The organism is Marisediminitalea aggregata (assembly GCF_900129565.1).
GTDB lineage: Bacteria > Pseudomonadota > Gammaproteobacteria > Enterobacterales > Alteromonadaceae > Alteromonas > Alteromonas aggregata.
In genome coordinates this window covers 114,912-345,597 of the sequence record NZ_FQWD01000006.1, presented here as the reverse complement: position 1 = coordinate 345,597, position 230,686 = coordinate 114,912, and the positions used below count along the sequence as shown (strand labels likewise).

The window sequence follows — 230,686 nt, the reverse complement described above, 5'->3', positions numbered from 1 at the left end:
TTGATTTGGTGAGTACCAACAATCCCAACTTTGATAATTTTGGCGCAGACGACCAGCAAATAGCGACGTTCGAAGACAACGGCAGGGGCATGGACGAAGCGCCGCTGGATGGGGTCTTTACCGGTCAGTTTAACCTGGCGGTACCCGCGGGCGAGTGGGAGCCTATTTTTCGTGTAAGCACGCCAATGTTTACGCGAGAGCAGGTTGACCCGCCAATTCGGTTGTATCCTAACCCGGTGATCATGAATGTCGAACTGGACGGTGGCGGCAATGACTACCATAAACTGCTTATCGATGTAGATCGAAACCTGGTGGATATGAATTCACTGCTGGTCGACGGTAAAGTTCGTTACCCCAATGGCGATGTTCAAAACTTCTCGCTGACGGAGCCCAGTGATGCCGTAAGGGAGCACCTTATTATTGCCTTTGACTACGGGATATTTCGCGTCAAGTTAACAGCATACGGCAAAACGGTGAATGGCAGGGACTTTATTCTGGACGTCCCGGAGTACACCTTCCTGGTAGCTGAGCCAGAATTACCTGAGCCCGAAATCGAGGAGTCAGCCGCAGAGAATGACATTGATACGGTCATTACAGAGCCTGAACCTGAGCCAGAGCCCGAAGGAATGGATGAACAAACACTGATGATTTGGCTTATCGCCGTGAACGGCGGGATCATTGTGTTAGGTGGCATCGTAATTGGCGTGGTAATGTGGCTTAAACGCCCGAAAGTAAAATTACCGCCTGATTCGGCTGCAGGGAAAGGCAAAGCTAAAGCCGCAGCGAAAAAGCCGGCTCAGGGTGATGACGCTGGGGAAGAAAAGAAAGGCTTCTTGGGTGGTCTGTTGGCGAAGTTTAAAAAGAATAAAGCACCCGACGCCAAATAATCAGTGTTTAACACATCTACGTGTGTTCAGGCGCAAAACAGCAGAGCTGGCTACGCAGTTACACTAAGTCTTTGTTCGTGAATTGGTTTGAGGTTTGGCCCTAAATTTAACCAATGCGGTGCCTATTTCGTCGATATGGCGAATAAACAGGCAAACGATTCAAAGAATGACAGTTTGGTAAAAAAAACCGTTGACTCGACCCAGTGTAATCCGTATTATCTGCGCCGCAGTGAGGGGCAAGCTTCTAAAAAGACTCTTGTTAAATCGCTGAAATAATTGAAAATGTGGAGCGGTAGTTCAGTTGGTTAGAATACCGGCCTGTCACGCCGGGGGTCGCGGGTTCGAGTCCCGTCCGCTCCGCCACTTTTCAATTGTGACTTAGGCTTATGGAGCGGTAGTTCAGTTGGTTAGAATACCGGCCTGTCACGCCGGGGGTCGCGGGTTCGAGTCCCGTCCGCTCCGCCATTCGGGAATCTTATCTACACTGTACGTTTCGTTACAAATCATCCCTTACATCACTACACAGTCTTTTTTATACTTCACGGCACATATTGTCCGGGAATCCCTGTATGGAAGAATTAGCCGAAGGTCTGTTGCGTACTACGTTCCGCGTTGCGAAGTGGGTGCTGTTTGAATTGTTTGTCGACGTTGTCCTTTATTGGATTGGCAGAGGCACACTGAAACTCATCTCTTTCGGTCGTTATCCTCAATCCAATGACAGAGCGGAAGCGCGCTGTATTTTTACCGGCTTCGCGGTTGTGGTCCTGGTATTTGTTGCACTCATTTATCTTCTACCAGCTTAATTACCTTACCAGCAAATGTGTTTCTATTTTGAACAAGCGCTACCAAATCCTACAAATTCTGAATTTTTATGATTGATAATGATTGTTTTTGCGTTATCATGTTCATTGTTAAATTCATGTAACTTGCAGGCAACACTACAGGTCACTATTCGCGGACTTGTCGATGTCTGGCAAGGCGAAACGGACAGGTAGCAATTCAGTGAAAGCCATTCTCGATATCGGTAAGACCCACATTAAATTACTGTTTGTGAAAGACGGTGCAGAACAAGCCAGTTTTAGTTGTAAGAACGCCCCAATTGCGGGGATGTACCCTCAGGCTGATGTGGCGTCTATCTGGGCCTGGCTGGCAGAGACGTTTCGTTCTTATCCGCATACCGCTTCCGTAACCGATTTGGTATTTACCACCCACGGTGCTACCGCGGCTCTTATCAATACTGACATTGCCGATAAGGCCAATGCACTGGCACTGCCTTTGCTCGACTACGAATTTACTGGCGTAGATGCGTGTACCGCAGCCTATCAACATGTGCGTCCTGATTTTGAGCAGACGCTGTCACCTGAATTGCCAGCCGGCTTGAATTTGGGCAAACAGCTTTTCTGGCTACAACAGACTTACCCTGAAAAATTCAATGCTGCTACACATATTGTTATGTATCCCCAGTACTGGGCCTGGCGTTTTGGTGGTGAGCTTGCCAGTGAAGTAACTTCTCTGGGTTGTCATACCGATATGTGGGTGCCCAAATCTGCTGATTATTCGTCGTTGGTGTCGCAGCAAAACTGGCGTCATCTTATGCCGACTATGCGCAATGCCTGGGATTGCCTGGGCCAGGTGAGTGCGGGTGTGGCCGAAGAAACTGGACTGCCGGTTGATTGCAATATTTACGCAGGTGTACACGACAGTAACGCAAGCTTCCTGCGCTATCTGAAATCTTCGCAAACCGGAGAGGGGGCTTTTACGGTCATCTCTACGGGTACCTGGACAATCCTGATGCAAGGCAATGGTGACGTATCTGCACTGGCGGGTCATCAGGACACACTGGCTAATGTGGATGTGAAAGGCAATCCTGTATGTTGTGCTCGCTTTATGGGGGGCAGGGAATACGAAAGTATTTGTACCCAGCTTGGCGGCAACATCAGTATGACCGTAGAACACAGCGACGTACAACAAGCCATACATGAACAATGGCTGGTCACGCCTGACTTCAGTGCGGGTAATGGCCCTTATGGTGGAATGACACCGTCGTTGTGCTGTCCGGAGGCACCAAAAGCGCCGCAGGCTATAGCGACACTCTATTGTGCGTTAATGATCGATCAGCGCCTGAACGATTTGTCGGCAACCGGCCCTATTTTTATTGAAGGGGCGTTTTTGAAGAACCCTATTCTGTGCCAGATTGTGGCGCAATTACGTCCGGAGCAGCCTGTTTACCTGTCGGCTGACAACACCGGCACGGTAATGGGCGCAGCTGCGCTTATCGATTTTGAGCAAACTGACGCGCTGAGTTTTCCTCTCAACCCGTGTAAAGCGTCTGAATTTGCGCAATTATCGCAGTACAAATCCGCCTGGTATAACGAAATCAATAAAAATCAATCATAAATTTCACATTATGATTGAAAATGAATTGTTAAATAACTATATTTGGTCAAGTTTGCGTAAACACAACAGGACCAAATATGCTGGAAAAACAACGACAACAATTAATATTAGATATTCTGGATGAGTCATCTTTCGCCAGTGTGAAAGAGTTGTGTAAGCAGTTAAATTCGTCTGAGGCCACTATTCGCCGCGATCTGGTGAAGTTAGCCAGCGCTAATAAAATCAAAAAGATCCGCGGCGGGGCACAGGTTATTGATACCCGCACGGTGTCTAACATTAAGCTGTCAGGCAATGCGTTTCTGGTTGACCGTGAACGCAATACCGACACCAAGCGCATGATAGCTAAAGCCGCTACGCAATTATGTCAGGACGGTGAATCCATTATTATTAATGGTGGAACATCGACGTTCATGATGGCTGAGTTTTTAACCGAACGCCGTATGAATATCCTCACCAACTCCTTTGTGCTTGCTAACGAACTGCTCGAAAACAGTCAGAATCAGATTACCTTGCCTGGCGGTGAGGTGTATCGCAAACAGAGCATTATTCTGAGCTCCTTCGAAAATGACACGACCCAAAACTTTCACGGCACCAAGATGTTCATGGGCTCGCCCGGTGTGAGTGAATTTGGTGTTGTGGAAAACGACCCACTGTTAATTCTGGCGGAACAAAAGCTCCGTAAGCGCGCAGACCAACTTATTGTACTGGCCGACAGCAGTAAAATTGGTATTCGTGGCAACCTGATTTTCTGCGGCTTGTCTGATGTTGATGTGGTGATCACTGACTCGAATGCAGACCCGGAAGTACTGGACAAGATTCGAACCCACGGCGTAGAAGTTGTGGTAGTTGAAGCCTGCGAATAAGACTGAGTATATCGATATCAGCCAGACGGCATTTCCTCTGGCTGATACCTTCCCGCTTTTCTCTCCAGGCCGCGCCCGCGGTTAAATTTAAATAGCTTTTTGTTAACTAACGAATAATTAACATCCAGTCATTTCGATAATGACACTTCTGTTACATTTCTGTTAATTTGTGATTGAAAATGATTGACAAAGATTGTTGTGAAGGTATATTGCTCAGTAAATTCAATCTTCAATATGCAATTGAAGTCATTTTATAGCAATAACAGCAAAGGACACCTTCATGCCTTATCAGCCAGATGACTACAGACACGTCAATTATTTATGGGAAGATGACGTTGCTGACAAACTCGACCCGGTTGAAAACCTGGTCTATCGCTCTAATAAGCTGGGTGAAGACCAGCGCATTACCAATACAGGTGGTGGTAACACTTCTGCAAAAATCATGGAAAAAGATCCGTTAACCGGTCAGGAAGTCGAAGTACTGTGGGTTAAAGGTTCAGGTGGTGACTTAAGAACGTCGACCAAGGAAAACTTCTCCTCTTTATACGAAGACAAACTGCGTGCCCTGGACGAGGTGTATCAGGTATATCCGGACAAAGGCTACAAGTCAGCTGGCGAAGACCGCATGGTAGGCATGTTCAAACACTGTAACTTCTGTTTGAACCCGCGTGCCTCTTCAATCGATACGCCTCTGCATTCAATGATTGACGAAAAGCACGTAGACCACCTGCACCCGAACGCAGTTATTTCTGTGGCGTCTTGTAAAGATCAGGAAAAACTGACTGAAGTTATCTGGGGCGGAAAACTGGCTTATGTACCTTGGATGCGTCCTGGTTGGGAAGCCGCGAAAGTGTGCGAAGACACTTATAAAGCTAACCCTGACATCTGGGGTATCTTGTTGGGTCAACACGGCCACACTAACTGGTCTTCTGAAAGTAAGAGCTGTTATGAAACGTCACTGTGGGTCATTGAAACCGCAGCGCGTTATATTGAAGAGCACGACAAAGGCGAAATGACCTTTGGTGGCCAGAAGTATCAGAGCCTGAGCGAATCTGCGCGTACTGAATTACTGACCGCATTCCTGCCTGTTGCCCGTGGTCTGATTTCAAATAAAGTGAAATTTATTGGTACGGTGCAAACCGATGACAACACGCTGCGCTTTGTAAACAGCGTAGATGCTCCGCGTTTGGCTGCGCTGGGCACATCTTGCCCTGACCACTTCCTGCGTACCAAAATCCAACCCTTGTATGTTGATTTTGACCCGCAAAATGACGACGTTGATACACTGATTGCTAAATTTAAGTCAGGTCTTGCGGCTTATCGCGAGTCTTACACTGCTTACTACGAAGCGTGCAAGCGTGAAGATTCACCGGCCATGCGTGATCCGAGCCCAACAGTGGTGCTGATCCCGGGTATCGGTATGATTGCCTGGGGCAAGAACAAGAGTGAGTCTCGTGTAACGGCTGAATTCTACAACTGTGCAATTGAAGTAATGCGCGGTGCCGAAGCGATTTCAGAGTATACAGCACTGCCACAACAAGAAGCCTTTGATATTGAATACTGGGCACTGGAAGAAGCGAAGCTACAGCGTATGCCGGCTGAGAAGCCTCTGGCGCGTGATGTGGTTGTTGTCATTGGCGCAGGTGACGGTATCGGTAAAGCCGTGGCTCACCGTGTAGCAAAAGAAGGTGCTCACGTTGTATGTGCGGATTTGCGTCTTGAAAACGCTGAGCGCACAGCAAAAGAACTAACCGACATTTACGGTCAGGGTATTGGTGTGTCGGGCAGCGGTATTTCTGCCTGTGGCCCGGCGATTGCGTTACAAGTCGATATTACTAAGCGCGAAACCGTATCTGCTATGTTTACAGATGTACTGCTGGCCTACGGCGGTATCGACAAAGTGATTGTTACAGCGGGTGTGTTCATGGCCGAAGGCGGTGACATGGCGAAGAACGACCAAATCTTCGATTTGAGCTTCGGTGTTAACGTGAAAGGCGGCTATGTAGTCGCGTCTGAAGCTCAAACCATTTGGGAAAAACAAGGCCTTAAGGGCGCAATGGTATTGACCACCAGCGTAAATGCAGCAGTGTCTAAGAAAGGCTCTCTGGCTTATGACACCAGCAAAGCAGCCGCCAACCACCTGGTGCGTGAATTGGCCGTGACCTTGTCTCCAACGGTAAATGTAAATGCATTGGCACCAGCCACTGTGGTACAAGGTAGCAGCATGTTCCCACGTGACCGTGTAATTTCGTCGCTGACTAAGTACGACATTGCGTTTGATGAATCGGAAAGCACCGAATCACTGCGTAACAAACTGGCCGAGTTCTATGCGCAGCGTACCCTGACAAAACTGCCAATCACGCCAGAAGATCAGGCAGAAGCAGCGTACCTGTTGGTGTCAGGTCAATTAAGTAAAACCACCGGTCAGGTGATCAGTGTTGATGGCGGCTTACACGAAGCCTTCCTACGATAAGGGGAATTACAATGAAAAAACGTATTGATAGCGCCTTACTGGAGGCCGAAAACGCCAAGCGCGAGAGCGACTTAAACAGTGATTACGCCGCGTTAGGTGAAAAGCTGGCTCGTGCAGACATCGATATTGAAACCATCACGGCTAAAGCCGGTGAGTTCCAGGTTGCGGTACCTTCATGGGGCACAGGCACCGGCGGTACGCGCTTTGCCCGTTTCCCGGGTGAAGGTGAGCCACGTAACATCTTTGAAAAACTGGAAGATTGCGCGGTTATTAATGAGCTGTCTGGTTGTACCGACAGCGTGTCTCCGCACTTCCCATGGGACAAAGTAGACGACTTTTCTGAGCTGAAACAGCAGGCAGACGAGTATGGCCTGAAGTGGGTGTCGGTAAACTCAAATACCTTTCAGGACCAACCTGGTCAGGAACACTCTTACAAGTACGGCAGCCTGAGTAATACGCAAAAAGCGTCACGCGATCTGGCTATCCAACACAATCTGGACGTCATTGAGTACGGTCAGAAGCTGGGTGCAAAAAGCCTGACTGTATGGGTAGGCGATGGTTCAAACCACCCGGGTCAACAGCATTTCCAACGTGCCTTTGAGCGCTATCTGGCCAGCATGGAAGAAATCTACAAAGGCCTGCCTGATGATTGGGAAATGCACATCGAGCACAAAATGTTTGAGCCTGCGTTCTACTCAACCATCATTCAGGACTGGGGTTCAAACCTGCTTGCGGCCATGCACTTAGGCCCTAAGTGTAAGTCTCTGGTTGATTTAGGCCACCATGCGCCAAACACCAACATTGAAATGATTGTGTCACGCCTGATCCAGTTTAAGAAACTGGGTGGCTTCCACTTCAACGACAGTAAGTACGGCGACGATGATTTGGACAGCGGTTCACTGCATCCTTATCAGCAGTTCCTGATCTTCAACGAGTTGGTTGATGCGGAATACCGTAACCAGGAAGGTTTTGGTCCGGCATATATGCTTGACCAGTCACACAACGTGACTGATCCGGCAGAGAGCCTGATCAACTCTGCTATTGAGGTTCAGCGTTCATACGTGAAAGCCTTGTTGGTTAACCGCGAAGCACTTTATGGCTTCCAGGAAGGCAATGACGCGTTGATGGCGTCGCTGGAACTGAAAAATGCGTTTAACCTGGACGTGTCTCCGATTCTGGCAATGGCGCGTCTGCGCAAAGGTTCTGCGATTGATCCGCTGGCAGTTTATCGTCAGGCGGGTTACCGTAAAGCCATGGCCGAAGCCCGCCCACGCGATCCCAATGCCACAGGCTCTGGTATCGTTTAAATCCGGCGTGCAGGCAGGGTAGAGCCCTGCCAACGTTTATTGAAACAGCCCGCCATGCCTGCGGGCTGTTTGTTTTGTACTGTACTTAACGTAGGTTGTTCACAATGCGACTCAGTCAGTGTCACAATTTTCATGACTTTCGGCGTTTAGCGGAAAAGCGCTTGCCGGGGCCTGTTTTTAACTATATCGATGGCGGGGCCGACGACGAGAGCACGTTGCGCCGCAATACATCAGCGTTTCGCGAGTGCGATTTAATCCCACGTGTATTGACCGGTGTAAAAGACATCGACCTGTCAGTGGAAGTGATGGGGCAAAAGCTCAAATTGCCGGTGTATCTTTCACCTACCGCATTACAGCGATTGTTCCACCATCAGGGCGAACGCGCCGTGGCGGCGACCGCTGAGAAGTTCGGTACCATGTTTGGCGTGTCTTCACTGGGCACTGTGAGCATGGAAGAAATCGCTAAACAATATAACACTCCGCAGGTGTACCAGTTTTACTTCCACAAAGATCGCGGCCTGAACCGGGCCATGATGGAACGCGCTAAGGAATCCAACATTGAAGTGATGATGCTCACCGTGGATTCAATTACCGGCGGTAACCGGGAGCGGGATTTACGTACCGGGTTCTCAATTCCTTTCCGCTTAAACCTGAAAGGGCTTTGGCAGTTTGCGACCAAACCTGCATGGGGTATTAATTACATTACCCACGAGAAGTTCAGTCTTCCGCAGTTGGACGCACACATTGATATGGGTGGCGGTGCCAGTTCAATCGGCGACTATTTTACCAATATGCTGGATCCGTCGATGAACTGGAAAGACGTGGAAGACATGGTGAAGTTCTGGGATGGCCAGTTTTGCCTCAAAGGTATCATGAGTGCGGACGATGCCAAACGCGCTGTAGACATTGGCTGTACAGGTATTGTGATTTCTAATCACGGGGGACGTCAGTTAGACGGCTCGCGCAGCTCGTTTGATCATCTGGCCGAAATTGTCGATGCCGTGGGTGACCAAATCGACGTGATGTTCGACAGCGGTATTCAGCGTGGTACCCATGTACTCAAAGCGCTGGCTTTAGGTGCCAAAGCAGTTGGAATAGGGCGTTATTATCTGTATGCGCTGGCGGCAGCCGGTCAGGCGGGCGTAGAACGCGCTATGCAGCTTCTGGTGGCTGAAATTGAACGAGACATGCGCCTGATGGGCTGTAGCAGTATTAGCGAGCTTAATCGCGACCACGTGCGTTTCAGGTAACCCCGAAAATTCACAATGAATACAAGCCAGCGGAAGCTGGCTTTTTTGTGCGCAATGTCCGTCACGCCATGGTCAGTCGTCGATGAGCAATAAATCATTTTCAACCTTTCATGTACAGGGTGTACAATAATTATACTGTTTGGGTGGTGTTTGAATCGACGATTCAACAAGTTCGGCATTCAGGGAATGAAGATGCGTACTATTGCAATGTATTGTGACGAATATGTGGATTTGGTTAATGAGTTAGACAGGGTCGGTTTCGCAGTATTCAGGGATTTATCGGCTTTGTCTAAAGGTGAGTTAATCAAGTTTTATGAGATTCAGGACTGTTACGAGATCAACAGAAGGGACGGCTCAACATATAAAACGCGAAGTCAGACTGGAAAAAACAGAACGGCCAAAGTGATGTTTTCAAGAGAGGCGGGTTCATCACAGTATGATGTGTATGTCGCCAGGATGGACAAATAACCGCATTTGCAAGGAAATAACCAAAGACAGGCATAAAAAAGGCTGCAAAAAGCAGCCTGAAATACGACCTGTCGCCCATGCCGACAGGTGCTTAATTACTGAAACGAGTTACCCACACCAATCACAATGGTAGACAGCACTAACAGGCTGATCCCTGCCAGTAACAGCATGCGACTCTTACGGTTACTGCCGCGCCATTCCATTAATGCTAATCCCCACAGGGTAGAGAAGATAATGATACTGGCCATGTGAATGGTCCAGCTGGAGAATTCGTATTTACCCATGTGACTTTCGCCCATGGTGTAAAAGAAGAACTGGAAGTACCACAGCGCGCCACCCAGTGAAGCGAGCAGGTAGTTTTTAACCAGGTTGTTTACAGGCAGTTTTTCTGCCGATGCCGCGACCTGGCCGAGATACTCTCTTGCGGTACCGTTTTTCTTAATCAACCATAAACACCACAATGCGTTAGTGGTTAAACCGCCCGCCAACACAACACATAATACCGGTAAGCCCTGCCATAATGACGCAGTACCTGCTTCCACAGTAAGTTCGTTAATGGGCTTGCCTGCCGCAATACCAAAGGCAAAACAGCTCGACATAATGCCGGAGAACAGGGCAATCAACAGACCTTTTCGCATATCGATGCTTTCGCTGTCTTCTGTGGTATTCAGGCTGCGATTTTTTTCCGCGGTGGCTTTGGCAACAATGATCACGCCAATCAGTGTCATGAAAGTACCCGCAACAGCGAACTGGCCGCTCGTGGTCGCGATAACGTCACCAAAGTGACCCGACGCAATAGGTGGGCCCAGGGTACCCAGTACCGTAGTCAGACCCAATACAATGGCCATGCCGGATGAAATACCCATATAGCGAACGGCTAGTCCAAATGTTAAACCGCCGAAGCCCCATCCGGCACCCCACAAGTAACATTGCTGTAACACATCTGACGGAACAGATGACAATACCCCAAGTAAATCCTCAGTCTGAATCCAGGCGAAAAACCATGGACAAATCAACCAGCTAAAAATGCCACCACACAACCAAAAAATTTCCCATGACCATCGCTGTATACGCTTGTAGGGCACGTAGAAGCTGGCGGAGAACAGTCCTCCTAGCCAGTGAAAAAATACGCCTAATAACGGGTTAGTCGCCATGCAGCACTCCTCTCATAGCCGGTAAAAATACCAATGTAATCACTAAATTGTTTATTTTTTGTAAAACTTGGCCGCTAGCATACACCGAATTTTGTTAATTATCACGCAATATCAATCGTTATTGGTCATGGATGGTGCTTGAGTGTGATTGGTTTGGTTTGAATACGACCTGGAAAGTGGTTTATTTACCCGATTCTTCAGACAGGCAGGAACACAGGATGATTAGCCTATACCCCATGCCTGCCTTACAGTACAATGCGTTGATAACATCAGTCTGGGCTTTAGCTGCTGTAAGTCTTTGAGTAAGCAATGTTTACTTTTCTCACTGTAGTGAAAGGCCAGTCCGGGAATTAAATGAGGGATTCATGGCGAAAGACATGTCATTAGTATGTCGGGATGTAAGTAAAACCTATCACGACGGTGACAATCAGATTGCAGTACTCGAAAGTGTGTCATTTGAACTGGCGCGAGGCGAGAAAATTGCCATTCTGGGCAGCTCCGGCTCAGGTAAAAGTACGTTGTTGCATATTCTGGGTGGCTTGGATCATCCTACTGCCGGGAGTGTGGAAATAAACAAGCAGGTACTGGCCGAGTTATCCAGCAACGCGTTAGCGGCATTGCGCAATCAAAGGCTCGGTTTTATCTACCAGTTTCATCACTTGTTGGCCGAATTTACCGCCGTCGAAAACGTCGCCATGCCGCTAATGATTAACGGCGAGTCCAAAAACAAAGCAGAAGAACGCGCTGCTGCTTTACTAGAAAAAGTAGGGCTTAGCCATCGCATTCATCATTTGCCGTCGGCTTTGTCTGGGGGGGAACGTCAGCGAGTCGCTATTGCGCGTGCGCTGGTGAATAATCCCAGTATTGTGCTTGCCGACGAACCAACCGGTAATCTCGACAATAAAACCGGTGCGCAAATTTACGCGCTGTTGTGTGAGTTAAGTGAGCAAATGGGCACGAGCTTTATTGTAGTGACGCACGACATACAACTTGCAAACTCGATGGACCGGGTACTTGAACTGACTAATGGCAAGCTGTCGACGCGAGAGCAGGGTGTAGCGTGAACATCAGTTTATTATTAGCCCGCCGGTTTCGTAAAAGTAAATCTAGTAATCGTTACACCTCGTTTGTATCGCTGTCTTCTACATTAGGCATAGGCTTGGGATGCTTTGTGCTGATCGTCTTGCTCAGCGTAATGAACGGCTTTGAGCGCGAATTGCGCGACAGACTGCTGGCCATTATTCCCCATGGTGAACTGTTTTCAGTCACCCAGTCGGGCATTCAGGATTGGCAAACCTATCAGGCAACCTTTAGTCAGGATCCCCGGGTTGTCAGTGTTGAGCCTTACACCAAAATTACCGGCATGATTCAGCAGGGCGCTAATCTGAAAGCGGTTGAGCTGACCGGTATTCAAGTGACTGAGCAGGTACCTGATCGTTGGCAGCGGGAAATCGCGCCATCTGACTGGCAACGCTTAATAGCACAGCCGCAAGGCGTGTTGTTGGGCAGTGCGATAGCTAAAAAGCTCAATTTGGCTGTGGGTGACAAGGTCACCGTGGTTATTCCGTCGGTCACCGAAGATTTGACGTTTGCTGCCCCTAAAAACCTGTACCTGACACTAGCCGGAACAGTGAGTTTGGGCGGTGAATTAGACAACCTGATTGGCATTATGCATTTGCAAGCGGCCTCTGAGGCGTCTGGTATTGCCTCAGGTGCACAGGGCTTACGCTTTCAATTGCACGACCCCTTTACCGCTTACAGTGTCATACGTGAAATTGGCTATACCTTTCCTCAGGCGGTGTATATGTCCGACTGGACCCGCACTCAGGGGCACCTGTACGACGATATTAAATTGGTTCGGGTAGTGGTTTATATTGCGCTGTCACTGGTTATTGCCGTGGCCTGTTTCAATATTGTGTCGTCATTGGTCATGGCAGTGAAAGAAAAGCAGGCGTCGATTGCTATATTAAAAACCATGGGCGCAACAGACCGACAGGTGCGATTCGCCTTTATGTATCAGGGCATGCTTAACGGTGTTATTGGTGTGTTTTGGGGGACATTACTGGCAGTGATCACTGCACCGAATTTATCGGCTTGGATTGGCGCGCTGGAATCACTGTTGGGCATTAAGGTCCTGTCAGGCGATATCTACTTTATTGATTTTCTGCCGTCGCAGTTATATTGGGGAGATGTGTTAATAACGGTGGTTGTTGCACTGACACTCAGTATTCTTGCTACCTTGTATCCAGCGCATAAAGCCGCTGCGATAGCACCCGCCCGGGCATTACATTAACCCGGGCAGGTCGCCGTTAGCTGTTACGCGTTGCGATCGAAATGTTCAAAGTCGACGTCTTCCTGTTTCGAGCCCGCATTCGGGTCGTCAAATACCGCTTGATCTAATTCACCTTCAGACTTCGCAATAATACAGGCTACCGTACAGTCACCCGTAATGTTCACGGCTGTACGCGTCATGTCTAATAAGCGGTCCACACCGATAATTAGCGCGATACCTTCTACTGGCAGATTAACTTGCTGCAGTACCATGGCAAGCATGATCAAGCCTACACCTGGTACACCCGCCGTACCGACAGAAGCCAGTGTGGCTGTCAGTACCACCATAACATAATCACCCAGGGTTAAATCTACTGCATATACCTGAGCAATAAACACCGTCGCCACACCTTGCATAATAGCGGTACCGTCCATGTTGATTGTGGCACCCAAAGGCAGCGTGAATGAGGATACGGATTTACCTACACCCAGCTTATTACGCGCTGTTTCCATGGTAACCGGCAGAGTGGCACTGCTGCTTGATGTACTGAAAGCGAATAATGCCGCATCGCGCATTTTGGTAAGTAACATAACCGGGCTCAAACCACTGAACATTTTTAATAACGCGGAATAGGTAACCAGGCCGTGAATAATGAGCACTACCAACACCACCATGAAGTATTTAACCAGGCTGACTATTGTACCGAGTTCAATACTGGCAAACAGTTTAGCCATTAATACGAAGACCCCGTACGGTGCCAGGTTCATAATAATGGTAACCAGACGCATAATAACGGTGTTCAGATCTTCAAAGAATGCCGCAACGCGCTTGCCTGCATCGCCGGTCATGGCCATTGCGACACCAAGTAATACAGCAAACACAATGATTTGCAGCATATTACCCTGCGCTAAGGCATTGATTGGATTACTGGGGAACATGTTAACAATAACCTGCGACAGGGAAGGGGCTTCTTTTGCCGCATAGGTCGTTTCAGCCTGCAGGTTTAACCCTTCACCCGGAGCAACCAGCAAACCTGCCATGATGGCCAGTGACACTGCAATCCCGGTTGTGAGAATGTAGAAACTGATAGACTTGATGCCTAGTCTGCCTAATTTGGATGGATCCGACAGTGAGCTGGTTCCGCAAATCAATGACACTAACACCAGCGGTACCACCAGCATTTTTAGGCTGGAAATGAAGATTTGCCCGAGGGTTGAAAATATACCTTCGACCAAAATGCTATACGTGGAAACTTCCACCGAGAATATCGAAAAGCGTAAATCTCCGCTATCATCAAATATAAATTGAAGCAGGGCACCAATAATGATTCCGGCTACCATGCCGATAAAGATGCGTGCAGTTAAGCTGTACTTGTGTGAAGACTGAGACATGTAAATTCCCTGAAATGTTATTTTATTATTGTACTTAGTTAGTGTGCCAGATTCAGAGCAGTTTTAAATACTTAAAATGACCCAATCACGGTAAAGAGGTCCAGGAAGACGATGAAAATGCAATCTCTACGCTTATTATCCACCATGTGGGCACTGTTGTTACTTGTTGCGTGTGGTGGCGGTGGTGAGGTATCGAGGGATGACGATCCTGGTACCGTTACGCCTGATCCCACCTACAGTATTAGCGTAGCGCTCACCGACAGTGCCGGTGAAACGAGCACGGAATTAACCGGCGATTCGCCACTGACCTTGCGGGCAACTGTAACAGACGGCGACGGCAACCCCGCATCGAATCAGGTTGTGTCGTTTAGTTTTTCGGTTGAAAACCTGGCGCGCTTTTCCAACGATACCGGTACAGCATTAACCAACAGTGAAGGCGTCGCGACAATAACGCTGATCGTGGGCGAACTGTCGGGCAGCGGCATGGTTACAGCAACACTGGATTCCACCACCAGTGCGCAAGTTGGTTTTACCTCTTCAGGCACTACCGCAACGGTTGAAACGCCTGAATCCCTTGAAATTTTCTCCAGTCAGTCGCAACTGTCTTCAAGTGGCAACGACGAAGTGGAATTGTGGGCCGTCGTTAAAAATGCGCAAAACATCCTGCTGGAAAATGTCTCGGTGTCGTTCTCGGCCGACAATAACGCTGCCATTGCTGAAACCCAGCCGATTACCGATGAAAACGGCACCGCGCGGGTTCAGTTAAGAACCGGCGGCGACAAGGAAAACCGCACCATTACTGTGACTGCCACGGTATCGGGTGAAACTACGCTAACCGAAACGTTGAGCATTAATGTGGTGGGTACTGAAATTGATATTAATGGTGCAACGTCTGCCATTATTGGCGATGCAGTTAACGTAACAATTAGCCTTGAAGACTCCGACAATGTGGGGATTGCTGGCGAAGCCCTTACACTTGTAGTTACAGACCCAACCGGTGCAGACGTGACGGCAACGACGGTGAACAATGTAGAGCCAGTGACAGGCGACGAGGGCCGTGTTTCTATTCAGTTTACCGCTCCAGGGTCAGGTACCTATGCTTTAACTGCCAGCGCGTTAAACACCCAAAGCAGCTTTGAAATAGAAGTACAACAGGACGAGTTTGTTTTCCTGAACGCGCCGGATGTGAACAACGTTGAAGAAGACATTGCGTTAAATACCAACTTCCCACTGCAAATCCGCTGGCTGCGCGATGCTAATCCATTTGCGGGTGGTGCAGTTAGCTTTGCAATTTCTCGCGGCAGCATTGTGAGTGCGGATGCCACGACCGGCGCTGACGGTATTGCAAATCTTACTGTTTCGTCCACCAATGCGGGTTTGGCGACCATCTCCGCGACAGGTACTGATGGTGCCGGCGTTGAAGTCTCGACCCAAATTGACATTGCCTTTATTGCGACCGATGCAGAAACATTGATACTAGATGCAACACCTGACTCGATTGGGCCAGATGGGCAAACCAGCACAATCTCTGCTGTCGTGTTGGACGCAGATGGCAACCGTGTTCGCAACAAGCTGGTTAATTTTGAAGTGAACGACGTATCAAACGGCAACCTTACTGATGCGCAAAGCCGCACGGACCGCCGGGGTATCGCTACAACGGTGTACGAATCAAATGCCGTGAGCACGTATCAAAGTGTAGAAGTAACGGCGTATGTAAATGATGAGCCGACCGTTACCAATACAACGTTCCTGACAGTGGGTGACCGTCCTTTTGATATCTCTCTGGGTACCGGCAATCTGATTGAAGCGCCGCAGCAGTCGTCATACAGTAAAGAGTTCTCGGTGTTTGTAACGGATGCCGATGCAAACCCGGTGGAAGGCACATCGTTAACGTTCAGTGCGACGCCGGTTATTGAAACGGTGGGTTATGCATACTTCAAAGGCTATTGGTTGTGGGATGAAGATGATTCCATCCACTATCAGGTCATCACTGCTCAATGCTACAGCGAAGATGCTAACGGTAATGGTCGTCTGGATGTCGGTGAAGACTTAAATGGAGACGGGCAGCTAACACCGGGTAACACAGCAGCAATTGATGCTGATGCAACAACCGATGAAAACGGGCAGGCGCTGATCGAGTTGAATTATCCGAAGCAATACGGCGGTTGGGTACAGCTTACGTTAAGCGCAAGAGGCGAGTCGTCAGGTACTGAGTCAGTCGATACTATGCAGTACACGCTGGGTGTATCCGCTGAAGATCGCAGTACACAAGGTTCACCACCTCCGTCGAGCACATGGGGAACCAGCAACAGCTGCGCTGATACCCTGTAAACCTTAACGGCCACATACAAAAAAAGCCGCTCCTGACATCAGGAGCGGCTTTTTTGTTGTTCCTAAGAACGGAACTAATCAGGTCAATCAGGCTTGCTGGAACGGGTACACCGAACCCAGTTTCAGGATTTGAGTCAGTTGGTCTAACGCGGTACGAGATTCAGTGAGTAACTGCGGGTCACGTAAATCGTCTTCGGTCAGTACATCGCGGTAATGTTTCTCTACCCAGTAGTTCAGTTTGCCAAATAACTCGTCATTCATTAGCGTGTTCGGATTTACCGCTGCTAATTCTGCATCGGTCAGCGCTACGCGTAACCGCAAGCAAGCCGGGCCACCGCCGTTGCGCATGCTTTGTTTAACATCAAAGTAGTTAACACTTTTAACCGGTGTATTACGTGTAACAAGCTCTGCAAGGTATTGTTCTACAACCGGGTTTTCCTGACACTCAGACGGCGCAATAATAGTCATGTTGCCATCGGGCAAGGTAACTAACTGGGTGTTAAACAGATACGTTTTAATCGCATCCTGCACAGACACTTCACTGTCTTTTACTTCAATAAAATGCAGCGGTTGTTCGCCGAATTTTTGTTGAATTTCGGCAATCGCCCCGGCGCTGTTGTGAAACGCCTGCTGATGGTAAAACAGCACATTTTGATTACCGACGGCAATCACGTCGTTGTGGAACACACCCTGGTCAATGACATCCGGGTTTTGCAGGATATACACCACGTTTTCATCGCTCAGGCCATGCAAACGCGCAACCGCCTGGCTGGCTTCAAAGGTTTGACGAGCCGGGAATTTCTTCGGCTGCGGACGGTCGTTTCTGAATGCGTGACGGCCGTACACAAAAATCTCAACACCAGCGTGACCATACTCACTGCACAAACGCGTGTGGTTGGCTGCGCCTTCGTCACCAAAATGCTCGTTGTCGGGCAGGTGAGTGTGGTGAGCAAAATACTTGCTGTTCGCAAAGGTCGCTTTCAGAATATTGCCGGTCACCTGTGGTTCCAGTGAGCGGTGAAACTTGTTGGTCAGGTTAGCCGGTGTGAAATGCACTTTACCGTTGGCAGTATCGGCACTTGGCGATACGGTGGCCGCGTTCGCTGTCCACATGCTGGACGCTGAGCAGCAGGCTAAAAAGATTTCACGCGCCTGCTTGCCGGCTTGCTCAAGTACGCTGGCATCAGAGCCGCTGAATCCCAGTCTGCGCAGTGTGGCAATGTCAGGCCGTTCCTGAGGGGCTAACACGCCCTGCACCAGGCCCATTTCCGACAGTGCCTTCATCTTCTTAAGGCCTTGTAAAGCGGCTTCTTTGGGGTTACTGGCGGCGTTGGCATTTGAATAAGACGCAACATTGCCGAAGGACAACCCGGCGTAGTTATGCGTTGGACCCACCAGACCATCAAAATTCGCTTCACAATATTGCATGATTTCCTGCCTTATTCTTTATTAACCGGGTATCACTGACTTGGTAAATTCCGGTTCTGTCGCTATAAATGTAAACGGTGTAACGGCGAATCAAAGCCGCAATACCATACCTAACTCGGGCGCATTATACGTAAATTAGTGGCGGTGCCAATCGTGGTGGTTAAAATATGAGCTAATATTGCTGTGCAAAAAAACATCATTGCGAATAAGTATGAAGAAGAACTTGTTTTCCATTCACTTTGTAGATATATGTTAAAAAAAGAAGCGTTAGCCTGTATGAGTGAATCTGCCTTGTTATTTTTCTGGCTTAGCATCAAAAACTTAAATTTTTCAAAGGTTTAATTCTTATTTATGACAAAATCACTGGTCATAGTCGAGTCACCGGCCAAAGCGAAAACAATTAATAAATATCTCGGTAAAAATTTTATCGTAAAATCTTCCGTGGGCCACGTACGCGATCTACCAACTAAAGCTTTAGGCAAAGTTGAGCCGAAAAAAAGCGCCAAAGAACTGAAAACGTATTCGGACGAAGAGAAGGCCGAATACCTCAGAAAATTTGAATATCAGAAGCTGGTTGACCGCATGGGCGTCGACCCGCAACACAACTGGAAAGCACACTATCAGGTGCTGGAAGGCAAAGAAAAAGTCGTTAATGAGCTTAAGAAGCTCGCCAAAGATGCCGACACCATCTACCTCGCAACGGATTTGGACCGCGAAGGAGAGGCCATCGCCTGGCATTTACAAGAGTTGTTGGGTAAGAAAGACAAAACCTACCAGCGCGTGGTATTTAACGAAATCACCAAAAACGCAATAAAAGAAGCGTTTGAACATCCGGGTGAAGTGAACACTGCACGGGTTAACGCCCAGCAAGCACGACGTTTCCTCGACCGCGTTGTAGGCTTTATGGTGTCGCCACTGTTGTGGAAAAAGATTGCCCGCGGCCTGTCTGCCGGACGGGTTCAGTCTGTTGCGGTGCGTTTGGTTGTAGAGCGTGAACGCGAAATCAAAGCGTTTGTACCCGAAGAGTTCTGGGATGTACACGCCGATTTAACTACAGCGTCCAGCGATGCGCTGCGCATGCAGGTTATGAAGCAGGCCGGAGAAAACTTCAAGCCGGTTAACAAAGCGCAAACCGACGCAGCAGTAGCCCTGTTAAAAGATGCGCCGTACGAAGTGATCAGCCGCGAGTCGAAACCGACTCAGAGCCGCCCGTCTGCACCGTTTATTACATCTACATTGCAACAGGCTGCGAGTACGCGCCTGGGCTTTGGTGTAAAGAAAACCATGATGCTGGCCCAGCGCTTGTACGAAGCAGGTCACATTACCTATATGCGTACCGACTCAACAAACCTGAGTCAGGAAGCGCTGGATGCGTGTCGCGGTTTCATTGACGACAACTTTGGCAGTGCCTATTTGCCAGCGTCGCCTAACCGATACGGTAGCAAAGAGGGCGCACAGGAAGCTCACGAAGCCATCAGGCCTTCAAACGTCAATACCCAGGCTGCCAGTCTAAAAGACATGGAACGCGACGCACAGCGTCTCTACGAGCTTATTTGGCGACAATTTGTGGCGTGTCAGATGACACCTGCAAAATATGACGCCACTACCGTGAAAGTTGCAGCCGGTGATTTTGAGCTGGTTGCCAAAGGCCGGGTACTGAAATTCGACGGTTGGACCAAAGTGCAACCGCAAAAGAGCAAGAAAGGCGACGAAGACAAGTTACTGCCAGACGTGAAGCCGGGCGACACGCTGAATTTACAGCAGTTGGATCCGAAACAGCACTTCACTAAACCGGTAGCGCGTTTTAACGAAGCGTCGTTGGTAAAAGAGCTTGAAAAGCGCGGAATTGGCCGTCCTTCAACCTATGCCAGCATCATTTCGACGATTCAGGATCGCGGCTACGTGCGTTTGGAAAACAAACGTTTTTACGCCGAGAAAATGGGCGAGATCGTAAACGATCGCCTGATGGAAAACTTTGATGACCTGATTGGCTATGACTTCACGGCCAACATGGAACAACAACTGGACGAAATCGCAGAAGGCCACAAAGACTGGAAAAAAGTCCTGGATTTGTTTTATTCCGATTTCTACCAGAAGTTACTGCGTGCCGAGCAAGATCCTGAAGAAGGCGGAATGCGCCCCAATCAGGCTGTACCGGTTGCAATTGATTGCGGCAAGTGCAGTCGCCCCATGAACGTTAGAACAGCCAGCACAGGCGTGTTCCTGGGCTGCTCGGGTTACAACCTGCCGCCTAAAGAGCGTTGTACCAACACCATGAACCTGACTTCCGGTGAGGAAGTGGTAAAAGTGGATGACGACGACGAGCAGGAAACCGCAGATTTACGCGCCAAACGCCGTTGCCCTGAATGTGGTACGGCAATGGACAGCTATCTGGTTGACGAAACCCGCAAGCTGCACGTGTGTGGTAATTCACCGGCATGTCCCGGCACCTACGTGGAACAGGGCACGTTCAAGATCAAAGGCTACGACGGCCCCATTATTGAATGCGACAAGTGTGGCAGCGATATGGAGCTGAAGAACGGCCGATTCGGTAAGTACTTCGGTTGTTCCAACACAGAGTGTAAGAACACCCGTAAGTTACTGAGAAACGGTGAAGCTGCGCCGCCTAAAGAAGATCCGGTAGATTTACCTGAGCTGCCGTGCGAGAAGAGCGATGCGCACTTCGTATTACGCGATGGCGCATCTGGTATATTCCTGGCTGCACACAATTTCCCGAAATCGCGGGAAACACGGGCACCTAAAGTAGAAGAGTTGGCACGCTTCCGCGACCGTTTGTCACCGAAGTTTTACTATCTTGCGGACGCGCCTAAAGCCGATCCGGCCGGTAACCCGTCTATAGTTCGCTACAGCCGTAAAACCAAGCAGCAGTACGTTATGTCGGAAGATGCCAAAGGCAAAGCGACAGGATGGTCTGCCTGGTACGAAAACGGCAAATGGCAACCCAAAGACACTAAAAAGAAATAAACAGGTTCAGGTAAATGGCATCGTTACAAGAACAGTTACTCAAAGCAGGCTTGGCGGACAAATCAAAAGCGAAGCAAGCCCGCTCTGAGAAGCGTAAAAAGCAGAAGCTGAAAAACAAAGGCGCAGCCGTTGAGCAAGACGCCAGCAAAGTCGCAGCGCAAGCTGCGGCAGAGGCTAAAAAGGAACGGGACCGCGAGCTGAATCAGCAACGCAAAGCGGAAGCAGACAAAAAAGCGGTGGTAGCGCAAATACGTCAGCTCATTACCACTAACCAGCAGCCGAAAGGTAATGGCGATACGCTACTCAATTTCACCGACGACAATGTGGTAAAACGCATGTATGTCAGCGCGGCAGTGCACAAACTGGTACTGGATGCACGACTGGCAGTGGTGAGACTGGACGAAGAATACGCACTGGTACCCACACCAGTAGCCGACAAAATCGCCGAACGTGATGAAAACGTGGTGGTATACCGCGCCGATCTTCGCGAGGAGAACAAAGCGAAATCTGAAGAAGATGACTGGTACGCCGACTACGAAATCCCGGACGATTTAACCTGGTAATTGGTTCTTACACCTTCAATACAAAAGCCAGCACGGACAATGTGCTGGCTTTTTTGTTTTACATGAATAAGGAATGGTGCATTAGCTCAGACCTGATCTGACAATTACCCAGATTTTCGGGTGTCGGCGTCAGTATCCCTTGGTAATCACACTAAATTCTTTTCAGCTAATTCAGCTTAATTTGTACACCGTTACTGAACCTTACTGATAGCGACATTGCGCACTTTATTAACAGCATCGTTGAGCTTTTCGTTTGATTCGTCATTACACATCCATGCCAATACCAGCTTCAGCTTAGGATATCTTGAGATGTAGGTATAGGTACCCAGCCACGCGAGTGAGAAAACACCATGAGCTTATTTTTTGCCAACAAACTTGCTTTTGGCATGATACACATTCGGTGCCGCCGCTAAAGCACTGCTCGGTGTGTTAAATGCGTTGATAAACTGCTGTGTTTGCGCAGTTAGTTAGGGTTGGTAAAAGTGATTATTCCAAATAAGCAGGTCATCCAGGATGGTATGTAGACAGCCATCCCCCACTCAAAATAAATTCGTCATTTCAGTAACATACTCGCCATCTTCATTACGCTTTTATCCATAAGTGCGATTCTTAACGATCGACGTTATAGAAGGTACTGGTCATACCCAGCGGTTTAAACATCGTCTGTTCGCTGTAATCTCGTAGAGTTTGCCCGAACACTTCCTCGACACCCACTGATGCACAGGATTGCCACTGAACACTTCATCGACCAGTAGCTTAGCACTCTCAGCCATACGTCTTGCACTACAACTGGGGCAGAAACACCTGCGCTTACAACCAAACGCAGCGAGCTTCTCATGTTTGCAGTCATCACAGATTAAGCGTAAAAATCCATGTCCAAGCCGATCACACTTGAGAAACTCTTCGAACTCTTTGTCTGCATGGATTGGTAGTTTTTTCTATTCCTAAATTGTGGGTAGTGCTGCTGTACGAGTTGATACAGCAGTGTCTGCTCGGGTCGAAGACGTTGGTAGGTGACATTCTGGTTGAGTAGCACAACATTCCCTGTGGTTTATTCGTTTTACAATACCAACACCATGGCATCCTAGTATGCTAGGCGCTACTGTACCGTGGGGTAGTTAAGTCTTGCTACTTGGTTTAAATGAACGATATCGATGTGATCTGTCTTTTATCACTTAAATCCATCAAAAATCAGGTTTGCAAGCAACCGTTTCAGGCTGTGTGAAAACTATTTATCAATTTGGCTTAGCAGACGATCTTCTTTTTATTCCTAAATTTACAAAGTTTAACTCTGATGCAGAGGACTTCATTGTCTTTAGCTAACGATTACAGTCTTGATCATCAGATGTCCGCTTGCACATGCCGGAAGTTTATTCACACTGTATTTCTCAATTCGGAGAGCCTAACTCAATGACATAAACTGTTGTTACTTGCACGCAGGCGCCGAGTCACTCTAATCGGCATCTACCATTATCCAATCCATGTCCCTTATTACTTGTGTAACTCAAGATGACAAGCCATTGGGCATACAAACACACTCGTGTTAAGCCTGACTAAGAACAAATAAGGTAAGCTTGTTAAACGGATTCGTAATTCCCATCGCATTTCGTTTTAACACTATTTTTAACAAACTGTACACATTGAGTTTCATACACGAGGATTTGTGTAAATGCGTACAGCAATGAGTATTAACAACAGAATGAAATATATGATTCCGGTAATGCTGATTACATCATTGTCAGGAAATGTCGCCTGCACAACTGAAACATCGGGGTCGAAAGAAGGTAAAAATATTGTAGCATCAGTTGCTGCTCCCACAACGTTTGACAACCCGATTATCAAATACGATACCCAAGACCCAACTAATCAAGAGGGTGAAATAATCTATACCGCCGATCCTGCTGTTATGGTGGCTAACGATAAGGTGTACCTCTATACCACTCACGATGAACAGTACATCGATGGCAATGATTACCGCATGTACGACTACCGCCTTTTTACCAGTACTGACATGATAAATTGGCATAATAAAGGGACGGTATTCAGATACTCTGAATTCGACTGGGCACGGGGTGATGAGAAAACCGGTAACGCCTATGCCCATCATGTAATACACCGCAAAGAAGCTTCGGGGGAGTCTCGGTATTATTTTTACGCCACGGTAGAAGGCGGTCAGACAAACGATGAGTTTGGCTTCGCCATTGGGGTAGGTGTATCTGACAACCCGGAAGGCCCCTTCGTGGATCCGCGCGGAATGCCTATGATCTTGCTTGAGGATACCGCTGAATATAAAGATCATAGCTGGCGCAATATCGATCCAGCTGTTTTCATCGACGATGACGGACGCGCTTATCTTTACTGGGGAAATCAGCAGTTATGGTGGGTGGAGTTGGAGCCGGATTTGGTACACCTCAAAGGCGAAAGCTACACCCTAGATGCCGGCGGAAGGATGCAAAACCGGGATACCAGTAATGTCAAATTCCACGCTGTGGAATCCTTGCCCAATTTCGAAGAAGCCCCTTACGTATCAAAACATAATGACCTGTACTATTTGGTGTATGCAGCCGGTTTTCCGGAAAGTATTGCCTATGCCACCAGCTCATCTGCCACTGGGCCTTGGGAATACAAAGGTGTGATAATGGACCCTTTGCCTGGCACCACTACCATCCATCCTGCATTATTTGAATTCAAAGGCGCTACGTATCTTGCTTATCACAATGCAGATCTTCCCGGAGGCGGTAGTTATCGTAGGTCGGTGGCCATAGACAGGGTGTATTTCAATTCAGATGGGACCATTAAAAACATTGTCAGGACCACAAGACCGTAACCATGGTTTCTGGCTTTAGCTACGCACCAACATACAATTATGACAGCAAAAAGTTAGGTATAAAATGAATAAAACAAACAATCAGGAAACTGGCCTTTTGCGGGGCTTGTTAACACCTTTGCACCGGATTTCGCCGCACAATCGAAATAAACGGTCGGGTATCTCTAAAAAGACGAAGGTGCAGACGGTCTTTTTTGGAGTTGTGTGTCTGATTTCTTTGCAAACTCTTGCGCAGGATGACTCCATGACTCCTATTGCCATACCGGACCAACCTGATGCCATTGTGATTGGTACGCCTGAACTTCCTGATATACAGGCTAGGGAAAGCTGGCATTCTCAGTACGGTAGCCGGTTTGCCCGCAATGTTACTCTAGCGACACTTACCCCTTTTCTGCCTGACCCGGACAAAGCAAGTGGCGCTGCAATAGTGGTTGCCCCTGGTGGCGGGTTTCGAACACTGTCTATGGATAACGAAGGCTGGGATGTTGCCCGCGCTCTGGCAGACCAAGGCATCGCTGCATTTGTGCTTAAATATCGTTTAAACCAGACCCCGGCCGACATGGCAGCGTTCAAACGTTCAATGCAGGAAATGTTTTCCAACACAGGGCGACGCCCACCGCGTCCGGAGCCTGCGCAAATGAAAGTACAACTCGCACCACAGATCGAAGATTCTCGTGCAGCCTTTGCTTTGATCCGAAGCCGCGCCGCCGAGTGGAATATCGACCCGGACCGTATCGGCATGATCGGTTTTTCTGCTGGAGCCATGTTGACCATGGCTACTGAGCTGGTGGGTGAAGATGCCGACCCCGCATTCATTGCTAATATTTACGGGCCTCTGAGTGCTGTAGAGGTGCCTGCAAATGCGCCCCCCTTATTTGTCGCACTTGCGGCAGACGATCCCTTCTTCGCTAACAGTAAGTTTGGTCTGATTGAGAACTGGCATGCGGCCAAAAAACCGGTTGAATTTCACTTTTATGAACAGGGCGGTCACGGGTTCGGTATGTACCCAAAAGAAACCACCAGTACTGGCTGGTTTAGCGCGTTTGTTAGTTGGCTAACTATGCACGGAATGCTTGATAAAAATAGGAATTGACGGGCTGAAAAAGGGGCTGTTCACTTAACCGCGTATAACTAAATAATACTAAAAAGACGAGCAGAGCAGCTTCTTTCTTCGCGGTTGAAAGTCTGCTTCTTCAGGCAAGCGGTAGGGCTTATGTGCCTTGCCATTGCCGAGTTACGAGTCACTGGAGCAAACAGGAAAATGGTATTTGTCTAGTCTCACAGATTGGTATCAGCCGAAGATGTTCCGTTATCAAACTCCTCTAAATACGTGAATTCACCTCGTTCATTGTCGCATCTTCAGAGCCAGTTAGTTTTACATAGGCCTGAGTTACACGACACCCTGCAATTCGTATTGTCCTGCGCCTGAGTCAGATATCAGCCCCACTGTATTTCTTTCATCATTTCTAATACCGTTTCGTATGGAAACATCACAATGAGATTGGGGCTAAGTGACCAGAAAGCGAGCATGAAACAGTTAGCTGTTTGGCGCTGATTCTCTCAGGGCATGCGCAGCCTAAGAGTCTTCGTAATCTGTCTATGTATTCTACAGTCAAGCTAAGGCAGTAATTTGGTATTTAACTATAGACCATAGGTACTGAGGGAAGTTATCCAACTCGTCAACGCAAGCCGCGCCTTAATCACGAACCTATTTGCAGGGAGGCTAGCTAAATGCATTCTTTACTTGGCCGTTTTCCTATTGGCACCTATTAATATCGGTAATGTGCATCAGGCATTTTATGAAAAGGTTGAATTGGCGCTGCGTTAGTAAACGAAACGCGGCCAAGGAAGTGCAGAGGCGCGAAAAACAAAAAAGTAAGGTTTTCTACTTGCAACGTTTGCCTTTCGCGCACTTTCGTAAAGGGTTACAGCTGTCCCAGGTTCAGCACCATAAGGGATTTCGCGGGCACCAAAATGACCGCTTTACCATTTTTCACATTAGCAGAGTAGTCACTTGGCTGGATATTATCTGGTTGTTCAAAGGTATTGTGTTCATCCATTATGTCGCTGCTTAATACCTTACCTCTTGCCTGTTTCACCTGCTCTAAAGTCACTTCAATGGCACCCTCCAACTGAGTATTAACAATTGAAATGTAGGTATTGCCATCCAGCGCTTTCGCCGCAGAGGCGCTGATTGCCGGAATACTGGCATCTCCCTGTTTATAAACTGGCGTGGCGCTTAAACTGATCGGTAGATAGGTCGCATCCTGAAATGGAATATGCATTTGAAATGCATAATAGGTAGGTGTCAAAACCATTTTTTCTTTATCGGTTAAAATCATCGCCTGCAGTACATTCACCATCTGAGCGATATTAGTCATTTGAACGCGTTCAGCGTGGCGATTGAAAATATGAATATTTAAACCTGCAATAATGGCGTCACGTAGTGAGTTTTGCTGATACAAAAAGCCAGGGTTAGTGCCCTTATCAACGTCGTACCATGTACCCCACTCATCAATGTAGAAACCAATTTTCTTTTCAGGATCATGTTCATCCAGGATAGCAGTGTTCTCTACAATATAGTCTTCTATAAGCAGAGTTTGCTGTAGGGCTGAAAACCACTCTTCTTTTGGGAAGTCGGTGGCGCTACCTTTCGTTTCCCAGTTATTCGTGGGAATGGTGTAATAGTGATGGCTAATCGCATTCATGCGCAGACTCCACGAAGGCTTAATTTTTTCCGCCAGAGTCTGTGTCCAGTCGGTCTGATCGTTGGTACCACCACTGGCAATAAATTTAGGTAGGTTGTCTTCTGGCGCCTTCAAAAAAGCCGAATAGTGTTTATACAGGTCAGCGTAATAATCGGGCGTCATATTTCCGCCACACCCCCAACTTTCATTGCCGACCGCAAAATAATCAACTTTAAAAGGTTTATCACGACCGTTCTTTTTTCGCTCCCGCACAAGGGTGGTGTCTGCTTCAGAGGTCATATAATGTAGCCATTCCACCATTTCTCGAGGGCTACCGGTGCCTAAGTTACCATTTACGTAGGTTTCTGCACCTAGCAACTCTGCAAAGGCAAAAAATTCGTGAGTTCCAAAGGCGTTGTCTTCAATAACTCCGCCCCAATTACTATTTACGGTCCGGGGGCGCTCTTCTCGAGGACCAATACCATCTCTCCAATGGTATTCATCAGCAAAGCAACCGCCCGGCCAGCGCAATAGTGGCACTTTTAGATCTTTAAGCGCTTTCAGAACATCCAGGCGAAAACCATCCTGATTGGGAATATTTGAGTCCTCTCCCACCCAGACGCCCTCATAAATGCCGCGACCCAGATGCTCCATAAATTGGCCATAAATGTTTTTGTTCAATACAGGACCGGGTTGCTCTGAATGTATATCGATACCCACAGATGCAGATTTTGCAAACACTGCTGGAGTCGCCATGGCAAAACAGTAAAACAGTAAAGGTTTAATTTTAAACATTGCACTTACATTCCATATTCAAAAATTAAACATTTATGCTACCTTTTCTGAGACTAAATCGTGATAGTAGGATTTCCATTTGAGTTTATGGATTTTCGTAAATGACTGGAAATTTCAGCTTCTTCAGGTTGGTATCAGATAGTTAAGTTTTAGACGTTTTCGTGCTGTTATTATCGCTGTACCTATAACAGTACTCATCACACTGTGATCGGACTGCTAATGGTTAACAACGCATTTTTCCTTCAATGCGAGAATTTAAAGATTGCAGAACTGACTGTGAGTGACTATAACTTGTCGACTAATGCCCGTTACCACTTATTGTATGGCTACTCCGCACTTAAAGCGGGCCCAAACAACAAAAGTAAAAACCGTTTTAACATAAACTCTCACTCCCACTCAGAACCGTCTCCATTACACTCAGCCCTATCCCGGCAGCGTCAGTTTAAATGCCGCTAACTGCTTGTAGTAACCCATTGCCTCATTTAACAATGGCTGTAATACGTCAGGTACTTCGGGAACAGGGCCTTCCGGGCCAGCAAAGCCTGTACTTTTCCATACCTCGGGGTACCAGTGTGGGGCCCAGGCTCCGTCGGATTTATGGCCGCCGGCAGGCCAAGACAGCATGGCCGGATCCCAGGCTATGTTGAGCGCATTACATAAGGCCTCAAGGTAAGCTGCAGGATTAGAGCGAATGTCGCCAGAGTCGATAACAATGGGCGTGCCTGAATGCTTTTTGGTTAACGATGCAAATAAGTCTGCTTGTTCTTTTACGCCAATGTCACTGAGTGTCGGTACGCCGTTCTTCTTGGTGTAACTCGTAATCACACGCGCAGGATGGCGAATGAGAAATACGTGTTTAACTGCATCCATCCAGTCCAGTGGAAAGCCTTCGAGCATGTGCTGAGGCATGTGTTTCTGGTAAAACAGCGATTTGTTGTCCGGGATTAACCCTGCACAGCGGTTAGCCACATTCTCAGGGTTGGTTTCTTCTTTGTCGAAGATGGTGTCCAGCATGGGATCAGGTCTGCCACCAATGTGCAGAAACGGGGCGTAAAAAGGTTCATCCCACACGGCACAATCGGCACGGGCGCCAAAAGCGTACATCATGGCAGTTGAAAGGTTTCTGGGGCCAGACCACATCGCAATACGCATTCCATTTCCCTGTGTTGTTATGTTATTTGAATTACTAACATACGAGACAAGTCTGCCTGCTGCAATGTAATTCATGCCGGTATAACTGCACTGCACCCTTTTCAGGCAAGCCGTTCGATGATGATGCGTTGATTAGCAAAAACATACGCCAAATAAAGCACTTACGGTCATTTTTACCTGCCACGATTCTTGCATCCGCCGCTAAAACGTATTGTTTATTGTAAAGAGCAGGGTCATAAGTGGCAGAACCGTCATCTCCCAATTCTAACGCGCTGGTATGGGCCTTACTGCCGGTTGTGCTAACAGCCGCTATTCTGATGTATGTGCTGTTTGGCTTAAATGGCGGCCCACATATACCGCTGTTACTGGGGTGCGCCATAACGGCGTTCATTGGCGTATTGCGGGGCGTGTCCTGGCATGCGGTACAGACTTCGATGATTCGGAATATTGCCGAAAGCCTGCCAGTACTGGGCATATTCATGTTGGTGGGCATGACTATCAGCAGTTGGATTGCATCGGGCACGGTGCCTTTTCTCACCGCTCAGGGAATAAAACTCATTTCGCCCGACTGGTTTTTACCCGCTACCTGTTTACTTTGTGCGCTGGTTTCTGTTTTTACGGGCACATCATGGGGCACAGTAGGCACGCTTGGCCTGGCGTTAATGGGCATGGCTGATGTGTTGGGTATTTCATTGGCGCTGTGCGCCGGCGCCATTGTGTCGGGGGCCTGGTTTGGCGATAAGATGTCGCCACTGTCTGATACCACGAATTTCACGGCGGCGATTGCGCGAGTCGATTTATACACGCATATTCGCAACATGATCCCCAGTACATTGCCGGCCATGTGCATTGCGTTGATTTTGTATTACTGGCTTGGCCCGGATTCGGCCTCAAATCCCGTCGACAATACCTCGTTAACGGCGCTCTCGGCTAGTCTGGAGGCACATTTCGACCTTGCCTGGTGGGTATTAATACCGCCCGGCGTGATTGCTTTAACAATCTATTTCCGTCTGCCCGCAATACCAGGTTTGTTCTTCGGTGTAGTGGCAGCATGTCTTGTGGCTGTGGTGGGGCAAGGGGTATCGCCGGAATCACTGGCTCAGTTACTAATGAACGGATTTAAGAGCCAAACCGGGCAGGCTGGGCTGGATGCGCTGCTGTCAAAAGGCGGCCTGATGTCGATGATGTGGGTGATCTCTTTGATTATTCTTGCCATGGCGCTTGGCGGGGCATTGCAGGCGACAGGCAGTCTGCAAACCTTGCTACAAGCGTTATTGAATGTCGCAAGCACCCGTTTTCGATTGGTTCTGGTAACGCTATTGGCGGCGCTGGGGTTTAATTTTGCCAGCAACGCGTTTATTGCCTATACCTTACCAGGCCGAATGCTGCTGCCTGCTTTTCATCAGCGCGGCTTGTCAGGCGCAAATTTGTCACGTTTACTGGAAGACGGTGCCACCATGAGTGCACCGCTTATTCCGTGGAATTCCGGTGGCGTTTATGTGGCCGGTACATTGGGTATTCCCACTATCTTATATGCCCCGTTTGCCTTTGCGAACTGGCTGGCACCGTTGTTTGACCTGCTGTGGGCGGCGTTAAACTGGTTTATGCCAACCCGCAACGAAAAGCAGGATAAGATGATGAGTGATAACGCATTTATGAGGAAACAGGATGCAGGAACATAAAGCCGGTGGTGCACACGCGTCGATTGACGACGAGCGAAATCAGCATATTAAAATATACGTGAATGGCGATTTAGTGCCTAAACACGAGGCCAAGGTATCTGTTTACGACAGTGGTTTTATGCTCGGCGACGGCGTATGGGAAGGGTTGCGGTTGCACAACGGTAAATTCGCCTTTATTGACGACCACCTCGACCGCTTGTTTGCCGGTGCCAAGGCGCTGGATATGGATATTGGCAAAACCCGTCAGGAGCTTACTGATGCGCTTTATGCCACAGTGGAAGCTAACGGTATGACCGATGGTGTACATGCGCGTTTAATGGTGACCCGTGGGCCTAAGAAAACGCCGTATCAGGACCCAAGGCTCAGCTTGTGGGGGCCGACTATTGTGATCATTGCGGAGTATAAATCGCAGGACCTGACACCGGTAGAGCAGGGCATTAAGCTGTTTACCGTACATGTGCGAAGAGGGCACCCGGATGTACAGGATCCGCGCTTGAACTCACACAGTAAAATAAACTGTATTACCGCTATGATTCAGTCTTACAAAGCCGGTGCTGATGAAGCCCTGATGTTAGATCCTCATGGCTTTGTGAGTACCTGTAACTCCACTAATTTCTTCATTGTGCGAAAAGGCGAGGTGTGGACGTCTACCGGTGACTATGCAATGAAAGGGATCACGCGGCAGAAAACTATTGATGTGTGCCGGATGCACGGTATACCGGTTTTCGAGAAAAACTTCTCTTTAGTCGACGTATACAGTGCAGATGAAGCCTTTGTTACTGGCACGTTCGGCGCACAAACGCCGGTTATCGACGTAGATGGGCGCAGTATTGGCGAGGGTAAACCCGGACCAATGGTTAAGCGTATCCGCGAGCTTTACCATGCCATGGCAGAAATCAACTAGCCGCCGTGTGCCTATGTTTGCTTCAGCTGTTCTGACAGAACGCTGTCCCAATAAGGCGTTTCACCAAAGTACTGGCTGGCAAAGTCGATAAACGCGCGTACTTTACTGGCCAGTAACTGACGGTGAGCATACACGGCATACAGGTGAATTGGCTCTGGCGTGTGCTCAGGCAGAATCACTGACAGTGATCCTGCTTGCAGTGCCTTGTAGCAAATAAAAGTGGGTTGCAACACGATACCCTGGCCCAACACCGCCACCTGACTGAGCAGGCCGCCATGATTACAGCTCAGTTTGCCCAGTTGGTCATGGGTCGTACCTACCAGATATTGATGCGGTAGCGGGCCGTTGTCGGCGTCCAGATAGCTGTAGCGCAAATAGTTATGTGACTTCAGTGCTTCCAGACTGTCTGGCGTACCAAATTCAGCTAAATACGCTGGCGCAGCGCACAACACCATTCGAATGGTGGTCAGGCGGCGGGCGATCAGCGAAGAATTTTTCAGGTTGCCAATACGCAGGGCAATATCAAAGCCTTCTTCAACAATATCCACTTTGCGGTCGTTAAGCTGCAAGTCGATATCCACATCCGGATATTGCTGCTGAAAAGCGTGTATAAGCGGGGCCAGATGCAGAGTAGCAAATGCAACAGGGGCGCTTATGCGAAGTAAGCCTTTTGCGTTGGCTTGCATATCGCCTAACTGACTTTCCATTTCGTCAATATCGTTGAGCACTTGTTCTGCCCGGATCACATAACGCTCACCTGCCTCGGTAAGATGCACTTTGCGCGTGGTCCGATTCAATAAACGCGTGGTGAGGTGGGTCTCTAGCTGGGAGACGTATTTGCTTATCAGCTGTGGGCTCTTGTCCAGCTTATCTGCCGCCGCGCTGAATGAACCCAGTTTGGCTACCGCTATAAAGGCACGCATCGCGTCAATTCTATCCATATCACTGCTCTTATTATCAACGTATTGTTGATAGTTAGTCTATTTTAGTGCTCTTAATCAATCAATAGTGAAGAAGTATAGTAAGCACACTGATGAAGCGAAGGGGCGGTCCCTTCCAACGCAACGACACAATTTTAAGGAAATACTATGAACACTAAATTACTTACTTCACTTTTTACTTCTAATGCCGGTTTGTCTGCTTTGGTATTGCGAGTACCCGTTGGTATTGTGCTTGCGGCTCACGGCGCACAAAAGTTATTTGCCTGGTTCGGCGGTTATGGCCTCGAAGGCACCGGACAGTATATGGAAAGCATCGGGCTTGCACCGGGTTTCCTGATGGCGCTTTTAGCCGGTAGTGCAGAATTCTTCGGTGGCCTGGCGTTGGTGTTAGGAGTGCTGACACGACCTGCCGCACTGGTGAGTGCCTTTACCATGCTCATGGCCATCTTTACCGCACACATCAGTAACGGGTTATTCCTGTCGAACGGCGGTTACGAATACGCGCTGGCGCTGTTTGCCGCTACCTTGTCGCTGGTGTTTAGCGGAGCAGGGCGACTAGCGGTGGACAACCTGATTGCTAATAAATTCGCATCGGCCCAGTAGCTTTGTTGAAAAAAAGGAGACGAAGATGTTAGTGAATGGAAAATGGGATGCCAATTGGCATCCCGTTCAAAGCAAAGATGAGCAAGGCCGGTTTATTCGTCAAACATCGTCCTTTCGCAATTGGATCACGCCCGATGGTGCGCCAGGACCGACAGGCAAAGGTGGCTTTAAAGCCGAACCGGGTCGTTACCACCTGTACGCTGCGTTGATCTGCCCCTGGGCAAGCCGTGTGCTAGCGGTGTTAGCGTTGAAAGGGTTAACTCGCTATATCAGCGTAACCATCGTTAATCCGAGATTAAGTGAACAGGGTTGGCAATTTGGTGGTTTTGAAGGCGCTCAGGCAGACCCGTTGCTGAACGCCAGCTACATGCACGAAATATACACGCAGGCTGACAGCGATTTTACCGGCCGGGCAACCGTGCCTGTATTGTGGGACAAGCAACAACAAACCATTGTGAACAATGAATCGGCCGATATTGTGCGTATGCTGAATACAGCGTTTGCCGACTTTACCCAACAAGGGCCAGATCTGTATCCTGAAGCGCTGGCGAATGACATAGAGCACTGGAATGACAGGATTTATACCCAGTTAAACAACGGTGTGTACCAGGCGGGCTTTGCCTCTTCCCAACAAGCCTACGACGAGGCGTACGACAATGTGTTTACCATGCTCGACGTGCTGGAAAACACGCTGAGCGATGGGCGGGAATATTTGCTGGGCAATCAGTTAACCGAAACCGATATTCGCTTGTTTGTTACGCTGGTAAGGTTTGACGTTGCGTATTACGGTTTGTTTAAGTGTAATAAAAAGCCAATCCGCGATTACGAGCATTTGCAGCGTTACATGATGCGCATATACCAATTAGAGGGTATGGCAGAGACCGTTAATATCGACCATATCAAAGCGGGTTATTACTCCATTAAAGCATTGAATCCATCGGGTATTGTGCCGAAAGGGCCGGAGACTGATTTATGAATACTACAAAGCAGATTGTCTTTATTTCCCATGGAGGCGGTCCATTGCCTTTGTTGAACGACCCTGCGCATGCTGCATTGGTCGAGCAGTTGAAAACGCTGCCACAGCAACTGCGAAAGCCTAAAGCGATTATTGTGATTAGTGCACATTGGGAGGCAGATGAGATTCGGGTAACTGACGCATCAGCTCCGGCGCTACTCTACGATTACTATGGCTTTCCGCCTGAAAGCTATCAAATCAAATACCCCTGCAAGGGTGAACCTGAATTAGCGAAGTGCATAGTGGCTGAACTAAATAGCGCAGGGATCCCGGCCAAAACAGAATCTAAGCGCGGTCTTGATCACGGCGTATTTGTGCCGCTGACATTAATGTACCCTGAGGCTGACATTCCGGTGGTGCAAGTGTCGCTGTCTGCAACGCTTGATCCTGCATTACACCTGAAAGTGGGCGAAGTTCTGGCGAAGATACCACAGGATGACCTGTTGATTATTGGCTCTGGCTTTTCGTTTCACAATATGCGGGCATTTTTCTCACCGGCAACGGCGCAAACACAACAGTTAAACAACGCGTTCGAACAGTGGTTGAAGGAGAGCCTGTCTTCAAAGCACAGCTACGCTTCGATTCGTGAACGACTGACCAATTGGGAACAAGCGCCTGGAGCACGGTTTTGCCATCCGCGAGAAGAGCATCTTTTGCCTTTGCATGTATGCGCTGGCGCTGCTGGCCGGGGAACCGATAACTATGAAGACATCATGGTGCTGAACAAACGCGCCGGCTTTTTTGGCTGGCTATAGGGGCTGTGACAAATGCCGGAGAGTAATAAAGTTTCATACTGCTCAAGGCGGCTTTGAGCGAATAGCGGAAGTAACTTAACTGGCTGGGTTAGGCCTCTTTAGGCAAATTGCGGTCGGTCGACCTAGTTTGATGAACGAAGGGTCAACAGATCATTTTTAACCAGTATTGATAACAGCCTTTTTAGTTTTACTTTGTCACGTATTTTTCATTGCAAAAATATACACAATGCTACATTATGTAGCAAAGTATATATTAAATGCATTAGTTATGGGTATAGTAAAAATTTCAGATGCTCTCCATGAAGAGGTTCGTAAAACCAGTACGGTAATGGAGCGTTCAATAAATTCTCAAGCAGAATTTTGGATGAAAGTAGGTCGAATCGCCGAGCAGAATCCAACGTTAACTTATGAACAAATTATTGAACGTGAAATGCGTTCTCAAAACGTGGAGTCGGTCAGATTGGTCAATGAATAGCTTGGTGAAATCAGCGCACGAAATTCAATTGATGCGCGAATCGGGTCAGTTATTGGCGCGTGTTTTTACTGAGTTAGACAAGGTGATAAGTGCGGGCATGTCCACTTTAGAAGTAAATGACTTTGTTGAGCGTTTCGTTGTTCACACACTCAAGGCTAGGCCCGCGAGTAAGGGACAATACGGCTACCAATACGTGTTGAATAGTTCGATCAATGAGGTGATATGTCACGGCGTACCGTCGCCTGCCAAAAAACTTAAAAATGGCGATATTGTCAATATTGATATCACTCTTGAAAAAAATGGCTTTATTGCTGATAGCAGTAAAATGTATTTAATAGGTAGCGTTTCACCCACTGCCCGTAAGCTTGTTAATGTGACATATGAAGCAATGTGGGCGGGAATTAAAACGGTAAAACACGGTGCTACGCTTGGTGATATTGGTTTTGCTATCCAGAATCATGCAGAAAGGCACGGGTACAGCATTGTGCGTGAATATTGTGGGCATGGAATTGGTAAAGAAATGCATGAAGAGCCACAAGTGTTGCACTATGGCTCTTCGAATTCGGGCATGCAATTACAAGCAGGCATGACATTTACTATTGAGCCTATGATCAATCAAGGTAGCCATAAAACCAAATTGAGAAAAGACGGCTGGACTGTAGTTACTCGGGACAAAAAGCTATCTGCGCAATGGGAGCACACTATACTGGTTACACAAACTGGATACGAAGTGTTGACCCTCCGTCCTACCGAAATGCAATGAACTGAGCAGACAAAACCAAAAGGTAGAATCCCGAAGGTCCGCAAAACGTACTTCTGAGCCGCACAGATTATGTTGAGAGGCTAAATTCGACAAATAGCGGTCGAACTAGGCCAACAATGAAGAAAAGCAACATTCAGAGTAGGTTTGCACATCTTTAAGAGACGCTTGTCTTGGAAACTTCAGTCTCTAATACAAATTCATTTGATACCCATACAGCAATCTTTCGTACCATATCACTATGTTGAAAACCCATCAGGATCATAATGAAGGCTGTGATGAAGAATATGACAGCAAAGCACCGCGTCGCTCCGCGGTCCATCCTTACAGGCCCGGTGTCCGCTGCGTATGAACGTAAGATAAATGCGGGGGAGGTGCAACGAGATGAGGCGCAAGTCGCTCTGGCGGCAAAATTCGATGCCCTGTACCTGTCTCTTGCCTCGCTCCCACCAGTCCCCGTGCGTATCGAAGAACCGACAGAGAGCAGTTGTACAAGCAGCGGTTCACTGTCATTAGCGCGGTCCTTAGCATCCGCCCAGTCATTTCTTCGAAAAAAGTTCCATTTGTGGTCTTTTGGTCCACCACCGCGAGGCTTATACATTCATGGACCCGTCGGGATCGGCAAGAGCTTTCTGATGGACCTCTTTTACGATTCGGTTGATATTTCTGATGACGATTCCTGCTGTAATAATGGCAGCCACAGCCTCAAACACGCAAAAATTACCAAACGCCGCGTCCACTTTCATGAATTCATGCTAGACGTCCATCATCGAATCTTTGTCTACAAGCAGAAACACCCACGAGATGATGCAATTCCCATCATTGCGCAACAATTGGCACAAGAAGCCCAACTCCTCTGTTTCGATGAATTTCAAGTAACAGACGTTGCCGATGCCATGATTTTGAAGCGGCTTTTCTTATTCTTATTAGATTGGAATGTTGTGGTGGTGGCCACCTCAAATCGCTCACCCGATACCTTGTATGAGGGAGGCATCAACCGTTCCCTCTTTTTGCCATTCATAGACATGTTAAAACACACGTTCGACATTATTTCCATGGAGGATTGTCCCAAGGATTATCGGCTCGCAACTCGAGCCGATGGTCAATCCTATTTTTGGTCAAACAAGGATCTTCACGGCGATAATAATAGTAAAAACAACATGCAGGCGCAGTTGGAAGAAATATTTGGTGGCACTGCATCCGGAACTGAGGCCGAGGATATTCAAGTACTCTTTGATCGCTCCGTCCAAGTCGCCCGATTTAATGACCGGTGTGCTTGGTTTGACTTTGCCGAGTTGTGCTGCCAACCGCTCGGCGCGGCCGATTATATTTCCCTCTGCGACCGATTTCCGGTCATCATCATGGAACGTGTCCCCCAATTGGACGCCAATCACCTCGACGAAGCGAGACGCTTCGTGACCCTCATTGACGCGTGTTATGAGTCTCGCACCCGCTTGGTGCTGACGGCACAAGTCCCGCTCGACGAATTGTTTGTTGATTTTGAAGCGCAAGTCGAAAGCAGTGATGAAGATGGAGAATTGATTGTCAGTGAGAAGGGGGGGAACTCGAGTTCCTTTGCGACGACCATGATTCGCACCAAAAAGGGGGAATACTATGAGTGGTCGGCGACGGGGCGAATAGGCGTGTCACTGGCACAATTATCGTCCGCCAATGATCTCGCCTTTTCATTTCGACGAGCCGCGTCCCGGTTGGTAGAAATGGGTGGAAAGGAATGGGGACGGCAATAACAATATCTTGGCTTACAACTTCAAAAGAATGATGAATATCATGAGCGTTCAAGCACTGATATCTGCATTGAAAATCTAAGAATTGCCACATCGCTCATTCAATATTTTTACAGAACCCAGATTTACGGTGTAGAGCATTCACAAGGGCATCGGTAACTAATGAGTTTTCACACAGCCCGGACCACAAAGACACGTTGTCAGTACGAAACTATAGTACTCGAACTATGAGACTTTATTACTTTCCTACAATAAAGATTCAAACGCTTCTATGACGAACAACTCGCTGCAAGAACATACGGCAAAGGTCAGCAGCCCCTAAATTCTCGCTAGGCAATTTGAGCCAGTGCTAAGCGAGTATGGTACTGCAGACTTTCGTTGATTTTAGCGTGAGACGGGCTCCAGCCGCTTAAAAAGCGGTGGAAATCGGCACTGGCCACGTTATACAGGTTCCGCCAGGTGTCGCACAGGGTTTCTATTGTTTGCTTGTCATAGTGCGCTGACAATCGTTTGCTCAACGCCTCAAAATACGTATTGAGAAAGGCCGGTGTGTGATTCAGTAAATCTTCATCGCTTAGCGCGCTACCTAAGAAATAGGTTACGTCCTGCACGCCAATGCCGCCACCCACGTATTGAAAGTCTACCGCGGCAACCCGGGTTAAATCGCGACTAAAGCAAAAGTTGGCCAGTTTAGCGTCACCATGGATCAGCGTTTGAAAAGGGCAGTTGCGAAGGGCTGAATCCAATGCAGCCGCTGCATCTTTAAGTGGGCCACTTTCCATGGCGTGCCATTCATCCTGACGGGTCGCCAGATGCCAGTAGCTGCCTCTTTCCCACAATGCATCGGCAGGTGTATTGAGATGCTCTGCGTGAAAGGCAGCCAACCATTGCAGCACGGGTTCACACTGCTTCAGCGTGAGGTATGCAGGCCTTAACGGAAACCCTTCATCATCCAAGTCAGATAGCACCAGAACCTGACTGTCACCTATTTGTTGTTGAGCAATAAGTTGGGGCACGGCGTATTGATGTGGCTTAGCGTAAGCCCGGTAATACTCGCGCTCTACAGCATAAGATTGCCATTTACGCAGCTGACTGGTTTGGCTGTTCCAGCCCCTGGGATGATTAAACTCCTCTGGCTGGCATATCCACTTCACAATAAGCGGTGCCTGACGGCGAGGGGAAAAACAGCGGATCAGCTTACCAAAGTTACTCCATAACGGTTGCACCAGAGAAAACTGCGTTAGCTCAGGGTCATCGGTTACGGTGAGTAACCATTGCATTATGTCGTGGGGGAGTAGATCGGAATGTGTGTTCATTGGTGTGATAAAAAAGGCGGCTAGTTAGCCGCCTTAGTATTATTACAACGTTGTTGGCCGCGTTGTCGGCGCCGATGCGGCGTTAGACGCACTGGCGATGGTTGCCAATCTACCTGATACAATCAGCGCAGGGCGTTGATCGTCCTGCTTGGCAGTGAGTGCAACGTCAACAACCGGGTCATTCACCTCAGCCGGGTTGGCCATAGGGTGAGACACGTTGAATTTGCCTAAGCTGCTGGCCATGTGAACAACGGCTGCTGGTTTTGCTACAGGCGCAGGCTTCTCTGCTGGTTGAGCTGGCGCTTCAACTACTGGCTCAGCTGCTTCAGGCTCACTGGTTTCAGCAACTGGCTCTGCATTCGCAGGCGCTTCGGCTTCTTCAGTTTGAACTGATTCAACAGGTGTAGTTTCTGCTGCTTCTGATTCTTCCGCAACAGGGGCTTCTGCCTCACTTGCCGCTTCTGTTGATTCAGCTTCTACAGGCGCAGTTTCAGTGGTTGCTTCAACCACCTCTGCCTGGGGCGCTTCAGACTCAACAGCAGCTTCAGGTTGTGTTTCCTCTGCTACTTCTGTTTTCTCTACTTCTGCAGGCGCTTCCGGGGCCTTAGGGGCTTTCTCTTCAGCAACAGTGGCTTCAACTGGAGCGTTGTCTGCATCCAGATTGATTTCTACCTGCTTAGGCTCAGACTCGGCTTCAGTTGATTCTGCGCTGCTTTCAGGCATATCGAACTGTAGCTCATCCTGTTGCACAGCTGGAGTGGCTTCTGCATCAGCTTCAGGTGCCTTGTCCTTCTTGCGACGCTGGCCAGCTGCACGAGCGTGACGAGGTGAGCGACGGCTGCGGCTACGTGCGCCTTTTTCCGATTTCGCTTTGTCTTCGTCAGACTCAGTTTGTTCGCTGGTTTCAGCTTCATTTGCTACAGCCGGAGTTTCAGCGTCTTTCGCTGTTGGCGCAGCTTGCTCATTAACAACTTGCTCAGCAACAACGGCTTCTGCCTGAACAGGTGTGTTAACTGCATTCACTTCAGCAGCTTCCTGTTCATTGCTTTGCGTCGCTTTCTCGGCAACTTCAGCTTTAACAGCATTAGCTTGTTGTGCTTTTACGTTCTCGTCCAGCGCGTTCTCTGAAGCTGCAGATTGCGCCTGGTTGTTCTTCGCTCGAACACTGCCTTTCATGTTACGACGCTGGCGACGTTCTTTGACCACTCTTTTCTTCTCGGTAGCCTGTTCTGACTCATTCGTCTTAGCAGTTGCTTCTACCGCATTGGTGTTGTCAGCGGCTTTATCCGACTGTGGCTTACGAGAGCGATTGCGACCGCGGTTATTACGTTCGTTGCGATCCTGACGCGGCTTGCTATTACCAGTAGACTCATTTTTGTTGTCTTTCTCTGGCGCATCTGTGGCCTTGTCGTTGGTGTTCTTACGACGGTTTTTGTTGTTGCGCGGATTACGACGCTTGTCGTTCTGACGCTTGCGATTATTCTGACCACTGTTGCGGCCTTTTTTCGGCTCTGGCTTAGGCGCTTCTTCTTCGCTGCTGAACAACTTGCTCAACCAATTGCCAAGTGCGGCGAATAAGCCGGGTTTTTCTTCTGCTTTAGCTTCAGGTGCCGCTGCTGGCACTACTGGTGCCTGGGTAGGCGCAATCAGGCCTTTTAACGCGGGTTCTTCGCGTTTAACCGGCGTTGCTGTACTGGATTTAGTTTCCTCGGCTTCTGCTTCGGCCAGTTGCACGTTGTAGCTGGCATCTGTGATGACATCGTCGGTGCGGTGACGAACGATTTGATAATGCGGCGTATCGAAGTTCGGATTAGGAATAATCAGCAAGCTGACGTTGTGGCGTTTCTCGATATTCTGAATTGCTTTACGCTTTTCATTCAGCAGGTAAGTGGCCACAGGGACAGGCAATTGCGCTTCAATCTGACCTGTATTGTCTTTAATACTCTCTTCTTCAAGAATACGCAAAATCGACAGAGCCAGTGATTCAGTACCGCGGATGGTACCGTGACCTGAACAGCGAGGACATACATTGTGTGCAGACTCACCCAGAGACGGACGCAGGCGCTGACGAGACATTTCAAGTAAGCCGAAGCGCGAGATGCGGCCTAATTGAACGCGAGCGCGGTCAGGGCGAACCGCTTCTTTGATTCGGTTTTCTACTTCACGTTGGTGACGCACTGGTGTCATATCGATAAAGTCGATAACGACCAGACCACCCAGGTCGCGCAGACGCAATTGACGTGCGATTTCGTCGGCGGCTTCCAGGTTAGTGTTTAATGCGGTTTCTTCGATATCGCCGCCTTTGGTTGCACGGGCAGAGTTGATATCGATAGAGGTCAGGGCTTCGGTTGGGTCAATAACAATTGAACCACCCGACGGCAGGCGCACTTCGCGTTCAAACGCCGACTCGATCTGACTTTCGATTTGGTAGTGACTGAACAAAGGCACATCGCCTTTGTACTGTTTTACACGGTTCGCGAAGTCCGGGCGAACCAACTGAATGTGTTGCAATGCCTGTTCGTAAACGCTGGTTTTATCAATCAGGATTTCGCCAACATCGCGGCGCAAATAATCGCGGATTGCACGAACAATAACGTTACTTTCCTGGTGGATCAGGAAGGGAGCAGGGCGCTCTTCCGCTACTTTTGAAACCGCTTCCCAATGGGTCAGCAGAACGCGTAAATCCCAGTCCAGTTCTTCATAAGATTTGCCTACACCCGCGGTACGAACGATCAGGCCCATGCCATCTGGCAGGTCTAATTTCGATAAAGCCGCTTTCAGGTCGGTACGCTCATCACCTTCGATACGGCGAGAAATACCGCCAGCGCGAGGGTTGTTTGGCATAAGTACCAGGTAGCTGCCAGCCAGCGACAAGAAAGTGGTTAACGCCGCGCCTTTCTGGCCGCGTTCTTCTTTGTCGATCTGAACAATAACTTCCTGACCTTCCTTGATCACATCTTTGATGTTAGGACGGCCTTCAAGCTTGTAGTCTTTAGGGAAATAGGTTCGGGCAATTTCTTTGAGGGGAAGGAAACCGTGGCGTTCAGCGCCGTAGTCAACAAAAGCCGCTTCCAGGCTGGGTTCTACGCGAGTGATTTTACCTTTGTAAATATTGGCTTTTTTCTGCTCGTGTCCAGGACTTTCGATGTCCAGATCGTACAGGCGCTGCCCGTCGACCAAGGCTACCCGCAACTCTTCTTGTTGAGTTGCATTGATTAGCATTCTTTTCATTGTATCTAACTCTGTAATAGTGCTTACAGCCGCCTAGATACACAATTGTGTTGACTGTGCAAAACCTCACCGCGCAACCTCTCGTTGGGCGGGGATCCTGTTGTACGTTGTATTACCCTTAGTTTTGTCCGCCAAAGCCTGTTTTCAGCTTGGTGTTCTGTCTGTTATTGGGTGTCGGGAACAACGGGCCCTGATTCACTTTTTCTTGGTAGGTACCGACATTAACTTCTGAGAGTCAGTACGCTTTTGTCAATTCAATTCTGTATTACTAAACGGCAAAACGATTTTCGCTCTTATCGTGATAGTTGTCGAAGCGGGCAAGTGCCATCGCTGCGTTCTTCCCTCATTGCTTTCATGATTCACTTACGGATTAACCGTTACACATGAGGACATCACGATGTGTTGTTAAACTTTTTTAGGTTTAACGTTGATTATTTTAACATCGCGCGAGACAGTTAATTTGAGTGTCGTTGCAGTTAAAACATTAAGATTATCGCACCAAAGTTCGAAAATAGGCAAGTAATACCGATTAATACTGCGAATAAAGCCTGTTTTCGGCCAATCCGCAGGTTAAAAAATAGCCATGTTGACCAGGCTTACAGTCATACGAACTGTAATACGAAGAAAGTTTACTTAAATCGCTTACGCACCGACAAGCGATAGGATAAAATGCCGCCGCATGAACACATCGAATCAATCTCAAGTGCACAATCAAGTCCAGTTTATTGAAGCCGAGCCCGATCTCGCGGGGCAGCGCATCGATAACTTTTTACGCACACAGTTAAAAGGCGTACCTAAAAGCCTTATTTACCGCATTCTTCGCAAAGGCGAAGTCAGGGTAAATAAAAAGCGGGTAAAGCCTGAATACAAATTACAGCCCGGCGATGTTATTCGTATACCGCCGGTGAAAGTCAGCGAAAAGCCAGAAGCACCTTCACCAAAGCTGAACAAAATTGCCAGTCTGGAAGAACACATTCTGTTTGAAGACGACCACCTTATTGTCTTCAATAAACCGTCTGGTTTGGCTGTTCACGGTGGTAGCGGGTTGAGTTTTGGCTTAATTGAAGGATTAAGGGCGCTGCGTCCTCAGGCCAAATTCATGGAACTGGTGCACAGACTCGACCGCGATACGTCGGGGTGTATTTTGGTAGCTAAAAAGCGCTCGGCGTTGCGTCATATGCATGAACAGCTTCGCGAAGGCAAAATGGATAAGCGCTATCAGGCATTGGTAAGCGGCGCATGGCCGGAAAACCGGTTTAAGGTAAAAGCGCCGCTGCAAAAAAATGTGCTGCAGTCGGGTGAGCGATTGGTGAGTGTGTCAGAGCAGGGTAAACCGTCTGAGACGCGCTATCGTATACTTGAACGTTATGCGCAGGCGACCTTGGTTGAAGCGTCACCCATAACAGGTCGTACTCACCAAATCCGTGTGCACTGCCTACACGCTGGTCATCCGATTGCCTGTGACGATAAATACGGCGATGCCGGGTTCGATCAGGCCATGCAGAACATCGGGTTAAACCGTTTGTTCCTGCATGCTGCTAGTTTGCGTTTGTTTCATCCTAAAACCGAGCAGCCTGTTACGTTTCACGCACCGCTGGATAAGGTGCTAACCCGAACATTAGAGAGTCTCAATGAAGCAGTATGAATTAATCATTTTTGACTGGGACGGCACGCTGATGGATTCAGCAGCCAAAATTGTGCATTGTATGCAACAAGCAGCCAGGCATTGTGAGGTTGACGTACCCAGTGATGAAGCGGTTAGCCATATTATTGGGATCAGCCTGAAGCCCGCTATTAAGCAACTTTTTAACACCGACGATGACCACCTGGCCGAGCGTCTGGTACTGGCGTATAAAGAAGTCTATCTAGGGGTAGACACCACACCCTGTCCGTTGTTTAACGGTGTGGAAACGATGCTAAGTGATTTAGTTGCAAAGCAACGCACCCTGGCCGTTGCCACGGGTAAGGCGCGAAGAGGCCTTGAGCGAGCCTGGCGTCAAACTGGCACCGGGCACTACTTTACAACATCGCGTTGTGCTGATGAGGCAGAGTCTAAGCCGTCGCCGGATATGCTGTTACAGTTAATTAAAGAACGCGGACTAACACCTGCTCAGGCGCTCATGATTGGCGATACCACCTATGATATGCAAATGGCCCAGTCCATTGGCATGGACAGGGTAGGGGTAAGCTACGGCGTGCATGCACAGGTGCACCTGGAAAAACACAAACCCAAAGCCATTGTGCATTCAATAGCAGAGTTGCATGAGGTACTGACAGCATAAGGGCTGTCAGTGTCTTATATCAGTCGCTTTTGCAGGTAACAGTGTTTAACGAAGCACAATACTGGCTAAATCAATCTGCCATTTAGCCAGCATATCCCTCAGCAGCATAACCGGCATACCAATTAACGTATTGGGATCGCGGGATTCAATGCGTTCAAACAGCAATACGCCTTTTCCTTCAGACTTAAAGCTGCCAGCGCAGTCATAGGGTTGCTCACTTAACAGATAGCGCTCTATTTGTGCTTCGGTTAGCTTTTTAAAGGTCACCTTAACGGTTTCACATTCTGTCAGCGTTGCATGTTTAGCGTTATGCACCAGACTCAGCGCGGTGTAAAAGGTAACAGTATTCCCTGAACAGAGTGTCAATTGCTCAATGGCGTTGGGCAAATTACCCGGTTTTCCCAGCGTATGCAGTTTGCCTGTTGCATCGGTTACCGCAGCAACCTGATCGCCACCAATAACAACGGCATCCGGGTAGTCCGCCGCAATTTGTTCAGCTTTGGATTGAGCAAGGCGGCAAGCCAGGGCTTCCGGTGCTTCGCTGTCTCGCGGGGTTTCGTCTATCGACGGTGAAATGCCCGGTAATTGCAGGCCTATATTGGCCAGCTGCGCCAGTCGGTACCGTGACGAAGAGGCAAGAATGAGTCTTGGGTAAGATTTTTTACTCATAAATTCAGTCGTTTAATTTATTATCGTTATAGTAGTCCGGTGGTGAGCGGTCACCCCGGTTTATAGCAATAGTGTAGCGGAATTTAAGCGCTGGTTTTAGCTTTTTAACGTGAAATTGGTTGCCTTACCCGCTCAGAACCAGTGTAAAATTGCAGTCAGTCCGGATATTAATGAAAAAGTCCATTAATCCTTTGACAGTAAAGGGTTGACGCTATATTATGCGCGCCCTATGCAGAAAGTGAAATTACCTTACCAGATCGATCCGGTCAAAAGCGCGTTAAAACGCTCCGATTATAAGGGCGTGTTGGCCGTTAAAGATATGGAACGATTAGTCGGTTCAGTTGTCAGTTATGACGAGTGGGTCGAAGTGGAAGTGCAGTTCAAAAAAGACGAGCAGGGTCTTACTGTTTTCCACGGCACACTGGATACTAAGGTGGCACTTATCTGTCAACGGTGTAATGAGGCATTCGATTGTCCACTTCACGTAGAGTTTTGTTACAGTCCAGTGCAGGGACAACAAGACGCAGAAGCATTACCCGAAGCCTATGATCCGGTAGAGGTCGGCGACCATGGAGAAGTCAGTCTGCTTCAATTATTTGAAGACGAGCTGATTTTGTCTTTGCCTATTGTGCCCTTTCATGCAGAGGAAGTGTGTACAGTGACAAGCGATGACATGCAGTTCGGTGAGATTGAACCGGAACAGAAGCAACCAAACCCTTTCGCGGTTTTGAAAGAACTTAAGCGAGACCAGGAGTAAGTTATGGCAGTACAACAAAATCGTAAAACGCGTAGTAAGCGCGGCATGCGTCGCTCACACGATGCGTTGACAGGCGCGACTTTGTCTGTCGATTCAACGTCGGGTGAAACACACCGCCGTCACCACGTGACCGCTGATGGTTACTACAAAGGCAAAAAAGTCATCGGTAACTAAGTTACTGGTGCCGACATTTTGTCTAGACTAACCATTGCGTTAGATATCATGGGGGGCGATCATGGTCCCCCTGTTATCCTTTCCGCTGCAAAGCAAGCTATTCAAACACTTCCCGATGTACAGTTTATTCTGTGCGGTCGCGAAGAGATCATATCTCCCGCATTAGAAGATTTAACCGACGACCAGCGTCAGCGCGTCGTAGTGCAGCACTGCGAACAATCGGTTGAAATGGGAGAGGCCCCCACGTCAGCGTTACGTAATAAAAAGCAGTCGTCCATGCGTAAAATGCTTGAGCTGGTTGAAGCCGGCGAAGCGCACGCCTGTGTCAGTGCCGGAAATACTGGTGCGCTGTTAACGCTCGCGTTTTACGTGTTGAAAACACTCCCCGGCATCGACCGGCCCGCATTGGTATCTGATATGCCTACGGCGAGTCATCACCGGGTGTTTTTGCTGGACCTGGGCGCCAACGTCAATTGTACCTCTGAGATCCTGTTTCAATATGGTGTCATGGGCTCTGTACTGGCTGAACAAATCAGCGGTATTCAACAACCCCGCGTAGCACTGTTAAACGTGGGCGAAGAAGATATTAAAGGCAACGCGCAAGTCAAATACGCCGACCAGCTGTTTCGAAATGCGCGGGGCTTAAATTACATCGGCTATGTGGAAGGTGATGACATCTTTACCGACAACGCCGATGTAGTGGTAACCGACGGTTTTACTGGCAACATAGCGCTTAAGTCTTGTGAAGGACTGGCCAAACTGGTAATAAATGAAGTGAAGCGTCAGTCTCAGGAAAGCTTTTTCAGTCGATTAATGGCACGAATTGCCCTTCCACTGTTAAAAACCGTCTACAACCGGGTGAACCCCGACCAGTATAACGGTGCCAGTCTGTTAGGATTGCGCGGCATTGTGATAAAGAGCCACGGTAACGCCTCGGCAGACGCATTCTACTATGCCATCCTGCAAGCCAAGCAGGAAGCTGAGATGAACGTACCAGAAAAAATAAAAAGTAAAATAGAAACCGTTTTATTGGAGCAACTTTGAGCAAATTTTCACGTATTATCGGGACGGGAAGTTATTATCCCAGTGATGTGCGCACCAATGCTGATCTCGAAGTCATGGTGGACACCAGCGACGAATGGATTACAGACCGCACCGGTATCAAAGAACGCCGCATAGCCGGCCCGCACGAAACGGCCGCTACTATGGGCGCCGAAGCCAGCAAAAAAGCATTTGAAGCGGCGGGCATTGATCCAAAATCTATCGACATGATTGTGTGTGCAACAACGTCAGGCCGTTACGCCTTACCCAGCAGCGCATGCGAAATCCAAAAAATTCTTGGGCTCGACAATATTCCAGCTTTTGATGTTGCTGCAGCCTGTGCTGGCTACTGTTATGCGTTAAGCGTCGCTGACCAGTATATAAAAAGCGGCATGGCCAAGCGTATATTGGTAATCGGTACCGATTGTTTAAGCCGTTTAGTTGACCCGTCTGATCGCACTATGGTGATTTTGTTCGGTGATGCTGCAGGTGCAACGGTTATTGAAGCCAGTGACGAGCCTGGTATTTTATCTACTCATATTAACGCAGCTGGTTCTTACGCTGATTTGTTGTATGTGGGTAACCCTACGCGTGGTGACGAGCAGTCTGTCCACGAAAACTGGGGCGTCATGAAAGGCAATGAAGTCTTTAAAGTGGCGGTCACCAAACTCTCTGAGGTAGTAGAGCAGACCCTGGCTGCAAATAATATGGCCAAATCTGATCTTGACTGGTTGGTGCCTCACCAAGCAAACTTCCGAATTATTAAAGCGACAGCGAAAAAGCTGGATATGTCATTAGATCAGGTCGTTCTGACGCTGGAAAACTATGGCAATACCTCAGCGGCGACCGTTCCTACGGCGTTAGACACCGCTGTGCGTGACGGCAGAATCCAACGTGGCCAGCACTTACTGCTGGAAGCATTCGGCGGTGGTTTTGCCTGGGCATCTGCATTAGTGCGCTACTAAGCGCACCAGATGTAATTCGACCTTAATCAGAAAAATAATAAGGAATTCTTATGTCTCGTATCGCCTGCGTATTTCCCGGTCAAGGATCTCAGACGGTTGGCATGCTGAAAGAACTTTCAGAAACACATGCTTCGATTATCGATACATTTTCTCAAGCCTCAGCAGTATTAGGTTACGATTTGTGGGCGTTGGTACAAAACGACGCTGAAAAACTGAATGAAACACAAGTCACACAACCAGCGTTACTGACTGCCAGTGTGGCTATTTATCGCCTACTTGCCGAACAGGGTATCGAGCCTGAATACATGGCTGGTCACAGTTTGGGTGAATACTCGGCGTTAGTTTGCAGCGGTGCAATGGCATTTGAAGATGCCGTTAAGCTGGTTGAAGCGCGTGGACAATTTATGCAGCAAGCTGTCCCAGCGGGTGCGGGCGCTATGTATGCCATTATTGGACTGGACGACGACGCAATTGCCGATATCTGTAACGAAACGGCCATTGCGACAGGTGATGTGGTTGCGCCGGTCAATTACAATTCACCTGGTCAGGTGGTAATTGCAGGTGAAACTAAAGCCGCTGAACAAGCCGCGGCGGCCTGCAAAGAAGCGGGTGCCAAGCGCGCATTACCGCTGTCGGTTAGCGTACCTTCGCACTGCGAATTAATGCGTCCGGCCGCAGACCAGTTAGACGACGCCCTTGCCAGCATTACGTTAAGCGAGCCATCTGTAAAAGTGGTTAACAACGTAGACGTTGCAGTAGAAAGCAACCCGGATAATATTCGCAACGCATTGGTGCGTCAGCTTTATTGCCCGGTACAGTGGACGAAAACCGTTGAGTTTTTAGCCGCTGAAGGCATCGACACCATTATTGAAGTAGGTCCGGGTAAAGTATTGACCGGGCTGGGCAAGCGCATTGCTAAATCGATTAATTATTCCGCTATCAACACACCTGACACGCTGAGTGCGTGGCAGGAAGCGTAAACAGGAACGTAACAACATGAGTGATTTACAGGGTAAAATTGCGTTAGTTACTGGTGCCAGTCGTGGTATTGGTAAAGCGATTGCCACACAACTGGCAGAGCAGGGCGCAATTGTTATTGGTACTGCAACCAGCGATGCCGGTGCTGCCGCTATTACAGAGTACTTGCAAGCGTCAGGCGGTAAAGGCATGACACTGAATGTAACCGAGCCAGGCGCATCTGAAGCCTTGGTTAAAGCCATTACAGACGAATTTGGCGCGGTTGAGATTTTAGTGAATAATGCCGGTATCACACGCGATAATCTGCTAATGCGCATGAAAGATGACGAATGGCAAGCGATCATGGATACCAACCTGACGTCTATCTTTTCATTGTCAAAAGCCGTTTTGCGTGGAATGATGAAGAAGCGTTTCGGTCGCATTGTGTCGATCGGATCGGTAGTAGGTTGTGCGGGTAACGCTGGTCAGGCAAACTACGCTGCTGCAAAAGCGGGTGTAATCGGCTTTTCTAAGTCGTTGGCACGCGAAGTTGCTTCGCGTGGCATCACGGTTAACGTGGTCGCGCCTGGATTTATTGATACTGATATGACAAAAGCGCTGAGCGACGAACAACGCGAAGCGATTTTTAAAGATATTCCGGCGAACCGTTTGGGTCAGCCAGAGGAAATTGCCGCGACAGTCAGCTTCCTGGTAAGCACTGGCGCAGCATATATAACAGGTGAAACCATTCAGGTGAATGGTGGCATGTATATGGGATAAGTCTGAGTTTGCGTGTTTTATGCAAAGAACATTGACACGCAACGAGATAAATCCTTGAATGTAAAAATCTTGTTGATTAAACTTGGTTAGCTGCTGGTTTGACCAGGCCATTTGTTTCTACTGGTTGCTTGCAAGGTTAAGACTTGCAAAATAAACTAGCGGCATTTTTTGTATCTAGTGACGTTAAGGGAAACCTAGAATTATGAGTAACATTGAAGAGCGCGTAAAAAAAATCATCGTTGAGCAGCTTGGTGTTAAAGAAGAAGAAGTTAAATCCGAAGCATCGTTTGTTGATGATTTAGGCGCTGACTCGCTTGACACTGTTGAGTTGGTAATGGCGTTAGAAGAAGAGTTCGACACTGAGATTCCAGATGAAGAAGCTGAGAAGATCACGACTGTTCAGTCTGCTATCGACTACATCAACGCAAACAAAGACGCGTAAGCATCTTTTTCCAGATAAAACGGCTCGATAACGAGCCGTTTTCTGTTTACCTTCCTTATAAGTTCCAATGCGAGGGCATTTTGTGACAAAACGTCGCGTAGTGGTTACTGGTCTGGGTATGCTTTCCCCTCTGGGTTTGTCGGTCGACAAGACCTGGACACGCCTGTTGGCGGGTGAAAGTGGGATCGGTGAAATCACCCATTTTGATTGCAGTGAATATTCAACCCGGTTTGCAGGTCAAATCAATGACTTCGATCCGCAAGAATATATCGATAAAAAAGAAGCCAAGAAAATGGACCGCTTTATCCAACTGGGGATTGCAGCGGGTAAACAGGCTTTAGCCGATTCAGGCTTAGCGGTTACCGCCGACAATGCGCACCGGGTAGGTGTGGCTATTGGATCGGGTATCGGTGGCCTCGAACAAATTGAACAGAATCACGTGAAGTTGATGAACAGCGGACCACGTCGTGTGTCGCCTTTCTTTGTTCCATCAACGATTACTAATATGATTTCAGGCTTCCTGTCTATTATGGAAGGACTGAAAGGGCCTAACCTGAACATCGTGACAGCCTGTACTACAGGTGTACACAACATCGGTGTTGCGGCCAGAACCATCGCTTATGGCGATGCTGATGCCATGTTGGCAGGTGGTGCGGAAGCGACCATCACGCCGCTGGGTATTGCAGGTTTCGCTGCAGCACGCGCGTTGTCTGCGCGTAACGATGCTCCACAACAGGCAAGTCGGCCATGGGACAAAGACCGTGACGGTTTTGTTATGGGTGAAGGTGCTGGCGTGGTTATGCTGGAAGAGTATGAATCAGCGGTCGCTCGCGGCGCCACGATTTATGCAGAGCTGGTCGGTTTCGGTATGAGTGGTGATGCGTATCACATGACCTCTCCGCCAGAAAACGGCGAAGGCGCAGCAGCTTCAATGGTAAATGCCATTAACGATGCGCAAATCGAACCGGAAAAAATCGGTTACATCAATGCTCACGGTACTTCTACACCTGCTGGTGACATTGCAGAAGTTTCTGCAGTGAAAGGCGTATTTGGTGAGCATGCGCATAACCTTTTAGTGAGCTCTACAAAGTCGATGACAGGCCATTTGTTAGGTGCAGCGGGTTCCGTAGAAGCCATCTTCACCGTGTTGGCACTGCGCGACAAAATGGCGCCGCCAACCATTAACCTGGACAATCCGGGCGAAGGTTGTGACCTAGACTTCGTTGCGCACAAAGCAAAAGGTTTTGAAGAAGATTACGCACTGTGTAACTCCTTCGGCTTTGGCGGTACTAACGGCAGCTTGATTTTCAAGCGACTGTAATTACTGCGTAAACAATCAAGATAAACGGAAGCTTCGGCTTCCGTTTTTGTTTTGGAACAGAGTAAATTTCCCGCCCAATTACTGATATACTCGCCAACATTATGGATATTTTTGTTTAGCAGGACATGTCAGAGTCTGTGTCATTACAACCACTCGACCAGTTTGCGTTAAACGATCGTTTAGCGAACTATGGTGACGGTGTATTTACCACTATGCACGTATCAGAAGGCCGTGTCGGCTTGCTGTCTCGTCACGTATCGCGATTAGTTAACGACGCTGCCGCACTGGGCATCACAGTCACCGCCACCGCAATAGAAGAGGTTATCCGTACTGCCATGCAACAACAGCAATATGGCGTGCTCAAGATTTTATTAGGCAGTGGTCAGGGCGGCAGAGGCTATTCACGACCAGGGCAAGCGGCTGTCTCGCTGGCAGTAAGTTGGCATGCCGTGCCTGCTTTGTACGAAACATGGCGTCAACAAGGGATCGCTCTGGCGGTGTCCCCGGTTACGCTGGCGCATCAACCTTTGTTGGCAGGTTTGAAGCATGCTAATCGCCTTGAACAAGTGTTGGTTAAACGCGCCATGCAAACCATGGACTGTGATGATTGTGTTGTCACAGACGCTAATGCTACAGTCATTGAAGCCAGTGCGGCTAACCTGTTTTGGTTTAAAAAGGGCGTTTGGTTTACGCCTGATTTGTCAAAAGCAGGGGTAAATGGGGTTATGCGACAGTTTATACTGGAGCACACCGAACACGTCGAAGTGGGGGAATATCACCTGCGAAATTTGTACGACGCTGATGCAGTCATGCTGTCAAATGCGCTTATGCAAATTGTTCCTGTCCACTCGTTGGTCAATGCACATTCTTCAGAAATACATGAGTACTCTCTGGCCCCCGTAAAAGCGCTGCAGCAATCACTTGCCGGCGCCTACAAACAGGAATGTATCCGTGCGTAAGTTTATTATTCTGGTGCTATTGCTGGTCGCTACCGTTATGACACTGAACGGTTGGTTTCAGTATCAGACGAACAAACCCTTACTGGTTGAAGAGGCCGTACACTATACCTTGCCTGCCGGACAGTCTGCGATAGCCACCATTAACGATTTCGAACAAAAAGGCTGGCTCCCCATGTCTCGCCGTGTGGCCAGAGTATGGTTGAAGCTGGTAGCCAGAGACACACATATTCGTGCCGGTACTTACGAAATTCAACCCGGTAGTAATCTTGAAGCGGTGTTCTCGTTGCTGGCTTCGGGGCAAGAAGTGCAATATGACATTACGCTGATAGAAGGACTGACTTTTGACCAGTGGCTGCAAACACTGGCAGACAGTGAATGGTTAGACAATGATCTGACCGCTGAGCAACTGCAGCCCATTCTGGATAGCTGGCAACCTTATGCCAAACAGCCAGTTACATCGCTGGAAGGGTTGTTACTGGCCGATACATACCATTTCACCAACGGTACCAAAGCGAGCGAAATTGTGCAGCGAGCGTCAGACGCCATGCAGGCATTTTTGCTGAAACGGTGGGAACAACGCCTGGGTGGATTGCCTTACAACGCGCCGTTTGAAGTGTTGATTATGGCGTCGATTATTGAAAAAGAGACCGCGCTTGAATTCGAGCGCATGCATATTGCGGGTGTGTTTGTGAATCGTCTTGAGCGCAATATGCGTCTGCAAACTGACCCCACCGTTATTTATGGCCTTGGCGACCGCTTCGACGGCAATCTAACGCGCAAGCACCTTCGGGAAGACACGCCTTACAACACATACGTGCACAAAGGCCTGCCACCCGGGCCCATTGCGATGATTGGTAAAGCGGCAGTAGAAGCGGCCTTGCTGCCGGAAGTGACTGAAGATTTGTATTTTGTGGCAAAAGGCGACGGCAGCCATGTGTTTTCGGCCACGCTGCAGGCGCACAATCAGGCGGTCAGGCAGTACCAGTTAAAGAAAGAGGATAAGTGATCGCCCATGAGCGGAAAGTTTATAGTTGTTGAAGGCCTTGAGGGCGCAGGGAAAAGCTCGGTGATTGCACTGATTGAGACGTTAGTGAATGCAAAAGGACACAAGACCATAACCACCCGAGAGCCCGGTGGTACGCCTATGGCCGAAGCCATTCGTGAATGTGTAAAGCAGAACTGGCAGGAAACCGTGGTTGAAGAAACCGAATTAATGCTGATGTACGCAGCGCGGGCGCAATTGTTGGCGAATGTAATCAAGCCAGCATTGGCGAACGATACCTGGGTAATTGGCGACCGCCATGATTTATCGTCGCAGGCATACCAGGGCGGCGGGCGCGGAATTTCGCAAACAACCCTTACAACACTGCGGGACCTGACGTTAAAAGGCTTTAGCCCGGACTTAACCCTGTATCTGGATGTGGAGCCGGCAACCGGCCTGGCCCGGGCCCGAGGTCGTGGCGAACTGGACCGCATAGAGTTGTCCGGTCTGGCGTTTTTCGAGCGTACCCGTGCTCGCTATCAGGCACTGGCTGAGCAGGATGACAGCATTGTTACTATAAGCGCAATGCAGGCAATGCCCGATGTACACCAGCAGGTAAAAGAAGTGGTGGAGCAATTTCTGCAATGATCACTGAAGCCGCGTCTGAACATTTACTGCCCTGGCTGGTATCGACCCGCCAGGCCTTAATGCAGCGCTTTTTACAGCACAGTTTGCACCACGGTTTATTGTTGAGCGGTCCTGAAGGGATTGGTAAACGCCAGTTAGCCAATGCTTTGATGAAAGGACTGTTGTGCTTGCAGCCCTCGGAGCAGGGGGAGTGCGGACAATGTCAAAGTTGCAAGCTCGTCAGTGCCGGGACTCATCCTGACCATCATGTGTTAGAGAGTGAAAAACAACTTGGTGTTGACGCTATTCGAAGTGGTATCGCCAAGTTAAATTCCACCGCTCAGATAGGGCGTCACAAAGTGTTGTTGATACCGGTGGCCGACAAGATGACCGAGGCGGCCTCGAATGCGTTACTTAAAACCCTCGAAGAGCCCACCGACAACACGTACTTAATCCTAATCACCAGTAATCTTAACGCGTTGTTGCCTACCATCTTAAGTCGCTGTGAAAAACATCAACTTGCGTTGCCGTCCGTTAGCCAAAGTTTAAACTGGCTCGCTACTCAGGGCGACTTTGACGTGACAGAAGCGCTGTTGCAAGCCTATGGCAATGCGCCACTCAGAGTGTTGAGTGCGCTGCAGGATGAAGCGGGTTTGTCCTATCGTGAATTTACCGATGGTTTGGCTGACATGTTGTCGGGCAAAGCCGATATCACGGCAATTGCGGCTAAGTGGCAGGGCAGTGCAGAACTCGTTATTGACTGGTGCCAGCAGTATTATCATGATCAGTATCGCGCGCAGTTACGTAGCAGTGACTTCGAGCGGTATCAGCAATGTATCGGGTTTGCCCGGCGGGCTCAGCACCCGGGAATCAACAAAACATTGCTGCTAACCCAACTCTTTTCTCAACTTATTCAACAGTAAGAGGCCAATTTTGTTTGTTGACTCACATTGTCATTTAGATCGTTTAGACAAATCACCTGAAGCATTGCGCGAAACGCTGGATTTTGCCCGCCGTCGCGGTGTAGAACACTTTTTGTGTGTGTCTGTCTCTGTCAATGATTACCCAATGATGGTAGAAACGGTCGCTGAGTTTGATGATGTCTCTGTGTCGTGTGGTGTGCACCCGTTACATCAGGATGAAGCCTGCAGTTACGAAGCGTTGCTTGCCGCAGCCAGCGATGACAAGGTCGTCGCGATTGGTGAAACCGGCCTCGATTATTACTACAGTGCAGATACCCGGGAGGTACAGGTACAGTCGTTTATTGATCACATCCGAGTGGCCAATGAAACGGGTAAACCACTGATCATTCATACCCGTGACGCGCGTCAGGAAACCATTGAACTATTAAAAGCACACCTTGCACCCGGCACGCAGGGCGTATTGCACTGCTTTACAGAAGATCTTGCAATGGCAGAAGCTGCCATCGAGCTTGGGTTTTACATATCCTTGTCGGGCATTGTGACCTTTAAATCTGCCGCTGAATTACAGGAAGTGGCCAAAGCGATTCCCCTTGAGCGGATGCTCATCGAAACCGACTCTCCGTGGTTGGCACCAGTTCCGTATCGCGGTAAGCCGAATCAGCCCGGTTACGTGGTTGAGGTTGCTGAATTTATTGCTAACTTACGGGGTATTTCGACAAAAGCCCTGGCCGAAGCAACGACGGCGAATTTTTACCGCCTGTTTTCGTTGGCAACTTCAACTGAGAAAGTAGCAAGCGCATGAGTGTCTGGCGGCAGCGTCTGGTAAAGAGTCTGTATCAAACTCGCAGCACGCCGGAAAGTCGCTATTTTCAGCTGGCCACGCAGTCACCCGATGGCAGTTTACACAATCGCACCGTGGTTTGCAGAGGACTGGATGAAAATCGGGATGCCTTGTGGTTGATCACCGATACCCGCAGTCAAAAGTGGCAAGACCTTCAACACAATCCTCATGCAGCGGTGTGTTGGTACATCGCGAAAACCCGAGAGCAGTATCGCTTTACGGTGAGTTGTGCGCTGTTGACCATGGAAAGTGATGAGGCCTTGTGTAAACAGCACTGGGAGCGATTATCTGAGCCCGCCAAGGCGCAGTTTTTGTGGGGCAAGCCCGGTGAATTGCGGGCAAATCCAGAACAAGCGTTGGTCGCGGAACAGACTGCTACAGACAAGCCACCATCGCAGTTTGGGGTGGTGAGACTGGATATTTCCAATGTCGATTACCTGAGTTTGAAGGGCAATCCGCAAACCCGGGAACGTTACCGCCTTGACGGTGAACAATGGCAACTCGAAACCATTATTCCTTAACCGGAGCTCGATGATGTCTGTATCCTTGTTTGCCGGCGACATCACCCTTGCCAACGTGGACGCCATAATAAATGCGGCGAACCCGCAGTTATTGGGAGGCGGGGGCGTTGACGGTGCTATACATCGGGCTGCAGGACCGGCTTTGCTGGCAGCTTGCAAGCAAATTCCTGATGTCGATGGCATCCGTTGCTCGTTCGGTGAAGCCAGGTATACCGAAGCCGGTAAACTCTCTGCCCGTTACGTTATTCACACAGTGGGCCCTATTTATGCCCGCGATCCTGAACCCGCTGAAACACTTGCCCGTGCTTATACCAATAGCTTTAAACTCGCGCTGAAACTGGGATGTACCACCATTGCGGTACCGGCAATTTCCTGTGGTGTTTACGGGTATCCCCATAAACAAGCCGCTGATATCGCAATCAGTGTGGCATCAGTTTACGCGGCATCGCTTTCAATTACGTTTTATCTTACCGACAGGGATGTGATGCTTGCTTTTGAGCAGGCTCTATCACGCCAACAACACGCCCAGCAATAGCTTTACTTAAAATGTTACTTGTAACATACTGGTTGTTGCGGAGGCGCTATGAATAAAAAGAAAACACTGACACTTCAAGATATTGCAGACGAACTTGGTATTACGAAAATGACGGTCTCGCGTTATTTTCGAGAGCCTGAGCGCGTTGCTAAAGCCACCAGAGAGCGGATTGCGAATATCGTTGAAACGCAGGGCTTTGTACAAAACAGGGCACCGGCATTGATGTCAAAAGCCATAAGCAAAACTATCGGCGTTGTGATCCCCTCGTTATCCAATCAGGTTTTCTCTTCTTTGGTTGAAGGGGTTGAATCCATCACTCAACCAGCGGGTTTTGATATCTTGCTTGCGCACACGGGGTATGACCCGCGTGTTGAAGAACGCAAGGTAGCCATGTTGTTGTCTTATCGCGTTGATGGTCTGATTTTGTGTGAAACTACGCACACCCCTAAAACCATCAATATGATTAAACAGTCTGGTATTCCTGTGGTGGAAGCGATGGAAATCCCGGACGTGCCACTGGATATGGCGGTTGGAATGGATCACCGCCAGGCATCCTACGAGACGGTTAGCGAAATGCTCAAGCGGGGCTGTCGCCATGTTATCTACCTCGCCGCACGGCTCGACAATAGAACACGTCTGAGGCAGCAGGGCTACGAACAGGCTATGTGGGAAGCCGGGCTGACACCATCCAGTGTTGCAACGCCATTTCATTCCAGTTTTACGCAAGGGCAGGCGTTAATGAGGCAGGCTCTGGATAATTACAGTCGTGTAGATGGGGTGTTTTGCACCAATGACGATCTTGCTATTGGTGCAATGCAATATTGTATGGAGAAGGGCATCCGTATTCCGGCGGATATGGCCGTCGTCGGTTTTAATGCGTTGGATATTGGCCAGGCGATGAAACCCAAACTCACCAGTGTTGTGACACCGCGCGAAGAAATGGGTAATAAAAGCGCACAGCTGCTTATTGATGCAGTAAACGGCAAGCGCAGTGCAACCTCTACGTATGATTTAGGCTACTCGCTTATTAACGGCAACAGTTGGTAAGCCTGCTGCACTACCTCATGTAACGGGGCTGAAATGTCGATAGAAATGACATCGTTTTCCATTTCGCCGGGAGGTTCGAGGGTTTCAAACTGACTTTTTAACATACCGGCCTTCATAAAGTGGCCCTGACGCGCGGTCATTCGCTTTTCGATGAGTGTGTAGTCGCCCTGCAAAAATACAAAAGTCAGATTCGCAATGTGTTGACGGAAGACATGGCGATAGCTGTACTTCAATGCAGAACATACGACAACGACATTTTCACCCGAAGCCAGATATTTATTGCTCTGCGCGCATATTTCATGAAGCCAGGGGGCTCTGTCTTCGTCGGTGAGTGGTTCGCCTTTGGCCATTTTTTCGATATTGTGAGCAGGATGTAGATCATCTCCATCTATGAAAACCGCGTTGCACCGCTCGGCGAGCTGCTCTGCAACACTGCTTTTCCCACTTCCACTGACGCCCATTACGACAATACAGCGGTTTAGCCCGGATTGATTGGATAAAGTCATACCTGCCACTTGTTTGTTGTTAAAAAAATGTTTATCTTAATGTTATGCGTAACATTGTAGCCATGCTACACAGAATGTAAATCACAATTTGCGCAATAGTTTAAGTAGGTGAGGAGAATTACGTGGAGCAGGGGATGTTACTGTTTACCGGGCTGGCAATGATACTAACATTGATGTTTCTGGTGATTGTTGTGCGCATGCATGCATTTATTGCATTAATATTGGTGAGTTTGATAACAGCCGTATTCAGCGGTGTAAATACAGCCGACATAGTGCCTGTCATGCTATCCGGGTTTGGCGGGACACTGGCTGCGGTGGCATTGCTTGTCGGGTTGGGTGGCATGATCGGTAAATTACTGGATGCCAGTGGTGGAGCTGAAGTCCTGGCAAAACGTCTGGTTGATTTATTCGGTGAACAACGGGCGCCGTTAGCATTGGGCGTTGCGTCTTTGCTGTTTGGCTTCCCGATTTTCTTTGACGCCGGTTTAATTGTGATGATGCCGATATTGCTGACTGTCGCGCGAAAGCTAGCCATATCGACGCTGTCGTTGGTGTTACCCGCTGCCGGGGCGTTTGCGGTAATGCATGCGTTTGTACCGCCGCACCCAGGGCCTGTGGCCGCTGCTGATTTGCTCGGCGTAAATATGGGTTTATTGCTGCTGGTTGGCGTGCTCGTTGCGATCCCTACCTGGTACCTGGGCGGCTATTTGTATGGTTTATATGCGGGTACAACATTTAGACTGCCTGTCCCGGCGTGGTTTACCTCTCAGTCAATGGCGAACACCACCAAAACAACCCCTTCCTTTAGCCGGGTGCTGGCTATTCTGCTGACGCCTTTTCTACTGATTTCACTGGATACCGTGGCCAATACTTTGCTAACGTCAGGCGTATTAACGCCCAATGACGCGCTGTCGGCTATTCGGGTATTGGGTAAGACGCCTGTCGCGCTGTTAATTACCTTATTGCTAACGTTGTGGTTGTTACGCGTGCAGTTTACGCGTACGCAACTGGAGTCTTTGTGTAACGATGCGCTCGGTCCATTGTGCGCAGTGATTTTAATTACTGGTGCTGGCGGTATGTTCGGCGGCGTGCTTCGGGCATCTGGGATTGGTAATGCCCTTGCTGAACTGCTGGCCGATACCGGGCTCCCCATTATCGTTGCGGCATTTGTGTTGTCTTCTTGTATTCGGGTGGCACAAGGTTCAGCAACGGTAGCCTTAACCACCACTGCGGCTTTACTGGCACCGGTTGTGTCTGCGCAAACTGGCCTGTCGGCCATGGACTTATGTTGCATTGTTATTGCCATAGCCGGTGGTGCAACCGTGTTGTCTCACGTTAACGACTCCGGGTTTTGGCTGGTATCAAGACTGCTTGAAATGGACGAAAAAACCACTCTGAAAACCTGGACTGTGATGGAAACATTGCTAGGTAGCATAGCCTTTATGCTGGCTGCATTATTGAGTTGGTTGTTCTAGTGGTACTGAAGGTAGTTCGGCGGTAATTCTGATTGGGGCGCATTGTCGCCCCCTTTTAAGCGAGAGGCAGGTCGCGCTTTTCTTTCAAAGTAGGAGCTACCGGAAACTGACTGTCAGCTAAACCGAAAACGCAAATGGCCGGTATTCGAATCACTTAATCGCTAGGTCGTCTGGAGCTGGTAGCCCGAATTCTGCCAGCGCCAGGTCGTAGGTTCCGGCCTCAACACCATTGAGCGGTGCGAAATTAGGCGCTTCACTGGCAACAATAAGCGTTGGGGTAAACAGTTGCGGCCGCGTTAGCGCAATAATGGCTGGTATAAACGTAGGGTATTTGGTGAGCGGGCCACCTAATACAAACATATTTGGGTTCATTATTGTTGCCATGGAAGCAATGATGCGGGAAATAATGATGAGGGCAGGGTGTGTGGTCAGGTCATCGCCGGCTTCGAGCGCTTCCTGTAATTTGTGTTTGTGCACATAATCCTGCAGGTTAACGCCTTCTTCAATCATGATATGACCCAATTCACCGGCCATACCCGCTGCGCCACGAATCAGGTGATTGTCGAAATACACACCGCCACCAATACCTTCACCAAAGTAAATGAACACAAAGTCGGATTCGTGTCTGGCAATGCCGTTGGCCTTTTCTGCCAGCGTTGCCCAGTTCACGTTATTATCTATGGTGACAGGGCACTGAAAATGACTATGGAGAAGGTGTTTGAAGTTAATCTCGTGGATCACCGTGAATTGGGAAAAGGGCAGTGCGATAATTTCACCGGTTGTAGTATTTACCGGTGTGGCTACCGATACACCAATTGCCAGTAAAGGCGCTTGCTGATCGTTAAGCGACAGTTCAACGATTTGAATTATCGCTTTAATAAAGTCCTGCTTGTCCCAGCCTGGGTCAATGGTAAAGCTCTGGTCGCGAATTACACCCAGCGCCAGATTGGTCAGCCTGAGCTGTATTTGTTTTACGTCAATCGCCAAAGCCAGAATAATGCCTTTTGACGCGTTGATTTCATAAATAATACCGGCCCGGCCTTGTTTATTTTGTGTTTTTCGCTTTGTTTCGTTTACCAGTCCAAGCTTTACCAGACGTTGTGCAGACTCAGATATCGTCGGTCTTGAAATGCCGGTTAATTTTGCAATGGATGCACGGCTCATTGGGCCATGCTGTTTAATGGTGTGAAAGAAATGCCTGTCTGGCATTAGCGCTAAATGTGCGCGCTTTTCTGATTTTTGCGATCCGTTGTCTTTATTATTTTGCATTGTAGTGTCATTGCTCTGGCAAAGTCATTTTCTGGCATTGGCCTACATAATGTACTTGCCTGTAGGGTAAGGTATTTATTGTACAGTGAACAATACGTTATGTTTACAATTGTTTTCTTATTTGTTCACAACTCTATTTGTTAATATACCTGCTTTTTTCTCTCTCGCCAGTTTTTTAATCTGTGTAATACGTTATCAAATTCATTATGACAACGATGTAGTAAGTTTGACGCATTATTTTTGGCGCTGTTCCTGAATAGCAATATGAAATACGAAATAGTGGCTATAAAACCGCTAAATTTCGGCTTGAAACCGGTTTTTTACTTATTGTTTAGCTTGATTTTTGTCCGGTTCCGTTTTGATAACGTTGTCTAAAATAGTGATAAGCGAATCAATTTTTCTATATCAATCTACTTTTCTGTTTAAAAAGTCCGTAGCAATTAACGCACCGAGTTGATCAAAAACACGATGAATGACAGGTATTTTATTTATTTGTTAGGTTTCTTTACAAAATGCTTGCATTGTTATCAGATTGTAAGCTATAAGTTGCACTGTTACAGATTATTAACAAAGTTGGTAATTTGTGGCAGTTCAATGCGGATGAGAGAAACCGTATTGGATGTTAGCACTGCGTACTGCGTGTAGGACTTCCTACGACTTAGTGTTATCGGTTGAGTGGTTGGGTCACTTAATGACATCGATGACAAAAAGCAGGCACAAACGCACACATAAACAAAAGTGTTAATCTCAATTGGAAACCAAACTATGTTTCATAAGAACAAACTAGCAACAGCTGTATCCGGGGCACTTTGTGTCATGGTCGCTTCAGGCGCCTATGCACAGGAAGCGGGCACAGTAGAAAAGATTGAAGTAAGGGGTGTACGAGGCAGTTTATCTCAGTCGATGAATGTCAAAAGACAATCAACGGGTGTGGTAGATGCAATTTCTGCTGAGGACATGGGTAAGTTCCCAGACACCAACCTGGCCGAGTCACTTCAGCGTATTACCGGTGTGTCAATTAACCGTGTAAACGGTGAAGGTTCAGAAGTAACTGTTCGTGGTTTTGGCGGTAACTTTAACCTGATCACCCTGAACGGACGTCAGATGCCGGCGGCAAACGTTGCCTCAATTACAGGTAACCCGCTTGATCAGGGCGCATCAGGTACTACGCGTTCATTTGACTTCTCTAACCTGGCGTCTGAAGGTGTGAGCGGCATTGAGGTGTATAAAACGGGTCGTGCTGCAGTACCATCAGGTGGTATTGGTGCAACCATCAACATTAATACGCTGAAGCCACTGGCTCAGGGTAATGACCGCGCTTCTATTGGCGTAAAAGCCATGAAAGACGAAAGCGGTGATGGCGTAACACCAGAGTTAAGCGGCGTAGCTAACTGGGTAAATGATGACGGCAACTTCGGTGTTGCGCTGTTTGGTTCATTCCAGGAACGTGACTCTGGTAGCCGCCACATGAGTGTGGAAAACTACCAGCTGTACAATTGGGATTCAAATTCTCCGGGTACATTCGGTCTGGTTGACGGCGCGAATGTAACCAACGCACCAGCAGAAGGTCAGCTGGTTGCGATGCCTTCAAACCTGGGTATAGGTTTGAACGAAGACAATCGTGAGCGTATCAACGGTATGTTAACGGTGCAGTATGCACCTAACGACAATATGACCATTACGGCTGATGCGACTTATGCCAGCAACACTATTTCTTCAACCTCTATTGTTGATGGTATTTGGTTTGCGCGTCAGTTCACTGATATGGAATTTGACGGTAACCCGGTTGTTGCGACACCTATTCGCTTCACTGAAGACATCGATGGTGGTAAAGACTTCTTCTTCCAAAACCTGGTAATGGGTGCGAAAGACGAACTTAAGTCATTTGGCTTCAACGTTGACTGGTGGGCGAATGACTCACTGAACCTGCGTTTTGATGCGTCAGTCGCAGAAGCAAGCAGTGGCGGTAACGGTCCGTACGGTAAAAACGTTATCCGTTTCAACGTGGCGGGTGCGACAGCAGGTTGGCAAACAGTTGATTTCTCACAATCATTACCACAAGCCAGCATTGTTGTTGACGATTCTATTAAAGGTAACAACAACGGCATCTTTGATTTGCCAGACGTAGGCCCACAGGTAACTCGTGCTATTTCGTCTGACCAAACCTCTAAAGTTAACCAGTTCCGCTTCGACGGTAGCTGGGACAAAGGCGCTGACGTTAAGCTTGATTTCGGTTTAGGTTATATGTCTACCGAAATGGAACAGGTTCGTTATGAAACTGAAGCACAGCTTGGTGGTTGGGGTGTTGCCGATGTGGGTAATATTCCGGAAGGCCTGCTTGACGTAACCTGTACCGCTTGTGCATTCCAGGATCACAACATGAATGGTGTTGCCGGTGCTGATTCAATTGCGGTACCTGCAGGCGCAACAACAATCCCTCTCGGTAGTGTTTCATTCCGCGGAAATGCAGTTGATTTACTGAATGCCGTAGCACCAGAGTATGGTTTCACGCCGGGTGATTTGCCAGCAGTTAGTTCAGCTAATAACACTGTGAAAGAAGACATTTTGTCATTGTACGCAATGGCTACAATGGATGGCGAAATCGGTGGCTTTGAAGCTAACCTGGTAGTTGGTGCGCGTTATGAGCGTACTGATGTAACGTCAATTTCACTGCAGTCTGTGCCTGAGCAAATTTTGTGGACATCCGATAACGATTTCCGCATTCAGTTAGGTACCAATACTGAAGCCTTGTCTGAAGATCACACGTATGAGAGCTTCCTGCCAAACCTTGATGTATCGTTAAACATCACTGACGATTTGAAAGCACGTGCGTCATACAGCATGACACTGGCACGACCAGCCTACAATCAGATGTACACTGCGACCAGCATTGGTGCGCCAGGTCGTCCGACATACCTGGGTGGTGTTGCATCGGGTAGCCGTGGTAACGCGAAACTGGATCCGCTGCTGTCTAACAACTTCGACTTGTCACTTGAGTATTACTACGATGACGCCAGCATGGTGTCAGTCGGTTACTACCGCAAAGACGTAGAGAATTTTGTAGGTACTCAGCAGGTTTCACAAAGCCTGTTCGGCTTGCTGGATGCGACGTCTGGTGCCGCTGGTACAACGTCGGGTGACGCGATTGCTGCATTGGAAGACCGCGGTATTGAAGTGACAGAACGTAACTTCTTCACCATGACTGCCTTACTTGCAAATCCGGATGCTTATCCAAACGGGGCTGACGACTTTGAAGAAGGTCAGTTATTCGCAGACGAAGTATTCGCTGCTTATGATGTAGCGCCAGAAGCGGGTGACCCGTTACTGCAGTTTGAAGTTACTCAGCCAGTGAACAACCAAAGCGCACGTATCTCTGGTTACGAGCTAGCCTGGCAGCACTTCTTCGGTGAGAGTGGCTTTGGTTATCAGGCTAACTTCACCATCGTAGACGGTGATATCGGTTACGATGTCGGTGCAGATCCATCGCTTGATCAGTTCGCTCTGGAAGGTCTGTCAGACAGTGCCAACATCGTATTTATCTACGAGAAAGATGGTCTGTCAGCGCGTGTTGCTTACAACTGGCGTGATGCATTCCTGTCAGAAGTTAACCGTTCTGTATCATCAGTACGTAACCCGTTATTTGTTGACGAGTACGAGCAGATCGATATCAACGTGAGCTACGACTTCAGTGAAGATCTGACTGTGAGCATGGACATCATTAACCTGACTGAAGAAGGTCAGCGTCAATATGGCCGTAGCTACAACAACACGTTCTTTGTACAAGAACTGGACAGACGTTTCGTGTTGAGCGCACGTTACAACTTCTAATCTGTCAAAGGCTGCCTGATTGGTTGGGTCAGGCAGCCACTTCATTACCGCCAGATTCTGGTTTACCTGCATTAGTTGGTAGAGGTAGGATGCACACTGGCGGTTCATTTTTAGGGACAGTCTGAATAAGCCTTTGAACAATTAGCACATTTGCCGTATCTCGGTGAATGGTTCTGCCATAGTCAAGTTGGGTTTATTGATACTTTTCTTAGCAATAATGCGAAGTATGTTATGTCAAATATTACAGTGTTAAACAACATTGACCACGGTGCGCTAAAGGTCGATGTCAATCCTGCCAGTAATCCTTCACTGAATGTGAATCGCACGCAGGTCTATGCTTCAGAAATTGCCGATCTTCAAAAAGAGTTTCCTGTTCTCATTTACCGTGATGAAGCCACTGAGGCACTTCAGTTACATGCCATACTGGGTCTGGAAAAAGACGAAAACCTGTTTCTCGACGACAACGGCTGGACAACTCGCTTTGTGCCGTCGCTGCTGGCAAGAGGCCCGTTTAGTATTGGCTATCCAAAGGTCAGTGAAGAGGGGGGAAAACCGAACCCGATGATTTGTATTGATCTGGACGATGCCCGGGTAAACGAAGCGTCTGGTGAAGATATCTTTTTACCAATGGGCGGTGAGTCTGGTTATCTGCAATACGTGAAAAAAGCGCTGCAGACAGTGGAAACCGGTGCACAATATAATCAGACCTTGTTTGCCCTGGTCACTGAGATGGATTTGCTTGAGCCTGTTTCGGTAGAAATTAAATTAAGTAATGTGGAACAGGTAAAACTGAATAACTACTACACCATAAATCAACAGAAACTGGCTGCGTTAGCCCCTGAGCAACTGGCGCGATTAAATCAGTACGGTATGCTGGGGCCACTTTTCTTATTAATGGCATCGATGGGCAATTTTCAACAACTTATCGCCTTAAAAAATGCCAGGAACGCAATGATTTAAACAGGGTAAGTGTCATGGCAACACAATCTGTATTGGTTCTTGAGGGCATCACGCCTGACAATATTCCGTTCGACGATTTATTTGCGCTGAACAAGCCTGTTATTCTGAAAGGTCTGGTAAAAAGCTGGCCGTTGGTGCAACAGGGGCTGTCATCGGCAACTGATGTGCTCGATAGCTTAGCGAAGGGTGACAGCGGAAATCCCTTGTTGGTATACAAGGGGGGGCCAGACATTGCGGGCCGGTTTGGTTATAACGATACCTGCACAGGATTCAATTATGTCACCGAAAAAGCGCGTCTTGCCGACGTGCTTTCACAAATTCGCGATCAGCTCAGCCAGGATGAGCACGATTATTTGTACATTAATTCACTGCGGTTTGATCAAGGCCTGCCAGCGCTGTCTGCGCAGAACACCCTGCAATTTACGCATACTGAGTTTGAAAACAACCAACCCGTGCCGAAGATTTGGATTGGCACAGAGTCTGTGGCCGCCGCCCATTTTGATCAGCCGAAAAACATCGCGTGTTGTGTATTGGGTAAACGTCGATTTACGTTATTTCCACCCGAGCAGGCCGAGAATTTGTATCCCGGCCCTCTGAGCCCGACGCCCGGTGGACAGGTGGTTACCGTTGCCAATCTGGCGAACCCGGATTTCGATGCGTATCCGAAACTTAAAACTGCACTGGACAATGCGTATATCGCTGATTTGGAGCCGGGTGATGGCTTGTACTATCCGAGCATGTGGTGGCATGAGGTTGAAGCCCGGGACAGATTTAATGTCATGGTGAATTTTTGGTGGATGGCAGCAAAACCGTTTCTCGGTAACCCCATGGACACCTTGTTGCACGGCATGTTGAGTTTACGGGACAAACCAGAGAGTGAAAAAGCAGCATGGCGAGCCTTGTTTGACTATTATGTCTTTGGTGATCCTACTAAGGTGACAGACCATCTTCCGCCAGAATGTCACGGGCCACTGGCGCCCATGACCGATATATCGGCGCGCAGAATGCGTGCCATGCTACTGAATAATTTAAACCGTTAAACGGGCGTGTAAATGACACAAAATAAAACCCGCGTAGTAATTGCCGGCGGCGGCACTGCCGGCTGGTTAAGCGCGTTTAGCCTGGTTACCCGTTTGGGTGCGTTGTTAGACATTACCCTGGTGGAGTCCGATCAAATTGGCACAGTGGGAGTGGGCGAAGCCACCATCCCAACTATGTGCAACTTCCACCGTTTAATGGGACTCGATGAACGCGAGTTTATGGCGGCAACGCAGGCCACGTTTAAGCTTGGGATCCAGTTTGACAACTGGGGCAATCAGGGCGACAGCTATGTGCATTCCTTTGGTGAAATTGGCCAGCGATCCTGGATGGCGGAATTTCATGAATTTTGGATGGAAGCGGTGGCCAATGGGCAGCAGGATACCCTTGAGGACTACTGCCTGGAATTAAAAGCGGCAAAACAGAATAAGTTTGCCCTGAAAGTCGGCAATCGGCCGCTCAATTTTGCTTATCACCTGGATGCAACAGCCTACGCAGCCTACTTGCGCAACAAGGCTGAACAAGCTGGCGTAACGCGAATTGAAGGCAAGATTACAACGGTGAATAAACACCCGGACAGCGGGAACTTACGCGAATTGGTTCTGGACAACGACGCGCGTATTGAAGGCGATGTATTTATTGACTGCACAGGCTTCCGGGCTTTGTTGATCGGTGAAGCGCTTGGGGTAGGCTACGACGACTGGAGCCACCTGCTTGCTGCAGACCGCGCTATTGCCGTACAAACCACCGCCGTTGAGCCGCCCAGACCTTACACCATTGCAACTGCGCACAATGCGGGTTGGCAGTGGCGAATTCCGCTGCAGTCCCGAGTAGGAAACGGTATTGTGTACAGCAGTCGTTTCTCTGATGACGAGACTGCATTAGCCACATTAATGTCAAACGTGACTGGTGAAGCGGTCACTGAACCGCGGTACCTGAAATTTAAAACCGGTATGCGTCAGCAGGCATGGGCAAAGAACTGCGTAGCAATCGGTTTGAGCAGTGGATTCCTTGAGCCGTTAGAATCAACCAGTATACATCTGGTGACGACGGCATTGATTCGATTGATGAAGTTGTTTCCGTTTGAGGGGGAGTGCGGTCTTCTGGCAGAGCGCTATAACCGCGAAACCCAAAAAGAAATGGAAACGATCCGCGACTTTATTGTGCTGCATTACCATCTGACACAACGCGATGACAGTGCGTTCTGGGATTTCTACCGAAACATGGAGATTCCTGAGTCGCTGCAACATCGCATGGCGATGTTTGCCGAACATGGTTATGTGTGGCCTGACGATGTGGCGCTGTTCCGGGTTGACTCCTGGGTGCAGGTAATGATGGGCCAGGGCCTGATGCCAAAACGCCATCACGGTGCCAGCCGAATGTTACCCACCGCATCGTTGACGCAGCAGTTAACGGCGTTCAAACAGTCGGTAAACAATGCTCTGGCGCAGCTTCCCGAACATGATGCCTTTATAAAACAATACTGTCCGGCCGATAAAAGCGCATAACTCATGAATACCGCAAGTAAGAAGACCCGAGTCGTTATTGTTGGTGGAGGCACCGCAGGCTGGCTAACGGCGGGAATTATTGCCGCCAGGCACCCGCTGTTAGGTGAAAACAGTAACACGGAACTGGTATTGCTTGAGTCGCCCGACGTGAAAAATCTGGGGGTGGGTGAGGGCACCTGGCCCACCATGCGTGACACGTTGAAGCAAATTGGCTTGTCTGAGCGGGCGTTTTTAAGCTGCTGCGACGCTAGCTTCAAACAGGCTTCAAAATTTGCAGGCTGGCGACAAGATCCCGCGCAGCATTATTATCATCCGTTCACGGCACCAGCGGGCTACGGCCTATTGAGTCTGGCCGACGCCTGGATTGAAGCCGGTTATCCGCAGGATTTTGAATCCTGGGTTAGCGCTCAGGGGCATGCCTGTGAACGCCAACTGTCACCGAAACTGCCCCAACTCCCCGAGTACGCTTTTACCTACAACTACGGGTATCACCTGAACGCCGGAAAATTCGTGGCATTGTTACAAGCACACTGCACGGAAAAACTGGGCGTAACCTATCGTCAAGGACATGTTGCTCACATTGTCAGCCACGACAGCGGAGCAATTAAGGCTTTGCAACTGGAAGACGGCAACACGGTAGAAGGGGATTTGTTTATTGACTGCAGTGGCTTTGCAGCAGTACTGATGGGCAAGCACTATCAGATCCCGTTTGTCTCTCAGCGAGGTGTCTTATTCAATGATACCGCGATTGCTGCGCAGGTTAATCATGCAGAGCCGCAAACCCCAATTGCATCCGCTACGGTTGCAACAGCGCAGACGAGTGGCTGGATTTGGGATATCGCTTTACAACATCGTCGTGGAATCGGGCATGTCTTCGCTAGCGAATTCTGTGCCGTTGAAGACGCCGAGCAAACGTTGCGTAACTACATTGCTAATGACCCTAATTTGCAGCAAGACGACCTCACTACCCGGATAATCAAATTTGACCCCGGCCACCGAAAATACTTCTGGCATCACAATTGTGTGGCGATTGGTGTCTCCGCCGGTTTCGTAGAGCCATTAGAGGCTACGGCTTTGGTGCTCATAGAAAAGTCAGCCGAGTGGGTTGCAGAGCAATTACCCCGTTCGCCATCGGCAATGCCGGTACTGGCGAAGCGATTTAATCAACTTACCAATGAGCGCTGGCAGGAGATCATCGACTTCATTAAGTTGCATTACGTGCTGTCGGATCGTTCCGACTCCGCCTACTGGCGGGCTCATCAGCAACATGAAAGCTGGACTGATTCGTTGAGCGAGGCGTTGCAGCTGTGGCAAAGCCAGCCACCTGGACTCTACGAATCCAGCAACCGGCAAGAACTGTTTTCTTCTGCCAGTAAACAATACGTGTTGTTTGGTATGGGATTTCGTGCGGAACAATGGCAGTCGTGCGGACGGCTGGCGCTTCAACAGCCTCTGATTGAGCGATTTCGTCGCGAAGTTCAGCAGCAGGTCAATCGGGTTAACGCACAGCTATTGACCAATCGGGAATATCTGCAAAAATTGAGAAAGTAACTCTGTATCAAGGACGACGGTATGTCACTTTCCCCCAAAATAGCGCGCACGCTGGTTGCCATTTTGCTATTTATCAGCCTAATCATTTCCGTGTTCTTCTGGAGTGAAGCTCGCAGTGAAGTGGTGTTTTTGTGCGGCAATTTCAGCGCGGGCGTCACTGAGCAAAGTGTATTGAAGCAACTGGGTACAGCGAATTGGTTGGAGGTAACGCAGCAACACACAGATTACGGCAGACGAATAGTCTCAGACAGTGCCGTGAGTTTGCGTATGTATCGATGTAATATCGATATTGGCACTGACGGCAAGGTGATCACCGCCAGTGTCAGTGGGTGGTTCTAGGGCAACTTATCTCTCATTGCTACCATTGCGACCACGTCGGGCAGTGCAAAGTAACCGGGCAATACAAAGTAGCCGGCCAGTGACTATCATTTAAACCGTGATGTCTGTTTTTGTTTTAGCCCGCAATACCGACGAACAGGCCCTAATGACAGCAGCTACTGCTGGCTGGCTTTGCAAACCGTTGTTGCAAAGATTGCCAGCCATTTCGAATCATCAAGCCAAATAACAACATGGCGCACAATGCGTAAATCGCTGAGATGTCATTGTGATCATGACCTCCCTGACCAAGCGGGATCCACGCTGATAACTCAAATGCCTGAATGGCGATGTTTAATGCGTAACCCAACAGAATACTAATGCTGACCACACTAAAAACGTACAACACCAGTGTTCGTTTTCCCATTTCCTTGGCAATCATCCCCATGGTTGAAATGTTAGTTGCTGGCCCGGCTAACAAGAACACCAATACGGCGCCAGGTGACAGACCCGCAGCTAAGAAGCCCACGGCAACCGGTGTGGATGCAGTCGCGCAAATATACATGGGGATACCGATGACAGCCATAATCAGCATGGCAATGAATCCATCACCCCACTGAGTCAGAAACTGATGTGGTACCCAGGTTTGAATAGCGGCAGCCAGCGACAGGCCAATAAGCAACCACAGCGTCAGATCGTTAAGGAGTTTCACCGTTGAAAATTGCCAGATAGCCTGTGCCTTAACACTCAGGCTTTGGCTGTCTGCCTTTATCGTTTCGGCTTTTTGTTGCGCTGTGGTACTACAACAAGACGCTTTAGTTTCCGCAGGCTCAGTTTTTTTGGCACTGCTACAGCAACTGGCAGGTTCGGTTATCGGTGCTACTTGCGTTTGTGTACTGCAGCACGAGGACGCCGATGCGGTTTCAGGTTTCGTTTCAGGTTGCTGTGTACTGCAACAGGCTGAGATGGTGTCTGCCTCTGTGGCGGCCGCCTGGTCGGTTTGGGGTTGGTTGTTTGCATCTGGCGTATCGAACCACTTAACCATTAAACCGGCGTATATTGCACTGGTGATCGCTGCAACAGGGCGGACGATAGCAAAGACCGGGCCCAATAACGCGTAGGAGACCGACACCGAGTCGACGCCAGTTTCTGGTGTGGCGACCAGGAAGGATACGGTAGCGGGTTTTGAGGCTCCGCTGCGGCGTAGCCCAATGGCTGCTGGGATGACACCACAGGAGCAGAGCGGCAGGGGCGCGCCGATGACCGCGGCTTTGCCGATCGCTTTGGTACTGGCATTGCCCATGTGTTTTTTAAGGATATCCACTGGGACCAGCTCATGCATTAGCCCAGCAATAAGCAGGCCCAATAACAGCCAGGGGGCAGACTCCATAAATAACACAGCAAAGTTTTCGAACAGGGCAGTTAATTCACTCATAAGGTATCCACCGTATCCAGCATTTGTAATATTGAACAATGGGCGGCACTTTCGTTTCCGCCGCAACACACGTTGTGTAACGCTTGCAAAGAATCACGAATTCGCACTAATTCGGCGATTTTTTCGTTCACTTCCTGCATTTTGTCTGCAGTATATTGCTTTACTTCTTCACAGGTATGGTCGTCCGGATGAAGTTTGAGGGCCAGTAACTCGTGGATTTCATCCAGTGTAAAGCCAACCCGTTTGGCCCGCTGAATAAACTGCAATGTGGTTATATCAACCTGGGAATAGAGCCGGTAGCCTGACGCGCTGCGTGTTGCCGGCGTGATCAGACCTTTGCTTTCGTAGAAGCGAATAGTGTCGACCGTCAGCCCGGTAACACTGGCCAGTTGACCAATTTTATAGCTGTTTTGTGTTTTCATAGTGTCAGTATAAACCCTGGAGTTAACTCCAGAGTCAAGCATACCTGAATGGTTTTTTGCTGGGTAGCTTCTGATGCGAGTTCATATATAAATCAAATGTGGGAAAAAGCGCATCAATCCTCTCAATGGCTAGGTTAGCAGTATGCTCCTCAATTAAAGTGCTGGCACGAAAGAATAAAACGAGAAGCGTTATGAAGGAGCTTAATGCCCATCCAGCAGGATATGAGCGTAAATATGCAGTGCGCCTTATCGTTGCTGTAGTCAGTTGCGTATGTGTGCTGTTTGGTTGCGATACCGCAAATATGGACGCATCAACCGCTGTTGCACCACAGCCACTCTATCAGGACCCCGTCTATGATGGTGCAGCCGATCCTTCTATCGTGTGGGACAAACAAGGACAGCGCTGGCTGATGTTCTACACCAACCGGCGCGCAAATGTAGCGGGATTACAGGGCGTCGAGTGGGTTCATGGTACCCCCATCAGTATCGCGACCTCTAAAAATGGCCGGGAGTGGGACTATCTGCAGGATGCTCAGTTCAACGGGAGTGTGGTAACGGAAACGTTATGGGCGCCAGATGTGTTCGTACACAATGACCAGTACCACATGTATTTAACCATGGTGCCAGGTATTTTTGACAACTGGTCGCATCCGCGCACCATTGCGCACTTTACCAGTGCTGACCTGTTGTCCTGGACGTATCAATCAACGCTGAAACTAAATACTGAAAAAGTGATTGATGCCGATGTCATCGCAAAGCCCGACGGCGGATTCCGGCTTTTTTATAATGATGAGCCTGATGGTAAGTCAATCTACTTTGCTGACAGTGAAGACCTGTATGATTGGCAGGACAAGGGCAAAGCCGCTCTCTCCAGCCGGGGCGAGGGGCCCGTGGTATTTTACTGGCAAGGCTGGTTCTGGATGATTGTTGATGCCTGGCGAGGGCTGTCAGTGTATCGTTCTGCCGATCTGGACAGCTGGCAGCAGCAGTCAGGCTATTTATTGAGTGAACCGGGTAAAGGCGAACAGGACGGTGTGATTGGTCAGCATCCGGATGTCGTTGTGCAGGATGGTCGGGCATTCCTGTTTTATTTTACGCATCCGGGCAAAATACTGTCAAATGAAGGGACCGATGATGCCAGCACACGCAGAAGTGTCATTCAAGTCACTGAGCTGGAGTTTGACGGGCAATGGTTACAGACCGATCGCGATCAGCCTGTCACCATAGACTGGTAATGGGCTGCAAAGGCAGCCCATTCGACTAATGTTGATTTACCAACCGCACTGGCGGTCTTTGTTTTGCTCATCCAGCCAGGTTTTAAGCGGGGCAAAATAGGCTTCAATGGTACTTGCATCCATATCCGGTGAACCCGTTATGGTTGCAAGTGCTTCTTGCCAGGGGCGGCTCTGTCCCATTTCCAGCATTTCGTTTAACGCAGTACCAGCTTCTTCACTGCCATAAATAGAGCAGCGGTTCAGTGGACCGTTGTCGCCAGCGATATCACACAATGCTTTGTGGAATTGGAATTGTAGAATATGTGCGAGGAAGTAGCGCGTGTAGGGCACATTGGCCGGAACGTGGTATTTCGCACCCGGGTCGAAAGCGTCTGCGTCACGGGCAACCGGTGCCATTACGCCCTGGTATTTCTCACGCAATTCCCACCACAGTTTATTATATTCTTCAGGGCCTGCCTCTCCGGCCATTACCTTCCAGCGCCATTGATCAACCATTAATCCAAACGGAATGAAGGCGATTTTATCCAGCGCAACCTGAAGCAGCATGCCAATATCGTTAGAAGGATCCGGGATTTCATCAATCAGGCCAATTTCTTTTAAATACTTAGGCGTGATAGAAAGCGCAATAGTATCACCAATCGCTTCATGGAAGCCGTCATTGGCTGAACCCTGATACAGGAAGGGTTGCTGGTTGTATGCACGCTGATAGTAATTATGCCCCAGCTCGTGGTGAATAACGTTAAACTCCTCGCCGGTAATTTGAATACACATCTTAATCCGCAGATCGTCCACATTGTCTACATTCCACGCTGACGCATGGCACTGAACATCGCGATCGGCGGGTTTACTGAACTGGGAATTCGTCCAGAATGAGTCCGGTAATTCTTCAAAACCTAACGAAGAGAAAAACGACTCAGCCTGCTTAACCATTTTGATCTCGTCATAGTCCTGATCGCGCAGCGCGGCTGTGACATCTGGTACCTGCATGGGCGTGTCAGGCTTTACAATGTCATAAATATTTCCCCATGACTGGGCCCACATATTGCCCAGCAGGTGGGCTGGAATAGGCTTGTCCTGGGGCACAATGTCTTCACCGTAATACTCGCCTAACTCCGCGCGAACATGGCAGTGTAGTGCGTCGTACAGGGGCTTAACCTGGCCCCACAAGCGATCTAACTCAACCGGAAAATCATCGGCTGGCATGTCATATTTACTACGCCATAACTCACTGACGTTGCTAAAGCCGAGTTCCTTCGCTCCTTCATTGGCAATGCCAACCTGTTCTGCATAAAGCGGCTTCATGGCAACAGAGACTTCACGCCAACCTTCCCAGTATTCCAACAGCAAATCGGCGTCACGCTCGGTGGCCATGGCAGAGCTCATCTCAACGAGGCCGATACAGTCGTCTTCGCTGCGGCAGTATTTGCCTTTGCCGTACATGCCATCCAGTTCAGATCCAATTTGAGCCAGTCGTTCCGATTTCATAGGGTTTGCTGGTGGTGGCATAGTTAAGCCGGCACGCATTAAATCCAGTTTGCGGCGTAAGTCCGGATCAGCCTCAACGTGATTGAAATCGGCAGCTTGTTTTGCCAGTTCGGCTGCACGGTTACTATAAAGCTCCGAAAGGTAAGCATTTACCGTAGCCGTGTCGTCGTTAATATTGGTGGCATATACCCAGGCCGCTTTCGCTGCGGGCACAGACATTTTAGTCATCTCGCGTTGAGCCGCATCGACAAAGATACGCGCATCTTCTGCGGTTAGCGCGGTTTCGGTTGGTTGGGTCTGAGCTTTTTCTGGGGCGGGCTGACAACCCGACAGCACAGCAGCAACGCCAGCTGCAACCAGGGTAAAGGACTTCGCTTTCATAGTATTTCTCTCGTTCGTTTTTATTATTACGGTATTGAAGATACCTCACCCTAAGATAGTACCGTTATTGCGGCTTATGTCTATTTTTGATGAAAGGTACTTGTGCAGAATTTCACCTCATAGGTATGAAAAGGGCAGTGGTTATGACATTCAGTGTGTTTGAATGCTATTTGTTGTGCTCAGCAGGACACATTTATTTAGCTTGAAACATTACGCGTAGAGCGCATAAATGTGTTACCCGTGATCACTATCAACGGTTTAACCTAAGTTATACAGGGAGTGAGTTTGAGCTTAGTTGAATCCTGAGTAAAAGCCCTGTCTATTTTGGATTTAACTCTCGTATTTAAGCATTCACACCATCAAGCATTCACGTAATAGTGCCCGCACGCAATTGCTGCATCAATGGAGATGGAGGATTAGTGCTACAGTCGCTTCAGACAGCATTGTTTAAATTTTTTGCCACTGTCACATAAGCATGCGTCATTTCTGCCGATACTTAGTTTACCGGTATCATCATGGAGTAATCCAGTTGTGTATCGCCATTCACCGGCTTCTGTTTCAAAGTCACTGGTTTCATGAAGCACAAAACACTGTTTTGCAATTGCGTAGTACGCTTTAAATTCTACCTGATGTGAGGTTAACGCAGGGGAGGGTACAATCGACAAATGTAACCAGGTTTGCTCGTCGGCGTGTTCGGCAAGCATGGCTTCGGTAAGCCCTTCTCTGGATTTTTCTGCATAAGTTTTAAGGATGTAAGGCCAATCCTGTATGCAATAAGCCGCATAACGTGAGCGCATCAGCGCTTCAGGCGTCGGTGGAGTTTGTGCGCCACTATGAAACGGTGCGCAACATTTTTCATAAGGTTTACTGCTGCAGCAGTAACAACTGTCGACCATCAGACTATCTCAAGATTTGTTTCTGACAAGTTTAATGGCTCAGACTTACGGGAAAAAGAACTTTATCAATTAATCCGTGTAGTAGATTACCAAGGGCCTTGTAAAACGTTATCAGCTTGTCTACCGGTTTGCTTATCGTTAACCGACAAGCCAATCAGAGAAACTGAATATTGGTCGCAAAGCTGCTTGATCAGCACTTGCTCATGCTGCGGCAGGGATAAATCCTCGACATAGATAGTGCTGCATTGCCCGCTGGTGATCAGTTTGCGAATCCACTGGGGCACCATTTCTTCATTCGGCTTTTGGATACGTATTGCGTGATCAATGCTTTTATTGAAGGCCAGTGACGATGACAACAGGTAACTCCAGCCTTTTTGCGATGTAGTTCGCAACTGAGCAGAAACCGGAAACGCAATAATGTTGTGTAATTGGTTAACAGTAGCCATGTTGTAGCCTCTCAATAATAGTGTCTGTTTATACAGTGTATGAATATACAGTAGTACTGTATAAAACAACATGCAAGTGTTTTTTGTCTTTTTTTTACTCACATTGCCTGGTGCTCACTCTCCCTCAATATATTTAAGTGATCTCGTCATCTAGCAGTCGCACATGAAGAAATTTGTCTTGAAGGTGCCTTATGGTTGCAAGTGTTTATGTTTGTACATGTTGTTATGACTGGTAATAAATGTATAACTCGCTGCTTTGTTTATTGTTTTTGCCTTTGTGCTTATTGAATTTCACAACGCGTCTGATTTTGAGATGTGATGGGATATTTGTGCAAAAAAATAACGTGAATGTAAAAAAAATGTGTACTCGGCGTTAAATTAAGCCGGTAACAATGCGTATCCCTGTTCGCATTTTGTTCATTTTTGGAACAGCTTGCACACTTACATAGTATGAAAGGTGATACATGAAACAACTAAAATTTGGATGCCTGCTTCTGTTGCTGGGCATTGCACAACTTAGCTACGCGAGTGTTATTACTAATGGTAGTTTTGACAACTGCAGTTACAGTGGCTGGATGAAAGACACCGATGGCTTTGGTGATATCAGTACCCAAAACGACTTTATGCTTAGCGCGCCTCCGGGATGCGCAGCGATTGTGAACGTCGACAGTTTTAACACGGATGCCTGGTTTGCTAATACGCTCTATCAGGACATTAATTTACAAAGTGGTCAACAGTATCAATTTACCGCCGAGCTCAGTGTGAACTCCGAATTGACCTCCTCAGATTTTGGTTTTATTGCTGATTATTTCTTTGTCGCGTTTGGCGATGGCAGTGGTAATTACCTGGATGAAAGCGGCGCACTGGGCAGTGTGCTAAACGCGGATATTGACGGTGCTGCCAGTTATTCAATCGACATTATGTTGTCTGAAACCTTGAGTTCAATTTCTAACCTGACACTGGAGTTTCAACTTCTCATTGGCTTTGATCAGTTCGGTAGTGATTTTGGCGGGTCATGGCTTCAAATCGACAATGTAGCGATAACGCCTTCGAACGCTAACATGCAGGTAAATGCGCCTTCACATGCGTTGTTAATCGGACTTGGTCTGGCGGGCATATTCTTTGTTCGCAAACATCGCAATAGTGGGGGTGAACAATGAAGCCCGGACTCCTTTATTCAGCAATATTCTGCGCGTCGCTGGGTGTCAGCAATGTCAGTCAGGCTGCCTGGTTATCGGTGGGGAGCGATGTCACTTCTAGTGTTTCTCGCCCCACTGTCGACAGAGTTAATCGTGTATATACCTCAGTGGTTACCGTTACCAACACAAGCAGTGAAGAAATGACCGGCCCATTCAGGTTACTCATTACTGATAGTTCGATTGCGGTAAATGGTGCAGATGGCTACACAGGTGATGGCGTTCCGTATTTTCTCGTTGAGGCGGGAGAGCTTGCAGCCGGTGCGAGTACAAGGGTTGCCGTCTCTTTTGATTTAGCACGCAGACAGCTGTCTTTCACACCGGTATTACAACAGGATAATCCGCTAGTCGGCGTTTACGCCGAAGCGGAAGGCGGCAAGTCAGCGACACTGAATTATCTGGGTATAGACATGCAGATCCAACCGGGTGATCCCAGTTATGTGACAACCGCGGTCAATGCAACAGCGCCACCCGAAGATGACAGCCGGGTAGGTGAGCTGCTGGTGGATTTTTCTCAGGCAGGAGACTATACGCTCTATGCTCGTGTGCGTGTGGGACCTGACGGTTTTAGTGATGACAGTATGTACATTCCGACAACGTTGGGTGCTGTGCATGATTGGCAGCTAGTTAACGGAATTAGCGGTTTTGCTGCACCCGGCGAGGCGGGCTATTCCCCCGACGCCATTGTGGAACCCGGTGGGCAGCCAAATTTAACTTCGTTTATGTGGGTTGCTATTCCAGAAGGCCGTTATTCGGTGGCTGACGACAATTCCAGTGCGATATTCCGTTACGCCGGTCGTGAGGATGGATTGGACATTGACAGTTTTGTTTTCGCACCAGCCGGTGTTTCTTACACGGTAGAACAGCTCGAAGATGGGTTGCCTGGTGTTGTACTGCCACCACCTGAAACCTACACGCCTGAGGGGCCGCCGCTGGCAGATGGCAAGTCAAAATTCCTTGGAGGCGTATGTTGTGGAAATCAGCGTCCGAATTTCGAAGCATACTGGAACCAGGTAACCGCTGAAAATGCGGGTAAGTGGGGCTCGGTTGAAGCGGTACGGGATCAATACAATTGGTCGGGACTTGATGAGGCGTATAATCTCGCTAAAGATAATGGATTTATATACAAACACCATGTGTTGGTTTGGGGCAGTCAGCAGCCGGCCTGGATTGATTCATTGTCACCGCAAGAGCAACTTCAGGAAATTTTGGAGTGGTATGAAGCAGTCAATGCACGATATCCGGCAATCGACTTTATTGAAGTCGTAAATGAATTCGACAATGCACCACCCGACGGTGGCAATGGCAGACCCAATTATGTTGACGGTTTACGGTTGTATGCGCCTGAGGTGACTGCTGAGGTCGAAGCATTCTTCATAGCCAGAGGGGATTCTGCCAGTACAGCAGCGCAAAAAGCACAGGATTACGACTGGATAGTAAATGCGTTTCAAATGGCCAGGGATATTTTCCCGTCCAGTACACAGCTTATGTTTAACGAGTACAGTGTTATTAACTCTGACACACGTACAGACAAAGTCATCGAATTGGCGAATCTGTTGCAATCTCGTGGATTGATCGATGCCATCGGATTTCAGGGACATGCTTTTTCTACAACGGGTCCACTGGATACCATGCTGAACAATATTGATCGCATGGACACCCAAACCGGCCTGGATATCTATCTCACAGAGTTGGATGTAGATGGCACAGACGAACTAACTCAATTACTAGAATTTCAACGTTTGTTCCCTGCTTTTTGGCAACACCCTGCCATTGAAGGCATTACTGTATGGGGCTATCTACCAGGACATTGGCGTGAAGCCCAGGGCGCTATTCTGGCGTACGATACAGGCGTTGAAAAAGCGGCGCTTACCTGGCTTAAAGGCTATGTCAGAGAATTGGCCCCTCAGTTCGAACAACCATCAGTGATCACCATAGACGAGACTACTGAAGCAGGTACGCTGATTGCAGATCTGGAGTCATCAGATTACATGGGTAATCCTCATCAATCAGGCGATGCTGTGTTATGGCGAATTTTAAGTGGCAACGATGCAGGTTTATTTACGCTGGACCCTCAAAATGGCGAAGTGCGTGTTGCGGCGGCGCTTACACCGGGTTTATACAACCTGTATGTGCAAGTTTCCGAAGGGGAATACACCAGTTTTGCCAGGCAGGTACAAATTGTCGTGCCTGGCGATGATTTACCCCCTCAGGTCGTTGAGTACGATTTTAGTGATGGCGCTCAAGGCTGGCGCGGAGACTATGGTACATCGGCATCGGTAGGCTACGATGCTGCTATTCCTGCTGCACTGCTTATTCCAGCGTGGGAAAGCCGCAATGTACAGGAGTATATTGAAGAAATTAGTCTCACTGACTTGAATGGTGCAGTGCTGTATTACACGTTAAACGTAACACAAGCACAGATTGATGGGGGCATGACGATCCAACCCTATGTACAAACCGGTGCACCATCATATAGCCGTATTTACGGTTCGGTAGTAAATCCACAGGCAGGTGAAAATGTCATTATGTTTGCGCCCACAGAGAATGCGAATGGCGATTTGTCTATCGTTGAACGTCTGGGTATTCAGCTGAATGGACCTTTGAGCAGTGGTACTGAGGACTACGTTGAATTGACCCATGTCCGTCTGGAAATACCCACGACACTGCCTACTGCTGAGACTATTACCTATGACTTTGTGTCTGATGCAGAAGGATTACGTGGTGATTATGGAACAAATGCCAGTGTGCTACACCGTCCTGCTTATGAAGCGGTGAGTTTACTGCCCAATGACACCAGCCAGACGCACAATTATATTTTAGGCGTACCTGTGCGTGATTATACCGGGGCTGCTCTCACTTACACGTTTGCTGTAACAGGAATGCCTGGTGATGGCAGCGTCAGTGTTCAGGGGTATATTCAAACCGGCGCACCGAACTATGCACGTATTTATGGCGCAATAGAACCGTTAAGCGTGGGAACAAATCAAATTACGTTTTACCCGCAGCCTGATGGAAACGGCAATATTGCAAATATCGAGCGTATTGCCATTCAGTTAAACGGTACATTTACGGCAGACGATGCCAATGAAATTCTAATCGAACGAATAGATGTGGATTTTCCATAGCATTTGATACGTAAATAAAGGGAAACCTCAAAGCGGCGCTGTATACAGTGTCGCTTTGTTTTTTTACAGTCTCTGGCAAGTGTTATACAGGCAGGCTCGTTACTTAAACTGTGAACGACATTGCTCGCATTATGCAGCGTCGGTATCGTTAACACTGTTAATGTCGAGGTGTTAATCGCTTAAACCAGTAATTGAATCGCGGCAGCATGATCACCAGTGCAATGAACCAATAGAGCAGCGGTTCCTGCAGCGCGGTTTTACGCGACCAACTGAAATGAACCAGCGCAAGCAGTGCTATGAGATAAATACTGTTGTGTAGTCGCTGCCAGTTGCGCTTCATTTTCCGTCTTACCCACATCGGAGAGGTTATGGTCAACAGCATTAAGTCCAGTAACGCAATAAAACCAACGGTGATGTAGGGCCGTTCAATCACTTCGCTGGCAATCAGCGCCCAGTCAAACTGCAATTCAAAACTCACATAGCTGGTCAAATGCAGCAATGCATAAACGAACACGTAGATCCCAATCAGCCTGCGGCATTGCATCAGCGAAGGAAATGGCAAATGTTTAGCAAGAGGGCTTATCAGCAAGGTGAGCAGCAACAGGTTTAATGCACTTGTGCCTGTGCTGTGGATAAGCGCTTTTACCGGATCTGCGCCCAGGTTGTCGGTTACGGCGGCCCAGCCCAAGAATATCAGGTACCCTAAAAACAAGGCATGTAACCCGGCCTTAAACAGGAGCAACTGCACAGGCGTCAAGGCCAGAGGTTTGCTGAGTAATCGTTTCACAAAGGGCACTTAATAGTAGCGGGCTAAATCCATATTTGCATACAAGGGCGCGACCTCGTCATAGCCGTTAAACATGCGTGTGGCAATGCGCTGCTGATTGAATACGCCTCCGTCGGTAATCCGGCGCTCACTCGCCTGACTCCATCGTGGATGAGCTACTTTTGGGTTTACGTTGGCATAAAAACCGTATTCATTCGATGCCAATCGATTCCAGGTGGTAGGGGGCTGGCGTTCGGTTAGCGTAATTCGCACGACCGATTTAATGCTTTTGAAACCGTATTTCCACGGTACAACTAACCGAATGGGGGCGCCATTTTGTGGTGGCAGTGTTTTGCCATAAACGCCGGTAGCCATCAGCGTTAACGGGTGATTCGCTTCGTCCAGGCGCAGTCCTTCCACATAGGGGTAATCAATACCGCCACCAATGAAAGGGTTGCGCTGACCGGGCATTTGTTTCGGGTCGTGCAGGGTTTCAAACGCGACATATTTGGCGGAACCCAGTGGCGACGCCAACTGAATGAGCTTATTGAGTTCAAAGCCCACCCACGGGATCACCATTGACCAGGCTTCGACACAACGCATTCTGTAAATGCGCTCTTCAAACGCAAATTGCTTCATAATGGCATCGTAATCCAGAGTAATCGGATTCTTCACCAAGCCGTCAATTCGCAATGTCCAGGGGTCGGTTTTAAAACTTTTCGCGCGTTCGGCCGGATCGTCTTTGCCCGTACCAAATTCATAAAAATTATTGTAGGACGTAACCTTCGCGTAGGGCGTTTTTGCTTCGTCTGTTGTGAACTTCTCTGAGGGGGTAAATGACAGCGGTTTGGCTTCAAACTCGGGTTCGCTGTCGAACCAGCCAAATCCATGGGCTGATTGGCTGAGTATCGTGCCGGCACCAACAAACCCCAGCGACTTTAATACACGGCGACGATCCTGAAAGACCTTTTCGTCGGTTACCTGGTTATCCGTAAACGTTTGTGAGGGGCTAAATCGTTTCATATACCTGCTCTGTAAAGAATTTGACACCATTGCTACGATATAAGACCGCAAAGGGTGCAAAAAGATTTCAAAAGACGCTTACAGAGACAGCGTATCCAGAATACCGCCCCGTTTCGGGACAAACATATTAGAGTACAAACGGGCAGCAAACTCATCGGTCATACCTGAGATATAATCGGCAATGACCCGATGGCCGTTGTTATGCTCTTCGGCTACCAGCCAGCGTTTACGGGTGTTCTCGGGAAGCAGGCGTGTTGGATCGGCACTGAAAGCCTCGAACAATTCCATTACCACTTGCTGACCTTTGTATTCCAACAGCTGGACTTCCGGTTTACGGATGACTTTCATGTAGACAAACTTCTTAAACAAACCCAGCGCATTGTGATGGTGTTCCGGCAATACCGCCTGATAGCGCAGAAGCGGGTGCTCAAAGGCTGCATCTTCTTCAATACGAATGGCGGTAATGAAACAATTAACCAAAGCACCAATCGCATTTTTACGCTCGTGTTGAGCCTGACTGAACAACCGTGTGCCAATACCTGCTATGTGCTCAGACAGCCAGGGTACCTGAAGTTGTTCCAGCTCTGACTGGAGTTCTTCAACAAATTCCGCACGTTTTACCATGCCCATGACAATCGCATCTTCGAGGTCGTGAATACCATAAGCAATATCGTCGGCCAGTTCCATGACACTGCAATCAAAGGATTTGTGCGTGGTTTTGTGGTGTTTTCCGGAGACATGCTCAAACGACATCAGCCGGTCCTTGTCTTGCTGGCTAAAAGGATCGATTAACCAGTCAAACAAGGCTTCATCGCAACGGAACAGGCCTTTGGGCGGATGCCATTGTTCTGCTTTTACCTGGCGCAGACTTACCGAAGGTGAGGGCAATAAATCGTGATTCGTTAACGCATCAATAAAATTGGGGTACTTCACCAAACCCAGCACGCTGCGGCGGCTCAGGTTCATGCCGTGTTCGGCGGTGTAGGGCTCAAGCTGCGTAACAATGCGGAACGTCTGTCCGTTACCCTCGAATCCGCCGTGTCCATGCATCATGTAGTTCAATGCAATCTCACCACCGTGACCAAATGGAGGATGACCAATGTCGTGAGCCAGACACAGGGTTTCGATTAAGTAGGGATCCAGACCCACGTGCTCGGTTAAACGAGGGAATTTTCCTTGTAGCTGCGCGGTAATACCCGTGCCAATCTGTGCAGCTTCAAGTGAATGGGTTAACCGGGTGCGGTAAAAGTCACTGAGTCCTACCCCAAGCACTTGTGTTTTTGCCTGCAGACGGCGAAAAGCGGCAGAGTGCAATACCCGGGCTTTGTCTCGCTGAAACGGTGAACGGTGATCGCCGTCTCTGGCCTGGGTGCGCGGTAATCGACGTTCCCACCATGCTAATTGCCAATCGTCATTGTCTGTCAGGGTAGGATCGTTATGCTGCATAGGACATCCGTTGCTTAATTATGCGTATCTTCCTGGGTAATTTCGTCCAGGCTGAGTGAAAAGCTGGGTACGTAACGCTTTAAGAAATAGTCCACTTCGTCGGAGTGATAGTCTTTTAGCATCTGGTCGAGTCTTTTCTTGGCCAGGGTAAACTCGCGATTGCCTGAGTTTAGCTCTTCCAGCGTTTTTAAATACGCGCAGAGCACATCGGCGGCTTTCACAATAAAGGCTTCATCTTCACTGTGGTACTGGCTGTCGATCAGTTTGGCGTAGTCTTCTCTGAAGTCCACCGGCGCCATATCAATCAGTTTTTGTTCGGCGATTTTTTCGATTTTCTTGTATTCGTCTTTGATTGCCGGGTTGAAGTATTTGACCGGAGTTGGCAGGTCGCCGGTTAACACTTCAGACACGTCGTGAAACATGGCCAGTGTTGCTATACGCTCGGGATTCAAATCACCGCCAAAGTAACGGTTTCTGATGAGGGCAAGGGCGTGCGCTACCATGGCTACTTGCAGGCTGTGTTCCTGAACGTTTTCAATGCGTACATTGTGCATTAATGGCCAGCGGTGAATTAGCTTCATTCGGGCCAGATGTGCAAAGAAATGGCTGTTGTCGGCCATATCTATTTTCCTTTCTGGCGGTAGCCGTTAAAGAAGCTTTCTATGCGATCCATAGCCGGCCCTAAAATATCGCTGTGAGGTAAAAATACCAGGCGGAAATAAATGCCTTCATTCAGGTTAAATGCCCGGCCGTGTACCAATAGGATTTTCTCACTGCTCAGCAAGTCGAAAATCATTTGTTCGTCGCTGGCAATGTTGAATTTAGCGGCATCGACTTTTGCAAAGCAGTACATCGCCCCTTTCGGCGTGACGCACTCTATGCCGTCTATATCATTCAGACGGTTTGCGGCCAGATCGCGTTGCAGTTTAAGGCGGCCACCGTCTTTGATCAGGTCATTTATGCTCTGATAGCCTCCAAGTGCTGTCTGGATGGCGCTCTGGCAGGGCACATTGGCACACATGCGCATAGATGACAGCATGTTCAGACCTTCGATGTAGCTTCTGGCTACACGTTTGTTCCCCGACACAATTAACCAGCCAGCGCGAAATCCTGCCACACGGTAATTTTTAGACAAGCCACTGAAAGTGACAAAGAACACGTCATCAGCAAGCGAGGCAATACACGTGTGTTTGGCATCGTCATATAAAATCTTGTCGTAGATTTCGTCTGAGAACACCACTAAATCGTGTTCGCGGGCTAACTCAACAATTTCTAGCAGCAATTCTTTGCTGTATACCGCTCCCGTTGGATTATTAGGATTAATGATCACAATGGCTTTGGTACGTTTGTTGATTTTGCTCTTGATATCTTCGATATCCGGGAACCAGCCGGCTTTTTCGTCACAGCGGTAATGTACCGGTGTGCCGGATGACAGGCTCACGGCTGCGGTCCATAAAGGATAGTCCGGACTAGGCAGTAATACCTCATCACCGGCGTTAAGCAAGGCCTGCATCGACATCATGATCATTTCACTGACGCCGTTACCAATAAACACGTCGTCAACCTGAATATTGCGAATGTTCATTTGCTGGTAATACTGCATTACGGCCACGCGAGCAGCGTAGATTCCGGTAGAGTCTGAATAGCCCTGTGAAGTCGGCAAGTGATGGATCACGTCTTTGAGAATGTCGTCCGGGGCGTCAAAACCGAATGGGGCAGGGTTGCCTATGTTCAGTTTCAGGATACGGTGACCTTCGTCTTCCATTTTGCGTGCTTGTGCAGCAATCGGGCCTCGAATGTCATAACAAACATTATCTAACTTGTGCGACTTGTGTAAGGGTTTCATCTTCAACAACTTAAATTTCAGAGGGCCACAGGGTATCGCATCGACCTGTGATCTGTTAAGCAAAATTTTGTGCATACAGGCTATTAATAGGAGGAATTATTCGAAGTCGGTAAATTCTGGCTTCAGCCTGGAATAAATCGGTTGATTCGTCACTGTTCAGACAACACGTACTGTTACATTTCCTGGATTGTAGAATCTTTGGATTACACCTATATATAGGTATGTTCCGATTATAAAATCACCAGTCTATGGTTAACCGGAGGTTGAATGCCACTTCCACTTATTTGGTTAGGTGCCGGATTAGCGTCAGCTTATGCTGGTGGCGCGTTGGCAAAAAACGCACGTAGTCACAGTGTCGTCGATAATTACCCGGGAGAAAGCCAGCATAGAGTAACGCCGGTAGACGGTTGTGTGGTCTGTTGTGGTATTTATGGGGTATTCGAGCATACCGGCATTTGGTGCGATGACCATATTATCGAATTGCATGGCAATGGACTGGTTAAAGCCGTTGGGCCAACCCGGTTTTTACATCAACGCAGTGGCAGTGAGATTTATGTAGCCTGTGACGACAACTATATGCCACTGGTAGCGCCGGAATGTGATACGCGAGCCGTGAATCAGGTATTTCAATACATCGAGTATGATCCTATTAGCAATAATTGCCATCGATTTTCACTGCGTTCAGTGACCGGGGTAGATCAGGAGTGTGTTAGCTTTTATGAATTTAATCAGAAGCTTAGTAAACACTTCAAACAGAACATCCGCTGGCAGCCAATTCAACTTAGATAGTGTTCTGTAAATTCACTGAATAAATTGTGTTAAATAATTGTGAACTTTTCCATTCGACGCTATCGTATATAGTAAGACCGGAATAAAAGCGCAGGCGTGAGCGTGTGGGAATCTTGCCTTTATACCGGTGTTATTGAGTCAATAGCGTATGGTTGAGGGAAGCTATGTCACAACATTTCAAAGAAACACCGCAAAATGCTATAACCGAGAGTGGAATTGCCCGCGTAATACCTTGTAAGGAACTGGATGTCGGCGATCCCATAAAATGGTTGTCGTTAGGCTTGCAGGATTTTCTGCGCACACCACTTATTTCTATTTTCTACGGATTAATTTTTGCCGCAATACCCTGGTTTATTTCTTATCTGGTAGCGTTAACCGGCTGGCACCTGGTTATTCTGCCTTCAATAGTGTGTTTTATGTTGATTGGTCCATTCCTGGCTGCAGGTCTTTACGACGTGAGCTGGGAGCTGGAAAAAGGCCACAAGCCATCATTACGTCACTCAGTGCGGGCAATACGCCGTAACGCAGTGAACGAGTGGGGCTTTGGCATTTTACTTATGGTGCTTATGATCTTTTGGTTGCGTGTCGCATCACTTATCCACGCATTGTATCCTCAGCATCAGATTGAGAGTTTAGAAAGCTTATTGCCATTCCTGGTACTGGGCTCGATCGTGGGTGCAGTCTTCTGTGTTGGTATGTTTTTCGTTACAGCCTTCACGCAACCTATATTAATGGAGCGCAAAGTTGATCTTGCTACGGCTGTAATGACCAGCGTAAATGCTGTATGGGTGAACAAAGTGCCTATGTTTACCTGGGCCGGTATTATCTTCTCTATGGTAGCCATTGGCTTTGTAACCGGGTTCATCGGTTTTATTGTGCTGATGCCTATTTTAGGATTCGCATCCTGGCATGGTTATATTGATGCGATAGAAACAAAACGCGAACGTTCCTACGTGTAAAATCTATAGAATTTAAAAAAGACCCGTTTTTACGGGTCTTTTTTGTTTCCGTACTCAAAAATCTCACCCTTTCCATAGCGCTTTACTTCAAAACGAAGCCTAAAACTGTTTCTGAATAACGAAATATCAGCGCCTTTCTGTAATAAAATTACACTTTGACGATTAAGTTAGGCAGTTATTTACCACTTAAGTTGTAAATTTATGGTGATTAACCCCTGTTTTACGTTGTTAAATTACCTTTTTTGAAAGTTTTTTAAGAAAATTAATGGCGTAAAATTATATTTATTAGATGTTTTGGTTATATTTAAATTTAAAAAATTCAATAAAAACAGCTACTTGAAAAGTTAACTCGTATTTTACAAGTGAATTTACCGTAATTTCACCATGCGTAAACAATAAAAAAACAGTAATTTTATTTCAGATGGGGCATAAATATAGTGCACCAGGACGAAACGTCAGGTGTCACACAAAGCAACTTACCTAACGACAGTTGATTGTGTGTTTCAAATAATCCTGAGAGGAAATCGACTATGAAAAACGTAATCAAATCTGCTTTATTAGCAACTGTATTAGCTACCAGCGCAAGCACTGCAATGGCTGACGTAACCGCTGAAGGCGTTCGCTTCACTGGCGACACTGAATTCGCTGGTTTTTGTAAAGCCGTAGTAAAAGATGACGTACGTCTGCTTCGTTCAGCAGTAGCACGTAATGTTGGCTTGATTGGTTCTAGCCAGCGTGAAGTTCTGCGTGTAATCAATGCTGAAGGCGGTGTTACTTGTAACGGTGTAAGCCTGGTTGAGTTTTCAGAGTCTCGCTCTGCATCTAGCGTATATCAGTTCCTGACAGCCAGAAGTTAATCGTGGCGGTACCAGTAAACGGGAGCAGCAGTTGTACATGCATTGCTCCCGTTTAAACTGTGTCCTTAGTGGTGAGTTAGCTCGCCGTAATCCATTGTCCTACCCACTGTTTCATCCTGAATATCATCCTACTTGTACGGTAGCGTACTTTCAGCAACAAAACATAAGCCAACGGTACCAGAAACAAACTGGTCAATGTGGAAAATAACAGACCGCCGATAATGGCTATAGCCATAGGGGCGTAAGTCGGGCCGTCACCGCCAATCCGTGTTGAACCCAATGCCAGCGGAATTAACCCTAATACCGTTGTTGCGACTGTCATTAATATTGGCCGAATCCTTGAGCTACAACCGTCTACGACTGCATTCAACAGACTCTCACCTTCATTCAACAATTGATTGATGCGATCAACCAGCACAATACCGTTGTTCACCACAATACCCATGAGGATCAGCATACCAATCATCCCCATCACCGACATTGAGGTGCCCGTGATCATGTAGGCCCAGAACACACCGGTTATACTGAACAGTAAAGAGCTGATAACGGCAGTAGGTAACAGAATCGACTCAAACAACGCTGCCATCACGATATAAATCATGCACACCGCTAGCAACATATTCATTTGCATTACTGCGAAGGCTTCATCCTGACGACGGAAACCGCCATCCAGTGTCCAGTCGTAGCCGGACGGCAACGCAATGTACTGCATGGCTGTTTCTATGCGTTCACGTGCCTGTTCCATGGTGGTGCCTTCTTCAAGGTTGGCGCCAATTGACAGGGCTGTTTGACGGTAATAGCGGTTTATTTGTGAAAGCTGCGGTGCAACTGTAATGTTCGCCACCATATCGAGGGTGATATTGCGCCCGTCATTATAAGCAATATTCAGATTGCGCAGGGCAGACAGCGATTCCTGCACAGACTTACCATACAGCAACTTCACATTGATTTCGCCAGCCTCTCCATAGCGGAAAGTACGCAGGTTATTACCGCGAAGGGCAGTGGCAATCAGATTAGCGACTTCCTGCGCATTCAACCCAAGTTTAAAGGCCTTCTGACGGTCGATGTTAATCTGTAGCTCCTGTCGTTCACTGCCCACGTCTGCTTTTACGTCAATTAATCCATCGACGTTGCCCAGTACGGTAACGACTCGGTCTGCAATTGTGCGCAGTTGATCAGAAGACTCGCCCAGTAGCGTGAGACGCACACCGCCGCCGTTGCCATCGTTCCAGCGGAATGACGGACGGGCACGCACAAACTGCGGCATTTCTTCTTTAATACGGCGTTTTATTTCCGACACCGGAATGGGTAAGTTTTCCTGCAGCGTCAGGTTAGAAACGGCAAAGCCTGGTTGATAATAGGTATATACCTGTTTTATGAAAAACTTCTCTTGGTTTGCATAGAGATAGGCTTCCATTTTATCGACAGTTTTCTCTACCTCGTCCAGGGTAAAATTCTGAGTGATATGGTAATTCAACCAGATACGGCCCTGATCGTCATTGCCTTCATCGTCGCTGGAGATCACGTTGATTGGGATAAGGGTGCTAACCAGAATAAACACCGCGATGAGTGCGGATTTACGCTGGTTTTGCATGGTCCAGTTCAAAATGGCGCGGTAGCGTTTAATGTAGCCAGGGGTACCCGAGGCCAGAACTTTGGGCGCTTTCATTTTTGAAGCTAACAGCGGGATCAGGGTTTGCGCGATTAACAGTGAGGCAAACAGTGAAATACAAATCGCAATAGCAACGTGTTCGAGGAAAACGGTTACGTCGATTTTTACTCCAACGATATTCGGCAAAAATACAATGGCTGTGGTGGTCGTCCCGGCGATGACCGCCAGACTCACTTTGCCTACGCCAACTTTAGTGGCCGTCTCAGCGTTGCTGTGATGTTCGCGCTGCTGAAAAATACTCTCAGTGACCACCACTGCGTTGTCGACCAGCATACCTACGGCCAGCATAAGCCCCATAAGGGATAAGATATTCAGTGAATAATCAAACAGGTACATCACCCCCAGCGTAATACAAATAGAGAAGGGGACCGACAGCACAACCAGTAACGTGGTGCTGAGTTGACGCAAGAATAGATACAGCACCACGATAGACAGCAGCGCACCTACCAGGCCGGCTTCAATCAGGTTGCTTAACGACGAGGTGACCGAGTCTGCTACATCGTCCATGACAAACAGATTAATGCCATTGAAAGCCGGATCGTCTTTGGCTTTCTCGATGACCTGCATAACCTGGCGAGAGACTTCCACCAGATTAGAGCTGGATTCGCGGAAGATGTTAAAGCCGACCGCATAAGTACGGTCCAGGTGTCGGCCTTCGTTGCGCTCTGGCAGTTCAAAACTGATGGTCGCAATGTCTTTTAGCATAATGCCAGGAGCGACATACAACTGCTCAACGTCGCGCATGTCAGTGAATTCGCCCTGAGGATTCACCATGTATTTTTGGTCATTGGCAAAGAAATGCCCGGCACTCATTGAAAAGTTGGCGGCACGCAGGCGTTGCCCTAACTGGTCGGTATCGATATGCAGTGACGTGATACGTTCTGGGATCAGGCGTACACTGATTTGTTTCTTTTCAACGCCGTATAGTTCAACCCTTGAAACTCCCGGCACGCGTTCAATCACGCGCTTGAGATTGCGGTCCAGCAAATCATAGGCGTTCGACAGATCCCGGTCACTGGATACCCGCAGCTGAAAAATAGGCATGTCGTTGGTGTTGAATTTATACACCAGCACTCGCTCTACATCGTCGGGTAGTTCGTCGCGAATGGCATCGATTTTTTCCCTGGCCTCAATACTTTTTGCTTTGATATTGGCGTCCCAGGCAAATTCGACAAAGATTTCTGCGCGGTTTTCAAACGAGGATGCCTGCAAACGCTTGATCCCCGACATGGTTGCAATGGCTTCTTCAACCGGTCGCGTGATCATCCGCTCAATTTCTGCCGGCGTGGCGTCGTTATACGGGATTTGCACCATCATCTGGGGAATATCGATGCCCGGAAACTTCTCGAGCGGTAATAACCGGGAGGTGGCCACCCCAAAGATCAGTAACGAGATAAAGATCATGCAGATGGTGACGGGTTTGCGCAGGGCAAACGCCGCCAGACTGGCACCGGCTTCGGCAAACTTATCCATACACCGGCTCCTCGTTACCTGACTCTGTAGTCGCAGTTACGTTAAAACGCTTTCTGTCGAACAGCGAATACACCACAGGCAGTAAAATAAGGGTTAGCAGAGTAGAGAACAGCAAACCGAAAATTACGGTAACCGCCATTGGCGTGCGCACTTCTGCACCTTCACCAAACCCGATAGCCATCGGCAGCAGACCCAGAATCGTAGTAAGTGTGGTCATGATGATGGGACGTAACCGGTGGTTTGCCGCATCAATAATCGCACTGTGTTTGTCCTGACCGAGTTCGCGTAACTGATTGATACGGTCAATAAGCACAATGGCGTTGTTCACGACAATACCACACAACATAATCAGGCCAATGAAGACCACAACACTGACATGGGTGTTGGTTATCAGCAGGCCGTAAATAGCGCCCGCTACCGCCATAGGAATTGAAAACAGAATAAGCAGGGGGTGACCCAATGACTCAAACTGTGATGCCATCACGATATAGACCATAAATACCGCCAGACATAGTGCCAGCATTAACGAGTCGAAACTTTGCTGCATGTCTTCACTTTGACCAGCAATGGTGGCCTTCAGTGACAGGGGGAGGGTTAAGCCGTGAATGATCTTCTGCGCTGCCTCAACGCCTTGGGCAAGGTCGCCGTAGCGCAGGTTTGCTTCTATCAGCGCCACACGTTGTTGCCCTACGCGGGTAATTTCACTTGGCCCATTACTGATAAACACGTCGGCAACGGCATGTAACGGAATAGGTTGCTCCGCGCCCGGGTTGATCATGATTTGGCCGATATCTTCAATTTGGTCGCGTTGAGACTCATTGGTGCGAACCAGGATGTCGACTTTGCGATCCTGCAAACTGTATTGCGTTGCCACTTCACCGCCTACCTGCGCGGCGACCAGTTTTGACACAGTTGACGCATCCATATTAAGGCGGGCGAGTGCCGCATGGTTGAAGTTGATTTTAAGTTCAGGGTTACCCACTCGCAGACTGCTTGTTACGTCAGCAAAACGGTCGTTACCGGACAGTTCAGCACTCAGTAAGTCGCTGTAGCGCTGTAAGGTCGTTAAATCATAGCCTTGGAGCTCGATTTGAATGGGCGCGGCAAAGGTAAAGAGTTCCGGGTAACCAAATTTACTCTGCACACCGGCTTGCTGTTGCAGGAAACCACGCATTGCATTCTGAACCCGGGCTTCGTCTGACTCGGTAGCGCCTTGCTCAAGCACAACGTTTAACTTGCCCCAGTGATCGCCCCCCTGAGACGGCGCTGCGCTGATCAAACTTCCGGTACCTGCCAGTGAATAGGTACGCGCTACGCCTGGTATTTCTTCAGTGTAAGCGGCGACCTTTTTCAACAAGGTATCGGTTTGTTCAACCCGGGAGCCTGCAGGTAGGTTCACTTCCACAAAGAACTCACCCTGTGACATGCGAGGAATTAACTCCATGCCTAACTTGGGAATGAGCAGGAAGGCAAGCGCGGTTAAACTTACTGCAACGGCCAGGACGACAACCCGCGCGCGCAGGGCTCCGCGTAAAACTTTGTTGTACCCAGCCTGGATGGCGTTGAATGCCAGACTGAAAAATTGCGCAAACGGGTACAAAGCCAGGCCGCATACTTTGCTCAGCACGCGCCAAATAGAGATAACGACCGTGGTGATAAGCATAGGCACATAAACAAACACCAGTTTTAATACCATGCGAATTGGCCAGGTAACAATATAAAACACCTTGTTAATACCGGTTCGCTTCGCAGGTGGTACGTGTTCAAGTTCAGCGTTTGTTTCAAAGGGTTGGTCGGACTGTTTTGCTTTTGCTGCGAGTGCAGGAATCACCGTCAGTGCAACTAGTAATGAAGCAACCAGTGCGAATGACACTGTCATGGCCTGATCGCTAAATAGCTGACCGGCAATCCCTTCCACGAAAATCAGCGGAACAAACACCGCCAGCGTGGTCAATGTTGACGCGAGGATGGCGGTAGATACTTCTTTTGTGCCTGCCGCGGCAGCTTGTGCGGCACTAACCAGCCCTTTGCCGGCTTTTTTGTGTTTGTCGATGTTTTCCAGTACGACGATGCTGTTGTCGACCAATAAACCTACTGCCAGCGCAATACCACCCAAGCTCATAATATTCAGGCTGATATCGTTGCCGTACATCATGTTGAACGTGGCGATCACCGACAGTGGGATAGACACGGAGATAATAAACGTTGGCCAGAAATCGCGTAGGAATAAATACAATACCAGCATGGCCAGTATGCCACCAATGACAGCAGACGATTTGACGTCGTCGATGGCTTGTTTAATAAATTCACTCTGGTCATACACTTTGTCGAGTGTGTATTGGTCAGGCAGTTGCTCGGTGATCTGCTCCAGCGCCAGGCTAACCTGACGGGCAACATCAACCGAATTTGCGTCGCCTTCTTTATAAACAGCAACTTCGGCGCCTTCCAGTCCGTTAAAACGGCTGATGGCGTCACGCTCTTTGTAGGTATTTGTTACCGTCGCTACGTCTTTCAGTTGTATCGAGGTGCCGTTTCGGTTGGCAATGTACATTTGGCCAATTTCGTCCAGGTGAGTAAATTGGTTGAGGGTACGTACCAGGAAGGCCTGGTTGCCATTGTCTATGCGGCCTCCCGCAGTATTAATATTTTCTTCTTTCAGGCGTTTGATGATGTCATTGACGCTGATATTCAGCTGGCTCATGCGGCGTTGATCGGCCAGAACCTGAATTTCATTTTCCAGTGCACCGCCAATTTTCACAGAAGCGACGCCTTCAATCGACTCTAGCTTTCGTTTGATTTGCTCTTCTGCATAAACGCGAAGCCGCTTCATGGCGTCGGTCTGATTAGCACTATCCTGAGCAGATAAACTCAGGCCGTAGCGTAAGATAGGATCTAAGCTGGGGTTAAAACGCAGCAGGCGTGGTTTATCAACATCCAGTGGCAATTGCAGGACATCGAGCTTTTCGCGGACTTCCAGGCTGGCAAAGTCCATTTCCGTGCCCCAGGCAAATTCCAATACCACATCGGACTGGCCCGGACGTGAAACCGACTTAACCGAACGTACGCCTTTTACTGTACCAATGGTTTCCTCAATAGGCTTAGACACCAATTGCTCGACCTCTGCAGGTGCCGCGCCGGTGTAATCCGTGCGGATAGTCAGGGTAGGGTATGACAGCTCAGGTAACAGGTTTACTGATAATCTGCCCAGTGACACCATGCCGAACAGCAGGATCGCCAGGGTGAACATGGCTATAGCCACAGGCCGTTTAACGGCTATATCTACAATACTCATTGTGTGTTCTCCGCCAGCCGCTGCTTAGCTTTTTACAATAACGACGGGTGACGCGTCTTTCAGGTTGTGGTGGCCCACAGTTACAACAGTTTCGTTGCCGCTCAAACCACTGGTGATTTCAACGTATTCTGCGTCTTCAAATCCCGTGGTCACGTCCATTTTCTTCGCAATTCCGTTGTCGATAACAAACACACTGGTGCTATTGTCGATGGCTAACAAGGCTTTGCGTGGAACAAGTGTGGCGTTTTCATGCGTGGAGTAATTAATGGCGACTTCAGAGAACATACCTGCTTTTAACCGGCCATCGTGATTTGGCACGGTCAGGGTGACTTTAAAGGTACCGGTTGTGGCATCCACCACCGGGCTGATTCGTTCAACATAGCCTGTTACTTCTGCATTGCCCAAGGCTGCAACGCGCAATGTAGCGTGCTGTTTAGCGGCAATGGCAGACATTTCGCTTTCTGGCAGGTGTACAATACCTTGCAGGGCTTTTTGTTGAACAATATGGAACATTCTTTCGCGCTGGAATGACTCAGTCAGGTTACCTACTTTGGCGTTGCGTTCCGCAATGTAGCCGCTGATCGGCGCGGTGATTGTGGTTTCTTTTAAATCCAGTTCAGCCAGTGCCAGTACGGCTTTCGCTGCTTCGTACTGGGCAGTTAATTTGTCGTAAGTATCGTCACTCACCAATTTGCGTGAGTACACTTTATCGACTTTGCTGAGCTCTTTTTCTATGCCGGTTAAATCGGCGCGGGCTTTGCTCAGGTTTAATTCGTAGCGTTTCTGATCCAGTTGCGCTAGTACCTGGCCTTTTTCAACGTAATCGCCTTCTTCGACGAAGATGTGCTCAATAATTCCAGAGGCACGTGCCACTACAAAAGCTTCTTCTTTGGCTTCCAATATAGCCGTGGTGTTGTAACTGGACGAGATGTCGCCCATGTTTATGGTGACGGCTTCAACCGGAATGCTTACCACAACTTCTTCTTTTTGTTCTGTGGCGTTGGTGGCTTCGGCGTCCATACAACCAGACAGACCAGCACAGGTCAGCAGGGTGCCAGCAAGCAATAAAGTTGAAAGGGTGGTGCGTTTTGTATGTTCCATGGTCAGGTACCTGCAATAATTATATGTATACACGCCTATGAGCATGTGGTGTGCCAGCTTGTTAATTAAATTATAAATGCAGGTAAAACAATAAATTAGCGACTTGTTGTGTCGATATGTAAGCAGATGTATCTGGAAATAGTAGTCTAATTGACTATTTAGTGGCGTGAATGTTAATTCTATAGCCAGCTATGCTACTTTTGGATGAGTTTTCATAGCTGGCTGGTGGAGAACTACATGATTTCGTAACTGGTTGTGATATTTACATTGCCTTTCAGCATTAACATTACAGAGCAGTATTTCTCGGCAGATAACGCAACGGCGCGGTCGACGTCTTTGTCGGAAAGGTTATCGCCTTTCACTTTGTAATGAGCGTGAATGGCAGTGAACACTCGCGGCGGCTGTTCAGCGCGTTCGGCAGTTAAATCGCATTCACAGTCGTGGACGGTCAGACGGCGTTTTTTCAGAATATCGACCACGTCGATACTGGAGCAGGCACCGACGGCCAGCAGTACGGATTCCATAGGCGAAATGGCTTTACCATTGCCATCCATTGTTTGTTGATAACCGGACTCGGTCTGACCGCTAAATGTCAGGGCCTGTTGCCAGCTTACTGTCGCTTTCATAGTCACCTCAGAGTAACGTTATTTTTTGTTTATCCAAACGGATTTTTTGTTGTTTATAAAGCGCACCTAATGCGCGCTTGTAGGCAGCTTTACTGACATTGAAGCGGGCGTAAATTTCGTCTGGCGGACTCTTGTCTGTCAACGTAGACATTCCACCGTGTGCTTCCAGGTCGTCGAGTATTTCCTGTTGTAGCTTGTCGCGACCGGTTGCATTTACCTGTTGCAAGGTGACATCAATTTTACCGTCTTCACGAATTTGCTTAATAAAACCGGTTGTCTCTTCACCAATACGCAGCGGCTTAAACGCATCACTGGCAAAGATCAGCCCTAGATGTGATTCGTTGATCACGACTTTGACACCCAGTTCAGTTTTGGCATAAACAATCAGCTCTACTTCCTGGCCCGGCTTAAAATAGCTGCCATTTTCACTCAGGAACGGATGGAGCTTGGTTGCGCCGACCAGACGCTCGGTGGCCGTATCTTCATACACATACACCGGATACACCATGCCTTCACTAATTGGCCCGGCCTGATTGTGACGAGGGACTAGCAAGTCTTTTTCGATCCCCCAATCAAAGAATGCACCAAAACCAGTAACGCCAACAGCTTTGAGTACTTTCACTTCACCCGCCAACGCTTTAGGCGTTTGCTGGCTGGCAGTAAGCTGGCCGTTCTCATCGGTATACACTAATACCGACACTTCACTGCCTTCTTCTAATGCGTGTTCTACCGGCCCTGGCAAAACGACAACTCTGTCATCGTCCGGATGCGAGAGCTGGTACCCAAACGGGAATTCACCTTGTACGGTTAAGGTGTTGATTTGGCCTAATGTGATCATAAACACTGACTTTTAATACGAAATAGGTAACATGATAACCGATCAGTCACTAAGAGCTAACTGCTTATGATGTTAAATTGCGATTTGGGTGAAAGTTTTGGTGCGTGGCACATGCCGGTCGACGAGCAAATCATGGTGCATATCGACATGGCCAACATTGCCTGTGGCTTTCATGCTGGTGATCCCCTTGTGATGCAACGCGCACTTCATCTCGCTAAACAGCACCAGGTATCGGTGGGGGCGCATCCCTCCTATCCCGACTTACAAGGTTTCGGTCGACGCAGTCTGGCGATGTCGGCAGAAGAACTGATAGCGTGTCTGCATTACCAGATTGCCGCTATTTCGGGTATGGCTGCCGTACAGGGCATTGAGATTGAGTACGTAAAACCCCATGGGGCGCTGTACAACGATATGATGCGCGATCCGCAGATCCGCGATACCGTGATGAAAGCGGTGTCTACGTGTTCGGTGCCGGGGATTCCATTAATGTTACAAGCGCATCCTCAACACCAGGCAATCAGCCAGCAGGCGAGTCAGCACAATGTTGTATTATTATTTGAAGCTTTCGCAGACCGCCGTTATACCGCAGAGGGATTTCTCACTTCCCGCCGATTACACGGTGCGGTATTAACTGAACAAGAAGCGTTTGAACAGGCCGTCCGCATCATGGATAAAGGGGAAATCGTTGCCGAAGACAACAGCATATTGTCGATGCCTGTCGATACGCTGTGTGTACATGGTGATTCACCGGGCGCAGTAGCAATGGCCGAAGCGCTTCGCGTTGAACTAACAAAACGAAAATTGACCCATGTCAGACCGGGGACGAACGACTGATGCAGCCATTCGGGCGTATACGGCAAATTGAGTTTGCCGGTGAGGACGGACTGATTCTGTATGCATTGGGAGAATCGCTCCCCGAGAAGAACGCGGTTGTACAACAGGTGGCATCCGCGATTAGCGCTCAATCGTATCCCTGGTTAATTGAAGTGGTGCCGTCCTACGACAGTGTCATGCTGGTGTTTGATATGTTTCAGGTTGATCATCACCATGTATATCAAGCACTGTTGGCGTTGCCGCTGGTTTCTGATAGTGACCATCATCCGGCACAACATCATTGTTTGCCAGTGTGGTACGGCGCACCGCAGGCCAATGATCTTGGCAAAATCGCAGGTATTACCGGGCTAACCGAGCGTCAGATTGTTGAAATGCATACATCAGCAACTTACAAGGCTTTTGCCGTCGGGTTTGCTCCGGGTTTTGCCTATCTGGGCGAAATCAATACTGCTTTGTCTGTCCCCAGAATGGCAAAACCCCGTACCAAAGTGCCAGCAGGGGCGGTGGCCATTGCCGACCGTCAAACAGCGGTGTATCCGAGTAAATCTCCCGGTGGCTGGCACCTGCTAGGGCTTTGCCCCGTGCCGCTTTATCGTCCTGAAGACAATGCAAGCGTATTGATCAATGCAGGGGACACGGTCTCTTTTGAAGCGGTTAGTCGCGAATCTTTCATTGAAATTGCGTCGCAACATAACTTTGAGTGGGATGTACACGCATGACCGTACGTTTGGTAAGTGTTGGTCTAAATGCGATCACGGTCGATGCCGGGCGCAAGGGCGTGTTACACCAGGGATTTTGCCAGTCAGGTCCAATGGATTGGCTGGCGTTCCAATTGGCAAATCAGTTGTGTGGCCAGCACAACGCGCCAACGCTGGAGTTTATGGGAGCGTTGACCTTCAATATTGAAGATGACTGCAGTGTTAGTGTAACTGGGCCTGCTGCCACGATATGGGTGAATGAACAACAAACGAGTTGTTGGCAACGTATTGCGCTAAAGGCGGGTGATCAGGTTCGGGTTCAGCCCGAACGTTTGGGCGCCCGACATTATGTGGCTACGCCTTCCGGGTTTGCTGTCAGTCCCGCGGTAGGTAGTGCGTGCACAGTGAAACGGGAATACGTGGGCGGTCCGCACCAGGATGGCTCGCCGTTAAAAACGGGCGATTTACTGGCTGTGAATAATGGTAAAAGCAGCAGGGGAGTTGCCTGTCCGTCTTCACTGCCAGCACATTTGCTTCCCAGCTACGATATGACGAAACCGATTGGTATTGTTGCTGGGTATCAGCATGAGGCTTTTAGTGATATAGCCTGGCAACGCTTGCTCAACAACGAATATGAAGTGACACCGCAAATGGACCGGATGGGAGTGAGGCTGCAAGGGCCTGCGGTACAAAGTGCCATGTCCGGCATGTATTCCGAAGCCATTGCACTGGGGAGCATGCAAGTGCCGCCAGATGGACAACCGATTGTGATGATGGCAGACAGGCAGACACTGGGAGGCTACCCCAAGGTCGGCACGCTGGCCCGGTGCGATCTTTACCGTTTCGCCCAGTGCCTTGCTGGTGATAAGATACAGTTTTATCAACTCGACGCCGCCAATGCCCGTGCAACATGGTTGCTGCAGCAAGTAGCCATACAGAAATGGTTTGGCAATTAGCGTTTCTTCAGACGAGATTTTCATGACAACAGCTTACCTCAATGGGGAATTCCTGCCTTTACAGGAAGCACGTATTTCACCGCTTGATCGCGGATTCTTATTTGGTGACGGTATCTATGAAGTCGTGCCCAGTTATGGCGGACGTATGGTAGGTTTTTCACAGCATTTTGCGAGAATGGAAAAAGGCCTGGCGATGGTGGAAATTGCACCCTCGTTAACGGAGCAGGACACCCGCGATATTTGTCAGCATTTGATTGACAGTAACCGTGAGACGCTGGGAGAAAATATTGGTGTTTATCTCCATGTCAGTCGCGGTGCTGACACTCGTCGCTTTCACGCTTATCCGGAAGGGGTTCAACCTACGGTGTTCGCCTTTGCATTTGCACTCACAGCACCGGTTAACGCTGATCGTACTATTCATGCTGGTGCCAAAGTCGCTATAACCCAGGATCTGCGTTGGCAACGTTGCCACATTAAGTCCACTGCCTTGTTAGGCAATGTGATGCATTTTCAACAAGGGTACCGCGAAGGTAACGCAGAAACGATCTTGTTTAATGGCGATGGACAAATCACAGAGGCCAGCAGCAGCAACGTATTTATCGTTAAAGACGGCGAAGTGCTGACTCCACCGCTGGACAATCAATTGCTACCCGGTATTACGCGTATGTTGGTGCTGGCTTGTCTGCAGAAAGCCGGTATACCTCACAGTGAATCCTGGTTCTCCGTTGACGAATTGAATAGTGCCGATGAAGTGTGGCTTACCAGCTCAGGCAAAGAAATTCTGCCGGTTGTTCAGGTTGGAGACAAGACAATTGCAGATGGTAAGGTAGGCCCAGTGTGGGAACAGGCGTTTACTTTGTACAGTAAGTTGAAATTCGAATTATAAGTACAGCAATGAAAAGGGCGCCAATCTGGCGCCCTTGCTTTATCTGCTTTTGATAGCTTAGTCGACGGTGTCGCAATTACCGTCAGTGCACTCGCCGTAAAGATACAGGCTGTGGTGAGTAAGCTTAATATTGTTTTCTTTGGCAATTTGTTCCTGACGTTGCTCAATCAGGTCGTCTTCAAACTCGATGACTTTACCGCATTTCAAACAGACCAGATGGTCGTGGTGGGCTTTGTGGCTGATTTCGAATACCGATTTACCGCCTTCGAAATGGTGGCGATTGAGTATTCCGGCGTCATCGAACTGGTTCAATACGCGGTATACCGTTGCCAGGCCAATCTCTTCACCTTGCTCAATCAGGATTTTATATACATCTTCAGCGCTTATGTGTTGGTTCTCTGGCTCTTGCAGAATTTGCAGGATTTTTAGTCGAGGCAACGTTACTTTAAGGCCGGCTTTCTTTAGTTCTTTGTTTTGATCCATGAGGCGCCTACATCTGGGATAGAAAATATCAGGCTATTATAGGTGAGTTAATCAGATTTAAAAGGCCTAGCTTTCACAGAAAAGCACTTTATAGACAAAATAACCAGATTTTGTCGGCTAAGCGTTCAGATGTAGGCTATCTTTAAGTAAACATGATAAATCGCGCTGAAATATAACGATTTTGTGCCGATAATGTAATTAAAGCGTTGCAAATAAGTGGTCTGTCCTGTTAAAACAGTCATTAACGTAATGCTTATATAAAAAAGCGTAACCTGACTTAAGGACGGAGCCAGGTTTAAACAAATTACAAATACAATAATAAAGCGCAATGTGTGAACAAAGCAGGTCAACTCATGCAATTAACCGTCGTTAATAAAATTATTCTCGGATTCGCCTCCTTCGGTTGCTTGTTACTGATAACAAGTATCCTCTCTTACTCAGGTCTTTCGGCTATTCAATCCTCGGCTGAGGATGTCATTGAAGACAAAATGCCGGTGCAGACCCAAATGAACGACGTCAATACCGACATACTGACGCTAGCGACTATTACGGCAAACGGATTTCACGAATCCTCTAAACAAGGTTTGCTCGATAGCCACAATACTTTTAAAAGCCGCGCAGAAGCCTTTATCGAAAAACTCGATAAGCTAGCCAAAATGCTGGGCAGTGGCAAGGTGTCTGCGCAGGCCATAGATGCCAGTCGTACTTACGTGAACGAAAGTAATTCTATGTATGCCGAGTTAGCCTTACGTCTCGAGTTTGAGCAGCGTTTAGCGCTGCACAGCGAAGAAGTACTAATGATTGCCGATGAAGCCAGTGCGCTGATGTTAGATTTGAGCTATCTGGATACGCGGCAGCAGGGTGTGGAAACCATTATTGGTGCAGGTACTAACATTGACAATAAACTGTTGACCATGAACACCGCAATCACTGACCTCGCCGCCAGCACAGATCCAGAAGCCACAGCAATTATTATTGATGATTTAAGTTACCAGATAAGCAATATTCAAGTCGATAAAGACTATCTGAACCGTCTGGCTGAACAGGTCGATACCCAAGGTACGGTAGACAGTTTTAACGAGCAGTTTGATAAACTGGTTGAAGCCCTCAATGGCGAGGAAGGTCTGGTGTGGATGCAGCAGGAAAAGCTGACACATTCTGCCAATAGCCTATCCCATCAGGAGGCTGCACAGGCTGCGCTAAAACAGGCACTGGAAAGCATTGGTGTACTTTATAGTCAGGTAAATGATAGTACGTTAAATGCGCAGCAAAAAATTCTTGATACGGTACTTGGCGCATTATTAAAAACCGCAGCGGTTTTTGTCATTGGCCTTATCACAGCCATATTTCTTGGTGTGCTAACAACGCGCAGCATCGCGAAACCATTGGTTAAGATCAACCGCGGATTGTCGCAGTTGAGTCAGGGGGATTTAACCCGCAAATTAGATCAGTCTGGTACAGACGAATTTGCTGCACTCTCCGCTAAAATTAATACGCTGACTGAGAGTTTACGTACATTGGTAGGCAATATCCTTTCGCAGGAGCACCGACTGGAGGAAGTGATCAAGTCCAGCGTGGCATTGGGTGAGAAAAGCCTGCAACAGGTAGACGAGCAGCGTGGACAGGTGCAGGTAACCGCCACGAATACACAGCATGTTCGTCAAACCAGCAATAATAACTTGCTACAGATTAATACTGCTATGGATAAGCTGCGTCTGGTTGAGGAGCAGTCGCATAGTATCGCTGAGCTGGCCGAAAGCAATCGACAGCAGGTTATAAGTCAGGCCCGTCAGGCGGAAGAGTCAGCCAATGTGGTTCATCGATTGGATGAGAATAGCCGTAACATTGGCAGCATTCTGGATGTCATTAAAACCATCGCAGAGCAAACGAACTTATTGGCTTTAAATGCGGCCATAGAGGCAGCCAGAGCGGGCGAGCAGGGCAGAGGCTTCGCGGTTGTGGCAGATGAGGTACGCACACTGGCGAATCGCACTCATGATTCGACTGAAGAAATCGAATCAATGATCGGTAATCTGCAACGTGACGCCGCTCAGGCCGTGAAAGCAATTAATGTGGGTCGTGACCAGTCTCAGCAAGGCGTTAGCATTACCGAACAGGTAACAGAGCAAGTCGCAAATATCAGCACAATTATTCAGGAATTGAGTAGCATCAATCTTGAAATCGTGAATGATACAAAACAACAGGATGAGCTACTTGCCGATGTAGCGGGTAGCCTTGAGCGTATTGTTGAATTGGCTGAATTAAGTGCCAGCAGTACACAAAAAGCCAACGAATCCACGTCGAAAATAGAGCACGAAATCGCCGATCTGAAACGCGCGGTGACCCAGTTCAAGCTGTAGTTTAAAAATGAGAAATAAAAAAGCCCGTGTAAACGGGCTTTTTGTTAGATGATAAACTGCTATCAGGCTAGTTCAGCCAAACACAATTCGTCGTGTAGCTGTTTGCACCAGGCGCGAACGCGCTCATCGGTGAGTTCTGGCTGGCGATCTTCATCGATGCCCAACCCCACAAAATGATTGTCGTCGGCCATGCCTTTTGAGGCTTCGAAATCATAGCCGTCGGTTGACCATTGACCAACCAGAATTGCACCGCGTGCTTCAACAATATCGCGCACCATGCCCATAGCATCCAGGAAGTACTCTGCGTAATCTTCCTGATCGCCGCAGCCAAATATTGCTACCAGCTTGTCGTTGAAATCAATCTGCTCTAATTCAGGAAAGAAGTCATCCCAGTCACATTGTGCTTCGCCGTAATACCAGGTAGGAATACCAAAAATGAGTAAATCGAACTCGGCGATTTGTTCTTTTGAACTTTTTGCAATGTCGTGAACGGCAATCAGATTCTTGCCTAACTCTTTCTGAATCATTTTGGCAACATGTTCAGTATTGCCGGTGTCACTGCCAAAGAATAGGCCAACACTTGCCATATTTAACCTCTATTTCCTGTCACTTAACTATGTTATCCGCTTACGCCGCTGGTTTGCCAGATGATCTGGATGATGCCTTTGGCGACAAACCCCATGGCACCCAGCCCTAAAACGCCATAAACCACAATACGTCCAACCATAGGAACGTCGTTTCTTTTCAATACGTCGTGTATTGCAAATCCAATCAATGCAAATAAAGCAACGATACCTAAATTGAACGCAATGCCTTCAATCAGTTCGTAATTTTCAGCAAGCATAATAAACCTTCGCTATTTTTCGCGCGCAACTATACCACAGAGTTTGCCATTTCGCAGGCGTCTTGACGTACTTTTCGTTATACCGGTCTGTGCGCAGAATTGATCAACTATTCAGCGCTTAACCCTGGTTGGCACTTTGTAATGCGCGGGAAACTAAATTTACCACTACCTGTGGCTTCTCCGCGTGTAACCAATGACCTGTCCCTTCGACAATACGTGCCTTTGCATTGGGGAAGAGTGCGGCTATATCAGCCTGATGTTCACGCTTGATATAGTCAGAATTACCGCCTTTTATAAATGTAACATTACCTGAATACTGTCTCCCAGCCGGTGCTTCAAACCGACTGATATTGGTGTAGTTGGACTCCAGCCCGGTTAAATTGAATCGCCATTGCCAGTCACCAGCATCGTTCTGATAAAGGCTTTTTAGTAAAAACTGCCTGACGCCGGCTTCCTGAATGCCCGCCTGAAGTTGTTGATCTGCGTCTTTTCGCGACGTGACCACGGATAAATCAACGTGTTTTAAAGCCGCAAAAATGGTTTGATGATGTGGAGGGTAGTTAACCGGTGAGATATCCAGTACGACCAGAGACAACACTTTTTCTGGCTTCATTAATGCCGTCATCATGGCTGCTTTCCCGCCGAGAGAGTGGCCTACAATATGAGCAGCAGCTATGTCGTAAGTGTCGAGCAAAGCTGAAATGCCTTCTACACACAACGAAAGTGAAAATGCGTCGACATGTGGCGATTCGCCATGATCGGGTAAATCAATGGTGATGACATTGTATTGCTCAGCAAGTGGTTTTCTCAATACCGTTAAATTGTCTAAATTGCCAAACAGACCGTGAATTAAGACAACCCAGGGGGCATCCTTGTCTTGCTTAAATACCTGATGGTGAAGTTGTAAGGACATAGAGAAAAATGATTCAGTGTCGGTGTTAATTAAACGGATAAAAACAAAGTGGGGGCCAGGCCCCCACTTTTAAAGTCTTAATTTGTTATCTGTGTTAAATGGCAAAGTCTTCTAACGATTTACCACTTTCAAGTGCTTGCTTGAAGACAACCGGCATTCTGCCGACACCTGTCCAGGCTGTGGTGTCTCCATCAACCGTAATTTTGTATTTCACCGGGCGTTTTTTCCCGGCAGATTTACGCTTCGCTTTAGGCTCTGCTACTTCTTGAAGATCGCTGATGTCGATACCAGCGTCAGCCATTTGTTGCTTAATTTCTGCAAGCTTCTCAAGTTTTTCTTTCTGAGCCTGTATCTCAGCCTCTGCCTGAGCGTGTTTCTTTTCAATAATATTATTGAGTTTTTCAATAACACTTTCTAATTCTTCTACAGTTAAATCCTTAACTGCACCTTGTAAACGTCTTCCATGAGTTAAAATATCTAAAAAATCACTCATTACATTACCTATTAAATTAGATGCATAAAAAAATCGCACTTAAGTTTAATTTAAGTGCGATCTTTTGCAAAAGTATTTTTAATAAATTTACTGATTATTTAATTTACATATTAGGGTAATTAGGACCACTCGCCCCTTCAGGTACAAACCAACGTATATTTTGTGACGGGTCTTTGATGTCACACGTTTTACAATGTACACAGTTTGCTCCATTAATTTGTAGTCTGGGGGAATTCCCTTCTTCTTCTACGATTTCATAAACCCCGGCAGGGCAGTAACGCTGAGCGGGCTCGTCATAATCAGGTAAATTAATGGCAATAGGTACAGCGTTGTCTTTGAGTTGTAAATGGCAAGGTTGATCTTCATCGTGGTGCGTATTAGCCAGATACACCGATGAAAGCTTGTCGAAGCTCAGTTTATTATCAGGCTTCGGGTAATTAAATTTTGTCGATTCTGATGCCTTATTCATTTTAGCAAAGTCAGGCGTCATGTCTTTCAATGTAAAAAAGCTGCGACCACCCAATATATTCTGCTCAAACGTATTAAAAGCACCGCCTAAGATATTACCGAATTTATGCAGGGCAGGGCCGAAATTTCGGGCTTTAAATAACTCTTCTCGTAGATCACTGTTATTAAAATTCTGGTTGAATATTGAGCTAAATTCGTTTGTTTTTTCATCTTTTAATGATGTGAAAATACTTTCAGCAGCCAGCATGCCGGATTTTATAGCGGTATGAATGCCTTTAATTTTAGAGAAATTAAGTGTGCCCGCATTACAACCCACCAGACAGCCCCCAGGAAACGTCATCGTTGGCAGTGAGTTAAATCCGCCTTTTGTTATTGCTCTTGCACCATAAGCAACACGCTCGCCGCCCTCAAGGTACTGAGAAAACAGCGGGTGGTGCTTCATTCGTTGGAATTCATCAAATGGACTTAGGTGCGGGTTGTGATAATTCAAATCGACAATGAGGCCAACAAATACCTGGTTGTTTTCAGCATGATACAGGTAGCTTCCACCGGATGCTTCGGTTAGCGGCCAGCCGGCCGCATGAACAACCAACCCGGGTTGATGCTTCGCAGGATCAATATCCCAAATTTCCTTAAAACCAATCGCGTAGTGCTGTGGTGTGGCCTCAGCGTCGAGATTGAATGACTCGATGAGGGTTTTACCCAGATGTCCACGACAGCCTTCTGCAAACACGGTGTAGGTTGCTTTCAGGATCATGCCTGGCATGTAACCGTCTTTTTGCTCTCCGTTGGCATCCACGCCCATATCACCCGTGATAACACCGCCAACACTGCCGTCGTCATTGTAATGCACTTCTGCAGCGGCAAAACCAGGGAATATTTCTACGCCTAACGCTTCTGCCTGTTCTGCAAGCCAGCGGCACACATTAGCCAGTGATACAATGTAGTTACCGTCGTTATGCATGGTTTTCGGGGTAACTAAGGCCGGCAGCTTAGTGGCACTTGATTCATTGCGAAGTAAGTACATTTCGTCTGCTGTAACAGCTTGATTTAAGGGGGCACCTTTTTCTTTCCAATCAGGTATCAGTGCAGTGAGGGCGTCAGGTTCCATTACACCACCAGAGAGAATGTGCGCACCGACTTCAGAGCCTTTTTCAACAACGCAAATACTCACAGGATGAGCATGTTCCTGTGCTTGTTGGGCTAAACGAATTGCAGTCGAAAGCCCGGAAGGGCCAGCGCCTACAATCACTACGTCAAATTCCATCGATTCTCTTTCCACAGCGTCGCTCCTCGTCGTTAAGGCGTTGTGAGGCGTTAATGGCAAGAACTTTTGCCACCCGTCACCTGTTGAATATTTCGCGTCAAACTAAACCAGGTTGACGTTTACGTCAACTGGAAGTAAATTTTATGATAGAAATGTTATTAAACTGTTGTAATCCTTGTTTGACACTATGCTTTGATTGTCATCAAAGCAAAACAAAACGGCTATGCCATGATGTCAGTATAGGTAATAACGATAGTGTTTTTTCAACAATCGGCAATTGATTCAAATCAGAGGAAATTATGAAAATACTCGTACCGGTAAAACGGGTAATCGACTACAACGTAAAGGTAAGAGTGAAATCAGATCAATCTGACGTTGATCTGACAAACGCCAAAATGTCGATGAATCCATTTTGTGAAATCGCAGTGGAAGAGGCCGTCAGGTTGAAAGAGAAAGGTGTTGCAACAGAGATTGTTGCCGTCACGGTCGGTCCTAAAGCGTGTCAGGAACAGCTGCGCAACGCCATGGCGCTAGGTGTGGATCGCGGTATTCATGTTGAATGTGATGCATTTCCTGAGTCACTGCAAGTTGCCAAGCTGCTGGCTAAATTGGTTGAGCAGGAGCAACCTGGTCTGGTTATTATCGGTAAGCAAGCTATTGATACAGACAACAACCAAACCGGACAAATGCTGGCAGCGTTAGCCGGTATGCCACAAGGCACATTCGCATCAGAAGTCGTGGTTGAAGGCGACCATGTATTGGTGACAAGAGAAGTTGATGGCGGTTTGCAAACATTGAAACTGACATTACCAGCCGTGGTATCGACTGATTTGCGCCTGAATGAACCTCGCTATGCAAAGTTACCAGATATTATGAAAGCAAAGCGTAAACCGCTGGATGTCAAAACCGCAGAAGAGCTTGGCGTAGCGCTAACACCTCGTGTGACTACCCTGAAAGTCACGCCTCCGCCTACACGGGAAGCCGGCATCAAAGTCGACTCTGTGCAGGAATTGTTAACTAAACTACGTGACGAAGCGAAGGTGATCTAATGACCGTATTAGTTTATGCAGAACACAATAACCACCAGCTAAAAGCTGAGACTCATAAGCTGGTCAATGCGGCTACCAAAATGGGCGACGCCATACATGTATTAGTAGCAGGTTCAAATTGCGCCGACGTTGCAACTGAGGCCAGTCAAATTGAAGGCGTGACGCAAGTACTGGTTGCTGATAACGCCGTTTATGAACATCAGTTAGCCGAGAACATTGCCGAATTGGTCTACAGCATGGCTGGCGACTATAGCCATGTTGTTGCGGCAGCAACCACAACAGGTAAAAACTTCATGCCACGCGTTGCTGCGTTACTCGACGTAGTTCAACTGTCTGACGTCATTGCGGTAGAAAGTGCCGATACATTTGTTCGTCCTATTTATGCCGGTAACGCGATCGCTACCGTACAAAGCAGCGATGAGGTTAAGGTTATTACTGTGAGAGCGTCGGCCTTCGACGCTGCAGCTACCGGAAATAATGCGCCATTAAGTGCTGTTGACAGTGTATTCGCTAATAACCTTAGCGAATTTGTGAGCGAAGAAGTCACCAAGTCTGATCGACCTGAGTTAACGGCTGCAAATATTATCATTTCAGGCGGGCGAGGCATGCAGGATGGTGAGCATTTCGCTATGCTGGAAGCCATTGCCGATAAACTGGGCGCTGCTGTAGGTGCTTCACGTGCTGCGGTTGATGCCGGCTTTGTGCCTAATGATATGCAAGTAGGGCAAACTGGTAAGATTGTTGCGCCGCAGTTGTATATTGCCGTAGGTATTTCTGGTGCTATTCAACATCTGGCAGGTATGAAAGACTCGAAAGTCATCGTGGCTATAAACAAAGACCCTGAGGCACCTATCTTCCAGGTAGCTGACTACGGCTTAGTCGCTGATTTGTTCGAAGCGCTGCCGGAATTGGAAGCAGGCCTGTAATCAGGTGCGAAATACCATAACGAAAAAGGGCTTCTTGTTCGAAGCCCCTTTTGTTGCCGGTTAAACACGAACGAGAGAGTTTTCTTCGAGGCTGACCGGAGACGCGACATAAGCATCGGCAGCCCAGTCATTTTCCCATACGTCTTCATCCAATAAATACCGGAACTGATATTCAGCATCAGCGGGTAAGTTCAAGGTTTGAGTGAAATCCCCGTTCTTGAGTTTCTTCATTGGTTCAGCAGAAAGATCCCATTCGTTAAAGTCGCCGACCAATTTGGCCGTTGAGGCGTTCTTTGCTTCTTCAGCAGTGAGCTTAAAGGTCACTTTACATACCGGTTTTGATTTTAAATATTGCTTCTTCAGGCTCATTGTTTTCTCCTAAGCATTACATCGTGTAATTAACTTACAAGTTACGCTCAAAAAACTAGCAATTCAAGAGTGATGGCGCAAAAAACATACAGTAAGTGAAAGTTTTTATTCAAAAAGGCTTAATCGATTAAGTTTAGTGACTGTATTTGTGTAAGGTTGTCGCTGTCAAACGTTTGGAAAAGTTGATTGTGACAGCGGTTACAATTTTTAACAAAGTTATTGAAGCGTTTGTCATCCAGTCATTTTACACTTCAGTATAAGGAGTGCCATGTGAAAATTTTTTTCACTTCACAACGGGCATTACAAAGTGCAAATACAATAATTAGACGAAAAAAGCATCGTGCTTTTGGGCCAATCGGGTGACACATACATGAAATCTTCTATCGCAAAAGCGGGTATTCCGTTGTTAATACTGCTGGTTGCAATTGTTCTGACAGCCGTCATGATTCTGGGTAAAAAGCCGCCAGAAAAGAAAGTGGTTGAAGAAAAAGCCTTTTTAGTTGACGCAGAACCTGTTTACAGTGAACACGTTGAATTTACCGTCAGCTCTCAGGGCAACGTCCTGCCTAAACATAAAACCATGGTCGCAGCACAGGTTAGCGGACGAGTAGTGAGCTTGTCAGATAACTTTGTGGTGGGGGGGATGTTCCGCAAAGGTGATGTACTGTTAACCCTTGAACGAGACGATTACGAGACGGACCTTCGTTTGGCTGAAGCGGAGTTGGCTCAGGCAGAAGCCGCCCTGGAAGAAGAAGTCGCGCGTGGTAAGGTAGCTGCTGAAGAATGGCGTTCTGTTCGCAGCGTAGTACCACCTGAACTTGGGCTTCGCAAACCGCAGTTGGCGAAGGAGCAGGCCAATGTAAAAGCCGCAAAAGCTAAACTGGCCCGCGCGCAGCGCAATCTGGCCAGAACGCAAATTGTTGCGCCTTATGATGGCATTGTTATAAAACGAAATGTTGATTTAGGCCAGTTTATTGCGACTGGCGCACAAGTGGGTGAATTGTATGGTACTAGTGTTGCGGAAGTGCGCTTGCCACTTACCGATGCCGACCTGGCATTTATCGATCTCTCAGCTGGCGTGAAAGAACAGAATCCTGTGTCACTTTCTGCCGTTGTTGGCGGTAAGTTCCACCAATGGCAAGGGCGATTGGTTCGCAGTGAAGGCGTACTCGATACTACAAACCGTTTGATCTACGCAGTAGTTGAGGTGAACGACCCGTATGGCCGTGACAACACAGATTTGCACCCTGTCCCACTGCGATTTGGCCAATTTGTGCAAGCAACGGTAAGTGGTACACAAGCACAAACACTGATAGTGATCCCAAGAAGTCTGTTGCGCTTGGACGGGTCTGTGCTGGTTGTGAGTGAAGACAACACCTTGTCTATTCGCAACGTAAAAGTTGCCCGCTCTAATCCGCAGAGTGTTTATATATCAGAAGGCTTGCAAAGTGGTGATAAAGTTATTCGCAGCGCCGTCCCTAATCCGTTTGACGGCATGCCGTTGCGAATTGCAGGAGAAGATCCTGCCAAAGATGATGTGGCCGATGAGCCTGCTGCGTTGAGTACAGGGGAATAACCTATGCAATCCTATAATACGCATACAGGCATGATAGCCTGGTTCGCGCGTAACAATGTTGCGGCAAACTTACTCATGTGGATTCTACTGATTGGCGGCCTGTTTGGGGCGATGTCGATTCAAAAGCAGGTGTTTCCAAATTTCGAAGTGAATATCATCTCAGTTCGAGTGCCTTATCTTGGGGCTGCGCCTCAGGAAGTCGAAGAAGGCGTACTGCTTAAAATCGAAGATGCCATTAAAGACCTCGATGGTATCAAGAAGATGACATCGACTGCGGTTGAAGGCATGGGCTCAGTCACTATCGAAGTTGAAGAAGATTACGATGTGCAACTGGTGCTAGATGAAGTAAAAGCACAGGTCGATGCAATCCCCAGTTTCCCTGGCAATACCGAAAAGCCCATCGTTTATCGCACTAAGTTTTTGCAGGATGTAATGTGGATTGCCGTATACGGTGATGCCAGTGAGCGAGAACTGAAAGAGTTTGCCAAGAATCTGCGTGATGATGTGGCTAATCTGCCGGGTATTTCCAATGTGCAGGTGGTGGGCGATCGCGATTACGAAATCTCCATTGAATTGTCTGAATACACGCTACAAAAATACAATCTTACATTTTCGGAAGTGGTAAATGCGGTGCGCCAGTCTTCCGTAGATTTACCCGGTGGCGCCATTAAGTCTGACAATGGCAATATTCTGCTTAGAACCAAAGGCCAGGCGTATACCGGCTATGAATTCGCGCAAGTGGTATTGCTAACCCGGGATGATGGCAGCCGACTCACGGTGGGGGATATAGCCACGATTGATGATGGCTTTGTTGAGGACCAGCAATATGCGATGTTCGACAACAAACCGGCGGTAAATATTCGGGTTCGCGCGGTAGGTGATCAAAACGCACTGGAGATTTCCAAAGAAGTTAACCAGTACCTCGATACCCATAAAAAGGATTTCCCCGCGAATATACAGGCTGACTCATGGGGTGATTCCTCGTTTTATCTGGCAGATCGCCTGAACATGATGCTGGAAAACATGTTCTGGGGTGGTGTGTTGGTATTTTTGGTGCTGTCGCTGTTTCTAAAAATCAAGCTGGCATTCTGGGTTATGGTGGGCTTACCGGTCTGTTTCCTGGGCACGCTGATGGTATTGCCTATGGACATGATGGGGGTATCCATCAACATGTTGAGCTTGTTCGCGTTCATACTGGTACTGGGGATCGTGGTGGATGATGCCATTATTATGGGGGAGTCCGCCTATTCCGAAATAGACGCTAAGGGACACAGCACTGACAACGTCATTGCGGGTGTCAAAAAGGTCGCGATGCCTGCAACCTTTGGGGTACTGACTACGATCGCCGCTTTCTCTCCAATGTTAATGGTGTCCGGGCCGTTCGGCGTTATCTGGAAAACCATCGGGTTGGTTGTCATTGTTTGTCTGGTCTTTTCTTTGATTGAGTCGAAGCTGATCCTGCCTGCTCATCTGGCTCACATGAAAATGAAGCCTTATGACCCGGCAAAGGCAAACGCTTTTCAGCGATTCCGGGATTTCTTTAGTGAAGGTATTAAAACCTTTATTAAAAATACCTATGCACCGTTTCTGCAAAAAGCTGTGAAGTTCCGTTATGTCACCCTGGCGACGTTTGTGAGCATGCTGATCCTGACTTATGGCATGTTTAAAGGGGACTTGGTGCGATTTGTATTCTTCCCTACCATTCCAAGCGATTTTGTACAGGCTAGTGTCGAGCTAGAGCCAGGGTCTTCTTTGTCGCAGCGAGACAAGATCATGGATACCATGCTCGCCGCAATGTACCGAATGGACGCACAGGTCATTGAGGAGACCGGGCAGGGCGTAGTAAAGCATGCTGTCGCATTCGATAGCGGTTCATTGGGTGGTCAAGTCTTTGTCGAGCTCACCAAAGGCGAAGCCCGGGATATGACTGACACGGAAATTCAAGAGCGCTGGCGTGAGCAAATGCCTGAGTTGGCAGGGGTGAAAACCCTGAGTTTTGCTTCACCCGGTGGGCCAGGCGGCGGCTCAGATCTGAGTTTTGAATTTAGCTCGGCACACATTGAAGATCTGGAGAAAATCAGTCAGGACGTCAAGGCTGCACTAGCTGAATACAATGGTGTCTCTGATATCAATGATACGTTCGCAGGTGGCTCGGATGAAATTCAGCTTCAACTTAAGCCTCAGGCAGAAGCCCTGGGTATTACACTTCAGCAGTTAGGTCAGCAAGTCCGTTATGGCTTCTATGGCGCAGAAGTGCAGCGCATACAGCGTGACGATGAAGAAATCAAAGTCATGGTCCGCTATCCGCAGGATGCGCGTAACTCTGTTGGTCACCTGGAAACGATGCGGGTGCGAGCGCCCAATGGGCAGGACGTGCCGTTCGACCAGGTTGCAGAAATCAAGATGGGCAAAGGCTACGACTCCATTATTAGGGTAGACGGAAAACGCTCAGTTACCGTGTCTGCTGCGGTCAATGCCGATTTAGTAGAGCCTAATAAAGTCACAATGGAAATGATTGGTGAGGTTATTCCGGATATTCTGAAGCGCTATCCGCGGGTAGACTTTAAACTTCAGGGTAACTCGCGCGAGCAAATGGAAGCCATGGGCTCACTGGGTAAAGGCTTATTGTTTGCACTGTTTGCCATCTACGCGTTACTTGCAGTGCCGCTTCGCTCTTACAGCCAACCAATTATTATCATGTCAGTTATTCCATTCGGTATATTTGGGGCCATTGTAGGGCACTTGTTGTTGGGCCATGCTGTTAGCGTATTGTCGATTTGCGGCATTATTGCGCTGTCTGGTGTAGTGGTAAACGACAGTCTGATAATGGTTGACTTTGTAAACCGGGCAAGAGCAGAAGGACACCGTCTCATCGATGCGGCTATTAACGCCGGAACCCAGCGCTTCCGCGCCATTATTCTTACCTCGCTGACAACCTTCATGGGCTTAGTACCCATTATGTTCGAGAGAAGTTTGCAGGCTCAGGTAGTGATACCTATGGCAATTTCATTGGCGTTCGGTATTTTGTTTGCGACGGTTATCACCTTGCTGCTGGTACCTGCGCTGTACGTTATTCTAGATGACTTCCGTCAATTGTTCAGAAAGCCTACACGTGCGCAGGTAGGCTCATCAACAGGTAACGACGAGATTATCGCAAAGTAAGCCATTGGGCTAAAAACACCGTGTTGACCTGGTTCGTTAGCACGGTGTTTTTTTATGCCATTTAAAAGTATTCGGTTTATTTTGAATCTAATTGGTTATTTGTTGCACATTTATGCTTGATTGCTGTCTGGATATACAGTACTGTATATCCAGACAAGTAAGAGGTGTGATATGAATACCGGATTAAAAACTATTGATGAACTTATACTGCGTCACGGCATTAAAACGGCTGAGTCACAAGACACGTTCCAGCAAGTAATGAATTGGAGCGGCAATGATCCTCGAGCCGCCCATTACAAACTGCCTTTTTGTTTTTATCAGTTGATCACCAACCTGCCGGCAACGCAAAACGTGATATTGCATCATTTTTATTTGCCTCATCGAAAAGCCAGGTTGGCAAGCTTCCTGATAAATTCGCAAGGTAAAATCATTGAGCAGGTGTTTTATCAGCGCGACGCGAAGTACGTTAAAGCCAGTAAGAAATTACAGGCAATGGTTCAGCGAGCCTATTTAACTACGACAAGTGTAGCTGCATAACCCTCTGTTAAATATTGCGTTATTTTATTAATTCGCCTATTTAGGGTTATCGTAAGATAAATGTCATTGTTATTTAAATTTGATTGGCGATAATCGGTGTTCCATTAGGAGGAACATTCGTGAAAGTCTATTTTTCGCACGGCAAAGAAAGTGGCCCGTGGGGCACCAAAATTCGATTTTTAGCTGACATTGCCGAGGAAATGGGATGCCAGGTCGAAAGTATTGATTATTCGGCCACGCAAGATCCGGAAGAACGCGTCGCATTGTTAAAAGAGACGTTGCCGGCTGACGAACCAGAAATTATTCTGGTCGGATCCAGTATGGGTGGCTATGTTTCGCTGGTAGCAGCAATGGAGTACGATGTGAAAGGCGTTTTCCTATTGGCGCCTGCGGTTTACATGCCAAATTATTACCAACAGGATTACCCGGTAAACTGTGCGGTATCCTGCGTTCATGGTTGGCAGGATGAAATTATTCCTGTGGAAAATGTACTGCGTTTTGCAAAAGCGCAGAGTGCCAGCTTACATTTGGTGCCCGGTGATCATCGCCTGAATGACTCACTGGATTTGATTGGTCCTATTTTTAAGCAATTTTTGTATAGTTGCCTTACAGATAAAATTTAATCCGCAAACGCGTTGGCTTCCCGTAAGGCATTGTTAAAGTTGCTGCGAAGGGTTGCTAATGTGTCTTGTTCAATATGGAAGATTTGAACGAACCGCTCACCGCCAGCCTGTGCCTCTAATTGACGATCCTCGAATTCAATTCGAAGGCCTAGTGATTTCAGTGTTTGTACGTCGTAACTAAATAACTCTGCATCGCGGCGCTCTATAAATCCAGGCATTAGGCCAATGGCTGTGATCATGTGATCCACGCCAATGTTACGAAAGAACTCAACCTCCCGCTGATACCATTTGTTCAGATACTGTTGATGCTCTCGTTGCCAATCTTTACCAGATAGCGTCAAAATAAATTTTGCGTAGACGGGCACTTCGAGTGAGCTGAAAACAGGCTGGAGAGCGCTGCCATGCCAACCAATCAGCCCATTTTTTTTTACAATGACAGTATTAGCGGCTGTCGCGATGTAATTGGCGCAAGAAGAAAAGCAATAATCATGTACTTCAACATCCAACTTGTGCTGGTGAACGATATTCCCAATGTCCATGCCACCGAATACATCTCCACCGTTACTGGTTATCTGTAATCGGGTAATAAAGTCGTTTTCTTTTATAAACTCCACAAACGCCCGTGCGTTTTTTGCGGAGGTTGGGCCATTGAAAATCACAGTGGAACCGTTAAGTGAAATAACGGGTGTAGTAGGTAATTCGATATTGCCAAGCGTGCTGCAGGCCGAAAGCAGAAATAATGCAGCTAAAAAAAGACATCTTGGAAAGCAGGTAATTTTCATCCATGTACCTTTGAATCAAATAATGACAGCTAAAATCCGTTTAGCGTTGAGTATGACTTGTTCGGGGTAAAAGTAACAAGCGCACTGAGTTCAGCACGCTTGTTTGAGCGATATTAAGCGTTTATGACTTTTACCATCGCTTTTGCCAAAGTGTCTACGTTAGCCAGGCTGATACCTGCAACGTTAACACGGCTTGAGTCTACAAAATAAACACTGTGCTCGTTACGCATCTTTTGTACTTGCTCAGGGGTGATACACAGGAATGAGAACATCCCTTTTTGGTCGTTAACAAAACTGAAGTCTTTCTGGGCGCCGTACTCAGCTAACTTGTTGACTAACAGTTCACGCAATGTACGCATACGCACACGCATTTCATCAACTTCATTTACCCACTCTTGTTTCAGCGCGTCGTCAGACAGGATAATGTCGACCAATGCGCCGCCGTAGCTTGGCGGCATGGAGTAAATACCACGTGCAACGCTCTGGATTTGGCCTTGGGCAATTTTACGGGTATTGCTGTCAGCACACACAATTGCAGCCAGACCAACACGTTCGCGGTATAAACCGAAATTCTTGCTGCAAGACGCTGCGATGATCACTTCAGGTAAGTTTTCACACAGCAAACGCACGCCATAAGCGTCGTCTTCCAGGCTATCGCCAAAGCCTTGATAAGCAATATCCACGAACGGTAGGAATTCACGCTCTTTAGCGACATTCATTACTTCCTGCCATTGAGCTTTGGTCAAGTCTGCACCCGTTGGGTTATGGCAGCAGCCGTGAAGCAATACTACATCGCCTTTCTTAACCTGGCGCAAGCATTCCATCATGGCATCAAAACGAATTGACGCAGATGCTTTGTCGAAGTAGGGGTAAGTTTCAATAGTCAGGCCCGCATTACCAATCAATGGAATGTGGTTAGCCCACGTCGGGTCGCTTACCCATACTTTGGTGTCTGCATTCACACGCGTCAGTAATTCAGAAAGAATACGCAGAGAGCCGCATCCACCAGGAGCTTGTACAGCAGCAACACGGTCAGCCAGCAGAACAGGGCTCTGGGCACCTAAAATTAGCTGCAACATACCGTCGATAAAACCCTGAACACCTTGTGGAGTAATGTAGGTTTTAGAAGTTTCACGCTCCAGCAGTACTTGCTGCGCTTTTGCTACCGCTGACAGAATAGGGGTATTGCCTTGTTCGTCCTTATAAACACCTACACCTAAATCAATCTTACTAGGGTTGCTGTCCTGCTTGTACGCAGCAGATAAACCAAGGATAGGATCCGGGGCAAGTTGGGGTAGCACTTCAAACACGATATGTCCTCACGATTTCATTAGTCAAGGTTATCACGGGCTGAAAACGGGCCTGCTGATAACAATAAAAATTGCAGCGCAATTGCGCCGATGCGTTATAGGCATTGTATGCTAAACGGGCGTGTTAGCACAGGTTGCGCATTATGCCACTATCGAGATCAAATACGAATAGAAAATCATCCTAAAATTAGGCTGATTTCCAACTAAAGTGTTGCATTTGGCCTGGTATTCCCTCGGCAGAATAGTGACATTCATACCAATTTACGTTTTGTGCCTTATCCACGAGTAACACCGTAGAGCTCCGCGTACCATATTCAGGGGTACGTATGAAGATGGAAGACAAGGCTTTTTCCCATTCAAATGAGACGCCGGTGTCAGGTAACTTATTATCCGGCGCCTGAGTTTGATCGCGCAGCAACGTAAACAATCGATCAACATCCAGTATGCGTGTGTCCTGTATGTATTGTTGCAGGGCTTCGGTTCCCCTCAGCGCTTTTGGCCAGGGCGTATTCAGTGACGCATTCGATAATCCGTGCACACCCGGTCCTAAAAAGGCGTGTTGTCCGGTTTCGCTGTTGAACACAGCAAGGTGCCGGTAGTGGCCAAATAGAAAATTGAATCCGTTGTATTGGTCTGCATTAATCTTCAGGCTTTCCAGATGCCGGCCGGTTAAGGGTTGGTCAGTCAGATAGTCAACGACCAGTTCACCCCGTGTTTTCTTGCTGTCACTGTGAGCACTTGGGTTGCGAATGTTGGTGAGTGCCGCAATGTGGCCGTTACGCGTAACGCCCATCCAGGTGCCTCCGGCAGATAAATCCTTGCCTGCCAGCATATCCGGGTGGGTATGCCAGAATGAGGAAGGGGCAGTCGGACGAGCGTAAAACTCGTCGCGGTTTGCCGCAATAATAAGCGGATAATCAGGATGCTGTTGTACCGCAGCAAAAATAATACACATGCTACAACCCGGCAAACGTTGCCATAAGGTAAGTTCAGGCTACAAGTGTAACGAAATCGCCCTGGTATCTGTAGCGAGAATGCGCCGAACTTTAACAATTATGCTAGGATTGGGGCTAAATAATCATAATTATAAAGGTTAACTATGCACGATAAGCAGTCTTTTGCGTGTTATTCATTGCCTGACAAAGTGCCCTCCAGAAAACCGGGATGGTTCGGTCGTTTATGTCGCTGGTGGCTGGACAAACGCGGATGGAAAATTGATGGGCAAATGGCAAACCAGCCTAAAATGGTTATAGCTGTGGCGCCTCATACGTCTAACTGGGACTTCATCATTGGTGTGGCAGTGATGTTTGCACTGGGTATACGGCTGTCATTTTTTGGGAAACACACCATTTTTACGCCGCCGCTGGGCTATTTTATGCGCAAGATTGGCGGCATACCTGTAGAGCGCAGCCAGGCGCATGGTGTGGTGCAAAGCATAGCGAAACAGATTAATAATGCCGATGAGCTTGTGTTAGCGCTGGCACCTGAAGGAACAAGAAAAGCGGTATTCCCCTGGAAAAGCGGCTTTCTTTACATTGCGCAAACCGCTAGAATCCCCATTCAATGTGTAGGATTGGACTATCGACGCAAGGCGTTGGTGTTTGGTCCGGTTCTTACCGTATCCGACGACTTAGCATCATCAATGGACGCAATTTACTCGTTTTATCGCACCATTGATGCCAAGTATCCACAGCAAACAGTAACGGAGCCCAACGCGTGACAAAACTGGGAGTAACCACCCGTCAGATTCATGCTGATCGCCTTTTGAATCAGCCTACAGACGGTGCAGTGCATAGCAGTACTACAAATTCAGTTCTTTTTGAATTTAAACAATCACAAGATTTAGTGGATGTGTTTCAGGGTAAAAAAGTAGGGCACGTATATTCGCGTTCTTCGTCTGGCTCTGTTGTTGCACTGCAAAATATGGTTGCGGATTTGGAAGGCGGACTGACCAGCGTTTGCTTCGCAACGGGTATGGCTGCAATCACCAGCACGTTTTTGTCGCTGTTCAAAGCGGGTGACCACATTATTGTGAGCCAGTACTTGTTTGGCAACACTCGCAGCTTTATGGACACGTTGCAGGATTTCGGAGTGGAACTTACCTTTGTAGACGTGACCTCTATACAGGATGTGATTGCAGCGAAACAACCGAATACGCGCGCAGTGTTTTCTGAAACGATTGCTAACCCGGTGACACAGGTATCTGATGCCCGTGCGATTGGGCAGTGGTGTGAAGAAAATAACTTGCTGTTCATGGTAGACAACACTATGACACCGCCTCCGGCGTTTGACGCAAAAGCGATGAAAGCATCCCTCATTCTGTGCTCGTTAACCAAGTATCTGGCAGGGCATGGTCACGTGTTAGGTGGCGCTGTGATAGATACAGGCTTGTTCGATTGGACTACCTTTCCTAACATCAGCCCTAAATATCAGGTTGCCGACAAGGCCATGTGGGGCATTACGCAGATCAAGAAGAAAGGGTTGCGCGATATTGGGGCGACACTGGCTTCTCAGTCCGCACACTTGATTTCTGTAGGCATGGAAACACTGTCTTTGCGTACCGCCCGCAGTAACGAGAATGCGCTGAAACTGGCGACCTATCTTGAATCGCACCCAAATATTCAAACGGTGTACTATCCTGGATTAGCTAATCACCCGCAGCATTTCATTGCGCGTGAGCAACTGGCTAATTATGGATCTATTTTGAGCTTTGACTTGGTGCCCGGCATTGAGCCATGTGAATTTTTGGACAAGCTGGAGCTGGTAATTTCTGCCACGCACCTGGGTGATACCCGCACGTTGGCCTTGCCTGTTGCGCCAACGATTTTCTTTGAAAATGGGCAGCGAGAACGAGCGCGCATGGGGATCACGGAAACCATGATACGTTTATCCGTAGGCATCGAAGACACTGACGATCTGGTTGCAGACTTTGAGCAAGCCCTGAATAGCTTCTCGTTGTAACACCCACGTCAATTGCCACTACATTCATAAGCCTCTGTTGCAGCTGCACAGAGGCTTTTTCTTTGTTACGTCGTATTTCGCCTTTGTAAATTTCATTCTATTTAATCGAACGGTACACGTGATTTTTAGCCATGGATGCCCCTCGTAACAGCTGATTTAATGAATACATCAACTGATAGGAGTGGCAGACATGAAAAATATTCTAGTAGTAAACAGCAGTTTAAACAGTGAAGCAGGTAATTCATCTAAGTTGGTAGCCAATTATCTGGACAAGCTTGCCAGCAAAGACGTGAAATTAGACTTACTTGACCTCAATAAAGCGCAGCTTCCACATCTGACCCAACAAGAAATGGCGGCGTGGATGACCGCGCCAGAAGAGCGTACACAAGCACAAGCAGAACTGGCAGCCATTTCAGATGCATTGCTGTCTCGTTTAGTAGAAGCGGATGAAGTGGTTATTGGCTTGCCAATGTATAACCTGGGCGTGCCTTCTACTTTCAAAGCCTGGATTGATAGACTGGCTCGCGCTGGAAAGTCATTCAAATACACGGAAACAGGTCCGGTTGGTTTGATTGCAGACAAACCTGTAACGGTGCTCGCCGCTCGCGGTGGCGTCTATGCGGGAACAGATTACGATACGCAGACGCCGTACATCCGTCACATTTTTGGTTTGATGGGGATCACCAGCGTGAATTTCGTGTATGCAGAAGGCCTGAACATGGGTGAAGAAGCGGCTGAGAAAGCTTTTTCTGCAGCAAATGAAAAAATTATTGAACTTTTGTCTAATTAATCAGACAAAACCTATGCAGTTAGCAAAAATAGCAAGGATGAGTTATCTGAACTATTGTTGCTAAAGTGTGTTCCAAGTTGAGTGTGCTTTAGCCCCGTAATTTACGGGGCTTTTTTTGCCTGACAATAAATCGACCCGGGCAGGCCGATTTATCACAGTAACATTACATTGCTAGTGCTTTGGCAACATCGCCACGCAGCGACTTGTCTGACGGTTTTACCGAGCTTTTATAATGCTTCACAATGTTCCCGTTCTTGTCGACAAGGTACTTGTTGAAGTTCCAGCTTGGCGCTTCTCCGGTAGCCTTAGCCAGCATACGGAATAACGGGTCTGCGTCATCGCCTTTCACGTGGGTAGGTTCAAACATAGGGAATTTAACGCCGTAGGTTAACTCACACAATTCCGCTGTTTTTCCCTCATCTTTGGCTTCCTGATTAAAGTCATGCGACGGAAAACCTAACACGACAAAGTCCTGGTCTTTTAATTCAGCATACATGGCTTCGAGACCTTCGAATTGCGGCGTGTAGCCACAGTAGCTGGCTGTGTTCACGATAAGCAGTGTTTTACCTTGAAATTCACTGCACATGTTTACGGTTTCCTGAGAGTTCAGTTTGCGCTTCATGAATTTCAGTACGTCAGGGCAAGAGTTCGCCTGGCTGGTAAAAGCCACAGCACTTAACAGCAGGGCGCCCATTAATTTTTTCATTTTGTCATCCTTTATGATTGGTGTTTGTTGAGCAATACAGTGAAAACTATCGGCTTGGATCACAGTGACCCACAAAATACGGTGCTTATTAAGGCACTGTATTCGATCTATTGAAGCGGTGTTCTCACGGCAAAGCGGATAAGTTTAAGGATAAATATACACAAGCACGGGTTTATCATGGCTATAATGACGGGGTTGTAATTAATAAGTAAATAAGAATATGCCAAATCACCTGACCAGAAGTTTAATTGCAGGTAGTTTAAGCCTGCTTTTGTTCGCCTGTGCGAACACCACAGAATCCAGTACTCCTATTGCGCCGCAAACAACGGCCGCGTTGCCACAGCCAGCTAGCGTCGTTGTCCCCGATGTCGCTACATCCAAAAGCAACAGCGAGTTAACGCTGAAACAAATTATGGCCGATCCCGATTGGCTTGGCAGGCAACCATCAAGGCCTTCGTGGTCATTGGATGGTGATATTGTGTATGCCCGCAAGCGAGAGGGCAGCGTCGTTGATGATTATTTCCTGATTGAAGCCGGAAAAACCGGCAACGGTGAGAAAATCGAGCTAAGCCAGGCGCATCAATACCGTTATGACGAGAAGGTCACCAGTCACGATGAGCAATATACGGCCTGGCGCTTTGAAGATAGCGTATTTGTAAAAATGCCAGACGGTGCGGTTGTGCAGCTAACTCGAGGAGGCCAACCTCTTCGCGATCTGACCTTTATGACTGACAACAGGTTAATGGCCAGAACGGGTGATAGCTTTATTGCTTTTGATTTGCGCACCGGACAGCAATCCTTGCTGATGAGCTGGAAATTTGCTGATGCGCCCACTGCTAATAAGCCACCTAAAGACTTTATTGCAGCAGAACAACAAACGCTGATCCAGTACATACAGGTACAGCGCAAGAATCGCGAAGACAGGTTCGAACACGAAGCTGCCAAGCGCACCGCAAGCCCCGCGGTGGCTCCAGAGCCTTTTTATTTCCCATCGGGTGAGCGCCTGGTAGCTGCAACCTTATCGCCTAATGGTGAGCACGCCATTGTGGTAACAACCAAACAAGGCAGCTATCGGGATAAAACCGACATCATGCCGCACTACATACAGGAAGATGGCCGAATTGCAGCTATTGACGTGCGACAGCGCGTTGCCGATGCAAAGCCAGTTGAAGAAACAGTGTGGCTGGTTGACTTGAATGCGCACTCGCAACACAAACTGTCGTACGTTAACCTGCCGGGTTATAACGACGACGTACTGGCCGACGTGAAAGCAGAAAATGCAGCTGCACGCGGTGAAACATACACGGTAAACCGCTTGCCCCGGTCCATAGGTTTGCTGAACAGCTGGTACTGGAGTGAACCTTCTGTACGTTGGCATCAGGATGGCACTGCGGTTGCGCTTATGCTGGAAGCGTGGGACAACAAAGACCGCTGGATTGTAACTGTTGATTTTGACAGCAAGCAATTCAACACAGAACACCGTCTTCACGACGATGCCTGGGTAAATTATCGCTACAACCAGTTTGGCTGGTTACACAATTCACATACGCTGTTTTATCAGTCGGAACATACCGGTTACAGCCACCTCTATGTCCAAACGCCAGGCCAGGCACCTCGTGCCCTGACAGCCGGTGAATACGTTGTCGATGAAGTCACCCTGACTAATGACGATCAGTACGTGTACTTTAAAGCCAATAAAAAACACCCGGGTATATACGAAATTTACCGCGTCAATGTTGAAACCGGTGAGCATGAAACTCTGACCGAATTGAATGGTATGACGGATTACGTATTAAGTCCTGGCGAAGACGCGCTGCTGCTGACCCATTCTAAAGTCACGCAGCCTCCAGAGTTGTTTTTACAAACACTTACTTCGGGCTCTTCACCAGTTCAACTGACGAATACCGTGAGTGAGGCTTTCAAAGCGTTGCCGTGGACTGCGCCGCAAATCGTCGCTATTCCCTCTTCACACACCGACAAGCCAATTTACGCACGCGTGTATTTGCCTGAAGGTTATGAGCAAGGTAAAGCAAAACGCGCGGTTGTGTTTAACCATGGCGCGGGCTATTTACAGAATTCACATCTGGGATGGTCGGGGTATTTCCGTGAGTTCATGTTCCACAGCCTGTTAGTACAAAAGGGCTATGTGGTGCTTGATATGGATTACCGCGCCTCAGCCGGATACGGCAGAGACTGGCGTACTGCTATTTATCGCCAAATGGGGACGCCGGAGGTCGAAGACTTACGCGATGGGGTAAACTGGCTGGTTGAGAACGCCAATGTTGATCGTCAGCGCATTGGTACCTACGGTGGTTCATACGGTGGGTTCCTGACCTTTATGTCGATGTTTAATGAACCGGATTTGTTCCAGGCCGGCGCCGCACTTCGTCCTGTTTCTGACTGGGCACATTACAACACGGCGTATACGTCAAATATCCTGAATACACCGGATGTCGACCCAATTGCCTATCGCAACAGCTCGCCAATCTATTTTGCAGAAGGCTTGGAAAAAACATTGCTCATTAACGCGCCTATGGTAGACAACAATGTGTTTTTTGTTGATGTCGTGCGTTTAGTGCAGCGCATGATCGAGCTGGAGAAAACCGACTTTGAAACGGCGATTTACCCGGTAGAACCCCACGGCTTTGTGCAACCAAGCTCGTGGTTAGACGAGTACCGTCGAATCTTTAAGCTATTTGAAGAAAACCTGTAACGGGTTATTCATTCTAAAAACTAAAAGCCAGTCAGGGATACATTCCTGGACTGGCTTTTTTTATACTTTGTGTAAAATCAGGCGGCCTGTTTGGGCTTAATGGCTACATACAACGCTGACATCGCCCACATCAGAATAAACAACGCTAATCCACTCACTGTGCCATACAAATGGGCATCAATGGCAACCGAGGCACCAATCAAATCAGCAACCTCGTCGCTGCTGCCTTGCCATTGTTCCCAGCCGACCTTTGCAACAATCCCCAGCAGGAGCAATACGCCTGAATAAATCTTATTGCGAATGTCCATGCACGCGCCCCATACAAACAAGCCGTGCAATGCCCCTGACAACCCGACATACCAAATTAACGACGGTGACAAATAGTAAATGCCCAGACTGGTGCCTAAGCCACACCACAAAAACAACTTGATAAACAACATAGGCCTGTAGTGTTCACCGTGCAGAGCCCATAGAAAAAACAACCCAGCACTGTTTAACAAAAGGTGATATCCGTTGGTGTGTACGAGGTTTCCTGACAATAGACGCCAGGTTTCCAGGCTTTCCAATGCATAGCGATCGTAGGCTAACAATTCGGTAGTAGCAGAGCCCGATAAAAATAACAGGAACACAGTAGCGAGCAAGATCAGAGGACCAAGGCTAAACTGTGGTTTAAGTGGTAGCGCAACTATCATTGGAATTAATTTTTGTATCGGTAAGGGGAGCGCTATGATAACGAAAAACCACTCTGGTACCAATTAATCTGCGGCAAGTACGCTGACCCTCGCGTACAACGCGCCTCCCTGAGGTTTGCCGCGCATAACAAAATACAATGGAGACTAGCATGTCAGAGATTCAGATCATCAGCCAACAGGCCGTTACCGAGATTGTTATTAACCGACCAGAAAAGAAAAACGCGTTAACCCGTGAAATGTACAAAACCATGGGCGATGCCATCATTGAAGCCGATGCCAGTGAGGCGTGTAAAGTCGTGGTTATCCGCGCTAACGGTGACATTTTTTGTGCGGGTAACGAAATTTCAGGTTTTGCGAATCATGGCAAAGAACCGCATTTGGCTGAGACAGTAGGTTTCATGAAAGCGTTAACTAACTGCAAAAAGCCAGTAATCGCCGAAGTTTCAGGATTAGCGGTTGGCATTGGCACAACCATGCTGTTACATTGTGACTTAGTGTATTGCGCAACCGGCACTCGATTTGTATTACCTTTCATCAACTTAGGGTTAGTACCCGAGTATGCCTCCAGCTATATCATTCCTCGCATGGCAGGACGCCGACGCGCCAGTGAATGGTTGATGCTGGGCGAACCCTTCAGTGCGCAAGATGCCAGCGATTTTGGTTTAGTTACAAAAATTGTCGAACCCGACGCCTTGCGGGATACCGTTAGCGACGTTGCCAAGAAGCTAGCGGCCAAACCAAAATTCGCTCTATTACAAACAAAAGCATTATTAAATAACGAGGCAGAAGACATCCAGCAGCACATGGACTACGAACTGGATATCTTCATTGAAGCAATGGGCACTGACGCTGCGCAGGAAGCGTTTGATGCATTCCTGCATAAGCGACCAATTAACCCAGAAAAATTCAAATAGAGGAAGATTCACTTTGAGTCGTAGTCGCACAGGTAGTTATATTCTGGCAGGGTGTTTAGCCCTGTCTGCCAGTTTCCCTTCTTTTTCTCAGCAAGCGCCCCGCGAAGCGGGTGAACCTGAAGCCGCTACGGGATACGTTGAAAAACAAGCATTGGCCAGCAAAGACTATATGGTCGTTGCGGCCAATCCTTATGCATCCTGGGCAGGAAAAAATATCATTGAAAACGGCGGCAATGCCATTGATGCTGCCGTTGCAATACAGGCCATGCTGACGTTGGTAGAGCCGCAGTCATCCGGTGTAGGCGGTGGTGCGTTCATGCTGTATTGGGACAATGAAACCAAAACACTGCATACCTTTGATGGTCGCGAAATGGCGCCCGCAGGTGTAAATGCATACTGGTTCATGGAACACGGTCAGCCCATGAAGTGGATTGATGCCGTGGTGGGCGGAAAGTCAGTGGGTGTGCCGGGTGTGATGAAAGCGCTGGAAACAGCCCACACGAAATACGGTGACCTGGAATGGAAAGCGTTGTTTGCCGACGCCATCGCCACCTCGGAAGAGGGGTTTAAAGTATCCAAACGCCTCGAGAAACTGGTCACAATGGCCGAACAGTATCACAAGGGCATGAAAGCGTTTCCGTCGACGGCGACCTATTTTTACCCTGCCGGTAAGCCGTTAAAAGCGGGAACGACCAAAAAGAACCCATTGTTAGGTAAAACCCTGCGCAATATTGCAGAGCAGGGAACCGACTACATGTACAAGGGCGATTTGGCCACCAAAATTGCCAAAGCAGTACAAACGGCCAACATTAATCCCGGTGTGCTGAACGAAGAGGACCTGGCTAACTACAAAGTTATCGAGCGACAGGCTGTTTGCGGTGAATACCGAGCCAAGCAAATTTGCGGGATGGCACCACCCAGCTCTGGCGGGATCAACGTCTATCAGATCCTGAAACTGCTGGAGCGGTTTAATTTAACTGACTACGCCATCGACAGCCCTGAGTTTGCAAACTTGTATACGCAAGCCAGTGCGTTAGCCTATGCTGACCGCGAGAAATTCATTGCCGACAGTGACTTCACCAATTTGCCCTACGCGGCGTTGATCAACGAAGGTTATCTGGAACGCCGCGGTGAATTTATTGCACCAGACAAACCCTGGCGATTTGCCCGGGCAGGGGAGCCGTTCAGTACCCAGGTAATTGCCGGAAGTACCTTGGAACAGCCAAATACCAGTCACTTCGTGGTAGTAGACAAGGCCGGTAACGCGGTGTCGATGACGACCAGTGTCGAGTTTATGTTTGGTTCTGGCCTGATGGTCGACGGCTTTCTGTTAAACAACCAGTTAACCGACTTTTCATTTTCACCCTCGCAAAACCGTTTCCCGGTGCCGAATCGCGTAGAGCCACATAAGCGTCCCAGGAGTGCGATGAGCCCCACTATGGTGTTCGATGAGGACGGTAATCTGGAATTGCTGGTGGGCTCGCCGGGCGGCAGCCGTATTGTGAGTTATGTTGCACAGACCCTGATTGGTGTAATCGACTACGGATTAGACATTCAGCAGGCTATTAACCTGCCGAAGATCACAAACCGAAACGATTATACCGCTTTGGAAAAAGGCACGCCAATTGAAGCATTGCAGGCACCGCTGGAAGCGTTAGGGCACAAGGTTAAAATTGTGGACTTAAACAGTGGACTGCACGGTATTCAGGTCATGCCTACCGGTTACCTTGGTGGTGCAGATCCTAGGCGTGAAGGGGTTGCGGTAGGTAAGTAGCGTCATTCACGGACTTCATTTTATGTCTAATTGCAAGCCACCAATCGGTGGCTTGTGTCATTAAAACCTATTTGTTGTTACGCTAAAGAGCACTTTGTATTTCTAAACTCTGTTTTTAAATAAGGATGTTGGTGTTGTGCGAGAGTTATTATGTTGTTCATTTTTGCTTTTTTTGGTCGGCTGCCAATCATTAGCTGTTACTACTGAAATTCCTTACGAGACTGAGGTGATGCTTCCGCCATACCTGGCGGCAATGAAATATCGGGATCAGATTGAAAAGTGCTGGCTTAATAGTGAACAGTTTTCAAAGAGTGACATGATCGTAGAGGTGTTTCCAATGTCTGGAATACACGACCCACAAGCAAATTGGATTTCCCTGAATATCAGACCTAAGTTAGTTGATATGGCTTACTCGTCTTCGGTGTTCTCCATTATTATTGAGGAAACGTCAACAAAGACTAGTGATGATCCTAGTTATCGTAGTTCAACGATAAGAGTAAGAACTTATCCAAATACCGCTTCAGGCTATCAATATTATTGGTTAGACATAAAGCGGTGGACCGAAGGTGATACTAACTGCAGTTCTTCGACATTGAGCCAGAATAACGCTGCTAATATCGCCTCTAACGAGGTTTAATATGTACCGCGTAATTTACCGAAGTAAAAGCCCATTCAGTAAAGTTAAGTTGGATAAAAGCTTAAAGCGAATACTGGAAATCGGTTTGCTGGAAGCGAAAAGCACAACAGATGAACTAATCGATAAGCAAACGGTGACTTTCGAATCGGTAAATAGTAGGCAGGCAGACCAGCTCTTAAAGTTAGCCGTCGATGAAGGCATTGACGCTTTTAAAGAGCAATAAAATGGATTTTCTTTCCTTAGAATGGTGAAAATGGACGAAACAGAAAAAAATGGTGAAGACCAATACCTGATCATTTACGACGGCGTGTGCAATTTCTGTAATGGCGCGGTGTCTTTTATTATCAAACGGGACAAGTCCGAACGGTTTATTTTTTCTCCTATGCAGTCAGACTATGCACAGGCGATTATTCGTGAGAAAAGTGTGGAAACCGTTGGGGTAGATACCTTTATGCTGGTGAAACACGGCCAGGTTTACTTATGGTCGGACGCGGCACTTGAAATTACCCGGGATTTAACCGGCTTTTGGTCTCTTTTTCGGGTATTTTCCATACTTCCCAGTACCTTTCGCGACGTCTTTTATAAATTGTTCGCCAGAAATCGCATCAGGTTATTTGGTGGTACTACCCAATGCCAAATACCGGATAAACATCTGTTGTCGCGGTTTCGTGGATTATAAATACCGGCGACGAGTGATTTTAACACCACTGCAAAATACTTCACTCTGTGAAAATATTTAGGTATAACAAAGCTATCTGAATAAATTCATTCAAAGCGCGTGATGTTTCACCTGTTTATTTAACGGATCGCGTCAATTAAAACCCAAACATGGAGCGTTGTATGAGCACCAAAGAAGACTATTGGGGCATGCCCCTGAATACCTATTGTATGGCTATTCACCTGAGCCAGCTAACAAGCATTATAATCCCGGGGTTGGGTCTTATTCTGCCCATTGTGATGTGGGCAGCCAATAAAGACAAACACGAAGCCATCGATATTCACGGTAAAGTGACCATAAACTGGCTGATTAGCCTGTTTATTTATTCCTTGATCTGCGGCATTCTGGTATTCATATTTATTGGCATTATAGGCCTTGGCATACTGGCACTGCTGAACCTGATTTTTGCCATTGTCGCCGCCATCAAGGCTAACGACGGTCAGGTGTGGGTTTATCCGCTGAGTATTAAATTTCTAAAGTAGTGTCATAGAACGGCAAGACAGAAGGGGCAGGGATCATATGAGTAAACAGCGTCCTTTCGGGCTGATAGTTGGTTCGATACTGCTTGCCGTAAGCCCGCTGAGCCTGTTGGCGGGCGAATTACCTCAGGCTAATCCACTGCAAGGACGTTGGGTATTCAACATTCCGGAAACGGTGGAAGCGTTGAAATACGCAGACCTGACCGATGAAGAACACCGGCGTTTTTCTAAAATATTTAAACCGGCAGAACTGCAAATAAGCAGTGATACGTATTCTACTTATTCTCATCGCGGGAAAACGCACACACCCTATGAAATTCACAGTATCTCGGAAGATGGTTGCTGCTTTACCCTTCAACTTAAAGACACGCGTATTCCACTTGATATTCAAAAGCACGATGTATGCCTTGAAGATGATAAGCTCATTCTGGTTAGCTACAAAAATATCCAGGAAATTTATCATCGAAAGACACAACCATCACACTAAGCGCAGAGGAAGCGATGAAGCTAAGCGAAGACGTTGAGATCTCCACTCGCAAAGGGATGACCTTTGCGTTCAACCACGACCAAAACCGAATAGTGCTAAAAGCCAGTGCACTCACGGGCAAGGAAGCCGTCTATGTTAACGATCAGTTGGTGAGTGAAGCGCGGAACATCAAAACGCACTCTGTTCATGTATTTACTTATCAAGGGACTACATACCAAATAGGGTTAAAAGTCGACAGCATCTTAAAGGGTAAAATGACCTGTACGCTCAGTGCCGATGGCCATCAAATTACGTCATATCAGTTACATTACCACAAGCGAAAGAGCAATAAATTCGTTGAGTTGCCGTTAATTGTGCTGGCGGGCGCGGCAATGGGGATTGGATTGTCAAATGGCATGATCACGCATTGGATGGCGATTGTATTTATTGTGGTTGTGGCGATATGGGCGGGCTTGAGTGTAAAAGGGCAGTGGGTATGCACTGAATGTAAGTCTGCTAAGGAATTACAGGTTTAAGCTTTCATTTTACGTTGTTTTTATTGATCTATATCAGCCGTGCATGAAACCAGTACTTTGGGAGAATAGAGCACAATTTTACCCCGGCGTACCCTGATCTCAGTTTCACTTTATTAAGGAAATATTATGAGATTAGGTAAATTTGGATTAGTCGGTTTAATGGTGTGTACAGGCTCGTTTGCCAATGCCGGCCAAGTCGAGTCGCAAGATGTCAAAATGATCAACCTGGCCCATCAAAGTGGGTGTGTGACCTGCCATGCTATATCAGGCGCGGGTAAAGGCCCAAATGGTCTCAAGCCTATTGGACCAGCCTGGCAGGATGTTGCCAGGAAATACGGTCGCGATCCGGATGCTAAAGCGGCGTTGGTCACTACGGTATTACATGGTTCAAGTCCTTATCAAAGTCACTGGAAAGGCGAAGTTTCGGGTGTTGCAATGCCACCCAATTCAGTGGTCTTAAACGAAGCACAGGCAAATGAGCTGGTGGACTGGATACTGCACCTGGCTGATTAAGTCAGTTAGCACCGCAGTGGCTAACGAGGTTTCTCGTTGAACCAAGTTCGTTGCGGTGCTATAAAACCGTATTGCTAATGGAATATGGAATGCTCATGGAAGGCTATCTGCTGCGTAAGCAGGACATTCAGGCTCTGTGCGGCGAGCACAAAACCCACTTCCTTAATGACAGTGCAAAGCGCGAGAATCTGTCGTTAGGCGATCTTACCGGCCTTACTGGCTTCGGCTTTCATCTTATTTCAGTCGCTCCTGGTGATTACACTACCGAATACCATGTTCATCACGATGAAGATGAGTGCCTTTATATTCTATCGGGAACGGCGCTGGCTCGTATTGGTAATCAGTCCTCACAGGTAAATGCCGGAGATTTCATAGGCTACCGGGCTGGTGGAGAGGCGCACACGTTACTGAATAATGGCGATGAGCCTTTGGTGTGTATTGTTGTAGGGCAGCGATTACCTCATGACGTGGTTGATTACCCCGACAAACAGAAACGCTTGTACCGCCAGCCTGATCGCGACTGGGATCTGGTCGATCGTGCTGCAATCGAACATCCGCGCAGGAGAAAAGAGAGTAAATGAAAGCATTCAGCAGTTGCCTGATGGGGTTGGTGACACTGTTTAGTGTGCCTGCCAATGCCGTCACCGTAAAAGAAGCACGGGCTTCCTACACTTATGTAAACAAAGCCCTGCGAGAAAATGCACCGTTACGTGATATTGATACGGCTGTGTTAAGAAACCATGCTCAGGTATTAAATGAAGCATTGGACACTTTTTCTATTGGACCCCAAGGCTATCGGATGCTGCTTGATGCACACCTGAACGCCGAAGAGATACTAATTAAGCAAGCCCAATTAATGGACTTACCCTACGATGTGTCTGCAATACAAATCAGTCTGGACAGGCTGGATGCTCTGATCCCGTCGCTTGAAAAAGGTCAGGGTGGCATGTTGTACACGGCAGGCCATGTAGCGTCTTATATTTTGGAGGACAAGGAACTTGCTTACCAGTATTGGTTAGGTTGTGCGGAATTGGCGCATCCAGGGTGTATGAATATTATGGCCACCAGCTACGAGTCAGGAGTAGGCACGATGCCGCAGGACGAAGCCTCGGCTGTTTACTGGCACAAAGAAGTGGTCGATACCGGCACCTATGCACGCTGTGCTGGCGGATTTTCCGCTGCTTCGTTAGCATTACTGCAATTTACCGGTGTTGAAACCGGTGAACCTATTCAGTACTGGTTGGATAAAGCAGATAACCTGCTGCAGCAAATTGTTGATGCCGAGAACGATCCTCAGGCCTGCAACCTCAGTGAAGTTGATTTACTCAACTGGTTATTTACACAAAATGACGAGGCGCTGGAAAGACTCAAAGCCTTTGAATTTGATACCACTAATGACTACGGCATGTCGCGCAATTTGGTGCGTGATGCGTTGCTTCAAACCGATGATTTTAATGTGTTCGCTGAAATTATGCCTGCGATTGTTGATGATTATCAGCGTTGTAGGGCCGCCAGTTTATTTGCTTTAAAGGTATATGATCAGCCAGATCAACTACGTGAAATTCAACAATATGTCCGTGAACTGCCACCGTTCGACTGCGGACGCAGTCAGGCCACCGTTAACCGTCTTTTGTCATTACATATCTAACAGGAACGCCTCTTGAAATACATTGTATTGGTTTTGCTTATTTTACAATCGTTGTGCACTTATGCCTCTGATTTACTGAGCCCGGATGCGTTTACTGCACATTACGTAAAAGTAATAGAAGCACAGTATCCGGACATAAAAGTGACAATTAAGGAACCGTTGGCACTCTCTATCGCCTATCCCGACGGCGGCACAATGAATAGCTTTTTGGACAACGCGTACATTGAATACCAGAAAGACCCGGACAATATCGACACTGTCATTGTGGCTTATGCATCTGGTCTTGACCAAACCCGTGAACTTGAAAGCGCCGAATTTACGCTGGCAGAGGTGATGCCTGTAATTAAAGACATTAACTATATTGAGCAGGTTGGCGAGATGTTGAAAGAGGCCGATGCTGACAATGGTTTGGTATACGAGCCGCTCAACGAAGAACTGTTTGTTGTGTACGTGTTTGATACACCCACGTCAATCCGCTTTATGACACAAAGCGATCTTGTCGAGTTGGGCGTAGAGCAAAGCAGTTTGCGAGAAGCTGCATTAACCAATTTACAAAACGTGCTGCAACATGTGCAGTTAGAAGGCGACCCTGCTTCCTTGTCGATGTTGGTGGCTGATGGCATGTACGAGGCGTCAATGTTGTTATTTGACGGGATATGGAGCAAACAACAGTTTCCGGTGAAAGGGGATATCGTGGTTTATGTGCCTGCCAGAGACGTAGTGCTGATTACCGGTAGTGAAGATATGGTCAGCCTGGCGACAATTCAGGAAATCCTGTTCGACAAACAGGGTTTTGCCCATCCCATTTCAAAAAGTGGTTTTGTATTTAAATCGGGAAAATGGGAACATTTTTAGCTGTGCAGACAGCACAATGGCGGCCCGTTACAGGAACGGGTCTGCCTGTACTTTGTCGACTTTCCAGCGACCATTCACTTTCAGCAGTTCCAGTGTACGCAGGTCTTCCACCTTATCGCCATTGTACTGACCAGAAAAGAACAAGGTAACCACGGCGCTATCTGAATATTCACTTCTACCAATTGACTGGCCTGTTTGCGGCGTGACCTCAACCGTATCGTATTTCAGGTTAAACAGGTGTCGCTGAACATTGTTGTTTGTGTGGTAGCGCTTAAGAATACGGGCCAAGCGATCAGTACTGATACTCACCGCACGATCAATCGAGTCATCGCTGTAAACACCGCGAATAAACATAACGGCTGTGTATTCGGGGGTATTCTCATCGAGCATTCCGTAACGCCCGATACGTTCTTCTTTTTCACAGCCAATCAGTAACGTTAGCAAGCCGGCTAAACACAGCAAATGAAGTAATTTTTTCATTGAATATCAACCTGTAATTGTTGTTATTAGAGTAGCAGGGATTAGATTTGAAAGGCAACTTTGGGCCAGAATGAACAACGGGGCCAAATGGCCCCGTTGTAATTAGCATGTGTGATGCAATGGGTTTACTGTACTTCTTCCTGTTCACCGAAGGCGCCAGCAAACAGTGGGCTGGACAGGTAACGTTCAGTACCACTGGCCAGTAATACTACGACGACCTTGTCTTTGTTCTCTGGACGCTCAGCAAAACGCTTGGCAGCAACAACAGCCGCACCTGAAGAGATACCGGCAAGGATGCCTTCTTCCACCATCAGGCGATGCGCCATTTCCATACACTCTTCGTTAGTTACCTGCTCAACTTCGTCAACCAGATCCAGGTCCAGGTTGCCCGGAATGAAGCCTGCGCCGATGCCTTGAATCTTGTGTGGTCCAGGTGTTAATTCTTCACCGGCTTTTGCCTGCGTGATAACAGGTGAATCTGTTGGCTCAACAGCAACAGAAGTAATCGCTTTGCCCTGTGTATTCTTAATGTAACGGCTAACACCGGTAATAGTACCACCCGTACCTACACCGGCTACGAACGCATCTACTTTACCTTCAGTCGCTTCCCAAATCTCAGGACCGGTAGTTTTCTCGTGGATTTCAGGGTTAGCCGGGTTTTCGAACTGTTGTAACAAAACAAACTTGTCAGGGTTCGCGTCAACGATTTCCTGAGCGGCTGCCACTGCACCTTTCATGCCTTTAGGCGCTTCAGTTAATACCAGGTTTGCACCCAGGGCTTTTAGCAATTTACGGCGCTCCAGGCTCATGCTTGAAGGCATTGTCAGGGTGATTTTGTAACCACGTGCAGCCGCAACGAACGCCAGAGCGATACCTGTGTTTCCGCTGGTAGGCTCTACAATCTCTTTACCGGCAGTCAGGACGCCACGCTTTTCCGCGTCCCAGATCATGTTTGCACCAATACGGCATTTTACGCTGAAACTCGGGTTGCGAGATTCGATCTTCGCGTAAACATTTCCCGATGTGACGCGATTTAATTTAACCAGTGGCGTATTACCGATAGAAAGTGAATTATCTTCAAAAACTTGCATGCTTGTTCCTTTTTGTTTGTCCTGAGCTCTACAATATTAGAACATAGTGCTTTGCGAACAAAGCTTGTGTCGTTGGTGCACAAAAGAGCTCTTTTGGTTACCCCTATATCATTGTTATTAAGCTGAAAAAAGCAAAGTGATTTTCGCTATATGTTATGGTTATTTTAATGGTTTACAGATTCGAGGATAAACATGGCTTTTAAAGGTACTGAAAATTATATCGCCAGTGACGACCTGCAGCTTGCGGTTAACGCCGCGATTACGCTGGAGCGACCGCTATTAATTAAAGGCGAACCGGGTACCGGGAAAACCCGTTTGGCAGAAGAATTAGCCACCAGCCTGGGCACGGATTTAATCCAGTGGCACATCAAATCCACAACGAAGGCACAGCAGGGCCTGTATGAATATGATGCTGTGTCGCGCCTGCGTGATTCTCAACTGGGCGATGATCGGGTGCACGACATCAGCAACTACATTGTAAAAGGCAAACTCTGGCAGGCGTTTGAGGCAGATAAACGCCCGGTACTGTTAATTGACGAAATCGACAAGGCTGACATCGAGTTTCCAAATGACCTGTTGCTGGAGCTGGATAAGATGGAATTCTTTGTTTATGAGACTCAGCAATACGTAAAAGCGGCGCAGCGCCCGGTAGTGATCATCACCTCAAACAACGAAAAAGAGCTGCCGGATGCGTTTCTCCGCCGTTGTTTCTTCCACTACATTAAGTTCCCGACACCCGATGAAATGCGCCAGATTGTGCAGGTCCATTGCCCGAATATAAAACAGCGACTGCTAGAAGAAGCGCTGACGTCATTTTTCAATATTCGAGAGGTACCGGGGCTGAAGAAAAAGCCTTCTACCTCAGAGCTGATTGACTGGCTGAAATTACTAGTGGCGGAAGATATTCCCCCCGAGGCTCTGCAAAACAGCGACAGCAAAGCCAGTATCCCGCCGCTCTACGGTGCGTTATTGAAGAACGAACAGGATATTCACCTGTTTGAAAAACTGGTCTTTATGGCACGACGCTAATGTTGGTTGACTTCTTTTTCACACTGCGCAAATACGGGGTCAGTACGTCGTTGCGCGAACTGCTGGATTTATTAAAAGCGCTGGAAAAGCAGGTGGTCTATGCCGACCTGCAACAGTTCTATTATTTAGCCCGCATTGTGATGGTGAAAGATGAATCCCAGTTCGACAAGTTCGACCGGGCATTTGCTGCTTATTTTGAAGGGGTAGAGGCCATCGATTTGTTTGGTGGCAGCATTCCTGAGGAGTGGCTGCGCAAGGAATTCGAAAAACACCTGACACCAGAAGAGCGCGAAAAACTGCGTCGTGAAGGCGGCCTTGAAGAATTAATGAAGACTTTACGTGAGCGGCTGGAAGAGCAACAAAAGCGTCACGCTGGCGGTAATAAATGGGTAGGGACCGGTGGAACCAGCCCCTTTGGCGCCTATGGCGACAATCCCGAAGGCGTGCGTATCGGTCAGGATGGAAATCGTAAGTTTTCTGCCGTAAAGGTCTGGGATAAAAGGGAATTTAAGAACTTTGACAGTAATGCTGAAGTGGGTACGCGTAACCTTAAAATGGCTCTGCGTAAGTTACGCCAGTTCGCCCGGACCGGTGCCAGTGAAGAATTAGACATGCAGCAGACCATTTCCAGCACAGCCAGGCAGGGTGGTATGCTGGATATCCATATGCAGCCTGAACGTCACAACGCGGTAAAGGTGCTAATGTTCTTCGACGTCGGCGGTTCCATGGATGCTTACGTAAAAGGGGTTCAGGAATTATTCTCGGCAGTGCACACCGAATTTAAGCACCTGGATTACTACTATTTTCACAACTGTGTGTATGAATCGGTGTGGAAAGACAACGCCAGACGAGACAACGAACGAATTGATGTGTGGGATATCATTCACCGCTACGGCCGCGACTACAAAGTGATTTTTGTGGGTGATGCCACTATGGGGCCCTATGAGATTGCCTATTCAGGTGGCAGTGTCGAGCACTGGAATGAAGAACCAGGCGCAACCTGGATGCAACGCCTGACCCAGCACTTTCAGCATTGTATCTGGTTAAATCCGCAGCCTGAAAATTACTGGCCCTATTATCAGTCGGTAAGCCTGATTAATGAGTTAATGGAGAGCCGGATGTTCCCGCTGACACTGGATGGCTTGAGTCGGGGCATTAAATCGTTACAGAAAAAATAACGCCGCCGCTGTTGTTGGTTGTCAAAAAGGCGTATAAATAACACATAAGGCGGGCCAGCCCCGCCGTATGTGTCTTCCGAGCACAGCGAACCGCTAGAACAAAGTACAATAATCAATTATATCAATACGACAGGGATGGCTACGTATGACTGATTCATCTGCGCCGCTACCAGCACCTAATTCGGCACCTGAGCCAGCTAACACCGACGACAAGGCGTTATCCAATAAGGAAACCCGGGAAATCGTAACGCCTTATGCCTTTGGCGTCGCCGACGCCTTGCTCGGTCAACCGTTGGCATCACCCATGCGCCGCTTGCTTGCGCAAATCATTGATATTGCCATTATCGCCATGTTGAGTTCAGCCCATGCTTTCGTGTTGGCGTGTTTTGTTGCCGTTACGTTTTTTAAGGCGGGCAGCCATCTGGCCAAAGGAACCAAGCGAACAACAGCAAGAAAAATGTTGCGGCTTTCGGCGGCATGCCTGTTGTTCCTGGTGACTTATGGGATTGTTGATGCATATAACAGCACACCCATACCCGAATACGGTTCTCCTGAGAATTCCAAGCAATGGGCGGAAGCCGGTATTGGCCTTGCTCAGCACCTTGCCTGGCGAGCGTGTGAAGACAATGTAGACTGCTACAAAGAGATAGCCTCCGACTTTGGCGAAGCCATTGCCGAGACGGGCATTTCGAATGCGGAATTTGACCGCAAGCTTGAGGCCTTTTTTGCTGACAAAGACATTGACCCGAAAACCCAGTCGGAGCTGACTGAGTTATATACCTCAGCGTTTAATGCATACAATCAAACTGACAGCGAAACGGCGAATGCGCCATCAGAGGACTCGGTTTCCGCCGACGAGGACGCATCACAAGAGCCAACTGTGAAATTAGGACTGGGGAACGACAACAATACCCAGCGCTCACAAAGTATCATTGGATGGGTAGAGGGAATCATTCGCGATCTGGGTTTAGGGTTTGGTTGGGCAGCCTTGTATTACAGTGTATTAACCGCCTGGTGGCGGGGGCACACCATTGGCAAAAAGCTGCTGCGTATTAAAGTGATCAAGCTCGACGGTAGTCCACTTAACCTGTGGGAAAGTTTTGGCCGCTACGGTGGCTATGGCGCAGGTATTGCCACCGGTCTATTGGGCTTTATTCAGGTGTTTTGGGACCCGAACCGGCAAACTATTCAGGATAAAATCGCCGAAACACTGGTGTTGTATCGTCCTGTTGGCGCTATTCCTCTTCCCCAGTTACTTGAAGAAGCAGAGCCACTTGAGCAAGCATAGCGCTAACCCCGAACTTACTGGTTTCCATGCAGTGATCCTCGCTGGCGGTCAGGCTAGTCGCTATGGTGGCAATAAACTGTTGTCCACTCACCCCGATTCCCAGTTGCCGTTGCTATGGCATGTGTATCGACAATACCAGCGTGCCGGGCTGACTGCGCTGTCAATAATTACCGGGCACTGGCACGAGGCGATACGGGCGAATTTGCCCAGTGATATTCATATACTCTTTAATCCGAAATGGGAAACCGGCCTGGCAAGTAGCGTGATACTGGCAAATCAGTCCGTTGATGACAACAAAGCGTTAATTCTTGGCCTAGGCGACCAAGCGGGCATTACCGCAAATAGTATTTCCACACTCTGTAGTGCCTACAAGCCAACCTGTATTACTGCGAGTCAGTATGATGGCTTGCTGGGGGCACCGGCTATATTTGCCCCGGCACATCGCTATTTGCTGGATAACCTGGCTGGCGATCAGGGAGCCGGTAAGATAATTCGTCATCAGTTTCAGACTAATAATCAACGGGTAACTCGGGTGCCGCTCAAAGAAGCGGGTTGGGACATCGATACACCGTCCGACTGGCTGGATTGATCTTTTTGTCGTACGTCCCTATATCTAGGGAATGAAACGATACAACGCTTATCAACTTACTCCCTCTATCTTGCCAGTTGTCATGGCGGTAGCCGTATTATGGGTGATTCAGTCTGCCGGGGTCCTGTTTAAATGGGATTTGTCGCTGTTGGGTGTCGCCCCCCATGAAATCGCCCGGCTGTATGGCATTGTTACTTCGCCGTTAGTACACGGTTCATATGAACACCTGTTCAACAATACGTTGCCGTTAATTGTGTTGGGCAGTATGGTGCGTTACGGTTACCCGTCCTCGCGAGGAAAGGTGCTGCTGTGGGCTTGGCTGACGTCGGGGCTGGGTATCTGGCTATTTGGCAGAGAATCCGTTCACCTTGGTGCCAGCGGAGTGAGTCACGGCCTGTTTTTCTTTTTGTTTACAGTGAGTTTGTTGCGGAAAGACAAGCGCTCTGTAGCGTTGATGATGATCGCTTTTTTCATGTACGGCGGTATGGTCATGAGTATTTTCCCACGAGACCCGGGGATTTCCTACGAGGCGCATTTCTTTGGCGCACTGGGAGGGGTGATTGCCGCGGTGTTGTACTGGAAGCGCGACCCGAAACCCGCAGTGAAACGCTATCATTGGGAAGAACACACAGACGAAGAAGACCCGGTTATTGGCGACCTATGGCAACAAACGCCGCACCCTGATTCCCCTGAAGTGCGTGTTAATCGCAATGGGCATTCACTTCAAGGGCATACACCTCAAGGGCATTCGGATCATCCGTATTCACACCGTCACGACAAGCACTATCACTGAGGCAGCACAATACCAAAGTAATCCGTGATGCCAGCCAGAATATTGGTCGTGGCCAGCGATGCCAGAATAAATCCCATGACCCGACTAATGATATTGGCGCCCATTGGGCCAATTACGCGAATAATCACACTGCTGCCCAACATAAGAATCAGAGTGATCACCAGTACGATCATCATCATTGCTGCGGTCTGGGCCTGCTCCCAAATGGTGTACACATTGTTCTTGGTTAAGAGCACGGCAGCCAGCATGGCACCTGGGCTCGCAATGGAAGGTACTGCAATAGGGAATATCGCCGTCTCGCGAGCGTTATCGGCCATTTTGAGTTCCTGCTCCGGCTTACCTTCACCAAAAATCATCGAAAGCGCAAACAAGAACAAGACAATGCCACCTGCAATCTGAAACGCGGGTAGCGGAATATGCATGGCGGTCAGAATCAGTTCACCGGCCACTATAAAAAACAGTAAAACAAAACTGGAGGCTGCAAATGCGATCAGCGCAATGTTTCTGCGCTGCTTAGCCGTATGATGGGCAGTGGATGCCATAAAAACCGGTAGGGTACCTACGGGATCAATAACGGCGAAAAAATAGATAAGGACGGGAATATAATCAATCATATCAAAGCCAGCGTGGCACACTTTGTTGGTATTGCTGATAGTCGTTCGAAAACTGCGAGGAAAGTTCTACCTCTTCAATTTTAACCTGAGTGTAAAGTGCATGCCAACCAACGACTAAGCACACCAGGGTAAATAAAGAGGGAAGGGCCATGAAGAAGCCTGCCTGAGCAATAGCAACGCCCACATAGGCTGGATTACGGCTAATGTTATACAGGCCATGACTTACCAATTGTTGGGTTGCGGTACTGTCAACACCACTGCGCCATTGTTTACCCAGAGAAAAATTAGCAGCAATGGCCAGACCAAATCCCAACACCATAAACGCAGCGCCAGCCCACATGATCTGGGGTATCTCTATGGCGTTAAACCGCATAAGATACTGATCGGTAGCCGGTTCGAATAGCCTCGTCACACATACAGCCCATATGCTGACCCGAAACACCCGGAACGTGACATGATTCCACCAGTGCTGGCTAAAGCGTTCGCCCATGCACACAACAGGGGCTTGCTTGCGGTTTTTTACAAGAACCAAGCTGGTGTAAAATACCGCGACAAAGGTGAAAAACGCTGCTAAAAACACGCGCAACGCGTAAAAATCTTCCATGGATGACTCCGTGACATTGCTAATTCGGTACTATGGGTACGTTATCATTACTTTGCAAGTAAAATACGCCGAGGCCGTTATGCATTGCGCTGACTGCATGTAACCAGCAAGAGTTGGTGTTTAGCCAACCAGACGTGTTAGTCGTTGCTGCCAGTTTCCGTTATCTTCACGCAGGCAGCTTTCTTCACTGTCAAACCTCACATGATGTCGGCTGTCTTTGAGCCTGATGCCCGCCTTAAGCAATTGCTGTTGTATCAACTGGCGCATACGCTTATCGTCTCCTTGTTGCTCTGCTTGAGAGACCTCTGCATCGATATTAAAGACACAGGTCACCATTAAACTTCCCGGAAAGTGGTCGTATCTGGCAGAGTGGGTAAGCCACTCAAATCCAATATCCCAGTCTTTCGCTGTTTCGCAAGCCAGGGTCAGCGCTTTTACAACATTATTGTCGAGTTTCTTAACGGTTTTTTTCATCGAAGCACCCGCTCAGGATAGTCTGCGTTGAATATAGTACAGACGGGCCCCCAGCATAATAGCGGCGCTGGTGAGGCCGGCAATAATGCCCAGCCAGAACCCGGTTGCGGCAAGCGGTGCTGCGGTTACCCAGTCTGTACGCCCCAGAATAACACCGACGGGCAAACCAATGAGCCAGTAGGCGCAAAAGGTAATGTAGAACATGGCTGTGGTGTCTTTATAACCGCGCAATGCGTTGGCAGAAATAACCTGCACGGCATCTGAGAACTGAAAGATGGCCGCGAACAGCAAGAGTTTGAAGGAAATAGCAAACACTTCTTCGTTGCTGGTATATAAGCCGATAATGAAGCCCTTTGCCAGAACCGTGAAACACGCAGTCAGGCAGGCAACAAAAGTACCTATACACAACGCGCTTTTCACCGCGGTGCGTGCCTGTTGAGGGCGATTCTGCCCTATGCGATAACCAACGCGAATGGAGGTTGCCATGCCCATGCTCAATGGGAACATGAACATCAGGGCGGAAAAATTAAGCGCAATCTGATGGGCGGCGACCACATTGGCGCCAAACGGCGCGAGTAATAAGGCAATAACCGCAAACAGGGTAACTTCAAACAGAATGGTCATGGCTATCGGCAAGCCGAATATCAAGGTAGATTTGATTTCCCCAAAATTGGGAGCATACCATTGTGTAAACAGCTTGAAGGATTGCAGTCTCGGCGCAACGCGAATGTAAATCAGGGTGGCAATGCTCATGGCAACAAAAACCAACGCTGTCGCTATTCCACAGCCCGCACCGCCGAATGCCGGAATGCCCCAGCCGCCATAAACAAACAAAAAGTTACCAGCAATATTCACGACCAGGCCAATGACGGTAATGATCATACTGGGTTTGGTATGCCCGAGCGCTTCACAGTAGTTGCGAGACCACTGGTACAGCGCAAATGCCGGGAAAGACCAGTACACATAGCGTACGTAATCCGCTGTGATGGCTGCCAGGTTTGCATCCATAGGAAAAACCGACACAATGTCAGACGCGAAAAAGGCAGCGGTAAAAGGCAATACACTGATGAGTATTAACAGATAACCGGCTTGTTGCGTGGTGTTAGCGACCTGATGGAGTGCTTTTGCGCCATGTAGTCGTGATACCAGAGGTGGAATCGCCAGGGCAATACCTTGTATGAAGCTCATTACAGGAATGGTAATGCTGAATCCCAGAGCCACGGCTGCCATGTCGACGGCGCTGTATCGACCCGCGATTATAGTGTCACTTACACCCATCAGCATTTGGGTAATTTGCGCAATCAGCAGGGGCCATGCAAGTTTAATCAGGCGCTGACTTTCTAACGCAGTGCGCCGGGAAATCATACTCATGCCGATGTGTTTTCCCAAATGCTAAATGGTTGGATCATAATGCTGTCACCCGCCTGTAATTCACTCACGTCTGCTGGTATCAGCATGTAACAGTTGGCCTGAACGATGCCAGTCATCACGCCCGAGCTTTGTTTAGCGTGCGGGGTAACCACGACCTTATTGTCTGCATCTACGTGAAATGTTGCTCGCTGGAAATCGAGTCGTCCGGGACGGCGTTTTATGGACGTCGATAACACCGCGGGGATGTGTTGACGATGTGAATGGGCACAGACTTGTTCACCCTGTAGCTGTCGAATCAGCGGGAAAACCAGTTGTTCTGTGGTCACATAAGCCGATACCGGATTTCCGGGGAGTCCGCAAAACAAGGCATTGTTGATATGTCCGAACGCAAACGGCTTACCCGGCTTAATGGCTACTTTCCAAAAGGCCACATCCCCCAGCTCTGCCAAAATATCCTTGATAAAGTCCGCGTCTCCCACTGAAACACCACCGCTGGAAATGACCAGATCACATTGCTGTGCTGCCGTTTCCAGGGTTTCGCGAATGGTTGGCGGATGATCCGGCACTATGCCGTAATCGATCAAGGTAACCTGACATTGGTGCAATAACGCTGCAACGCCAATGCGATTAGACTCGTAAATTTGCCCTTTAGCCAACGGTTCGCCCGCAGCTTTCAGCTCGTCTCCCGTGGCCAGTAAACCAACCGTGATAGAGGGGTACACTGACACTTTTGCGAGGCCTAACGAGCTGAGTAAAGTGAGGTGAGCCGGCGTTAATCGCGAACCGGCCTTAATGATGCAGTCACCGGAGACGATATCGGTACCGACCGGACGGATGTTGGCCCCAGCGCCGACGGTTTCGTTTAGGGTGATTTGATCATCCTGAGCAGTGACGTCTTCCTGCATAACCACCGCATTGCACATGGCTGGAATTGGAGCGCCGGTCATGATGCGGGCACATTCACCCCGTGCTATCGCGTAGTCTTTGGAGTCACCGGCGAAAATACGTGCCACAACAGGGAGTTGCTTGCCCATCTGTGCGTCATCCGCATGCATCACATAACCGTCCATGGCGGAGTTATCACAGGGCGGAACGTTGACCGGGGCAAAGACGTCCTGGCTGGCTACCCGGTTCAGTGCTTCCAGAAGGGGCACGCTAACCGATTCTGCCGGTAATGGTGCAGAAGAAAGCAGTAGATTAATTGCATCTTGTAGGGGTAACCAGGGATTCGCAGCCATGAGAATGTCTTACAATTCAATGAGGCGCGCAGTATAACACCAATGTTCAGACTGTGGGGAACAGAATAGCGGCAAACAAGAAGGCCGACAGCCCTTTGTTTGCCGCTGCAAGTATTAATTATTGGCTTTGCGGTATTCTTCGTAATCCATGTTGCTCAACCACACGGTCTGGTAAGGTTTGAGCTGCATAAAGCCGAGCACATCTTCAACCTGTTCACGACTGATAAGATCAATCCAGTTGTCGGTACCAATCAGATTAATATCTGACAACAGAATTGACTGTTCCTCATCGGTAACGTTACTGATACAGAAAATGCTCTGTCTGCGATTCAGACTTTGACGCCAATAACCAAACAGTTTGTTGCCTAACTGCAACGTAAACTGCGTAGCATTCGGGTGGAACGCTTCCTGGGCTTTACGAATGCGGATCAACTGCGACAAACGGGTTAGCACCTTGTGGTGCTGAGAGTAGGGCGAGTCGAGCAATGTCTCGAGTTCGCTGTATTCCCAGCGCTTGCGGTTTATTGAACGATTTTGTCCGGTATTCGCGACTTTTTCGTAATCGTTTGACGTGCCCAGCAGGCTGTGAATATACAGGCCTGGAATACCTTCCATACCCAGCATAATGGCATGCGCGCACAAGAAGCGGTCGATCTGATACTTGTCGGGGCCTTTTACTGTGCCTTGCATGGCATCAAACAAGGTTATGTTGATCTCATAAGGCTTCTGCTGACCATTTTCAGAAGAACGCCACGAAATACGCCCGCCAAAATTTTGCATAGCCTGCACTAACGTACCCAGTTCATCATCACTCAGTAACCCTTCTGCCGGTCGTAACCCAATGCCATCGTGTGAGGCAATAAAGTTAAAATACGTCGTGCCGTTTTGCGCCGGTGGCATGCTCATCATCCAGTTTTTCAGATAAGTACAATCGCCGCTCACCATGGTGTTAACTAACAGAGGCGGAAGCGAGAAGTTATATATCGCATGTGCTTCGTTGGCATTACCAAAATAGGTGAGGTTCTCACGGTTAGGGATGTTAGTTTCAGTAATAATAATAATACTGGGATCAACGTGCTCAATGAGCGTGCGCATCAGACGAATCACTTCGTGGGTCTGCGGCAGGTTGATGCATTTAGTGCCGATAATTTTCCATAGGAAAGCCACGGCATCTAAACGAAACAGCTTGGCACCATTGTCGATGTAATGTTTGATGATTTGGATAAAGGTCAACAATACCTTGGGGTTTCTGAAGTCAAAATCCACCTGATCATGACTGAACGTACACCAGACATGTTGCGTACCGTTGGCGGTTTCGGTTTCTCGCAACAGGGGGCTGGTGCGCGGTCGGGTCACTTCAGACAGATCATCAGACGGGTCTGCGGTCATGAAAAAATCACTCCCGGGACCCTCGCCCTTAATAAAGTTGTCGAACCAGACACTGCGTGACGAGCAGTGGTTGATCACTAAATCAAACATCAAACCATAATCGGCCGCGATACGGTGTATGTCTGACCAGGTGCCAAGCCCTTCGTTAACACTGGAATAGTTAATTACCGAAAAGCCGTCGTCCGAGCTAAACGGGTAAAACGGTAAGATATGCACCTTGTTGATGGTACTTTTACAGTAGGTATGTAAAAAGCGATACAAGGTAAACAACGGCGATTCGTGCTGATTCATCACACTGTCGCCGTAAGTGATCATTACAATATCCTGTTCATCCCAGTAATTCTGGTGTGGCGCAGGGATCTGAATGTCTTCTTCGTTATTTAACCCAATGGTGTTCATAAGCTGAGTAGCCAGCTCACCCATTGGGATATCTGTCACCACATCCGCATAAATAAACTGCAGGTGGTGACTGATTTTTTCGTGTAAGTAATCCCAGTGTTTCGTCATTGGCTACCCTCTGAACTCTTCAGTATCTGCTTCAACGGCCTCCAGTAAACGATCCAGAATATCCGGTACCGCACTGGTTACCCGGTTCCAGCTTGGAATAAACGGGGTTTCCATGGGGTTTTCCAGGAAGTGTTGGCCGGCTTTCATGATATTGCTGGCAAACATTTCTACGGCTTTCTCTTCGCTGTGGATATCCAGCGTTAAGCCGTTCATTACCGCATCGTTGTGATAGGTCTCAATAAAGTCCAGCGCGATTCGGAAATACGTGGCTTTAATAGAACGGAACATCTCGTTGCTAAACGAAAAGCCTTGTGTGGCCAGTTTTCTGAATACCGCTTTAGTGATGTCGATAGACATCTTAGACAACCCGCCTTGTTCGTTGTTGAGCGACAGGTCCTGGTGTTTGTGATCGTAGGCATCGGCGATATCAGCCTGACACAAGCGGTTGTGAGAATAGTTGCGATGCATTTCAGACAATACGCCGATTTCCAGGCCCCAGTCACTGGGGATGCGAATGTCATTCAACACGTCACGGCGGAACGAAAATTCACCGGCAAGTGGATAGCGGAAGCTGTCCATAAACTCAATGTATTCGTTATCACCCAGTGTGCGTTTTAATGCGCGTAGCAGTGGGGTAACTAACAGGCGCGATACACGGCCGTTGATTTTGCCATCGGCAACACGTGCGTAGTAGCCTTTACAGAACTCATAGTTAAACTGAGGGTTAGCGACCGGGTAAATAAGGCGAGCCAACAGGTCGCGCTTGTAAGTAACAATGTCGCAGTCGTGCAAGGCAACCGATTCAGCTTTATTCGACGCCAGAATATACCCCATGCAGTACCAAACGTTTCGGCCTTTACCGAGCTCTTTTGGCGCAAGATCAAGGGCCTGCAACTCTTCGTCGATGGCTTTTAAGCGGGGGCCGTCGTTCCATAAAATACGGTGATGTTGTGGCAGGCGTTTAAAAAAGCCCTGTGCGTGACGGTACTGATCGGCATCTGCGCGATCCAGACCGATTACAATTTCCGACAAATAAGGTACATCTACCAGTTCGTCGACGATATGGGATAGCGCTGGCCCTTCCAGTTCTGAAAACAGTGAAGGCAGAATCAGTGCCATCGGACGCTTTTGCGAGAATCGCAGCAACTCTGCTTCAAGCGCTTCTGTTGAGCGGCTTGCCAGGTTGTGTAACGTGGTAACTACACCGTTTTGATAAAAATCGGCCATGTGTCCTCCTAATCTTTCAATGAAAGCAATTGTGTGAGCATTTCTGTCCAGCCTTCAGGGCCGAGTAAGGTGCTGGTATAAACATTATCTTTTTTATTGAGGGCAGGAGGCTGATGGGTGGGAGAGGCAATGCGTACTGCAATATCCGCCGCTTCCATCATCGCAATGTCGTTTTTGCCGTCGCCCAGTGCCACTGACGTGACATCGGTTGCGGTTTGACGACGATATTCCTCCATAAACCAGCGCAGGGCTTTACCTTTGGTACACTCACCAGAAATGTGAATAAATCTGCCACCTTCAAGCGGTGTGGCACCGCGTTCTTTCACGGCTTGTAAAAACGCTTGTTTCCTGTCTTTTGTGCCAAGCCAAAGCACGGGTTCGCCATATTGACGTTTCGCAGCCAGTTGCGCGTCTTCTTCGCTCAAACCAGTTGCGTCCATTATTTCCTGAACCGACATTTCGCTGAAATGTGTGAATTCAGCTGCAAAATCGGCTTTTACTAACTCAAGTAGTTTTAGCCAGTAACCTTTGGACGATATAAACGACTTACACCAAAAGCCGTCCTGCCAGGTAGTACCCGCAGGCTTTTGCTCAAAAAAGCCGTGGGGAATAAATGCAGCGGCACCATTTTCAATAATAAACGGGCCTTTCAGACCTATTTTTTCGCGCAGCTCAACCATTTCCAGAAACGTTTTACTGGTGTTCGGGATCACGGGCGTGCCCTGCGTTTTTAACTTATCCAACGTGGGGACGGCGGCGGCAAAACTGTACGTATGGTGATCGAGCAACGTGCCGTCCATGTCGGTAAAAATCACAGTGTCTGACTGTTTCATTCAACTACCTTTTCTCGTTTTTGTTCTACTTGTTGTATTTGGCGCTGTGCATCCAGGTGAAACACATAATCACATTTTGCCGGCAAAGTGGCTAATCCATGCTCAGTTAAGCGCTGATAATGCTGTATAAAACGCGCTATCTGTTGGTCTGACATAATACCGGGATGGTCGCTGCCAACACGGGCGGCTAATTTGTGCTCTTGCTCTGTACGCCATTGATACACCTGATCAAACGACGGCGCTTTTAACATAACCCAGCTTTGCATTCGGGCATACAGTGGTACGTAGTGATTAGCGAGCTGACGATTAACAAAACGGCGCCAGATGCCCAATGAATCTTCTTCTTTCTCTAGGGTGTTCACTGGCACCGAAAGAGCCGCCTCGGCTTGTGGCATAACACCCCAGCACCATCCTTCCATCAATACAATGTCAACCGGGGTATTCACCACAGGCCATTCTGTAACGGGAAAAGGATTATCAATTGCTTTGTTGAATCGAGGGATGGAGGCCGTGCCGTAAAGACCAAGCTGTTCGTACGTTTTTAAAGCCAGCCTTGTGTCGTGGGTACCAGGCACGCCGCGGGTAGCCAGCAATGGGTGAACTTTTACCGCCAACGCATTGCGGCTGGACTGGTCCAGATAGAAATCATCCATCGACAGAGACACGACTTTCAGGTTTTTATGCTGTGAAAGGTAATACACTAAGAAGTCACACAGCGTTGATTTTCCAGACCCCTGGCAGCCGTTGATGCCAACGAAATATGGACTCTTTGCACCAATTTGGTGCTCTGCTAAATCCTCAGCTAATGGAATGAACCATTTTTGTGCGATGTCTTTGTAGCTTTCCGGGAGCTGATGTTCTTCAAGAAATAAAGAAATATCCATGGCGCTGCCTTATTTTATGAGCTGATAGCACAGTTTCTAAGGTGATTAGTCAATGATGCCTACAACATCTGTGCCAAAGTTAGATAAAACCCGATCGTACAGCGATGAATAATGAGCCAAATGCCAGTGTTGCACAAAAATTGGTCGTTTGCAGTGGTTGGTGAAGAAATATTTGTCGAATTGCTTGTCGCGCCACAGAATAAAAGCCACATCGACATGTGTGGGCTGTGTAAAATTTACAACAAAGCGGCCAGTTTTTGTTGGCACAGGCCGCTTTAAGGATTTACCTCTTTGTTGCTGTGATCACGGCGCGAGTAGGGGCAGGATAACCTTCGATAGTTTTACTGTGATCATTGGAGTCGAGAAAGTCGACCAGAGAGTGGTTTGTCATCCAGGGTGTGGCACGCTGCTCTTCAATAGACGTAACACTGACATCGACGGTTTTACAGTCGACGAATCCAAGGCGCGTCAACCATACTTTTAACGCCTCGCAACTCGGCAGGAACCACACGTTACGCATTTGCGCATAACGTTCTCCGGCCATCAGTACCGTGTTCTCATCACCGTCGACAACCAGGGTTTCCAATACTAATTGCCCGCCTGGCTTGAGCTGGTCCTTCAATTGTTGCAGAAACAACATGGGATCTTTGCGGTGATATAGTACACCCATGGAAAACACTGTATCAAACGCCTTTAGCGGCTGCATTTGTTCAATACCCAGAGGTAACAAGTGTACTGGCGCGTCGCCAATGAAGTGTTTAGTCGCCAGAAACTGAATAAGGAACAGCTGTGTGGGGTCAATGCCGTAAACATTAGCTGCGCCTTCTCCGCGCATACGCCACAGGTGATAACCACTTCCACAGCCAACATCCAGCACCTGTTTCCCTGCCAGCGGCGCAATATGGGGCTTTACCCGATCCCACTTCCAGTCTGAACGCCATTCGGTGTCGATATGAATGCCATGGATATGGAACGGGCCTTTTCGCCAGGGCATAAATTGTTTCAGTAAACCTTCAATGTGTTTCTGTTGATATTCAGACACCGGGGCATTGCTGTTTACTGTGACGCTGTTTAACAGGTCAATATTATCAGCCTCTATGGCAGGTAACTTATCAACCAGCTTTTGCCACTTCTTGAACTCACCGTGCAACGCGTTGCGATACCAGTCGTCCATTTGTTGGGGCAGGGTATTTAGCCAGTGGGCCAGCGGACCTTGTAGTAAATCCTGATAAGCCGCGGAAAACAAAGCGTGTGCACTCATTGATTTACCTTACTTAATTGCCACTAGAGACATAAAATTGTAGCACTTGTACCACATCACCACATCGGAAAAGCCGATTTCGCGTAAACGGCTTTCATGGGTTGAGAAACTATCAATCAGCATAACGTTTTCAAGTGCCGCACGCTTTTGACTTATTTCCAGTTCACTGTAGCCATTGTTGCGTTTGAAGTTGAGGTGCAGGTTATTAATCAGGTGGTTACCTGAGTCCTGTTCGTGTTTCACCTTTTCAGACAGCACAAAAATACCACCGGGGTTCAGGCCGTCATAAATGGTTTTTAACAGGGCTTTTCGTTCATCGGGTGCGATAAACTGCAGTGTGAAATTCATAATCACCATAGATGCATTTTGAATCTCAACAGACTGTGCATAACCTTCCGACACCGCTATTTGGTTAGGTAGATTAAAGGCGTCTACGACGCGCTGGCAGCGTTTTACCATGGCCTCCGAGCTGTCTATAGCATAAATCTGGCACTGGTCTGGCGGACAGCGTCGCGCAACCGACAGTGATGCGGCCCCCAGTGAGCAGCCAAGGTCAAACACATTGGATTGAGGGGTTACGTAAGCCTGCCCAAGTTCACCAATGGTATCAATGATGGTTTGATAACCGGGCACTGACCGGTTGATCATATCCGGAAATACCTCAGCTACCGCGTCATCAAAACAAAAATCGCTAACGTGCTCACGGGGCGTAGCAAAAATATTGTCTTTATTGGCCACTTTTTCTCCAATGCTCGAATTACGGCCGGCAATTTTACTCTGCCACCACAGAAAACCAAGCAAAAAACGAAAAAAATCACCAAGAATCCAATTCTTTACTTCATTATGTTAATCTTTAGTATTACCCTATGCTAAATATGCAGTAGAAAGCGATTTGAGGCCTTTATAGATGCGATTTGTTATTGCTGATGACCACCCGTTATTTCGGGAAGCACTGTCCGCGGCACTCACCCCTTTGTTCGATGGGTTAGAGGTATTGGAAGCTGAGACAACCGAGGCGCTGTTCGACATTTTACAGCGCAATGATAACGTTGACTTATTGCTGTTGGATTTGTCTATGCCAGGATCTAACTGGTTCGACACACTGGCCAATGCGAAAGAAAAGCTCCCGGAATTACCGATTGTGATGGTATCTGCTAACGATGACATTGATGTGATTTCTCAATCAATGGCCTTAGGGGCGTCGGGTTATGTGCCAAAATCAACCCCAACACGTACTATTGCTGAAGCAATTGATATCGTGCTTGGTGGAGAGCAATGGTTGCCAGCGGACATTGCGGAGAAACTAACAGACCACAGCAGTAATATGAACGATATGTTGGAGCGGTTTAAGGAACTGACGCCAAAGCAGTTACTGGTGTTGCGTTATGTGCGTTCAGGTATGATGAACAAACAAATCGCACATGAAATGAACGTGACAGAAGCAACGGTTAAGGCACATATCAGCGCTGCGTTGAAGAAACTGGATATTAACACTCGTACCCAGGCGGTACTGCTGATGGACAAACTGCAAATCAATTAATTTTCCACTCGAGGTGCCGATGAACCCACGCATACCTAAAGTAGATCTTCATCGGCATCTGGATGGCAACATCCGACCGGCAACCATCTGGGAGCTGGCACAACTCCACCAACTTTCGTTACCCGCTTCTTCGGCTGAAGGCCTTATTCCGTTTTGTCAGATTCAGGATAAAACCAGTGACCTATTAGCTTTTCTTGCCAAGCTGGATTGCGGCGTTTCAGTATTAGCCAATACCGACGCTTGCCATCGCATCGCTTACGAAAATGTAGAAGATGCCCATCGCGAGGGGCTCGACTACGTTGAGTTGCGATTTTCGCCTTACTATATGGCGCAAGCGCACCAACTGCATATTGCCGATGTAGTAGAAGCCGTTGTTCAAGGCTGTAAGGACGGTGAGCGTGATTTCGGTGTTAAAGTTAACCTTATAGGTATTCTCAGCCGAACATTCGGTACCGACGCCTGCTCGCTGGAATTAGCCGGGCTTATCGCACACAAATCCGATATTACCGCGCTGGATTTAGCCGGCGATGAACTGGGTTTTCCCGCGCCGCTTTTTGTTGAACACTTCAAGCAGGCGAGGGATGCAGGCTGGCACATCACCGTGCATGCTGGAGAAGCTGATGGACCACAAAGCATCTGGAATGCCATTGAATTACTGGGTGCCCAACGCATTGGGCATGGCGTTGCAGCCCGTCACGATGACAAACTCATGGCTTATCTGGCAGAGCACGCTGTAGGTATTGAAGCCTGTCCCACTTCTAATTATCAGACCGCTACAGTAACCGATACTGCTAATCATCCTATGAAGACGTTTTTGGATGCCGGCCTGGCTGTGACATTAAATACCGATGATCCTGGCGTGTCAGCGATTGATTTAGCGCACGAATATCGTGTAGCCGCATCTGTGATAAATTTGTCGCAAAACGAGTTAGACGCTGTTCAACGAAACGCGGTAGAACAAGCGTTTTTATCTGATACCGATAAACAGCAATTATTCGAAAAAGCAGCAAGCCGCTAAGGTATGTTGTTAGCGGTTTTTAGTCCTGAATAAACAAAAAGGAAGCCATTTGGCTTCCTTTTGCGTTTTACTTTGGATAGAGGCTTAGCTCGTTAACGGATAGCCGCCACCAGTTCTTCGTGATCAAAATCGTCAACGGCAATGATCTTCGCACGGCCTTTTTCGGTCCGGCGAAGCAACTCGGCTTCTTCTTCCGTTATCAAATCTTTCTCAAGGGCGATATCGGCAAGCTTGTCGAGCTGAGTAAACTGACGCTTCTCACCCAATGCTTTGCAAACCTTGTCGAAAACAGGCTCAGAGGCCAGTACATCGTCCAGTGTTTGCTCCAGTTCTCCAGGCAGGCTGCCAGGTTCACGAGTTAGATATTGACCGTCTCCCAGGCGCGTGCGCGCTGAACCAGGTGTTTGTAGCAATTGAGCGATTTCGTGCTCAGTTACGTCACTTGGTTTTGAAACACGGTGTCCGAATGGGATCAGCTTTAACTTCAGCACTTTACCCAACCACGTAACAGGGAAGTTATCGAGGAAGTCAATGAGCGCGGTTTCCAACTGGTAAATACAATCTTGCATAGCCCAGTGCATCAACGGTAAATCTTCGTGCTGACGACCTTCTTCGTCAAAGCGTTTCAGGGTCGCACTGGCCAGGTAAATGTAACTCAACAAATCACCCAGGCGAGCAGACAAGCGCTCGCGGCGTTTTAATGAACCGCCCAGAATTCCCATCGACAAGTCGGTTAACAACGCCAGGTTGGCGCTGTAGCCCTGAAGCAACTGGTAGTAACGCGCCGTGCTGTCTTTAAACGGAGACTGATGGAAGTACCCATTTGTCAGCGTAAACCAAGTACTGCGAACCGCATTCGCTACTGCAAAACCAATGTGTCCAAACACGGCTTTGTCGAAGGCCTTAAGCGCTTCGTCCTTATCGTCAATGGCTGCCGCTTTGATTTCTTCCAGTACATAAGGGTGACAACGCATCGCACCCTGACCAAAAATCATCATGTTACGGGTCAGAATGTTTGCCCCTTCCACGGTAATGGAAATCGGCATGCCCTGATAGCCTCGACCCAGGTAGTTATTTGGACCAAGCATGATCCCTTTACCACCGTGAACATCCATCGCGTCGTTAACAACGGTGCGAGAGCGTTCGGTCAGATGATATTTACAAATCGCTGAGATAACAGATGGCTTCTCGCCCAAATCCACGCCTACGGTAGACAAGCGGGTAACGGCATCCATCATGTAGGCATTGCCACCAATACGGGCAAGCATTTCTTCTACGCCTTCCATGTGGCCAATTGGGATCTTAAACTGACGACGGATACGTGCATAAGCGCCCGTCGACATTGCGCAGGATTTCGCGCCACCTGCAGAGGTTGAGGGCAGGGTAATACAACGGCCAACCGACAGACATTCCATCAGCATACGCCAGCCTTTACCGGCCATGTCTGCGCCACCAATAATAAAGTCCAGTGGTACAAAGATATCGTTACCGCGTACCGGCCCGTTCTGGAATGGCGTGTTGAGCGGGAAGTGACGGCGACCAATGTCCAGTCCTTCAGTGTCATGGGGGATCAGCGCACAGGTAATGCCGATGTCTGTTTTATCACCCAACAACTTGTCTGGATCATAGAGTTTGAATGCCAGTCCGACTACTGTCGCAACAGGCGCCAGTGTGATGTAGCGCTTGTCGAAGGTCAGGCGCATACCCAGTACTTCTTTACCTTCCCATTCGCCCTTGCAAACAATGCCCTGATCAGGAATTGCGCCAGCATCTGAGCCGGCTTCCGGACTGGTCAGAGCGAAACAGGGAATTTCATCGCCGTTTGCTAAACGGGGTAAATAATGGTCTTTCTGTGCTTGCGTACCATAGTGTTGAAGCAACTCACCCGGACCCAATGAATTAGGCACACCCACGGTGCTTGAAAGCACTGCGCTGGTACCAGCCAGTTTTGCTATAACTCGAGATTGTGCGTAGGCTGAAAAATCCAGGCCGCCATATTCTTTTTTGATGATCATGGCGAAGAATTTGTGTTCTTTCAGATAAGCCCATACCTCTGGCGGTAAGTCAGCGTCTTTATGGTTTACCTGCCATTCGTCAATCATGCTGCAAACCCGGTCAACCGGGCCATCGAGGAAAGCTTGCTCTTCAGCAGTGAGGCGACCTTTAGGAATGGCGTGCAAGGTATGCCAGTTTGGACGACCAGAGAAAATCTCGCCATCCCACCATACGGTACCCGCGTCAATCGCTTCCTGTTCAGTAGACGACATTTCAGGCATGACTTTACGGTAGAAGGCCAGCATGGGTTTGGTGAGATAAGGAATACGCACAGACGGAACCACGAAAGGCACCGCGAGTAACGCGAAGAACACCCAGCTAAAAAAGCCCAGGCTGCCAAACAACGTAGCAATAAGCAGCGCGGAAGCGCCGGTTATTACCGTGTTGCTCAATGAACATCGTTGATAGGCACAAACAGCTAGCGCCACCAAGACTATCAGTATCCACACTAAATCAGACATTGTTACTCCTCATTGTGTCCTGTTGAGGTCTGACCAGAATACCTTAAAGCTATCGCTGGATAGCTAAAAAATCAAGTGAAAACGGTGTTAAAGCTGCGTAAAAAAGAGGAGTAGATAACGTACTGGGGTGAAACCGAAGACAAACGTGCTCGGGACTATCCGTGAATCAACAGTATGTGAATGACCGAAAGTTGGTAAAAATATGGAGCAAGCCTGAAGACTAGTGTAGTGAACAACTTACCAAGGTCGAACAGGCTTCACTAAAACTTATTTGGCAGCGAAGGCTTTGAGTCGTAAATCGCCTTGCTCATCACCGTCTTTAAACTGCTGTAACCGAACCAATTGATAGTTCAGGTCTGGTGCAAACCAGGCATAAGTGACGCGAGAACTTGAGTCGCGTTCAATTTCTACTTTTAAAGCTTCGATAGAGCCATAGGGCAAATCCAGTTGCTCCATGCCGTGTACCAGAATACCGTAATGTTTTTGCTGGCCGCGGTAATTAATAAACTGGTAATCCAGTGCTGAGATGCCCTGAGCAAGTCTGACTGTCAGATCAAGGCGGTAAAGCTGGTTGTCGAATTCATTTTCCCAGTTGATCTGGCTTTGCTCATCATCGTCCGAAATGTTAATCAGCGCAGGGGGACCGGGGTTAAATGTTACCTGTAAGCTTTTGTCTGAGCCGGTACCTGTGCGAGAGTAATTATATTCCTGAGGCGTAATAGTGTCGCCATCGACGGTAAATATTGAATGCTCAAACCGTTTGTCAGAGAGGAAAAACTTCGACACTTTGGATTGGTAAGTTAACGAGTAGAGTCCGGGAGATAGCTCTTCAAGTGATACTTTGGCAGAGCCCAGGTTGTCGTCCCACTTGTAAGCGTAATACACCGCTTCAAAGGGTTTTAATAGAGCACTGGCGGTATTTGCAGGCTCTGTCGATGCTATAGCGGCCTGAACCATCAGGCCAAACAGTGCAACACCTGCAACGCGCTTAATCGTTTGCGTAACCACCTTCTGGAAGCACATTCCCATCTAATACTGCCTTATTATTATTCATTGTTAATCGGCCACCGCAAAACCAGTGTACCACCAATGGGTAAATATGGCGTTCCTGTTCCTGCACACGCTGAGCCAGCGTGCCTGCATCGTCGTCACTGAACACCGGAACCTTACACTGAATGATGACGGGGCCGCCGTCAAGCTCCGGTGTTACAAAATGAACGCTGAGTCCATGTTCTTCGTCGCCATTGTCAATGGCGCGTTGATGCGTATTTAACCCTTTGTACTTAGGCAACAAAGACGGGTGAATGTTCAATAATTTACCCAAATAATGATCAACGAAGTCGGCAGTCAGGATGCGCATGAACCCGGCAAGTACCACACAATCAGGTGCGTAGCTGTCGAGGGTTTCCATCAGTGCGGCGTCATAGCTTTCGCGATCTTCAAAAGTCTTGTGGTCCAGGCAAATCGCCGGAATCCCTGCGTTTTCAGCCCGCTCTAAACCGAAGGCGTCAGGGCGGTTAGAAATGACACACGCGATCTTGCCGTGTATTTTCCCCGCCGCAACGGCATCAATGATGGCCTGGAGGTTTGAGCCATTACCAGAAATTAAAACACAGATGTTGGGCATTGCACTGGACATTCGGACTTACTCTGTAATTTCTACTTGTGCATCGCCGTCTAAGTCAGCAATACCACCAATTAACCAGGCATCTTCACCGGCATCATTTAATACAGATAGCGCTGTGTCTACATCAGCTTCATCAACAACGATAACCAGACCAACACCACAGTTAAAGGTACGGTACATCTCATGTGTCGTTACGTTGCCGTTAGTTTGCAGCCAGTTAAACACGGCTGGCCATTCCCAGCTGTTGCCGTCGATAACTGCTTTCGCATTGTCAGGTAAGACGCGCGGGATATTTTCCCAGAAGCCGCCACCGGTAATATGCGAAATCGCAGAGACCTTTACGCTTTCCAGTAATTTAAGTACTGATTTAACGTAAATGCGGGTAGGGGCAAGTAAATGGTCAATGATTGGTTTATCGTCAAGCGGCTGCGTAACATCGGCACCGCTTACTTCAATGATCTTGCGGATTAACGAGTAGCCGTTTGAGTGAGGGCCCGAAGAACCCAGGGCGATGATTTTCTGCCCGGCTTTAACGGTGGTTCCATCGATGACATCAGCGGCTTCTACAACACCCACGCAGAAACCAGCAATATCGTAATCGTCACCGTGGTACATTCCCGGCATTTCCGCCGTTTCACCACCAATCAGTGCACAGCCGGCCAGTTCACAGCCTGCGCCAATACCTGTAACGACGTCGGCAGCAGTATCAACATTTAACTTACCGGTTGCGTAGTAATCCAAGAAGAACAACGGCTCAGCACCCTGAACAATCAGGTCGTTCACACACATGGCAACTAAATCGATACCAACGCTGTCGTGACGTGCATAGTCCATTGCCAAACGCAATTTCGTGCCTACACCATCGGTGCCAGACACTAATAAAGGCTGCTTGTATTTTTCAGGAAGCGCGCACAGTGCACCAAATCCACCCAGACCACCACGTACTTCAGGACGCTGAGTACGTTTGGTTACCGATTTAATACGTTCTACTAATTGATTGCCAGCATCGATGTCGACGCCTGCATCCTTATAACTCAACGAGGTATTTTTGTCAGTCACGGGCAAGCCTTTTAAGGTGGACAGGTTTGAATGCGCGGATTCTACCAGTATCCGCCATTAAGTCCAATGCGTAATCCCCATTGCAGGGATGGATTTACGCAAAAGTTTGGCATAGCCGAATTGAAACTATCAGTAAACAACGCGGCGTGTAGACTCGGGTTGATTGTTTTGTAGTCAGATTTGCCGAATTTGTTACCGGCAATCCACATATTTGTGGTGAAAATCAGATCTAAATAGCTCACAATACAGAGATAATTGCCACTGAATTTACCAGTTGGTACCAGAAGTGAGTTGTGTTGTTCGAGCCGTTTTAGGGGTTTATCCAAATCGCGCGCAAACTGGCGATTTTCGCCTTGTACTGACTCACTTTCGAACAGACAGGTCTCTGTTCAGGGATAGGGAGTAAGCATTTCGCTTAAGTGGTTTATGGTTGCAAAAACAAAGAATGCGTTTGGCGCCTGGTTTTTGGGGTGCTTGTTGGGTGTTATGGCTTTAAACAGTCAGGCAAGCTCAACGATTAATATCAATACCGGCAAGGTCGCGGTTGACGATCGCAACAGTCGGACACAGCGTGCGGCCACGCGAGAGGCGCTCAGCCAGTTATTAGTAAAGTTAACCGGGCAGGGCGACATTAGCGGCTATCAGGCTCTGCAGGCAATTCGGGATGATGCCAACCGGTATCTGCGTGCTTATCGTTATACTGAAGAAAATGGTCAGCTGTATTTTGTGGCTGAGTTTGATCGCAAACAGCTGGAATCTGTGTTGATTCGGGAACGCTTGCCAATTTGGGGAGACCGCCGTCCCGACGCCTTATTGTGGCTGGCCGTTGAAAATGAGCAAGGCGAACGCCGCATTATTGATGACGGTCAGACCAACGACTATACCATTACCGCGCGTTTGCAGGCTGACGTTCGCGGTGTGCCGTTAACGCTGCCGTTAATGGATCTTGATGATGCGCTGCGTATTAATGCCTATGATGTATGGGGGCTGTTTCCGCGCCAACTTAACCAGGCGGCAGCAAGATATAACGTTGATTTTGTATTGGGTGCGCGGGTATACCGCAATCGCACGCGTGAAATTGTATTTCCAACCCCAGAGCCTGACGCGCAACCCGTAGAAGATGGTACTCAACCTATCCAGGTGGCAGAATCGGGCGCAGAGCCTATGGCGACTTTATCTGACACAACTTCGTCTGCTGGTGACAATACCGTACAAGGGGCGTTATTTACGTTACCGGAAGGCGGCGTTCAGCAAATCGACGCAAACAGTGTCTCGGGCGAGCAGAACGTTAACGGCATAAGCAACGAAGCGCTGAGTAGACTTGCAGCGAGTGGATTTGGCTCTGCAGAGCAAACCATAGAGCCCGTCAATGAAGGACCACTTTTTACACAAGAAGAGTTTTCCACGCTGGCGGCTCGAGCAAAAAAAGGGCGCTATTCACTGGACTTCTTTTATGGCCCTGCCAATGGCGCGTCTTCTGAAGTCATTCACGATACCCTGATAGGCGATGAACCGAATGAGCTGATAGCGCAGTTAATTAATCGCTATGCCGATTATTTGGGACAAAACTACGCCATCCTGCCAACCGACGCTGATAGTGAGCAACTAGTTGAGCTGTCTGTGGGTAATTTACACGACCTACGTGGATATGTGGCCGTGCAGCAGTACTTACAAGCGTTGAGTGTGACGGAAAGTGTGACGTTAGTTCGTCAACAAGGCACAGTAAGCACGTTTGGTCTGCGTTTGTTGGGTAGCGAGCGTGATTTACGTGCGGTACTCAGTCTGGACAATCGTTTACAGCCACTTCGCGATGCATTTGGGCAGCCTCTGGAAGGCATGCACTATTTCTGGAGCCAATAACTTATGCAGCTCCCTTTGCCGGTGACTTTACCTGATGATGAAACCTTTGCCAGTTTTGTGGCAGGGGCGAATGAACAGGTTGTGTCGTTACTGGCCTGTGTTGCTGAACATTCCCCGGATTGGCGTGAAGAACCGGCGCTCACTATTCTCAATGCGGCCTCCATTCCACTGGTTAACCTGATGGGCGGGAATGGCAAAGGGAAAAGCCACTTACTGTATGCCGTGTGTCATCAACTTGCCGGGAGGGAAATTCCTCACGTTTATTTAAACTGTGCTGATTTGATAGGCCTGTCTCCCCGTGTGCTGGACTCACTTGAACAATTGCCGGTAATTTGTCTGGACAATCTTGAGCATATTCGCGGCAACGAAGCCTGGGAAGAAGCGGTCTTTGATTTAATAAACCGCGTGAGTGAAACACGGGTAGGGTTGCTAATCTTTGCTTCACAGCTGGGCCCACAACACAGTGAGTTCTTGCTACCGGACCTGCGTTCCCGGTTAAGTGCCGGGCTTACTTTTCAATTGCAGGGATTAACCGATGAAGAACGCGGCGAAGTGCTGTCTTCCCGTGCACTGCAACGGGGTTTGAATTTGTCTGAACAAGCATTGCACTACTTGCTGAATCACAGTCAACGGGATCTTCCCAGCTTAATGGCGTTATTAGACAGACTGGACCAGCGTTCTTTGCAGGAACAGAAAAAGATTTCGGTAGCCTTGGTGAAACGCGAACTATCAGAGTAGTCACTCTAGTAGTCCGCGCTGCTGCACCTTTAATGACGTGCTTAATGTAAATGGCGTTCAAATTGAGGGATACGCAATGGCGGTCTGACCGCGGTTGCTTTGCTGCTAACAGCGGTAGTTTCCCGCTTACCGCCTTCGCCTTCCAATTGCACTAAATCAAACCAGGATTGACCGCTTGGCATTTGAATAACGGCAGGCAAATCCGCCTGAATACTAGTCACATTCAGCTCAGGTAAAATACGTTCGACTGTAAATGCCGTTCTCGCTTGGAGGGTGTCCTGATTGATACGGTGACGCTGACCCCAAGTAACCAGCGCGTCGTTATTGTTTACCCGGCCTATAACGGCAACGTCAGCGCTGACGTTCATTCTATAGAGCATCATAAACTGCTCAAACATCATGGCGTAATCTTCGCGCTCGGTGTAGTAGGCGTAATAGGTTGGTGCTATGTCAGCACTAAACGCATCTGCAACCTGCGAGGGTGTAGTATTTTTTTGCGCCGTAGTGGCTTCTTCACCGCCAAATGACACCTCAGCCAGACCTTCCAGCAAGGTCGATTGCAATGGGTAGTTAGCAGACATAATGGAAGACTGCGCGCCAAAGCGCTGAAAATGACTGAGCGGGTCACTGGATGAACTAATACTTGCCCAGCTTGCAGGCGGAAAGAAATCATTAGCATGGGCCAGTTCGTGGTACATCAGCCATGCAAGAGACGCTTCCAGTTGTACAAAGCTTTTGGATTGTCTGCTGCTGGCGGGCAGAGAGGATTGCGGGTAGTAGTACTCACCGTCTTTTACATAGCGCCAGTAAATACCAAACTGGAGTTCGTTGCCAAAGCCACTGCGGTAATCCGGGATGGTATTGAGTGTGTCGCGCTCTTCTGGTGTGCGCCAGAAATTTCGCGCATCCAGGTAGATTGCCCCTGTTCTGACCCAGTAAAAAGAGGGCCTGACATCATAAGAAATAACAATCGCAGTGACGCCACGCAGTAATTTAATTATGTCTTCAGCGGCGGCAGATTGAGTGAGAAATTCGCGGAATCGCTCACCCATCCAATGGTGTGAAACCAGGGTACGGTCGAGGATAGTGTCAATGCTCGGTGACATCGTTTCCATGCCGATGAGGGGCAATGTATCGAAATCACAGCTGTTCTCGACGGTATTGTTGTAGACGCAAGCCTGCAATGCGTCAGCGTAGGGCGAAGTTTGATTAAACGGACGCAAATCCGTTGTTACGTACATATCGATCCCGGTGAAAATACCATTGTTTGCAATGCTCGCTTCTTTTACTCCAATCAGCACGTCGTCACTTGCAGTAGCGCCATCATCAAAGGTTGCGGTAACGCGAAATGCCATTACTTCGTCGCGTGATACTTCAGGCGCTTCCATAAAGGCCGAACGGAATGGACCGTTAGTGCTGTCTTCCTGATACGTGATTTCATCGGGTTCGGGACCCGCAAGTTGAGTCCATTGCGTTGCGGTAATGATTTTGTTTGCCGGGCTGTCGACACGAATAGAAATTCGGCCTCGCTCTGTAGCCATGTGATCCAAACGCAAATTCACAATATCGTCTGTGCTGTTACCATTAGCCGTTAAGGACACTGATGCTGAACGCGTATCGCCGGTAGAAGTGGTCGCTGTCACCGTGAAGCTATAGTCTCCGGCTTCAGGCACGTCGAACCCAATCGCCTGGGATTGGCTGGACAACAGGGTAACCGTCGGTCCCGCTGTTTGTTGCCAGGCGATATCGGTCAGTGAAGCGCCATTATCCGCTAAGACAACAAAACCTGCTGATGTATTTACGTCTACCGATAAGTCACCGTAAATCGCCAGCCCATCTTCAGTTAGAGCAGGAGAAAGGCGAGTAAAATCCGGGTTGCTGTTACCCGGGGAATTGGTTGGTGAATTGCTATTGCCACCGCCTCCGCAGGCAGCGAGACCCACGGTAAAAGCAAGGGTGGCGGATGTGGTTACGAGCGCTTTGAAAACCTGTCGCATTCTTCCTGCATCTCCTCTTTTAACTTCTTCAAACCGAGGCCTAATTCCCTGCCTCGAAGACGTGCATACACGCTGCAACCCGTAAACATACCAACCACAAGCAAGAGCTCAATGACGGCAAACCAACGTTCTGCCGGTTCAGCGTATAACACGGTAAAACCGTGCATTAAGTAATACAGCGCAATAAAGTTCGCCCAGGCGTGGGTATAGGGTTTGCCTTTTACTATGCCCCACATAGGTAATAGTAAGGGAAGGGCGTAAATTAGGAATATAAACTGCAGTGAATACTGATCGGTTGTTGTGAAAATAAGTTGCCAACTTACCACCCAGACAAACAACGATAGTGTGCAAACGAGTGCCAGATAGCGGAATTTTTTCGTGTTGGGTGCCATAGGCGTCATACTGAATTACCTTGATAAAGCGAGGTCGCAAGTGCAGCAAGGCGTTTACCTTGTGCAATACACAATTGTTTTTCGGTCTGCGTCAGAGAGTTGTTCTGGTGTCCTGTCGCAACATGTGTTGGTCCATAGGGCGTGCCGCCTTCCGTGGTGTTGTGCAGCGCCGGCTCAGAGTAGGGAATCCCGCTAATAACCATGCCGTGATGCAGCAGTGGCAGCATCATCGACAGTAAGGTGCTTTCCTGCCCCCCATGCATACTGCTACTGGACGTAAATACACAAGCAGGCTTGTTGATCAGCGCACCGTCCAGCCACAAGCTGCTGGTACTGTCCAGAAAGTGTTTCAGCGGTGCTGCCATGTTACCAAATCGGGTAGGACTGCCGAGCGCTAACGCACTGCATGTTTTTAAATCCTGCAAACTGACATAAGGTGGCCCCGACGCCGGGTCGGTAGAGGGCTCTCCGTCTTCCTCGACGGTGACCAACTCCGGCACAGTGCGCAGCATTGCCGTTGCACCAGTTGACTCTACACCTAGTGCAATGGCTCTCGCTAGCGCCGCGGTAGCACCATGTCGACTGTAATACAGAATTAAAACGGGCCCCATTTAGAGAATGTCCAGTACAGACTCAGGTGGTCTGCCAATTTTCGCCTTGTCGCCGTTAATAACCACAGGCCGCTCGATTAGCTTCGGATGTGCCGCCATGGCCGCAAAGCGTTCGTCGTCAGATGTGTCTGCTTGCTGTAATCCGGCTTCCTTGTATTCTGCTTCTTTAACCCGCATCATGCTTTTTACGTCATCGAGCCCCAGCTTTGCGAACAATTCACGAATTTCTGCTTCGCTCAGCGGTTGTTTCAAATATTCAACGACAACAGGGTCATAACCTTTTTCCTGAAGCAACGTCAGGGTTTGACGGCTCTTTGAACAGCGTGGATTGTGTAGTATTTTTAATTCTGCCATGTGCGTTTCTCATATCCTGTTTTTTAGCGCGAAGGAGTATCGGCTTGACTGAATTGAAAATTGTCGCAGATTTTAAACGACAAACGCAACAGCGAGGATCAATAAAGACAGCGGCGCTCGTTGTATTAGCCATTGCTGCAATGTTGGCAGGGGTTGTTGCACAACGTTTTGTGGGCGAGCCTGAAGTTACGTTTCAAACTGTTGGTGGTGACGTAATGAACTGGCAGTCTGAAAAATGGACCGTGATCAATTATTTTGCCGAATGGTGTACGCCCTGTTTGCGGGAACTGCCTGAGTTAAATGCTTATTACCAAAACGGTGAGGCGCGTTTGCTAGGGGTGAGTTACGATAATCTGTCGGCTGAAGCGTTAAAAGCTATGATTGAACGCCAGCAGATTCAATTTCCCGTAGTAGCAAGCGAAGAGGTGAGTAATCTGCCCGTACCTATGCCTTCTGTGTTACCAACAACTTATATAATTTCGCCTGACGGCAAGCTGGTCAAAACGCTCCACGGTGAGCAAACTGAGCAGGGCCTGACAACGTTGTTATTGTCATTGTAGCGGTTACTGCATCTGTTTTAGTTTTTCCTGTTCATCGCGAAATTGCTGAATTCGCGCCCGAATACGTTGCTTTTCCAGGTGATTGTCACCGGTAAAATTATAGGCGTGTTGCAGCTCGTCTACCGCATTAGGGTAAGCGCCATAAAGCGCCAACAGTTCTGCCTTGCTGCGATGCATGCCCATGTACTGTTTTTCGCCTTTGTAGGCATCGGTGAGGATTTGATAAGCAATCTCATCCTGGGGGTGAACCAGCAGATAATCACGCAGGATTTCAATCGAACGGGTATATTGCTTCGACGACACCAGCGCGTTTGCCAGGTTAAGCACCACCACACTGTTACGTGGCTTTTGTTTCAACACGCGCTCAAGCATTGCAATGGCGTCTTGTGGCTTACCGAGTGCAATGTCGATATCGGTGGCCAAATCCAAATAAAACAGGTTTTCGTTGTCACCTTGCATCAGGGCGTCGTTAATAGTCTTCGCTTCCTCGTACTTTTCATTTTCGAACAGTGCAACAGCTAAGCCGTATTGAGCTGCTTCTTTTATAAGATAGCTACCCGAGTCGTTTACTGCAATAAAGTACTCCAATGCGTAATCGGGTTTAAACTGATAACGCGCCTGAATGCGTGCTTTAGCTAAGTGAAACGACTTACTCGGCGCAAGCCTGACATTGGGGTAACCATCCATACGAATACGTGCATCGGCAATACGTTTTTCGGTTAATGGGTGAGTTAACAAGCGCTCTGGTGGGCGTGAGCTCATTCTGTATTGCTCTGCCATTTTGCCAAAAAAGCTGGCAGTGGCCTTAGGATCAAAGCCCGCCGCATAGAGAATGTCGATGCCAATACGATCGGCTTCCTGCTCGTTTGAACGGGTGTAATCGATACCCATTTGTGCTGACATTGCCTGAGACGTCGAGAGGGCAGCAATACCCGCTTCCGGATTTGCCATCGCAAGCAAAATACTGCCGAACATAGAGGCCAGCGCGAGCGGGGAACTGCGTTGTTGCGATAAAGCGCGGCGTGCGAGATGGCGCTGGGTAACGTGCGTGACCTCGTGTGCCAGTACAGACGCTAGTTCACTCTCGTTGTCGGCAGCCGTTATGATACCGGTATGTACACCAACGTGACCGCCATAAAAGGCAAATGCGTTCATGGCGTTGTTATTAATAACAAAAAACTGGAAGGGGAATTTCGTATTGTCGGCCTGCAGCACCAGACGATTGCCGAGGTCCTGAATATATTCATTAATCACCGGGTCGCCAATGATCGGCGCCTGTCCGCGCATTTGGCGCATGATGGCATCGCCAATCAATATTTCTTTATCCAGCGTAAGAGCTTCTGAAGCCACCACACCTATTTCCGGCAGCGTATTTTTATCACTACCCAGGGATTGCGCACTGCTTTTTGCTGCAACAAACACTGTCGCGAGTAGTGCCAAACTAAAAAAGCGTCGAAAAACAAACGATGAAATCATGATTCCTCTGGCAAAGGCCAATACTACAATTATATTGGACAACGGTTTGCCTGACAGTTCCCTAAAATGTGATTTAAATTAATATACTTGCCGGTTAAATAACCATACAAAGCTGTTTGAGATCACACCACAAGCGAATTCCACAAGCAAGCATCTTGCAGCAAAATAATGCTGTCTGACGGCATTGCGAATTCATCGTATTAGAACTAGTGTGGTTTGGGGATTATGGGTATAGTAGTGGCCCTTACCGCTGAACGTTCAAATGTCGGTGTTAAATTAAAAATTCTAATAATATCAATGTTCAGGTGTACTAGCCGAACGAGTGAACAGGTAATCAACCCTAAGATGGGTACGTAAAGGATGTCTACATGTTAAGTATTTTTGGGCGGTGGTATAAGCGCAAATTTTCAGATCCCGATGCCACAATGCTGTTGATCCTCATTTTAATTACCAGTGCTGTTCTGGTGGTTTGGGGAAACATGCTGATGCCAGTTATCGTAGCGGCGATCATCGCATACTTGCTTGATTGGCCGGTATCTCAGTTAACCCGGCTGGGTATGAAACGTACGTTGTCCTGCAGTCTGGTGTTAATTTGCTTTGTATCGATTATGGTTTTGCTCATGGTGGGGCTGGTCCCCGTTGTAACTAAACAAAGCATGAGTCTTGTGCAGGAATTGCCGAATATCTGGCAAAAAGCCCAGGATTGGTTGTTAACCTTACCCGACAAATACCCGGAGTACGTTCAGTTCCCACAAATTTATGAAATGATGGAAGGCGCGAATCAACACCTTGTCGACTTTGGTCAGGAAGCGTTAACCGCGTCGTTCAGCTCAATTGCCAGTGTTGCCGCTTTGCTTATTTACCTAATACTGGTGCCGTTAATGGTGTTCTTCATGCTGAAGGACAAGCCGTATTTTACCGACAGTATTTCCCGCTTACTGCCTCGCGAACGTCGGCTGATTACCCAGGTGGGTAATGAAATGAACGTACAAATCGCCAATTATATTCGCGGTAAGGTCATTGAGATTATCATTGTGGGCGCGGTGTCTTGTATAACCTTTGCCATTATGGATTTGCGTTATTCACTGTTGTTGGGTGTGCTGGTCGGCTTATCGGTACTAATCCCCTACATTGGTGCCGCGGTGGTGACTATTCCGGTTGCTGTCGTGGCTATGTTCCAATGGGGCATTACCCCTGAATTTTGGTATCTGATGGTCGCCTACGGCATTATTCAGGCGCTGGACGGAAATTTGTTGGTGCCTATTTTATTTTCAGAAGCAGTTAGCTTACACCCGCTCTATATTATTGTAGCCGTGTTGTTCTTCGGCGGTTTATGGGGGTTCTGGGGCGTGTTCTTTGCCATTCCTCTGGCTACGTTGGTAAAAGCTGTTGTGTCAGCCTGGTCCAGCTCACCCGAAGTGCCGGCCGAGCCTTAAGTCTGTTGGTCAGGCTACCATCACAGGTAGCCTGACTCTTCTAATTTAGACCAAACCTTTCTTGAACATAGCCAGGGTTTTTGCCCAGGCAATTTCCGCTTGTTCTTCGTTGTAGACCTTTGAGTCTGGTGGAGTCCAGCCATGGAGTGTACCGGGGTACACTTCAACGTCAGCGGCAATGTCCGCCTGCTTATAAGCTTCTGTAAGCAAGGGTTTCATATTCGGCGCGCGTTCATTGTCATTTTCCGCAATCGCATGTAAAGCTAATGCATCTGAATCAGCAACAGTCAGGTGAGGACTGTTTTCTTTGTCGGTCGCCAGTCCACCGCCATGATAACTGGCGATTGCACCGATACGGTCGGGCAGGGCCGCGGCAGCGTACATGGTAAAGGCCCCACTCATGCAGTAGCCCATCACAGCCCCCTGTTTCGTTGAATCAACGTTGGGCTGCTCGTCCAAAAAGCGGAAAAAGGCCGTTGCATCGCTAACAACAGCGTCCTGATTTAATTTTGCACGCATTGGAGACAGAATAGCTCTGGCCTCAGGTGCCGGGAATTCGATGCCGTCCGGTAGAGCTGCGCCTTTTACGTCACGGTAGAATGGGTTAACCACTAATACCGCGTAACCTTCTGCCGCTAATCGACTGCCCATAGTATCAAACGCTTCCCGACGCCCCTTAATATCAGGCCACATAATGACAGCAGGGTGTTTACCTGTTGATGGGCTAACCAAAAGACAATCCGCAACGCCATCCGGTGTGTTAACCATAACTTGTTGGCGGTTCAAAGAAGTATTCGCCACAGCAAACTGAGGGAGTACGGTACCTAGCGCACCTAAAGCGAGAAGGGTGTTAAACTGCCTGCGGTCCATGGTGTTGTGCTTTTTGGCATAATGCGCGGCATCGCGCTCTGTTTTTTCGTCACACATAATTTGATTCTCCCGAACAAACCAAGACTTATAATAGCGCTGTTTTCGTTGTTATTATCAATGGGTTTGAGTTTAAATTAACCAATAAAGAGTTCAACGGGCGGCAAGCCAACGGTTACATTGCCCATTGTTGTGATGTGATGACATCGCAACACATTGTCTATACGGTATAAACCTGCAAAGGAACGCAAAAATGAAAATAAAATCACGCATGGCAGGCCTCGCTTTTTGGTTTTGTATTAGCAGTCAATGTGTTGCTGACCAAACCTCATCGGCCCAAACGCTCAGCATCGAGCCATCGGCACTCCTCGAACAAAGTTCAGCGATAATCCAGGATTACGTCAAGGCCGGATGGTTTTCCGGCAATTTGCTTATTGCCAATGAGCGCGGTCAAAAAGTGCTTAAGTCATATGGTTATGCAAATAAAGCCACAGTCATTAAAAATCAGGCTTGTACGCGGTTTAACATTGGCTCGATAGCAAAAATCTATACTGCGGTGCTAGTGCTGCAATACATCGAGAGTGGTGAACTTACTCTGGACACCACACTAGCTGAGACAGGGTTGGATCTGGATCCTGTTATTGCAAAAAAAGTAACCATTGGCCATTTGTTGAAACATCAGGCGGGTTTTAGCGATATCTTTGTACCGGAATACATGGATAACCCACTTAAATACGATACCCTGGATAAGAAAGTGGCCTTGCTCCGAAATAAACCGCTGTTATTTGAACCCGGTACTGATCGCCGGTATTCAAATTATGGCTACATCTTATTGGGCGCAGCGCTTGAGTCTTTATCCGGAAAAACCTTTGGGACATTGTTACATGACAATATCTTTGTGCCGGTTCAGGCAAAAACAGCGTCATTGCATCGACTTGAAGGCGATACCTGTCAGTCTGAACGCTACGTGTTTAATCTTGAACAAATACAAGAGCGTACAGAGTTCCGTGAAGTGTCGGGGCCAGATGGTGGCATCGAGGCGACGGTAGACGACGTACTGCAGTTTTTTCGGGTGTTGTTTTTCACCGATCGTCTGTTAGAGCGGCGAGCCTCTTCGTTTACCTGGTACTTCGGCGACAAACCACATTTTGGCGCTTATGGTGGCGGCACTGGGGTAAGTGCTGCGGTAGACGTATTACGGAATAAGAAACTGGTTATCGTTTCGCTTGCAAACAGTGATGAACTGGTAGCTGAAAGAATATCAAACCGAATAGTCGCATTGGCAAACAACACCGAGAGTATGCCGTTTGCTTTACCGGCTAAGCATTTTGTGTATCAACAATATCAGACGTTGGGTAATGAAGGTTTCAAAGCCAGGTTTGCTGAATTGTATAAACAGCATGGATATACCAGCTTTATGGGCAAAGCCATTAATGAAGCGGGGTTAAGTCTGGCCAGAGCGGGAAAGGTGGAACCTGCACTGGCTATTGTTGGTTTTCTTGAGCATTTTTACCCCACTGCGCCACAAGCTTATGACAGCCTTGCTTACGTGTATTATTTGAACGGTGATGAAGTAAATGCGAAGCGCGAATTTGAGCGGGCGCTCTCGTTTAAGGCTGATTTCAACAGTGACTATCATTCAATGAATTATGGCCTTCGTGATGTAAAAGAGTAACCAAAAGTTTGCTAATCACCTCAAAGTGAACGAATTGCAGGTGATTATGAACGCATTATCGTAAAGTGAAGGGCTTTTACTTCTACCATGGCTATCCTCAATTATCCTTTGGAGGCAGCTATGAGTAATACCCATTATTTAGTGATTGGCGCAACAGGTAAAACAGGCAAGCGGGTCACTGCCAGATTAGTAGCCGCAAATAAACCGGTTAAAGCAGCAAGTCGCACAGGAGATGTGCGGTTCGACTGGCATGATAAATCAAACTGGCCAGAAGTATTTGGCAATGTGAAAACCGTGTATGTTACTTACTTTCCTGATCTGGCAATGCCCGGTGCGCAAGAGGATATCAGTACCCTTTGTACATTAGCGCGGCAGCAACAGGTCGAGCATATTACGTTGCTTTCCGGACGCGGCGAAGAAGAAGCGCAGGCATGTGAGCAGATTGTTGCATCATGTGGATTGTCATGGACGATTGTTCGCGCCTCTTGGTTCATGCAGAACTTTTCTGAAGGATTATTTGCTCAGTTTTTGCTTAGCGGCGACGTTTCGTTACCGGTGGGGGATGTAAAAGAGCCCTTTGTCGACGTGGATGACATAGCAGACATTGTGTTTGACTCAATGATTAGCGAAAAACACCAGAATCGACTGTATGAAGTAACAGGGGCGACGCTATACAGCTTCGCTGAACTGGTCGCATTGTTTAACAGGGTGTTAGGTCGCGATGTTAAATTTACCACGATTTCGGCCAATGCATTTTTTGACAATCTCACACGGTTGGGTGTAGACCAGGGGACTATCTCAATGTTGGAATATTTGTTTACGGAAGTATTGGACGGTAGAAATGAAAAACGGGCAAAAGGCGTGCAACAAGCTCTAGGGCGTGAACCTACATCATTTGAAGCCTTTCTTCGGAAAAACCAACATGTCTTTGCGTGAATCAGACGTAAAAAAAGCCGGTAATAACCGGCTTAATATTAAATGACGTGATCAGGCATTCAGGTAGTTTAAAATTACCAGATGGTGCTCTTTGGTTTTAAACTTATCGAACACCTTTTCAACTTTGCCTTCTTCGTCAATTAGGAAGCTGATACGGTGAATGCCGTCGTATTCCTTACCCATAAACTTCTTCAAACCCCATACGCCAAAAGCATCTGCAACGGCATGGTCTTCGTCAGACAACAACGTAAAATTCAGTTGTTCTTTTTCAATGAATTTTGGTAAGCGTTTTACTGCATCCGGGCTGATTCCCAGCACCTCTACGTTGTGTTGTTTGAGTTCTTGTTGGATATCCCGCAGACCCTGAGCCTGAACGGTGCAACCCGGCGTCATGGCTTTCGGGTAGAAGTAAACCAGTACTTTTTTGCCTTGAAATGATGCCAGAGAAATACTGTCACCGTTTTGATTCGGAAGTGTAAATGCTGGCGCTGCATCGCCTGCTACTAGCGTTTTCATGGTTTATCCTTTGTGTTTATCTACAATTTTTCCCGTCAGATGAAGCACTTGGCACAACAATTCTAACCGGTACTGGAACTCCGCTAAATGAACGTCGTCGGGAATATTCACGACCAGTTTAAAGCGCATCATTTTGTGTCCGGTGTCTTCATCTACCGCGGTAGTTTGTCGGAACGCGCTGATAGACACTTGTTGGTCAGCAAAGAAACGCGTCACGGCCTGGATCTGTCCGGGGTTGTCAACACCACTGAACTCGACGTCGTAGAGATGAGTCAGGTTTTGTTTAGTGTGCTCGCGAGTACGTTTTAAAATGGAGAGCAGATCACGACGCTGGCAGAGTTCGGGTATGCTCAGTTCTACACGCGTAATGGCGGTATGAGACCCTTCGATGATCATGGTCAACGAAAACTCCTGCCCATAGATGGCATGACGACTGTCCAGAATATTACATTCGGATTCACTGACCAGGGTGGCGATATCACTAAGGATACCTACCTGATCCGTTCCTAAAATTACGGCGATTAACTGTTGTTTCATAAACCCGACTCACGTTGTGGGGCGCCGATTCTAACATAGTACCCTGCAAAGTCGAATTGGCCGATTGGCGGACAATTCCCATTGAATTTTTAAATCAAAGCACTATTGAAAATCAAGATTGTCCGGCTGGCCTATATTTTAGTGTAATAATGGCTATTGAATCGCGGCAAACGCTTGTTTTTATGCGGCCTGACAATTACCATGTGCGCTCGAAAAAAGTGGAGAGATTATGTTTACCGGTAGTTACGTTGCACTAGTTACACCGATGCATGACAACGGCCAAATCGATTACGAGGCGTTACATGCACTGGTTGAGTTTCATATCCAGCAGGGCACTCATGGTATTGTGTCTGTAGGCACCACAGGTGAATCTGCGACCCTGCCTTTTGATGAACACATCGAAGTAGTGAAACACACGGTTGCAGCTGCTGCAGGCAGAACAAAGGTCATTGCTGGTAGTGGTGCGAACTCCACTGACGAGGCGATTTTCCTGAGCGAACAAATGGCCGGGTTGGGGATCGATGGATTCTTGAGTGTAGTCCCTTATTACAACAAGCCCCAGCAAAAAGGCATGATTGCGCATTTTAATGCAATCGCAGATGCAACTGATATTCCTGTTATCCTCTACAACGTTCCCGGACGCACTGTAGCTGACATGCTACCGGAAACAGTGGCAGAACTTGCTCAACACAAAAATATAGTTGGTCTGAAAGATGCGACTGGTGATATTCAGCGTCTGAAAGCAACTCAGGCGTTGGTTGGCGATGACTTCGCGTTACTGAGTGGCGATGACGGCTCCTCGGCAGAATTCCTGTGTGAAGGCGGCCATGGTGTTATTTCTGTTACGGCAAACATCGTCCCCCGCGCGATAGCACAAATGTGTGAAGCAGCGCTGGCTGGTGATAACAATCGCTGTAATACCATTAATGCCAGTATTGAAAAGCTGCATTCCGCACTGTTTATTGAACCCAATCCAGTGATGCCAAAGTGGGCATTGTATAAAATGGGACTAATGAAAAGCCCATTTTTACGATTGCCGATGGTTTTACCGGAACTTGCGAGCCAAAAAAGCATCGAAGAGTTACTCGTAGAATATGCCATCATTTCTGAATAAGAGATAATTATGAATAAAAAACTGGCTTTGGTAAGCGGTATTGCCAGCCTTGTTCTGACAGCGTGTGCTTCACAACAAGAGCGCGTAACGGCGTCGGGAAGCTATGCCTATGTAAAAGCGACCGAACGCACACATTTGCAAGTACCTGCAGATTTAGACGCCCCTGAATTTAGTAACGATTTTGCTATTCCTGCGGTTAATCAACCAGACAGCGAACAAATGATCGGTCGCAATCTGGAAGTGATCCCACCGTCGTTAGTTATTCCACTGGTGAGTGGTTCACACGTTCAGGACGGCTCCAAAGCCGCCACTGTACTGTTGGACCAGGTAAAAGATAATGAGGCGTTAGACAAAACGATTTGGAATTCCCTCATTGGTTACCTAGAAGACCGCAATGTTGCCGTTGAGAATTTTGACCCGGAGACAGGAAAGCTGGTTACCGGGTGGATGGTGCTGAATCAGAAAGATGAGGAAAGCAGCTGGTTTAACTGGTCATCTGATACTGAGACACCGGCTACCGGTCGGTACGAGTTCGAGTTAGCAATGAAGCCTCATGGCCGAACTGCACAACTTTCTGTTTCTCTAAAAGATTTCAAGCAAGGCCAAACTGGCCTGAGCGACCTGACATCCATGCAGCGTCGCCGTGATGAAGTTGCTGTACTTAACCGTGTTATCGGACATTACGAGTACTTAAATCAATTAGCAACTAACCAGCGTATTGCGTTGATCCGCCAGGGCCTGGATATGGAAATGGGCTTCGATGCAGACGGTAATCCAGCGTTTGTTGTGGATTCTCAGTACGACATTGCATGGCCACGTATTCAATTGGTACTGCGTAAGCTTGGCTTCAACGTGAAGGATTTGGACAAATCCAACGGGTTGATCTTCGTGCAGTATACCGATGAGCAGGTAAGCTGGTGGAAAAACATGTTTTCTTCCAATAAATCACAGCTGTTGGATTACGATGAATACCGTTTAAAAATTACTAACCTGGGTCAGAAAACGTCAATTACGTTTATGAATAACGAGAGTGAGCCATTTGATGCTAAAATGGTGACTCAGCTGTTCAAACCTTTTGAACAGGTAATGACTGAAGACGGCCTGGACATTTAACTAAGAGACACACAATGGAAAAACGCGACGAGCTTTATCGTGGTAAAGCCAAAACTGTATACCTGACTGACGACAGCGATAAACTGATTTTGTATTTTCGCAACGACACTTCGGCGTTTGATGGCGAGAAAATTGAGCAGTTAGAGCGCAAAGGCGAGGTTAATAATAAATTTAACCACTTCATCATGAACAAGCTGGAAGAAGCCGGTATCGCTACTCAGGTTGAAGCTTTGCTGTCTGACACTGAGTCGCTGGTTAAGAAACTGGATATGATCCCAGTTGAGTGCGTTGTACGTAACGTTGCTGCCGGCTCTCTGGTTCGCCGCTTAGGTGTAGAAGAAGGTAAATTACTGGATCCGCCTTTGTTTGAGTTCTTCCTAAAGAACGATGCATTACATGACCCAATGGTGAATGATTACCATATTGTGTCATTTGGCTGGGCGACAGAGGCGCAAATCGCCAAAATGAAAGAGCTTACGTTTGCAGTCAACAACGTACTTAAAGCGATGTTCGATGAAGCAGGCATGATCCTGGTTGATTACAAGCTTGAGTTTGGTGTAGACGCTGCAGGCAACATCGTACTGGGTGATGAATTCACGCCGGACGGTTGCCGATTGTGGGATAAAGAAACCCATAAGAAAATGGACAAAGACCGTTTCCGTCAGGGGTTGGGCTCAGTGGTTGAAACCTACATTGAAGTTGCAGAGCGATTAGGCTTGTCACTTTAATCATTGACCGTATTACACTGTTAAATACCCGCATCTGCGGGTATTTTTTTATCAGTTTCTCAAACAAGCAATGAGATCAGGACGACCGCCAATGAATATAATCAAACTTAGTGCCATGGCAACACTGGCCATGCTGGCTTTCGCTGCTAATTCATTGTTGTGTCGTATGGCGCTGGTTGAGACCGCAATCGATCCGGCCAGTTTTACGGCTTGGCGAATAGTGAGCGGTGCGGCAACTTTGCTGATTATTGTGGCAGTGACGCAGCGCTCATTCCCTACGCGGGGTAACTGGCTTATGGCGCTGGCTTTATTTGTATATGCTGCCGCATTCTCGTTTGCGTATATTACAATGAGTGCAGGCGCAGGGGCATTGGTGTTGTTTGGCTCCGTACAAATCACCATGCTCATTTGGGGAGTGTTAAAGGGCGAAAGGCTTACCGCGCCTCAATGGTTGGGGTTTTTACTGGCAGTCACAGGTCTTATTATGTTGTTATTGCCAAACAGTGCAGTGCCAGCGCTAGGCAGTGCGTTATTAATGGCCATAGCAGGCGTTGCCTGGGGAGCATATTCCGTTATGGGGAAAACTGCAGGGGCGCCAACCGATGCCACAGCAGGCAACTTTCTAAGAGCAGCGCCAATGGCGTTACTCTTATTAGTACTTTTGGCGCCTGACATGACAGCTAGTTTTCACAACACTACCGGTATTCTGTACGCTGTGATGTCGGGCGCTATTGCGTCGGGTGTAGGGTATGCCATTTGGTATTCTGTACTGCCGCATATCGCCGCTCTCAAAGCTGCAACTATTCAGCTGTCTGTTCCAGTGATTGCTATGATCATGGGGTGGGGAGCATTACAAGAGCCCATCACTTATCGAATGTTACTCAGTGCTATTTGCGTGTTGGGCGGTATTGCCCTGGTTATCTGGGTAAAAGCGCGGCGCTGATCGCGCCTTTTTACTTCTCTTGTTCCGCAATGATGACGCAGGTTTCACCAGTAGGCAGATGTGATTGTGGGTAAACACCTTCACCCAAACAGACTACATTCGAAGTTCAGGGTGATATTTTTATTGTGATGTCACTGTTTGGCTTACAACAGCATGGCAGGATTTCATCGTCGTCGATAAAGGCGAGGGGATCGGTGGTGTAGTCTACATCGCCAGACAGTATCTTTGTTCTGCATGCGCCACAAAACCCCTCGCGACAATGGTATTGCACGTCAACATTATGCGCTTCAAGGGTTTCTAACAGGGTTTTGTTGGGTTGCGAGGTGATTGTCACCGTATCGATAATATCGATACGGTGCTCATCGTCCTTGTTGGTCATTCCTTATAGTTCGAAATCCGCGAAGTCGTCTTCACTGACCGACGAATCAATCTGACCAACCAAATAAGAACTGATTTCAGATTCCTGCGGCGCTACCTGAACGTTGTCTGACACCAGGTAGTTGTTCATCCATGGAAGTGGGTTACTGGTTACGTCGAACGGCGTCCCCATTCCAATGGCAGACATACGCTGATTAGCAATGTATTCCACGTACTGACATAGGATTTCTTTGTTCAGGCCAATCATAGAACCGTGCTGGAACAGGTATTCTGCCCACTGCTTTTCTTGTTCTACGGCTTTGAGGAAAATCGCTTTAGCTTCTTCATGACATTCTTCTGCAATTTCGACCATTTCCGGGTCGTCCTTGCCTTTCGCCCACAGATTTAGAATGTGTTGGGTTGAGGTCAGATGCAGGTTTTCGTCACGGGCAATCAGACGAATAATCTTCGAGTTACCTTCCATGAGTTCGCGTTCGGCGAAAGCAAAGGTACAAGCGAACGAGACGTAGAAACGAATGGCTTCCAGTGCATTAACGGAATTCATGCAAAGGTACATTTTTTTCTTCAGTTCACGCATGGTGACAACGTAGGGCTCGCCGTCTAATTCGTAGGTGCCTTCGCCGCGTGTTTGCCAAAGCTGGGTCGCATAAATCAAATCGTCGTAGTAGCGAGAGATGTCGGTCGCACGACGTTTGATCTCTTCGTTGTCCACGATGTCTTCGAAGATTTCGCTGGGATCAACAAACAGATTCCGCAAAATGTGCGTGTAAGAGCGAGAGTGAATGGTCTCGAAAAATGACCACGTCTCTACCCAGGTTTCTAACTCTGGTAACGAGATAATTGGCAAAAACGCAATGTTCGGGCTGCGGCCCTGCACTGAGTCAAGCAATGTCTGGTATTTCAGGTTAGAAATAAAGATGTGTTTTTCAGGTTCACTGAGCTTTTGAAAGTCTACCCGGTCGCGACTTACATCGACTTCTTCAGGGCGCCAGAAAAAGCTGATTTGCTTTTCGATGAGCTTTTCAAAGATCGAATGTTTTTGCTGGTCGTATCGGGCAACGTTAACCGGCTTGCCGAAAAACATGGGTTCATCAAGTTGGTTTGTTTTTTCTTGATTAAACGTGGTGTATTTCATAGTTTCAAATCACTTCACTAGCGCAAAAAATCGCCCGACATCATAGCCGGGCATTATTTTTATATTAGATCTTACAGGCGCCGCCTGCGCAATCGTCATCTTCAGTCTCCACAACCGCTTGTGCCTGCGGTTTTGTTTCAGCCTGATTGGCTTCAGCAGGGGCCGCATCAGCAGCACCGTCACGGGTGTTGTGGTAGTAAAGGGTCTTAACACCCAGCTTGTACGCCGTTAATAAGTCTTTCAGTAGTAAGCGCATTGGCACTTTACTGTTTTCATACTTAGACGGGTTATAACTGGTGTTTGCTGAGATTGTCTGGTCAATAAACTTCTGCATAATGCCGCACAGTTGCAGGTAACCGTCGTTAGACGGGATATCCCACAGCAATTCGTACTGGTCTTTCAGACGCTCGTACTCAGGAACAACCTGTTTCAGCACACCATCTTTACTGGACTTAATACTGATATGACCGCGAGGTGGTTCAATACCGTTAGTGGCATTTGAAATCTGCGATGAGGTCTCAGATGGCATCAGAGCAGACAGGGTAGAGTTGCGTAAACCGTGCTCTACGATTTCTGCGCGTAACCCTTCCCAGTCCAGGTGCAGTGGTTCATCACATACGCTGTCCAAGTCTTTCTTGTAGGTGTCGATTGGCAGAATACCTTTGGCGTATGTCGTTTCGTTGAATTTAGGACACGCGCCTTTTTCTTTAGCCAGGTTAACCGATGCTTTTAGCAAGTGATACTGCATGGCTTCGAAGGTGCGGTGAACCAAACCATTTGCACTGAAATCTGAGTATTTCACGCCGTTTTTCGCCAAGTAATAAGCGAAGTTAATAACACCTATACCCAACGTGCGACGATTCATTGTTGCATTGTACGCCGCAGGAACAGGGTAGTCCTGGTAGTCTAACAAGCTATCCAGGGCGCGGACCGCAAGGTCTGACAATTCTTCAAATTCGTCAAGTGATTTGATTGCACCCAGGTTGAACGCCGACAGCGTACACAACGCAATTTCGCCGTTTTCGTCGTTTACATGCTCAAGCGGCTTGGTTGGCAGCGCAATTTCCAGGCACAGGTTGCTTTGACGTACTGGGGCAACAGCCGGATCAAATGGACTGTGGGTATTACAGTGGTCAACGTTTTGCAAATAGATACGGCCAGTGCTGGCACGTTCCTGCATGAACAAGCTGAACAATTCCATGGCTTTGATACGCTTCTTGCGAATCGACTCGTCCTGTTCGTATTTAACGTACAGTTCTTCAAACTTGGGCTGGTCGGCAAAGAAGGCGTCGTAAAGGCCTGGAACGTCTGACGGACTGAACAAAGTAATGTAATCGTCCTTCATCATGCGTTGGTACATGAGCTTGTTGAACTGTACACCATAATCCAAGTGACGAACGCGGTTCTCTTCCACGCCACGGTTGTTTTTCAATACCAGTAGCGATTCAATTTCAAGGTGCCACAGTGGGTAGAACAACGTGGCTGCGCCACCGCGAACACCGCCCTGAGAGCAGCTCTTCACCGCCGTTTGGAAATATTTATAGAACGGAATACATCCGGTGTGGAATGCTTCACCACCGCGAATTGGGCTGCCTAGTGCACGAATTCGACCTGCATTCACACCGATACCGGCGCGTTGGCTCACATATTTTACAATTGCACTCGCTGTTGCGTTGATTGAGTCCAGGCTGTCACCAGTTTCAATTAACACACAAGAACTAAACTGACGGGTAGGCGTACGAACACCGGCCATAATAGGCGTAGGCAATGAGATCTTGAACGTCGACGCTGCATTGTAGAAACGGCGGATGTAATCTAATCGCGTAGATTTGGGGTAGTTCGCAAATAAACAGGCGGCTACCAAAATGTAAAGGAACTGAGCACTTTCATAAATTTCGCCTGTTACCCGGTTTTGAACCAGGTATTTTCCTTCCAACTGTTTTACGGCAGCGTAGCTAAAGTTCATATCACGCCAGTGATCAATGTACGAATCCATTTCAGCGAATTCTTCTGGCGTGTAGTCTTCCAGCAGGTGCTGATCGTATTTACCCATGTCCACCATGCGGGCCACGTGCGTAAACAACGCTGGCGGCTCAAACTGGCCAAACGCTTTCTTGCGCAGATGGAAAATCGCCAGGCGAGCGGCTAAATACTGGTAATCTGGTGCATCGGTAGAAATCAGGTCAGCTGCAGACTTAATCAGTGTTTCGTGAATTTCAGCAGTTTTAATGCCGTCATAGAACTGAATGTGTGCCTTGATTTCAACTTGAGAAACAGAGACGTTGTGAAGGTCTTTGGCTGCCCAAGTGATGACTTTGTGAATTTTATCTAGATCAATGGGCTCTTTCTCACCATTGCGTTTGGTGACAGATAAATTGTTATTCATTTTTACTGGCCGTTTGTCTGTTAGCGCTTGTCGCGGGGCAGGTGATGCATTGCCCAATTATTGTTTTAAATGCTTTCCTTACCGTAGGATCGATGATTGATCCTACCGATCCGCAAATGTTCTGGGGGATCAGATGACCTCAAACTCAACTGACTCAGAACAGGACTACGTGCGGATAACCACAAGATAGTGAGGTTTTGCCTTTATTGCAACCCAATATCTGGTGCTTAATTCACCGATCAAACACAAGAGATATTTTGGTTAGTGTTGACTAACTGTTTATCATCTAACTTAGCGACATTTGCATAAATGCAAGCATTTTTGCGTTTTTTTGATCGGCTTAAATTTTTTTTGACGGAAAAAAACGTTTTTATAAAAAACCGCTATATAGTGCTGTTTTATATTTTACAGCACTACATATTGTGTTAGAGAGCAGGTTTCTCACAATGAATAATATAGTTCACATCGATGTTTTTATTCGACAGCAAAAATTGCTGGTTAAACGGATCGTAGTGAATGCCCGTCGTCGATCGTGGGATCAGTCCGGCGTGATCGGCGATCTTCATGAGTTCTGAAGGCTTCATAAAACGTTGGTACTGATGCGTGCCTTTGGGTACCCATTGCAGTACGTACTCCGCAGCGACAATACCCAGCAAGTAGGATTTAACATTGCGGTTCAAAGTAGAAAAGAACACTTTTCCTCCGGGCTTAACCAAATCCGTGCAGGCTTTGATCACAGAGGCAGGGTCTGGCACGTGTTCCAGCATTTCCATACAGGTCACAACATCGAAGCTGCCGGCGTGTTCTGCTGCAAATGCCTCAGCACTGGTGCAGTGGTACGCTACTTTAATGCCAGATTCCAGGCCGTGAAGCTGCGCTATCTCCAACGAGGCTTCAGCCATATCAATACCCGTCACATCTGCGCCACGTTGAGCGAGCGATTCCGCCAGAATGCCACCGCCGCAGCCGACATCCAGAATCTTTTTGCCGAACAAACCGTCGCTTTCTGTCTCTATAAAGGAAAGGCGAAGTGGATTAATTATATGTAACGGCTTAAATTCGCCTTCCGGGTCCCACCAGCGTTCAGCTATTTGCGAAAATTTGTCGATTTCTGTTTGGTCAACGTTTTGAGTAGATGACATTGGGATTTCCAATACCTATTTAAGAAGTACTTTGAAACGCAACATACCTCAAAACCACATTTGCTTCACGGCTAAATTTCATCACGAAAGAGTAATTGCACAAAAAATGTCCGCTCGTGCTTTTTTGCTGCGATCCGGGACATTATTCACTACATAAATGCTGTTTTGGGTGGTAGACTCAATGGTTAATCAAAAGACCCAAAATGCGTGTCGGAAGGGAAATATGACGCAAGGACGTCACATTACTGTCCTGTCACGAGAAACTTATAATAAGGGACCAAGCAGTTTATGACTGATAACGCCAAAGAAATTCTCCCCATTAATATTGAGGAAGAGCTAAAAACATCGTATCTCGACTATGCGATGAGCGTTATAGTTGGGCGAGCGCTGCCTGACGTAAGAGATGGTTTAAAGCCAGTACACCGCCGTGTGCTGTTCGCGATGAACGAACTCAAAAACGATTTCAACAAGCCTTATAAAAAGTCTGCCCGTGTGGTCGGTGACGTAATCGGTAAATATCACCCGCATGGTGACTCAGCCGTATACGATACCATTGTACGTATGGCACAGCCTTTCTCATTGCGCTACATGCTGGTAGACGGGCAGGGTAACTTTGGTTCTGTAGATGGTGACTCAGCCGCTGCGATGCGTTACACCGAAGTGCGCATGGCGAAAATCGCCCATGAGTTGCTGGCCGACCTTGAAAAAGAAACGGTAGATTTTGTACCGAACTACGATGGCACCGAGCAGATCCCTGCGGTTTTGCCAACTAAAGTACCTAACCTGCTTGTTAATGGTTCCTCGGGTATCGCCGTTGGTATGGCGACCAACATCCCGCCACATAACTTAACGGAAGTGGTTAACGGCTGTATTGCACTTATCGAAGACCCATCACTGGGTATCGATCAGTTAATGGAATACATTCCCGGCCCGGACTTCCCAACCGCTGCTATGATCAGTGGCCGTAAGGGAATTGACGATGCCTATCGCACCGGTCGTGGTAAAATTTACCTGCGTGCGCGTGCTGAAATTGAGACCGAAGATAACGGTAAAGAAACCATCATCATTAACGAGATCCCGTATCAGGTTAACAAAGCCCGCTTGATCGAAAAGATTGCTGAGCTGGTTAAAGAAAAACGAATTGAAGGTGTTTCTGCACTGCGTGACGAGTCTGACAAAGACGGCATGCGCATTGTTATTGAAGTTAAACGTAACGAATCTGCAGAAGTCCTGCTTAATCACCTGTATGCCAATACACAGCTTCAAACCGTGTTTGGTATCAACATGGTGGCACTGGACAACGGTCAGCCCAAAGTTTTCAACTTAAAGCAGACACTGGAAGCCTTTATTCTTCACCGCCGTGAAGTGGTTACCCGCCGTACCGTATTTGAATTACGCAAAGCCAGAGAGCGTGCGCATATTCTTGAAGGGTTAGCGATTGCACTGGCGAACATTGATCCGGTTATTGACCTGATCAAAGCGTCATCCAGCCCGGCTGATGCGAAGAAAGCATTAGTATCACAAGGCTGGCAGTTGGGCGACGTAGCAGAAATGCTGCAGCGTGCCGGCAACGACGCTGCTCGTCCTGACTGGTTAGCGCCAGAGTTTGGTATTCGCGATGGTCAGTATTACCTAACTGAACAACAGGCACAAGCAATCCTGGATCTGCGTTTACATAAACTGACAGGCCTGGAACACGAAAAAATCCTTGATGAATACAAGGCGTTGCTTGAGTTGATTGCAGAGTTACTGCATATCTTGGGCAGCCCTGAGCGTCTGATGGAAGTGATTCGTGAAGAGTTGGAAAAAATCCGTGACGAGTTCGGCGACGAGCGCCGTACAGAAATCACAGCCGCGAGTCATGACATCGACATCGAAGATCTTATCGAGCAGGAAGACGTCGTGGTTACCTTGTCTCGCGAAGGCTATGTTAAGTACCAGAAATTAACTGAGTACGAAGCACAGCGCCGTGGTGGTAAAGGTAAGTCAGCAACGAAGATGAAAGACGAAGACTTCATCGAAAAGCTGTTGGTAGCCAATACTCACGACCATATTCTGTGCTTCTCGACCCGTGGTCGACTGTACTGGTTAAAAGTGTATCAGTTGCCGCTCGCGAGCCGGAATGCTCGTGGTCGACCAATTGTGAATATTCTGCCGCTTGAAGACGACGAGCGTATTACCGCGATTCTGCCGATTAAAGAATTTGAAGAAGACAAGTTTGTGTTAATGGCCACCGCCAATGGTGTGGTGAAGAAAACCAGTCTGACTCAGTATTCTCGCCCGCGCAGTAACGGTATTATTGCCGTTAACCTGAACGATGGCGATGAGTTGATTGGCGTGTCGATTACACACGGCGATGACGATATTATGTTGTTCTCTGATGAAGGTAAGGTTGTTCGTTTCAACGAAAAACTGCGTGACTCAGAAACCGGTGAGGTAAAACTGGACCCAGAAACAGGCGAGGAGCTTTATGCGCTACGTCCAATGGGCCGGACTGCGACCGGGGTACGCGGTATTAAGCTTCAGGAAGGTCAGAAGGTTGTATCACTGATTGTACCTAAAGGTGACGGTGCTATTCTAACCGCTACTGAAAACGGTTACGGTAAGCGTACACCACTGGCAGACTACCCGGCGAAGAGTCGTGCGACACAGGGTGTTGTGTCAATAAAAGTATCTGAGCGCAACGGCAAGGTTGTTGGCGCGGTTCAGGTAGACGAAAACGACGAAATTATGTTGATAAGCGATGCCGGTACTTTAGTTCGTACCCGCGTTAGCGAAGTATCAACGGTAGGTCGAAATACACAGGGCGTGCGACTGATTCGTACTGCTGACGACGAGCATGTAGTGGCGTTACAGCGTATTGAAGAAGTGGAAGAAGTCCTGCCAGAGCTTGACGAAAATGGTGAAGCAATGGAAACCACAAACACCGCAACAGACGGTGATAATAATGAGCCTGCGACAGACGAATAAATCCTGATTCAACAGGACAATAAATGGTGAACGAGCGGCTATGTGCCGCTTGTTTTTTTGCCGTCAGGGAAGCCTGGCTGTTTGTTGGTCTAACAGAGACCGGCGGATCAGGAAGGCCTCCATAACAGTGTTTAAGAAAGCTCATGAAACAAGTATTTAATTTCAGTGCCGGTCCTGCCATGCTGCCAGCAGCTGTGATGGCCAAAGCACAACAAGAGTTCATAAACTGGCGTGACAGTGGCTGTTCAGTCATGGAAGTCAGCCACCGTGGTGCCGACTTTATAGAGATTGCTGCTCAGGCAGAGCAGGATCTGCGTGATTTATTAAAGGTACCTGACAACTACAAAGTCCTGTTTTTACAAGGTGGCGGTCGTGGTCAGTTTGCCGCGGTACCGTTAAACCTGTCTACCAGTGACGATACCTCGTTGCACCTGGTAAGCGGCTCCTGGTCAAGCGGTGCAGTAGACGAAGCCAACAAATACAACAACGCTAAAATCATTGGTCAGGTGGTCGAGCACAATGGTTTTCAAACCGTGCCAAAGCCTGCACTGTCTGACATAGATCAGTCTGCGGCTTATTTGCATTTCTGCCCGAACGAAACTGTTGACGGTATTGCTTTTGATTGGCTACCTGAGGCCGGTAACGTACCGTTAGTGGCTGACATGTCGTCGAATATCCTGTCTAAGCCAATTGATGTGAGCAAATACGGTGTTATTTACGCCGGTGCGCAGAAGAATATCGGCCCATCGGGTCTGTCGCTTGTTATTGTTCGCGATGATCTGATTGGCAAAGCGCGTCAGAGCACACCATCAATATTTGATTATGCGTTGATGGCCTCTAAAGATTCTATGTACAACACACCACCTACGTTTTCCTGGTATTTAGCCGGACTGGTATTCCAGTGGTTAAAAGAGCAGGGCGGTGTGGAAGCCATGGCCAGCATTAATCAGCACAAAGCAGATTTGCTGTATAGCGCTATTGATGACTCGTCGTTCTACCGCAATAACGTGCATCCTGACAACCGTTCAATAATGAACGTGCCGTTCCATCTGGCTGATCCTGCCTTAGACAAAGTCTTCCTGGAGAAATCAAAAGAAGCCGGACTAATGGCGTTAAAAGGCCACCGTTCAGTGGGCGGAATGCGCGCCAGTATTTACAACGCGATGCCTGTTGAAGGTGTAGAAGCACTGGTGAAATTCATGCGTGAATTTGAGGAGCATTACGCATGACAGTAGAACAGTTAACGTTAACGCCGGTCACGTCTATAGACGGCGAAGTAAACGTACCAGGCTCAAAAAGCCTGTCAAATCGCGCACTATTGCTCGCCGCACTGGCTGAAGGGACAACCACACTTACGAACCTGCTGGACAGTGATGATATTCGCCACATGTTAAAGGCGCTTACTCAGCTAGGTGTAAGCTACGAATTAAGCGAGTGCAAAACAGAATGTACTGTTCAGGGGTTAGGTGGCGCGTTTAATCACGCTGAGCACCTGGAACTGTTTTTAGGTAATGCTGGTACCGCTATGCGTCCATTGTGCGCAGCGCTGGCCGCATCCAGTGTGAACGTCACGCTGACTGGCGAGCCTCGCATGGAAGAACGTCCGATTGGCGATCTGGTTGATGCCTTACTTGAAGCGGGTGCTGATATCAAATACCTGAAAAACGAGGGGTATCCGCCACTACATATAGCGGGTAAAACGCTTCAAGGCGGCAAACTGTCTGTAGACGGTAGTGTTTCCAGTCAGTTTTTGACCGCACTACTGATGTCTGCTCCTTTGTTCAGTGAAGACACGGTGATCAGCATTAAAGGTGAGTTGGTATCGAAACCCTATATCGACATCACACTAGATACCATGGCTAAATTTGGCGTTCAGGTAGAAAACGATAATTACCAGCATTTCACTATTCGAGCCGGTCAAAAGTACATTGCACCATCACGTTTTCTGGTTGAAGGCGATGCTTCTTCTGCCTCTTACTTTCTGGCTGCGGGTGCCATCAAAGGTGGTAGCGTTAAAGTTACCGGTATTGGTAAACAAAGCATCCAGGGCGACATTCGTTTCGCAGATGTGCTGGAAGCAATGGGTGCCAGGGTTGAATGGTTCGACGACTGTGTCGTGATTCACGGTGCCCCGCTAAAAGGCGTCGACATGGACATGAACCACATTCCGGATGCCGCGATGACGATTGCCGTTGCAGCCTTGTTTGCCGAAGGCGAAACCTGTATCCGCAATATCTATAACTGGCGGGTAAAAGAGACTGACCGTCTGAATGCGATGGCCACAGAGTTGCGTAAATTAGGCGTTGAAGTAGAAGAGGGGCATGATTTTATTCGTGTGACGCCTGCTACTTCATTAAAGCATGCGGAAATTGACACCTACAACGATCACCGTATCGCGATGTGCTTTTCGTTAGTGAGTTTAAGCGATACACCGGTAACCATTAATGATCCGGGCTGTACTGCGAAAACATTTCCTGATTATTTCACGCGATTTGCCACAATCTGTCATCGATAAGTCAGATTTGTTTTTTATTATGCTCACCGGCTGCTACGCGGTGAGCATGATTTCCATCCAGGTCATTATCTTCACTTTCAGACATATAAAATTGGCAAACAAAATCAAACAGGTCGGAGCAATATTGACTTGTATCATTGCCTATTTGCCTGACACGCGTATAATTGCGGCCGATTTCGACGATCCATTAACAAAAATTTAAATAACTGGAGCAGGTATGCATCCAACACCCGTAGTAACGGTAGATGGCCCGAGTGGTGCCGGGAAAGGGACCTTAAGCGCTCTATTGGCAGAAAAATTGAATTGGCACTTGCTGGACAGCGGTGCGATATACCGCGTATTGGCGGTTGCCGCTATGCATCACGATTTACCCATTGACGACGAAGCCGCCATTGTGCCGCTGGCGTCCGGGTTAGACGTGAGTTTTGAAACAGAAAATAACCAACGCCGCGTTGTGTTGGAAGGCGAAGACGTTACCGACGACATTCGTACCGAAGAAGTGGGTGCGGTTGCGTCGCAAATTGCGTCATTAGCCCGTGTTCGCGAAGCCCTGTTGCGCCGACAACGCGCATTTCAGGAAACTCCCGGCTTAATTGCTGACGGTCGCGATATGGGTACGGTCGTTTTCCCCGACGCAGTCGTGAAACTATTCCTTACTGCAAGCGCTGAAGCCCGCGCGGAGCGTCGCTATACGCAGTTGAAAGATAAAGGGATGGATGTTAATATTGCGCGCCTTTTAACCGATATCAAGGCCAGAGATGAACGTGATTCACAACGTTCAGTCGCACCGCTGGTACCGGCAGAAGACGCAGTAATTATCGATTCAACAGATTTGGATATTAACCAAGTCTTTGATAGTGCTATGGAAATCATCAATTCCAGACTGTAAGTCAGGAGGCGATTTTCGCCATCGCAACAGTTATTACAGGACGTAATGACTTTGTTTAATAACCCCACGGTATCGGGAATGTAGCGTGGATGTCAACTGAATATATTTACTTATTAATATGACTGAAAATTTTGCACAACTTTTTGAAGAGAGCTTACAAGAACTAGAAACACGTCCTGGTTCAATTGTAAAAGGTACTGTTGTATCAATTGACAAAGACATCGTTCTGGTAGACGCAGGTCTCAAATCAGAAAGTGCCATCCCAGCTGAACAATTTAAAAATGCTGAAGGCGAATTAGAAATCGCTATCGGTGACGAAGTTGATGTTGCGCTAGACGCAGTAGAAGACGGCTTCGGTGAAACTATCCTGTCTCGTGAAAAAGCGAAGCGTCACGAAGCATGGGTTGAGCTGGAAAAAGCTTACGAAGACAAAGCCACTATCAAAGGCGTTATTAACGGTAAAGTTAAAGGCGGTTTCACTGTTGAAGTTAACAGTGTACGCGCGTTCTTGCCTGGTTCACTGGTTGATGTACGTCCGGTTCGTGACACTACTCACCTTGAAGGCAAAGAGCTTGAATTTAAAGTAATCAAGCTGGACGCTAAGCGTAACAACGTTGTTGTTTCTCGTCGTGCCGTTATCGAAGCTGAAAACAGTGCAGAGCGCGAATCACTGCTGGCGAACCTGGAAGAAGGTCATGAAGTTAAAGGTATCGTTAAGAACCTGACTGACTACGGTGCGTTCGTTGACTTAGGCGGTGTAGACGGCCTGCTGCACATCACTGACATGGCTTGGAAGCGCGTTAAGCACCCAAGTGAAATCGTAAATGTTGGTGACGAAATCAATGTTAAAGTATTGAAGTTCGACAAAGACAAGCAACGTGTATCTCTGGGCATGAAGCAGATGGGCAACGATCCATGGCAAGAAATTGCTCAGCGTTACCCAGAAGGCACTAAGATCACTGGCCAGGTAACTAACCTGACTGACTACGGTTGTTTCGTAGAGATCGAAGACGGTGTTGAAGGTCTGGTTCACGTTTCTGAAATGGATTGGACTAACAAGAACATCCACCCATCTAAGGTTGTTAACCTGGGCGACACAGTAACTGTTATGGTTCTGGAAATCGACGAAGAGCGTCGTCGTATTTCTCTGGGTCTGAAGCAGTGCATCGATAACCCATGGGAAACATTCGCTAAGTCACACGAAAAAGGTGACAAAGTGTCTGGTAAGATCAAGTCAATCACTGACTTCGGTATCTTCATCGGCCTTGACGGCGGCATCGATGGTCTGGTTCACCTGTCTGACATTTCTTGGAACAAGACTGGCGAAGAAGCCGTTCGTGACTACAAGAAAGGCGACGAAATCTCTGCAGTTGTACTGCAAGTCGACCCAGAGCGTGAGCGTATTTCTTTAGGCGTTAAGCAAATCGAAGAAGATCCTTTCAACAAGTATCTGACAGATAATAAGAAAGGTGCTATCGTTACTGGTACAGTTACCGCAGCTGATGCTAAAGGTGTTACTGTTAACCTGGCTGAAGAAGTTGAAGGCTACATCCGTGTTGCAGACTTGTCTCGCGACCGCGTAGAAGACGCTTCTGAAGAAGTGAACGTTGGCGACTCAATCGAAGCTAAGTTCATCGGTGTTGACCGTAAGAACCGCGTAGTTAACCTGTCTGTTAAAGCAAAAGACCAGGCTGACGAGAAAGAAGCTATCGATAAAGTAAATCAGCAAGAAGACGCTGGTTTTGCTAACGCAATGGCTGAAGCCTTTAAAGCGGCGAAAGGCGAGTAATCACCTTTTGTAGCATCTGACGCACGGTGTTAAGACAAGTGCTTTGCACCGTGTGTTTACTGATGTAAGCTGTTTCATATCGACGATGACAAAGAGGTTACCATGACCAAGTCTGAACTAATTGAGCGGCTCGCTGATCAGGCTCGCCATATCCCGGCGAAAGAGCTTGAATCAGCTATCAAAGAAATGCTGGAGCAGATGGCGCAAACCCTGCAGAAGGGTGATCGCATTGAAATCCGCGGCTTTGGTAGTTTTTCACTACATTATCGGGCACCCCGTGTCGGTCGTAATCCAAAGACTGGCGAAACGGTGGAACTGGACGGTAAATACGTTCCTCACTTTAAGCCTGGTAAAGAGCTACGTGACCGGGTAAACGCGTCAATAGCCTGAACCAAATAAAATAAAGCACTGTTGTCAGTGCTTTTTTTGTATATCCATACTGTAACAGGGTAAGCATTTTGCTATCCTGTTATTATTGTATTCTGTTGGGATTGCTTTTTTGAAAGGCTTAGTGTTTTTTCTTTGCATTATTGTATTGTTGGTTCTGGCCGTCGCGGTCGGCTCTCAAAATGATGCAGTTATCTCGGTAAATTATCTGATCGCCAAAACTGAAATGACCATTGCCAGTCTGATTGCCATAGCAGTTGGTCTTGGCGTTGTAGTTGGCGTGTTGGCGGTATTGAGTAGTTGGCTAACGCTACGCGTGAGAGTGATCAGGCTGCAAGCTAAACTCAACAGACTGCAGAAAGAATAATCCCCATGCTAGAGCTGCTCTTTTTGCTGCTTCCTGTGGCAGCCGGCTATGGTTATATCATGGGGCGAAATAGCGTTAGGCAAGCGCAACGTAAACAATCCAGCATTCTCTCCAAACATTACTATCGCGGCTTAAATTTCCTGCTGTCTGATCAACCAGACAAGGCGGTCGATACATTGATCAAGATGATCAACCTAAATAACGACACCGCTGAAACCCACATCGCCATGGGCAACTTCTTTCGCCATCGTGGTGAGATTGACAGGGCAATTCGGGTTCACCAAAACCTGGTAAGCCGTGATGAATTACAATCAACCCAGCGAGAAACCGCGTTACGCGAGTTGGGCCGGGATTATATGCAGGCGGGCTTTCTGGAGCGCGCTGAAGACACGTTTGCTAAGTTACTTTCCAGTGATAAGCATTTTGATTTTGCCCAACAACAACTGTTTGCTATTTACCAGACCACAAAAGAGTGGGAAAGGGCGATTGCGCTGGCAGAAAAGATGCTGCAAGACAATGAAGTGGTGCGCACAAAACTCGCCCATTTTTATTGTGAGCAAGCTCAAATCGAGCTGGATAAACAAGATTTAGAATCCGCACTGGCATTGTTGCAAAAAGCCGTAAATGCCGACGAACATGCCACGCGTCCCTGGTTAATGCTGGGACAGGTCACCTTCGATGAAGGTCGTTATGATGAGTCAATTGATTATTTACTGCAGGTAGCCAAACGGGAAGAAGACTGGTTTATTGAGGCCATACCCGTTATTCAGAAGATCACTGAACATACCCAGGATTGGGATAAATTTGAAACCTTGCTAAATACACACTGGGTGCAAAGCGCCACGGCGTATCTGGCAATGGTCACCATAATGGTGAATCAAAATCGTAATCAACAAGCCGCTGACTATTTGTTTTCGCAGTTGCAGAAAACACCGACCATGCGTGGTTTCCATCGGCTAATGCAATTGTATAGCGACAACACAATCGACAACGACGCCAAACAGACCTATCAGCACCTGGCTGAATTGGTTGGAAAACAAATTCAACAACGCCCACGTTATCGCTGTAAGAGCTGTGGGTTTTCCGGGCGTAAGCTTTATTGGTTATGCCCATCATGTAAAAAGTGGGGTGTAGTACATCCCATTCGTGGATTAGACGGAGAATAGAAGACTGTGACACAAGATGCTCGCGTCATCGTAGCGCTGGACTTCGACAATGTCGAACAAGCCAATCAACTGGTTGAACAACTCGAGCCTTCGGCTTGTAAGCTGAAAGTAGGTAAAGAAATGTTCACTCTTTTTGGCCCGGAGTTTGTGAAATCACTCATTAATAAAGGCTTCGATGTCTTTTTGGATCTTAAGTTTCACGATATTCCCAATACGGTAGCCAAAGCGTGTAAAGCGGCTGCTGAGATGGGCGTGTGGATGGTGAATGTACATGCCAGCGGCGGGGCAGAGATGATGCGTAAAGCCAAACAGGCTATTGAAAGCTCGTCACACCCACAAACAAAACTTATCGCCGTTACGGTGTTAACCAGTATGGACCAGGACCAACTGAACGATGTTGTTCCCGGCGTTACCCCTGCAGAGCAGGTTGCGAAACTGGCAGCACTCACTGCCGACTCTGGCCTCGATGGTGTAGTGTGTTCCGCAAAAGAAGCCGTTATGCTACGTAAATCACTGCCTGAATCGTTCTTACTGGTTACGCCGGGTATTCGCCCTGCGGGAGCAGACGTTGGTGACCAAAAACGCGTTATGACGCCGGTAGACGCCATCGAGGCAGGCGTCAGCTATCTGGTTATGGGCCGGCCGATTACGCAGGCTGACGATCCATTAGCGACGCTGGCCAGAGTAAATGAGTCTATTCAATAAGATTCACCACAATTGTGTAGGTGGAATAACTCAGATTAAGGCCATTGTTCGCAGTGGCCTTTTTATTTTAGGCGGAATTTACCGCATTTTCTGCAAAGCAGAGTGATATGGTCGTAGGGTTAACGATTATTATCGTAACCACAGGCATTCAGCAGAAAAGTAGAATGACAGGGCGTAACAAAAAGGGGCATGACAGCCCCTTTATCAATTCACAATTTGGTAATGGCTGGTTATCTCAATGCATCCAATGCCGGCGTGTAGGTAATACCCAACTGTTCACCCAAGGCTTCAACAACAGCCTGGTAAGTCACTTTGCCTTCGTGAACGTTCAAACCGTTTAACAGGTGAATGTCTTCCAGCATGGCTTGTTTAGGGCCTTTGTTAGCCAGAGCGAGACCAAATGGCAGTGTGGCGTTATTCAGCGCCATGGTTGATGTTCTTGCTACGCCACCAGGCATGTTAGCAACACAGTAATGAACTACGTCGTCAATGATATAAACAGGGTCCTGGTGAGTAGTGGCTTTAGAGGTTTCAAAACAACCACCCTGGTCAATGGCAACGTCTACCAGCACAGAGCCTGGTTTCATGTTTTTGATGTGTTCACGGTTCAGCAGCTTAGGCGCAGCTGCACCCGGAATAAGTACCGCACCCACAACCAAATCCGCATTGGCAGAATAATGCTCAATGGCATCAACCGTCGAATACACAGTTTTAACTTGCCCATTGAAGATATCATCTAACTGGCGTAAGCGAGGCAGAGAGCGGTCGAGGATGGTAACGTCAGCACCCAGGCCCAACGCCATTTTAGCTGCTTGTGTACCAACTACGCCACCACCGATGATCAGGACTTTGCCCGGAGCAACACCCGGTACACCACCTAACAGCGTGCCGCTGCCGCCATGGGCTTTTTCAAGATAATGTGCACCTGCTTGTACTGACATACGACCAGCTACTTCACTCATTGGTGCTAATAAAGGCAAGCCGCCGTTTCTGTCTGTTACAGTCTCGTAAGCAATACAGGTAGCGCCTGATGCAATCAATAATTCAGTTTGAACCGGGTCCGGGGCAAGGTGCAGGTAGGTATACAGCGTTTGACCTTTTCGCAGTTGTTTACATTCAGACGGCTGCGGCTCTTTTACTTTCACAATCATTTCTGCTTCAGCAAAAATTTGCTCTGCAGTATCAACGATCATAGCGCCAGCGTTTTGGTATAGTTCGTCCGTAAAACCAATTGCCGTACCTGCATTTGTTTCTACCATTACCTGATGGCCATGCGCGACAAACTCTTTCACAGCCGCCGGTGTTAAGCCTACGCGGTATTCATGATTTTTTATTTCTTTTGGTACACCAACTAACATGCTTTTCCCCGTCTCAATTTGGGTTGTTCAATAAAGATGCTGAGTATAGCCAATGATTTAGAAATATATCTGCTGTAATTTCATACTTTGCAGTGTTATATTTTGAGTAAATTTGATTATGCAAAATATAATATGCTGGTAAAAACACCGAAACACCTCGATCGCATTGATAGAAATATACTTTCTGTATTGCAAAAAGACGGTCGTATTTCTAATGTAGAATTAGCCAAACAGGTAGGATTGAGCCCAAGTCCTTGTTTAGAAAGGGTTAAGCGTTTAGAGTCCCAGGGCTACATAAAAGGCTATCACGCCGTGCTCGACCCACAGAAGCTGGGCGCGGCCATGTTAGTGTTTGTTGAAATTACACTATCGAAAACGTCGGTGGATATATTTGCCGAATTTTCAGCTGCGGTTCAGCAACACGATGATATACAAGAGTGTCACCTGGTTTCAGGGAACTTTGATTTCCTGTTAAAAGCCCGGGTTGCGGATATGTCGAGTTACCGGCGATTATTAGGGGATACACTGCTTCGTTTGCCAGGCGTAAGTGCGTCGCGGACTTATGTGGTAATGGAAGAAGTTAAAAGTACCAATAGTCTTAGAATTAATACAAAATAGCGCGATAGCTGATTACTTATACAGGGTAACATACCGCATACTGTTACAATCAGGCGCAGATATTGCTGGCAACAATGAGTGTGTACACACAAAAAGTGTAATTAAGCATGTATACAAGTGCGCTAACACGTCATTGTCGTAACAAGTGTGATATAACAATCTGTAACGGCATCTGATAAAGGTTTTAGCAGATACCGGCTTAGCGCAAAGCAAATAAAATAATGACAGTATGCCCAAAGAGGCAAACGAACAGAGAATTTTAGGGAATATGGTGCGACTTTCAGGCGTTCAACGCATATGGGAAACAGGTATGATCATTGCCTGTGCTCTGGCGTTCTTTTTACTTTTGGCGCTGGCGTCATTTCACCCGGGCGATCCGGGCTGGAGTCAGGCTGGCTTACAACCGAACGTGCACAACTGGGTAGGGCCTACTGGTGCCTGGACCGCTGATTTACTGTTTTTCACCTTCGGCTATCTGGCATACATCATGCCTTTTTGCAGTGCCTTTCTGGGCTGGTTTGTCTTTCATCACGTCAAATCCTGGCGCGAGCTGGACTACCTGACTATTGGGCTGCGTATTGTTGGCGGTCTTTTGCTGTTACTCGGTTTGAGTGGTATTGCCAGCATTAATTTCGATGACCTGTTTAGCTTCAGTGCCGGCGGATTAGTTGGCGATGTGATTAGCTCAGCGTTGATTCCGTATTTTAATACACCCGGTACTATATTGTTGCTGCTGTGTTTCTGTTGCGTCGGCTTCACGCTAATGACGGGCATTTCCTGGTTATTGATTATCGATAAGCTGGGTGAAAGTACCATTTGGGCGAGCCAAAAAGCCATTGCCGGTCCGCAAAAACTGTTGGCGTTAAATATGCCAATCTTATCGTTACCGAACAAATCTGAAAAAGCGTCGCCAAAAGATGACGATTTAAACATAACCAGCCTGCGTGCGGAACCACCATCGGAACCTGAAAAACGCGCGCCGCGAATAAATGAACGCAGTGAACCGACCATGACGATTCCTGATGAAGTTTTCGCGGCCGATCTGGACGACGACATCAGCGATGATTTGCCTCCGTTCCATATTGACGATGATGATAAACCCGCGCCAGCAGTGAAAAGCACCTCGGAGAAAGTGAATTTTACCGACCTGGGCAGTGGGGCAGGGGAGAGCAATAACAAACCTGAACCCGCGGTTCAAAAAGCGGCTGAGCCGGTAAAACCGGCTGTTTCCAAGCCTGTGGAAAGTCCGTCAGCAGAACAAACAGGCGAGGACACAGCCGATTTAGGCCCAATGCCGTCATTTGATCTGCTGGAACGCGCCGATAAACACGAGAATCCAATTTCTCAGGAAGAACTCGATATTGTGTCACGCCTGGTAGAAGAAAAGCTGGCTAACTTTAACATTGAGGCGTCGGTGGTGGGTGTTTACCCTGGCCCCGTGATCACACGTTTTGAAATTGACCTCGCGCCAGGCGTTAAGGTCAGCAAAATAACCAGCTTGTCCAAAGACTTAGCGCGTGAAATGTCGGCAACCTCTGTGCGTGTTGTCGAAGTTATTCCAGGTAAATCTGTTATCGGACTTGAGTTACCAAACAAAAAGCGCGAAATGGTGCGCTTGAGTGAGGTAATTGGCGCAGATGCCTTCCAGTCTAACCCCTCAGCGCTGACAATGGTGCTGGGCGCAGATATCAGCGGTAAGCCCGTGGTGGTTGATTTGGCTAAAATGCCTCACCTGCTGGTTGCCGGTACCACGGGCTCGGGTAAATCAGTGGGTGTTAACGTCATGATTCTGAGCTTGCTGTATAAGTCGACGCCAGAAGACGTTCGCATGATCATGATTGACCCGAAAATGCTGGAATTGTCGGTGTACGAAGGGATTCCGCATCTGCTTGCTGAAGTGGTGACAGACATGAAGGAAGCCGCTAACGCGTTGCGTTGGTGTGTGGGTGAAATGGAACGTCGCTACAAGCTCATGTCTGCCCTTGGGGTACGGAACCTGAAAGGTTACAACGCCAAGGTGACTCAGGCCATTGCAGATGGTCAGCCAATTAAGGACCCGTTATGGCGTTCAGAAGACAGTATGGAAACTGAAGCGCCGGATTTAGGCAAACTGCCCGCTATTGTTGTGGTGGTTGACGAATTTGCCGACATGATGATGATTGTGGGCAAGAAAGTTGAAGAGCTAATTGCTCGTATCGCACAAAAAGCACGGGCTGCCGGGATCCATCTGGTTCTGGCGACACAGCGTCCGTCTGTTGACGTTATCACCGGCTTGATCAAAGCCAACATTCCTACACGGATAGCGTTCCAGGTATCCAGTAAGATTGACTCGCGGACCATACTTGATCAGCAGGGTGCAGAAACACTACTCGGTATGGGTGATATGCTGTATCTGCCGCCGGGTAGTCCGGTACCTACACGGGTGCATGGTGCGTTTGTGGACGACCATGAAGTGCATGCCGTAGTCGCCGATTGGCAGAAACGCGGTAAACCAGAATACATCGATGAAATTCTGAACCCTGAAATGGGCGCGGAAATTCTGCTGCCCGGCGAACAACCCGAGGGCGCCGATCAGGAAATGGATGCTTTCTATGACGAAGCCGTCGCTTTTGTTACCGAAACCCGCAGAGCTTCGGTGTCCAGCGTGCAGCGTAAATTCAGAATTGGTTACAATCGGGCCGCGCGTTTAGTTGAACAAATGGAACAAAGCGGTGTCGTTAGTGCTGCAGGGCATAACGGTAACCGCGAAGTATTAGCGCCGCCTGCTCCCCGAGATTAATACAGGACAGTTATGAAAAAATACCTAATTAAGTTGTTGGTGTTGAGCCAGTTAATGATTGTCGGACAAGCCGTTGCCGATGATGCTGAATTGTTGAAAGCACGCCTGTCTGGATTGAAGTCATTCACGGCAGCGTTTAGCCAAACCGTAAAAGACGAACAGGGCACGGCTGTGCATGAAGCCCAGGGCGCTATTACAATGACGCGCCCTAACAAGTTGCGTTGGGAAACAGCCATGCCCGACGAAACGTCACTGATCGCCGATGGTGAATCTGTGTGGCATGTCGACTTTTTTGTTGAACAAGTGACAGTTATGTCTCAACAACAGGCCATCGAGAATAACCCTATGGTACTGCTCACGAGCAACAGCGAAGCAATCTGGCAGCAATACAGTATTACCCAGGTAGACGACAACGCGTTTAATGTGTCGCCCTTGTCGGGTAACGGACAAATTCGTACGCTCACTGTACAGTTTGATGAAGCCGGTCTGGCTGGCCTGGTGATGCTGGACAGCCAGCAACAACAAAGTGTCATTCAGTTTACCGGTCGCAAATTCAATGCGGTGATCTCTCCGGAGCAGTTTTCCGTTGCTGTACCTGACGGATTTATGCTGGACGACCAGCGTTCATGAGTTTATTTGCCCAACAACAATACGAGCCGCTGGCAGCCCGTATGCGTCCGCAAAATCTGGACGAGTATGTTGGGCAGCAACATCTGGTTGGGCAGGGTAAGCCACTGCGTAAAATGCTCGAATCCGGGCATTGTCACTCTATGATCCTATGGGGGCCTCCCGGCACCGGCAAAACCACACTAGCTGAGTTAATTGCTCGTTACACCCAAGCTCAGGTAGTCAGGTTGTCTGCTGTTACCTCCGGGGTTAAAGACATTCGAGCGGCGGTTGACCAGGCTGAACAAAACCAGTCTATGGGCGAACGTACATTGTTGTTTGTTGATGAAGTACATCGCTTTAATAAGTCTCAGCAAGATGCGTTCTTACCCTTTGTTGAGTCCGGTTTGGTCACCTTTGTTGGGGCAACTACGGAAAACCCCTCGTTTGAACTTAATAACGCGTTACTGTCCAGAGTGCGCGTGTATGTACTGAAGGCCATCGATGAAGACGCGCTAAGCGCCCTGCTTGATCGCGCGCTGGGCAACACAGAAAAAGGCCTGGGCGAGCGAAAGCTGGCGATAGCCGACGATGCCCGCTCGGCCCTGATAGGCTTATCGGGCGGAGACGGCCGCAGATTGCTTACCTACCTGGAACTGGCCAGTGATTTTACCGAAGGCGCTGAAATTTCCCTGACAGACATCGAACAGGCCGTAGGCGAGAAAGTGGCCAGTTACGACAAACAAGGCGATACCTTTTACGATTTAATTTCAGCGTTTCACAAATCGGTAAGGGGATCAGACCCCGATGCGGCATTGTACTGGTATGCTCGCATATTAAATGGTGGCGGTGATGCCTTATATGTGGCCCGTAGGCTACTGGCAATTGTGTCGGAGGATATTGGTAATGCGGATCCACGTGCCATGCAAATAGCGGTAAACGCCTGGGATGTTTATCACCGGGTAGGGCCTGCCGAAGGTGAGCGCGCCATTGCTCAGGCCGCAGTTTACTGTTCGCTGGCTGCAAAGAGCAATGCCGTCTACGTTGGCTTTAAGCAAGCCATGCGTGATGCCCGTGAACATCCTGATTACCCGGTGCCGGTGCATTTGCGAAACGCACCAACCAAACTATTAAAAGAAATGGGCCATGGCGCAGAGTACCGATACGCCCATGATGAACCTAACGCATTTGCAGCCGGTGAGGTGTACCTACCGCCTGAATTGGCCGATACCCGCTATTATTCTCCCAGCGAGCGCGGACTGGAAAAAGCCCTGAAAGCCAAGCGCGATTATCTCGACGAACTCAATCTTCACAGTCATCATAAACGGAACCCTTCATGACGCATACTCTGACTTTATATCTTTTCGTCGCCAGCGGCGGTGCAGTAGGCGCGTGTTTGCGCTTTTTCTTTACGGGTTTAGTGGATTCCTGGTTTGGAAAAGCCTTGCCCTTTGGTACACTTGCCGTCAATGTGGTCGGCTCATTTTTACTGGCGACTTTGTACGGGTTTATTGAACGCGGCGATTTGGCGGAACAGCCTTACCGCGCGTTAATTGGGGTAGGGCTGTTAGGTGCATTAACCACCTTCTCAACCTTTACTATTGAAACCCTCACCTTATTAGAAAATGGGCTGTGGCTTAAAGCCCTGGCCAACATTGTATTGAATGTATGTGCATGCCTGCTTGCAGCCTGGCTTGCCGTGGAATTAACCAAAGGATAAAGAAACTCACATGTTAGATCCAAAGTGTTTGCGTAGTGACATTGACTCAACGGCCGAGCGTCTGGCCAGCCGTGGTTTTAAGTTAGATGTCGAAGCTTTTAATGCCCTTGAAGAAAAACGCAAAGCCCTGCAAATAAAAACGCAGGAGCTGCAGAATGAACGCAACACGCGAAGTAAATCCATTGGTAAAGCAAAAAGTCAGGGGCAGGACATTGCGCCATTACTGGCTGAAGTGTCAGATTTGGGCGAACAGTTGGACGCGGCGAAAGCGGAACTCAACACCTTATTGGCTGACATTAATGAACTGACGCTGGGTATTCCTAACTTACCGCATGAAAGCGTGCCGGTAGGAAAAGATGAAACCGAAAACCAGGAAATCCTGGTATGGGGAGAGATTCCTGAGTTCGACTTTGAAGTAAAAGATCACGTCGATATCGCAGAAGGCTTGAACAAAGGTCTGGACTTTGAAGCGTCGGTAAAACTAACCGGTAGCCGTTTTGTGGTCATGCGCGACAAGATTGCCCGCCTGCATCGAGCATTGGCGCAATTTATGTTGGATGTGCATACCGGCGAACACGGTTATCAGGAAATGTACGTACCGTATCTGGTAAATGCAGACAGCTTGTTGGGTACCGGTCAGCTGCCGAAGTTTGGTGAAGACTTGTTTCACACCAAACCTGCAACAGAGGAAGGTCAGGGACTGTCGTTGATTCCAACGGCGGAAGTACCGCTTACGAACCTGGCGCGTGACGAGATTTTTGCTGCTAAAGAGCTGCCAATTAAAATGACCGCACACACACCGTGTTTCCGAAGTGAAGCAGGAAGCTATGGTCGTGATACACGAGGTCTGATTCGCCAACACCAGTTCGACAAAGTTGAAATGGTGCAATTGGTGAAGCCTGAAGACAGCTTCGACGCATTGGAAGAGCTGACAGGCCATGCTGAAGTGATTTTGCAAAAACTGGGGCTGGCATATCGCAAGGTATTGTTGTGCACCGGTGATATGGGCTTCGGCTCTTGTAAAACCTACGATTTGGAAGTGTGGTTACCTGCTCAGAACACGTACCGTGAGATTTCATCATGTTCAAACATGCTGGATTTCCAAGCTCGCCGTATGCAGGCACGTTACCGCAACCCGGAAACCAATAAGCCAGAGCTACTGCACACGCTGAATGGTTCTGGTTTGGCTGTGGGGCGCACACTGGTAGCGATTCTGGAGAACTATCAGCAGGCTGATGGCTCTGTGAAAATTCCAGAAGCACTGGTGAGCTACATGGGTGGCGTAACGGAAATCACGGCCTGAGTTATTTCCTGATGCCAGTCCGCTGTTTGTAGGCTGATGCCTCAGCTTACAAACACTTAGCCGGTTTTGGCAGTCCAGCCAGCTTAGTTGCTTGCTTAGCAGGCCCTTTCTTAAACAGCCGCTGTAAATAGCGGCTGTTGCCTTTATCGGGACCAAATTTCGCCGCCATGGCCTTGACCAAAGCCCGGATCGCCGGGCTGGTTTCATATTCCTCATAAAATTCACGGACAAACTTAACAACTTCCCAGTGGGCTTCAGTCAGCTCAATGCTTTCCTGTTCAGCCAATACGGGAACCATATCCGGATGCCACTGTGTGTAATCCAGTAAATACCCTTGCTTGTCGGTTGCTATGGTGTTGCCGTTAAATTCGAAAGAAAAAGCCTGACTCATGGTGCCAAAGAGATCCATTGTTTGTGTTGAAACGAAAGCGCGACCCATTCGCTATGACTAAGCGTTTGCGGCGCGTCTATACCGCGACTTTCACAATCAGCGGTTAGCGCAAAGCAGGTGATGTGTGGCCACTGCTGGGCGATATGATGCGCCAGATACACGCCATCAGAACAACACACCAAGGTCGTTGTGTCTGATTGGCCATCGAGTAGGCCTGACAGTTCGTCCAGGTCGAGATGCTGATCTAATACCAATAACATCAGAAGGTCACCGTGTGATCAAAGTTAGCCAGTGTGTTACTTAACTCTTCAGGCGTTAAAGGTTGAATATCAATCGCGGCTGAATCCACCGATACATTGTGTTTAAGCAATGACACCGCACAGGCATAACAATGGTCGATGTCATACAAGGGCATCACTTTTAATTGTTTCGCGTGGTTCTTTTGCTCGGTCGGCTGTTGATTCGACATCAATTGCAGCACACCCGTACCCACAAAGAAAACACTGCATTCGTGACCATAGTTCGTAGATGCAAGGGCGAACTCAATGCCTTCAGATGCACTCTGATTGCCATAAGGGGGCTGCGTAAGAATAACTGCCAGCGTTGCCATTAAAACTGTACCATTTTATCTGATTGGTGGAGCGCGGTAAAAAACTCGCCTAAGCCAACTTGTTCAAAACCAGCATGAAGCGTTGACTGAGCCAGCCCCAATTCTTCTGCCTGTGTCTCATCGACAATACCACGCTTGGTGGCAGCGCCAACACAAACGTGCAACGGAAAGCCATACTGTTTTGCTAACGCTGCCCATCGTGAGGGAAGGTGAATATCACCGGTGCCCGGGGCAATCATGCCGTTAGCCTGCAATACGCCTTGCTGATAAAAGAAGACATGATTTATTGCAGACTGCTTTGCCAGTTCCTCGCAAAACGCGAGGGCGTTCAGGCTGGTATTCAGCGCTTCAGGTGAACAGGTAATCAGCACAGAAGTTGTCGTCATAATAAACAAAAACACCCCTTAACGGGGTGTTTTCTCGTTAAGCTGTTACTAACGAATATTAATCGTCGCCACCAAACACACCCAGGATGTGTAGCAGTGATACGAAGATGTTGTAGATGTTCAGGTACAAACCAACTGTTGCACGGATGTAGTTAGTTTCACCACCGTGAATGATACGGCTGGTGTCATACAAAATGAAACCAGACATCAGGAACACAATTGCTGAGCTAATAGCCAGGTGAACAGCAGGTACTGCGAAGAAAATGTTCGCGATTGCCGCAACCAGAACAACCAGGATACCAATGCTCAAGAAACCGCCCATGAAAGAGAAGTCTTTCTTAGTGGTCAAGGCGTAAGCAGACAGCGCAAAGAAGATAAGGGCTGTGCCACCCAGAGCTTCCATGATAAGGCCAGGTCCCGCAACGCCTAGATAGAAGTTAAGCGTGTAGCCTAACGAGCCACCCATCAGACCGGTGAAAGCGAAAATCCAATAGATGCCTGAAGCGGAATCTGCTTTTTTATGAACAACGAATAAAGTAATGAATGCACCGATGGTCATCAGTAACGACACCATAGGTGAAATACCTATAGCCATAGTAACCGCTGCACACACTGCGCTGAACAACAGCGTCATGCCGAGCAGCATGTAAGTATTACGAAGTACTTTGTTGGTTTCCAGAACCGACTGACTGGATGTACTGGTATACACCGAACGATTATCCATTGTTTCCTCCAATAGGATAGACCTAACTAAGTTGCAAACCATATTACGCTATAGTTTAGTGCATTTGTATGGGTTTTAGTTCCGAATTTCAATAGCTAATAACTATCAAAGTAATGAATTGTTTACTTTTTAGCTATGATCGTAAATTAATGTGTAGATTTGCATAAATCTCAGGCAAACAGTGGGCGAAATGCAAAATAACACTTTACAGGTCCAAAAATATCATTAAGATTCGCATCACTTCACGGAGAGTTGGCAGAGTCCGGTTGAATGCACTTGACTTGAAATCAAGCGAAGGGTCAAACCTTCCGGGGGTTCGAATCCCTCACTCTCCGCCATATTTAAGAAACCCGCACATTGTTGCGGGTTTTTTATTGCCTGCGAGTAATCTCTGATTCAATTACTGGCTCAGACACATCTATATTCGCCAAGCCCGAACAAATAAAGCTATATAAAAACGTGGATGTGTTTTGCAACTGGATTCGTTTTAATCAGTTAATACCTAAATCGATTAATTATGACGGTTTTATAACCAAACGATTCAGTTTGTTAAAGTTTCCCTTTACAGCACCAAAAATATCATTAAGATACGCAGCAACTCAGGAGAGTTGGCAGAGTCCGGTTGAATGCACTTGACTTGAAATCAAGCGAAGGGTCAAACCTTCCGGGGGTTCGAATCCCTCACTCTCCGCCATATTTAAGAAACCCGCACACTGTTGCGGGTTTTTTATTGTCTGCGAAAAAGCGCTCAAACGAATAGGGTGAATGAAACATTGTTATTCACGTGTTTAGCAGCCAAAACACGCGGTACAGAGTTAACTTCATTACCAAAATGTCTACCGGTTACATTAAAATTTAATTTACCTAACTTAAACACTTACCTTCGTTGTTAATATTGATTATTATGAGCGTTAGGCACAGGAATAGGTGCAATTTGCTCGCGCAGTAGTCAGGCGGGCAGGGTATTGGACAGTTCCAAATAACGACTATAAATAGCCAAAGTGAGATTCACATGATCAAAATTGCATTAGTTGATGATCATGACCTGGTGAGAACAGGTATCAAACGCATCCTTGAAGATGTGGTTGATTTTTCAATTGTGTGTGAAGCTAAAGACGGCGAAGAAGCTGTGAAATATTGCCGTAAATATGCACCGGATGTGGTGCTTATGGATTTGAATATGCCCGGGATGGGCGGATTTGAAGCGACGCGTCAGATTTTACGTATTGGTGAAAACATCCGCGTGATCGGCTTATCAATGCAAAAAGAAGACCCGATTCCTATGCAGGTTATCCAGGCTGGAGCATTTGGTTTTTTGACCAAGGATGCCGAGTCAAAAGAGATGATCGACGCTATCTACAAAGTAGCTGCAGGGCAGAAGTACCTGAGTCCTGAAATCGCTCAGCGTATTGCCATGAGTAAGTTAATGCCGGATAACGATAATCCGTTTACCGACTTGTCGGGCAGGGAACTGGACATTGCGATGCGCATTACCCGCGGCCAGAAAGTGCCGGACATAGCAGAGCAGCTACACATTGCTACAAAAACAGTCAACACCTACCGATATCGCTTGTTCGATAAGCTTGATATCAGTACTGACGTCGAGTTAACGCATTTAGCGTTACGTCATAAGCTGATTGATTTGGCCTAATACCTGAATTAATGAGCCAGTTTGACGCTTCAGCGTTTCTGAAAACACTCACTCACCAGCCTGGCGTGTACCGCATGTATAACGAGGCTGGTGACGTTATTTACGTGGGTAAGGCCAAAAACCTTAAGAAGCGTGTCTCCAGTTATTTCAAACAAACCGTCGACAGCCCAAAAACCAAAGCTCTGGTAAGCCAGATCGCGCAGATGGACGTCACGGTAGTGAACAGCGAAACCGAAGCGTTTTTGCTGGAAAATAACTTCATCAAAAAGTACCGTCCGCGCTACAACGTGTTATTGCGCGACGATAAATCGTATCCGTTTATTTTTCTGTCTGATCACGAACACCCCAGGTTGTCGTTTCATCGCGGGCCACAAAAAAAGAAAGGCGAATATTTTGGCCCGTATCCAAGTGCTTGGGCGGTACGCGAGAGTTTGCGTTCAATGCAGAAGCTTTTCCCGGTTCGTCAGTGCGAAGACAGCTACTACCGCGCTCGTAGCCGACCTTGCCTGCAGTATCAAATGCAGCGATGTTCCGCGCCTTGCGTAAAAGGCTATGTATCCGACGACGAATACGCCGAGCAAGTGCAGTGGGTAAGACTGTTTCTGAAAGGCAAAAATCAGCAGGTTATTAACTCGCTGGTAGAAAAAATGGAAAAGGCCAGCGAGCAGCTTAATTTCGAAGCGGCAGCCCGTTATCGCGACCAGATCAACGCATTGCGTAAAGTGCAGGAAAGACAGTGGGTAGCGGGTACCCAGGATGAAATGGATATCTTCGGCTTTGCGTTCAAAGGAAGCATGGCGTGTATTCAGGTGATGTTTATTCGCGATAGTCAGTTGTTGGGTAGCAAAGCCTTTTTCCCCAAAGTGCCCTCTACGGCTACAGAAGATGAAATCTTCGAAGCGTTTCTGCTTCAATTCTACTTGGCTGGGAACAAGGTCATCCCTAAACAAATTGTCTTACCCAAAGCATTAAGTGATGAAACTGCCATAGCGGATTTGTTGAGTCAGGAAGCCAATTATCGCGTGAAATTGTTCAAAGGTGCGCGTGAAGAAAAGCGGCAATATTTACAATTGGCGCAGGCGAATGCGCTGAATGCACTTGAAGCGCAATACGGCCAACAAAAATCTGTTTTCGCACGCTACATCGACCTGGAAGCCGCTTTAGAGTGGGAAAACCCTATCCAGCGCATGGAGTGTTTTGACATCAGCCATACCTCTGGTCAGCAAACCGTTGCCTCCTGTGTTGTGTTTAACAGGGAAGGGCCGTTGAAAAGCGATTATCGCCGCTACAATATCGACGGTATTACGCCGGGAGATGACTATGCTGCTATGGCGCAGGCACTGGCCCGGCGGTATAAAAATGTGCAGGATGCCGAGAAGATCCCAGATATTCTGTTTATCGACGGGGGTAAAGGGCAGTTGTCTCAGGCTGAGCAGTTCTTCGAGGAATGGCCCCACGACAAAAAACCTTTGTTAATAGGTGTTGCCAAAGGCACAACACGTAAGCCTGGCCTGGAAACGTTAATTCTGGCAGATACCCATGACACCATTCCTATGAATGCAGATCGACCTGCGCTGCACTTAATTCAGCATATCCGCGATGAGTCTCACCGATTTGCCATTTCTGGTCACCGCAATCGCCGGCAAAAAGTAAAAACGACCAGCACTCTCGAATCTATTCCTGGTATTGGTGCCAAGCGACGTCAATCCCTGATCAAATATATGGGAGGATTACAAGGCCTGAAAAAAGCCAGCAAAGGTGAAATAGCCAGTGTACCGGGTATCAGTGAGGAACTTGCTGACATCATCTATGATCATTTACACAATTAAGCCTCAGAAAAGAACGCCTGTTTGATTCAAACTTCCTTAATGTGACGTATCGTGTGACAATACGGTCAAATAATAAGGATCACCCCCTGAGTTGTGTATGTGGACAATCCCAAACGTTATTACCCTGATTAGGGTAATTCTTATCCCCGTATTTGTATGTGTGTATTTTCTCGATTGGCGCTGGGCGCATGAAGCTGGTGCATTTATTTTCTGGTTTGCAGCGATCACCGATTGGTTTGATGGCTACCTGGCCCGTAAATTAGAACAATCTACGCCGTTTGGTGCGTTTTTAGATCCTGTAGCGGATAAACTCATTGTTGCTGCCGCGCTACTCATGATCACCCATACTTATGATTCAGTGTTTATTACCATTCCAGCCATTTTACTCCTGATAAGAGAAATTTATGTTTCTGCACTGCGAGAGTGGATGGGATCGCAAGGTGTGCGTGACACGGTCCAGGTGTCATTTATTGGCAAAGCCAAGACCACAGCACAAATGTTAGCGTTGATTGGATTGCTTTCTGGCCTTGAGACGTTTATGGGTTTCCCAATTTATTGGGTAAGCCTGGGTTATGGTCTGCTTTATATCGCAACCGTGTTGTCTGTTTGGTCAATGGTGAGCTATACAAAAGCGGCTTGGCCACACCTATCGGGCAAATCCTGAGCAGCGAAAAGGCTGATTTTAAACCGAAATGACCGAATTCTAAGCAAACAAACTTTTTTTGATTAAAAAGGCAGCGAAAGGCATTTTTTGTAGTTGACACTTTTCCTTGGGCAGGTAGAATGCCTCCCACATTCGAAGCGGGAATAGCTCAGTTGGTAGAGCACAACCTTGCCAAGGTTGGGGTCGCGAGTTCGAGTCTCGTTTCCCGCTCCAAATTCTCGAATGGTTTGCGTTATAAATAAGGTTTAGCCTTGAGTTGTTACGCAAAAGTGGCGGAATGGCAGAATGGCTATGCAGCGGATTGCAAATCCGTGGATCTCGGTTCGACTCCGGGTTCCGCCTCCATTACTTCGGGCAACCAGCCCACACCAGCACATAAGTGCAACCCAAGCCCGGGTGGTGAAATTGGTAGACACAAGGGATTTAAAATCCCTCGCTGGTAACAGCGTGCCGGTTCAAGTCCGGCCCCGGGCACCATTTCTTATATCGATAGTATTCACTAACAAAACTAAAAATAATATGTCATTGTAGGCGTATAGTAGACATTTATAATGGACAGTTGTGTCCTTTCAGAATGTCTATTATATTAAACTGGAACATTTAATCTGACTTACCGTCCAAAGGACGTCGAATCATTAATGCTGTAGTTGCATGAGCATAGGCAGCAGGAATGGCCTTCCATTGTTTTAGAGATTCAAGCTTAAGCTTGTTTTGTAGGTCCAAATTGCGTATTAGCCCTAAAGCTGATAGGCGCTGAACACCCCGACCAAGAGTGCTTCAGGTGATTTGGAACTCTATTACAATGCCAATTAAATCTAAATTAATATCAAAAGAAGCTCGTAAATATTACGAAAACACCTCGTTTGAACACCTTGTCAGCACTTGGCTGCAGCGTGATGGATGGGAAGTTTACGCACCGTATGTCGATCATGGTGCAAAGACGGACGTACTCATTTCAGATGGAAATCATTTTTATCGCATTCAAGTCAAATCTGTGGATACTAGCGACGAAAATATTGTTGTGCTCCCTCAGTGGAGTGAAGAAGACGATATTGATTTTGTTATCTACTTCTCTAAAAGAGCAGACTGGGGTTATATTACGCCCAAATACAGCACTCGGCGTAAGTTAAAGCATCCTGAACATATTCGCTTTCACCAGCAAGCAAAGAATTTCAAAAAGGCATTTGATAAAGCGTAGATTATAAAAATCGCACTTAACCTGTCCCACCTGTCCCAAACTCGGGTACAGGTAGGACAGGTAAACCGTTAAAAGAGATCATCAGGATGTACACCTAGCTTCTTGGCAAATTGGAGTCTCATTTCGTTAGGTTTTGGAAATTGATACATCATAAACGGACATTGGTCATACCTACTTCGTTGATCAGTTTTAGACAACTAACTGACCTTGTGTAGTGGACAAGTATTTTTGGCCACGGTTTTATAGGCTTTCCAGTACATTATTTCCTTATCATTAGGTGATAATCCACCGTTCTTTGAATGGGGTCGATAACGACTGTAATAACCAACAATATAATTTGTAATTTGCTCTTTCGCTTCAGTGAATGAGCGATAACCGGTTTCTGGTATCCATTCTGTTTTCAGGCTTCTAAAAAACCTTTCCATTGGCGAATTATCCCAACAGTTTCCTTTACGACTTAAGCTTTGCTTTATCTGATATCGCCACAGCACTTGCCTAAATTGAATGCTGGTATATTGGCATCCCTGGTCAGAGTGGAACAACAGTTCGTTTGGCTGTTTCCTGGACTCATAGGCCATTTCCAGCGCGCTTTTTGTTAGCACACTATCAGGCGACAGTGATAATGACCATCCAACAGGTTTTCGGGCATAGAGGTCCATGACAACAGCAAGGTATGCCCAGCGTTTACCAGCCCAAACATAGGTGATATCTCCAACCCATACCTGGTTTGGCCGCTTCACATCAAAACAGCGGCCCAGCACATTTGGGACGGCTATATGTGCTTGTTCTGCCTTTCTATAGTGATGTTTAGGGAGCTGTGAGCTAACTAAGCCGAGCAGCTTCATTCTTCGGCTTGCGCGATAACGAGAAAGGTCTTCGCCCATCGTGGTCACTATTTTCGCAATGGAGCGCGCCCCTGCAGACCCATTACTTAATCGATGTGCCGTTTTAATTAAGTGCCTTGTTCGAAGCTCTTTTGATGACAAACGACCAGGCCTGTTTCGCCAGTAGCGATAACTGCTTCTATGGACCTCAAACGTGTCACACAATGTCTTAGCCGGAAAGCTCCCTTCAAGTCGCTTAATTATCTGGAATTGTTGAGCGAGTCTGACATCAAGAGAGCAGTAGCCTTTTTTAATATTTCTTTCTCTTGCTCAACTTTTCTAAGCTGCTTTTCAAGTTCCTGAATACGCTTCTGTTCAGGCGTCAGAGCCTTAGACGCCGGTGTTTTACCAGAACGTTCACTCTTCAGTTGCCTAATCCAATTTTCCAGGGTGGTTTTACTCACATTCATGGCTTCAGCGGCTTCTCGGATTGTATAACCTTGGTCAACAACTAACTGAGCTGCTTCTAACTTAAACTCTGGACTAAAACTTCTTCTCTTACGTGTCATTTTTCACCTGTTTTATCTACAGGGTGATAATATCACCCATAACTAGGTGGCCAAAATGACTATGCCACTACAGGATAAGATTGGGATAAGGTTTACGATTAAAAAATACGGCAAGATTACGGCAAGGTAAGTGTTATTATTTTTTAAGGTACAAATCCCATAAAAACCTCACATCAAACCACACCCCAAACCATACAAAGCCCAAGTGAACCCCAAGGACGCCCAAAGGCCCTTTGATGGGTTTCTGGTACCAGCTTATATATTAATAATTCGGGACGTTTATCCGTAATAGCATTAAAAAACAGAAATTTCAGTTTCCCTAGGCTAGTAGCCCTCTCAAGTAAGTGTTAGTTTATTTTGACACAGTATATTTAGATGGAACTATATATGAATAAAATTTATCTGTTTTTAGTGGCGATTTTTATTAGTGGCTGCTCAGCTTCATCACATATTTTAGTCGGAGAAACTCGAACTCCTATAAATGCTTCACAAGTCAGAGTTTTGGTGAATGAACCTGCGGAATATGAATTAATTGCAATTGTAGAGTCTTCTAGCAAGTTTTCTATAGCTGTGACAGAACAAGGAAAGATAGAAGCGGTTCTTGAAGAGCTTAAAATTGAAGCTGCAAAGCTAGGAGCTAATGGTTTACTTCTTGATAGTGTAAACAATGAGTCAGTTCTGGTCCCAGTACAGAACCCTAATGGTTCTGTAAGTCATTATTCAGGATCTAATAAAGTTATTAAAGCTAAAGCTATTTACATTGACTCAGATTAGAAACGTTTATGAGCTAGCCTTATTAAATATTAAACATACGTTCTCAAGCATTATTATGCAAAGAACAGGTGACGGCACTTTCCTACTGCTCTAAGAGTGTCTTTTGACGCAGGGGCTTAAAGTGCGAGCTTACGCCGTAAACAATAAACCGGTACAGTGTTCAGTTTTCAATGTTATCACCGTAAGCTAGGCTTTAATTACAAATTAATCAATTGCTGGTGGATAATGAAGCCAACACAAACAATCGAACAGGCTGAAGTATTACTATGTAATCTTTTAGCTTTGAGAAACTCCTAAACGGATGATTTCAGGATAGAACACGATGATGTTGTAGTTCATACACTCCAAACGGCTGTAAATCTTCTCAGAATGGCGCAAGATGCGTTATATGAGATTAACGCTTATAGTTTGGTAGATAACATCACAGTGCTGAATGAGAGGAACCATGATGGACGAAACACAAATCAAAGATGATTTAATGTATATGAGCCTGACCAACGGCAATCATTTAGTTGTCTACCAGGGCCACTCAGTTAAAGCGAATATAAAAAAGGTAATCCACCAGCGCCAACCACTCTTAAAACGTCTGTTAAGGGCATTACAGGCCGTTTTTCGATTGCTGAGTTAATTCTCACATTCATTCACGCCACTTTCACGCGTGACTGACGCGTAGTAAATCATTATTAAACGGGTCCTTTGTAAAACGTTGGTGGCGGGTAATACGACTCTCGATTAGGTTTTAGCTACAAGTTTCTGATATCGGGTTGTTGTTTAGTTGATACTGTTAATTCAAGGAATATTTAATTAAATAATTGGACTGATAGTTAATTCAACGGCTTAATTTCAATAAACTAGCAGAGAGGTTAAAGGATTAAGCAGATGGTGCACTACTTTAATTTTTCTGGAATGAGATCTTATGAGTACTAAAAAGCTAAATCGGCAAGGTTCTGGCCCTAGTCAAACGTCCATTGCTAATCATAGTTATAAACAAAAGATTTACACGCTATGTCGTCGTATTCAAAAAGGTGATAAAGCGGCGGAAGAGTCTTTAAATATTGAATTAAAAACCAATTTGCTAGCTTATTGGTCTGTGAAACATTGGCTAAAACTACAAAGTCATAAAAACAAGAAAACGAGAAAGACATCAAGTAAAGACGGCTTGCCCTTATCAAGGGCTAAAGGAATGAATCATAAAAGACGAGGTAATGCTTTCAAACCATATCAAGAAGGAATTCCTGGTTTAGGTAAAAATAGATGAGTTCTAACATTATCAGGTAAATAAAGTAGGGCTCAATCTGTTGTAACACTACTGCTAAAGAGCAATTGTAGCCTAAAACAGCAGATGCCTAGAATGAAAATGGTCAAGTGCGGACAATAGACGGATGTAAGCTTCGGGGGGCTTTGTATGTCTTGCAGACATTGACGCATAAGGAAAAGGCGAATTGAAAGCTGTTTAAGATCTAAGCTTTAGAGCAACAAAAAAAATCAATCACTTAGTTGGGCGGTGAGGCGAGAGCAATTCGCTCGCCTCATTAACTGGGTTGGGTTTAGTCGCCGCTCAATATGAATCCACGGTATACCAACTCAATGGTCTCTATTCCACTTGTTGTAATGTCACTATCAGTTATTTCACCTTCGAGTCGGAGTCCTGCGTAATTATCGCCGCTGGGGCCCGTTAAGCGAACAAAGTCTTTAACAGGGATATCAAACTGGCACAGCTTAAAGCCATCCTTGTCCCTGAACGTAATGGTCATACCTGCGTTAGGGATTTTGTTATCAGCTATTTGCTGGATCATGTTGAAGCCGTCACTATTAAATTCACGCATAGCTTCACGCGTTTCTTCTCTTGTAGCAGGATCAATAGTGGTGTCAGTTGCATTCGACAGTTCTAAAAAGTCAGCATCAACGATCTGACCTATATACATCACCTTACCAGGCAAGACTTTAAACTTTGCATTGAAAACCAGATTTTTAGTGATACCTAATTCTCTTTCTAAAACCATTGGTGACGATAATACAATAGGCTGGTCGTCCTTGCGTTGTAGCAATACCAGCTCATCTCGGCGAACAACCGACACTTCTTTTTTTTCTTGGTCGATGACATAGACGTCGGAACCTACTTCTTTGACATCTATGGGAGTCGTTGAGTGATAACAGGCTGAGAGTGACAAGACAATAATAGGTAAAGAAAACCACTTTTGTAATTCCATAACATTAGAGCTCCGTTTTATTTATTCGAGTTCATTACGTTACCAGACTTAATTTAAAATGCTACGGCTGTTAGCTTCTCAATAGCAGCGTAAACAATAAGAGAGAAGATAGGTACATCAACCTCGAGAGCAGGACAGGTATACCGCAGTGCGGATTGCTATCAGATAGCCTTCTACACAGACTGAAGCACTACAAAGAAATAGCAACTTCCCAGTCGCACTTTGGAGTGAGACTCATCATTTGTAGCTTATTGAAAATACCTTAATATAAAAGAAATTGAATGTCCTTCATTTGTCTTAAGCGTCCGTATAATAAGGAGTATGCAAACTTCTGCTCATCGTTCTTTTAATACATTAACTTGTCGTGGATTATCTGGTTTAGTTGAACTCAAAATCCGCAGCTATCAGATTGTGTATGAGGCCGTATAGGTAAAAGAACATGACTCTCAAACTTATTGCTCAGAAATTACATACGAAAAGGTACTTCCAAAAGCAATACCAACAACGGGTAATGCGACTCGCAATGCTTGGCTATTTATGACGTGTTATTGCTGGTGGTTGTTGTGTTCTGCGATTATCAGGCTATCAAAGCTGTTGATAAATCGCACTAAGATTACGCTATGGTCAGTTAACTAAGTTAACCCAAGGGGAGGGTAAGATTCCCGTGTGTATTTATTGCTGTACCGCCGCCTAGGCTTTCTTACACCGCCGCAACTCTGAAATGTTTTTTCCTAAATGGTCACATAACGGCGCATTTACAATGACACCCTACGTATAAGGGGTAGGGGGATAAAATTGTTGAAGTGAATGAAGCCAAATCATTGCCACCTTCAATTTAATTTTTATACCGCCCAAATAAGGAGCTTTTTCTGACAGTAATCGAATGATTGCTGTTCTTCCTCAGAAGATATTAGTACAGCATTTTACCCTAGTTTTGCTCTATTGTTGCTGAGAACCTCTAGACTCTTTAACAGATGACTAGGTATCTCTACATGAAGACAATAAACAAATATTCAATAACTGTTGCAATAGAAGGCCAAGCGGTCTTTAACTATTTTGCTGTAATAGAAGAGATGGCTTTTGGGAAGAAGATTTTAACCATTGATATTGCAAGCAGACAATTGTCGGCCCCAATAGATAGTGACAAAGTTGAAGCATTGATTGTGGCTAAGGTTATTAAAACGCTCAATGCTGCGGATCATCCCGACTTCGAGTTGTATCAAAAATTAACCAAATGGCAAAAAACAAAATGCGTGTCAGTTTACGTAGAATTGCTTTCAACGGAAGTGAGCATATTTTGATAATTATTTAAGTTTCACGAGAATAGGTGGAAAAAATTAATACATTTACCAGTGTTAACCACAAACACTAAGGGTAACCAATGAAAACCATATTTGTATTAGCTATATCACCATTGTTATATGTTCAACTAACTAAGATATTTTTTAGATGGTCTGGTCACGCAGATTTAGTCGCAAATTTGCTGTTTCTCGCTGTAATATTGATAACGCTGCTATTTATCGGTACCAAAACTGTGAAACGGTAGGTGTAGCACTATGCTGGCCTGGGTTGTTCCGGGCCAGGTAAGTTTTAGCGCAACTGGAAAAAGTAACGTTTTGCGTAACGTTTGCAGGCTGCGTGTTATTTAGTTTTATTAAATAACAGTGGCCTATGTTATTAATTCAAGTCCGGCCCCGGGCACCATTTAAATCAATCGCTTACAAAAGTCAAAAGCCAAAATCATATACGATTGATTAGTTTTCGGAAAATGTTTCGGAAAACGTTATCTAGCTTTGGCTGTACCGGCTGCACCCCATATACGGGGATCAGTATTCATCTCTCTGCTAATTGTCTTACCAAATTCTGTAACTACCCAGTCAAATAGTGAATTATTCTTATTCAAGAATTCGCTAAGCTTCTAAGACTGTCCCTTCTTTTGAACAACCTTTTCGGTTTAACAGTCTGTACGATCGGCACGAAGTTCAGCAGGTTTTTCTGTTCTAATTACACGCATTAACGCATTAACGCATTAACGCATTAACGCATAGACTCACGTTCGTCCGCATTTCACAAATATTCATTTGTCAGATAACTCAGGCTGTTTTGATCTTTTTTAATGTAAGGAAATCTCACTTTCTATAGGGAAAATATTTATGAAAATTATTAAATGGTTTGGTCTATCTGTAGCGCTACTTACAGTAATCATATTGATTCTTGGCTACCTGTATTTGTACGTATTACCAACAGGGCCTGAAAAAACACCTGTAAGGCCACTTTCTGTCGGGAAAGATAGTTTTGTAATGAGTGCTTATCAGCATACTGATCGGAAAACTATTCGTGTATGGACGTACAAACCGGCCCAATGGACACCAAAAGATTCGGTATTATTCGTAATGCACGGCATGGGACGTAATGCTGAGGATTATCTTGATGCATGGGCTGATATTGCTGAGCGCAAGCGCATTTTGTTAGTTGCACCGGAGTTTGCCAGTCAATTTTACCGAGTCATTACCAATGATTATCAGGAAGGTAATCTGAAAAGTTTTTTTGGCTGGAGCAACCCCGAAAGTGAGTGGGCTTTTACGGTTATCGAAAATATATTCGACCGGCTAAATACAGCCAATGATCTGGATCTTGATGAATACAACATTTTCGGCCATTCAGCAGGTGGCCAATTTGTTCAGCGAATGATTCTAATGAAACCCAATGCCCGGATCAAAACTGCCATAGCAGGTAATGCTGGTACTTATTCGTTCGTCGATAAAGCAGTGCCTTATCCTTACGGAATTGGCACAGTAGATTATGATTTACAACGTTCATTTGCTAAGCATTTGGTCATTCTCCTAGGTGAATTAGACACGGACGCGACACAAGGGAAACTAGATCAGAGTGACAGCGCCATGAATCAGGGGGCCAATCGCCGGGAAAGAGGGAAACGTTTTTTCAAGCTCTCGCAAGAATCCGCTGAGTCGCAAGGTGTGCTTTTTAACTGGGAGCAAAAAGTAGTCCCGGGAGTAGGCCATGATTACCGGGCTATGTCGCTAGCTGCCGCCATGTTGTTATAACCATATATTAAGCGTGCTCCCTTAAGTTATAGCAAGGGAGCCAAACGCTAAATTGAGTTTTATGCAGTGTTTCTTCAATCAGGTAACTGTCTGCTTTTTCTGATATTCAGGCTGTAAATACGTCTTTTCTTGCATGATTTTTTGCAACGCTTCACATGCCGTCCAAATGTCTTGAAAGCTGATATAAAGCGGCGCAAAGCCTACGCGTAAAATGTTCGGGGCCCGGAAGTCTGCAATTACGCCCTCAGCAATCCACGCCTGACAAATGGCGTAGGCGTGGTCGTGTTTGAATGCAAGCTGACTGCCGCGCTGATTTGGGTTTAGCGGGCTTGCCAGCGGCAGCGTGTCTGTGAGTTGCAAGTGCTGCATGCAATTGAGCATGAATTCACCTAACTCTATAGATTTTTGCCTTACCTGGTGAATGTCAACGTCTGACCACATTTCCAGGGACGCTTCCAGTACTGACATAGAAATAACAGAAGGCGTGCCGGTCAGGCTTTGTGACACGCTTTGGTGTGGCGTGTAGCTGCTGCTAAAGGTAAATGGTGTGGCATGACCCATCCAGCCAGTTATAGGCTGAATAAATGCATTTTCATGGCGTTCTGCGACATACATAAAGGCTGGCGCTCCCGGGCCACCGTTCAGGTACTTGTATGTACAGCCCACGGCAAAATCAACCTGACAGTTGTCCAGTTCTAGAGGAAGCACCCCCGCTGAGTGCGCGAGATCCCACACAGTCAGAATGCCATGTTGGTGGGCCATTTCTGTTAGCTTAGCCATGTTGAGTACGTTGCCGGTGCGAAAATTCACCTGAGTAAGCAGTAGAATAGCGACGTCGTCATTCAGCGCGGCTTCTATTTCTGTTTCATCTACGGTGATTAACTGACAGCGTTCTTCGCCAAGCAGCTGTTGAATGCCTTGTACTATGTACACGTCGGTTGGAAAATTGTCTGTAGTTGTGATTATTTTGGTTCGGCCATGTTGAAGTGCCAGTGCGCCACACAACAGTTTAAACAGGTTTACCGATATGGAATCACAGCAAATAACCTGATCGGCTTTGGCTCCCAACAACGGTGCTAAATGTTCTCCGCAGCGTTGCGGAAGGGTGATCCAACTGTGCTTATTCCAACTGGTAATAAGGTCGTTACCCCATTGTTGCTCAACCACTTCGGTAGCTCTGGCTTTAGCCGCTACAGGCAACGGCCCAAGTGAATTGCCATCCAGGTAAATGCAGTTTTCAGGAAGTGCAAATAATGCACGTTTATCTGCCATAGAGTCTTGCTGGTCCCGTCGACGGGCTTCTTCAAACATAGTGTTATCCGTTTTTTAATAGATCTAATAATGTGTAGTAGGCAAGGGAATCTGTGTGTAAAAAATCAAAATGGCCAGCACCAGGAATCAACATTGTCGTTGCGCCTGACAGTGAGCTTTGTTCAGTAGCGACTATGTTGTCGTCTGTGCCTTGCAACAACACTACGGGGGATCGCACGTTTTCGATCGACGGTGTTGCGCTTTTGTATGCTTCAGGCATTTCTTCCGGCGTACCATTGAAAAATTGTGGTGTGGCCGTTTCGCAACTGTTCGTTCCCTTTGCGTAAATAGCCGGCTGGGTAATAGCGGCTAAGCCAATGACCTTGGCAAAGGCTGAAGGCATTGCCTGGCCTGTTAGCAGCGCAAGGTGCCCTCCCGCGGAATGACCTGCGAGGCTAACTGGCACAGATGGTTGCTGTGTTTGGGTTAGCGCTAAGACTTTATTCGTACCTGCTAGCACGTCATTAAAACTGCCGGGCCAACCGCCGCCGTCATCTCCGGTTCGACGATATTCCAGTGCGTACACGTTCACACCCGCTTTAGCAAGTGCGGTGAATAAAGCTTGTCCGTGCGTATAATCAAAGGCATTGAGCCAGCAGCCACCGTGTATGAATACTAACGAATGTTGCGGCTTGCCTCGCGCCTTCCAAACGTAAATACGCTGCAGAGGGTCGCTACCATACTCAATGGCCTCGTCAAATTCCGAGAAAGGTAGGGCGATAACGTCTCTGTAAGGTACGTTGGTAATACCCGATGGAGTAGGGACGTCAGACGTTGTAACGGGTGATGTACTGCATGCGGTCAGGAAGCTGGCCATTAGCAGTGCAGGGATACTGTGTTTAATAACGTTGTCCTTTTTATTGTTTTTAAAAATACAAAAGGCACCTCAGTGCCCTTTGTTGTTTTGATATTCAGGTAAAGCAAACTATCGATAACTATGTTTTATAGCATTAATTTCATTGTCTAACACGGTATTGCACTGATCCATCGTTTTACTCGCCAGGTCAAAGTACTGTTTACTTTCCAGTTGTACTTTATTGACGTTGATTAGTTGCTCGCGAATGGTCTGAGTAAGCGAACTACATGCTTGTTTAGCTTGCTCAATTTGCGTCAGCGTTGAGCCAGCCTGCAACAAACTCAGGCGGTCAAAAGACTGACTACTCAGCGTGTTTATCTTTTCGTAGAGGTAGCCGAGTTTAACCTTGTCTATCTGAGTCGATTCACCTTTGGTTGCTACGGCCACACCAATAGCACGTGCTTGACCTATAAACTCGATCACCTTCGGAAACTCATGCCATAAAAAATGAATTTGCGGGTTCTTTTGTTGCTCTCCACCAAATTCAATGTTTTCAGCTACGTCTTCCAGTAAATAGAGTAACGTTTCAATGAGATGTGTGTGCTGTTGAAAACTGCCGGGAACAGTTAAGGTTTCAGCATTGTCTTTTAAGCGGCTCCAGTGGTCCTGATAGCTGTCCCAACGGGCTTCCTGTTGTAACAGTACGTTGTCCGTCAAAGGAGCGGTAATAGCGTTAATGTCTTGTTTTAACGCCAGCAGTTCATTACGTACTTCACTATTCCCCTGAAGATAGGTTGCAGTAAGTCCGCGGTGTTTCTGGGTATAGCTAATAACCTTCTTTAAACTGCTTATCAGTTCCAGTGCGCTATAAAGACGCTGCTTTTGTTTACGTTGGCTGTAAAACCATTGAAAGGCAATTAAACCAAGGAGTAGTAATACCAATCCTAAAATGAACATTTCCATGTTAGACCTCCTATCTGACCGAAAGCGTGCGTAGATATTCTGCTACCGCAGAAGTTTCTTTGGCAATTTGCGCATTTGCCGCGGCACCCTCTACGACGCGTTCAATACTTCTCGAAATTTCTTCCGTTGCTTTGCTTTGTTGCTCGGTAATGGCAGAAATTTCCATGACCTGATTGCGTGAATGAACGGACTGTTGTTCGATGTGAGCCAGTATATCTGCCGCGTCTTTCGCCTTCTTCAAACAGTCATGGGTGCGCTGTGTGACCCTTTGCATATTTTCCGCAACCAGTTTGCGTTGTGTATCCAGTTCCGAAATACTCTGGTTGATGGTGTCGGCTGATTGCCTGCTTTCAGAAGCGAGGTTGCGAACCTCGTCAGCAACAACGGCAAAACCCCGTCCCATATCACCGGCACGTGCCGCTTCAATTGAGGCATTTAATGCTAAAAGGTTAGTTTGTTCTGCGATGTTCTGAATGGTTGCAGTAAGGGTTAATACGGTTTCAATTGACTCACCCAGGATGGTGATGGCGGTGTGTGTTTCGTCAACGTCTTTACCGACGTATTCTACATTAGTGACAAGATCGCCCATATAACTGTGGCCTTGCTGAGCCAGAGTCGAGGCCTGCAAAGCGGCTTCATTGACCTGATTGAATTTCTCAACAATCTCGTTTAACGAGGCGGTCAGCTCATTGACAGCTGCTGCAGTTGATTCTGTTGCAACAGATTGTGATGTTGCGTTGTCAGCAACCTGTACAGCCGATTCGATCATTTGCTCCGACGAAAACTTCATTTCAGAGAAATGTTCTGCAAATTTGTCGCGTTGCCTTGCAACTTCTTTGAGAATGTCAAATACGGACTTTACGTGTTTGGTGAGGATTGTCGGTTTAACAACGAGGTTCTGATAACCTTGTTCGTCATTTTTGACATCTTCAAGTAATGTGTCGATGGTATTAAGTTCGTCTACCAAGAGTAGAAGCAGAGACAGTACCAGCCAGGTCATGAGTACTGTGCAAGGAAGGGTTAAAACTAAAGTTTCTCCAGGGTTGAGTAAAATAAAACCATATCCAGCCAGATTAAACAGTGCGGTGAGTATGGCAGCGTGGCGTAACCCGAAAGCATTGATTAATACAATACCCGGGAATCTAAACAGCGAGAGCATAAATTGTGTCCTTAACTTATTGCTTCCTCGAAAGCATTAGGTACAGCAAAGTTTGCGCCATATTAAAAAAGCTAAATGCGATTGATTCTTAAACGGTTTAGCAGGGTACTCATCATCGCAATAGTAAGTTGCGCACCGCATTGGTGCGAGCGTGCATGCTGATCGCACAAAGCCCAGTTGCTTATAGGGGAGTTTTGGTCGGATACCGGTGGCAAGTTTGGGGTAGTGTTAACTTGCGCAAACGCAATGTGATTAGTCTTTAACTCTATCCTTAAATCTAAAAATATATATGAATATTAAAAATCTTATCGCTTTTATAGAAGAAAATGTTGAGTCACCGATAAATATCGAAAGTTTATCGAAACATGCGCAATGCAGCGAATCTTACTTTCATCGTGAGATAAACAAACTCACGGGTCTAACGCCGGGCAAACTGGTTGAAATACTTCGAATACATCGAGCGTGCTATTTGCTGCACTATCGCAAGGCATTGCGTTGCACAGATATCGCTATTTTGTGTGGTTACAACACCGCTGATGGTTTAAGGCGCGCTTTTAAACGTCAGACAGGTTGTACACCAAACACCTTCAGAGCACAGCAAGTCAAAATAGAACAGTTACCCCATACCGCGACGTTGCAGTCGCTATTAAAACTGACAACAGAAAACGCTACGCAAGGGACGAATGTGCAAATTATTCAACAACCAGCCATCCCAGTGTATGGCATCAAACATGAAAATAGCCCGGCACAAATACCCGCTACCGTTGGGCAGTTTATTGAATGGCGTAAATCACACAGGCTATCGCCCCGGGTTAGTCGTACATTTAATGCATTTTGGTCAGATCCCAATAACGCTGACACCCACTTTCGGGTCGACATTATGTGTGAGGCAACGAGAGCAGTTTCACTGCCGCAAGACGAACGGTTCTTCTCAGGTGAAATTCCGCCCGGCCGGTACGCCATTATTGAGGTTGAAGGAGGGGACCCTATGATTCAATCTGCCACCAGTGAACTGCTCTACCGTTACATTCCTCAACATAATGAAGAGATGGCTGAATTTCCTGTGCTGGTTGAACGTATTCGATTTTATCCGGATGTCCCATTAAATCAGGCGTTAAACCGCGTGATGGTATTACTCAAATAGGACAAAGTGGTACACTGCCAGTATTCAGTTAAAACGAAGGATGCACTGTGCAGCGGTTTATTTCAGTCGAAGAGTTGTCGCCGGCCTCATTGGCAGATTGGCAGGTCATTTTGGTATCAATGAGTAACCCGGTTTCGGGTGAAGCGGATACGGCAAAAGATGGTTACTTACCTGATAGCGTTAAAATTGACCTCGATGCAGAGGGCAGTGATCACAGTTGTGAATTACCTCATCGCAGACTGACTCCAGAGTCGCTTTCTGCGTTACTGGGCAGTTTAGGGATCACTCAATCCACACCGGTATTACTCTACGACAACTACGGTCTGTTCTGTGCTCCTCGACTGTGGTGGATGCTGAAGAGCATAGGCCATCAACGTGTTGCGGTACTTAATGGTGGACTTCCTGCCTGGAAAGCCAAAGGGTTACCGCTAGTCACTGACTTAAAAACTGATGCCGAGATAACCCCTGTTACTTACACTCCGTCTGAATCACATCTCGTTGATTTTTGCGACGCCGAAGGTGTGCTCAGTGTATTGGACAAGCCCGGTACTACCGTTGTAGATGCCCGCAGTCGCCCACGTTTCAATGGTGAAGTGGCTGAGCCCAGACCGGGTTTGCGCAGTGGCCATATGCCCGGCGCGAAAAACGTGCCTTTCACTGAATTGTTGACCGAGCAAAAAACACTGTATTCATCTGCTGCGCTAACAACGTATTTTAAACGCAATGACATCGATATAACCCAGCCTGTAATTTGTTCCTGTGGTTCAGGTGTAACGGCCTGTGTGGTAGGTATGGCTGCGCTTGAAGCGGGGGCCTCACAAGTTACGGTTTATGATGGTTCCTGGGCAGAATGGGGGGCTGAACCGCGATTCCCTGTGGAGACAAACAATGACGAATAGCGCACTTCCACGCGTGGTGGTATTAACCGGCGCCGGTATTTCGGCCGAATCTGGCCTGAAAACCTTTCGGGACAACAATGGATTATGGGAAAACCACCGGGTAGAGGATGTGGCTACCCCTGAAGCTTTCGCGAGGAATCCCGCACTGGTTTACCGGTTTTATAACGAGCGGCGAGCACAGTTACAGCAAGCCGAGGTCAAACCCAACGCGGCGCATAAGGCTTTGGCGGACCTTGAGCAACAGTTGGGCGACCAGTTCTTACTGGTGACACAAAATGTCGATAATTTGCATGAGCGTGCTGGCAGTGAGCGTGTTTTACATATGCATGGCGAATTGCTCTCGGCGCGTTGTTGTGCGTCTGGTCAGTCTCATGTCTGGCACGATGCGTTTGATCACACGACAGGGTGCCGGTGCTGTATTCCTGCTGAAACACTGCGGCCTGATATTGTGTGGTTTGGTGAAATGCCCTTGTATATGGACGACATAGTACAAGCCCTTGCACAAGCGGATGTGTTTATAGCCGTTGGTACGTCAGGTCAGGTGTATCCGGCCGCTAATTTCGTGGCAATTGCGGCGGAAAGCGGGGCACGAACCATAGAAATCAATCTGGAACCCGGACAACAAAATCACTTGTTCGATGAGCGTATTACTGGCTTGGCAGGTGAGACACTGCCAGCTTTTGTATCAGACTTCATCCAGCAATATTCATAACAGGCAAAAAGAGCACATGGAATATTTAAGCGAATTTATTACTATCGCGTTGGTTCATTTGGTCGCAGTGGCAAGTCCGGGGCCCGACTTTGCGATTATCGTTCGGTACAGTGTTAATCACGGTCGGCGCATCGCCATGTACGCCAGTGTCGGCGTAGGGTTAGGCATTTTGCTGCATGTTGCCTACTCTTTGGTGGGGTTAAGTGTCGTTATTAAAACCACACCCTGGTTGTACAACACGATTTGTTACTTATCGGCAGCCTATTTGCTGTACCTTGCCGTCGGCGCGCTTCGGAGTAAGCCGGGCAATTCATCCGCCAATATCAGTACCGATTCAAAGGTCACGTCTGTTACCCCTAAAAAAGCACTGATAAACGGTTTCCTAACCAACGGCCTGAACCCCAAAGCTACGTTGTTTTTCCTGTCGTTGTTCACTGCATTTATAAATGTCGACACGCCCACCGCGGTGAAAGCGTTTTATGGCATTTACCTGGCCGTCGCGACCGGGTTGTGGTTTTGCATGCTGTCCTATTTGTTAAGTACGTCTGGCGTTGTAAACCTGATTGGTGATAAAGGTTACTGGCTGGACAGGTTCATGGGCGTGGTGCTGGTTGGGTTAGCGGTACGGCTTGTCACGCTGTGATTACAGGCGGTGGTTGAAGCTGGTTGGGTAAGGTGTGAGGCGGTGGTATACTGCGCGCAAATTGAAGTTGAGTAAGAGTTTTGTCAGAACATATGCAACCTGAACAAGGAAAAAGTAACCTGGAACGCGCCCTTGCGGGTGAGTATAAATTCAACTTTAAGGCACTTTTCAACCGCAGCCAGTCACTGTACAAAGCGAATCTGATGACCTTACTCAAATCGACGGGCCTACTTATGTTAATTGGGGTAGGCAGTACACTGGTACTTATGTCAGTGTTAAAGGTCGATCCCAGTTCGGTTGAAAGTATGCAAAGCAGTCCGGCAGGCATGCTGGATATCATTATGCTGATCATAATGTCGCCGTTGTTAGCGGGTTTTCGTATGCTGGGCGTAAAGCTTACCGCCGATAAACCTGCAGATGCGACTGAGTTAGGTAAGTACTTCTCTCTAACGCTGGCCCTGGTTACCCTCAATTTGCTTACCAGCTTGCTTATTCAACTGGGCTTCATGTTGCTGATATTGCCTGGCGTTTATGTCTATCTGGTAACGCAGTTTGCAGTTGTTTTGTTAGCTGAGCGACGAGCGGGTGTGATCCAGTCAATTATTCTGTCAGCTAAAGTTGTGAATCAGTATTTAATGCCGTTTTTATTACTGTTGCTATTGTTTGTATTGTTATTCACCCTGGTATTTCTGACCATGGGATTAGCGATTCTTTGGGTTGGTCCGCTGTACACGCTGGTATTAGGGCAGTTGTACAACGACCTGTTTACGGTGCAGTCTGAAGAAGCGCCTGCAACATCGCCTACACAGGACTCGGTGTTAGATGCATAAGAGAGAAACCAGCAAGATTGTACTTATTGCGATAGCCGTCATGGCTGTCATAGTCGCGCTTGCCTGGAAAACCGGTACCAGTGAACCGGACATTCTCGATTATCCTGAAACAGAAGAAGCCAGCAATCCGGTGCCGGATTTTTCGGCAATCACCGATACCAAAGAAAAGAAACGGGCGTTCTTCAATTACCTTCGCCCAGAAGTTGAGAAGCAAAACGAATACATCTTGAGCTTAAGACACTACCTGCAAACTATTCAGCGTAAGCTCAACGCTGGTCACGGGCTAACTGAAGAAGACGACGAACGGTTAAGCTGGCTGATAGAAGAATACCGTGTAGACGACAACAAACGCACCGAAGAACAGATTAAAGCGCTGTTAAACCGGGTTGATATTCTGCCGGTAGAGTTGGTATTAATGCAGGCCGCGAATGAATCTGCATGGGGAACCTCGCGTTTTGCCCGTGAGGGCTATAATTTTTACGGTCTTTGGTGCTACAAAAAAGGCTGTGGATTTGTGCCAAGTCGCCGTACCAGTGGCGCAAAGCATGAAGTGGCAAAATTTGATAACGTATCCCGTGCCACTTACAACTACATGCGTAACATAAATCGGCACCCGGCTTACAAAGAACTACGGCATATTCGTGCTTCACTCAGACGTGCTCAGTTACCGGTAACGGGCTTAGCACTGGCGGAGGGTCTGATGAGTTATTCAGAGCGCGGAGCGGCTTATGTGAACGAATTACAGCATATGATTCGATTTAATCAGGAGTATCTCAGCGAATGACGCGATACCTAAGTTTTCTAATTTTAAGTGCGGTGTTGACTGCGCCGGTTCAGGCTGAACAGATTGAAGTAGAGTATAAGCGTTTCTACAGCCATATTAATAAGATCGGTGACGAAGATACCGCCGCGTTACAGTTTGCATTTGGATTTATCCGCGTAGGTCAGGATAGACTCTGTAACATCAACAGTGCGCAAATTGTGACGCAAAAGCAAACCATCGATTTAGATGTCAGCGAAGAACAGCGTTTTCTTGTGCCTAAAGAGCGGGCGTTAAAACTGGCCGATGCCAATATTCTGATAGATTTGGAAGAGGCGGCTAATGTATGCGATATGTCGGTACAGATTGAAACCAAAGCCGAGTTCATTAAAACCGATTATACAGTAGAAGAACTCGCTTATATTACGCGTCAGTATGAGGCGTTTTTTAACGAGATGGGCGGCTTTTTGTCTTTTATGATGCCGTCGGTAAACGGGTTGATTTTTCGCTTTGCTGATACCACTCTGGATGCCGCTATTCCCGGTACCAATGGCATTAATAACGGCATGCTAATGCTAGACAAAGACTGGCTTGATGAAGGCAATGCGTTAAGCTTACCGGAAGTGCCGCTGCGAATTACGGCATTGGCGAAAGGCTAAGAAATAAAACAAAGAGGGCGGTTAAACCGCCCTTATTCTTTGTTCTCAGACTCAGTGTCTGAATCGGCCTCTGGCAAAGAATCAAGTTCTGCACTCGTTACAGGAGCGTCTGACTCAGGTGATTCAATCGCGTCTGCGGGGATCACCTCGTCCAGTACCAATTGGTAACGGATCTGCTCTGCTAGCCGCTGAATAACCTGTTCACCCGTTTCACATAGTTCTGTTGCACGGTGAAAATCCATTAAACCCACATCAGTCAATGGCGGCTCGATCAGAATATCTGGTGGCTCGCCTGCCAAGCGTGAGCGAGTGACTCGGGCCTGCAGGATCTCAAGCGAACTGCTCATCACACCTAAAATGCCGGGAGATTGTTTGTTGTTGTCTTCTTTGGTTTCGGGTGAAAACCACTGACGGACCACATCCTGGCTTTTCTTAAAGAAGTGCTCGTTCTTTTCCTGATTCTGTTTGTGTTTTTGTGTTTGCCGGGCAATCTGCAATGGCCGGAAATCGGCGTTCAGGTTAACGGCAATAACAAAATCCGCGCCTAGTTGTCGACACAGGTTAACCGGTACCGGGTTGACAACCGCGCCATCCACCAACCAACGGTCGTTATGGCTAATAGGCGAGAACAGGGCCGGAATTGCGCAAGATGCCTGAATAGACTGGCCAACTTCCCCCTGATTAAATACGACTTCTCGGCCTGAATACAGGTCGGTAGCAACGCAGGCGAATGGCTTTTGCATTTCTTCAAAGGTCGGCGCGCAGAATTCCCCGGCGAGCTTGTCAAATACCTTTTGGCCACTGGCAAGACCGCCGCGACGAATACCAATCCCCATCAGGCTGAGTGTCTGCCACTCGGTGAGTGAGCAGGCCCACTCTTTCAGGCCTTCTAAGTGTCCGCTGGCATAAGCAGCGCCTACATAAGCGCCAATGGAACAACCGGCAACGACGTCAATGCGTACACCCAGTTTTTCCAATGCCTGGATCACACCAATATGCGCCCAGCCTCTTGCTGCGCCTGAGCCAAGAGCAATACCAATCTTCATTAATTTATTCCGTTAAGTTAACAATTTGAATCGCGTTATCGTCGCTGTCTTCGGCTATTGCCGGTTGAGAGAACTCTGGCTTGTCGAACGCAATATCGCCATCTTCAGAGGCAACACCGGTGGCTTTGATAGATTTAAAGTCATGTAGCTTGCTGTCTACCAAATGCGATGGTGTTACATTCTGCATCGCACGGAACATAGACTCTATGCGCCCGGGGTAGCGACGATGCCAGTCCTGCAACATCATTTTTATATTCTGACGCTGCAGGTTTTCCTGTGAACCACATAAATTACAGGGAATGATTGGGAATTCGACAGCCTGGGCGTACTTTTCAATGTCTTTTTCATTGCAGTAAGCCAAAGGACGGATGACAACATGTTTACCGTCGTCACTCACCAGCTTGGGCGGCATGGATTTTAATTTGCCGCCATGAAACATGTTCAGAAACAAGGTTTCCAGCATATCGTCGCGGTGGTGACCGAGGGCAATTTTAGTGGCGCCGAGTTCTGTTGCAGTACGGTAAAGTATACCGCGGCGCAATCGTGAACAGAGCGAACAGGTGGTTTTACCTTCCGGAATTTTGTCTTTTACTATCGAATAGGTGTCTTCTTCTACAATGCGGTAATCAACGCCTAGCGCTTTTAAGTAGTCGGGAAGCACATGCTCAGGGAAGCCTGGCTGCTTTTGGTCGAGGTTTACCGCCACAATGTCGAACGTAATTGGCGCAATACGCTGAAGATACATGAGAATGTCTAACAGGGTATAACTGTCTTTGCCGCCAGACAGGCACACCATGACCTTATCGCCATGTTCAATCATGCCAAAGTCATCGATAGCTTTGCCAACGTTGCGACGCAACCGTTTCTGAAGCTTGTTGAAATTGTATTTTTGTTTGGACTGAGACGGTGCAACCGTGCCCAAAGAATTGACCTGTAAACTCATTAATCTAGCGACCTGTAACTGCTCAGTCGCTATTGTATCACCATCATAATGTGCATAGAAGAATCGCTATGCAGACAGTGGTCAGGATATGTTAAAAGCCAGTAAGGGTCATACTCTTACTGGCGATTCAAAACCGTCAGGTTTAATGGCCAAGACGTCGCAGTTAAGCTCATCAATGACGTGTTCCGCTGTGTTGCCAATTAATGCAGCTGAAATACCCACTCGGCCTACTGTGCCAATAATAACCAGCTCTGCGTCAATGTTTTTGGCGACAAACGGGATGACTTTTTCTGGCAGCCCTTCTTTCACATGACAATTGTCCAGCGGGATGCCAAACCGTGTGCTGTGCCTCTCCATTTCCTCAAGGTGATGATTCTTCACCGACGCATTGTAACTTTCCGGATCAAACTCAGGCACTTCAATGGCGATATTAAGTGGTGTACCGGGATAGCTATTCGCCAAATGCACATGACCACTCAGTAATTTTGCGTAATCCTGGGCAATTTCAGTAATTTTGTCGTTGAGTTGTGCGTGCTCGCGATCCTCTGTACCCACATTCACCGCTGCAATAATATTACCATCTGCCGGCCAGTCGTGGTCTTTCACTAATAACACCGGAGTGGGGCATTTGCGTACTAAATGCCAGTCAGTGGGGGTGAAAATGACTGAGCGAAGATCGTCGTGGGAACGCGTGGCTTTTACTACAATGTCGGCCTTTTCATTAATAGCATGACGAATGATGGCTTCATACGGCCGATTATCCCATTCCACAACAGCATGAATTTTGCCTGAGTAGTCAGCAAGCTGTTGCGTAAGCCATTCAGTGCGCTCCTTCACAACCGCGGCGCGCATTGCTTCACGCTCTTCTCCCGACAACATGGTTGTCATTTCATAGGAAAAATCGTAGATAGTCATGAATGCGGTAATACTGGCGCCGGTTTTGCCTGCCAGCTCGACGGCTCTCGAAAGGGCAGGCTGTGTTTCGCGCTCGGATTCGACTACGGCAAGTATATGTGTGTAATTGATCATGACAGCCTCCAGACAAAGTGCTCATTATGAGTGTATGCCCAGAGTGCCATCTTCACCAGTTTTTGATGTTGCGGTGGATCAACGGATGGGATTAATCCACTGTGGTAGTAGGAATGTCCATGCTGTGGAGCTTAGCGTCCATCGATTCGAAATCGAGAATCGTAATGAGTTTGCCTTCTACCTGGATAATGCCTTCTTTTTGGAAGCGCGTAAGCAAACGAGAAATAGTTTCTACTGTTAAACCAAGGTAGTTACCAATTTCATTTCGGGTCATGCTCAGGTTGAATTGACGTGGCGAGAAACCGCGCTCTTCAAAACGTTTGGACAGATGCGCCAGGAAATAGATTAAACGCTCTTCGGCAGTGCGTTTATTTAACAACATCATCAGGTCGTGATCGTGCTTAATTTCAGCACTCATAAAACTCATGATCTGGTGGCGCAATTTAGGGAATTGCACGGCCATTTTATCGAGCGTTTCATAAGGCAGTTCGCATACCATGGCCGTTTCAAGCGCCTGCGCATAACTTTGGTGCGTATTGCCGCGAAGGGCATCGAACCCAATGATATCGCCGGGGAAATGAAAACCAATGATTTGTTCTTCGCCGTCTTTGCTGCTCACAAATGATTTGAACGAGCCCGCGCGTACAGCGTAGAGTGAAGTGAAGGTATCACCGGCTTTTACAAGCTTGTCGTGCTTGTGAAGCGGCTTTTTGCGCTCGATAATGTCATCCAGCGAGTCCAGTTCTGTCTTGTTCAGAGAAACAGGCAAACACAAGTGGCTAAAACTGCAGCTCTGACAATGAATAGAGAATTCTGAACCTTTTGACATAATGCAACGTCTCCGTGTAAGCGTAGGCCTAACTAATACTATTTACAGTGCGATAAATCAAGAAAATCGCATATATAATTAACGTAACCGCAATGAATGTTCGGGTACGTGGTGTTCGCAACAAAGCGAGTATGCCATTGGCGCTAAAACTCACTGCAAACAAGGCGGGCAGGGTACCAAGGCCAAACGCCATCATCAACAGCGCGCCCTGC

General features: G+C 47.7%; 213 protein-coding genes, 7 tRNA genes and 2 pseudogenes (2 of these 222 only partly in view). 137 read left to right on the top strand and 85 right to left on the bottom strand.

Annotated features, from left to right (window positions below):
• The 10 genes from BUB81_RS18170 to BUB81_RS18125 form a co-directional block, all read left to right on the top strand.
• Positions 1-887, top strand: partial view of a TIGR03503 family protein gene (locus tag BUB81_RS18170; protein ID WP_425435077.1) — the 3' portion only. Its footprint begins 538 nt before the window's first position; 887 of the gene's 1,425 nt are visible here — the last part of the coding sequence; its start codon lies off the left edge, out of view; the stop codon is at positions 885-887.
• Between the two features lie 286 nt (positions 888-1,173).
• Positions 1,174-1,250: transfer RNA gene (locus BUB81_RS18165), tRNA-Asp, on the top strand.
• A 25-nt stretch (positions 1,251-1,275) separates the two neighbouring features.
• Positions 1,276-1,352: transfer RNA gene (locus BUB81_RS18160), tRNA-Asp, on the top strand.
• A gap of 104 nt (positions 1,353-1,456) precedes the next feature.
• Entirely contained in the window at positions 1,457-1,690 is a 234-nt protein-coding gene (locus tag BUB81_RS18155) for a hypothetical protein (protein WP_073324755.1), read from the top strand.
• A 163-nt stretch (positions 1,691-1,853) separates the two neighbouring features.
• A complete protein-coding gene (locus BUB81_RS18150; protein ID WP_245819270.1) occupies positions 1,854-3,284 on the top strand; it encodes an FGGY-family carbohydrate kinase in 1,431 nt (476 codons plus the stop codon).
• A 77-nt stretch (positions 3,285-3,361) separates the two neighbouring features.
• A complete protein-coding gene (locus tag BUB81_RS18145) occupies positions 3,362-4,147 on the top strand; it encodes a DeoR/GlpR family DNA-binding transcription regulator (RefSeq protein ID WP_073324754.1) in 786 nt (261 codons plus the stop codon).
• Positions 4,148-4,427: 280 nt separating this feature from the next.
• The gene (locus BUB81_RS18140) at positions 4,428-6,620 is read left to right on the top strand and encodes a bifunctional rhamnulose-1-phosphate aldolase/short-chain dehydrogenase (RefSeq protein ID WP_073324753.1); all 2,193 of its coding nucleotides are present in this window, start codon (positions 4,428-4,430) and stop codon (positions 6,618-6,620) included.
• Positions 6,621-6,631: 11 nt separating this feature from the next.
• The gene (gene rhaI, locus BUB81_RS18135; RefSeq protein WP_073324752.1) at positions 6,632-7,927 is read left to right on the top strand and encodes an L-rhamnose catabolism isomerase; all 1,296 of its coding nucleotides are present in this window, start codon (positions 6,632-6,634) and stop codon (positions 7,925-7,927) included.
• A 104-nt stretch (positions 7,928-8,031) separates the two neighbouring features.
• Positions 8,032-9,177, top strand: a complete 1,146-nt coding sequence (locus BUB81_RS18130; RefSeq protein ID WP_073324751.1) for an alpha-hydroxy acid oxidase — start codon at positions 8,032-8,034, stop codon at positions 9,175-9,177.
• 192 nt (positions 9,178-9,369) lie between these two features.
• The gene (locus BUB81_RS18125) at positions 9,370-9,645 is read left to right on the top strand and encodes a hypothetical protein (protein WP_073324750.1); all 276 of its coding nucleotides are present in this window, start codon (positions 9,370-9,372) and stop codon (positions 9,643-9,645) included.
• A gap of 95 nt (positions 9,646-9,740) precedes the next feature.
• On the opposite strand, the gene rhaT is transcribed toward BUB81_RS18125, so the two are convergent.
• On the bottom strand, positions 9,741-10,799 hold the full coding sequence (rhaT, locus tag BUB81_RS18120; RefSeq protein WP_073324749.1) for an L-rhamnose/proton symporter RhaT: 1,059 nt from the start codon (positions 10,797-10,799) through the stop codon (positions 9,741-9,743).
• A gap of 365 nt (positions 10,800-11,164) precedes the next feature.
• On the opposite strand from rhaT, the gene lolD reads away from it, so the two are divergent.
• Together lolD and BUB81_RS18110 are read left to right on the top strand one after the other, a co-directional pair.
• On the top strand, positions 11,165-11,863 hold the full coding sequence (gene lolD / locus BUB81_RS18115) for a lipoprotein-releasing ABC transporter ATP-binding protein LolD (RefSeq protein WP_245819268.1): 699 nt from the start codon (positions 11,165-11,167) through the stop codon (positions 11,861-11,863).
• A complete protein-coding gene (locus BUB81_RS18110) occupies positions 11,860-13,092 on the top strand; it encodes a lipoprotein-releasing ABC transporter permease subunit (RefSeq protein ID WP_073324748.1) in 1,233 nt (410 codons plus the stop codon). Before lolD ends, BUB81_RS18110 begins: the two co-directional genes overlap by 4 nt.
• A gap of 23 nt (positions 13,093-13,115) precedes the next feature.
• Here BUB81_RS18110 and BUB81_RS18105 read toward each other — a convergent pair whose 3' ends face one another.
• On the bottom strand, positions 13,116-14,462 hold the full coding sequence (locus BUB81_RS18105) for a dicarboxylate/amino acid:cation symporter (RefSeq protein ID WP_073324747.1): 1,347 nt from the start codon (positions 14,460-14,462) through the stop codon (positions 13,116-13,118).
• 111 nt (positions 14,463-14,573) lie between these two features.
• Here BUB81_RS18105 and BUB81_RS18100 point away from each other — a divergent pair, with 111 nt between their 5' ends.
• On the top strand, positions 14,574-16,793 hold the full coding sequence (locus tag BUB81_RS18100) for an Ig-like domain-containing protein (RefSeq protein WP_084526701.1): 2,220 nt from the start codon (positions 14,574-14,576) through the stop codon (positions 16,791-16,793).
• An 87-nt stretch (positions 16,794-16,880) separates the two neighbouring features.
• Here the strand turns inward: BUB81_RS18100 and astB are convergent, their stop codons facing one another.
• On the bottom strand, positions 16,881-18,221 hold the full coding sequence (astB, locus tag BUB81_RS18095) for an N-succinylarginine dihydrolase (RefSeq protein WP_073324746.1): 1,341 nt from the start codon (positions 18,219-18,221) through the stop codon (positions 16,881-16,883).
• 351 nt (positions 18,222-18,572) lie between these two features.
• On the opposite strand from astB, the gene topA reads away from it, so the two are divergent.
• Both topA and BUB81_RS18085 read left to right on the top strand, forming a co-directional pair.
• Positions 18,573-21,206 (top strand): type I DNA topoisomerase, encoded by a 2,634-nt coding sequence (gene topA, locus BUB81_RS18090; protein WP_073324745.1) that lies wholly within the window; start codon positions 18,573-18,575, stop codon positions 21,204-21,206.
• 14 nt (positions 21,207-21,220) lie between these two features.
• Positions 21,221-21,769 (top strand): DUF2058 domain-containing protein, encoded by a 549-nt coding sequence (locus tag BUB81_RS18085; protein ID WP_073324744.1) that lies wholly within the window; start codon positions 21,221-21,223, stop codon positions 21,767-21,769.
• Positions 21,770-22,476: 707 nt separating this feature from the next.
• Here the strand turns inward: BUB81_RS18085 and BUB81_RS18080 are convergent.
• A pseudogene (locus BUB81_RS18080) lies at positions 22,477-22,805 on the bottom strand (transposase zinc-binding domain-containing protein); the annotation flags it as partial.
• 633 nt (positions 22,806-23,438) lie between these two features.
• On the opposite strand from BUB81_RS18080, the gene BUB81_RS18075 reads away from it, so the two are divergent.
• Together BUB81_RS18075 and BUB81_RS18070 are read left to right on the top strand one after the other, a co-directional pair.
• Positions 23,439-24,596, top strand: a complete 1,158-nt coding sequence (locus BUB81_RS18075; RefSeq protein ID WP_084526699.1) for a glycoside hydrolase family 43 protein — start codon at positions 23,439-23,441, stop codon at positions 24,594-24,596.
• Positions 24,597-24,840: 244 nt separating this feature from the next.
• Positions 24,841-25,689 carry an alpha/beta hydrolase gene (locus BUB81_RS18070; RefSeq protein WP_217653479.1) on the top strand — a complete coding sequence of 283 codons (849 nt, stop codon included), beginning with the start codon at positions 24,841-24,843 and terminating at the stop codon, positions 25,687-25,689.
• A gap of 832 nt (positions 25,690-26,521) precedes the next feature.
• On the opposite strand, the gene BUB81_RS18065 is transcribed toward BUB81_RS18070, so the two are convergent.
• A complete protein-coding gene (locus BUB81_RS18065) occupies positions 26,522-28,078 on the bottom strand; it encodes an alpha-N-arabinofuranosidase (protein WP_073324743.1) in 1,557 nt (518 codons plus the stop codon).
• Positions 28,079-28,501: 423 nt separating this feature from the next.
• Positions 28,502-29,230, bottom strand: coding sequence for a sulfotransferase-like domain-containing protein (locus tag BUB81_RS18060; protein ID WP_073324742.1), 729 nt, complete (start codon positions 29,228-29,230; stop codon positions 28,502-28,504).
• 239 nt (positions 29,231-29,469) lie between these two features.
• Here BUB81_RS18060 and nhaC point away from each other — a divergent pair, with 239 nt between their 5' ends.
• Both nhaC and BUB81_RS18050 read left to right on the top strand, forming a co-directional pair.
• Positions 29,470-30,912 (top strand): Na+/H+ antiporter NhaC, encoded by a 1,443-nt coding sequence (gene nhaC / locus BUB81_RS18055; RefSeq protein WP_073324741.1) that lies wholly within the window; start codon positions 29,470-29,472, stop codon positions 30,910-30,912.
• Positions 30,899-31,816: an aminotransferase class IV gene (locus BUB81_RS18050; RefSeq protein WP_073324740.1), complete on the top strand. Its 918-nt coding sequence runs from the start codon at positions 30,899-30,901 to the stop codon at positions 31,814-31,816. Before nhaC ends, BUB81_RS18050 begins: the two co-directional genes overlap by 14 nt.
• Positions 31,817-31,827: 11 nt before the next feature.
• Here BUB81_RS18050 and BUB81_RS18045 read toward each other — a convergent pair whose 3' ends face one another.
• Positions 31,828-32,757 (bottom strand): LysR family transcriptional regulator, encoded by a 930-nt coding sequence (locus BUB81_RS18045; protein WP_073324739.1) that lies wholly within the window; start codon positions 32,755-32,757, stop codon positions 31,828-31,830.
• Positions 32,758-32,904: 147 nt separating this feature from the next.
• Here BUB81_RS18045 and BUB81_RS18040 point away from each other — a divergent pair, with 147 nt between their 5' ends.
• From BUB81_RS18040 to zapE, 6 genes are all read left to right on the top strand, one after another.
• A complete protein-coding gene (locus tag BUB81_RS18040; RefSeq protein ID WP_073324738.1) occupies positions 32,905-33,360 on the top strand; it encodes a DoxX family protein in 456 nt (151 codons plus the stop codon).
• Positions 33,361-33,385: 25 nt separating this feature from the next.
• Positions 33,386-34,336 (top strand): glutathione S-transferase family protein, encoded by a 951-nt coding sequence (locus BUB81_RS18035; RefSeq protein WP_073324737.1) that lies wholly within the window; start codon positions 33,386-33,388, stop codon positions 34,334-34,336.
• Positions 34,333-35,130: a DODA-type extradiol aromatic ring-opening family dioxygenase gene (locus BUB81_RS18030; protein WP_073324736.1), complete on the top strand. Its 798-nt coding sequence runs from the start codon at positions 34,333-34,335 to the stop codon at positions 35,128-35,130. Before BUB81_RS18035 ends, BUB81_RS18030 begins: the two co-directional genes overlap by 4 nt.
• 268 nt (positions 35,131-35,398) lie before the next feature.
• Entirely contained in the window at positions 35,399-35,605 is a 207-nt protein-coding gene (locus BUB81_RS18025; RefSeq protein ID WP_073324735.1) for a ParD-like family protein, read from the top strand.
• Positions 35,598-36,368 (top strand): type I methionyl aminopeptidase, encoded by a 771-nt coding sequence (map, locus tag BUB81_RS18020; protein WP_073324734.1) that lies wholly within the window; start codon positions 35,598-35,600, stop codon positions 36,366-36,368. Before BUB81_RS18025 ends, map begins: the two co-directional genes overlap by 8 nt.
• A 263-nt stretch (positions 36,369-36,631) precedes the next feature.
• The gene (gene zapE, locus BUB81_RS18015; RefSeq protein WP_073324733.1) at positions 36,632-38,113 is read left to right on the top strand and encodes a cell division protein ZapE; all 1,482 of its coding nucleotides are present in this window, start codon (positions 36,632-36,634) and stop codon (positions 38,111-38,113) included.
• Between the two features lie 326 nt (positions 38,114-38,439).
• On the opposite strand, the gene BUB81_RS18010 is transcribed toward zapE, so the two are convergent.
• Positions 38,440-39,426 (bottom strand): phosphotransferase, encoded by a 987-nt coding sequence (locus tag BUB81_RS18010; RefSeq protein ID WP_084526696.1) that lies wholly within the window; start codon positions 39,424-39,426, stop codon positions 38,440-38,442.
• 42 nt (positions 39,427-39,468) lie between these two features.
• The gene (gene rne / locus BUB81_RS18005) at positions 39,469-42,657 is read right to left on the bottom strand and encodes a ribonuclease E (protein ID WP_175555834.1); all 3,189 of its coding nucleotides are present in this window, start codon (positions 42,655-42,657) and stop codon (positions 39,469-39,471) included.
• Positions 42,658-43,336: 679 nt separating this feature from the next.
• On the opposite strand from rne, the gene rluC reads away from it, so the two are divergent.
• Together rluC and BUB81_RS17995 are read left to right on the top strand one after the other, a co-directional pair.
• Complete coding sequence (gene rluC, locus BUB81_RS18000) at positions 43,337-44,302, top strand: 23S rRNA pseudouridine(955/2504/2580) synthase RluC (protein WP_073324731.1); 966 nt, start codon at positions 43,337-43,339, stop codon at positions 44,300-44,302.
• Entirely contained in the window at positions 44,289-44,939 is a 651-nt protein-coding gene (locus BUB81_RS17995; protein ID WP_073324730.1) for an HAD family hydrolase, read from the top strand. Before rluC ends, BUB81_RS17995 begins: the two co-directional genes overlap by 14 nt.
• Before the next feature lie 45 nt (positions 44,940-44,984).
• Here the strand turns inward: BUB81_RS17995 and BUB81_RS17990 are convergent, their stop codons facing one another.
• On the bottom strand, positions 44,985-45,608 hold the full coding sequence (locus tag BUB81_RS17990; RefSeq protein ID WP_073324729.1) for a Maf family protein: 624 nt from the start codon (positions 45,606-45,608) through the stop codon (positions 44,985-44,987).
• Positions 45,609-45,837: 229 nt separating this feature from the next.
• Here BUB81_RS17990 and yceD point away from each other — a divergent pair, with 229 nt between their 5' ends.
• From yceD to BUB81_RS17910, 16 genes are all read left to right on the top strand, one after another.
• Positions 45,838-46,365, top strand: coding sequence for a 23S rRNA accumulation protein YceD (gene yceD / locus BUB81_RS17985; protein ID WP_073324728.1), 528 nt, complete (start codon positions 45,838-45,840; stop codon positions 46,363-46,365).
• 3 nt (positions 46,366-46,368) lie between these two features.
• Positions 46,369-46,539, top strand: coding sequence for a 50S ribosomal protein L32 (gene rpmF / locus BUB81_RS17980; RefSeq protein ID WP_073324727.1), 171 nt, complete (start codon positions 46,369-46,371; stop codon positions 46,537-46,539).
• A gap of 18 nt (positions 46,540-46,557) precedes the next feature.
• Positions 46,558-47,583, top strand: a complete 1,026-nt coding sequence (gene plsX, locus BUB81_RS17975; protein WP_073324726.1) for a phosphate acyltransferase PlsX — start codon at positions 46,558-46,560, stop codon at positions 47,581-47,583.
• On the top strand, positions 47,580-48,545 hold the full coding sequence (locus BUB81_RS17970) for a beta-ketoacyl-ACP synthase III (protein WP_073324725.1): 966 nt from the start codon (positions 47,580-47,582) through the stop codon (positions 48,543-48,545). Before plsX ends, BUB81_RS17970 begins: the two co-directional genes overlap by 4 nt.
• A gap of 50 nt (positions 48,546-48,595) precedes the next feature.
• Entirely contained in the window at positions 48,596-49,525 is a 930-nt protein-coding gene (gene fabD / locus BUB81_RS17965) for an ACP S-malonyltransferase (protein ID WP_073324724.1), read from the top strand.
• A gap of 16 nt (positions 49,526-49,541) precedes the next feature.
• The gene (gene fabG, locus BUB81_RS17960; RefSeq protein WP_073324723.1) at positions 49,542-50,282 is read left to right on the top strand and encodes a 3-oxoacyl-ACP reductase FabG; all 741 of its coding nucleotides are present in this window, start codon (positions 49,542-49,544) and stop codon (positions 50,280-50,282) included.
• Positions 50,283-50,484: 202 nt separating this feature from the next.
• Positions 50,485-50,724, top strand: coding sequence for an acyl carrier protein (acpP, locus tag BUB81_RS17955; RefSeq protein ID WP_018981476.1), 240 nt, complete (start codon positions 50,485-50,487; stop codon positions 50,722-50,724).
• An 82-nt stretch (positions 50,725-50,806) separates the two neighbouring features.
• The gene (gene fabF / locus BUB81_RS17950; protein WP_073324722.1) at positions 50,807-52,045 is read left to right on the top strand and encodes a beta-ketoacyl-ACP synthase II; all 1,239 of its coding nucleotides are present in this window, start codon (positions 50,807-50,809) and stop codon (positions 52,043-52,045) included.
• A gap of 137 nt (positions 52,046-52,182) precedes the next feature.
• Positions 52,183-53,004 (top strand): aminodeoxychorismate lyase, encoded by an 822-nt coding sequence (gene pabC, locus BUB81_RS17945; RefSeq protein ID WP_175555833.1) that lies wholly within the window; start codon positions 52,183-52,185, stop codon positions 53,002-53,004.
• Positions 52,997-54,010, top strand: coding sequence for an endolytic transglycosylase MltG (gene mltG / locus BUB81_RS17940; RefSeq protein ID WP_073324720.1), 1,014 nt, complete (start codon positions 52,997-52,999; stop codon positions 54,008-54,010). The genes pabC and mltG overlap by 8 nt, the downstream gene beginning before the upstream one ends.
• A gap of 6 nt (positions 54,011-54,016) precedes the next feature.
• Positions 54,017-54,634 carry a dTMP kinase gene (tmk, locus tag BUB81_RS17935; RefSeq protein WP_073324719.1) on the top strand — a complete coding sequence of 206 codons (618 nt, stop codon included), beginning with the start codon at positions 54,017-54,019 and terminating at the stop codon, positions 54,632-54,634.
• A complete protein-coding gene (holB, locus tag BUB81_RS17930) occupies positions 54,631-55,536 on the top strand; it encodes a DNA polymerase III subunit delta' (RefSeq protein ID WP_073324718.1) in 906 nt (301 codons plus the stop codon). Before tmk ends, holB begins: the two co-directional genes overlap by 4 nt.
• 10 nt (positions 55,537-55,546) lie before the next feature.
• Complete coding sequence (locus BUB81_RS17925) at positions 55,547-56,338, top strand: TatD family hydrolase (protein ID WP_073324717.1); 792 nt, start codon at positions 55,547-55,549, stop codon at positions 56,336-56,338.
• Positions 56,335-56,898 carry a pyridoxamine 5'-phosphate oxidase family protein gene (locus tag BUB81_RS17920; protein WP_073324716.1) on the top strand — a complete coding sequence of 188 codons (564 nt, stop codon included), beginning with the start codon at positions 56,335-56,337 and terminating at the stop codon, positions 56,896-56,898. Before BUB81_RS17925 ends, BUB81_RS17920 begins: the two co-directional genes overlap by 4 nt.
• Positions 56,899-56,908: 10 nt before the next feature.
• A complete protein-coding gene (locus BUB81_RS17915; RefSeq protein ID WP_073324715.1) occupies positions 56,909-57,433 on the top strand; it encodes a macro domain-containing protein in 525 nt (174 codons plus the stop codon).
• 48 nt (positions 57,434-57,481) lie between these two features.
• Complete coding sequence (locus BUB81_RS17910; protein WP_073324714.1) at positions 57,482-58,480, top strand: substrate-binding domain-containing protein; 999 nt, start codon at positions 57,482-57,484, stop codon at positions 58,478-58,480.
• On the opposite strand, the gene BUB81_RS17905 is transcribed toward BUB81_RS17910, so the two are convergent.
• The gene (locus BUB81_RS17905) at positions 58,450-58,986 is read right to left on the bottom strand and encodes a gluconokinase (protein WP_073324713.1); all 537 of its coding nucleotides are present in this window, start codon (positions 58,984-58,986) and stop codon (positions 58,450-58,452) included. The two genes, BUB81_RS17910 and BUB81_RS17905, sit on opposite strands and share 31 nt — an antisense overlap.
• Before the next feature lie 122 nt (positions 58,987-59,108).
• Between BUB81_RS17905 and BUB81_RS17900 the strand changes: the two genes are divergently transcribed.
• Entirely contained in the window at positions 59,109-60,461 is a 1,353-nt protein-coding gene (locus BUB81_RS17900; protein WP_342742644.1) for a GntP family permease, read from the top strand.
• A 150-nt stretch (positions 60,462-60,611) separates the two neighbouring features.
• On the opposite strand, the gene BUB81_RS17895 is transcribed toward BUB81_RS17900, so the two are convergent.
• Complete coding sequence (locus tag BUB81_RS17895) at positions 60,612-61,730, bottom strand: ROK family transcriptional regulator (RefSeq protein WP_073324712.1); 1,119 nt, start codon at positions 61,728-61,730, stop codon at positions 60,612-60,614.
• 765 nt (positions 61,731-62,495) lie between these two features.
• Here BUB81_RS17895 and BUB81_RS17890 point away from each other — a divergent pair.
• The 6 genes from BUB81_RS17890 to BUB81_RS17865 all read left to right on the top strand — a co-directional run bounded on the left by BUB81_RS17890 (position 62,496) and on the right by BUB81_RS17865 (position 70,954).
• Positions 62,496-65,558 carry a TonB-dependent receptor gene (locus tag BUB81_RS17890; protein WP_073324711.1) on the top strand — a complete coding sequence of 1,021 codons (3,063 nt, stop codon included), beginning with the start codon at positions 62,496-62,498 and terminating at the stop codon, positions 65,556-65,558.
• Positions 65,559-65,789: 231 nt separating this feature from the next.
• Entirely contained in the window at positions 65,790-66,518 is a 729-nt protein-coding gene (locus tag BUB81_RS17885) for a SapC family protein (RefSeq protein ID WP_073324710.1), read from the top strand.
• Positions 66,519-66,532: 14 nt separating this feature from the next.
• Entirely contained in the window at positions 66,533-67,558 is a 1,026-nt protein-coding gene (locus BUB81_RS17880; protein ID WP_073324709.1) for a cupin-like domain-containing protein, read from the top strand.
• Between the two features lie 12 nt (positions 67,559-67,570).
• Complete coding sequence (locus BUB81_RS17875) at positions 67,571-69,064, top strand: tryptophan halogenase family protein (RefSeq protein WP_073324708.1); 1,494 nt, start codon at positions 67,571-67,573, stop codon at positions 69,062-69,064.
• Positions 69,065-69,067: 3 nt separating this feature from the next.
• Positions 69,068-70,615, top strand: coding sequence for a tryptophan halogenase family protein (locus BUB81_RS17870; RefSeq protein WP_073324707.1), 1,548 nt, complete (start codon positions 69,068-69,070; stop codon positions 70,613-70,615).
• A 21-nt stretch (positions 70,616-70,636) separates the two neighbouring features.
• Positions 70,637-70,954 (top strand): hypothetical protein, encoded by a 318-nt coding sequence (locus tag BUB81_RS17865; RefSeq protein ID WP_073324706.1) that lies wholly within the window; start codon positions 70,637-70,639, stop codon positions 70,952-70,954.
• Between the two features lie 142 nt (positions 70,955-71,096).
• On the opposite strand, the gene BUB81_RS17860 is transcribed toward BUB81_RS17865, so the two are convergent.
• Complete coding sequence (locus BUB81_RS17860) at positions 71,097-72,365, bottom strand: SO_0444 family Cu/Zn efflux transporter (RefSeq protein ID WP_073324705.1); 1,269 nt, start codon at positions 72,363-72,365, stop codon at positions 71,097-71,099.
• The gene (zntR, locus tag BUB81_RS17855; protein WP_073324704.1) at positions 72,362-72,787 is read right to left on the bottom strand and encodes a Zn(2+)-responsive transcriptional regulator; all 426 of its coding nucleotides are present in this window, start codon (positions 72,785-72,787) and stop codon (positions 72,362-72,364) included. Before zntR ends, BUB81_RS17860 begins: the two co-directional genes overlap by 4 nt.
• 191 nt (positions 72,788-72,978) lie before the next feature.
• On the opposite strand from zntR, the gene BUB81_RS17850 reads away from it, so the two are divergent.
• Positions 72,979-74,022 (top strand): glycoside hydrolase family protein, encoded by a 1,044-nt coding sequence (locus BUB81_RS17850; RefSeq protein ID WP_073324703.1) that lies wholly within the window; start codon positions 72,979-72,981, stop codon positions 74,020-74,022.
• A 36-nt stretch (positions 74,023-74,058) separates the two neighbouring features.
• On the opposite strand, the gene BUB81_RS17845 is transcribed toward BUB81_RS17850, so the two are convergent.
• From BUB81_RS17845 to BUB81_RS17835, 3 genes are all read right to left on the bottom strand, one after another.
• On the bottom strand, positions 74,059-75,888 hold the full coding sequence (locus BUB81_RS17845; RefSeq protein ID WP_073324702.1) for a M2 family metallopeptidase: 1,830 nt from the start codon (positions 75,886-75,888) through the stop codon (positions 74,059-74,061).
• A 422-nt stretch (positions 75,889-76,310) separates the two neighbouring features.
• Positions 76,311-76,784, bottom strand: a complete 474-nt coding sequence (locus tag BUB81_RS17840; protein WP_084526695.1) for a YchJ family protein — start codon at positions 76,782-76,784, stop codon at positions 76,311-76,313.
• A gap of 86 nt (positions 76,785-76,870) precedes the next feature.
• Positions 76,871-77,230, bottom strand: a complete 360-nt coding sequence (locus BUB81_RS17835) for a hypothetical protein (RefSeq protein WP_139241627.1) — start codon at positions 77,228-77,230, stop codon at positions 76,871-76,873.
• Positions 77,231-77,694: 464 nt separating this feature from the next.
• Here BUB81_RS17835 and BUB81_RS17830 point away from each other — a divergent pair, with 464 nt between their 5' ends.
• Positions 77,695-78,390, top strand: a complete 696-nt coding sequence (locus tag BUB81_RS17830) for a hypothetical protein (RefSeq protein ID WP_073324699.1) — start codon at positions 77,695-77,697, stop codon at positions 78,388-78,390.
• Entirely contained in the window at positions 78,387-81,554 is a 3,168-nt protein-coding gene (locus BUB81_RS17825) for an endo-1,4-beta-xylanase (RefSeq protein ID WP_073324698.1), read from the top strand. The genes BUB81_RS17830 and BUB81_RS17825 overlap by 4 nt, the downstream gene beginning before the upstream one ends.
• A 157-nt stretch (positions 81,555-81,711) precedes the next feature.
• Here the strand turns inward: BUB81_RS17825 and BUB81_RS17820 are convergent, their stop codons facing one another.
• From BUB81_RS17820 to BUB81_RS17800, 5 genes are all read right to left on the bottom strand, one after another.
• Positions 81,712-82,341: a protein-methionine-sulfoxide reductase heme-binding subunit MsrQ gene (locus BUB81_RS17820; RefSeq protein WP_084526713.1), complete on the bottom strand. Its 630-nt coding sequence runs from the start codon at positions 82,339-82,341 to the stop codon at positions 81,712-81,714.
• A gap of 9 nt (positions 82,342-82,350) precedes the next feature.
• Positions 82,351-83,343 carry a protein-methionine-sulfoxide reductase catalytic subunit MsrP gene (msrP, locus tag BUB81_RS17815; RefSeq protein ID WP_073324697.1) on the bottom strand — a complete coding sequence of 331 codons (993 nt, stop codon included), beginning with the start codon at positions 83,341-83,343 and terminating at the stop codon, positions 82,351-82,353.
• Positions 83,344-83,421: 78 nt separating this feature from the next.
• Complete coding sequence (locus tag BUB81_RS17810; protein ID WP_073324696.1) at positions 83,422-84,789, bottom strand: anti-phage deoxyguanosine triphosphatase; 1,368 nt, start codon at positions 84,787-84,789, stop codon at positions 83,422-83,424.
• Positions 84,790-84,803: 14 nt separating this feature from the next.
• Positions 84,804-85,409 carry a 5'-deoxynucleotidase gene (gene yfbR, locus BUB81_RS17805; protein WP_073324695.1) on the bottom strand — a complete coding sequence of 202 codons (606 nt, stop codon included), beginning with the start codon at positions 85,407-85,409 and terminating at the stop codon, positions 84,804-84,806.
• A 2-nt stretch (positions 85,410-85,411) separates the two neighbouring features.
• On the bottom strand, positions 85,412-86,635 hold the full coding sequence (locus tag BUB81_RS17800) for a pyridoxal phosphate-dependent aminotransferase (RefSeq protein WP_073324854.1): 1,224 nt from the start codon (positions 86,633-86,635) through the stop codon (positions 85,412-85,414).
• A 267-nt stretch (positions 86,636-86,902) separates the two neighbouring features.
• On the opposite strand from BUB81_RS17800, the gene BUB81_RS17795 reads away from it, so the two are divergent.
• The 3 genes from BUB81_RS17795 (at position 86,903) to BUB81_RS17785 (ending at position 89,240) form a co-directional block, all read left to right on the top strand.
• The gene (locus BUB81_RS17795; protein ID WP_073324694.1) at positions 86,903-87,424 is read left to right on the top strand and encodes a hypothetical protein; all 522 of its coding nucleotides are present in this window, start codon (positions 86,903-86,905) and stop codon (positions 87,422-87,424) included.
• A gap of 164 nt (positions 87,425-87,588) precedes the next feature.
• Positions 87,589-88,383: a DUF2189 domain-containing protein gene (locus BUB81_RS17790; protein WP_073324693.1), complete on the top strand. Its 795-nt coding sequence runs from the start codon at positions 87,589-87,591 to the stop codon at positions 88,381-88,383.
• Positions 88,384-88,913: 530 nt separating this feature from the next.
• On the top strand, positions 88,914-89,240 hold the full coding sequence (locus tag BUB81_RS17785) for a DUF3718 domain-containing protein (protein ID WP_073324692.1): 327 nt from the start codon (positions 88,914-88,916) through the stop codon (positions 89,238-89,240).
• A gap of 76 nt (positions 89,241-89,316) precedes the next feature.
• On the opposite strand, the gene BUB81_RS17780 is transcribed toward BUB81_RS17785, so the two are convergent.
• From BUB81_RS17780 to BUB81_RS17760, 5 genes are all read right to left on the bottom strand, one after another.
• On the bottom strand, positions 89,317-92,385 hold the full coding sequence (locus BUB81_RS17780) for an efflux RND transporter permease subunit (protein WP_073324691.1): 3,069 nt from the start codon (positions 92,383-92,385) through the stop codon (positions 89,317-89,319).
• Positions 92,378-95,677, bottom strand: a complete 3,300-nt coding sequence (locus BUB81_RS17775) for an efflux RND transporter permease subunit (RefSeq protein ID WP_073324690.1) — start codon at positions 95,675-95,677, stop codon at positions 92,378-92,380. The genes BUB81_RS17780 and BUB81_RS17775 overlap by 8 nt, the downstream gene beginning before the upstream one ends.
• Positions 95,678-95,701: 24 nt before the next feature.
• A complete protein-coding gene (locus BUB81_RS17770; RefSeq protein WP_073324689.1) occupies positions 95,702-96,778 on the bottom strand; it encodes an efflux RND transporter periplasmic adaptor subunit in 1,077 nt (358 codons plus the stop codon).
• 233 nt (positions 96,779-97,011) lie between these two features.
• Entirely contained in the window at positions 97,012-97,404 is a 393-nt protein-coding gene (locus tag BUB81_RS17765; protein ID WP_073324688.1) for an OsmC family protein, read from the bottom strand.
• A 7-nt stretch (positions 97,405-97,411) separates the two neighbouring features.
• Complete coding sequence (locus BUB81_RS17760; protein WP_073324687.1) at positions 97,412-98,242, bottom strand: CvfB family protein; 831 nt, start codon at positions 98,240-98,242, stop codon at positions 97,412-97,414.
• A gap of 66 nt (positions 98,243-98,308) precedes the next feature.
• Here BUB81_RS17760 and BUB81_RS17755 point away from each other — a divergent pair, with 66 nt between their 5' ends.
• The 4 genes from BUB81_RS17755 to BUB81_RS17740 are packed head-to-tail and all read left to right on the top strand — an operon-like array spanning position 98,309 to position 101,616.
• Positions 98,309-99,076 (top strand): 5-oxoprolinase subunit PxpA, encoded by a 768-nt coding sequence (locus tag BUB81_RS17755; protein WP_073324686.1) that lies wholly within the window; start codon positions 98,309-98,311, stop codon positions 99,074-99,076.
• Entirely contained in the window at positions 99,076-99,795 is a 720-nt protein-coding gene (pxpB, locus tag BUB81_RS17750; RefSeq protein WP_073324685.1) for a 5-oxoprolinase subunit PxpB, read from the top strand. Before BUB81_RS17755 ends, pxpB begins: the two co-directional genes overlap by 1 nt.
• Entirely contained in the window at positions 99,792-100,730 is a 939-nt protein-coding gene (locus tag BUB81_RS17745; protein WP_073324684.1) for a 5-oxoprolinase subunit C family protein, read from the top strand. Before pxpB ends, BUB81_RS17745 begins: the two co-directional genes overlap by 4 nt.
• A gap of 22 nt (positions 100,731-100,752) precedes the next feature.
• Complete coding sequence (locus BUB81_RS17740; RefSeq protein WP_073324853.1) at positions 100,753-101,616, top strand: aminotransferase class IV; 864 nt, start codon at positions 100,753-100,755, stop codon at positions 101,614-101,616.
• 57 nt (positions 101,617-101,673) lie between these two features.
• Here the strand turns inward: BUB81_RS17740 and fur are convergent, their stop codons facing one another.
• Positions 101,674-102,099: a ferric iron uptake transcriptional regulator gene (gene fur / locus BUB81_RS17735; RefSeq protein ID WP_073324683.1), complete on the bottom strand. Its 426-nt coding sequence runs from the start codon at positions 102,097-102,099 to the stop codon at positions 101,674-101,676.
• 353 nt (positions 102,100-102,452) lie between these two features.
• On the opposite strand from fur, the gene BUB81_RS17730 reads away from it, so the two are divergent.
• Positions 102,453-104,459, top strand: a complete 2,007-nt coding sequence (locus BUB81_RS17730) for a methyl-accepting chemotaxis protein (protein WP_073324682.1) — start codon at positions 102,453-102,455, stop codon at positions 104,457-104,459.
• A gap of 62 nt (positions 104,460-104,521) precedes the next feature.
• Here the strand turns inward: BUB81_RS17730 and fldA are convergent, their stop codons facing one another.
• The 5 genes from fldA to BUB81_RS17705 form a co-directional block, all read right to left on the bottom strand.
• Positions 104,522-105,046, bottom strand: a complete 525-nt coding sequence (gene fldA, locus BUB81_RS17725; RefSeq protein WP_073324681.1) for a flavodoxin FldA — start codon at positions 105,044-105,046, stop codon at positions 104,522-104,524.
• Between the two features lie 32 nt (positions 105,047-105,078).
• The gene (locus BUB81_RS17720; protein ID WP_073324680.1) at positions 105,079-105,303 is read right to left on the bottom strand and encodes a DUF2788 domain-containing protein; all 225 of its coding nucleotides are present in this window, start codon (positions 105,301-105,303) and stop codon (positions 105,079-105,081) included.
• A gap of 118 nt (positions 105,304-105,421) precedes the next feature.
• Positions 105,422-106,216, bottom strand: coding sequence for an alpha/beta fold hydrolase (locus BUB81_RS17715; protein WP_073324679.1), 795 nt, complete (start codon positions 106,214-106,216; stop codon positions 105,422-105,424).
• A 94-nt stretch (positions 106,217-106,310) separates the two neighbouring features.
• A complete protein-coding gene (locus tag BUB81_RS17710) occupies positions 106,311-106,709 on the bottom strand; it encodes an H-NS histone family protein (protein WP_073324678.1) in 399 nt (132 codons plus the stop codon).
• 103 nt (positions 106,710-106,812) lie between these two features.
• Positions 106,813-108,459 carry an electron transfer flavoprotein-ubiquinone oxidoreductase gene (locus BUB81_RS17705; protein WP_073324677.1) on the bottom strand — a complete coding sequence of 549 codons (1,647 nt, stop codon included), beginning with the start codon at positions 108,457-108,459 and terminating at the stop codon, positions 106,813-106,815.
• Positions 108,460-108,743: 284 nt separating this feature from the next.
• Here BUB81_RS17705 and BUB81_RS17700 point away from each other — a divergent pair, with 284 nt between their 5' ends.
• A complete protein-coding gene (locus tag BUB81_RS17700; RefSeq protein ID WP_073324676.1) occupies positions 108,744-109,493 on the top strand; it encodes an electron transfer flavoprotein subunit beta/FixA family protein in 750 nt (249 codons plus the stop codon).
• Entirely contained in the window at positions 109,493-110,419 is a 927-nt protein-coding gene (locus BUB81_RS17695; protein WP_073324675.1) for an electron transfer flavoprotein subunit alpha/FixB family protein, read from the top strand. Before BUB81_RS17700 ends, BUB81_RS17695 begins: the two co-directional genes overlap by 1 nt.
• Before the next feature lie 60 nt (positions 110,420-110,479).
• Here BUB81_RS17695 and BUB81_RS17690 read toward each other — a convergent pair whose 3' ends face one another.
• Positions 110,480-110,788, bottom strand: a complete 309-nt coding sequence (locus tag BUB81_RS17690; RefSeq protein WP_073324674.1) for an isoamylase early set domain-containing protein — start codon at positions 110,786-110,788, stop codon at positions 110,480-110,482.
• 370 nt (positions 110,789-111,158) lie between these two features.
• Here BUB81_RS17690 and BUB81_RS17685 point away from each other — a divergent pair, with 370 nt between their 5' ends.
• The 4 genes from BUB81_RS17685 to BUB81_RS17670 all read left to right on the top strand — a co-directional run bounded on the left by BUB81_RS17685 (position 111,159) and on the right by BUB81_RS17670 (position 116,686).
• Positions 111,159-112,364: an efflux RND transporter periplasmic adaptor subunit gene (locus tag BUB81_RS17685; protein ID WP_073324673.1), complete on the top strand. Its 1,206-nt coding sequence runs from the start codon at positions 111,159-111,161 to the stop codon at positions 112,362-112,364.
• A 3-nt stretch (positions 112,365-112,367) separates the two neighbouring features.
• Positions 112,368-115,526: an efflux RND transporter permease subunit gene (locus BUB81_RS17680; protein ID WP_073324672.1), complete on the top strand. Its 3,159-nt coding sequence runs from the start codon at positions 112,368-112,370 to the stop codon at positions 115,524-115,526.
• Between the two features lie 171 nt (positions 115,527-115,697).
• The gene (locus tag BUB81_RS17675; RefSeq protein WP_073324671.1) at positions 115,698-116,063 is read left to right on the top strand and encodes a hypothetical protein; all 366 of its coding nucleotides are present in this window, start codon (positions 115,698-115,700) and stop codon (positions 116,061-116,063) included.
• A gap of 119 nt (positions 116,064-116,182) precedes the next feature.
• Positions 116,183-116,686 (top strand): YqiA/YcfP family alpha/beta fold hydrolase, encoded by a 504-nt coding sequence (locus BUB81_RS17670; protein WP_073324670.1) that lies wholly within the window; start codon positions 116,183-116,185, stop codon positions 116,684-116,686.
• Here BUB81_RS17670 and BUB81_RS17665 read toward each other — a convergent pair.
• The 3 genes from BUB81_RS17665 to BUB81_RS17655 all read right to left on the bottom strand — a co-directional run bounded on the left by BUB81_RS17665 (position 116,683) and on the right by BUB81_RS17655 (position 119,733).
• Entirely contained in the window at positions 116,683-117,468 is a 786-nt protein-coding gene (locus tag BUB81_RS17665) for a Clp protease/crotonase-like domain-containing protein (RefSeq protein WP_073324669.1), read from the bottom strand. The two genes, BUB81_RS17670 and BUB81_RS17665, sit on opposite strands and share 4 nt — an antisense overlap.
• 113 nt (positions 117,469-117,581) lie before the next feature.
• Positions 117,582-118,778: an amino acid aminotransferase gene (locus tag BUB81_RS17660; RefSeq protein WP_073324668.1), complete on the bottom strand. Its 1,197-nt coding sequence runs from the start codon at positions 118,776-118,778 to the stop codon at positions 117,582-117,584.
• 187 nt (positions 118,779-118,965) lie between these two features.
• Positions 118,966-119,733, bottom strand: coding sequence for an NRDE family protein (locus BUB81_RS17655; protein WP_073324667.1), 768 nt, complete (start codon positions 119,731-119,733; stop codon positions 118,966-118,968).
• A gap of 144 nt (positions 119,734-119,877) precedes the next feature.
• On the opposite strand from BUB81_RS17655, the gene BUB81_RS17650 reads away from it, so the two are divergent.
• The 3 genes from BUB81_RS17650 to BUB81_RS17640 all read left to right on the top strand — a co-directional run bounded on the left by BUB81_RS17650 (position 119,878) and on the right by BUB81_RS17640 (position 122,529).
• Complete coding sequence (locus tag BUB81_RS17650; RefSeq protein ID WP_073324666.1) at positions 119,878-120,498, top strand: lysophospholipid acyltransferase family protein; 621 nt, start codon at positions 119,878-119,880, stop codon at positions 120,496-120,498.
• A complete protein-coding gene (locus BUB81_RS17645; protein WP_073324665.1) occupies positions 120,495-121,739 on the top strand; it encodes a cystathionine gamma-synthase family protein in 1,245 nt (414 codons plus the stop codon). Before BUB81_RS17650 ends, BUB81_RS17645 begins: the two co-directional genes overlap by 4 nt.
• A 190-nt stretch (positions 121,740-121,929) precedes the next feature.
• A complete protein-coding gene (locus BUB81_RS17640) occupies positions 121,930-122,529 on the top strand; it encodes an FMN-dependent NADH-azoreductase (RefSeq protein ID WP_073324664.1) in 600 nt (199 codons plus the stop codon).
• A gap of 163 nt (positions 122,530-122,692) precedes the next feature.
• On the opposite strand, the gene BUB81_RS17635 is transcribed toward BUB81_RS17640, so the two are convergent.
• Positions 122,693-123,235, bottom strand: a complete 543-nt coding sequence (locus BUB81_RS17635; RefSeq protein ID WP_073324663.1) for a glutathione peroxidase — start codon at positions 123,233-123,235, stop codon at positions 122,693-122,695.
• A 220-nt stretch (positions 123,236-123,455) separates the two neighbouring features.
• On the opposite strand from BUB81_RS17635, the gene BUB81_RS17630 reads away from it, so the two are divergent.
• Entirely contained in the window at positions 123,456-125,948 is a 2,493-nt protein-coding gene (locus BUB81_RS17630; RefSeq protein WP_073324662.1) for a S9 family peptidase, read from the top strand.
• Between the two features lie 77 nt (positions 125,949-126,025).
• On the opposite strand, the gene rrtA is transcribed toward BUB81_RS17630, so the two are convergent.
• A complete protein-coding gene (rrtA, locus tag BUB81_RS17625) occupies positions 126,026-126,640 on the bottom strand; it encodes a rhombosortase (RefSeq protein ID WP_342742643.1) in 615 nt (204 codons plus the stop codon).
• Between the two features lie 149 nt (positions 126,641-126,789).
• Here rrtA and BUB81_RS17620 point away from each other — a divergent pair, with 149 nt between their 5' ends.
• The 12 genes from BUB81_RS17620 to BUB81_RS17565 all read left to right on the top strand — a co-directional run bounded on the left by BUB81_RS17620 (position 126,790) and on the right by BUB81_RS17565 (position 135,180).
• A complete protein-coding gene (locus BUB81_RS17620) occupies positions 126,790-127,554 on the top strand; it encodes an enoyl-CoA hydratase-related protein (protein WP_073324661.1) in 765 nt (254 codons plus the stop codon).
• Entirely contained in the window at positions 127,508-129,328 is a 1,821-nt protein-coding gene (ggt, locus tag BUB81_RS17615; RefSeq protein WP_084526693.1) for a gamma-glutamyltransferase, read from the top strand. Before BUB81_RS17620 ends, ggt begins: the two co-directional genes overlap by 47 nt.
• A 136-nt stretch (positions 129,329-129,464) precedes the next feature.
• Positions 129,465-129,965 carry a hypothetical protein gene (locus BUB81_RS17610; RefSeq protein ID WP_073324660.1) on the top strand — a complete coding sequence of 167 codons (501 nt, stop codon included), beginning with the start codon at positions 129,465-129,467 and terminating at the stop codon, positions 129,963-129,965.
• Between the two features lies 1 nt (position 129,966).
• Positions 129,967-130,188, top strand: a complete 222-nt coding sequence (locus BUB81_RS17605; RefSeq protein ID WP_073324659.1) for a hypothetical protein — start codon at positions 129,967-129,969, stop codon at positions 130,186-130,188.
• 30 nt (positions 130,189-130,218) lie between these two features.
• Positions 130,219-130,644 (top strand): thiol-disulfide oxidoreductase DCC family protein, encoded by a 426-nt coding sequence (locus BUB81_RS17600; RefSeq protein WP_073324850.1) that lies wholly within the window; start codon positions 130,219-130,221, stop codon positions 130,642-130,644.
• A gap of 161 nt (positions 130,645-130,805) precedes the next feature.
• Positions 130,806-131,165 carry a DUF4870 domain-containing protein gene (locus tag BUB81_RS17595; protein ID WP_073324658.1) on the top strand — a complete coding sequence of 120 codons (360 nt, stop codon included), beginning with the start codon at positions 130,806-130,808 and terminating at the stop codon, positions 131,163-131,165.
• A gap of 37 nt (positions 131,166-131,202) precedes the next feature.
• Complete coding sequence (locus BUB81_RS17590) at positions 131,203-131,649, top strand: hypothetical protein (RefSeq protein WP_073324657.1); 447 nt, start codon at positions 131,203-131,205, stop codon at positions 131,647-131,649.
• A 14-nt stretch (positions 131,650-131,663) separates the two neighbouring features.
• The gene (locus tag BUB81_RS17585; protein WP_073324656.1) at positions 131,664-132,164 is read left to right on the top strand and encodes a hypothetical protein; all 501 of its coding nucleotides are present in this window, start codon (positions 131,664-131,666) and stop codon (positions 132,162-132,164) included.
• Between the two features lie 126 nt (positions 132,165-132,290).
• The gene (locus tag BUB81_RS17580) at positions 132,291-132,677 is read left to right on the top strand and encodes a c-type cytochrome (RefSeq protein WP_073324655.1); all 387 of its coding nucleotides are present in this window, start codon (positions 132,291-132,293) and stop codon (positions 132,675-132,677) included.
• 95 nt (positions 132,678-132,772) lie between these two features.
• Positions 132,773-133,258, top strand: coding sequence for a cupin domain-containing protein (locus BUB81_RS17575; RefSeq protein ID WP_175555831.1), 486 nt, complete (start codon positions 132,773-132,775; stop codon positions 133,256-133,258).
• Positions 133,255-134,325 (top strand): sel1 repeat family protein, encoded by a 1,071-nt coding sequence (locus BUB81_RS17570; RefSeq protein ID WP_073324653.1) that lies wholly within the window; start codon positions 133,255-133,257, stop codon positions 134,323-134,325. Before BUB81_RS17575 ends, BUB81_RS17570 begins: the two co-directional genes overlap by 4 nt.
• Positions 134,326-134,337: 12 nt before the next feature.
• The gene (locus tag BUB81_RS17565; RefSeq protein ID WP_084526692.1) at positions 134,338-135,180 is read left to right on the top strand and encodes a DUF1444 family protein; all 843 of its coding nucleotides are present in this window, start codon (positions 134,338-134,340) and stop codon (positions 135,178-135,180) included.
• Positions 135,181-135,207: 27 nt separating this feature from the next.
• Here BUB81_RS17565 and BUB81_RS17560 read toward each other — a convergent pair whose 3' ends face one another.
• Both BUB81_RS17560 and cysK read right to left on the bottom strand, forming a co-directional pair.
• Entirely contained in the window at positions 135,208-135,660 is a 453-nt protein-coding gene (locus tag BUB81_RS17560) for a hypothetical protein (protein ID WP_073324652.1), read from the bottom strand.
• Positions 135,661-135,785: 125 nt separating this feature from the next.
• Positions 135,786-136,751, bottom strand: a complete 966-nt coding sequence (gene cysK, locus BUB81_RS17555; protein ID WP_073324651.1) for a cysteine synthase A — start codon at positions 136,749-136,751, stop codon at positions 135,786-135,788.
• Positions 136,752-136,943: 192 nt separating this feature from the next.
• On the opposite strand from cysK, the gene BUB81_RS17550 reads away from it, so the two are divergent.
• The 5 genes from BUB81_RS17550 (at position 136,944) to BUB81_RS17530 (ending at position 141,628) form a co-directional block, all read left to right on the top strand.
• Positions 136,944-137,780: an AAA family ATPase gene (locus BUB81_RS17550; RefSeq protein ID WP_073324650.1), complete on the top strand. Its 837-nt coding sequence runs from the start codon at positions 136,944-136,946 to the stop codon at positions 137,778-137,780.
• Positions 137,780-138,958 carry a vWA domain-containing protein gene (locus BUB81_RS17545; protein WP_073324649.1) on the top strand — a complete coding sequence of 393 codons (1,179 nt, stop codon included), beginning with the start codon at positions 137,780-137,782 and terminating at the stop codon, positions 138,956-138,958. The genes BUB81_RS17550 and BUB81_RS17545 overlap by 1 nt, the downstream gene beginning before the upstream one ends.
• Before the next feature lie 145 nt (positions 138,959-139,103).
• Positions 139,104-140,246 carry an RDD family protein gene (locus BUB81_RS21860; protein ID WP_084526691.1) on the top strand — a complete coding sequence of 381 codons (1,143 nt, stop codon included), beginning with the start codon at positions 139,104-139,106 and terminating at the stop codon, positions 140,244-140,246.
• A complete protein-coding gene (locus BUB81_RS17535; RefSeq protein ID WP_073324648.1) occupies positions 140,233-140,835 on the top strand; it encodes a nucleotidyltransferase family protein in 603 nt (200 codons plus the stop codon). The genes BUB81_RS21860 and BUB81_RS17535 overlap by 14 nt, the downstream gene beginning before the upstream one ends.
• A 31-nt stretch (positions 140,836-140,866) precedes the next feature.
• Positions 140,867-141,628, top strand: coding sequence for a rhomboid family intramembrane serine protease (locus BUB81_RS17530; protein ID WP_084526688.1), 762 nt, complete (start codon positions 140,867-140,869; stop codon positions 141,626-141,628).
• Here BUB81_RS17530 and BUB81_RS17525 read toward each other — a convergent pair.
• The 11 genes from BUB81_RS17525 to cmoA form a co-directional block, all read right to left on the bottom strand.
• Positions 141,622-142,242: a MarC family protein gene (locus BUB81_RS17525; RefSeq protein WP_073324646.1), complete on the bottom strand. Its 621-nt coding sequence runs from the start codon at positions 142,240-142,242 to the stop codon at positions 141,622-141,624. The genes BUB81_RS17530 and BUB81_RS17525 overlap by 7 nt on opposite strands.
• 1 nt (position 142,243) lies before the next feature.
• Positions 142,244-142,846, bottom strand: a complete 603-nt coding sequence (locus BUB81_RS17520) for a methyltransferase family protein (RefSeq protein WP_073324645.1) — start codon at positions 142,844-142,846, stop codon at positions 142,244-142,246.
• Positions 142,847-142,966: 120 nt separating this feature from the next.
• On the bottom strand, positions 142,967-143,320 hold the full coding sequence (locus BUB81_RS17515) for a Fis family transcriptional regulator (RefSeq protein ID WP_073324644.1): 354 nt from the start codon (positions 143,318-143,320) through the stop codon (positions 142,967-142,969).
• A 12-nt stretch (positions 143,321-143,332) separates the two neighbouring features.
• On the bottom strand, positions 143,333-144,685 hold the full coding sequence (locus BUB81_RS17510) for an MATE family efflux transporter (protein WP_073324643.1): 1,353 nt from the start codon (positions 144,683-144,685) through the stop codon (positions 143,333-143,335).
• Positions 144,686-144,687: 2 nt separating this feature from the next.
• On the bottom strand, positions 144,688-145,929 hold the full coding sequence (moeA, locus tag BUB81_RS17505) for a molybdopterin molybdotransferase MoeA (protein WP_073324642.1): 1,242 nt from the start codon (positions 145,927-145,929) through the stop codon (positions 144,688-144,690).
• A 114-nt stretch (positions 145,930-146,043) separates the two neighbouring features.
• Positions 146,044-147,825, bottom strand: a complete 1,782-nt coding sequence (locus BUB81_RS17500; protein ID WP_073324641.1) for a sugar phosphorylase — start codon at positions 147,823-147,825, stop codon at positions 146,044-146,046.
• 3 nt (positions 147,826-147,828) lie between these two features.
• Entirely contained in the window at positions 147,829-149,052 is a 1,224-nt protein-coding gene (locus BUB81_RS17495) for a glycosyltransferase family protein (RefSeq protein ID WP_073324640.1), read from the bottom strand.
• 8 nt (positions 149,053-149,060) lie between these two features.
• Positions 149,061-149,885, bottom strand: coding sequence for an HAD-IIB family hydrolase (locus BUB81_RS17490; protein ID WP_073324639.1), 825 nt, complete (start codon positions 149,883-149,885; stop codon positions 149,061-149,063).
• On the bottom strand, positions 149,882-150,769 hold the full coding sequence (locus BUB81_RS17485; RefSeq protein ID WP_073324638.1) for a kinase: 888 nt from the start codon (positions 150,767-150,769) through the stop codon (positions 149,882-149,884). Before BUB81_RS17485 ends, BUB81_RS17490 begins: the two co-directional genes overlap by 4 nt.
• A gap of 283 nt (positions 150,770-151,052) precedes the next feature.
• On the bottom strand, positions 151,053-152,030 hold the full coding sequence (gene cmoB / locus BUB81_RS17475; protein ID WP_073324636.1) for a tRNA 5-methoxyuridine(34)/uridine 5-oxyacetic acid(34) synthase CmoB: 978 nt from the start codon (positions 152,028-152,030) through the stop codon (positions 151,053-151,055).
• A 9-nt stretch (positions 152,031-152,039) separates the two neighbouring features.
• Positions 152,040-152,768 carry a carboxy-S-adenosyl-L-methionine synthase CmoA gene (cmoA, locus tag BUB81_RS17470; protein ID WP_073324848.1) on the bottom strand — a complete coding sequence of 243 codons (729 nt, stop codon included), beginning with the start codon at positions 152,766-152,768 and terminating at the stop codon, positions 152,040-152,042.
• Positions 152,769-152,937: 169 nt separating this feature from the next.
• Here cmoA and BUB81_RS17465 point away from each other — a divergent pair, with 169 nt between their 5' ends.
• A complete protein-coding gene (locus tag BUB81_RS17465; RefSeq protein ID WP_073324635.1) occupies positions 152,938-153,570 on the top strand; it encodes a response regulator transcription factor in 633 nt (210 codons plus the stop codon).
• Between the two features lie 19 nt (positions 153,571-153,589).
• The gene (gene add, locus BUB81_RS17460) at positions 153,590-154,588 is read left to right on the top strand and encodes an adenosine deaminase (RefSeq protein WP_073324634.1); all 999 of its coding nucleotides are present in this window, start codon (positions 153,590-153,592) and stop codon (positions 154,586-154,588) included.
• A gap of 92 nt (positions 154,589-154,680) precedes the next feature.
• Here the strand turns inward: add and fadE are convergent, their stop codons facing one another.
• The 4 genes from fadE to purM form a co-directional block, all read right to left on the bottom strand.
• Entirely contained in the window at positions 154,681-157,104 is a 2,424-nt protein-coding gene (gene fadE / locus BUB81_RS17455; RefSeq protein WP_073324633.1) for an acyl-CoA dehydrogenase FadE, read from the bottom strand.
• A gap of 267 nt (positions 157,105-157,371) precedes the next feature.
• The gene (locus tag BUB81_RS17450; protein ID WP_245819260.1) at positions 157,372-158,127 is read right to left on the bottom strand and encodes a DUF3108 domain-containing protein; all 756 of its coding nucleotides are present in this window, start codon (positions 158,125-158,127) and stop codon (positions 157,372-157,374) included.
• Positions 158,093-158,743, bottom strand: coding sequence for a phosphoribosylglycinamide formyltransferase (gene purN, locus BUB81_RS17445; protein WP_073324631.1), 651 nt, complete (start codon positions 158,741-158,743; stop codon positions 158,093-158,095). The genes BUB81_RS17450 and purN overlap by 35 nt, the downstream gene beginning before the upstream one ends.
• A 6-nt stretch (positions 158,744-158,749) precedes the next feature.
• Positions 158,750-159,790 carry a phosphoribosylformylglycinamidine cyclo-ligase gene (purM, locus tag BUB81_RS17440; RefSeq protein ID WP_073324630.1) on the bottom strand — a complete coding sequence of 347 codons (1,041 nt, stop codon included), beginning with the start codon at positions 159,788-159,790 and terminating at the stop codon, positions 158,750-158,752.
• Between the two features lie 426 nt (positions 159,791-160,216).
• Between purM and BUB81_RS17435 the strand changes: the two genes are divergently transcribed.
• Together BUB81_RS17435 and hda are read left to right on the top strand one after the other, a co-directional pair.
• Positions 160,217-161,650 (top strand): DUF2066 domain-containing protein, encoded by a 1,434-nt coding sequence (locus BUB81_RS17435; RefSeq protein ID WP_073324629.1) that lies wholly within the window; start codon positions 160,217-160,219, stop codon positions 161,648-161,650.
• Between the two features lie 3 nt (positions 161,651-161,653).
• Positions 161,654-162,388, top strand: a complete 735-nt coding sequence (gene hda / locus BUB81_RS17430; protein WP_073324628.1) for a DnaA regulatory inactivator Hda — start codon at positions 161,654-161,656, stop codon at positions 162,386-162,388.
• A gap of 41 nt (positions 162,389-162,429) precedes the next feature.
• Here the strand turns inward: hda and BUB81_RS17425 are convergent, their stop codons facing one another.
• From BUB81_RS17425 to arsC, 4 genes are read right to left on the bottom strand one after another with little or no spacing between them, the layout of a single operon-like run.
• Positions 162,430-164,385 (bottom strand): PKD domain-containing protein, encoded by a 1,956-nt coding sequence (locus tag BUB81_RS17425; RefSeq protein WP_073324627.1) that lies wholly within the window; start codon positions 164,383-164,385, stop codon positions 162,430-162,432.
• Positions 164,358-164,777 (bottom strand): DUF2069 domain-containing protein, encoded by a 420-nt coding sequence (locus tag BUB81_RS17420; protein WP_073324847.1) that lies wholly within the window; start codon positions 164,775-164,777, stop codon positions 164,358-164,360. Before BUB81_RS17420 ends, BUB81_RS17425 begins: the two co-directional genes overlap by 28 nt.
• 5 nt (positions 164,778-164,782) lie before the next feature.
• The gene (gene wrbA / locus BUB81_RS17415) at positions 164,783-165,388 is read right to left on the bottom strand and encodes an NAD(P)H:quinone oxidoreductase (protein WP_073324626.1); all 606 of its coding nucleotides are present in this window, start codon (positions 165,386-165,388) and stop codon (positions 164,783-164,785) included.
• Positions 165,389-165,742: an arsenate reductase (glutaredoxin) gene (gene arsC, locus BUB81_RS17410; RefSeq protein WP_073324625.1), complete on the bottom strand. Its 354-nt coding sequence runs from the start codon at positions 165,740-165,742 to the stop codon at positions 165,389-165,391.
• A gap of 44 nt (positions 165,743-165,786) precedes the next feature.
• Here arsC and BUB81_RS17405 point away from each other — a divergent pair, with 44 nt between their 5' ends.
• Positions 165,787-166,302, top strand: coding sequence for a TlpA family protein disulfide reductase (locus BUB81_RS17405; protein ID WP_084526686.1), 516 nt, complete (start codon positions 165,787-165,789; stop codon positions 166,300-166,302).
• Positions 166,303-166,305: 3 nt separating this feature from the next.
• On the opposite strand, the gene bepA is transcribed toward BUB81_RS17405, so the two are convergent.
• A complete protein-coding gene (bepA, locus tag BUB81_RS17400; protein ID WP_139241624.1) occupies positions 166,306-167,778 on the bottom strand; it encodes a beta-barrel assembly-enhancing protease in 1,473 nt (490 codons plus the stop codon).
• Positions 167,779-168,146: 368 nt separating this feature from the next.
• Between bepA and BUB81_RS17395 the strand changes: the two genes are divergently transcribed.
• Positions 168,147-169,214, top strand: a complete 1,068-nt coding sequence (locus BUB81_RS17395; RefSeq protein ID WP_073324624.1) for an AI-2E family transporter — start codon at positions 168,147-168,149, stop codon at positions 169,212-169,214.
• Between the two features lie 45 nt (positions 169,215-169,259).
• Here the strand turns inward: BUB81_RS17395 and BUB81_RS17390 are convergent, their stop codons facing one another.
• Entirely contained in the window at positions 169,260-170,141 is an 882-nt protein-coding gene (locus BUB81_RS17390) for a dienelactone hydrolase family protein (RefSeq protein WP_073324623.1), read from the bottom strand.
• Positions 170,142-170,334: 193 nt separating this feature from the next.
• On the opposite strand from BUB81_RS17390, the gene BUB81_RS17385 reads away from it, so the two are divergent.
• Positions 170,335-171,756, top strand: a complete 1,422-nt coding sequence (locus BUB81_RS17385; protein WP_073324622.1) for a serine hydrolase domain-containing protein — start codon at positions 170,335-170,337, stop codon at positions 171,754-171,756.
• A gap of 120 nt (positions 171,757-171,876) precedes the next feature.
• Positions 171,877-172,692: an NmrA family NAD(P)-binding protein gene (locus tag BUB81_RS17380; protein WP_073324621.1), complete on the top strand. Its 816-nt coding sequence runs from the start codon at positions 171,877-171,879 to the stop codon at positions 172,690-172,692.
• 51 nt (positions 172,693-172,743) lie between these two features.
• Here BUB81_RS17380 and bcp read toward each other — a convergent pair whose 3' ends face one another.
• Both bcp and BUB81_RS17370 read right to left on the bottom strand, forming a co-directional pair.
• A complete protein-coding gene (gene bcp / locus BUB81_RS17375; RefSeq protein ID WP_073324620.1) occupies positions 172,744-173,208 on the bottom strand; it encodes a thioredoxin-dependent thiol peroxidase in 465 nt (154 codons plus the stop codon).
• Between the two features lie 3 nt (positions 173,209-173,211).
• Positions 173,212-173,745 (bottom strand): glycine cleavage system transcriptional repressor, encoded by a 534-nt coding sequence (locus BUB81_RS17370; protein WP_073324619.1) that lies wholly within the window; start codon positions 173,743-173,745, stop codon positions 173,212-173,214.
• A gap of 229 nt (positions 173,746-173,974) precedes the next feature.
• Here BUB81_RS17370 and dapA point away from each other — a divergent pair, with 229 nt between their 5' ends.
• The 4 genes from dapA (at position 173,975) to BUB81_RS17350 (ending at position 177,643) form a co-directional block, all read left to right on the top strand.
• Entirely contained in the window at positions 173,975-174,859 is an 885-nt protein-coding gene (dapA, locus tag BUB81_RS17365) for a 4-hydroxy-tetrahydrodipicolinate synthase (RefSeq protein ID WP_073324618.1), read from the top strand.
• A gap of 9 nt (positions 174,860-174,868) precedes the next feature.
• On the top strand, positions 174,869-175,972 hold the full coding sequence (gene bamC, locus BUB81_RS17360) for an outer membrane protein assembly factor BamC (RefSeq protein ID WP_073324617.1): 1,104 nt from the start codon (positions 174,869-174,871) through the stop codon (positions 175,970-175,972).
• 14 nt (positions 175,973-175,986) lie between these two features.
• Complete coding sequence (purC, locus tag BUB81_RS17355; RefSeq protein WP_073324616.1) at positions 175,987-176,700, top strand: phosphoribosylaminoimidazolesuccinocarboxamide synthase; 714 nt, start codon at positions 175,987-175,989, stop codon at positions 176,698-176,700.
• A gap of 91 nt (positions 176,701-176,791) precedes the next feature.
• Positions 176,792-177,643 carry a DMT family transporter gene (locus tag BUB81_RS17350; protein WP_084526684.1) on the top strand — a complete coding sequence of 284 codons (852 nt, stop codon included), beginning with the start codon at positions 176,792-176,794 and terminating at the stop codon, positions 177,641-177,643.
• A gap of 106 nt (positions 177,644-177,749) precedes the next feature.
• Here BUB81_RS17350 and yfaE read toward each other — a convergent pair whose 3' ends face one another.
• From yfaE to ubiG, 4 genes are all read right to left on the bottom strand, one after another.
• Positions 177,750-178,022, bottom strand: a complete 273-nt coding sequence (gene yfaE, locus BUB81_RS17345; protein ID WP_073324614.1) for a class I ribonucleotide reductase maintenance protein YfaE — start codon at positions 178,020-178,022, stop codon at positions 177,750-177,752.
• A 3-nt stretch (positions 178,023-178,025) separates the two neighbouring features.
• On the bottom strand, positions 178,026-179,156 hold the full coding sequence (gene nrdB, locus BUB81_RS17340; protein WP_073324613.1) for a class Ia ribonucleoside-diphosphate reductase subunit beta: 1,131 nt from the start codon (positions 179,154-179,156) through the stop codon (positions 178,026-178,028).
• Between the two features lie 64 nt (positions 179,157-179,220).
• A complete protein-coding gene (gene nrdA / locus BUB81_RS17335; RefSeq protein ID WP_073324844.1) occupies positions 179,221-181,542 on the bottom strand; it encodes a class 1a ribonucleoside-diphosphate reductase subunit alpha in 2,322 nt (773 codons plus the stop codon).
• A gap of 425 nt (positions 181,543-181,967) precedes the next feature.
• Positions 181,968-182,684 (bottom strand): bifunctional 2-polyprenyl-6-hydroxyphenol methylase/3-demethylubiquinol 3-O-methyltransferase UbiG, encoded by a 717-nt coding sequence (gene ubiG / locus BUB81_RS17330; protein WP_073324612.1) that lies wholly within the window; start codon positions 182,682-182,684, stop codon positions 181,968-181,970.
• A 288-nt stretch (positions 182,685-182,972) separates the two neighbouring features.
• On the opposite strand from ubiG, the gene gyrA reads away from it, so the two are divergent.
• The 9 genes from gyrA (at position 182,973) to pyrF (ending at position 193,472) form a co-directional block, all read left to right on the top strand.
• On the top strand, positions 182,973-185,654 hold the full coding sequence (gene gyrA, locus BUB81_RS17325) for a DNA topoisomerase (ATP-hydrolyzing) subunit A (RefSeq protein ID WP_073324611.1): 2,682 nt from the start codon (positions 182,973-182,975) through the stop codon (positions 185,652-185,654).
• A 143-nt stretch (positions 185,655-185,797) separates the two neighbouring features.
• Positions 185,798-186,883, top strand: a complete 1,086-nt coding sequence (serC, locus tag BUB81_RS17320) for a 3-phosphoserine/phosphohydroxythreonine transaminase (protein WP_073324610.1) — start codon at positions 185,798-185,800, stop codon at positions 186,881-186,883.
• Positions 186,880-188,169 (top strand): 3-phosphoshikimate 1-carboxyvinyltransferase, encoded by a 1,290-nt coding sequence (gene aroA / locus BUB81_RS17315; RefSeq protein ID WP_073324609.1) that lies wholly within the window; start codon positions 186,880-186,882, stop codon positions 188,167-188,169. Before serC ends, aroA begins: the two co-directional genes overlap by 4 nt.
• A 217-nt stretch (positions 188,170-188,386) precedes the next feature.
• Positions 188,387-189,058, top strand: a complete 672-nt coding sequence (gene cmk / locus BUB81_RS17310) for a (d)CMP kinase (protein ID WP_073324608.1) — start codon at positions 188,387-188,389, stop codon at positions 189,056-189,058.
• Positions 189,059-189,176: 118 nt separating this feature from the next.
• Complete coding sequence (gene rpsA, locus BUB81_RS17305) at positions 189,177-190,847, top strand: 30S ribosomal protein S1 (protein ID WP_073324607.1); 1,671 nt, start codon at positions 189,177-189,179, stop codon at positions 190,845-190,847.
• Positions 190,848-190,925: 78 nt separating this feature from the next.
• Positions 190,926-191,237 carry an integration host factor subunit beta gene (gene ihfB / locus BUB81_RS17300; RefSeq protein ID WP_255053223.1) on the top strand — a complete coding sequence of 104 codons (312 nt, stop codon included), beginning with the start codon at positions 190,926-190,928 and terminating at the stop codon, positions 191,235-191,237.
• A gap of 109 nt (positions 191,238-191,346) precedes the next feature.
• A complete protein-coding gene (locus tag BUB81_RS17295; protein ID WP_073324843.1) occupies positions 191,347-191,601 on the top strand; it encodes a lipopolysaccharide assembly protein LapA domain-containing protein in 255 nt (84 codons plus the stop codon).
• A 5-nt stretch (positions 191,602-191,606) separates the two neighbouring features.
• The gene (lapB, locus tag BUB81_RS17290) at positions 191,607-192,767 is read left to right on the top strand and encodes a lipopolysaccharide assembly protein LapB (RefSeq protein WP_073324605.1); all 1,161 of its coding nucleotides are present in this window, start codon (positions 191,607-191,609) and stop codon (positions 192,765-192,767) included.
• A 6-nt stretch (positions 192,768-192,773) separates the two neighbouring features.
• A complete protein-coding gene (gene pyrF, locus BUB81_RS17285) occupies positions 192,774-193,472 on the top strand; it encodes an orotidine-5'-phosphate decarboxylase (protein WP_073324604.1) in 699 nt (232 codons plus the stop codon).
• Between the two features lie 230 nt (positions 193,473-193,702).
• Here pyrF and ald read toward each other — a convergent pair whose 3' ends face one another.
• Positions 193,703-194,830 carry an alanine dehydrogenase gene (gene ald / locus BUB81_RS17280; RefSeq protein ID WP_073324603.1) on the bottom strand — a complete coding sequence of 376 codons (1,128 nt, stop codon included), beginning with the start codon at positions 194,828-194,830 and terminating at the stop codon, positions 193,703-193,705.
• A gap of 132 nt (positions 194,831-194,962) precedes the next feature.
• On the opposite strand from ald, the gene lrp reads away from it, so the two are divergent.
• The 7 genes and pseudogenes from lrp to serS all read left to right on the top strand — a co-directional run bounded on the left by lrp (position 194,963) and on the right by serS (position 201,856).
• Complete coding sequence (gene lrp, locus BUB81_RS17275) at positions 194,963-195,448, top strand: leucine-responsive transcriptional regulator Lrp (RefSeq protein ID WP_073324602.1); 486 nt, start codon at positions 194,963-194,965, stop codon at positions 195,446-195,448.
• Between the two features lie 268 nt (positions 195,449-195,716).
• Positions 195,717-197,961: pseudogene (locus tag BUB81_RS17270) on the top strand (DNA translocase FtsK); the annotation flags it as partial.
• 11 nt (positions 197,962-197,972) lie between these two features.
• The gene (locus BUB81_RS22545; protein WP_425435079.1) at positions 197,973-198,227 is read left to right on the top strand and encodes a DNA translocase FtsK; all 255 of its coding nucleotides are present in this window, start codon (positions 197,973-197,975) and stop codon (positions 198,225-198,227) included.
• A 12-nt stretch (positions 198,228-198,239) separates the two neighbouring features.
• Positions 198,240-198,857: an outer membrane lipoprotein periplasmic chaperone LolA gene (lolA, locus tag BUB81_RS17265; protein WP_073324601.1), complete on the top strand. Its 618-nt coding sequence runs from the start codon at positions 198,240-198,242 to the stop codon at positions 198,855-198,857.
• Positions 198,854-200,173 carry a replication-associated recombination protein A gene (locus BUB81_RS17260; protein WP_073324600.1) on the top strand — a complete coding sequence of 440 codons (1,320 nt, stop codon included), beginning with the start codon at positions 198,854-198,856 and terminating at the stop codon, positions 200,171-200,173. Before lolA ends, BUB81_RS17260 begins: the two co-directional genes overlap by 4 nt.
• Positions 200,170-200,553 (top strand): fluoride efflux transporter CrcB, encoded by a 384-nt coding sequence (gene crcB, locus BUB81_RS17255; protein ID WP_073324599.1) that lies wholly within the window; start codon positions 200,170-200,172, stop codon positions 200,551-200,553. The genes BUB81_RS17260 and crcB overlap by 4 nt, the downstream gene beginning before the upstream one ends.
• A 10-nt stretch (positions 200,554-200,563) precedes the next feature.
• Positions 200,564-201,856: a serine--tRNA ligase gene (serS, locus tag BUB81_RS17250; RefSeq protein ID WP_073324598.1), complete on the top strand. Its 1,293-nt coding sequence runs from the start codon at positions 200,564-200,566 to the stop codon at positions 201,854-201,856.
• 46 nt (positions 201,857-201,902) lie between these two features.
• Here serS and BUB81_RS17245 read toward each other — a convergent pair whose 3' ends face one another.
• Genes BUB81_RS17245 through BUB81_RS17225 form a run of 5 tightly spaced genes read right to left on the bottom strand, consistent with a single transcriptional unit; the run spans position 201,903 to position 203,967 of the window.
• Positions 201,903-202,265: a TusE/DsrC/DsvC family sulfur relay protein gene (locus tag BUB81_RS17245; RefSeq protein WP_425435076.1), complete on the bottom strand. Its 363-nt coding sequence runs from the start codon at positions 202,263-202,265 to the stop codon at positions 201,903-201,905.
• On the bottom strand, positions 202,244-202,507 hold the full coding sequence (locus BUB81_RS17240; RefSeq protein WP_073324596.1) for a DsrH/TusB family sulfur metabolism protein: 264 nt from the start codon (positions 202,505-202,507) through the stop codon (positions 202,244-202,246). The genes BUB81_RS17245 and BUB81_RS17240 overlap by 22 nt, the downstream gene beginning before the upstream one ends.
• Complete coding sequence (gene tusC / locus BUB81_RS17235) at positions 202,507-202,857, bottom strand: sulfurtransferase complex subunit TusC (protein WP_073324595.1); 351 nt, start codon at positions 202,855-202,857, stop codon at positions 202,507-202,509. Before tusC ends, BUB81_RS17240 begins: the two co-directional genes overlap by 1 nt.
• A complete protein-coding gene (gene tusD / locus BUB81_RS17230; protein ID WP_073324594.1) occupies positions 202,857-203,243 on the bottom strand; it encodes a sulfurtransferase complex subunit TusD in 387 nt (128 codons plus the stop codon). Before tusD ends, tusC begins: the two co-directional genes overlap by 1 nt.
• Before the next feature lie 58 nt (positions 203,244-203,301).
• Positions 203,302-203,967, bottom strand: a complete 666-nt coding sequence (locus BUB81_RS17225; protein WP_073324593.1) for a Bax inhibitor-1/YccA family protein — start codon at positions 203,965-203,967, stop codon at positions 203,302-203,304.
• Between the two features lie 246 nt (positions 203,968-204,213).
• Here BUB81_RS17225 and BUB81_RS17220 point away from each other — a divergent pair.
• From BUB81_RS17220 to BUB81_RS17180, 9 genes are all read left to right on the top strand, one after another.
• Positions 204,214-204,305 (top strand) — tRNA-Ser (locus BUB81_RS17220).
• Between the two features lie 264 nt (positions 204,306-204,569).
• Positions 204,570-204,661, top strand: a tRNA-Ser gene (locus tag BUB81_RS17215).
• A gap of 318 nt (positions 204,662-204,979) precedes the next feature.
• Entirely contained in the window at positions 204,980-205,618 is a 639-nt protein-coding gene (uvrY, locus tag BUB81_RS17210; RefSeq protein WP_073324592.1) for a UvrY/SirA/GacA family response regulator transcription factor, read from the top strand.
• Positions 205,619-205,629: 11 nt separating this feature from the next.
• On the top strand, positions 205,630-207,447 hold the full coding sequence (uvrC, locus tag BUB81_RS17205) for an excinuclease ABC subunit UvrC (RefSeq protein ID WP_073324591.1): 1,818 nt from the start codon (positions 205,630-205,632) through the stop codon (positions 207,445-207,447).
• Positions 207,448-207,544: 97 nt separating this feature from the next.
• The gene (gene pgsA, locus BUB81_RS17200; protein ID WP_073324590.1) at positions 207,545-208,111 is read left to right on the top strand and encodes a CDP-diacylglycerol--glycerol-3-phosphate 3-phosphatidyltransferase; all 567 of its coding nucleotides are present in this window, start codon (positions 207,545-207,547) and stop codon (positions 208,109-208,111) included.
• Between the two features lie 137 nt (positions 208,112-208,248).
• A tRNA-Gly gene (locus BUB81_RS17195) sits at positions 208,249-208,324 on the top strand.
• A gap of 58 nt (positions 208,325-208,382) precedes the next feature.
• Positions 208,383-208,456, top strand: a tRNA-Cys gene (locus BUB81_RS17190).
• 45 nt (positions 208,457-208,501) lie between these two features.
• A tRNA-Leu gene (locus BUB81_RS17185) sits at positions 208,502-208,588 on the top strand.
• A 325-nt stretch (positions 208,589-208,913) separates the two neighbouring features.
• Positions 208,914-209,309, top strand: a complete 396-nt coding sequence (locus BUB81_RS17180; protein ID WP_073324589.1) for a hypothetical protein — start codon at positions 208,914-208,916, stop codon at positions 209,307-209,309.
• A 197-nt stretch (positions 209,310-209,506) separates the two neighbouring features.
• Here BUB81_RS17180 and BUB81_RS17175 read toward each other — a convergent pair.
• Positions 209,507-210,702 (bottom strand): IS3 family transposase gene (locus tag BUB81_RS17175; RefSeq protein ID WP_139241622.1). Its coding sequence is split into 2 segments (ribosomal slippage): positions 209,507-210,447 and positions 210,447-210,702, totalling 1,197 coding nucleotides; the frame shifts between segments, so codons are not numbered across the junction.
• A gap of 387 nt (positions 210,703-211,089) precedes the next feature.
• Here BUB81_RS17175 and BUB81_RS17165 point away from each other — a divergent pair.
• The 3 genes from BUB81_RS17165 (at position 211,090) to BUB81_RS17155 (ending at position 212,734) form a co-directional block, all read left to right on the top strand.
• Positions 211,090-211,476 carry a DUF4156 domain-containing protein gene (locus tag BUB81_RS17165; protein ID WP_073324586.1) on the top strand — a complete coding sequence of 129 codons (387 nt, stop codon included), beginning with the start codon at positions 211,090-211,092 and terminating at the stop codon, positions 211,474-211,476.
• Between the two features lie 445 nt (positions 211,477-211,921).
• Positions 211,922-212,104: a hypothetical protein gene (locus tag BUB81_RS17160; protein WP_139241621.1), complete on the top strand. Its 183-nt coding sequence runs from the start codon at positions 211,922-211,924 to the stop codon at positions 212,102-212,104.
• A 288-nt stretch (positions 212,105-212,392) separates the two neighbouring features.
• Positions 212,393-212,734 (top strand): hypothetical protein, encoded by a 342-nt coding sequence (locus tag BUB81_RS17155; protein WP_073324584.1) that lies wholly within the window; start codon positions 212,393-212,395, stop codon positions 212,732-212,734.
• Positions 212,735-213,023: 289 nt separating this feature from the next.
• Here BUB81_RS17155 and BUB81_RS17150 read toward each other — a convergent pair whose 3' ends face one another.
• A complete protein-coding gene (locus BUB81_RS17150) occupies positions 213,024-213,686 on the bottom strand; it encodes a hypothetical protein (protein ID WP_073324583.1) in 663 nt (220 codons plus the stop codon).
• Positions 213,687-214,678: 992 nt separating this feature from the next.
• Here BUB81_RS17150 and BUB81_RS17145 point away from each other — a divergent pair.
• Entirely contained in the window at positions 214,679-214,987 is a 309-nt protein-coding gene (locus BUB81_RS17145) for a hypothetical protein (RefSeq protein WP_073324582.1), read from the top strand.
• Positions 214,988-215,839: 852 nt separating this feature from the next.
• A complete protein-coding gene (locus BUB81_RS17140) occupies positions 215,840-216,751 on the top strand; it encodes an alpha/beta hydrolase family protein (protein ID WP_073324581.1) in 912 nt (303 codons plus the stop codon).
• 78 nt (positions 216,752-216,829) lie between these two features.
• On the opposite strand, the gene kynU is transcribed toward BUB81_RS17140, so the two are convergent.
• From kynU to BUB81_RS17120, 4 genes are all read right to left on the bottom strand, one after another.
• A complete protein-coding gene (gene kynU, locus BUB81_RS17135; RefSeq protein ID WP_073324580.1) occupies positions 216,830-218,062 on the bottom strand; it encodes a kynureninase in 1,233 nt (410 codons plus the stop codon).
• A 4-nt stretch (positions 218,063-218,066) separates the two neighbouring features.
• Positions 218,067-218,879 carry an alpha/beta hydrolase family protein gene (locus BUB81_RS17130; RefSeq protein ID WP_084526682.1) on the bottom strand — a complete coding sequence of 271 codons (813 nt, stop codon included), beginning with the start codon at positions 218,877-218,879 and terminating at the stop codon, positions 218,067-218,069.
• 108 nt (positions 218,880-218,987) lie between these two features.
• The gene (locus tag BUB81_RS17125) at positions 218,988-219,821 is read right to left on the bottom strand and encodes a nitrate- and nitrite sensing domain-containing protein (RefSeq protein WP_073324579.1); all 834 of its coding nucleotides are present in this window, start codon (positions 219,819-219,821) and stop codon (positions 218,988-218,990) included.
• Positions 219,822-219,831: 10 nt separating this feature from the next.
• Positions 219,832-220,980 carry a methyl-accepting chemotaxis protein gene (locus BUB81_RS17120; RefSeq protein ID WP_073324578.1) on the bottom strand — a complete coding sequence of 383 codons (1,149 nt, stop codon included), beginning with the start codon at positions 220,978-220,980 and terminating at the stop codon, positions 219,832-219,834.
• 289 nt (positions 220,981-221,269) lie between these two features.
• Between BUB81_RS17120 and BUB81_RS17115 the strand changes: the two genes are divergently transcribed.
• The 7 genes from BUB81_RS17115 to BUB81_RS17085 all read left to right on the top strand — a co-directional run bounded on the left by BUB81_RS17115 (position 221,270) and on the right by BUB81_RS17085 (position 226,627).
• Positions 221,270-222,124, top strand: a complete 855-nt coding sequence (locus BUB81_RS17115) for an AraC family transcriptional regulator (protein WP_073324577.1) — start codon at positions 221,270-221,272, stop codon at positions 222,122-222,124.
• A 47-nt stretch (positions 222,125-222,171) separates the two neighbouring features.
• A complete protein-coding gene (locus BUB81_RS17110; protein WP_073324576.1) occupies positions 222,172-223,023 on the top strand; it encodes a sulfurtransferase in 852 nt (283 codons plus the stop codon).
• The gene (cobB, locus tag BUB81_RS17105) at positions 223,013-223,735 is read left to right on the top strand and encodes a Sir2 family NAD+-dependent deacetylase (RefSeq protein WP_073324575.1); all 723 of its coding nucleotides are present in this window, start codon (positions 223,013-223,015) and stop codon (positions 223,733-223,735) included. Before BUB81_RS17110 ends, cobB begins: the two co-directional genes overlap by 11 nt.
• Positions 223,736-223,751: 16 nt before the next feature.
• Positions 223,752-224,378 carry a LysE family translocator gene (locus BUB81_RS17100; protein WP_073324574.1) on the top strand — a complete coding sequence of 209 codons (627 nt, stop codon included), beginning with the start codon at positions 223,752-223,754 and terminating at the stop codon, positions 224,376-224,378.
• Positions 224,379-224,470: 92 nt separating this feature from the next.
• On the top strand, positions 224,471-225,208 hold the full coding sequence (locus BUB81_RS17095) for a YciC family protein (protein ID WP_073324573.1): 738 nt from the start codon (positions 224,471-224,473) through the stop codon (positions 225,206-225,208).
• Positions 225,201-225,992 (top strand): glucosaminidase domain-containing protein, encoded by a 792-nt coding sequence (locus BUB81_RS17090; RefSeq protein ID WP_073324572.1) that lies wholly within the window; start codon positions 225,201-225,203, stop codon positions 225,990-225,992. The genes BUB81_RS17095 and BUB81_RS17090 overlap by 8 nt, the downstream gene beginning before the upstream one ends.
• Positions 225,989-226,627 (top strand): DUF2987 domain-containing protein, encoded by a 639-nt coding sequence (locus BUB81_RS17085; protein WP_073324571.1) that lies wholly within the window; start codon positions 225,989-225,991, stop codon positions 226,625-226,627. Before BUB81_RS17090 ends, BUB81_RS17085 begins: the two co-directional genes overlap by 4 nt.
• Positions 226,628-226,659: 32 nt before the next feature.
• On the opposite strand, the gene rssA is transcribed toward BUB81_RS17085, so the two are convergent.
• The 5 genes from rssA to BUB81_RS17060 form a co-directional block, all read right to left on the bottom strand.
• Positions 226,660-227,673 (bottom strand): patatin-like phospholipase RssA, encoded by a 1,014-nt coding sequence (rssA, locus tag BUB81_RS17080; protein ID WP_084526680.1) that lies wholly within the window; start codon positions 227,671-227,673, stop codon positions 226,660-226,662.
• Positions 227,674-227,677: 4 nt separating this feature from the next.
• Positions 227,678-228,616: a tRNA 2-thiocytidine(32) synthetase TtcA gene (ttcA, locus tag BUB81_RS17075; RefSeq protein WP_073324570.1), complete on the bottom strand. Its 939-nt coding sequence runs from the start codon at positions 228,614-228,616 to the stop codon at positions 227,678-227,680.
• A gap of 108 nt (positions 228,617-228,724) precedes the next feature.
• Positions 228,725-229,645: a universal stress protein UspE gene (gene uspE, locus BUB81_RS17070; RefSeq protein WP_073324569.1), complete on the bottom strand. Its 921-nt coding sequence runs from the start codon at positions 229,643-229,645 to the stop codon at positions 228,725-228,727.
• Positions 229,646-229,736: 91 nt separating this feature from the next.
• Positions 229,737-230,474, bottom strand: coding sequence for a fumarate/nitrate reduction transcriptional regulator Fnr (gene fnr, locus BUB81_RS17065; RefSeq protein WP_073324568.1), 738 nt, complete (start codon positions 230,472-230,474; stop codon positions 229,737-229,739).
• A gap of 28 nt (positions 230,475-230,502) precedes the next feature.
• Positions 230,503-230,686, bottom strand: partial view of a sulfite exporter TauE/SafE family protein gene (locus tag BUB81_RS17060; RefSeq protein ID WP_073324567.1) — the final stretch only. It continues 485 nt past the right edge of the window; the window shows 184 of its 669 coding nt (coding positions 486-669); the start codon falls outside the window, past its right edge — the gene reads right to left on this strand; the stop codon is at positions 230,503-230,505.

Coding starts and splice junctions, on each gene's coding strand:
- BUB81_RS17525 (WP_073324646.1), bottom strand. CDS start 142,242: ATGATTGATTATATTCCCGTCCTTATCTATTTTTTCGCCGTTATTGAT.
- BUB81_RS17145 (WP_073324582.1), top strand. CDS start 214,679: ATGAAGACAATAAACAAATATTCAATAACTGTTGCAATAGAAGGCCAA.
- fabG (WP_073324723.1), top strand. CDS start 49,542: ATGAGTGATTTACAGGGTAAAATTGCGTTAGTTACTGGTGCCAGTCGT.
- BUB81_RS17765 (WP_073324688.1), bottom strand. CDS start 97,404: ATGAAAGCGACAGTAAGCTGGCAACAGGCCCTGACATTTAGCGGTCAG.
- BUB81_RS17370 (WP_073324619.1), bottom strand. CDS start 173,745: ATGAAACAACAGTTAATCGCCGTAATTTTAGGAACGGATCAGGTAGGT.
- rluC (WP_073324731.1), top strand. CDS start 43,337: ATGAACACATCGAATCAATCTCAAGTGCACAATCAAGTCCAGTTTATT.
- cmk (WP_073324608.1), top strand. CDS start 188,387: ATGCATCCAACACCCGTAGTAACGGTAGATGGCCCGAGTGGTGCCGGG.
- BUB81_RS17715 (WP_073324679.1), bottom strand. CDS start 106,216: ATGTCCTTACAACTTCACCATCAGGTATTTAAGCAAGACAAGGATGCC.
- nrdB (WP_073324613.1), bottom strand. CDS start 179,156: ATGAAATACACCACGTTTAATCAAGAAAAAACAAACCAACTTGATGAA.
- BUB81_RS17905 (WP_073324713.1), bottom strand. CDS start 58,986: ATGACTTTATCCAATCAATCCGGGCTAAACCGCTGTATTGTCGTAATG.
- BUB81_RS17655 (WP_073324667.1), bottom strand. CDS start 119,733: ATGTGTATTATTTTTGCTGCGGTACAACAGCATCCTGATTATCCGCTT.
- BUB81_RS17260 (WP_073324600.1), top strand. CDS start 198,854: ATGAGTTTATTTGCCCAACAACAATACGAGCCGCTGGCAGCCCGTATG.
- BUB81_RS18030 (WP_073324736.1), top strand. CDS start 34,333: ATGAATACTACAAAGCAGATTGTCTTTATTTCCCATGGAGGCGGTCCA.
- nrdA (WP_073324844.1), bottom strand. CDS start 181,542: ATGAATAACAATTTATCTGTCACCAAACGCAATGGTGAGAAAGAGCCC.
- BUB81_RS18130 (WP_073324751.1), top strand. CDS start 8,032: ATGCGACTCAGTCAGTGTCACAATTTTCATGACTTTCGGCGTTTAGCG.
- BUB81_RS17680 (WP_073324672.1), top strand. CDS start 112,368: ATGCAATCCTATAATACGCATACAGGCATGATAGCCTGGTTCGCGCGT.
- BUB81_RS17520 (WP_073324645.1), bottom strand. CDS start 142,846: ATGGAAGATTTTTACGCGTTGCGCGTGTTTTTAGCAGCGTTTTTCACC.
- BUB81_RS17130 (WP_084526682.1), bottom strand. CDS start 218,879: ATGGCCAGCTTCCTGACCGCATGCAGTACATCACCCGTTACAACGTCT.
- fnr (WP_073324568.1), bottom strand. CDS start 230,474: ATGTCAAAAGGTTCAGAATTCTCTATTCATTGTCAGAGCTGCAGTTTT.
- BUB81_RS17880 (WP_073324709.1), top strand. CDS start 66,533: ATGGCAACACAATCTGTATTGGTTCTTGAGGGCATCACGCCTGACAAT.
- BUB81_RS17485 (WP_073324638.1), bottom strand. CDS start 150,769: ATGGATATTTCTTTATTTCTTGAAGAACATCAGCTCCCGGAAAGCTAC.
- tmk (WP_073324719.1), top strand. CDS start 54,017: ATGAGCGGAAAGTTTATAGTTGTTGAAGGCCTTGAGGGCGCAGGGAAA.
- lolD (WP_245819268.1), top strand. CDS start 11,165: ATGGCGAAAGACATGTCATTAGTATGTCGGGATGTAAGTAAAACCTAT.
- BUB81_RS17580 (WP_073324655.1), top strand. CDS start 132,291: ATGAGATTAGGTAAATTTGGATTAGTCGGTTTAATGGTGTGTACAGGC.
- BUB81_RS17500 (WP_073324641.1), bottom strand. CDS start 147,825: ATGACGAAACACTGGGATTACTTACACGAAAAAATCAGTCACCACCTG.
- BUB81_RS17845 (WP_073324702.1), bottom strand. CDS start 75,888: ATGAAAGCGAAGTCCTTTACCCTGGTTGCAGCTGGCGTTGCTGCTGTG.
- BUB81_RS17890 (WP_073324711.1), top strand. CDS start 62,496: ATGTTTCATAAGAACAAACTAGCAACAGCTGTATCCGGGGCACTTTGT.
- BUB81_RS17590 (WP_073324657.1), top strand. CDS start 131,203: ATGAGTAAACAGCGTCCTTTCGGGCTGATAGTTGGTTCGATACTGCTT.
- ald (WP_073324603.1), bottom strand. CDS start 194,830: ATGTTAGTTGGTGTACCAAAAGAAATAAAAAATCATGAATACCGCGTA.
- BUB81_RS18100 (WP_084526701.1), top strand. CDS start 14,574: ATGAAAATGCAATCTCTACGCTTATTATCCACCATGTGGGCACTGTTG.
- BUB81_RS17730 (WP_073324682.1), top strand. CDS start 102,453: ATGCAATTAACCGTCGTTAATAAAATTATTCTCGGATTCGCCTCCTTC.
- BUB81_RS17630 (WP_073324662.1), top strand. CDS start 123,456: ATGCCAAATCACCTGACCAGAAGTTTAATTGCAGGTAGTTTAAGCCTG.
- BUB81_RS18085 (WP_073324744.1), top strand. CDS start 21,221: ATGGCATCGTTACAAGAACAGTTACTCAAAGCAGGCTTGGCGGACAAA.
- fadE (WP_073324633.1), bottom strand. CDS start 157,104: ATGTCTGATTTAGTGTGGATACTGATAGTCTTGGTGGCGCTAGCTGTT.
- BUB81_RS17830 (WP_073324699.1), top strand. CDS start 77,695: ATGAAACAACTAAAATTTGGATGCCTGCTTCTGTTGCTGGGCATTGCA.
- BUB81_RS17775 (WP_073324690.1), bottom strand. CDS start 95,677: ATGAGTATTGTAGATATAGCCGTTAAACGGCCTGTGGCTATAGCCATG.
- BUB81_RS17385 (WP_073324622.1), top strand. CDS start 170,335: ATGAAAATAAAATCACGCATGGCAGGCCTCGCTTTTTGGTTTTGTATT.
- ttcA (WP_073324570.1), bottom strand. CDS start 228,616: ATGAGTTTACAGGTCAATTCTTTGGGCACGGTTGCACCGTCTCAGTCC.
- BUB81_RS21860 (WP_084526691.1), top strand. CDS start 139,104: ATGACTGATTCATCTGCGCCGCTACCAGCACCTAATTCGGCACCTGAG.
- BUB81_RS17910 (WP_073324714.1), top strand. CDS start 57,482: ATGAATAAAAAGAAAACACTGACACTTCAAGATATTGCAGACGAACTT.
- BUB81_RS18140 (WP_073324753.1), top strand. CDS start 4,428: ATGCCTTATCAGCCAGATGACTACAGACACGTCAATTATTTATGGGAA.
- kynU (WP_073324580.1), bottom strand. CDS start 218,062: ATGTTTGAAGAAGCCCGTCGACGGGACCAGCAAGACTCTATGGCAGAT.
- BUB81_RS17810 (WP_073324696.1), bottom strand. CDS start 84,789: ATGCAGCATAACGATCCTACCCTGACAGACAATGACGATTGGCAATTA.
- BUB81_RS17575 (WP_175555831.1), top strand. CDS start 132,773: ATGGAAGGCTATCTGCTGCGTAAGCAGGACATTCAGGCTCTGTGCGGC.
- BUB81_RS17085 (WP_073324571.1), top strand. CDS start 225,989: ATGACGCGATACCTAAGTTTTCTAATTTTAAGTGCGGTGTTGACTGCG.
- BUB81_RS17740 (WP_073324853.1), top strand. CDS start 100,753: ATGACAACAGCTTACCTCAATGGGGAATTCCTGCCTTTACAGGAAGCA.
- BUB81_RS17225 (WP_073324593.1), bottom strand. CDS start 203,967: ATGGATAATCGTTCGGTGTATACCAGTACATCCAGTCAGTCGGTTCTG.
- rssA (WP_084526680.1), bottom strand. CDS start 227,673: ATGAAGATTGGTATTGCTCTTGGCTCAGGCGCAGCAAGAGGCTGGGCG.
- dapA (WP_073324618.1), top strand. CDS start 173,975: ATGTTTACCGGTAGTTACGTTGCACTAGTTACACCGATGCATGACAAC.
- rpsA (WP_073324607.1), top strand. CDS start 189,177: ATGACTGAAAATTTTGCACAACTTTTTGAAGAGAGCTTACAAGAACTA.
- BUB81_RS17675 (WP_073324671.1), top strand. CDS start 115,698: ATGAATACCGGATTAAAAACTATTGATGAACTTATACTGCGTCACGGC.
- BUB81_RS17570 (WP_073324653.1), top strand. CDS start 133,255: ATGAAAGCATTCAGCAGTTGCCTGATGGGGTTGGTGACACTGTTTAGT.
- BUB81_RS18155 (WP_073324755.1), top strand. CDS start 1,457: ATGGAAGAATTAGCCGAAGGTCTGTTGCGTACTACGTTCCGCGTTGCG.
- BUB81_RS17790 (WP_073324693.1), top strand. CDS start 87,589: ATGTCACAACATTTCAAAGAAACACCGCAAAATGCTATAACCGAGAGT.
- serC (WP_073324610.1), top strand. CDS start 185,798: ATGAAACAAGTATTTAATTTCAGTGCCGGTCCTGCCATGCTGCCAGCA.
- BUB81_RS17140 (WP_073324581.1), top strand. CDS start 215,840: ATGAAAATTATTAAATGGTTTGGTCTATCTGTAGCGCTACTTACAGTA.
- lrp (WP_073324602.1), top strand. CDS start 194,963: ATGCTGGTAAAAACACCGAAACACCTCGATCGCATTGATAGAAATATA.
- BUB81_RS18075 (WP_084526699.1), top strand. CDS start 23,439: ATGCGTACAGCAATGAGTATTAACAACAGAATGAAATATATGATTCCG.
- BUB81_RS17240 (WP_073324596.1), bottom strand. CDS start 202,507: ATGTTATTGGTATTAGATCAGCATCTCGACCTGGACGAACTGTCAGGC.
- yfbR (WP_073324695.1), bottom strand. CDS start 85,409: ATGGCCGACAACAGCCATTTCTTTGCACATCTGGCCCGAATGAAGCTA.
- aroA (WP_073324609.1), top strand. CDS start 186,880: ATGACAGTAGAACAGTTAACGTTAACGCCGGTCACGTCTATAGACGGC.
- BUB81_RS17395 (WP_073324624.1), top strand. CDS start 168,147: ATGTTAAGTATTTTTGGGCGGTGGTATAAGCGCAAATTTTCAGATCCC.
- BUB81_RS17745 (WP_073324684.1), top strand. CDS start 99,792: ATGACCGTACGTTTGGTAAGTGTTGGTCTAAATGCGATCACGGTCGAT.
- BUB81_RS17425 (WP_073324627.1), bottom strand. CDS start 164,385: ATGCGACAGGTTTTCAAAGCGCTCGTAACCACATCCGCCACCCTTGCT.
- BUB81_RS17585 (WP_073324656.1), top strand. CDS start 131,664: ATGAAGCTAAGCGAAGACGTTGAGATCTCCACTCGCAAAGGGATGACC.
- BUB81_RS17720 (WP_073324680.1), bottom strand. CDS start 105,303: ATGCTTGCTGAAAATTACGAACTGATTGAAGGCATTGCGTTCAATTTA.
- BUB81_RS17850 (WP_073324703.1), top strand. CDS start 72,979: ATGAAGGAGCTTAATGCCCATCCAGCAGGATATGAGCGTAAATATGCA.
- uvrC (WP_073324591.1), top strand. CDS start 205,630: ATGAGCCAGTTTGACGCTTCAGCGTTTCTGAAAACACTCACTCACCAG.
- BUB81_RS18105 (WP_073324747.1), bottom strand. CDS start 14,462: ATGTCTCAGTCTTCACACAAGTACAGCTTAACTGCACGCATCTTTATC.
- fldA (WP_073324681.1), bottom strand. CDS start 105,046: ATGGCAAGTGTTGGCCTATTCTTTGGCAGTGACACCGGCAATACTGAA.
- BUB81_RS17165 (WP_073324586.1), top strand. CDS start 211,090: ATGAATAAAATTTATCTGTTTTTAGTGGCGATTTTTATTAGTGGCTGC.
- holB (WP_073324718.1), top strand. CDS start 54,631: ATGATCACTGAAGCCGCGTCTGAACATTTACTGCCCTGGCTGGTATCG.
- rne (WP_175555834.1), bottom strand. CDS start 42,657: ATGAAAAGAATGCTAATCAATGCAACTCAACAAGAAGAGTTGCGGGTA.
- BUB81_RS17700 (WP_073324676.1), top strand. CDS start 108,744: ATGAAAATACTCGTACCGGTAAAACGGGTAATCGACTACAACGTAAAG.
- BUB81_RS17180 (WP_073324589.1), top strand. CDS start 208,914: ATGCCAATTAAATCTAAATTAATATCAAAAGAAGCTCGTAAATATTAC.
- cmoB (WP_073324636.1), bottom strand. CDS start 152,030: ATGAGTGCACACGCTTTGTTTTCCGCGGCTTATCAGGATTTACTACAA.
- moeA (WP_073324642.1), bottom strand. CDS start 145,929: ATGGCTGCGAATCCCTGGTTACCCCTACAAGATGCAATTAATCTACTG.
- BUB81_RS17490 (WP_073324639.1), bottom strand. CDS start 149,885: ATGAAACAGTCAGACACTGTGATTTTTACCGACATGGACGGCACGTTG.
- BUB81_RS17885 (WP_073324710.1), top strand. CDS start 65,790: ATGTCAAATATTACAGTGTTAAACAACATTGACCACGGTGCGCTAAAG.
- BUB81_RS17155 (WP_073324584.1), top strand. CDS start 212,393: ATGAGTACTAAAAAGCTAAATCGGCAAGGTTCTGGCCCTAGTCAAACG.
- BUB81_RS17690 (WP_073324674.1), bottom strand. CDS start 110,788: ATGAGCCTGAAGAAGCAATATTTAAAATCAAAACCGGTATGTAAAGTG.
- BUB81_RS17600 (WP_073324850.1), top strand. CDS start 130,219: ATGGACGAAACAGAAAAAAATGGTGAAGACCAATACCTGATCATTTAC.
- BUB81_RS17635 (WP_073324663.1), bottom strand. CDS start 123,235: ATGAAAAAATTAATGGGCGCCCTGCTGTTAAGTGCTGTGGCTTTTACC.
- bamC (WP_073324617.1), top strand. CDS start 174,869: ATGAATAAAAAACTGGCTTTGGTAAGCGGTATTGCCAGCCTTGTTCTG.
- rpmF (WP_073324727.1), top strand. CDS start 46,369: ATGGCAGTACAACAAAATCGTAAAACGCGTAGTAAGCGCGGCATGCGT.
- BUB81_RS18040 (WP_073324738.1), top strand. CDS start 32,905: ATGAACACTAAATTACTTACTTCACTTTTTACTTCTAATGCCGGTTTG.
- BUB81_RS17665 (WP_073324669.1), bottom strand. CDS start 117,468: ATGAAAATTACCTGCTTTCCAAGATGTCTTTTTTTAGCTGCATTATTT.
- BUB81_RS17770 (WP_073324689.1), bottom strand. CDS start 96,778: ATGGAACATACAAAACGCACCACCCTTTCAACTTTATTGCTTGCTGGC.
- BUB81_RS17560 (WP_073324652.1), bottom strand. CDS start 135,660: ATGAAAAAATTACTTCATTTGCTGTGTTTAGCCGGCTTGCTAACGTTA.
- BUB81_RS17095 (WP_073324573.1), top strand. CDS start 224,471: ATGCAACCTGAACAAGGAAAAAGTAACCTGGAACGCGCCCTTGCGGGT.
- BUB81_RS17090 (WP_073324572.1), top strand. CDS start 225,201: ATGCATAAGAGAGAAACCAGCAAGATTGTACTTATTGCGATAGCCGTC.
- add (WP_073324634.1), top strand. CDS start 153,590: ATGAACCCACGCATACCTAAAGTAGATCTTCATCGGCATCTGGATGGC.
- tusC (WP_073324595.1), bottom strand. CDS start 202,857: ATGGCAACGCTGGCAGTTATTCTTACGCAGCCCCCTTATGGCAATCAG.
- BUB81_RS17390 (WP_073324623.1), bottom strand. CDS start 170,141: ATGTGTGACGAAAAAACAGAGCGCGATGCCGCGCATTATGCCAAAAAG.
- hda (WP_073324628.1), top strand. CDS start 161,654: ATGCAGCTCCCTTTGCCGGTGACTTTACCTGATGATGAAACCTTTGCC.
- BUB81_RS17595 (WP_073324658.1), top strand. CDS start 130,806: ATGAGCACCAAAGAAGACTATTGGGGCATGCCCCTGAATACCTATTGT.
- BUB81_RS17685 (WP_073324673.1), top strand. CDS start 111,159: ATGAAATCTTCTATCGCAAAAGCGGGTATTCCGTTGTTAATACTGCTG.
- BUB81_RS17710 (WP_073324678.1), bottom strand. CDS start 106,709: ATGAGTGATTTTTTAGATATTTTAACTCATGGAAGACGTTTACAAGGT.
- BUB81_RS18045 (WP_073324739.1), bottom strand. CDS start 32,757: ATGGATAGAATTGACGCGATGCGTGCCTTTATAGCGGTAGCCAAACTG.
- arsC (WP_073324625.1), bottom strand. CDS start 165,742: ATGGCAGAATTAAAAATACTACACAATCCACGCTGTTCAAAGAGCCGT.
- lapB (WP_073324605.1), top strand. CDS start 191,607: ATGCTAGAGCTGCTCTTTTTGCTGCTTCCTGTGGCAGCCGGCTATGGT.
- crcB (WP_073324599.1), top strand. CDS start 200,170: ATGACGCATACTCTGACTTTATATCTTTTCGTCGCCAGCGGCGGTGCA.
- BUB81_RS17550 (WP_073324650.1), top strand. CDS start 136,944: ATGGCTTTTAAAGGTACTGAAAATTATATCGCCAGTGACGACCTGCAG.
- BUB81_RS17895 (WP_073324712.1), bottom strand. CDS start 61,730: ATGCAAAATAATAAAGACAACGGATCGCAAAAATCAGAAAAGCGCGCA.
- yfaE (WP_073324614.1), bottom strand. CDS start 178,022: ATGACCAACAAGGACGATGAGCACCGTATCGATATTATCGATACGGTG.
- BUB81_RS17990 (WP_073324729.1), bottom strand. CDS start 45,608: ATGAGTAAAAAATCTTACCCAAGACTCATTCTTGCCTCTTCGTCACGG.
- BUB81_RS17755 (WP_073324686.1), top strand. CDS start 98,309: ATGATGTTAAATTGCGATTTGGGTGAAAGTTTTGGTGCGTGGCACATG.
- BUB81_RS18050 (WP_073324740.1), top strand. CDS start 30,899: ATGCAGGAACATAAAGCCGGTGGTGCACACGCGTCGATTGACGACGAG.
- BUB81_RS17795 (WP_073324694.1), top strand. CDS start 86,903: ATGCCACTTCCACTTATTTGGTTAGGTGCCGGATTAGCGTCAGCTTAT.
- rrtA (WP_342742643.1), bottom strand. CDS start 126,640: ATGATAGTTGCGCTACCACTTAAACCACAGTTTAGCCTTGGTCCTCTG.
- fabD (WP_073324724.1), top strand. CDS start 48,596: ATGTCTCGTATCGCCTGCGTATTTCCCGGTCAAGGATCTCAGACGGTT.
- fur (WP_073324683.1), bottom strand. CDS start 102,099: ATGGATCAAAACAAAGAACTAAAGAAAGCCGGCCTTAAAGTAACGTTG.
- BUB81_RS18150 (WP_245819270.1), top strand. CDS start 1,854: ATGTCTGGCAAGGCGAAACGGACAGGTAGCAATTCAGTGAAAGCCATT.
- BUB81_RS17840 (WP_084526695.1), bottom strand. CDS start 76,784: ATGGTCGACAGTTGTTACTGCTGCAGCAGTAAACCTTATGAAAAATGT.
- bcp (WP_073324620.1), bottom strand. CDS start 173,208: ATGAAAACGCTAGTAGCAGGCGATGCAGCGCCAGCATTTACACTTCCG.
- acpP (WP_018981476.1), top strand. CDS start 50,485: ATGAGTAACATTGAAGAGCGCGTAAAAAAAATCATCGTTGAGCAGCTT.
- wrbA (WP_073324626.1), bottom strand. CDS start 165,388: ATGGGGCCCGTTTTAATTCTGTATTACAGTCGACATGGTGCTACCGCG.
- lolA (WP_073324601.1), top strand. CDS start 198,240: ATGAAAAAATACCTAATTAAGTTGTTGGTGTTGAGCCAGTTAATGATT.
- msrP (WP_073324697.1), bottom strand. CDS start 83,343: ATGAAACGATTTAGCCCCTCACAAACGTTTACGGATAACCAGGTAACC.
- BUB81_RS17835 (WP_139241627.1), bottom strand. CDS start 77,230: ATGGCTACTGTTAACCAATTACACAACATTATTGCGTTTCCGGTTTCT.
- BUB81_RS17100 (WP_073324574.1), top strand. CDS start 223,752: ATGGAATATTTAAGCGAATTTATTACTATCGCGTTGGTTCATTTGGTC.
- BUB81_RS17920 (WP_073324716.1), top strand. CDS start 56,335: ATGAGTGTCTGGCGGCAGCGTCTGGTAAAGAGTCTGTATCAAACTCGC.
- BUB81_RS17125 (WP_073324579.1), bottom strand. CDS start 219,821: ATGGAAATGTTCATTTTAGGATTGGTATTACTACTCCTTGGTTTAATT.
- BUB81_RS17870 (WP_073324707.1), top strand. CDS start 69,068: ATGAATACCGCAAGTAAGAAGACCCGAGTCGTTATTGTTGGTGGAGGC.
- yceD (WP_073324728.1), top strand. CDS start 45,838: ATGCAGAAAGTGAAATTACCTTACCAGATCGATCCGGTCAAAAGCGCG.
- BUB81_RS17380 (WP_073324621.1), top strand. CDS start 171,877: ATGAGTAATACCCATTATTTAGTGATTGGCGCAACAGGTAAAACAGGC.
- BUB81_RS17605 (WP_073324659.1), top strand. CDS start 129,967: ATGTACCGCGTAATTTACCGAAGTAAAAGCCCATTCAGTAAAGTTAAG.
- BUB81_RS17640 (WP_073324664.1), top strand. CDS start 121,930: ATGAAAAATATTCTAGTAGTAAACAGCAGTTTAAACAGTGAAGCAGGT.
- BUB81_RS17465 (WP_073324635.1), top strand. CDS start 152,938: ATGCGATTTGTTATTGCTGATGACCACCCGTTATTTCGGGAAGCACTG.
- BUB81_RS18035 (WP_073324737.1), top strand. CDS start 33,386: ATGTTAGTGAATGGAAAATGGGATGCCAATTGGCATCCCGTTCAAAGC.
- BUB81_RS17785 (WP_073324692.1), top strand. CDS start 88,914: ATGAAAAACGTAATCAAATCTGCTTTATTAGCAACTGTATTAGCTACC.
- BUB81_RS18125 (WP_073324750.1), top strand. CDS start 9,370: ATGCGTACTATTGCAATGTATTGTGACGAATATGTGGATTTGGTTAAT.
- BUB81_RS18145 (WP_073324754.1), top strand. CDS start 3,362: ATGCTGGAAAAACAACGACAACAATTAATATTAGATATTCTGGATGAG.
- BUB81_RS17860 (WP_073324705.1), bottom strand. CDS start 72,365: ATGAGTGAATTAACTGCCCTGTTCGAAAACTTTGCTGTGTTATTTATG.
- BUB81_RS17495 (WP_073324640.1), bottom strand. CDS start 149,052: ATGGCCGATTTTTATCAAAACGGTGTAGTTACCACGTTACACAACCTG.
- purC (WP_073324616.1), top strand. CDS start 175,987: ATGGAAAAACGCGACGAGCTTTATCGTGGTAAAGCCAAAACTGTATAC.
- BUB81_RS17620 (WP_073324661.1), top strand. CDS start 126,790: ATGTCAGAGATTCAGATCATCAGCCAACAGGCCGTTACCGAGATTGTT.
- BUB81_RS17510 (WP_073324643.1), bottom strand. CDS start 144,685: ATGATTTCCCGGCGCACTGCGTTAGAAAGTCAGCGCCTGATTAAACTT.
- cobB (WP_073324575.1), top strand. CDS start 223,013: ATGACGAATAGCGCACTTCCACGCGTGGTGGTATTAACCGGCGCCGGT.
- bepA (WP_139241624.1), bottom strand. CDS start 167,778: ATGATTTCATCGTTTGTTTTTCGACGCTTTTTTAGTTTGGCACTACTC.
- BUB81_RS17780 (WP_073324691.1), bottom strand. CDS start 92,385: ATGGATAAGTTTGCCGAAGCCGGTGCCAGTCTGGCGGCGTTTGCCCTG.
- astB (WP_073324746.1), bottom strand. CDS start 18,221: ATGCAATATTGTGAAGCGAATTTTGATGGTCTGGTGGGTCCAACGCAT.
- ubiG (WP_073324612.1), bottom strand. CDS start 182,684: ATGTCATCTACTCAAAACGTTGACCAAACAGAAATCGACAAATTTTCG.
- BUB81_RS17825 (WP_073324698.1), top strand. CDS start 78,387: ATGAAGCCCGGACTCCTTTATTCAGCAATATTCTGCGCGTCGCTGGGT.
- BUB81_RS18065 (WP_073324743.1), bottom strand. CDS start 28,078: ATGTTTAAAATTAAACCTTTACTGTTTTACTGTTTTGCCATGGCGACT.
- BUB81_RS17650 (WP_073324666.1), top strand. CDS start 119,878: ATGCACGATAAGCAGTCTTTTGCGTGTTATTCATTGCCTGACAAAGTG.
- BUB81_RS17350 (WP_084526684.1), top strand. CDS start 176,792: ATGAATATAATCAAACTTAGTGCCATGGCAACACTGGCCATGCTGGCT.
- BUB81_RS17420 (WP_073324847.1), bottom strand. CDS start 164,777: ATGGCACCCAACACGAAAAAATTCCGCTATCTGGCACTCGTTTGCACA.
- BUB81_RS17115 (WP_073324577.1), top strand. CDS start 221,270: ATGAATATTAAAAATCTTATCGCTTTTATAGAAGAAAATGTTGAGTCA.
- serS (WP_073324598.1), top strand. CDS start 200,564: ATGTTAGATCCAAAGTGTTTGCGTAGTGACATTGACTCAACGGCCGAG.
- BUB81_RS17995 (WP_073324730.1), top strand. CDS start 44,289: ATGAAGCAGTATGAATTAATCATTTTTGACTGGGACGGCACGCTGATG.
- BUB81_RS18060 (WP_073324742.1), bottom strand. CDS start 29,230: ATGCGTATTGCGATGTGGTCTGGCCCCAGAAACCTTTCAACTGCCATG.
- BUB81_RS17435 (WP_073324629.1), top strand. CDS start 160,217: ATGGTTGCAAAAACAAAGAATGCGTTTGGCGCCTGGTTTTTGGGGTGC.
- BUB81_RS18025 (WP_073324735.1), top strand. CDS start 35,399: ATGGGTATAGTAAAAATTTCAGATGCTCTCCATGAAGAGGTTCGTAAA.
- uspE (WP_073324569.1), bottom strand. CDS start 229,645: ATGATCAATTACACACATATACTTGCCGTAGTCGAATCCGAGCGCGAA.
- BUB81_RS18010 (WP_084526696.1), bottom strand. CDS start 39,426: ATGAACACACATTCCGATCTACTCCCCCACGACATAATGCAATGGTTA.
- rhaI (WP_073324752.1), top strand. CDS start 6,632: ATGAAAAAACGTATTGATAGCGCCTTACTGGAGGCCGAAAACGCCAAG.
- BUB81_RS17865 (WP_073324706.1), top strand. CDS start 70,637: ATGTCACTTTCCCCCAAAATAGCGCGCACGCTGGTTGCCATTTTGCTA.
- purN (WP_073324631.1), bottom strand. CDS start 158,743: ATGTCCAGTGCAATGCCCAACATCTGTGTTTTAATTTCTGGTAATGGC.
- BUB81_RS22545 (WP_425435079.1), top strand. CDS start 197,973: ATGGGCGCGGAAATTCTGCTGCCCGGCGAACAACCCGAGGGCGCCGAT.
- BUB81_RS17150 (WP_073324583.1), bottom strand. CDS start 213,686: ATGGAATTACAAAAGTGGTTTTCTTTACCTATTATTGTCTTGTCACTC.
- BUB81_RS17120 (WP_073324578.1), bottom strand. CDS start 220,980: ATGCTCTCGCTGTTTAGATTCCCGGGTATTGTATTAATCAATGCTTTC.
- pgsA (WP_073324590.1), top strand. CDS start 207,545: ATGTGGACAATCCCAAACGTTATTACCCTGATTAGGGTAATTCTTATC.
- BUB81_RS17800 (WP_073324854.1), bottom strand. CDS start 86,635: ATGAAACCCTTACACAAGTCGCACAAGTTAGATAATGTTTGTTATGAC.
- BUB81_RS17695 (WP_073324675.1), top strand. CDS start 109,493: ATGACCGTATTAGTTTATGCAGAACACAATAACCACCAGCTAAAAGCT.
- BUB81_RS17545 (WP_073324649.1), top strand. CDS start 137,780: ATGTTGGTTGACTTCTTTTTCACACTGCGCAAATACGGGGTCAGTACG.
- gyrA (WP_073324611.1), top strand. CDS start 182,973: ATGACTGATAACGCCAAAGAAATTCTCCCCATTAATATTGAGGAAGAG.
- BUB81_RS17515 (WP_073324644.1), bottom strand. CDS start 143,320: ATGAAAAAAACCGTTAAGAAACTCGACAATAATGTTGTAAAAGCGCTG.
- BUB81_RS18070 (WP_217653479.1), top strand. CDS start 24,841: ATGACTCCTATTGCCATACCGGACCAACCTGATGCCATTGTGATTGGT.
- BUB81_RS17760 (WP_073324687.1), bottom strand. CDS start 98,242: ATGATCACATTAGGCCAAATCAACACCTTAACCGTACAAGGTGAATTC.
- uvrY (WP_073324592.1), top strand. CDS start 204,980: ATGATCAAAATTGCATTAGTTGATGATCATGACCTGGTGAGAACAGGT.
- BUB81_RS17915 (WP_073324715.1), top strand. CDS start 56,909: ATGATGTCTGTATCCTTGTTTGCCGGCGACATCACCCTTGCCAACGTG.
- rhaT (WP_073324749.1), bottom strand. CDS start 10,799: ATGGCGACTAACCCGTTATTAGGCGTATTTTTTCACTGGCTAGGAGGA.
- zapE (WP_073324733.1), top strand. CDS start 36,632: ATGAAGGCTGTGATGAAGAATATGACAGCAAAGCACCGCGTCGCTCCG.
- zntR (WP_073324704.1), bottom strand. CDS start 72,787: ATGAAAACACAAAACAGCTATAAAATTGGTCAACTGGCCAGTGTTACC.
- BUB81_RS17245 (WP_425435076.1), bottom strand. CDS start 202,265: ATGGATCTCTTTGGCACCATGAGTCAGGCTTTTTCTTTCGAATTTAAC.
- topA (WP_073324745.1), top strand. CDS start 18,573: ATGACAAAATCACTGGTCATAGTCGAGTCACCGGCCAAAGCGAAAACA.
- BUB81_RS17160 (WP_139241621.1), top strand. CDS start 211,922: ATGATGGACGAAACACAAATCAAAGATGATTTAATGTATATGAGCCTG.
- BUB81_RS17450 (WP_245819260.1), bottom strand. CDS start 158,127: ATGTGCTTCCAGAAGGTGGTTACGCAAACGATTAAGCGCGTTGCAGGT.
- BUB81_RS17530 (WP_084526688.1), top strand. CDS start 140,867: ATGAAACGATACAACGCTTATCAACTTACTCCCTCTATCTTGCCAGTT.
- ggt (WP_084526693.1), top strand. CDS start 127,508: ATGCATTCCTGCATAAGCGACCAATTAACCCAGAAAAATTCAAATAGA.
- BUB81_RS17875 (WP_073324708.1), top strand. CDS start 67,571: ATGACACAAAATAAAACCCGCGTAGTAATTGCCGGCGGCGGCACTGCC.
- tusD (WP_073324594.1), bottom strand. CDS start 203,243: ATGACGACAACTTCTGTGCTGATTACCTGTTCACCTGAAGCGCTGAAT.
- cysK (WP_073324651.1), bottom strand. CDS start 136,751: ATGCAAGTTTTTGAAGATAATTCACTTTCTATCGGTAATACGCCACTG.
- pxpB (WP_073324685.1), top strand. CDS start 99,076: ATGCAGCCATTCGGGCGTATACGGCAAATTGAGTTTGCCGGTGAGGAC.
- map (WP_073324734.1), top strand. CDS start 35,598: ATGAATAGCTTGGTGAAATCAGCGCACGAAATTCAATTGATGCGCGAA.